The sequence below is a fragment of the Lawsonibacter sp. LCP25S3_E2 genome (assembly GCF_052117285.1).
GTDB lineage: Bacteria > Bacillota > Clostridia > Oscillospirales > Oscillospiraceae > Lawsonibacter.
On the sequence record NZ_JBQKJL010000001.1, the window covers coordinates 55,219 to 278,494 of the forward strand.

Genomic DNA, 223,276 nt, shown 5'->3' on the forward strand with positions numbered 1-223,276 from the left:
GGCCAGACGGATCACCGCCTCCGGCTGGGCCAGAAACGCATCCACCATGTTCTCCATGCTCTCCCTGGCACACAGGGGCTGGTCCCCCATGACAAACAGGCATCCGTCCATCCCCTCCATAGCCGCGGCTCCCCTTCGAATGCTCTCACTCTGGGGGCCGCCGGGATAGCGCAGGCAGGCAAGGCCCTGCTGGCTGCACAGTGTCTCCACTCCCTGGGTGGATGCCACCACCACGATCCGCTCAAACCGCTCTCGGGGCAGGGCTGAGAGCACATGGCCCAGCACCGGCTGGCCGGCCAGCATCTGCAGCAGCTTATTGTCACCAAACCGCCTTCCCTGTCCTGCGGCCAGCACCACACATCCCAGCTTCATGGCCCACACACCTCGTCCAAATCCAGTACAAAGCAGTCCGCCCGTTCCCGCAGGCGGTTTAAAAAGGGGAGGTCCTCCTTGCGCAGAACGGCCAACATCCGTTTGTGTTCCAACAAGTTCCACAGTGCCTGCTGATAGGCGGGGCTGGACTGCTCCAAAAAGCCGATCTCGTCCACCGCAGCCCACTCTCCCGGCGCGGCCAGCACCCTCCGGACGAGCTCTGATCCCTCTGTATCCAGCACTCCCGGCACCGGCTCCATGGAAGCTTGCCCTCGCCGGCCGATGACACACCGCGCTGAGCCGCCGCGCTCCTCCAGCCACACCAGCGTGGGGAGGCCGTCCCCTCCCCGTTCCACGCCGCTGCGCAATCCGGGTATTTTCTCACCCGCCAGCAGTGCCTCCAGCAGAGTGGTCTTCCCCCGGCCCTTCCCGCCGGTAATCAGAAGATGCCGCCGGGAGGAAGTTTGAAAAATGCTCCTGGTATAGGCGCTCAGCCATTTGATCGCAGGATAACCGGTATGCTCCATAGCGCTTCAAAAGCTCCTTTCCCTCCGGGGTCAGGGTACTGCCCCCGCCTCCTTTTCCACCCACTGCTCGCTCCAGCAGAGAAAAGCCCAGGTGCTGCTCGGCATTTTTGATGATGCGGAAGGCTTTGGTGTAAGCCATCCCCATCCCCTGGGCGGCGGCACGCAGGCTGTGCTTCTCCTCTACCCCCAGCAAAAGGCGGTAGGGCCCCTCGCCAAAAAAGCGCTCCCCCGCCTCATCCTGAAAGCTGACCGTCAGTCTCAGCTTCATAGCTCCTCCCCTCCGATCATCACAAAGCGTCCCTTGTGGCACAGTACCTCTACCGGGCCGTATACCTCCCGCAGCGCCCGCTCCAGTTCCTCCCGGCGGAGCTTCTCCGGGCGCAGATCGCAAAGCAGCGTCCCGTCTTTCATCAGCAGCAGCCGGTCGGCGTGGGCCAGAGCGGAGTTTACATCATGGCTGCACAAAAGCGCCGCCCGTTCCTTTTCCTGCAGATACGCCTTCAACAGTCGCATCATGCGGCTCCGGTTTGGAAAATCCAGGGCGCTGTCCGGCTCATCCAGCACCAACAGCTCCGGCTGGCACACCAGGGTCCGGGCAAAGAGGCACAGCTGCTTCTGCCCCTGGCTCAGGCTCTGGAAGGGCAACGGAGCCAGATGGGCAATTCCCACCCGCTCCAGCGCCTCCACGGCCCGGCGGCGGTGAGCCGGGCCTGGGCTTTCCAACAGCCCCAGCTCCGGGTTTAGTCCCATAAGCACCACATCCAGCACAGCCAGGGACAGGACCATATGCCCTCCCTGGGCCAGATAGCCCATACGCCGGGCCCGTTCCCGGCGGCTGAAGGTCCTTATGGGCTGCCCAGCCAGGGTCAGCTCTCCCCGGCCGGGCAGCAGGGTGCATATGGTCCGCAGCAGCGTGGTTTTTCCCGAGCCGTTTCCACCTAGAAGAGCGCACAGCTCTCCACCGAACAGGGAAAAGCTGATATTATGGATCACATCCCCCCGGTCATATCCGGCACAGAGATGTTCCACCCGCAAACGTTCCTTCACAGCGCTCCCCTCCCTCTGCACATCATCCAAAAGAGGAAGGGCGCCCCCAGAAGAGAGGTAACGATGCTGATGGGGATTTCCGCGCTGCCCACACTCCGGGCCAGCACATCAGCCAGCAGCAGCAAAACGCCCCCGCACAGTCCCGACAGTACCGTGGTGGAAAACCGGCTGCTCCGGGTCAGCAGCCGGGCGGTGTGGGGGGCCAGCAGCCCCACAAAGGAAATAAGTCCCGTGACGCTGATCACCGCCCCCGTCACCAAGGTGGCCAGCAGCAGCACTCCCGTGCGCACTGCCCCCACCGGGACCCCCAAAGTGCGGGCTTCCTCCTCCTCCAAACCCAGCAGCAGGATCTGCCGGCGCAGCAAAAACATTCCTGCAAGACCAATCAGAATCCAGGGAGCTGCCCCCAGCGTCTTGTCCATGGTCACATCGGCAAAGCTGCCCATGATCCAAAATTCGATGGAGGCCAGCTCCTTCTCCGGGTCGGCGGTCAGCTTCATGAGCATCAGCACCGCCTGGGCCAGAGCATTGACCACAATGCCCGAGAGCACCAGATTGGCGATCCCCCGCTCCCGGCTCAGGGCGGACAGGGCCAGGGCGGCCAGCACCGCCGCAAATCCCCCGCCAAAGGCCCACAGGGCAGTGAGCACACTGCCGCCGCCAAAGAAAAGGATTCCTGCCGCCGCCCCTGCCGAAGCGCCCGAGGCCACCCCGATGATATCCGGAGCGGCCAGGGGATTGCGGAACACCGTCTGATAGACGCTGCCCGCCACCCCCAGGGCAAATCCGGCCAGCAGCACCATGCAGGTACGCCCCAGACGCAGGGTGAAAAAGACATGGGCCACATAGGGGTCACTCCACAGCCCCTGCCAGGTAATGGGATACCGCCCCACCAGCAAAGACAGGGCCGCCGCCCCCACCAACAGGACCAGGGCCGCCAGGAAGCACACCCTGCCCCGCCTTTCCTCTCTCATGGGAACCTTACCAGCTCAAAAGCTGGGTGTCGATTTCCACGCCGTAGAACTGCCGGTAGAAGTCCGCCGCATCGGCCTGGAACTGCTCAAAGGCATACTCCTCCCCATGGAGGACGCTGGCCACCCAGCGGCTGCCCACCAGGGCGCTGGGGACCGGAGAGTCCCAGGACTCAAAGGCGGAGGGCATAGCGTACACCCGGCCATTTTTCACCGCGTCCAGCTGCTGCAGCTGGGGGTCGGCCAGCAGCTCATCCTTGGAATAGGCCGCGTCGGAGGCCATGATGATGACTTCCGGGTTCCAGGAGAGCAGCTGCTCATAGGACACGTCCGCCCAGTAGGTGTCCTCCAGCTCCGCGGCCACATTTTCACCGCCGCCCATCTCCAGAAGGGTGTTCTGATACATGGCCGCTCCGGCGGTGCTCAGGTAGCTGCTGTTGCCCGCCAAATAGACTCGTGGTCTTTCCACATCGGCCAGCTTCTCGGCCAAAAACTCCTGGGTCTGCTGGTTATAGTCCAGCAGCTCCCAGCCCTTCACCGGATCGCCAATGGCGGCATTGAAAAGGCGAATGGTCTCATTGAGCTGCTCCAGGCTCTCGGGGTTGACGGTAATCACCGTGAGGCCCAGCTCCTCCAGGGCGGGGACGGTATCCTTCAGCTTCAGGGGCAGGATCACCAGGTCCGGCTCCAGGGCGGCACAGCCCTCCAGGTCAAACTCCTTGGCGGTGCCTACCGAAGGCAGCTCCAGAAGCTCCGGGGCGGCCAGGGCATAGATGGGCCGGGTGTCCGCCTTGGCCTCAATGCCCACCAGCTTGTCCGCGTGGCCCAGAGCAATGAGCATGGAAGTGGTGATGTAGTAGCCGCTGACCAGCTTTTCGGGTTCCTCCTCGATGGTCACCTCCCGCCCGGCGGCGTCGGTCACGGTAACAGGGAAAGCCGCCTCAGACTGGGTGCTGCCGTCTCCCTGCTGGGAGGCGGCGGAAGACGTGCTCCCAGAGGAGGCTCCGGCACCGGAACTCTCCCCGCTCTGGGCACAGGCCACCAGGGAAAGGGCCATGGCGGCAGCCAGGATCATCGACAAAAGTCTCTTTTTCATAAAAATTCCTCCAATATCGTTATGCTGGAAAAAACATAACGAAGGTACCATAAAAGCCGCACCCTGTCAAGGCAGGATGCGGCTTTTGGATGTTTTATTCCTCCAAGCCGGCCAGGGCTACGTCCTCCGGACGGATGGGCAGGGTACGGAACATGTGTCCCGTGGCCGCCCGAATGGCCTCGGCAATGGCGGGGCTGGGGGTGTTGATGACCAGTTCTCCAATGGATTTGGCACCAAAGGGTCCGGTGGGTTCATAGCTGGGCACAAACTCCACCCGGATCTTCCCCGCCTCCAGGCGGGTGGGGATGCGGTATTGGAGCAGGGAGTCGTTGAGCATGCGGCCCTGGGGATTATACTGGATGTTCTCCAGCAGGGCCATACCAATGCCTTGGACAATGCCGCCCTCGGTCTGGACCCGTGCCAGGTTGGTGTTGATCACCGTACCGCAGTCTACCACGCCCACATAATCCACTACCCGCACCGCTCCGGTGTCCGGGTCGATGTCCACCTCGGCCATCCCCACCATGAAGGGGGGCGGGGAAATGGGGGAGGAGTTGGACTGGCTGGCAGAAAGCTGCTTGCTGTGCCCCTCATAGCTGGCCCAGCCGATCTCTGCCCTTGTCATCACCTTGTCCGTGCCGGGCAGGAAGACCTTCTCCCCGTCAAACTGGGCAGCCTCAGGGTCGATGCCCAGCAGGCGGGCGCCCTCCAGACGGATCTTCTCCCGCAGCTCTTCACAGGTTTTCACCACCGCCCCGCCGGTGACATAGGTGGTGGCGGAGGCGTAGGAGCCGGTGTCATAGGGGGACTGGTCGGTGTCCACTCCCCGCACGGCAATGTCGTCCACACTGCAGTCCAGGCAGTCGGCGGCCATCTGGGCCAGAATGGTATCGCAGCCGGTGCCCATGTCGGTACAGCCCACCAGCATGGTATAGAAGCCCCCGTCGTTGAGGCGCACCTCCACGCTGCCGATGTCCACGCCGGAGATGCCGCTGCCCTGCATGGCCATGGCCACGCCCCGGCCCCGGATGTGGCCGTTGGGCAACGTCCAGTGGGTGGGCCCCTTGTCCCAGCCCATCATCTCCTTGGCCCGCTCCATACACTTGTCCAGGGTGCAGCTGTTGCAGGGCTCGCCGTAATAGGCGGGCATCATCTGGCCCTGGCGGACCATATTCTTCTCCCGGATGGCACAGGGGTCCATGCCCAGCTGGGCTGCCATTTCGTTGACAGCGGACTCCACCGCAAAAATGCCCTGAGTGGCTCCGTAACCCCGGTAGGCACCGGCCCCCATGGTGTTGGTATACACCACATCACAGACAAAGCGGCTGGCCCGGAGGCTTCCGTAGAGGGCCAGGGACTTGTGCCCCACCAGGCCGATGGTGGTGGGGCCGTGGTCCCCATAGGCCCCGGCGTTGGACAGGGCGTAGAGGTCCATACACCGGATGGACCCGTCCCGGTCGGCGCCGATACGGACCTTCACCTGCATCTGGTGGCGGGGAGAGCCATTGGCCATGGACTCCTGCCGGGTGTAGCAGAGGTAAGCGGGACGGCCGGTGAGTTTGGTGACAATGGCAGGGAACTGCTCGCTGACTACGCTCTGCTTGGCGCCAAAGCCGCCGCCGATCCGGGGCTTCACCACCCGGATCTGGCTTTTGGGAAGTTCCAGGGCGTTGGATAAGATCCTCCGCACATGGAAAGGCACCTGGGTGGAGCTGACCACATTGAGGCGGCCATACTCATCCAAATAGGTATAAGTGCAGAAGGGCTCCATCATGGTCTGGTTGTTGGCCACGGTGTTATAGGTGCGCTCCAGCACCACATCACATTTGGCAAACTCCCCCTCCACATCACCCACGGTAAAGCTGTCGGTGGATACCAGGTTGCGCTTTGGGTCGGTGCCTACCGGGCACAGGGAGCGGAAATTCTCCTCCGGGTGGACCACAATGGGGTTGTCCAGAGCCTTGGTAAAGTCCAGCAGGGGCTCCAGCACCTCATACTCCACTTTAATGAGCCGCACCGCCCGCCGGGCAATCTCCTCTGTCTCCGCGGCCACAATGGCCACCGGGTCCCCGGCACAGCGCAGGTGCCGGTCCAGGATCAGCCGGTCATAGGGGCTGGGCTCGGGCCAGGTCTGGCCGGCGGTGGTAAAGCGGCTCTGGGGCATGTCCTCCCAGGTCAGCACCGCCGCCACGCCGGGCACCATTTTGGCCCGGCTGGTGTCGATGGAGATAATGTTAGCCCGTGCGTGGGGGGAACGCAGCAGCTTCAAGCGCAGGGCGTTTGCGGGGACCAGATCTCCGGTGTACACCGGCTTGCCGGTAACCAGGCTCATGGCGTCCTTCTTCCGTACGCCGGTGGAAACAGCTTTCATCTCTGCTCCCCTCCCTTCGCGGCCAGATACTTGCGGATGGCCCGCAGCTGCCCCTGATAGCCGGAGCAGCGGCACAGGTTTCCGGTGAGATAATGTTGGATCTCCTCCTCGGTGGGGTTTTTCAGCTCCCGCACCATGGCCAGTACATTCATAATAAAGCCGGGCGAGCAGAAGCCGCACTGCTCCGCTCCCTCGTCGGCCAAAAAGGCGCCAAACTCCGCCGCCTCCTCCTGAAGGCCCTCCAGGGTGGTGACTGCATGGCCCTCTGCCCGTGGGGCGGGGACGGAGCAGGACAGCACGGGCGTTCCGTCCATCCACACGGTGCAAAGGCCGCAGCCGCTGGTCTCACAGCCGCACTTCACGGACAGGCAGCCCACCTTCCGCAGGCAGTGGAGCAGCGTCTCATCCGCCTCCACCTCATCGGTACGGGCTGCCCCGTTTAAGGTCCACTTAATGGTCATACTCCACTCACCTCCAGCTGCTGTTTGCAGCGCTTCAGCAGTACCTCCGCCAGATGGCGGCGGTACCGTGCACTCCCTCGCATATTGTCTCCATATTCCAGAGCAAGGACCTGCTTCTCCAACCCCTCCCAGGTGCTGTCCTCCACCACACGGGGGCTCCCCGGCCGGGCGCCGACCACCGCCCGCCAGGTCTCTCCTACCTTGGACAGGGCACAGGTGAGTACCGGCAGGTCCGTCTCACTGTTCCGGGCCGTCTCATAGGCCACAGGTCGGCCGTCCTTCTTCACAAAGACCCAGGCGAGCACATCCCGGTCACGGGGCAGCTTCACATACTCCTCCAGGGGGATCCGCCCAGCCCCCGCCAGCTCCACCTGGCAGCTGAGGGCCAGCAGGGCCGTGACGATGTCGGAAAAGCCAAAGCGGGAGTAGACGCTTCCCCCCAGAGTGGCACAGTTGCGAAACTGCACCCCTACGATGTGCTGGGTACACTTCCGAAACAGCCCGCTGAAGCACTTCTCCAGCATAAAATTGGTCTCCAGCTGCCGCAGGGTAACCATAGCCCCCAGAGCCGCCTCTTCCCCCCGGTCCTGGATCTGGTCCAGGCCCAGGCCGGACAGGTCGATGAGGGTGTCGTACATCCGCTCCCCCATGCGCATCCAGCAGCCCCCGCCAATAATCGCGTTGGCCCGACGCTGGTTCAGCTCATGGGCCTGGGCCAGGGATTCGGCCTTAATATAATTACGTGCGGTATACATAAACGAATCCGCTCCCTTTTGTATTGTAAAATCTCCGGTTTTTCTTACCAGGCCGCCACGGTGCCGTCGCACCTGGGCTCTGTGGCCCCCATGAGAAGGCCATTGCCGACGCGCCAGATGATCTCCCCCCGGCCCATGCCGATGGAGTCCGAGATGACCTCTACCTCATGGCCCATGGCCTGAAGCTCTTGGGCAATGTGGGCGGGCACACTCTCCTCCAGCTGGATCTTCTTTCCGCCGATCCACTGGATGCGGGGGGCATCCAGGCAGTCCTGGGGATTCATGTGATAGTCCAGGGTGTTCACTGCCACCAGTACATGGCCCTGGGGCTGCATAAAGGCACCCATCACCCCAAAGGGGCCCACCGCTTCCCCGTCCTTGATCAAAAATCCGGGAATGATGGTGTGGTAGGAGCGCTTGCCCCCCGCCAGGCAGTTGTCGCTCTCCTCCTCCAGGGAGAAGTTAGCTCCCCGGTTCTGCAGGGAGATCCCTGTGCCGGGGATGGCCACCCCCGCGCCGAAGGTGGTGTAGTTGCTCTGGATGAAGGAGACCATGTTTCCCTCCGGGTCGGCGGTACACAGGTAGATGGTCCCACCGCAGGAGGGGTCTCCCGCCTTCGGCTCCAGGGCCTTGTCACCGATCAGTGCCCGGCGCTGGGCCGCGTACTGCTCGGAGAGCATGTCCTCTACTTTCATCCTCATGTACCGGGGGTCGGCCACATAGGTCTTGGTGTCCGCAAAGGCCAGCTTAATGGCCTCCACGATTTTATGATAGGTCTCGGCGCACTCCTTCTCCTCCGGCAGCTCCAGCCCCCGCAGGATATTCAGGGCCATCAGCACCGTGAGGCCGTGGCCGTTGGGCGGGATCTCACATACCGTATAGCCCTTATAGTCCGTGGTAATGGGCTCCACCCACAGGGGACGGTAGTTCTCAAAGTCCTCCCGTGCAAAGCAGCCCCCGGTCTCCTGGCTGAACGCTACGATCTTCTCCATAATGGAGCCCCGGTAATAGCTCTCACAGTTGGTCCGGGCCAGCTCCTCCATGGTCTGGGCATACTCCTCCCAGCAGAAGAGGTCCCCTGCCTCATAGCTCTCTCCATTTTTGGTAAAGCACTCCCACCAATAGCGGTGGGGCGCCGGATTTCTCTTCATGGCCGCTTCTATGCGCCGCATGTCCTTTCGCCACTGCTTGGCCACATTCACCGGGACGGGGACCCCCTCCCGTGCATAGGAGACGGCGGGGGCAAAGAGCTCATGCAAGGACTTTTTTCCAAACCGGCGGTTGAGCTCCGCCCACCCCGCGGGAGCGCCCGGCACCATAGTGGGGAGCCATCCCTCCTTGGGCATCTCCCCAAAACCCAGCTCCCGCACCTTCTGGGCGCTGAGGGACATGGGGGCCACGCCGCTGGCATTTAACCCGTACAGTTTTTTCTCCTTTTCGATCCATACAAGGGCAAAGCAATCAGAACCCAGTCCGTTGCCTGTGGGCTCCAGCAGGGGCATGGCCGCCGCCATGGCCACCGCCGCATCCACGGCGTTTCCCCCCGCCTTCATCACATCTACCCCGATCTGGGCCCCCAGGGGCACCGAGGTACAGGCCATGCCGTGGCGCCCGTACACTACATTGCGCCGGGACGGATAGGAATATCGCTCTGGATCAAAGTTCAGCATAGTATCAAACCTCTCTCTTCCTGCTGTCAGCTGTCGTACCTTCATTATACAAGAAGCACGCCACCCCAGGCAACTGTTCCGGGCGCTTTTTTCTTGTTTGGGCCGCAAAAAACCCGCCCATTGGCCTGGGCGGGTTTTCCCATCAGATTTCAGCGTAATTTCCCAAAAAGTGCAGGCTAACGCACTCCCGTTCCAGTTCCTCCAGCATCCCCAGGACCCCTTCCTCCAGCACAGAGGCCTCAATCTCCAGGAAAAAGACAAACTCAAAGTTCCGACCTGTCACCGGGCAGCTCTCCAGCTTGGTCATATTGATGCCCAGCGCGGAAAACTTGGAGAGGATTTCATACAAAGCCCCAGGCCGGTTGTCACAGCCTACAATCAAACTGATCCGGTTGGCCCCGGCGTAAATGGCCGGATCCCTGGCCACACAGAAAAATCGGGTATAGTTGTTATCGCTGTTTTGAATGTCGTCCCGCACGCACTCCAGGCCGTAGAGCTGGGCACAGGGGTGGGAAGAAATGGCCGCGATCCCCCGGTCCCCTTCCTGGGCCACCTTCTGGGCGGCCATGGCCGTATTGCCGCAGGGGATCACCTTGACCCCCTCCAGCCCGCGCAAAAATCGGCTGCACTGGCCGATGGCCTGCTCATGGGAATAGATTTCCCGGATATCCTCCAGACGGGTACCCGGCAAGGCCAGCAGCTCATGGCGGATGCACAGCCGGACCGAACGCACCACACTGAGGCTGTGCTTTTGCAACAGATCATAGGCCGCCCGGACCGAGCCATTGGAGCTGTTCTCAATGGGCAGCACGCCAAATTGGCAGCTGCCCTCCTCCACCGCCCGGACGACATCCTCAAAGGTGTTCACATACCGGATCTCTCCCCGAGGCAGCAGCCGGTCACAGGCCGTCTGGGAATTGGCTCCCTCCACTCCCTGGCAGGCCACCGTCCCCGTCTTGGGAAATACCGCCGCTCCCGCCTCCAGGGCCGCCTTTACCATCTCCCCCACCTGGGAGGGGGCGGAGAGCAGCTCTGCCTGCCGGGCCTTAGCCAGTTGGAACAGAGTGGTAAAGAGATGGTAGGCATACCGCTCCCGCTCCCCCGCCTGTTTGGCCACCTTGGACAGGATCTCCCGTTCCCGGCTCCGGCTGAGAATGGGCATGTGATGTTCATTTTTATAATCTGCAATGTCCTCCGCCAGAGACATCCGCTTCAGAAACAGCTCCAGCATCTGATCATCCAGTACATCAATCTGCTTGCGGATTTCCGAAAGCTCCATAGGCTACCTCCATTTTGTTCATGGCATTTCCAGAATCTACGCTGCACACCTTTTGCGGCGTTTTGCCGCAGATCCGTCTGCCACTCCTCTTTTCGTACCGATTGGTTAGAGCATAGCACTTTACTCCCCAAAAGGAAACCGTCAGGAGCCACCATTTTCCCCGCTTCCTTCTCCGCCTCCCTTCACATTTTCCACAATTCCCCCTCTCTTTTTTTCTGTTCCGGGCACTGCAATGGCAAAAACGGTTCCAAACGGGGCCTCATCTCCCTGAAATATGTCCCAACCCTTGCAAAACGCGGGAAAAAGCATTATAATAAGGGCCAACTGAGCGCGGGCCCAGCTCTGAGCCCGCTTTTCCCAACATTCAAGATTTGGAGAGGATTCACTATGGAACGCACCACCATTGCCGCCATTTTTGCCGACCAGGAGAGTCTGGGCGGTCAGACTGTTACCGTCTGCGGCTGGGCCCGCACCATCCGGGACATGAAGACCTTCGGCTTTGTGGAGCTTAACGACGGCTCCTGCTTTAAAAATTTGCAGATCGTTCTGGACGCCAATGTTCTGGACAATTATAAGGAGATCGCCGGCCAGAATGTGGGCGCCGCTCTCATCGTTACCGGCCAGGTGGTGCTCACCCCCGAAGCCAAGCAGCCTCTGGAGGTAAAGGCCTCCTCTGTTATGGTGGAGGGCGTGTCCGCCCCCGACTATCCCCTGCAGAAGAAGCGCCACAGCGTGGAGTTCCTGCGCACCATTCAGCACCTGCGCCCCCGGACCAACCTCTTTTCCGCCGTGTTCCGGGTCCGCTCCGCCACCGCCCACGCCATCCACTGCTTCTTCCAGGACCGGGGCTTCGTTTACGTCCACACCCCCATCATCACCGCCAGTGACTGTGAGGGCGCCGGCGAGATGTTCCAGGTGACCACCCTGGACCTCCAGAATGTTCCCAAGACGGAGGACGGCCAGGTGGACTATACTCAGGACTTCTTCGGTAAGAAGGCCAACCTCACCGTCTCCGGCCAGCTCAACTGTGAGAACTTTGCCATGGCCTTTGGCAACGTCTATACCTTCGGCCCCACCTTCCGCGCCGAGAAGTCCAACACCCAGCGCCACGCCGCCGAGTTCTGGATGATCGAGCCCGAGATGGCCTTTGCCGATCTGAACGACTACATGGACAACGCCGAGGCCATGATCAAGTATGTCATCCGCTATGTGCTGGACAAGTGCCCCGATGAGATCAACTTCTTCAACTCCTTTGTGGACAAGGGCCTGAAGGAGCGCCTGGAGCATGTCGCCTCCTCTGACTTTGCCCGTGTGAGCTACACCGAGGCTGTGAAGATCCTGGAGCAGAACAACGACAAGTTCGACTTCAAGGTCTACTGGGGCTGCGATTTGCAGACCGAGCACGAGCGCTATCTCACCGAGCAGGTGTACAAGCGCCCCGTGTTCGTCACCGATTACCCCAAGGAGATCAAGGCCTTCTATATGCGCCAGAACGACGATGGCAAGACCGTGGCCGCCGCCGACTGCCTGGTGCCCGGCATCGGCGAGCTCATCGGCGGTTCCCAGCGTGAGGAGCGCCTGGAGCTGCTGGAGGGCCGCATCCAGGAGCTGGGCATGGACCCCAAGGACTACTGGTGGTACTGCGACCTGCGCCGCTACGGCTCCTGCCGCCACGCTGGCTATGGCCTGGGCTTTGAGCGGATGGTCATGTACCTCACCGGCGTGAACAACATCCGTGACGTGGAGCTGCATCCCAGAACCTGGGGCAACGCGGAATTTTAAACAATCAAGAAAAACCCCCGGCGCCACGGCGCCGGGGGTTTTTAATCATGTCTGCTTGTGGATATTCCAAACGCATAAAACGTTTGAACAATTTGCTCAATTCGTTCATAGCAGGTCTGGTCACTCAGCCTTGGATCGTCCAGGGTTCTTTTGATTTTTTCCAGCACACGAAGGGCATCGTGCTCCATTTCCTCCCCAAGTTCTGCTGGACATTCCTGCTGAAGGTAATGAAGCACCTCCCACCCAATTGCTCGAGCATAAAGGTCATCCCGCACAGATTTTCTCATTTCAGTACCCGCCTGTTGATCCTTTACCGGATACAAGCCATTCCTTCCCTTTTTTGACATTTATTAAATGTCATATTTGGCGCTATTATACCATAAAATGATTTCTGTGACAACGATTGAATGTCAGGAATGATTTTATGTATAAAAATCGCGGTCCGAATGGCCGATACAACCTGTGTGGCATACGGGTAGCCGAATTGCGAAAATCTCGCTCGCCCAAGCTCTCTCAACGTGGGTTAGCCGATCTGCTGCAGCTGTCCGGACTTGACCTGGACAAAAATGCGATTCAACGCATCGAAAGCGGCCAGCGATTTGTAACCGACATTGAGCTAAAGGCCTTTTCCCAGGTCTTTGATGTCTCGTTAGAATATCTTTTGTCATAAAGAAAGCCTGTCACTTACAGACAGGCTTTCTTTTTATTGATCAAATGCTCCGGCGGCTCTCATTCCACGGGGTACAGCCGCCTTACCATGGAATGTTCCATACAGGCAACATCTCTGCTCATGCTGTGCCCCATGGCGTCCGCCCTGTTTTTTATACAAGTGTGAGGAAATAACTGGCCTCTCCCCAGTTATCCCCGGCCAGGTACCAGCGGCCGCGCACCTCAAGCACCGCGGTGCCATCCAGCTTTGGGACCGAGACCTCATTTCCCAGCCAGGTCTCCACCTCCACCGGCTCCTGGTCAACGCCCTTTCCCGCCGACCAGGTCCACACGGATATCTCGTCCGGCGCAGCGGACCATTGCAGCTCCAGCCGGTCCCCAGGCTGTGCAGCCATAGCAGGCAGATGGGACATCTCCAGGGGGTGGGGGGCATCGGCGATGATCCCCTCCATCTCCTCGCCGCCCTGCCAGATATACCAGGAATAGGAGCCGAGCCGGGCCGTCACCGGGTTTTCCCCGCCGTTCGTCACGACAAGCTCCGGGGGCTCAGCCAGCTTTGGGTCCCCTGGGCTTTCCCCCTCTCCCACTGCCAGGAATCCCCGTTGGGCGTACCCCGTGGCAGGGGGCACGTTCTTCCAGACCTCACTTACCTCATAAATCCCCCTGAAATCTTCCGGTAGAGGGAGGATCAGTTCTCTCCGTCCGGCCCCTTCGTAGAGGGTCACCCCCAATTCCCCGCTGTCAGGCGTAAAGCGCACCGTCACTTCACTGGGCGCAACGGGGTAGGACAGAGTGAGGGCCTCGGTCCCCTCCTTTACATATACCACCGGCTGAGAGGGACGGGCGTAGGGAGCGGTGGGAGCGTCGCCGCAGGCGTTGAAACAAACCGTGGGGCTGTCCCACTGGGCACTCCAGCAGCCAACCTCGGTTTTTTCAGCCCCTGCGGACACCGTGACCCTGGGCGGGCCGTCCAGGGCATACCGGGGTCCGGTCCACCACCACGCCCCGCCCAGCAGCAACAGCACCGCTGCAATTCCCAGTCCTTTTCATTTCATGGAAATCCCTCCTTTTCGCTCTCATCCATTCAGACGCAAAGCAAGGGCTCCGGTTGCAAAGGAGGGACCGTTTATTTTACCTGGTTCACCAGCGGCTCTCCCGCCAGATACCGGCGCAGATTGTCCTGCGCCTGCTGAATACAGTTCTTCCGTGTAATCTCCAGACGCATACCACCGGCCACATGGGGGGTAAGGAGCAGATTGGGAATGTCCCACAGGGGGCTGTCCTGGGGCAAGGGCTCGGGGTCCGTCACATCCAGAGCCGCACCCCACAGCTTTCCTTCCTTCATCATGGTTCCCAGAGCCTGCTGGTCCAGGGCGGACCCCCGTCCGGCGTTGAGGAGGATGGCATCCTCCTTCATCCGGCGCAGCCGCTCCTCGTTCATCAGCCCCACCGTCTCCGGAGTGTGGGGCAGGGACATGGCCACCACATCCGCCTGGGGGAGCCAATGGTCCAGCTTCTCCATAGTATCCACCTGGTCAAAGCCCGGTACTTCTCCCCGTACCGTCCGCTTCAGACCCACCGTGCGGGCCCCCAGGCTCTGGCACATCTTGGCAAACTCCCCGCCGATGTTTCCCGCTCCAATCACCAACACTGTGGCCCCCAACAGGGTCTTCATGGTGCCCTCATCCTCCCAGCGGTGGGCCTTCTGAGAATCCCGGTAGGTGGGCAGGCGGCGGCACACCGCCAGCAGGGAGGCCAGCATGTGTTCGGCCACCGAACGGCTGTTGCTCCCCGCGGAGCTGGTAAAGCATATCCCCTGGGGCAGCATCCCCTCATACTCCTCCGTCCCGGCCCACATGCTCTGGAACCACCGGAGACTGCGGGCGTTTTTCATGTCCTCCGCCCGTGGCCAGCCCAAAATCACTGTGGCCGACTCCAGCTGTTCCTGGGTCACGGTCCGCCGCCCGGCGTACACATGAACCGCCTCCGGGGCAATGGCCTCAAACGCGCGCTTTTCCTCTTCATTGACCGGGAGCAGGTTCAAAATATATTCAGACATGTTCCGTCCTCCTTTTTGTTTCTGCCGTTTATTATACCTGCCTGCCTACACTCTGACAAGGGTGTCCTTTCGCCTTTACTCCCGCTGCAGGCTGTGTTAAAATGGGAAAAATATCGGAAAGGAGGGACTTCTATGGCAGTCACACCAGACACGCCCCTGCTGGAATTTACCGGCGTGGGGGAGCAGCGCTTTAAAAAGCTGGAAAAGCTTGGCCTTACAAAAGCAGACGACCTGCTGGCCCACTATCCTCGGGACTATGAGGACCGGCGGAAGATCTATACCATTCGGGAAGCCCCTCCGGGCCAGCGGATCTGCATCTCCGCCATGGCCGCTGAGCATCCCCGCCGCGCCCGGATCCGCAAGGGACTGGAGCTGGTCCAGGTCAAGGTGGTGGATCATACAGGAGCCCTCCATCTGACCTTTTTCAATCAGGGATATGTGGAGCAGGCCCTCCGGGCAGGGGAGGAATATATTTTTTTCGGCGCTGTGGAGGAGCAAGGCCGCCGGCGCACCATGATCAATCCCATTTTTGAACACCTGGGCAAGCAAAGCGTCACCGGCCGCATTATGCCCATCTACTCCCTGACCGCCGGCCTCAGCAACCACCTGATGGCATCCCTGGTGCGCCAGGCGCTCCCCTGCGTCGCCGCCCTGCCGGAAACTCTGCCCCAGCCCATCCGGCAAGGCCACAATCTGGTCGCTTTGGAATATGCACTCCGAAACATCCACTTTCCCCAGGACGAGCATGCCCTGGAAATTGCCAGGCGGCGGCTTACCTTTGAGGAACTGTTTTATCTCTCCGTAGGTTTGAGCTTTCTCCGCCATCGAAGAGAAGCCATTTCCTTGGCCTGTGCCATCCCACAGCGGCCCCAGGAAGAGTTTCTCGCCCTGCTTCCCTTTTCCCCCACCGCCGCCCAGCTCCGGGTGATGGATGAGATCGCCGCGGACCTCTCCTCCGGCCGGCCCATGAACCGCCTGGTCCAGGGCGACGTAGGCTCCGGTAAAACGGCCGTAGCCGCCTACGCTGGCTGGCTGTGCGCCATGGCCGGGTATCAGTGCGCCCTGATGGCCCCCACCGAGGTGCTGGCCGAGCAGCATTTCCGCTCTCTCTCCGCGCTTCTCGCCCCCGCCGGGGTGCGGGTGGGACTGCTCACCGGGTCGCTGACCCCCAGTGAGAAAAAGAAGGTCCGGGCCCAGCTGGCACAGGGGGAGATCGATTTTGCCGTGGGTACCCATGCCCTCATTTCCCAGGGCGTGGAATTTCACCGGCTGGCCCTTATCGTGGCCGATGAACAGCACCGCTTCGGCGTGGCCCAGCGCTCGGCTCTGGCCGGGAAATCGGAGACCGGCGGCATGCCGCCCCCCCATGTGCTGGTCATGTCCGCCACTCCCATTCCCCGCACCCTGGCCCTTATCATTTACGGGGACCTGGACATCTCCATCATCAATGAACTGCCCCCCGGACGCACTCCGGTAGAAACCTATGTGGTGCGGGAGGACAAGCGCCAGCGGATGTATCAGTTTGTGCGCAAGCAGGTCTCTCAGGGGCGGCAGGTGTATATCATCTGTCCCGCGGTAGAGGATACCCCCGAGAACGGACCGGAATCCGCCTGGGGTGCCTCCTCCCCCGCCGATTTAAAGGCCGTCAAGACCTATACCGAGCATCTGCAGCGAGAGGTTTTCCCCGATTTGACACTGGGCCTTCTTTATGGGAAAATGAAGCCCAAGGAAAAAGAGGCGGCCATGGCCGCCTTTGTCCGGGGGGAGATCCAGGTTTTGGTCTCCACCACAGTGGTGGAAGTAGGAGTAGATGTTCCCAACGCCTCCCTTATTATCATCGAAAATGCCGACCGCTTTGGCCTCAGCCAGCTCCATCAGCTCCGGGGCCGGGTGGGCCGGGGAAAACACCAGTCCTACTGCGTGCTTATCACCGCCACCCGCAGTGCCGAGGCCATGACCCGCCTGCGCACCCTGGCCTCCACCACTGACGGGTTCCGGATCTCGGAGGAGGATCTGAAAGCTCGGGGGCCCGGCGACTTCTTTGGAAACCGCCAGCACGGCCTGCCCCAGATGAAGCTGGCGGATCTGTCGGGGGACATGGCCCTGCTCCAGGAGGCCCAGCAGGCAGCCAACCAACTGCTCACCCAGGACCCGGCCCTTACAAGCCCGGACAACCGCCCAGTCCTGCAGCGGGTACGGAACATGTTTGCCGATACCCCGGATATTTTTAACTAAAGGAGAATCATCATGCTTACCTTTCGTGACATCACCATGGCGGACCACGACCTGATCCTGCCCATGGTCCAGGACTTTTACCAGGGAGATGCGGTGCTTCACCCTGTGGACCCTGAAATTTTAGAACGCTCCTTCCGGGATGCTGCCGATCCCCAGGAGCCTCTTCTGCGGGGTCTTCTCATTGAAATGGACGGCCAGCCCGCGGGCTATCTCTATATCTCCCAGTGCTACTCCGCGGAAGTAGGCGGGCGCTGCATCTTCCTGGAGGAAATTTACCTTGCCCCCGCCTTCCGGGGCCGGGGGCTGGGGGGAGAGATTCTCGCCTGGATCGAAAGCCAGTATCCCACCGCCCGGCGGTTCCGTCTGGAGGTTAACGACATTAACCAGAACGCCATCCGCCTGTACCAAAAAGCAGGTTATCAATATCTGCGCTATGAGCAGATGGTCATCGACAAAATCAAGTAAAAAGGAGAGAACTTTGTATGGAGCATATGGAATTGGCCCGCACCCTACGGGCCAACACGGAAGTACACTATAATTGCTGTCAATCGGTGCTGGTCACCTTTGCCAAAGAGATGGGCCTCACCCAGGAGCAGGCCTACGCTCTGGGTACTTTCTTCAACTCCGGCATGCGCCACGGCTCTGTGTGCGGCGCTCTGTCCGGCGCTTTGATGGTGCTGGGCATGACCGGCTGCGCGGAGAAACAGGCTTCCGCCCTGCTGCAGCAGTTCCAAGCGGACCACTGTGCCACCAACTGCGCCGAGCTGCTGAGGGCCGCCCACGACCGGGGTGAGGAGCGAAAGCCCCACTGCGACGCTCTGGTCTATGAGATGGTAACCGCTGTAGAGGCAATTCTGGCCCAACGGCAATAAACCAACAAGGGACGCCCTGAGGGGCGTCCCTTGTTGGTTTGATCTGGAAGGATGGATGAAAAAGGAATGATGGAGATTGTGGTTAAAACCCTCCGATCTGCTGGCAAGAGCGGCAGCCAGTAAATCGTTAAATTTTTAACCTTATCTCTGGTGAAGACTTTACCACTCCAACCCCGGAAATACCATCCCCAAATCCATTATGCAAGATATTACTTTTTAGTTATACCTTTCTGCTGTTGCAGTTTCCAAGCGGAGGGTGTATGATAGAAAAAACATCCTGTTGAAAGGAGGCCCCCAGTGAAGGAGCTTCAGCAATTGCCCATTCCCCTGCTGCTGTGGTACCGGGAGAACGCCCGTGTCCTGCCCTGGCGCAGCGATCCCACCCCATATCACGTTTGGATTTCCGAAATCATGCTGCAACAGACACGGGTAGCCGCTGTTCTGGACTACTACCGCCGTTTTTTGGAGGCTGTACCCACGGTGGCCGACCTGGCTGCTCTGCCCCAGGATCAGCTGCTCAAGCTGTGGCAGGGGCTGGGCTATTACAGCCGGGCCAGGAACCTGCAGAAGGCCGCCCTTCAGATCATGCAGCTGCATGGCGGAGTATTTCCAAATGCCTATAAAGATATCCGTGCCCTGGCCGGGGTGGGGGACTATACCGCCGGTGCCATCTCCTCCATTGCCTTTCACCTGCCTGTTCCGGCGGTGGATGGCAATGTACTGCGGGTCAGTGCCCGGATCTGTGCAGACACCGGGGACATCTCCACCCCCGCCATGAAAAAAAAGGTCACCCAGGCTTTGGAAGCGATCATCCCCCTGGATGCCCCAGGAGACTTTAACCAGGCCATGATGGAACTGGGTGCCACCGTCTGCCTGCCTAACGGCGCCCCTCTGTGTGAACGCTGTCCCGCCGCCCCCTTCTGCCGGGCCTTTCAGGAGGGCCGGACCGGCGAGCTGCCCGTCAAGGCCGCCCAAAAGGCCCGGCGCCTGGAGGCGCGCACCGTCTACCTCCTGTTTTACCAAAACAGCGTGGCGCTGCGCCGCCGTGGGGACAAGGGACTTTTGGCGGGGCTATGGGAGTACCCAAACGAACTGGCCGATGGTACGGATTGGCCTGCCCGGTGGGGCCTCTCTCCCCGTTCTTTGGAACAGGCCGGAACCGGAAAGCATATTTTCTCCCACATTGAGTGGCATATGACCGCCCTGGCCGGTATATTGGACAGCCCCCGCCTCCCTGAGGGCTGGGTCTGGGCCAGCCGGGCCGATCTGCGGGACCGTTACGCCCTGCCCAACGCCTTTGGGTCCTTCTCCCAAATTGTGGCCGACCATCTGGGCCGGTTTTAAGGAGGCACGCTATGATCTGTCATCTCTGCCCCCGAAACTGCGGGGCGCTGCGCACCCCGGAGCAGGGTCAGGGGGTCTGCCGCATGCCCGAAACGCCCATTCTGGCTCGGGCCGCCCTCCACATGTGGGAGGAGCCCCCCATCTCCGGCACGCGGGGGTCGGGCACCATCTTTTTTTCCGGGTGCAGCCTGGGCTGTGTCTTTTGCCAGAATGAGAAAATCAGTCATCAGGATTTCGGCAAAGCCATCCCTCTGGAGCGTCTGGCTGAGATCTGCGACGAGCTCATCGCCCAGGGGGCTCACAATATCAATTTCGTCAATCCCACCCACTACGCCCATGTGGTCAAGGCCCTGCTGGAGCAGCATCCCCTTCCGGTCCCCGTGGTATATAATACCGGAGGGTATGACAAGGCAGAGACGCTTCAACGTCTGGAGGGTCTGGTGGATATCTACCTCCCCGATCTGAAATATCTCAAATCCGATACCGCCCGGCGCTACTCCCGCGCCGCCGACTATCCGGAGGCGGCCACCGCCGCCATCCGGGAAATGGTCCGTCAAACCGGCCCCTGCCGGTTTGATGAAGCCGGCCTGCTCACCCGCGGGGTCATCATTCGCCATCTGATTCTGCCCGGCCAGCTTCCCCAGGCCAAGGCCGTAATGGATTGGGTGGCACGGGAGTTTCCTCCAGGGACCGTTCTCTTTTCCCTTATGAGCCAATACACCCCTTGGGGCGATCTGGAGTCCCAATTTCCCGAACTTAACCGGCGGCTTCGCACCGGCGAAATGCGCGCAGCCCAGGAATATATGGGAAACCTTGGCCTGGCTGGCTTTACTCAGGAGCGCACCAGCGCCAAGGAGGAATATACCCCACCCTTTGATCTCACAGGCCTGTGAACAGAAAGGAGAATTTTATGAAAAAGCTGCTCAGCCTCCTGCTCACCGCCGCCCTCACCCTGGGATTGGCCATCCCGGCCATGGCGGCGGAACGCGCTCCTGTGGTCATTCTCCACACCAACGATGTCCACACCGCCACCGACGGCTACGCCGCGGTAGCCGCCTACCGCCAGGAGATGGAAGAACAGTACGGCGCGGACCGGGTCACCCTGGTGGACGCCGGCGACGCCATTCAGGGCGGCCCCATCGGTACCCTGACCCAGGGAGCCAGCCTGGTGGACATCATGAACTATGTGGGCTATGACTATGCCATCCCCGGCAACCATGAGTTTGACTACGGCATGGATGTCCTGCTGGACCTGGCCCAAACCAAGGCCCAGTACACCTATCTGTCCTGCAACCTGCTGGACAATGCAGGCAAAGGAGTCTTTGCCCCCTATGGGGTGGAGGACTATGGGGACGTGCAGGTGGCCTATGTGGGCATCTCCACCCCCGAAACTTTGACCAAGTCCAACCCCACCCACTTCCAGGATGACAGCGGCAGCTACATCTATTCCTTCTGTGAGGGCGGCAATGGACAGGCCCTCTATACCGCCGTCCAGAACGCCGTGGACTCCGCCCGGAAGGACGGGGCGGACTATGTGGTGGCCCTGGCCCACCTGGGCATGGAAGGCACCACCGCCCAGTGGACCTCCTCCGCGGTCATTGCCAATACCACAGGCATCGACCTTGTGATTGACGGTCACTCCCACGAAGTGTACCAGCAGCAGGTCTCCAACCTGGCCGGAGAGCCGGTGGACCTGGTGCAGACGGGTACCCAGCTGGCCAATCTGGGCTGCATCACCCTGGACCCCTCCACCGGGGAATTCACCACGGAGATGCTCTCTCCGGAAGGGGAAACCGTCCCCGCTGACCCGGACACCCAGGCCTATCTGGCCCAAGTGAACAGCCAGTTTGAGGAGGAGCTTAACCAGGTCGTGGGCAGCACTGCGGTCCAGCTGAAGGCCACCGCGGAAAACGGCTACGACTGGGCCGTCCGGGTGGGAGAAACCAACCTGGGCGATCTGGTAGCGGATGCCTACCGCTGGGCCCTGGGGGCCGACATCGGCCTGTGCAACGGCGGCGGTGTCCGCGCGGACATCCCTGTGGGCGACATCACTTATCAGAGCCTGCTCAGCGTCCAGCCTTACGGCAACGAGCTGTGCCTGGTGGAGGCCACCGGCCAGGAGGTGCTGGACGCCCTGGAAATGGGCGCCCGCCTCTACCCCGAGAGCAGCGGCGGCTTCCTCCAGGTCTCCGGTCTGACCTTTACCATCGATGCCTCCATCCCCTCCTCGGTGCAGCTGTCTGACCAGGGGTCCTTCCAGGGTGTCACCGGGCCCTACCGGGTCACCGATGTAAAGGTGAATGGACAGCCTCTGGAGCTGGACAAGGTGTACACCGTCTCCTCCCACAACTACCTCATCAAGTCCGGCGGCGACGGCTTTACTATGTTCCAGGACAACACCCTGCTCAAGGACAGTGTGATCCTGGATAACCAGTCCCTCATCAACTTCTTTGTAGAGGGCCTCAATGGCCAGGTGGGGGAAGATTACCAGGACCCCGCCGGTCAGGGCCGGATCACCATCCTCAATGCCTCCACCCAGCCCGAGCAGCCGGAAGAGCAGCCCCAGCCGGAAGAACCGGAGCAGCAGCCTCAGCCCGAGCAGCCCCAGAGCCGTACCTATACCGTACAAAAGGGTGACTCTCTGTGGCGCATTGCCGCCCAGGAGCTGGGCTCCGGGAAGCGCTGGCAGGAGATTTACGAGCTCAACCGCGACCTTATTTCCAACCCCTCCATGATCTTTGTAGGCCAGGAGCTGAAGCTCCCTCAGGCTTAACCGAAAAACTCCAGCCGCAAAAGCGGCTGGAGTTTTTATTTATGGTAGCTGGACCCCTCGTTAATTTTAAAGGCCCGGTAGATCTGCTCCAGCACCATCACCCGTGCCAGGTGGTGGGGGAAGGTCATGGGGGACATGGACAACTTCACCCAGGCCTCCGCTTTGAGGGACTGGGCCAGGCCATAGGACCCGCCGATGACAAAGGCCAGGTGCTTGGCCGAGCCTCCCTCCCAGTCCCGGAACATGCCGGCCAGCTCCTCGCTGGAGCGAAGCTTGCCCTCCACGCACAGGCACACCAGGCTGGTGCTGGGGGGAAGCTTTGCCCGGATGGCCTGACTTTCCTTTTCCAGGGCCTGTTCGATCTGGGCTCGGGAGGGATTCTGGGGCAGGCGCTCCTCGGGCAGCTCCACCAGCGTGAGCTTACAGTAGGCGCCCAGACGCTTTAAGTACTCCCCACAGGCCTCCAGATAAAACTTTTCCTTCAGCTTGCCCACACAAATGAGGTAAACACTCAGCATAGCGCCGCCCCCCTGACAAAACCATCTTCCTCCGCGCCCAGAGCAAACACGGGGCCCGTCTCCCCTCTCGGCGCTACCGTCAGGGAGATGTCCCGTTCCGGGTCACAGCCCATAGCCGCCAGCCGGCGGCAGACCGCCGCACGGGCATGGGCGGGGGTATTGTTCTCCTGGGACAGGTGGGCCAAAATGACCGTCCGTGTTCCTGAGGACACGGCCAGGGCGGCCAGCTCGGCCCCCGCCTCGTTGGACAGGTGCCCCCGGTCACCCAGCACCCGCTGCTTCAGGGAATAGGGGTAAGGACCGGAACGCAGCCAGTCCTCGTCGTGGTTGGTCTCACATACCAACAGGTCACAGCCCCGGACCGCTCTCTTTACTTCCGGGGTCACATAGCCCAGGTCGGTGCACAGCACCATCCTGCCCCCATCCCCAGAAATGGAGTAGCCTACACTGCCCGCGGCATCGTGGGGGGTGGAAAAGGACTCCACCCACAGCTCCCCCAGCGGAATACCGGTCCCCGCCTCCTGCTCCCGAAGCAGGGGGACAAGACCGGGGATCTTCTGTCCCAGGCACCGGCAGGTGGCCGGGGTTGCCAAAATGGGGACGGACCGCTTTTTGGTCAGTACACTCAGACCGCTGACGTGGTCGTGGTGCTCGTGGGTGATCAAAATGGCCCGCAGCTGTTCCGGCTCCACCCCCAGCGCCCGCAACCCCAGGGTGATGCGCCGGGCGGAGATGCCCGCGTCCAACAGAATATGGGTATTGCCGCTGGACACCAGGGCAGCGTTCCCACTGGAACCGCTGGCCAGGGTGGTAAAGGTCAGCAAGGAAATTCCCCCGTTCTCAAAAAATTTCGCCGCCCAGCGGGCGGCGAAACATCGGTTCTGATTTAGCCCACCTGGCTCTGGTTGTCCTCATCCGGGACAAAGACGGTGCGGATATCCGCCCCCACCGAAGCCAGCTTTTCCACCAGGGTCTCATAGCCCCGCTCGATGTGGTGGATGCCGTCGATCTCCGTCATTCCCTGGGCGGCCAGACCGGCAATGACCATGGCGGCTCCTGCCCGCAGGTCACAGGCGTGCACCGGTGCCCCGGTCAGGGCTTCCACCCCTTCGATGACCGCCACCTTGCCGTCCACCTGGATTCGGGCGCCCATGCGCCGGAATTCGTCCACATAGCGGTAGCGGTTGTCCCACACGCCCTCCGTGAGCACACTGGTTCCACGGGCCAGGCACAGCACCGCCGCGATCTGAGGCTGCATGTCGGTGGGGAAACCGGGATAGGGCATGGTCTTCACATTCACCCGGTTGAGCGGGCCGCTGCGGCGGACCAGGACGGCATCGTCCTGCTCCTCCACCTCCACTCCCATCTCCACCAGCTTGGCCGTGATGCAGTCCAGGTGCTTGGGAATGACATTTTTAATGAGCAGCTCGCCCCCGGCGGCGGAGACAGCGGCCATATAGGTGCCCGCCTCGATCTGGTCGGGGATAATAGAATAGGTGCCTCCCTGAAGCTTCTCCACACCACGGATCTTAATCACATCGGTGCCCGCGCCCATGATGTTGGCCCCCATGGAGTTGAGGAAATTGGCCAGGTCCACGATATGGGGCTCTTTGGCGGCATTTTCAATGACAGTCATGCCGCTGGCCAGCACGCCGGCCAGCATGATGTTCATCGTGGCACCCACCGATACCATGTCCAGATAAATCTGGCCCCCGGCCAGACGTCCCCCGTCGGGCACACGGGCATAGATGAGGCCGTTTCGCACATCTACCTCGGCACCCATGGCCACAAACCCCTTGATGTGCTGGTCAATGGGCCGTCCGCCCAGATCGCAGCCTCCGGGCAGGGGCACCTCTGCCCAGCCAAACCGGCCCAGCAGAGCCCCAACCAGGTAGTAGCTGGCCCGAATCTTCCGGGCCAGGTCATAGGGGACCTGGCGGTTGCGGACACGGGAACAGTCCACGTCCACGGTGGTGCGGTTTACGGTACGCACGTCCGCCCCCAGCTCCTGGAGGATCTGGAGGATCAAGGTCACATCACTGATCTGTGGAATATTCTCAATACGGCAGGTCCCGTCCACCAGCAGGGCGGCGGGAATAATGGCCACCGCCGCATTTTTCGCGCCGCTGATGTGTACGGTCCCATGCAGGGGCTTGCCCCCCTGGATCTGATACTTGGTCAAATAAGGCACCCTCTTTGATTCACAATGTCAGAATCTATAACGGAATATATGGCGCATAGGCCATATGTAATATCAAATCAACCATTTTTGCCTGTGGCAAGGCATGGTAAACCGCATACATTATAGCACTATTATGTCCACCTGGCAACAAATTTTACGTTACCCCTGCCGAATTGTAAAAAAAGACGGATGAGGGGCCTTCCGCCGCTTTTTTCCTGTCTGGATGGCGCAAAGGTGCATCCAGATTTTACAAATTATCCCTCGTTTCGCTCCTCCTGCAGCCGCTTCACTCTGGGCAGAAGCTCCGAGAGACTGATCTCCCGCTGCCGCTCCAGCAAATCGCCGATGAGCTGGTTAGAGACTAAAAATCCCTTGGGGGTCAGCCTCCACCGCCCCTCCGGGGTCTTTTCCGCCCAGCCTTGGGCAGAAAACTCCTGAAGCCGCTGCTCGATGGGGGTAAAGTCCATATAATAGGTGCCCCGGTATTCCCACTCCTCAATGCCTCGGACAGTGCGCAGACGGAGCATGAGATATTCGCCCCCCCGTTCCCGCTGGGGGATGAGGTCCTGGCTTTCCAGCAGCTCTCCGCCCTCCAGTACCCCTTTGATGTAGCCCTCCAGGTCCCGGATCCAGGAATACCGCCGTCCGCCAAAGTCGGAGTGGGCTCCGGGGCCAAAGCCGATATAGGGCCGGGTGAGCCAGTAGCGCAGGTTGTGCTGGGACGCAAAGCCCGGCTTTGCGAAGTTGGAGATCTCATACTGCTCATAGCCCGCCTGGCGCAGCCGCTCTACCGTCCACAGATAGAGCTCCGCCTGAGTGTCGTCATCCGGCAGGACCTCTCCCGCCGCCACCCGCTGGGCCAGCGGAGTGCCCTCCTCCACCTTCAGCCCGTAGCAGGACAGGTGCTCCGGCTGGAGGGACAGGGCATGCTCCAGGGTATTGTGCCAGCTCTCCTCCGTCTGTCCCGGCAGGCCATAGATGAGGTCCAGGGACAAATTCTTGATCTTCGCCGCCCGTGCCGCCACCACTGCCGCGTCCCCCTCTTCTATGCTGTGGGCCCGGTGGATGGCGGCCAGCTCCGCCGGACAGGCGGATTGAAGGCCCATGGACAGGCGGTTAAAGCCCGCCCGGCGCAGCGCCCGAAGGGATTGAAAGGTGACGCTGTCCGGGTTGGCCTCCAGGGTGATCTCCGCGTCCTTTTCCACCGAAAAGAGCTTCCTGACCGCCTTCAGCAGCTCCCGCAGCCGCTTGTCCCCATAGTAGCTGGGGGTGCCGCCCCCAAAATAGATGGTATCCACGGGGATCTCTCCTGCCACACGGGCCGTCTCCTTCATATGGGTGAGCAGGGCCTTCTGATAGGTATCCATCCGCCCCTCCGCCCCCGCCAGGGAATAAAAATCGCAGTAATCGCATTTACTTTTACAAAAAGGAATATGAATATAAATTCCCAATTTTTCTATATTTTGGGATTTTTTGTCTCTCATACCGGTTCCTCCCGCCCTGCGGATTATTTTTTCTATTATAGCAAACTCCTCCCCCTTTACACAAGGGCGGAGGATTCTTTCTGAAAATCCCAGGAAAAAAAGAATTGACAAATTGAAATGCTTAGGGTATGATGTTGACTAATCATTCAAAAACGCAATGAGCGGGATAGTAGGCTTGTCTGGATGCGCAGAGAGGGAGCGGCTGGTGTAAGCTCTCGTGAAGGACCTCCCCCGAACCTCACCCGTGAGCAGTCCTCCTGAACCGGCAGATTGTCTTAGTAGGTTGGAACGGCCTCCCACCGTTATCGGGGCAATGAGCGCATGGCTCGGCTTCTGCCGGCCATGAATTTAGGTGGTACCACGGAGCATACGGCTTCGTCCTATCTGCGGAGATAGGGCGGGCCGTTTTTTGTTTGTCCGCCCCTCCAATTCACTATATCGGAGGTGTCGTTCCATGAATGGAGCACAGGCGCTGATTGAATCGTTAAAACGTGAGCAGGTGACCCAGATCTTCGGTTATGCGGGAGCGACCATCTGTCCTGCGGCAGATGCTCTGAAGGACGCCCCCGAGATTGCCTATACTCTGGTCCGCACGGAGCAGAACGCTGGCCACATGGCCTCCGGCTACGCCCGTGTCAGCGGTAAAGTGGGTGTGTGCATGGTCACCTCCGGTCCGGGGGCTACCAACCTGATTACCGGCATTGCCACCGCCTATATGGACTCCATCCCCATGGTGGCCATCACCGGCCAGGTGCCCAGCCACCTGCTGGGCCGGGACATCTTCCAGGAGGTGGACATCACCGGCGCTGTGGCCCCCTTCTCCAAGCACAGCTACCTGGTCAAAAACGTCAACGACATCCCCCGTGTGGTCCGGGAGGCCTTCCACATCGCCTCCACCGGACGGCCCGGCCCGGTGCTCATCGACATTCCCATTGACGTACAGCAGGCCACTCTGAAAAAGTTTGAATGGCCTGAGACCGTGAACATCCGGGGCTATAAGCCCAGCGTCAAGGGCAATGACCTGCAGATCAAGCGGGTAGCCGCCACCATCGCACGGGCCAAGCAGCCCCTCATCTGCGCCGGCGGCGGCGTGTGGCTTGCGGATGCCAAGCAGGAGCTGCTGGAGCTGGCCGAGCGGGCCCAGATTCCCGTGGTCAAGACCATGATGGGCATCTCCCTGATGCCCACCGACCACCCCCTGAACATGGGCATGATCGGCGCCCACGGCAACCACTGCGCCAACCAGGCCCTGGCCAAATCCGACCTGCTCATTATGGTGGGCACTCGGGCGGCCGACCGGGCCATCACCTCTCCCGACGAGATCCAGCGGCGGATGGCCACCATTCACATCGACGTGGACCCGGCGGAGATCGGCAAGAATATGCAGGCCGCCGTCCCCCTGGTAGGCAACGTAAAGGTCATCCTGCGCCAGCTGCTGGAGCTGGACATCCCCGTCTCCGACTCTGCCGACTGGCTCGCCCGCCTGCGGGACTACCGGAAGGCAGAACTGGGCCGCATTTTCCCCCAGCGTCCCGGCTCCGTCTTCCCCGGCACCGCCGTGCGCCGGCTGGGCGCCAAGCTGGATGATGACGCGGTGGTGTGCGTGGACGTGGGCCAGAACCAGATCTTCACCTGCAAATACCTGCCCCAGAAGCACGGGCGGCTGCTCACCAGCGGCGGCCTGGGCACCATGGGCTACGCCCTGCCCGCCGCCATCGGGGCCAAGACCGCCCTGCCCCAGCGGCAGACGGTGGTCATCTGCGGAGACGGCTCCTTCCAGATGTCCATGAACGAGCTGGCTGCCATCAGAGCCGGCAATCTGGACATCAAGATCCTGATCTTCCGCAACCACACCCTGGGCCTGGTCCATCAGATCCAGAACACCGCCCCCTATCACGGCTCCTTTGGCGTAGCTCTGGACGGCTCGCCGGATTTTGAGACCATCGCTTCCGCCTATGGCATCCCCACTATCACCGTCACCGAGGAGGAGCAGCTGGACGAGTCTATTGACCGCTTCCTGGGCCACAAGGGCTGCTGCCTGATGATTTGTGAGGTCCACCCCAGCGTGAGCACCACCGACTGAAAGGAGAGGACAAGATGAAACAGACCATTTCCGTCCTGGTGGAAAACCAGGCCGGCGTTTTGAACCGGATCACCGGCCTCTTCTCCCGCCGTGCCTTCAACATCGAGTCCCTGGCCGTGGGCGTCACCGACGACCCCACCATCTCCCGGATCACCATTATTGTGGACAGCGGCAACAACATGGTGGAGCAGGTGGAAAAGCAGCTCAACAAGCTCATTGAGGTCATCAAGGTGCGCACTTTGGAAGAGACCAATCTCATCGGCCGGGAGCTGATGATCCTGAAGGTCAACGCCAACAACAAGACCCGTCAGGATATTATGACTATCTGTGAAATTATGGGAGCGAAGGTGGACGATATCTCCCCCACCTCCATGACTCTGGAGCTGTCCTCTGAACCCGACCGGCTGGACACCTTCCAGGCCATGATGCGCCCCTTCTCCATTCTGGAGGTCGCCCGCACCGGCGTCATTGCGGTGCAGAAAGGAGGAGGCAAGATTTGAAAATCAGAGCGACTCAGGCCATCATGGAGTGCCTGCTGGAGCAGGAGGTGGACACCGTCTTCGGCTATCCCGGCGGTACCATCCTGAATGTCTATGATGAGCTGTATCATTACAGAGATAAAATACACCATGTATTGACTGCCCACGAGCAGGGGGCGGCTCACGCCGCTGACGGCTACGCCCGCTCCACCGGAAAGGTGGGGGTGTGCTTTGCCACCAGCGGCCCCGGCGCCACCAACCTGACCACCGGCATCGCCACCGCCTACATGGACTCCTCCCCCGTTGTGTTTATCACCTGCAACGTGACCGAGCCCCTGTTGGGCAAAGACTCTTTCCAAGAGGTGGACATCACCGGCATCGCCATGCCCATCACCAAGGCCACCTATCTGGTCCGGGATGCCAGCACCATCCCCGATGTGATGCGTCAGGCCTTTGCCGTGGCGGCCACCGGCCGCCCCGGCCCGGTGCTCATTGACTTTTTGAAAAATGTCACCGCTCCCAATGTGGAGATCGATTATGAATTTGTCCCCTGGAATCAAAACCGCTCCTGCTCTTCCATCCAGGCTCTGGCCACCAGTCACGAGCTGAAGGCCCCCGAGCCCAATCTGGGGGACATCGACACTCTGGTGGAGATGATCGCCCAGTCGGAAAAGCCCATGCTCATCTGCGGCGGCGGCGTAGTCCGGGGACGGGCCCACAAGCAGTTCCGGGAGTTTGCCGAGAAGCTGGACGCCCCGGTGGCCATCACCGTCATGGGCGGCGGCGGCTTCCCCGGCGGGCATCCCCTCACCACCGGCATGGTAGGCATGCACGGCTCTCAGGCCAGCAACGTAGCCTGCAACGAATGTGACCTGCTCATCGCCGTGGGCTGCCGGTTCTCCGACCGGGTGGCTCTGGACCCAGGCACCTTTGCCAGCCAGGCCAAGATCGTGCAAATCGACATTGACCGCTCGGAAATCGACAAGAACGTCCTTACCGACCACCACATCGTCGGCTCGGCCAAACGGGTGCTGGAGCTTCTGAACCAGCGCCTGCCCCAGTACAGCCACCCGGCCTGGAAGGAGCACATTCTCCCCCTGCGGGAGCCCTCCATTCCACGGGACAGCGATGCCCTCACCCCTAAACAGGTGCTGGAGGTCATCCGCCGCCTGGCCCCCCAGGACTCCATTGTGGCCACCGACGTGGGTCAGCATCAGATGTGGTCCATCCAGCATTTTCACTTCGACTACCCCGGACAGCTGCTCACCTCCGGCGGCTTCGGCACCATGGGCTTTGGCCTGGGGGCGGCCATCGGCGCTAAGATGGGCAACCCCGATAAGGTGGTGGTCCACACCACCGGTGACGGCTGCTTCCGCATGAACTGCCACGAGCTGGCCACCGTTCAGCACTACAACCTGCCCATTATCACCGTGGTCTTTAATAACGGCGTTCTGGGTATGGTCCGCCAGTGGCAGCACCTCATCTACCACGAGCGCTACTCCGAGACCACCCTGGACCGGGGCCCCGACTTTGTAAAGCTGGCCGAGGCCTATGGCCTGAAGGGCTTCCGGGTGACAAACCGTCAGGAGATGGAGCAGGCTTTCTCCCAGGCCCTGAAGGCAGGCTGCGGCTGCGTACTGGACTGCCATCTGGACATGGACGAAATGGTCCGGCCCATGGTGGCCGGCGGCGCCCACATCACCGACTTTTTGCTGAAATAAGGGGGTGGACAGGATGAAAAAAGAGTTTGATTCTGAAAAGAAGCTGTACACCCTGGCCATCCTGGTCCGGGACATCCCCGGCGTACTGAGCCAGGTGGCCCGGCTGTTCTCCCGGAAGGGCTATAACATCGAGTCCATCGTCTCCGGCGAGACGGATAAGCCCGGCATTACCCGCATCACCATCGTCCTGCTGGCCGATGAGCTGATGATCTCCCAGATCGCCGCCCAGTGCCGCAAGCTCATTCCGGTGCTGGCGGTGAAGATCCTGGACGAGGGCACCTCCATTCAGCGGGAGTTCTCCCTCATCAAGGTCCGGGCCGCCGACCGCAACGCACGGGACGAAGTCATCCAGATGGCCAATATTTTCCGGGCCAAAATCATCGACGTCAGCCGGGAGACCCTCACGGTGGGCATCTTCGGGGACAAGAACAAGACCCAGGCCCTTACCGCCATGCTGGCGGACTACGGCATTCTGGAAATCGCCAAAACCGGTACTCTCGCCATCGAAAGAGGGCGTAGCACGATTTATGATGACAACAAACTAAAGGAGGAATATAACTATGGCAAAAATGTATTATGAGAAGGATTGCGACATCAACTACCTGGACGGTAAGAAGATCGCCATCATCGGCTACGGTTCCCAGGGCCACGCTCACGCCCTGAACCTGAAGGATTCCGGCTGCGACGTGTGCGTGGGCCTGCGTGAGGGCTCCAAGAGCTGGAAGAGCGCCGAGGAGGCCGGTCTGAAGGTCATGACCATTGCCGAGGCCGCCAAGTGGGGCGACATCGTGATGATGCTCATCAACGACGAGGTCCAGGCTGACGTCTATAAGAAGGAAATTGCCCCCAACCTGGAGGAGGGCAACGCCCTGGCCTTTGCCCACGGCTTCAACATCCGCTATCAGCAGATCGTTCCTCCCGCCGGTGTGGACGTGTTCATGGCTGCCCCCAAGGGCCCCGGCCACACCGTCCGTTCCACTTATGTGGCCGGCAAGGGCGTGCCCTGCCTGGTGGCCGTGGAGCAGAACGCCACCGGCGACGCCTATAAGATCGCCCTGGCCTACATCGCCGGCATCGGCGGCGCCCGCGCCGGCGTGATGGAGACCACCTTCCACGATGAGACCGAGACCGACCTGTTCGGCGAGCAGGCCGTGCTGTGCGGCGGCGTGGTGGACCTCATGCGCTGCGGCTTCGAGACCCTGGTAGAGGCCGGCTACGAGCCCGAGAACGCCTACTTCGAGTGCATCCACGAGATGAAGCTGATCATCGACCTCATCAACAAGGGCGGTGTGGCTGCCATGAACTACTCCATCTCCGACACCGCCGAGTACGGCGAGTATGTCTCCGGTCCCCGTGTGCTGCCCTACGAGGAGACCAAGAAGAACATGAAGGCAGTTCTGGCCGACATCCAGGACGGCACCTTTGCCGGCAAGTGGATCGCCGAGAACAAGAACGGCCGCACCTTCTTCAACTCCAAGCGTGCCGCTCTGAAGAAGCACCAGATGGAGATCGTGGGCGAGGAGCTCCGGAAGAACATGATCTGGGGCGGCGATACCGATCTGGACACCGCTTCCAACTAATTGCCCGTGGGAGAGCCCAGCGTAAGCGGGTCGCCCGCGGAAGAGGAGGAGCAAGGAAGCGGAATAACCGGTGCCCGCAGGGTGCCGGGCATGGAGCGGACTTTGCTCCGACGAGGGGCGGCGATACCGATCTGGACACCGCTTCCAACTGATCTCTCTTCAAAATAAGAAAACACCCGGAAAACCAAGGCTTAACAGTCGTAAGGAACTATAAGTCTTGCGGTTTGGGCAGAGAACGGTGTGACCGTGAAGGTCACGCCGTTTTTCTGCGTCCAAGGGTAGATTCTGCAATGATGGGTTCTGCCAGTACGGGGATTTCCACCTCGTCTACGAAGTTGAAGATGATCTCCACCTTCTGTCTGCGCTTACCGTCAGACTTGTCCGGTGCGTGGATGATAATCTTCTTGATATACTCGTTGACAATCGTCTGCGTCAGCTCTGTGACATCCACATACTTTTTCGTCAGCGCAATGAAAGCATCCAGATCGTCGCCCATCGCCTGCCGCTGTTCAACCCATTCTTCCGTTGTTTCAATTTCGAGCTTTAACCGTTCCTGCTCAGCTTCATAATCAGCCGTCAGTTTCTTATACTTCTCCTTGCCGATCTCGCCGAGGGCGTAATCCTCATAGAGCCGGGACATGACCACATCAAGATTGGCAAGGCGTTTTCTTGCCTGCTCCATGCGCTTCTGATCTTCCCGGATGTCTCGTTCCTGATCGGCGCGGCGGTAATGCAGCCACTCCTCCTGAAAGCCCTCCACATCGCTGCGGATATACGCATTGACCGCCTGAATCCGTTCCAGTACCAGTTCCCGCAGCACATCCTCGCGGATATAATGTGCCGAGCAATCGCCGCGCCCACTCTTGTATTTGGAGCAGACGTAGTGATCCTGTTTGCCCTCAAAGCTCTTGCAGGTGGCAAAGTGGAGCTTGCCGCCGCAGTCCGCGCAATACAGCAGCCCGGAAAACAGTCCCTGCCGTTCCGCTTTTGCGGGGCGGCGCTTGTTTTTGCGCAGCTCCTGCACTCTGTCCCACTGTGCCTGAGAAACGATTGCCTCCTGTGTATCCGGTACGATGAACATATCCTCCGGCGCGTTGGGAATCCGCTTTTTCAGCTTGTAGGACTTGGAGTAGGTCTTGAAATTACAGGTGCAGCCGGTGTATTCCTGTCGTTCCAAAATACCGACGATGGATTGATCCTTCCATCCATACGGATTCTTGGGCAGCGGCTTTCCCTTGCGGCTGGCATACAGGGCTTTGGTCGTGAGAACCTGATCGCGCTCAAGAATCCGGGAAATCTGCTCCGGACCTTTGCCGTCGATGCAGAGGTCAAAAATGCGCTTGACAACCGGCGCGGCTTCCTCGTCCAGGATCCACTTGTCCTTGTCGTTTGGGTCACAGCGGTAGCCGTAGGGCGGCTTGCCGAGGTGCTTGCCGCTGGTGCCGCGCTGATGCAGGCTGATACGGACTTTCTTGGAGGTATCGCGCGGATACCACTCGTTGAACAGGTTGCGGACCGCAGCAAAGCCCTCTCCGTCCCCACGCTGGCTATCCACGCCGTCGTTGACGGCAATGAAGCGCACATCGTAGCTGGGGAAGATAATGTCGGTGTACTGGCCTACAGTCAGGTAATCACGACCAAAGCGGGATAGGTCTTTGCAAAGCCAGCAGCCTACCAATCCCTGCTTTACCAGTTCAAAGCCCTCCTGTACGCCAGGACGCTGAAAGTTCGTGCCGGTATAACCGTCGTCCACCAGAATTTTCAGGTTTGTGTAGCCATGATCTCGTGCGTATCTGGTTAAAAGCTCGCGTTGATTCTGTATCGAATTCGACTCGCCATCCTGCGAATCCTCATTGCTGAGGCGGCAATAGAGTATCGTGATTTTTTGCTGATCCGTCATAACGTCCTCCTTCACGTTCGGGTCAGCCGACAGAATCGGTGTGCTTAGCATTATTTTACCATAGTTTTGTGTCGCTGTCATTAACAAGCCACCTCCCGGTCAGAAAAAATGAGCCGTTTTACCTTGGCGGTAAGCGGCTCGGTTCCGTCACAGACGGTTTCAATGGTGTACCATGTGTTTCCAATCTTGCGCTCCACGGTTTTGCAGAAGCGGCTTCGCCTGTTCCAATAGGCCTCGCACTCCTGCAAAAAGGACTCCGGCGGGTCAAAGATCGGATCAAAGTAGCTCTCATGATCAAAGACCTTGCAAAGCTCAAAGACCAGATCGTCTTTCCCCTCCATCACGGCACGGTTGATTTCGTCAATGCTGATAATTTTTCCCATATATGATTCCTTTCTCATAATTCTATTTCGGTTTTGCGGCTGTGCAGTTGTGTCTGCTGCCGCTCCTGCTCATGCTGCATTTCATAAATGTTGTAGTGAATGGCCCAGAGCTTTTTAACGTCGGCGTAAAGCGGCGAAAGCTCTGTCTGAATATCCTTGTACTCCTGCTCCAACCGCTCACGTTCTCTGCGCCATGCGGTGATGGGTATCTTGCCATCCTTGAAAAACGGTTTCAATTTGCGCTCCGCCATGTAGAACGTCCGCAGCGTATCGTCATGCTCCGACTTGTATTTCTGTCTGGATTTTTCAAAGCGGATACTTCCCAGCTTATCCGCAACCGGTTTTCCATCGACATAATACTGTGCCATACGCAGCAGCTCGTCCAGCTCCTTGATGCGGGATTGCTTTTCCCCGACAGAGGCCTTCATTGCGTTGATGCTGTTCTGCATGGAATGCAGCGCGGCATCCAGATCATCGGTGGTAAAAAGTTGCTTCTCCTGCAAGAAGCGGAACGCATCCGCATACCGCTGTAAGTTGGCTGTCTTGGCCTTTGTGCTGTATGCGCCTTTATTGCGGTTATTGTAATAGGTCATTAGCAGATTGTTCAGCATGGGCGGCTGTGGCTTGGAAAGTTCTTCCTTAACCGCTTTCAGCCATTTCAGCAAAGAGGCGATTTTATTCTTTGCTTCCCGCAGCATGGCGTTGGTTTTGCGAACCCAGCGGTTGAAGTCGCCCTTGTCGGTACGGATGCCCTTCGCTTCCATTGCGCGGACAGACGGTCCCTCATGGACGGTAGGAATCTGTTCAATGCCTTGCCGCTCATAGCTGCGGTGGTCGATCCGGCATTCCACATCTTTCTCCGCAAACTTCGCGTTGCACAGATCAGCCCACGCCTGCCGCCAATGCTCCAAGGTGTCGGGGCTGCCCCAATCGGTGGTCGAGACAGCATTGAATACATAGTTGCCCGCCTCATCCAGAATGCGTTCTCCATGCTCGTCCAACACATATTCCCGCCGCTGCTTATTGCCCCATCTACCATCCGGCTTGATGGGGCGAATGGGACACATGACATGAAAGTGCGGATTGGAAATGCCGACGTCCTCCTTGTCGGGAGAATGAACAGCAAAGTCCACCACCATCCCTCGGCTCACAAAGTTCTCTAACAAAAATTGCCTTGCCAGAGCGATGTTCTCCTGCATGGAAAACTCGTTCTGCAAGGCAATGTCAAAGCTGTATGCAAGCTGGGCTCTCTTCCCGCGTTCGGCTTTCTCTACGGCGTTCCAGAGCGTTTCGCGGTCTGCGTACTCCGGCGGCGCGTGGGACGGCAACAGGATTTCAGAGCAGATCACGCCGCCTTTTCGGGTGTAGTCGCTGATCTCGCCGTAGTATTCGCTGTGCAGCTTTTCCCCGGCACGGTAGGCAGCAGACGCCACAGCGGACTGTCCCGCACTGCGCTTGATCTGGGTTACATGAAAATGGAATAACGCGATATTCAGCACCCCTCTTTCTGTTCAGCCCGGTTGTGTTCGTTGACCGCTTCCATGAGCAGACCTTTGACCTCCGGCAGGTCAAAGACCTTTTCGGCAAAAGCGTAAAACTCAGCGCGTGTCAACAGCTTCGTCAGCGGAGAGATGCTTTCCATATCCGCACTGCGAACGATCAGATTGTGTGCGCGTTTGGTTCGGTCGCCGCGCTCATAGTAGGCAATGCGGTTTTCCAGACGCTGCTTCTTGTGCTGTTCCTGTGCAAGCTGCTGCTCAATTTTTTCTTTCTCGGCATTCAGCTCGGCAAGGGTTTTCTGTTTTGGCATTGTGTGACCTCCTTCAAAATTAGTGAAATAGTTATCCAGACTTTGCGGCGGAAATTGTCTGCGTCAGCAGATGGTTTCCACCGCGAAGTGCGCCGGGATAGCTGCATAGGCAGCGCAAGGGAGGCACTCCCTTGTACGGAACGAAGTGACGCAAAACAGCCGTGATACTCAGATATCTGGGCTGTCTGCCTCGCAGAGCGCACATACTCCCGTCAGGAGAGTATAGAAATGCGCCCTTAGTCCCGGTGGGACTTTCGGGATATTCTCGGATCGTCAGTTTTTCTTTCGCTGCCAAACAATCTCGTAGCCCAGCGCGTCGGCAAGCTGGACAGCCTCGACATAGCGCAGGGATTCCCGCTGGAGCTTGTTGGACAGGTTTGACACGCTGTCAGACCAGCCGTGTTCGTCCCGTAGCAGATCGACTACCTCCTGCATGGTCATTCCTTGACGGACGATGTACGACTTGATCTCATTTCTCAGCTTGGATTTCATCAATTTTTACCTCCATAATTTCGTGTAGTGTGGTTTCGTATCGGTGATGCTGGTGTGCGGGGAGATGAAAAATCTGCCATGCCACAAATCCGCTCAGATTTCCGCCGGTGATGCCCTGTACGCAGCAGCCCCCTATCGGCTTCATCGTTCTGCGTGAGGTCATGCGGAACGGTGGGATAGGCTACATCCCGGTGCAGCGGCTTCACGCTTCGGTAAATCACCGGATGGTGCAGTGCGTTCGGCTTGCGGCGAAAATCTTCACGGATTTCACGAGCATTGATTTTTATGCTGCAAAATTGAGCCGACGGTGTACGGCTCGGTACAGAAAAGCTCTCTTGTGTACGCTTCTGTACGCCGGTTTTGCGTACCAGCCGCCGATTCGACGTCAGATTTTACACTCCACCGTGAAATACTCCACGGCAAGCACAAGCAAAATCGCATTTTGCAGATGAAGTTGAAAACAGCCGTACAGAGTGTACGGCGTGTACGGCACTTTTGAAGTCCAGTTCTCATTTTTAATACGGCAGCGGATTGACCACCTCAATGCCCATGAACCCGCGCACCCGCTTGCCGCCGACATGGACATTGTTGGTGGCCTCCACATTGTAAAGCTGCTCATTTTGTGCAAGCTCAGAGCTGACACGGTTGGCAGACATAGGCTTCTGCGCGTTATCATCGCACCATCTTGTGTAGGCTTCATAGATCGCCTTGGAGCTGGCTTCACTGTCTGCCCGAAAGCGGATATAACCCTCAGATTGCAGGAACTCGATCACGTTGTTGCTGCTGCGCTTGACCGTCTCCATATTCTCTCTGGCGTTGCCCGAAATGCTGAACTGATAGTTGTTCCCAATCAGCTGGTGCAATCCCTCCAGGCACCAGAGGAAGATACCCTCTTTCTCCCGCATCAGCTTATCCACCAGAAACGGATCGTCCGCTCTGCCTGCGGGCCGGTCTTTGGTGGTCAGCACGATCTGGCGGCGAAAGAAACCGTCGGACTTGTCGTGCAAAGCCGTCAGCGCACCGTTGCCGAAACAGAGAAAACGCACATAGAGCTGGCTTTGATAGCTCTGAACGCCCTTGCGTTCCATGTCCATCTTGCACTCGGATGTGACGATGGATTTGATATAGTTGGTCTTAGGTAGGGCGCTCATGTCCATATCATCATCTACCATCAGGAGCTTGTTTTCCAAATCCGCACGGCTGAACCGGTTGCTCTCCACCTTCTGGATGCTGGTGGTATTCATGCTGTCGCCCAGCAGCGAGCGCATAACCAGCCCGATGCGACTTTTACCCTCGCCGCCCTTGCCGATGAGCATGAGCATCTTCTGCCCCTTAGTGGTGGGCAGCAGGCAGTAACCCAAAAACTCCTGCAAGGTGGGAATATCCTCCGGTTGCAGCAGTTCGGATAGGAATTGCAGCCAGCGGTTTGGTGCAGGTGCATTGGGATTATAAGAGACGGTCAATCGGTTGTTGCAGTAGCTCTTGTCGGCGGTGAAGCTGCCGTCCATGAAATACGTCCCGTTGGCAACATGGATGCGATCTGTTTCAATGGGCAGCGGCGGCGAATACGCTTGCAGCTTGATGCTGGCAAGCAGATTTGTCACAACTTTGGACAGCCCGGAGGTCAGAACTCCGGAGATTTCCTCCAGAATGAGATTGCCGATTTGTCCCTCGTCCTCAATCAGCCCATCCACCGTGAACAGCCGCCCGCGCACACATTTCATGGGGTGTTTGTCCAAAAACTGCTGGCAGAACAGCACCTCATTGATGTGTCTGCCGTCGTACCACTCAGGCCACGCCTGCGGTGTTGTTGTCATTTTCGTCCTCCTTGTGAATTTCCTCTAATCTTTGCCGCAGCTCTTCCAGCTTTCCGTCCGCCATCTGCTGCTGAACCACTTCGGCGCGTTCGTGGGAATCCCCGGCGCACAGAATATCCAAATAGTATTCTGTCTGGTCGAGGTTGTGGCAGGCTTCTATAAATCGCTCGTGAAGCGGCTCGTCCTGTGTGAGTGGCGCATACCGTACCTTCCAGTCCCGCAGCACACGGGCATAATCGGACAGAACAGAAAAGCACAGCCGCTCGTTTTCCATGAGCTGCTGTGCTTCTGTTTGCTGTCTGCGTTTTTCAAGAATTTCCTTTGTCGGTGGTCTGTTCGTGTCAATGCCGAAGTCTGCTGCAAGCTGCTGAGCGGCTTCGTAAATCGGCAGGGTAAAAAAGTTGGCGGCAAAGTCGATCACGTCCCCATGTGCGCCGCAGGCAAAGCAATAATAGTAATCGTCTGCTACAAGCAAGCTGGGGTGCCGGTCGTTGTGAAACGGGCAAAGTGCTTTGCCTTGCCGGTTGACAGATACCCCGTACCGTTCCGCAGCTTCCCGACAGTTCACGCCATATTTGACGTTTTGAAAAAGGTTCATGCTGTATCCTCCGTAAAATAGATTCAAGAGGCTGTTTCTTCACATCTCTGTCTGTTTTATGTTCAGATCCTCTGCGGACAGGCGGATAACATGACAAGTTCATTTCAAAAAACATGACAGGTCTTTCCACGTTCATATTCTCGTGGTATAATTAAAATAAAAAAACATGACAGGAGGACGCAGCATGGCACAGGAGCTTATCAGCCACAAGGTTTTATCTTTGGATTTCTGGCAGGATACCGTGACCTACGCGGGCAGCGTCATGCCGACCGGAACGATCGGCTGCGCGGTATTGAACATTCCCGACGAAACGATCACGCGATTGGACGCGCCGTGCATGATCCTGAATCAACTGCTGACCGGCATTGGCTTAAAGAATGTAGATATGCAGCTTCTCCCGAAAGCGCAGGAGGCGGGACGGGCTATCATTCACGAGCTGCACGATGTCCAGCCGTTTTCCCATTTGGACAGAAAACAGTTTGAAGATTACCTCACGCCGGCGTTTTCCGAAGAAGCGTTTGCCGAACTGAACAATTATTTGCAGCTTTCGATGGAGCAGCAGGCGCTCAGCGGTGTCATGGGCACACAGCCTTTGGCGGCACTCCTGATCCGCGTCATTCCGGTGCTGGGGCATCTGAGCTATTCCCTGCGACAGTATAAAATGACGTTGACTGCATTTGCAGAGTTCTTGCAAGAAAACGCCGAAATACGGACGCCCATTGGATATGCCGCCGCGTTTGGGCAGTTTTTCAGGGAGAACGCCACCTTGGAAGAAAGCAATCCGTCGTGGATGGCGCTGACCAATGCGACGGTGCAGTATGTTCCCGCGATCCATCCCGGCAATGCGGAGGCGCAGCTCGTCAAGCGGATGCACTTTGTATCCTTTGTTGGGATGTTTCGCGCCGATCTTTTTGAGGGGTTATGCGTCGGGCACGCGCCGAGAAAATGCGCCGTCTGCGGGAAATGGTTCCTGACCACCGACGCGCGGCACACGAAATATTGCAGCGGCTACGCGCCAAATGACAAACGCGGTCGCACCTGCCGTCAGGTCGGAAATCTTCGCGGGCGGGAGCAGCGGGAGCTTGCCCCTGACCATCCTATCAAGAAAATCTATACAAAGCGGTTCAACACGATCACGCAGTATCTTGGGCGCGGCACGCTGGACGAGCAGACCGCCGCCGTGATGAAAGCACTTGCAAAAAGCAAGCTGGAAAAAGCGCTGCAAGACAATGACTATGCGCAGGGTAGCTATGCCACCGAAATGGAGCAGACGGCTTTGTTGGCAGAAGCGAAAGCGAATAGGAAGCAGTAATCAAAACCCACAGCGGAAGGAGGTGCGGAGATGAAGGATAATCGTAATGAGATGATACCAGCGCAGTTTGTGGACTGGACATGGGATTTGACCGGCTATGTGGCAAAAGTACCGTTCTATAATGCCGATGATCTGACCATGCGCGAAGTCCAGAACGTCTTTCAGCTTGACCCGGAACCGCCCAAAATGGAACTGAACGACTACATACGCGAAACAGCCCATCGCAAAGACCTTGCATACTTTTCCTTCTTCCTGCACCACTTTGAAAAGCGGCTGAACGGTGTAATTTACCGCTTTCTCACCCGCAACGGATATGACCGCTACGACCCGGCGCGGTTTCTGGACTACAAGCTGGAAGTCCTGCAAATGCTGCTGTACTGTCTGCCGAGGTTTGACCCAGAGCAGGAGACGGAGTTTCTGAAATACGCGAAACACTATATCCGGGACGGACTGCTGTTCTGCCGTATGATGGGCGAAGCCGGTTCCTTTGCCAGCCTTGCGGAGTACCGGCGTGTGCGGCAGATTGGCGCGATATATAACAATTCGGGTAAAAGCCGCGCAGAGGTCATTTCTGAGTTCGCCGCCCAAAGCGGATATAAGGGCGAAAGCGTTTCTGCGGACGAGCTGCTGACCATTGCCCGGCGCAACCGCAGTATCGTTTCCCTCTATCGAACGGAGCAGGACGAGGACGGCGAGGAAACTGGCGAGGATGTGACGCGCGACGATAGCTGGAACTATGCCGACATCCTCTGGAACGGGATTCGGGCAAAGGCAGTAGCGGCGGCATTTGACCAGCTATCCTATAAAGAGCAATGGTATCTGGAAAAGCGGAACGCCATCTGCATGACCTGCGGGCGCGTCAGCACTTTGTCTACGCAGTCCACCTTTGAGGACTTGGCGGTGGATTTTGAGGGAACAACAGCCAGCGGCGCGGAGAGGTTTTACCGGCGCACGTTGGACAAGCTGCGCCTGAAGCTGCTGGAACGCGGCCTTGTTCATACCGTGACGCTGAAGCAGACCGAGTGCCGCAAAAGGAACAAAAAAATAGCCGCCGCTGTCTACCTGTATCAGGCGGACAACGACGGCGAATGGGGTGAGATTCGGTTTGATTTTGAAAGCAGCACAGCGGAGATTGTGAAGCTGGCAGATTGGGACACGATAAAATCCAATGTCTTTGCTAAGACAGCAATACGATATGTCCAGAATTTGCCGGAGGTACGGCTGCTGAAATCCGTGGTCGTGCCGTTTGAGATGGGCGTTCCGGAAAAACCAGTCCTTCCGACGAACGCGTCAAAAGCATTGAGGGGCAATTCGGCACACACGATCTCTCTGCGGCAGACGGAGTGCCGGAAAAAGGGTGAAACGATTACCGCTGCTGTCTATCAATATCTGGTGGACAACGACGGCGAGTGGGGCGAGCTGCGGTTTGACTTTGAGAACGGCACAGCCGAGATAGTAAAACTGGCAGATTGGGACACAGTGAAATCTAACGTCTTTGCAAAAACAGCGATCCGGTACATACAGGGATTTCCGAAAGCGAGACTGCTGAAATCTGTGACCGTGCCGTTTTGGAAAGGCAGGGCATAATTACCCGCAGAGCATGACCTTTGCGCAGAACAGGCCGTCCTGATAGGTGACTGTACTCACCCCACCGGATTTTTCTGCGATATGGCGGACGGACTGGATACCAACACCGTCTCCTTTTCGCTTGGAGGACAGAAATACCCCGTCTTTTTCCCGGATAACTCCATCATACGTGTTCTCAACCTGAATCAGTGCCAGACTGTTTCCATGCAGATAGGCGGTCAGCGCGATTCTGCGTCTGGCAGGTGCAGTACGCAGGCTGGCTTCCAGCGCATTCTCCAGCAGATTAGAGAGGACCAGGCACAGATCGATCTCGTCTACTGGAAGACATTCCGGCAGATCGAGCTGCACGGAAAATGGGATCTGCTCCCGCTTCGCAAGTGCGCAGTAATACCCGACCACGCCGTCTGCCGCCCGGTTTTCACAGAAATGCAGCTCCAGACTCGGGATTCTGGAAACTGCGCTGGAAAGATAGGCTTTGATCTTTTCAAGATTCCCTTCTTCTGCAAGGGCAGCGAGCTGACAAAGCTGGTGGCGCAGATCGTGCCGCGCCTGCCGGGCTTCCTCAATGGCAGCTTTCAGGCTTTCGTAGCGCTGCTGCTGCATGGAAAGCAGCTGGTTCTCCTGCTGCAATCTCACATTCCGGTTGATGCTGATCGCCATCAGAAGGAAGATTGCGTTGAAGAAAAGCATCAAAAACAAAAGTGTGGTGCTGATCACAAAATACCCCTGCAAAACACGCCCGGTATAGAGCGTGTCCGCATACTTGGGGATCATAAACAGATTCAGCGCAATGAACACCAGCGGCAGCACCCAGAACACATACCATGTCTGCGCAAAGTTTTCATCCTCGACCATCCTCCGCACGCTGTGCGTCGCAGGATAATAGGCGATGGCGGCAAACAGCCAGCAGATCGCATGATAGCAAATCGCAGACCGCAGACAGAACCATGGCGCAGCCTGCGCCTGCGGTAAACCGGTCAGCATAGCGGCGTTGATTGCCCGGCAAAGGCTGTTGATACAGGCAAATACCGCACAGACAGATAATGCAACCGTTCCGGATTTCCAAAGCGAGATCCGGAGCGTTTTTATGTAGATCACGACTGCAAGCAAGGTTATGTCTACGGTGCAGACGGAAAGCTGGCGGAGGTTGACAACGCGCTCTGGTCGATCACGGATGAGGCAGGCGCTGCCGTGGATACCCTGTCCGACGGCACACTGTATGAGCTGCGTGTGAGCGTCGCAGACGGCAGCGCGTTCGACCTGAGCGAGGCGGAAAAGGAGATCAAAATTTCCGTTGTGCTTGCAAAGTAAGTCTCAAGAAAGGTTCCGGTTCCAAAAGCGCCGGAGCCTTTCTGCCAATTTGCTTCTTACAAAATTGCGAATCAATCCTGCAAGACAGAGCTTACCGGAGGCAAAGCCGCCAAGTGAGGTTGTTGTGATGTTTGATCAAGCAATGTGATCCTAAAAATTTATAATTATTATTCAAGCAATCGCTTGATTTATTTTGCGGAGTCTGATATGCTATTATAAGAAACACTGGATAATGCACAGAAATGGGGGATGTGTTTTGAGGGAAGAAAAGAAAGCTGAAAAGAGACAGGAGCTTGTAGACGCCTGCCTTGGCTGCTTTGTCGAAAAGGGGCTGACCGTTGCCACCACGAAAGATCTCTGCAAGGCGGCAAAGCTGCAAAACGGCGGCATCTACTATTACTTCTCCACCAAAGAGGAAATCGTTCTTGCCTGCGCCGAGGAAGCGATCAGTCGAATTGAAAAAGCTGCGTTTGCCATCGTGTTTGAAGATATTCGTGACATCAAAAGCATGATGGATCATCTCGGTGAGCTGGCGGATAAAATGTCGCCTACCATGCGCTTTCTGGTCAGCGTATGTGTGTCGCGCGAATACGGAGAAAAGATAAAGCCTTCCCTTGTGCGGCTTGCCGCAAGATACCCTTATTACACGGGGAGGATTGCGGAGATCCTCGGCTGCACCGACGAAGATGTTGCGCCGTTCGTTCATCTGTCGATCCTCGCCATCAACAATTATATGATCTTTGCCGAGCGAGCGCTGTTTGACCCACAAATCGAAGCGGTCAAAAAAGAGCTTTCAAGGCTTGCAGAAAGAAAGGGGCGGAATAATCGATAGTTTACCATAAAGAGAAAATCACAAACGACTTCATAGTCAATCCATACGCACAAACCGTTCCGTGAAGATGACCAAAAACAGAAGAGAATCATAGGAGGACAACATGAAAAAGGTACTTGCAATTCTACTATCGCTGCTTACGCTGCTTTCCTGCGGGCTTCTTTCCGCCTGCTCTGCCGAAAAAACGCAGCCGGATACATTGGATACTGAAACCGTGTGGGAAACGGTCAGCGAGGCATACATCTATGCGTTCCCGCTGGTGCTGACCGACGCAACCAAAACATTATCGACCAATACGGACGGGACCATGACTGGCCGTGCGCCCATCAATCAGTTCAACCATGCACAAAAGCTGGCGGATGCCTCTTTCCGCACCGTTGTGACGCCGAACGTCGATACCGTCTACTCTCAGGCGTGGCTTGACATCAGTGAAGAGCCTATGATCTTCGTTCTGCCGGAAGCGGATCGCTTCTGCAACATACAGTTGCTGGATGCATGGACGAACACTGCCGCCGTGCTGGACAAGGCGGGTGCTTATGCCATCGCGCTTCCCGGCTGGGAGGGCGAGCTGCCCGACGGTGTGACGCGCGTGGACGTGCCCACCGCAACGGTGTGGTCGATCACCCGCACGGTGCTGTCCGGGAACGAGGATCTGCCCAATGTCTGTGCCATTCAGGAGCAGATGCAGCTCCTGCCGCTTTCGGCTTATGTACAGGGAGGCGAGTATGCCGCACCGCAGGGAGCTTATAAAAAGGAAAATGACTTTGTTCCCGTGAACAAGGTGCTTTCCATGACGCCAGCAGAGTTTTTCAATACGGCGAACGCTCTGATGCAGGTCAACCCGCCCGCCGATGCGGATGAGGAACTGCTGAAGAAACTCTCCGCCATCAACGTGGGCGCGGGCAAGACCTTCGACGCCGCCCTCCTGGGCGAAGGAGCTGCCGAGCGCTGGACGCAGATGCTTCAGGGGCTTCGCGCCACGCTTGCCGCCGACGGCGCGAAGTATGCGCAGAAACTCGGTCAGTGGATCTATTACGGCAAGCCCATCGGCGACTTCGGCACGGAGTATACCTACCGCGCGATGGTAGCGCTGGTGGGGCTTGGCGCCAACACCGTGGACGTGGCGATCTATCCCAAGACAGCGGTGGATGAGACCGGCGCAGCGCTGACCGGAGAAAAGAAGTATACGCTCCACTTTGAAACCCTTCCTCCCACGCTGGAGGGCGGCTTCTGGTCCGTGACCGCCTACGGAGAAGATGATTTCCTCATTGACAATTCCATCGACCGCTACTGCATCAACGACCGCTCCGACTTCAAGCTGAATGCGGACGGCACATTGGATATTATCCTGTCCAAGGATGCACCGGAAGACACCTCTAACTGGCTGCCTGTTTCCGACGGGGAATTTCATCTGTTCATGCGGATCTATGTACCGGATATGACAGCACTGGATAGCTGGCAGCCACCTGTTATCCGCGAACAATAAGGAGATGGAAAAAGAATGGCTATGAAACGTATTGCAGCAATGCTTCTTACATCGGTACTATTGCTGTCCTGCGTCGGCTGTGCGCAGGATGGGCGCAAAGAGCCGGGCGCGGAAAAGGCAGACCTGGGTCTGACCACCGAGGTCAAGCCCGCCACAGACTTTACGGTAAAGGCAAATGCCGCCGTCTACGATGAACTTGACTTCGATGATAAGCAGGAATATGAATTCGCCACCCGTGGACTGATCGACGCGCCGGAAACACTGGAACTGAAGGACGAGAATGGGACGATCCTCTGGAGTCAGGAAGCCTATGCGTTCCTGGACGATTATGAAAAAGCGCCTGACAGCGTAAATCCCAGCCTCTGGGAGAACACGAAGAACAACCATGCCTATGGTCTTTTTGAAGTGACGGATGGCATCTATCAGGTCCGCGGCTATGACATGGCAAATCTCACCGTTGTCAAGGGTGATACCGGCTGGATCGTCTTTGACACGCTGATGAGCGTGGAGTGCAGTCAGGCTGCCATGCAGCTAATCGAAAAGAATCTTGGTAAATTCCCGGTCAAGGCCGTCATCATCTCTCATTCCCACGCCGACCATTTTGGCGGCATCGCCGGCGTGATGGCGAAAGAGGATAAGGCAGACGAGACACTTTCTATTGAAGATCAGCTCGCCAGCGGCAAAATCCCCGTGATCACGCCTGTGGGCTTCACGGAGCACTCCGTGAAGGAAAATGTCTACGCCGGTAAGGGTATGGGCCGCCGCAGCAATTATCAGTATGGCGTCCTTCTGACCCCCGGCGTGACCGGCAAGCTGGCGCAGGGCATCGGCATGGGACAGTCCACCGGAACGGTCTCGTTCATGACGCCCAGCTATGAAATCATGCAGTCCGGCGAAAAGCTGACGATCGACGGTGTGGAGCTGGAGTTCCAGCTCACGCCGGGTACGGAAGCGCCCGCCGAAATGAACACGTGGCTGCCCCAGTACAAGGCGCTTTGGATGGCGGAAAACTGCACCGGCACGCTCCACAATCTCTACACGCTGCGCGGCGCGGAGGTGCGCGACGGCGCGGCATGGGCAAGCTATATCACCGAGGCCATTTCCCTTTACGGCAAGGACGCGGAGGTCACCTTCCAGTCCCACAACTGGCCGCACTGGGGAAACAACGTGGTGAACGACTACATGGTCAACACGGCTGCCGTGTATAAGTTCATCAACGACCAGACTCTGACCTATATCAATCAGGGCTACACCAGCGATGAGATCTCCAACATGATCGAGCTGCCGGAGGCGCTCAATAAAATCTGGTACACCCGCCAGTACTACGGGACGGTCGCCCACAACGCCAAGGCGGTCTACCAGAAGTTCATGGGCTGGTATGACAGCAACCCTGTCAACCTGAACCCCCTCATGCCAAGCGACAGCGCAAAAAAATGGGTGGAGTACCTGGGGGATGTTGACAAGGTCCTGCAAATGGCAAAGGCGGATTTTGACAAGGGTGAATATCAGTGGGTCGCAGAGGTCACAAACACCATCGTCTTTGCCGACCCGACAAACACCGACGCGCGGCTTCTGTGCGCCGATGCACTGGAGCAGCTGGGGTATCAGGCGGAGTCCGGTCCGTGGCGCAACGAATATCTGACCGCCGCGCAGGAGCTGCGCCATGGAAACGCCAATTTCACCGCTTCCACCAAATCTACCGGCGACATGGTCAAGGCCCTCTCCGCGCCTATGCTGTTTGACTACATGGCCATTGTCATGGACAAGCAGGCGCTGGCTGACCGCGATTTCACCATGAACGTGATCCTGCCTGACGTGGGCGAACAGCACATGCTCCGCGTGAAGAATGGTGTGCTGCTGGTCTATGCGGATACATTGTCTGATGATGCGGACGTGTCTATTACCTGCCCGAAGAATGCGCTGTTTGCGATCCTGACCAATAATCAGGAAACGGTTGCAAAGGCCGTCAAGGTCGAGGGCAGCGCAGAGCTGCTGACGCTGATGATGGAGAATATGAACCAGTTCCTGATCACCGGAGCCAACCCCTTCAACATCATCGAGCCGTAACGGCTTTGCGTGGCGGTCAGTGGGAAGACCGCCACGCTCGAGAGAAAACAGCAAGATGCTTTCAACGTAAATCAAAAGCTGTCTGTTTCTGTTGGAAACAGACAGCTTTTGCAGCCTTACGGTTGCCCTGCACACCCGAATCTGTCAGCCAACAGTAAAAATTAGAATTACTTCCTTATCACTGTTAAGCCAAAGGTTTTCCGGGTGTTTTTTATGCAGCCATCCGCTCTCCCAGCACCATGCCATAGCGAAAAACCGCCGCGGTGGAGAGCAAAAACACATCCGTCAGCGCAAAGCCAAAGAGCGTACCGGTGATGAGCCGCCGGATATTTCCGCTCTCATAGGAGGTGAACATCTGAATTCCCCCATCCAGCACCATAGGCACCATCAGCACCAACAGTCCCCAGAGGGGCGGGCGGACAAAGGCAACGCTGCCCAAAGCCGCAAAAATCCCTAAGAGTTCTCCGGTACACCGGGCGCACAGGGGAAATTTTTGTCCCTTGTAATGAAAGCTCCGGCTGTCCAGACCATGGCACCCGAATACAATGGGCAGCCACTTATAAAGCCAGGCCCTCAAAACAGGGCAAAGCTGATTCCGCCAACCAGAGCAACGAAGTACCAGAACGCGGACAAGCCCACCGCCACCAGTGCGCCGATGCCCGCCGCCTTAGCCGTTTTCGGTTTCTGATCCTTCCACACCAGGTACAGCACCAGTCCGGCAACGGGGATACAGCAGCCCAGCAGGCCCCATCCGAGGCCTCCATTGTCCTGAACCGGAGGCACCGAGTACTGCGGCTCGCCGCAGGAGGGGCAGACCATTGCCTGATCGCTGATGGGAGCTCCACATCGTTTACAGTAAGCCATAGATAACCTCCATAAAAACGTGCCTGGAAGGACACGCCGTTTTCTAAACTAAGTATAAACGGACAACGGAAAAAAAGCAAGGCGGTAGGAAAAAATCCCACCGCCTTCGACTATTTCTCCAAGCCCATTTCCTCCATAGCGTGGAGCATATGGATGGCCATGGCGTGCTCCGCCCCGGCCGGGTCCCGCTTTTCAAAAAATTCCATCAGCAGGGCGTGATCCCGCAGAGTATCCTGGGCCAGCTTATCCCCGTGCTCTCCGGAGACAATGGCCGTCTCCACCGCCTGGCCGATGATGGGCAGCAGACGCATCATAAACTCGTTATGGGTGGCCCGGACGATGGCGGCGTGAAAGTCCCGGTCGGCCTGGGTCCGGTCCCGACCGGAACGGATGCAGTCCTCCACATCCTTTCCCAGAGACAGGATCTCCGTCAGCTCCTCCCGGCTGGCCCGAGCACAGGCCAGGGCCGCTACCCCAGGTTCGAACATAGCACGGAGCTCAAACAGATCCCGCAGCTTTCCCCGCACCCCGTCCAGGGTGCGAAAACCAAAGTCCTCCAACTCCCCCACCTGCCGGGAGACAAAGGTCCCCCGGCCCCGGTGGACCTCCAGCACCCCCTGCATAGTCAGGGCCTGAATAGCCTCCCGGAGGGTAGCCCGGCTCACACCCAGTTCTCGGGACAGCTCCAGCTCGTTGGGCAGCTTGTCCCCAGGGCCTACCCGTCCCTCGGCCACGATGATCCGATACAATGTTTCCGCCGTCTGGCGGGATAAATTTCCCCGCATGGGTCTTCTCCCCCTTGACATTTGTAATATTATGATATAGCATAAGGTCAGACATTTCAAGAGTAATCAGACAACTCTTACTAGTTTCAGGAGGTCATCCCCATGCGTTCGGATGTTGTAAAAAAAGGCGTCCCCGCGGCCCCCAACCGCTCCCTGCTCTATGCCCTGGGCTACACCAAGGAGGAACTGGAGCGCCCTCTCATTGGCGTGGTATGCTCCTACAACGAAATTGTCCCCGGCCACATGAGCCTGGACAAGATTGCCCAGGCGGTCAAGGCCGGCATCCGCGCCGCCGGCGGCACTCCCGTGGAGTTTCCCGCCATCGCCGTGTGTGATGGCATTGCCATGGGCCACGTGGGTATGAAGTATTCCCTGGTCACCCGCGACCTCATTGCCGACTCCACGGAAGCCATGGCCATGGCCCACCAGTTTGACGGCCTGGTGATGATCCCCAACTGCGACAAGAACGTCCCCGGTCTGCTCATGGCCGCCGCACGGGTGAACATCCCCACCATCTTTGTCTCCGGCGGCCCCATGATGGCCGGCACCCTGAATAACGGCCGGCGCACCTGCCTCAGCCACATGTTTGAGGCGGTGGGTGCCTACTACGCCGGCAAGCTGGACGAGGCGGGCGTGGAGGAATATGAGCAGAACGCCTGCCCCACCTGCGGCTCCTGTTCGGGCATGTACACCGCCAATTCCATGAACTGCCTCACCGAGGCCATTGGCATGGGCCTTCCCGGCAACGGCACCATCCCCGCTGTCTACTCCGCCCGGCTGCGCCTGGCCAAGCACGCGGGTATGAAAATCATGGAGCTGGTGGAAAAGGACATCCGCCCACGGGACATTATGACCCAGGCCGCCTTCCACAACGCCGAGACCATTGACATGGCCCTGGGCTGCTCCACCAACACCATGCTCCACCTGCCCGCCATTGCCCACGAGTGCGGCATCGAGCTCTCCTTTGATATGGCCAACGAAATCTCGGAAAAGACCCCCAACCTGTGCCACCTGGCCCCCGCCGGGGACACCTACATGGAGGATCTGGACCGGGCGGGCGGCGTGTACGCCGTCATGGCCGAGCTTGCCAAGGCCGGCCTGCTGGACACCAGCCTCATGACCTGTACCGGCAAGACGGTGGCAGAAAACCTGGCTGGGGCGGTGAACCGCAACCCGGAGATCATCCGTCCCATTGACAATCCCTACTCCAAGACCGGCGGCATCGCCGTTCTGAAAGGCAACCTGGCCCCCAACGGCTGTGTAGTAAAGCAGTCTGCCGTGGCTCCCGAGATGATGGTCCACCAGGGCCCCGCACGGGTCTTCAACTCTGAGGATGAGGCCATCGAGGCCATCTATGCCGGCAAGATCGTGGCCGGCGACGTGGTGGTCATCCGCTACGAGGGCCCCAAGGGCGGCCCCGGCATGCGGGAGATGCTCAACCCCACCTCCGCCATTGCAGGCATGGGCCTGGACAAGGACGTGGCCCTGATTACCGACGGCCGCTTCTCCGGCGCCACCCGCGGTGCCTCCATCGGCCACGTCTCCCCGGAGGCGGCCTCCGGCGGCCCCATCGGCCTGGTGGAGGAGGGCGACCTCATCGCCATTGACATTCCCAACCACTCTATCACACTGAACGTGGACGAGGCCGTTTTGGCTGACCGTAAGGCCCGGTGGGTCTGCCCCGAGCCCAAGATCAAAACCGGCTATCTGGCCCGGTACGCCAAGCTGGTCTCCTCCGCTGACAAGGGCGCCATTTTGGAATAAGCGCCGCACTTTTTCATACGCCCCCTCTCTCTTCTTTCCTCTGTGCCAATATCCCAGGCAGCATGAGGACATAAACAAGCCCCTGCCTTTGATCCCTCTCAAAGGCAGGGGCTTCTCTTTTTCTTAAACCTCCATGATCACCGGCAGGATCATGGGGGAGCGCTTGGTCTTTTTATAGAGGTAGCCGGACAGATCGCCCTTAATGGCGCTCTTGATGGCCGACCAGTCGGTGGCGTAGCGCACATCCACGCTCTCAATGGCCTCCATAGCCACCTGGCGCAGCTCCTCCATCAGTCCCTCGGACTCCTTCACATACACAAAGCCGCGGGTGATGATGTCCGGACCGGACACCAGGCTCCCGTCCTCTCCGGACATGGAGAGCACCACCACGATGACACCGTCCTGGGCCAGGTGCCGCCGGTCCCGGAGAACCACGCTGCCCACGTCGCCCACACCGTAGCCATCCACAAAGACCTGGCCGGCGGTGACCGAGCCGGTGATCTTGGCCCCCTTGGGGGAGAACTCGATCACCTTGCCGATGTCGCTGATGATGATGTTATTGGGGTGCATCCCCATCTCCTGGGCCAGCTTGCCATGGATCTGGAGCATACGCTGTTCCCCGTGGACGGGGATAAAAAACTTGGGCTTGACCAGGGCGTGGACGATCTTCAGCTCCTCCTGGCAGGCGTGGCCGGACACGTGGAGGGCCCGCTCCCGCTCGTTCATCACCTCCACACCCCGGCGGTAGAGCTCGTTGATCACGTTGCCGATGGCGTTCTCATTGCCGGGAATGGCACTGGCGGAGATGATCACCCGGTCGCCGGGGAGCAGGTCCACCTGCCGGTGGGTATTGAAGGCCATCCGGGTCAGGGCGGACATGGTCTCTCCCTGGCTTCCGGTGGTGATGATACACACCCGGTTCTTCGGCAGGGAGCGGATGTGGTTTAAGTCCATCAAAATCCCGTTGGGGATGTTCATATAGCCCAGCTCAGAGGACACCTTCATGGCGTTCTCCATGCTCCGGCCGGTGACGGCCACCTTCCGCCCATACCGGGCGGCCACATCGATGATCTGCTGGATCCGGTCTACGTTGGAAGCGAAGGTGGTGACAATGATGCGCTCCTCACAGCCCCGGAACAGGGCATCGAAGGAGGCCCCTACGCTGCGCTCGCTGCGGGTATAGCCAGGGCGCTCCACATTGGTGGAGTCGGCCAGCAGGGCCAGAACCCCCTCCTTGCCCAGCTCTCCCAGCCTTGCCAGGTCCATCATACCGCCCTGAATGGGGGTGGTGTCGATCTTAAAGTCGCCGGTATGCACGCAGGTGCCCGCCGGGCACTTGATGGCAAAGGCCACCGCGTCGGCAATGGAGTGGTTCACATGGATAAACTCCACGGAGAACCGCCCCGCCTTCACCACGTCTCCGGCCTCACAGGTGATGAGCTTGGTCTTGTCCAGCAGGCGGTGCTCCTCCAGCTTCAGCTTGATGAGCCCCGCGCTCATGCGGGTGGCATAGATGGGGGCCTTGATGGAGCGCAGCACATAGGGCAGGGCCCCGATGTGGTCCTCATGGCCGTGGGTAATAAAGATGCCCCGGATCTTCTGCTGGTTCTTGATGAGATAGGTCACATCGGGGATGACCACGTCGATGCCGTACATGTCATCATCGGGGAAGCCCATGCCGCAGTCTACCACCACAATGTCGTTGCCGTACTCGTAAACCGTGAGGTTCTTGCCGATCTCATTGAGACCGCCCAGAGAGATAATTTTCAGTTTTTCTGCCATAATAACTCCTTATTTTTCCATTTCACAATCCTTGTCCGCTGGCTCGCAGTTTTTGCGGCCGGGACCTTTTGATGTACTTGGACAGAAAAACCCATGACAAAAGCGCTGTGCCGATCGCACAGCGGCAAGACGAAGGACTGCCCTCCCTCCCGGCCCTGCCTCGCCGGATGGAGCGGCTGCCCCCTTCGCCCTGGTGTTCTCTGTCCTCTTGTGCCCAGGTCCGTCCCCGCCTGTTCTCTACGGTTCTGGTGCCCGGAAAATATTTAAACGCGGGGGCGGGCCTTCTGCCCGGCCCCTTCGCGTATAAACCAATCATTGTTAGTTTAGTATACCACACTTTCCCGCAAAAGTATACTATCGCTTTCTCGAGAACAAATGTGTCACTTCTTGTCTCCCTCTTGGGCACATTGCTCAGAAATTTCCCGGTCCAGTTCCGCTGCACGCCCCGCATACAGGTCGCACAGTTCGGCAGCCAGTTCCAAATCCGGTCCCTCCGCCAGAATCCGCAAAGCGGAGCGCCGGGCCATGGGAGTGAGGTACACCCAGCCCCCGCCTGCACGCACCCGGAGCCCGTCTCCATCGGAGCGGCGGCTCTGTTCTCTGGCCAGGGCCTGCATGACCCTTCCCCGGTCGGAGGTAAGGGGAACTTCCCGCCGCCAGGCGGAAAAGCGGGGGGTTTTGGCCACCAGGCTCTCCAGCTTCTGCCCGGACACTCCCATCCGGGAACAGATGCGCACCGCTGCCGCCGGGGCCTCCCGGAACCAGGGCTGTGCGGCGTACAGCGCTCGGGCCTGGGCGCCATCCCGGTCCAGGCGGAGCACCTTCCCCCCATACCCGGCAGCTACCAGCTCCACCGCGGCACTGGCTCCCGCCGGTACCGCCGCCGTCCCTGCGCCGTTTTCCATCTCAATGAGAGCGGCCAAGGTCAGCAGCTGTCCACTGTCCACAAAGGCCCCCTTTTCGTCCTGGGCACTCAGGCGAAAGCCTCCCTTTTCTGCGTGAAAGGCCACAATTCCCGGCCGCCACTGTTCCTCCAGAATACACCCCAGGGCAGACAGCGCCTCACACAGTGCCCGGTCCTCCGCCGTCTCCCGTCCCACCGCCACAGTGAGCCGCCGCAGGGCAGGGCGGCGCAGACCTGCCTGCCGGGCCGTCCACAGTCCCCACTCCTGGGGGGTCAGCGCACTGGGGGTCAGGCGCCCCACCCGGCCGCTGCGCACCAGATGCAGCTCCTCCCGCAGCAGGGCCTGCTCAATCTTCCGCTCCCCATCCCGTGTGAGGGGTAAGCCGGAGCAGTCAAACACATGGAGATAGACCTTGCCCTCCTGCTCCTCCACAAACAGCGAAATGGGCAGCTTCAGCAGCACCCCCGCTCCTGCCCCCTGTACGGGGCTGTCCAGGCTGTGGGTCACCACATCGCCGCCCACGGCGGCCACTCCCGCTACTGCCGCCCGTGCCAGCATGCGGGCCCCCGGAGTACGGGAGCAGCCCACGCCCACCTTTCCCTCTGACCCCAGGATCCCCCCCAGGGTCACCAGGGCCTCGGGACCCAGGTCCTCCCCCAGCACGCCCTGGATCACACCGCTGTCTCCAAAGCGCAGCGTTCCCTTTTGGCAACCCCCGGTCACCGAGTGGGCCAGCCGGCAGCCGGCGGGGGCACACTGCCCCGGCCACAGGCGCACCCGCTCCAACAGCTCACCGTCCTCCTCCACCAGGGCGTTTTCTCCCAGCACCGCCCCCTGATGAAGCACTGCCCGCTTTTGGACCGCCGCATTTTGGCACAGCAGCGCCCCTTGAAGGGAAGACTGCTCTCCGGCACTGGCTCCCTCCAGCAGCACGCTTTGCCGGACCACGGCCTGGGCCCCTACTTCGACTCCGTCGCTCAGCACGGTATAGGGGCCGATCACCGCCCCAGTTCCCAGCTTGACTCCCGCTCCAATCCAGCAGGGGCCCTCCACCGTCACTCCAGCAGGGACCGGCTGGGCGGCCCAGAGGTGGTCACCCCGCCGGGTCAGCCCCAGCTCCAGCCCTGCTTTGCCGTCTAAAACGGCACGGACGCAGTCCAGATAGGCACCGCAGTCCCCCATGTCGCACCAATAGCCCTCCAGCGGACAGCCTGCAATGGTCTTTCCCTCCCGGAGCATGGCGGGAAAGAGGTCCTTGCCGAAATCCCACGGTTTCCCCTCCGGAATTCGGTTTAAAACCTCCGGAGAAAGGATATAGATCCCGGTGTTGATCTGGTCGGTGACCACCTGCCCCCAGCCGGGCTTTTCCACAAACCGCTCCACCATACCGTCCTGCCCCGTGACCACCAGTCCATATTCCAGAGGCGTTTCATGGTGGTACAGCACCAACGTGGCCTGGGCCCCCTTCTTCCGGTGGGCCTCCACCGCCTGGGACAGCTTCAAATCACATACACAGTCCCCGCCGATGACCAAAAAATCTTCCTTGCCCAGATACTCGGCGCAGTTTTTCACACTCCCCGCCGTGCCCAGGGGCTTCTCCTCCACAAAATACGTCAGTTGTACCCCCAGCTGCTCTCCGCTTCCAAAGTAGTCCATCACCACCTGGGGTTGGTAGCAGAGGGTCACGCAGATCTCACAAATCCCCTGCTCCCGAAGCAGATGGATGATGTGTTCCATCACGGGCCTGCCAAACAGCGGGGTCATGGGTTTTGGTCTGCCCAGGGACAGAGGCCGAAGCCGCGTACCCTCTCCGCCCGCCATAATCACTGCCTTCACGCCGTTGTCCATCCTTTCTGATTTTTCAATAGTATGGCACCGGACATGGTCCTTCATTCCCGCCGCGTCACTTGTTCCGAAGGACAAACTATGGTATACTTTTCTCAACTTTGATCAAAAAACAGTGCAGAACTGCCTCAGGAGGAATGGTTATGGACATCCGTCCCGGACGCTACCGCCACTTTAAGGGCGGAGAATATGAGGTGCTGGGCACGGCCCTCCACTCGGAAACGCAGGAACCTATGGTGGTCTACCGGGCCCTGTACGGCGAAGGCGGCCTGTGGGTCCGCCCGGCCGCTATGTGGAGCGAGCATGTGCAGCGTGACGGTTATTCCGGCCCCCGGTTTGTTCTGGTGGAGGAAACGGTATGAACATTCAGATTTTCGGAAAAAACAAGTGCTTTGACACCAAAAAAGCCGAGCGCTGGTTTAAAGAGCGCCGGATCAAGTTTCAGGCGGTGGATGTGAAAAAATACGGCATGAGCCTGGGAGAGCTCACCAGCGTAAAAAACGCGGTGGGGCTGGATAACCTCATCGACCCCGGCCACCCCGACGCCGTTCTTCTCTCCTACCTGGCTGGGGACCAGGCAAAGCTGGAAAAGCTCTATGAGGACCCCACCCTTCTGCGCACCCCCATCGTCCGCAACGGAAAGCAGGCCACCGTGGGCTACTGCCCGGAGGTCTGGGCGGACTGGAAATAAAAGTACAGTTTATGGGACAGCTCTCCTGCTAAGCTGAAGGAAATGGGAAAAGGAGGAAGGTTTTATGGCAAAAAGCTCCAACCAAAAAACAAAGCTGCTCCACCTGGCCCGCATGCTCCTTCGGCAGACGGACGAGGATCACCCCCTTACCGTGGCCCAGATCATTGAGGCCCTGGCACGGGAGGACATCAAGGCCGAACGCAAGAGCATCTATGACGACCTGGAGGCTTTGCGGCTGTTCGGCCTGGATGTGCAGTGCCGGAAGGGCAAAACCCCCGGTTGGTTCATCGGCAGCCGGGACTTTGAGCTCCCCGAGGTAAAACTTCTCATGGACGCAGTCCAGTCCTCCCGCTTCATCACCCAGAAAAAGAGTGACGCGCTCATCCGCAAGCTGGAGTCCCTGGCCAGCATCCATCAGGCGGGCCAGCTTCAGCGCCAGGTCTATGTCTCCGGGCGGATCAAGGTCATGAACGAGAGCATCTATTATAATGTGGACAAGCTCCACACCGCCATTGCCGCCCAAAGGGCCATCACCTTTAAATATTTTGACTATGACATCACCCGGCAGAAGGTCTTTCGCCGGGAGGGAAAGCGCTATGTGGTCTCCCCCTATGGGCTCATCTGGAACAGTGAAAACTACTATCTGGTGGCCTTTGACCACGCCAACCGGGACATGCGCCACTACCGGGTGGACAAAATGACCGAGATCGCCGTTACCTGCCTGAACCGGGAGGGCAAGGACCAGTACCCGGACTTTCAGCTTGCCCAGTACGGCCAAAAACACTTCGGCATGTACAGCGGTCCGGAGTGGAAGGTCACCCTCCGGGGCCGCCGGGATAAAGCGGGCCTTGTGTGGGACCGGTTTGGCCAGGATGTCATCCTGGTCCCCGATGGGGAGGAATACTTCACCGTTACCCTCCCTGTGGTCATCAGTCCTCAGTTTTTCGGCTGGCTCATGGGTCTGGACGGGAGCCTCACCATCACCGCCCCCAAAGAGGCGGTCAACGCCTACCGGCAAAAGCTCTCCGCCGCCCTGGAGCTTCTCTCTTAGCCTCCGCCCCCGAATTCCGAAGAAATCTGGAGTTTGGGGGCTTGTCTTTTTTTGTATTTTCCAGGAAAAAACGGTTGAGTTTGGTTTCCATAAAGTGTTATACTGGAGAAGCACCATCTAACTGACCGACATAGAAAGGACTCGCACTATGAACTTACCCTTCCGGGGGCCGCGCGCCCTCCTGGCCGCCGTTTTGGCCGCCGCTTTGATCCTGACCACCCCAATGGCCCTGGCCGCCGGAATGCCCTACGAGGATGTGGCGGACGGGTCCTGGTATGAAGATGCGGTGGAATATTGCTGGAGCCACCAGATTATGGACGGCGTATCCTCCACCTCCTTTGCTCCCAACGAGCTGATGACCCGTGGTGTTCTGGCCGAGGCCCTCTACCGCCTGGCGGACGAGCCGGAGGTCACCCTGGAAGGGAAAGATTACGACAGCGGCTCTGAGCAGGTGGACGAAGAGGACGCCCCCACCGCCGAATATCCCTTCTCCGATGTAGACCCCGCTTCTCCCTATGCCGACGCCATTCTCTGGGCGTACCAGGAGGGGATCATCGGCGGCTATGACGACGGCACCTTTGGCCCCGACACCCCCATCACACGGGAACAGATTGCCGCCATTTTCTGGCAGGCCCAGGGAAGAAAGCTCTCCCAGGCGGCCGCCCCCTTTACCGATTTGAAGCAGGTCTCCCGCTGGGCCATCAACGCAGTGGAATGGGTGTGGTATGTGGGCCTGATGAGCGGCAAGGAGGACGGCTCCTTTGACTACGCCGGCTATACCACACGGGCCGAGGGTGCCGCCATTCTGCGCACCTACGACCGGCTGTTCATCCATATCCCCGACCCGGACCCCGAGACCAGCCCCATCGCTCCCAACACCTACGATAACTCCGCTTTTGTCTCCAACGGCAGGTACCTCACCTACCGCGGCGACGCTTCCAGCTTCATCGGCGTGGACGTCTCCTCCCACCAAAAGCAGATCGACTGGGCCCAGGTGGCCGCCTCCGGGGTGGACTTTGCCATGATTCGTGCAGGCTACCGGGGCTACTATAACCCCACCCTCAACAAGGACGCCTATTTTGACTGTAACATGCAGCAGGCCCTGGCCAACGGCCTGGAGGTGGGCGTCTACTTCTTCTCCCAGGCCGTCACCGTGGAGGAGGCCCAGCAGGAGGCCTATCTGCTGCTGGAATGGATCAAGGATTACGACATCACCTACCCTGTGGTCTTTGACTGGGAGAGCGTCAACGATGAGGATTCCCGCACCAAGGACACCGACGGCGAGACGGTGACAAAGTGTGCCCTGGCCTTCTGCAAGATCATTGAGGATGCCGGCTACCTGCCCATGACTTACGGCAGCCCCTCCAAGGTGTACGCGGGGGGCATCCAGCTGGAGTATCTGCAGAACTACCCCTTCTGGCTGGCCCACTACACCAAGGACCGGGAGCCCACCAGCTTCCGCTACCACTATGACATGTGGCAGTATTCCAGCACCGGCTCTGTGCCGGGCATCGAAGGAAATGTGGATCTGGACCTGTGCCTGACCGATTTCTCCAAGTGGAACCGGACATAACCCTTCCACCGCCTCCGGCATAAGCCGGAGGCGGTTTTTTTGCGTTCTTGACAAATTTTGTTCTTCGGTTATAATAAGCCCTGTGACTGTCTTGACACCTGTACAGTCTATTTAGTTTTGTGTGGTAAAGGTGATCCTATGAACGAATTTTTCAAGCGGAAAAACATTGAGATTTCCGCCAAGCGCTACGGCATCGATGCTTTGGGAGCCATGGCCCAGGGCTTGTTCTGCTCCCTGCTCATCGGCACCATCATCAAGACCCTGGGGCAGCAGCTGTCCGTCCAGTATCTCATTGACATCGGCACCTATGCCATGGCTGTCTCCGGTCCCGCCATGGCGGTGGCCATCGGCTATGCCCTGAAGGCCGACCCCATGGTCCTCTTCTCCCTGGCCGCCGTGGGCTGGGCCGCCAATGCCGAGGGCGGCGCAGGCGGACCGCTGGCGGTACTCATCATCGCCATCATTGCCGCGGAGTGCGGCAAGGCGGTGTCCAAAGAGACTAAGATCGACATTCTGGTCACTCCCGGCGTGACCATTCTTATCGGTGTAGCCCTGGCCAAACTCATCGCACCTCCCATTGGGGCGGGCGCCTCCGCCTTTGGGGACATGATCGACCGGGCCACCAAGCTCCAGCCCTTCTGGATGGGCATCGCCGTCTCCGTACTGGTGGGCGTGGCCCTCACCCTGCCCATCTCCTCCGCCGCCATCTGTTCGGTGCTGAAGCTCACCGGCCTGGCCGGGGGGGCTGCCGTGGCCGGGTGCTGCGCCCAGATGGTGGGCTTTGCGGTGATGTCCTTCCGGGAAAACCGCTGGGGCGGCCTGGTGAGCCAGGGGCTGGGCACCTCCATGCTCCAAATGCCCAACATCGTCCGCAATCCCCGGATCTGGATTCCCGCCACCCTGGCCTCCGCCATCACCGGCCCCATCGCCACCTGCATCTTTGGTCTGGAGATGAATGGGGCGGCCATCAACTCCGGTATGGGCACCTGCGGCCTGTGCGGGCCCATCGGGGTGTGGACCGGCTGGCTTGCCCCCAGTGAGGATGCCCTGGCCAAGGGCGCTGTGGCTATCGCCCCCACCTCCTTTGATTGGCTGGGAATGCTTCTCATCTGCTTTGTCCTGCCCGCCCTGCTGTCCTGGGTTTTCTGCCAGGTCTGCCGGAAGCTGGGCTGGATCAAGGAGGGCGACCTGACCCTTCCCAACTGAAAATGCCATCTTTGGGCGGCGAAAGCCGCCCATTTTTTATTGGCAGGAAAAATTTTCGCAAAAGTCAACATATTTTTGCAAAAAAGATAAAAAAGTTTCAGACACAGGCCGCGAAGGCGGTGGAGAAGACCGCGTCAGCAGATAGGAAGCCCAGGATTTCGCGGGGATAGGCGTTCAGCCAGTCTTCGACCTTCTGGATTTCCTGGACGCTGACTTTGCTGAAGTCCGTCCCCTTCGGGAACCAGCGGCGGATCAGGCCGTTCGTGTTTTCGTTGGTCCCGCGTTCCCAGGAAGAATAGGGGTGGCAGTAGTAGACCTTCGTCCGCGGCCCATTCCGGCGACAGCTTCGTTCCATGCCGTCGACGTCGGCAAACTCGGAACCATTGTCGACGGTTATCGACTTGAAGGTGGCACGGAAGGCCGGCGATCCCATCTTCCGTTCCAGGCGGTCCAGGGCGCGAACTACGCTGGCGGCGGTGTGATCCTGGACCTTGATGATCAGTTCCTTCCTGGACAGTCGTTCAGACAGGACCAGAAGGGCCGGCTTCGTCTTCTTCTTTCCCAGGACGGAGTCCATTTCCCAATGACCGACGGTCGTCCTGGCGTTCACTTCCTCCGGCCGGTGTTCAATGCTGGTTCCGGCGGACGCTCTGGCGCCCTTCTTGTGGGTGCGGGTGTAGCCGCGCTTCTTCTTGCCGTGACGGGGAAGGTCGCGCATTTCAAGCGACAGGAAGACACCCTTCCGGATATAGGAATACAGGGTCGACTTACAGATCGACGTTTTGAACTTCAGGCCCTGGACCTGGATTTCACCCAGGACCGCCGCCGGCGAATATCCGTCGCCGGCGATCCGATGTTCAATATAGGCCGCCAGTTCGTGATCGTTGCCGATCTTTAACTGGGGGCCTTTATTCGTGCCGTTGTACTTCTTGACCGCTTCGGCGACGTCACAGCTATAACGGATTTCCTCCGTCAGGTCGGAATTAGTGTGGACATACTGGCCCCGCTTCAGTTCATAATAGACCGTCCGAAGGCTGACACCCAGGGCGTCGGCGATGGCCTGTTTTGTCATGCCCTGGCGCATATACTTTTCGATGTTCAGGCGGTCCGTCCTGGTTAACTGCTTGAATCTGCGACGCTTCATGGTGTTTTCCTCCGTTCGGTAGAATAAAAGGCCCCGTCCTTTCGGACAGGGCCTTTCAGGTCACGCGCTCGACTTTGCGATCTGGGCGTCGATCGCTTCCTTGATGAAGGCGTTCACGCTCGTTCCGGCCGCCGCCGCGGCCTGGGCGATGATCTCCCTGTTTCCCTTCGGGACCGTTATTTCGATTCTGTCATACGCCTTCAGGTTATAGCGTTTGTTTGCGGCTGTCTGCGCCTTTGACATTGTGAATCACCTTCCTTTTGGTGCGTATTATATACTACCGGTAGTATGTTGTCAAGCAGAAAAAACGGCCCTCCGGTTCTGGTCCGGAAGGCCGGTCATTCTTCGTCTTCGATCAGGTTTTCAAAGGCAACGCCGAAGACCGCCGCAAAGGCGCGGACTTCGTAGTCCGTGACCAGGCGGTCGCCGGATTCGATCTTGCTGACGACGTCCTGTTCCATGATCACGTCCTGGGTCTGCATTTTGGCGGCAAGGGCCGCCTGGGACCATCGCCGCGCCGTCCGAAGGCAACGGACGCGATTTCCACAGATATTCTTCCGGCCGTTGTAGTCGAACTTCTTCACGCCTGATCCTCCAGTTATGGTAATATCCCATATTCTAATTGACTTTAGCATAAGATTCCGATATTCTTATGGTAATATCCCATAACTTCGGGGTAAATATCAAAGGGAGGTTCTGGCATGGGTGCGAAGAACTGGGTCCTGGAAGGCGACTACAAACACAAAGCGGTCATTATGCAAGGCGGGAAGGCGGTTTTGAACGTCGGCCTGATGAAAAATCTGAAGCTGGACAGTTCCACGATCGACCAGATCGAAGTCGTGGACGAAGAATCCCAGAAAAGCATGGGTTCCGCCGTGGCGCGCGGTGCCGCTGGCGCTCTGCTTCTGGGTCCCCTGGGCGTCGTGGCGGCCGCCACCGCGAAGACGAAGGGGGTCCATGTGGTGGCGGTCCAGTTCAAGGACGGAAAGCGGTCCCTTCTGGAACTGGACGACACACGGTTCAAGGCAATCAAACTCGCGATATTCTGAAAACGAAAAAACGCCCAGGGGTTCGTCCCCTGGGCGTCTTTCTATTTGAAATACTTCATGTAGCCACGCTTCTTCAGTTCCTGTTCGAAGCGGCGCTGAAGGCGCGCGTTCTGGGTGCGCTTCGTGGCGTTGACGGCCCGTTCCAGGGTGTAGTGACCAGGAATCAGGGAATGGACGAACATTCCCCCTTGCGGGTCCTTCGGCTTGTAGACGAACGACTTCCCGTCCCAATGTCCAGGGACGAAGTGGCCGCGGAAGCCATATTCCAGGGGCTTCGCGTAGTTCAGGTTGTTGAAGACGTCGATCTTGTAGGCTGTTCCGGTTCGGATCGCCTTCGAACTGCTCTTGAAGTTCCGGCGATAGTCGCCGGTATTGATGATGTTTTCTTCTGTGCAAATCTTCCTTGCCTGGTCACGGGCGAAGCGGCCTTCGCCGACCGCCAGGTGGTCCATGATCTCCGGAAGGTCGGCCTGAAGGGCGACCATGGCCTTTCCGAAGTTCGCCAGACCGTCCAGCTTCATTCCCATAGTCAGACCTTCTTCGTGTAGGACAGACTGATCCAGCCGGCGCCGGACTTCAGGCGGCCCCAGTTCCCCTTCTGCTCGACGATGGTATAGACGCCGCGGTCCTTGATCTGGCCGGTGACAGCGTAGGACGTGCCAGGGCCTTTTCGGATATTCAGGACGGAAGCCGTGATCCGCACCAGGTAGGGGGTGAAGGTGGCTCCGCTGGGCGTCTGGCTGGGCTTCTTCTCCGGCTCCGCCGGCGCGGCCGCGCCCAGGCGTTCGTTCACCTGGGCCGCGATCTGGGGGTGGAGGTTATAGAGATAGTCACCAGGACAGGCCTTGTTCGCGAACCACCGGTGAACGGTCATGTTCTGCTTGTCCACCTGGCCGATCAGGGACTTGTCGCCCTTCCACAGAAGGGCCTTGATCCCATTCCGGCGGCAAATATCCACCAGAAGGTCGATCAGGGCGGCCAGTGCCTGGTCCGTCACCTTGTAGGGGTGCTTCGCGTCGGACGCGACTTCGATCGTGATCGCGCGGTGGTCGTTGGAGCGGGACGAACTGCACCAGGACCGGTCCTGTTCCTCCACGGACAGGCCGATCGAACCGTCCTTCCCGACGACGTAGTTCGCGGAACACTCGCGGCCGGTGGTGGCGAAGTAGTCACAGCCTTGCTTCGCCGTCCATTGTCCGACAATACAATGAATCGTGATGGTGTCGATCTTATGATTCCTGGGGCTGGTCCGGTTCGGGCTGATCCTGGAATACGTCACTAACGGGCTGTTGCTCATGCTCTTTTTCCTCCTTTGCGGGTACGGTGTCCGCCGGCGTGTTCAGGATCGCGACGAACTTTGTGAAGGCTTCCTTGATGTACTTACAGGCGACCAGAAGAACCGCACCGATGATGATCAGATCGGCGAACAGTTCCGCGTATTCGTCAGGGATCGTCCAGCCGACTTCAGTCGCGAAGATCGGAAGGGTGGTGATGGCGATACACAAAAGGGTCAGGCCGACGATGAACGTCAGCGCCTTCAGTCCGCCGGTCGCCAGCTTTTCGCGGCTGAAGGGTTCGCAGTTGATCTTGATGTTGTACCACAGGGAGAACACGACGTTCGCCAGGAAGGCACACAGGAAGATCGCCATAGCATAGCCGATCTTGACCAGGTTCCCGATGATGATTTCAAACATAGGTTCATTCCTCCTTGTCGACCAAGTCGCCGTATTGCCGGCGAAGCTTGATCCTGTTTTCTGTTTTTGCCTTGCTGTAATAGAATCCGGTCGCCGTGGCGGCTTCCCCGAAGATGGCCGGTATCAGGTAGGCCAGGGCGTCCGTGTTGCTGGTCCTCCACACCATGACACAGGTGAAGGCCGTCACGAAGATCGTGACGGCCCCCACGGTGCAAATGATGATTTTGGAGAACTCGCGGCGGGGTTTACTGCGCCTTTTCAAGGTCTTCGATCCGGTGGTTCGCGACCTTGATCCGCTCTTCGATAAGGGCGGCCTGTTCTTCCAGCTTGAAGGTCCGTTCGATCACGGAATTATGCTTGTCGACCTTCTCTTCCAGCTTTTCCAGGCGATAGGCAATCAGGGCGGACCTTTTCCGGTTCGCCAGGTAGGCACCGGCCAACGTGCCGACCATAGAAAGAACGGCGATGATGATCCCTTCGGTCATGCCGTCACCTCCGTCCAACCGTAGACGCCAGGTTCCCAGACGTTCGACGCGACGTCGGACGTCCAGTGTTTCCCGTTATGGGACACCTTCGCGCCGGCGTTATAGGCGTCATGGGCGCCGACCGGCTGGGACCATTCCGGCCATTCCTCCGTCGGGTCGCCGATCTTCGACCACAGGGACGCGGCGGCCGCGGGGGTCCAGTCGGCTTGCGAAGTGTGGTCCTGGTTGCACCGGTACAGGTCGGAACCGTAGCGGCGGATATTGCCCTTTTTGTAGGCGATCGGGTAGGCCCAGGGGGCGAACTGCTCGACGTTCTCCGTGGAGGTGACGTCGTCGATCTGGCCGCCCTCCGCCAGGACCACGAAGGCGATGGACGCCGCCGCCGCGATCTGGGTGACAGGGTTGTTCTTTTCCTGTTCCTGGGCTTCCTTCATGCTGACGGTTTCGCAGTCGTGCGAGTTGAAAGACATTTTGCTTCCCTCCTTCCATCAGGCGAAACGGATCGTCGCCTGGGTGATCTCGATTTCCTCCGTTCCCTTCAGCAGATAGAACCGATAGCCCAGGCCGTAGCCATTTGCGACGGTGCTGTTCGCGAAGGTGTGGGCCAGGCGGTTCGCCTTCTCCGTGATGTCCTCCCAGACGGGGTTCGTGTCGAACGGGTTGTTCGTCACTTCCAGGTGGAGCGTGGAGCCGGCCGGACGGTCGGACGGGTACAGGGAAACGAAGACCTTCGTGACCTTCGCGTCGGTGTTGAAGGCGCGGGCCGCGGCGATCCTGGTGACTGTGCGGCTGAAGGTGATGTTGCGGACGGCCGTTCCGCCGTTGCCGTCGGAAGCGGTGACCTTCAGGACGTGGGTCCCCGCGATCAGCCTGATCCAGACGGAAGACATGTCGGCGGTGTTCTGGGCGCCGGCCGTGGCCGTGTAGGTGCGAAGGGTGATGGTTTCCGTTCCGTTGGTCAGGGTTTCCGCCACGGTCAGGGTCTGGGTGGCGGACTGGGCGTCGGTGACGGTGTATTTGTAGGTGAATGGGTCAGTCTTCGCGCCCATGTTCTGGTCGGAACCGCTAATCACGGGCGGGGTATTGTAGGAAATGGTCTTTCCGGAACCGGTGCAATACGCCGTTTCATTCCCGACCGCGTCCACGGCCTTCACGCGCGCGTAGTAGGTTGTTCCGCTGGACGGGACCGTGTCCTGGATCGTCTTCGCGGTGGTGATCCCGATCTGGGTCCAGACGCCGGAATCCACCTTCCGTTCCCAGACGTAGGAAATGGCGTCGCCCTCCGGATCGGTCGATCCGCCGGTCGACAGGGTCAGCTTCTGCCCCGCCTGGGGGGTGCCGTAGGTGATGGAAGACGGGGTCGTGGGCGGCTGGTTCCACAGAAGGATATAAGCGCCGTCTGTGTCGGTTGTATCAGATACCAGATTCGAAGATGCCAAATACAAAGCCGGCCGGACGCCGTTGATGCCGAAGTACGCGTCGGTGTAGTTCAGACTGCCGTCCGTGCTGACAAAGCGCGCGCTGATCGCGTAGCCGGCGTGCGGGGTTCTTAACCACCACCACCAATATTGAGAAGCGGACAGACTGGAATTAGTGTAGGTGGACTTGCTGACGGCTTCCGCCGTGGGGTAGCACTGGCGTCGCGACGCGGAATTGAAGTAGGACCACAAGGAACCTTCGGCCACGCCGTTTTCATTGGAAAGGCCGACGTTCGTGTTCGAAAGCAGAAAGACCTTTCGAACGATGTCTTCGTAGCCTCCGCCGTCGGTGACGGTGTTCTTCGCGACGCGGATCGTGGAATCCAGGATCGCGTTTCGGAAGTCGGCTTCGAAGTTCGCCAGGAAGCCGGCTTCGGTGTCGTAGGGGTTATAGCCTTTCCAACAGTTCGCGGACGTGGGCGGGGCGTCGGCTCCGTGCTGTGCGGCATACCAGGACGCGGCCGCACTGTTCAGCCACTTGTCGATGTTGGAAACGGAATAGCGGTTGTTTCCGTAGAGTCGGCGGTCACTGTTGCTGTTGCTCGGCTCCTTCGCGTCGAAGCATTTCAGGGTGATCATCTTTTCCGTCACCAGGCCCGTTCGGCCCTGGGACGTGTCCTGTGTGCCGACGATCCACCTGATCGCCTGTCCGTTGTACTTTGTGTTCGCCGACTTGACGACGCTTCCAACGGGTAAAGCGGATAGAGATTTCGCCATAGGGTTTTCCCTCCATTTCTTCCCTGAACAGGTTGAAGAACAGGTCGTCGATCTCGCTGATCAGGTGATAACTGTTGCCGTGTTCGGCGTGGCCGGTCCAGGAATTATAAGACTGAAGGACCGTGTCGAAGTCGACACGGCCTTCGTCTACCAGGTGGCGGAACTTCGTGATCTTCCGCCTAATCCGGTTCTTGCTCTCACGGCGTACCTTCCGGACGACCTTTCCGCTGTCAGTCAGGTAGGTCCGAAAGCCCAGGAAGTCGATTCCCTGGGATAACGGAAATATGGCCGTCTTCTGGTTCAGTTCCAGGCCCAGGTGGACCAGGAACCGGCGGATTTCTTCAAGGCAGAACTGCAAATAGGCCCTGTCCTCATGTATCAAATAGAAGTCGTCCATGTAGCGGCCATAATACTTGATTCCCAGACGTTCCTTGATCATGTGGTCCATGTCGGACAGGTAGAGGATCGCGAACCATTGTGAAGTGTGGTTCCCGATCGGAATCCCTGGTCCCTCCGTGGAGCCGATGATCATGTCCAGAAGCCACAGGACGTCGCGGTCCTTGATCAGCCGGCGAAGCTGGGTCTTCAGAACGTCGTGATTGATCCGATAGAAATACTTGCGGACGTCGCACTTCAGCACCCAGCCGCCGGCGCCGTTCTTGCGGTAGTAGGCCGCCATGAACGCCTTCAGTCGGTCAAGGCCGAAATGGGTCCCTTTGCCCTTCTGACTCGCGTAGTTGTCATAGATGAATGTCTTGGAAAGAAGCGGTTCAAGGACATGTTCACATAAACAATGCTGAACGATCTTGTCGCGGAAGCTGTTATACATGATCAGCCGTTCTTTCGGTTCATGCACGAAGAAGCAGTTGTACGGGGACAGGCGGTATTTGTGGCGCTGAAGCATGACCTGAATGAACAGAAGGTTTTCCAGGACGTTCGCTTCATACTTGCACACGGAATACTTCCACCGTTTCCCTTTGCGCGCTTCTGTAAACGATTGATATAAATTGTTGAAGTCCGTAACGTACGCGAAGTCATGGGTGGGCGTTCCATGATCTTTCATAATAGAAAAATCCTCCTTGACGCTGATAGTCCGGCCGTCGCTGTTGAAGGCCTTTCGTCGTCAATCATGTATTTACCAAAGGGACTGTCGCGGCCCTTCGGAAGGAAACGATCTCCTTTGTTGGTGATACTCTGTTTTCAGGCTTTCCGCCCTAATCAGTCCCGTTTTCCACCAAATCCGGCCGGACGCCGTTGTTGCCGTTCTACGCATTGTTGTTGTTCAGACTGCCGTCCGTGTTGACATTGCGCGCGTTGTTCGCGTTGCCGGCGTTCGGGGTGACAGATCGTTCCCTAATGAATTATGATCAGCCTTCAGGGATCGGGCCGGCCGGCTCCACGGGGATTCCCGTCTTCCGCTCGGCGTCATACCATCGGGCGGTCATACATTTCACGTCGACCGTCAGCTTCGTCCAGTAGTCGAAGGTCCCGCTGTCGATATAGCCGCGGTCCTTCGATAGCTGGATCATGTGGAGAAGTTTCTTGCACTCCGTCAGCGCGGCGCGCTGAAGCTTCAGGCGGTCGGCCTTGTCCTGGTCGTCCATAATGGGAAAGATTTCATTCGCTTCGACCAGGTTGTCATAGATTGCCAGGGCGTGTCCCTGGATTTTGTTCGTCACGGAAAATCTGATCTTCTTCGGAAAACGCGTCGCGTTATCCGTGATCTTCAGGGTGAAGTGGATCATCTTGTCCGCGACGGGCAGTATATGAAGCGGACTTTCGCCCTTGCTGGGCTGGCTCCGCTGGTAGTTTCTTCGCGATCCCATTGATACACCTTCGATTCCGGATATTCTCGACCACAGCGGCGTCGCCGGTAAAGTCGAAGCCGTAGTCCCGAAGGACCGCGGCTTCTTCCGTGCCGGCGTAGGTCATGCCGCAAAGAACCACGCTGTCGCCCTCACAGAAGCCGCACACGGGACGAAGTTCCGTGAACAGGTTCGATATAAGGCAAGAGGTTTCCGACGGCGTGGCGGCGATCCTGGTCATAAATACAGACGGTTCCGTGTCTGATCCAGAATCCCTTCGGGAACTCCGGTCCCGTCATAGCCCTTCCAGTAGGTAAGCTGTGCGGGGGCGAAGGTGTGGGTCACGGTGGTTCCGGTGAAGCCGGTGTTTAACTGTTCCTTGATCGCTTCAATGTCTCTGTCCTGGCGGCGCTGAACCTGTTCCGTGTTCTCTCCGGTGGTTTCGTTGACAGTGTCCGCGGCCTGGGTGTGGAACAGAGGCGCCGCGTAGGCGGTCATTTGCGCGCGGGTGACGTAGGAACCAGGGGCGACCTGAACGGACACGGACGCGGCTTCCTGGTTCGTCACGAAGACGGCCAGGTCGTGAACGTGGACGGTGTCCGCGTCTTCTGCAAAGGACGTCGCCGGAAGGACGTTGTCGGTGTCGCCGCCGTACAGCCAGCCATAGCAGAACATGATTTCCGCGCCGTCGATGTTCTTCCCGTAGACGGCGACTTCTCTGATCCAGACAGGGGCGTCCAGGCCTTCGTTCGTCACCTGGACGGGGATCCGCATGATAGCGGGGTCGCCCTCGATCAGGTCCTTTTCGCCCAGGCTCACGGCGACGTTCTCCGGTGTCACGATCCCCGTCAGTGTGTTCGGGCTGACGGTGGCGACGCCGCTTCCGGCCGCCGCGTGTGTCAGGATCAGCGGCTTTCCAGCCGCGATCAGGGCTGTCAGGGCCGCCGCGCCGGCGTCCGTGACGATAGACTTGAATCTTGCCATGTGGTTTTCCTCCTTATGTGGCCGGCGTGTAGACGTGCCGGTTCATAGTGACCATGACGGAACAGGCCGCCGCCTGGGCCGGTTCGTCCTTCTGCGGAATGTCCGCCGTCAGTCGAAGGACCAGGTTCGCGGGGATCATCTGGCCCAGGGTGACGATCAGGGCGTCCCGCTGGGAATAGCCTTCCAGGCGGATTCGAATGAACAGGTCATAGGCGTTTTCGTCCAGGGTGACGGTGAAGTCGTCCGTGATGGTCTTCAAGTACTTCAGAAGGGTCCTGTATGTATAGGGAAGCTGGTCAAGGTATTTGATCAGAATCCGTTCGCGGCGCGCTTCCAGGGTGTCACCGTCGGCCGCGTGAAGGCCCATGATGGCTTCCCAGCGTTGACACCCATATTCGGATAGGGTCGCCAGGAAGAAGTCGTCAGCGGCCGTTCTGACGTCGTCCAGGGCCGTTTCGAACTCCGGCTGTTCCGCGTTGGCGATCTGCTGGAACTCGACCAAGTCCTGAAGACAGCGCGGCCAGTAGTCTTTAAGTTTCATTCGTGATCCCTCCCATGACGGGGATCGCGTCGGACGCCAGGACGATATTCTGGGTTCCGCCGTTGATCGTCGTCCCCGTGATGTCGATCACGCCGTCCACGGACAGGACCTTCGTTTCCACCTGGGACACGCGGACGGTGATCCCCGACTGGTTCGCCCAGTCCTTCGCCAGGGCCACGAAGTAGTCCTGGATTGCCTTCGTGACGGCGGTCTTCACGGTGTCCCAGGTGTAGCCGGTGGCGAAGGTCAGCTTGAAGGACACGCTGATCGCCGTTCCGGTGACGCCGACGACGGTGACGACGTGGCCGATCGGCGCGATCCCGACGCCTTCGCCCTGGTTCTGTGTGGGGTCGACGGCGGTCTGGACGGTGTCGACCAGGGTCGAAGACGGGACGCCCCAGTCGCTGTTCACGAAGACGATCTTCACGGTCCCGCCGCCGTTCCAGACGGGGAACACCTTCACGGCGCCCACGCCCTGAAGCAGTTCGACCTTCGTCCGGTAGTCGGCGATATTGCCGCCGTATGCCTGGGATTCCAGGCTTTCCTTATATCGGGCCAGAAGGTTGGCGTCGCTCTCTTCGTCTTCGCCGTTGATCAGAATGTCGGCCAGACGCGCCGCGCCCAGGCCTTCCACATAGTCGATCGGGAAAAGGTTCCCCTGGTACTGGTTGCCGGCGGCTCCGGCCGTTTCACACAGAAGTTTGAACTGGCCGGTGGCGATCTTCTCTGTCACGACGTAGTTCAGGGCGTCGCCGGAATAGCGGGACCCGATCGGGACGTCCATCGCCCCGCCGTCCCCGCCCTCGAAGTAGCCCTTCCGGACCGCGGCCGTGGCCGGCGTTCGGAAGACGCTTCGTTCCTGACACTTCATGGTCAGGTCGTCGCCTTCCTCTGTGTCGGGGAAGGCACGGTCCAGAAGGTAGGCCAGTTCGATATACATGATCGCCAGTTCGGCGGCCGCAGGCGCGATCGCGTCGTAGACGACCGAACCTTCCCGCTTGTCGATGGAAGCGGCCACGCGGGAAAGGCACCGGTCCATGATGTTTTCGAAGGTCATATTTTCATACAGCATTGTCGCCGACCTCTCTTTCGATAGGGATTTCGCCGAAGATGGTTTCGGCTGTGAACTTCACGGTCGCCGTCCGCTTGTCGATCTGGGACACTTCAAAGTCGGTGACGTCAGTGATCCGGCTGTCCGCCAGAATGGCTTCCGTGATAACGCGCTTGATTTCGCTTGCAAACACATGATAGCTTTTCCCGACGACTGCGTCCAGTTCAATTCCATAGTTCCAGGAATAGATCAGGTAGGCGAACCGCTCCGTCTGAAGGATTTTATAGATCGCTTGCTTCATGGCTTCCGTTTCATCGCAGAAGCCGCCGACGCGGCCGGCGTCGAAGTCGATCTTGTAGGTCCGCGAAGTGGCTTCGGCGGCGGTCTGGACTTCCAGGTCTTCGCCGATCTTCACGGTGGTCGCGTTAGGAATCATAGGTCACACCCTCCCCAGGACAAGAAAGGCCTGTCCGCCCTGGTTCCGAAGAAGGATCACCTTGTCGCCGTCGGCCAGTCCGTAATAGTATTCCGACGTTTTGTCGGTGTTGGTTTGGTAGTTGCTCTTCAGGACGTGGGAATGGGAAGCGAAGGCCGCTTCGCCGCTCCCGCCGCCCTTCTCTTCGGTGGAAGGGCCGCCCTTCATGCCGGTGTGGTAGTGTGTGGGGTAGTAGCCGGCCTGAAGTTCCTTCGGAACGACGATTGCTTCGCCGGATATGTCGAAGCGGTTATCCACGCGGATCGTCAGGGGCGACGTCTTCGTCACCTTCCCGAAGAACCAGGCCGTCGGCGCGCCGGCGGCGTTGGTGTTCTCCGCGACTTTCTTCATCGTGTCTAAAAGGCCCATGTCACACCACCTTCAATTTCAGTGTCATTGTTTCCTTCAACAGGTCATGCGTGGCTTCCTCGACCAGGAAGAAGGACTTCACGCCCACGGCGCCGATCCCGATATACAGGACGCGGCCGGCACGGACGGACAGGTCCGCGATCGCGTTCAGGCTGAAGGACCGCGACGGCCGGTTGTAAAGTTCCAGCATTTTCGCGCCCCGCTCTTTGATCTGGGCTTCGTTCATGCTTTCGTCGACCGTTTCATAGTCCTGAAGGATTCCCCACAGAGTCATGTTCTTCGAATCCTGGTAGATGTAGACGTCACGTTTGCCGGTGGTCTTATTGTCCTTGACCAGCTTGATTTTGTTGTAGGTGTCGGAATCTATGTCCTGGTCGTAGGTGTAGCCGGTGGCAAGGCTCCCGTCGCCCACGAACAGGTCCAGCTTCGCCGTTTCGACGTCCGTGATCGCCAGGGAACCGAAGTCGTCCCACAGGACGAACATTTTCCCCGTGTTGATCAGGGTCAGGTCGATTGCCTTCAGGGCGGTGTCGAAAAGCGTCTGGCCGTCCTCAATCATGGAGGGGATCGCGTAGCCGGTGTTCGCCAGGGTACCGGTCTTCAGCTTGAAGTCTTCGGCGATCTGCTTCACGATCTGGTCGGCGCGCTTGCCGGTGAAGACATAGGTTTCCTTGTTTTTCTTCAAATACCAGGTCTGATCGTAGGCTGTGATCTGGACCTGGTCCTTTTCGCTCTGGCTGATCTTCACGACGTAGCCATAAAAAAGGCCCGTGGAACCGTTCTTCAGGACCAGAATCCCGCCAGGGTTCCACGCCACGGCGTCGTCGACGATCGCGGTCACGGTCAGGGAAGCGGGGGAACCGGACCTTTTCGTCGTCCACTTTGCCGCCGTGATCAGCGTCGTCACGTCATGCGCGGCGCCGGTCACGTTGTTCTGGTAAAGAATAGAGATAGCCATATCAGGGGATCGTGAACGTCTGTCCAGGGTAGATCAGGTTCGGATTTTTCCCGATCGTCCCCTTGTTGGCGTTATAGATTTTCGTGTAGTCCGCCCCGTTGCCGTACAGCGCCTTCGCGATGTTCCACAGGCAGTCCCCAGACTTCACGGTGTAGGTTTTCGGTTTGCTGGCCGGCTGGCCGGCCCTGGTCGGTTCCTGGGCCTTCGCCGGCTCCGACTTCTGGGCGGGGAGGGTGATCCGCTTCGCGGAATAGTCCCGCCATTCATACAGCTTGATCGAATAGTAGAAGTCCCCCAGTTCGCCGGACCGCTCTTCGTACTCGAAGGACTCCACGCCCATTTTGACGTTCATGTCCAGGTCCGTCCCGGTGATCAGGAAGCGAAGGGGTGTCCGGCCGTCCCTGGCGGACTGGATCGCCTGGATAATGGCGGTCGGGTTCCGGACCTGGCCCGTGGTATAGGGGGCGCTGGACTTCGGGAAGAAGCTGTCCCATTCGATGGTCCGAAGCCCCTTCTTCCGAAGGATCAGGACTTCGCCCAGTTCAAGGACGGTCGTCCGTTCGTTCTTGCCAGGGGAAGACACCTTCAGGGAAGCGGGAAGGACGGGAATGTTGATTTCCCGTCCCCCCGCGATCAGGGTCATTCTGTATCGGCTCATTAGTTATACACTCCTTCCGCGGCGGCGATGAACTCACCTTCCAGCTTCCGTTCGATCGCGCTGACGACGTCGTCCAGGTCCACGCGTTCGCTGATCTGGGCGTCCATCGCGACGGTCGGGGTCAGGGTGACGAAGTTCTGGACATAGCGCATTTCGGCCACGTCGCGAAGGAACTTCAGGTCTTCGTCGGCGATATTGACGTCGCTGTCGATCTTGCCGACGGAACCGACGCTGTCCAGGTCCCCGCCGTTGATCGTGCCGGTGGAGCGGGACACGTCCCAGGAAGAAGTCAGGCTGTCCAGTTTGCCGGTGATCTGGGAAAGGTTGTTCGCGATTCCCTTCGCGCCGGTGGACCAGGCGGCCGCCCTGCTGGCCGTGTCGATCTTCTCCATACGGTCATAGCGGACGGCGTTTTCTCCATAGCTGGCTTCGATCTTCGCCTGAAGGCCGCTTCGCCAGTTGCCGACGGCGTCCGACAGGCTCGACCCGAAGACCGCGTCGATCGCGTTCGCTATGGTTTCCAGGACGCCCAGGACGGAATCCGCCAGTCCCAGGAACAGGCGTTCAATGGAACCGATCGGATCGACGAAGACGTTCGCGAAGAACTCCGCAAATGTGGCGATGAAGTTCCAAATGTCGGCGATCAGGTTGTAGCCGAAGGCATACAGGCCGCCCAGAAGGCCGCCCACGAAGCCCACGACGTCTTCAATGGTGACGCCGGCGTCCATTGCGGCGGAGATCAGAAGGGCGACCAGGGCGATCATCATAATAAGCGGCGCATTTGCAAGCGCCCAGGCCGCGGCCTGGGCCAGGACAGGCGCCACGGTAGCCCACAGGCGGGAGATCATGGCCGGAAGAAGAACGATCGCGATTGCCGTCAGGATAGCGGACACGGTGGGCCAGTTGTCGACGACCACCTGGGCGATCCAGGACACGGCGGTCGCCGCATAGCCCAGAAGGCCCATGATCACGTTCAGGACGACACAGACGCCGTCCAGGGCGCCGGTGTTCTGAAGGGTGTCCAGAAGGTTCGTCACCGCCGTCAGAAGGCGCATGACGCCGCCGACCAGCTTCTGGCCGGCAGCTTCGTACAGTTGGCCGATCTTGTTCTTGAACCGCTCGATCTTGCCGGTGGGGGTGTTGGCGTAGGACTCGGCCAGTCCCTTCCAGGACTGATTGATCACGTCGTTGATCACAGCGACCTTTTCCATGTCGGTTCCGGTTTCTATGATCTTCTGCTGGGCTTCGGATAACTCGAAGCCCTTCTTCTTCAGGCCGTCATAGGTGCCATCTAAGGCCTTGCCAAGCTGGGTTGCATATTCGACCATCTGGCTTTGGTCCACAGACGGGCCGCCCATGCCGGCGGCGTAGTTGGCAAGGGTCCCCATAGCCGCGGAAAGGGCTTCGGGGTCCTTCAGATAGGTTCCCAGTTCGGCCGCGCCGGCGACGAAGGTGTCACCGCCGAAGGTGGTCTTCGATTCCAGTTCGGACGCCCTGTCGCGGATCGCGTCGAAGGCTTTCTGGTCCATGCCGGCGTTCTTCATAACGACGCCCAGTTGGACTTCGGCGTTGTACTGGTTCGAAAACTCTTCCAGGGCCTTTTGAATCTGGCCCTTGACGGCGGCGACCGAAAAGACCGCCAGGGCCTTCCTGATCAGGCCTTCCGTTCGGGACCAGGCGTCAGATACTTCTTCCGCCCCCCTGCCGGCGTCCCTCTGCCTGTTGATAAAGGCGTCCAGGCGCTTTCTGGCGCGGTCAATCAAAGACGCGCTGTTTTCCAGTGTCCGGCCAGGGTTCACGGCCTGGGTGGCCTTGTCCGCAGACCTGGCGGCGCGCTCCATTTTTTGAAAGGCGGACGTGATCCGCTTCAGCTTCGCGGACATACCGTCGCGGATCGTCATAGGTGTCGAAACACCAGGCACGGTTCATCACCGTCCTTTCTTCCCCCGCCGCGCCGCGGCCCGTTTCTGCTCCTTCTTCTCTTTCTCGACCTGAAGGTCGATGGAAGCATAAATGAAGGCCCGTTCCCGAAGGGGAAGGGCCATCAGCGCGCCAGGTAGGATTTTCAGCCGGTGAAGGGCGTAGTGCGCATAGACGGCTTCTCCGTCCGCGTCTTCCTCACGCTCTCCACCGGTGATCAGTTTTTTGCTTCTTCGCGAAGGTCGTTCACGTCGTCGGTGAAGCCGTTGACGTCCTGGATCGCGACCAGAAGGTCGACGAACTGTCCAGGCTTCAGAAGGACGTCGATCAGGGCTTCGGCGCCCATGACGCCATACTTCGCCTGAAGGTCGGCGTCCTTGAAGTTCGGGTCCACGCAACAGGCGATCACAAGGCGGTTATTGTAAAGGTCCATATCGGTTTCCGTGGTCTTCTGGTGGGTCTTCTTGTCGAAGTTCACCTTCTGACAGGTCTTCCGAAGGGCCTTGTTTTCGCCCTCTGTGATCGACTTGACGGTGAAGGGGACGGGGAAGCCGCTGATCGCGACTTCCGCCGTCACCTGTGCGCGCTCTTCGCTCTGCATAAGAAATTCCTGAAGTTTACCCATTTGTAAGTCCTCCTTCTGAATGGTGGTGGTTAAATCTTATTGAAGGCCTTCAGAATGTCGAAGTCCTCAAAGGTGAAGTCCGCGTCTTCGTCCAGGGCGTCGTCGCTGTCGCCGTCCAGCTTCGCCAGGATCACGGAATCCAGGTTACAGCCGATCAGAAGGGTCGTCTGCTTGCCGGCGGCGGATTCTTCGTCGTCGTTCTCGACGACCATGTCGAAGTAGACGTCCACGCCGGTTTCCTTCCACTGGCGGATCAGTTCGCGGAACAGGGGCGTCATGTAGTAAAGGGTCATGGAGCCGGTCCCGTTGGCGCCGGTGGTCTTATGGCCCGTCATGCGCTTCCCGATCGCCTTCACTTCGGACTTGCTCTTCTCGACGGTGGCTTCGATGGTCTTCGCGAAGAACAGTTCTTCGTTGTTGCCGTTGATCTTCGCGTAGGCACGGCCGGCCTTGCCGGAAATGGTATCAGGTGCGTTCAAAGTCTTCATTCTGGGTCACTCCTTTCGTCAGTTCACGACGACGGTCATATAAAGCTTTTCCATGCTGTCGTTCGGCTGAAGGGCGCAGTCGACAGCGACGTCGCGTTTGCCGTCGCCCTGCTGAACGGTGATGTCGTCGGACTTGAAGTTACTGATCGCGTCGATCGACTGATACTGAAGGGCCAGGGACACCAGGTCAGCCTTGAAAAGCTGGCGGCCGGTGTCGCTGTTCGTCACCAGGCCGATATAGGACTCGCCGAAGATACGGGCGACGTCGTTCGCCCATCCGTCCATGACGCGGACGACGCGGTTCGACACCCAGTCGGAAGACATATTCTGGCCGATGGTGGTCAGGCTGTTGATGTCCGTCAGGACACGGGCCTTCCCGTAGTCGGCATAGAATACGAACTCGCCGGCCTTGATCGCGGCTTCGAACTGGGACTTCGTGTATTTGATGTCGACGTCCACGGCGTCGTCGTAGGCGGTGTTCGTCAGGGACTCGTTCACTTCCGCGCCGGCGGAAGCGCCAGTCACCCAGGCGACGGCCTTGTCGCCGGTGATGGTGGCCCCGTTGGTCAGGACGACTCCATTCTTCACGTTGATCAGGCCCATATTGTCGCCGTCGTAGCCATACAGGACGCCGACGATCTTCTTCCCTTCGTCGTCACGAAGACGCTTGACGAAGGCGGCATACAGGGACTTGATGTCCTCCACGGTGCCAGGGTAGCCGATCACGTTGAAGGTTTCCACTTCGAAGGCCGTCAGGGCGTCGGTGTGCTTCGAAGCGTTGACCGTGGCGTTCGTGCCGCCGGTCAGCGCGGTCGCGGTTGCGGCCGTCAGGGTGGAGACGGTGCCGAAGGTGACGAAGTCATTCGCGACCAGGGAAGCGGCGCCGCCGGACTTCGCGACGGTCTGGCTGTCCATGACCATATCGTCAAGATAGGTCACGACGTCCGCCTTCGTGGCGTCGTCGACGTTGGTGATCACGGCGACCTTGATCGCGTTGCCGCGGGTGCCGCCATACTTCGCGGTCACGGTCATTCCACCGACGGTGGCGCTGGCCTTCGTGCCGCCGCCGTTCACGCGGTAGATCAGAAGGGTCTTCGCGCGCTTCATGGCTTCGCGGACCAGAAGGATATTCGCGTCGGTGGGATCGTAGCCGAAGACCTTCAGGCTGGTCGCGTTGAAGTCCGCGGCGTCCAGCTTGAAGACCTGGCCTTCAGGTCCCCAGTTCAGTTCCAGGGGAAGGGCCGCGACGCCGCGTTCCCCCATTTTGGCGTTGGTCCCCATGCTCACGAAGTTGATGTAAGCACCAGGAAGGACCTTGTTCTGTACGGTGAAAGAACCTCCACCAATAGGCATAATTACACGCTCCTTTCAAGGAAGTCGGTCACAAGGCGGACCGCTTCTTCCCGTGTGTAGGCCTGGCCGTCCTTCAGGATCGCCGCAACGGCGTCCCTGGGGACGCCCAGGGTTTTAGACTTGACCAGTTGTTCCTTTGTGAAGACCGGCGCTTCCTGGTCGGCGGCGACGGTCTTTTTCTTCTGGGCCATTTGTCAGACCTCCGATTTGATCGTGTTGTTCTGATCCAGATAATACATGGACGGGATCGCGTCGGGCGTGATCACGAAGTTCAGTCGGGCGTCGAAGCGGAAGGAAAAGAACCGTTCGTCGCCGTCCTGGTTTGCCGCGATGTTCGTCAGCCGAAGCGACCGGAAGACGTCCGTCCCGTCCTCGGTCTTCTCGAAGACGGAAAGGGTTTCGAAGTCGTCCAGCATAGCTTCCAACCAGGCATTGAAGGACAGGTTGTCCCTGTCCGCCTGAAGATAGCAGACTTCGAACCGCGTCGTCCTGACGCGGCGGCGGTCCAGCTTCTGTTCCTGGGTGGTTTCAATCACGCGGACATAGAAGTTCCCGTCAGCTTCGGCCGGAATCCGGTTGACGAAGACGTGACGGACGGGCCACCTGGCGATCAGCTTCTTTGCGATCGCTTCCAGGAAGTCGTTCAAGGTCACGACAGATCACCGTCCTTTACTTTGATTTCCTGGTGGGTGGCATACACCGACGGGCGGCCGATCACTTCGAACGTCACTTCCTGGGTGCTGGAAGGGTCGTCGTGGCCGAACCGCTTCACGACGATCGTGTCGCCAGGAAGGACCTTCAGGTCTGGACCGGCAAAGACGACGGCGTCGTGGTCGATGTTCTGTTGTGCGTTTGTCTGCATACTGCTGTTTGTACCTGAATACGACAGCGCGCAAACGATACCAGAATACACCACGTCGGGGACGCTTGCGGACAGGCCGTTCGCGCCCCTTTTTGGTGTTGTCCGGTAGACGGTGGCGGTGTCTTCATAGGTGCTTTCGATCGCGGCGCGCTCCGCCGCGGGGCTTCCGAAGGCCATTCCGTCACCACCTTAGCTTCCGGTATTCGTTCAGGACTGTCTTCCAGCCGAAGAAGTCCCCGTTGTCGTTTCCCAGGTTGAAGGTGCCGGCCGATCCGGAAGAACCGGAACCGACCGCGAAGGACGTCTGGACGTCGCCGCGCTTCACGGAAGACACGGCCCCAGGCGCCGCCGCGGTGGTTCCCAGTCCGGCGGCCTTGTAGTAGCTGACGCACATGACAGCCAGGACGTTTTCCAGTTCCAGGGGGAGTTCGTCCCAGTTGATATAGCGAAGGACCAGGGTCTGAACGGTCTGGATCACATATTCCAGAACGTCGTCCTGGTCCTCCGTGGTGATCCCCAGAAGGGTCTTGACCTTCTGAAGGACCGTCTGTCCGGACATAAGCGTCCGAAGGACTTCGGCCCTTTCAAGGTCGGTCAGGCCTTCCAGGGAAGCAAGGATTTCTTTCAGCATGATAGACCACCTTTCGGCGGCCCCGTCAGTTCTGCTTCAGGGCTTCGATCAGGTCGATGATCTCCGCCTTCTTCGCGCCGTCAGGGACCGCGATTCCGGCTTCCTGGGCCATTTCCAGAAGTTCGTCCTTCGTGAACTTCGACAGGGGCTTGTCGCCGTCGCCAGGGGCGGCGACAGGCTCCGGATCGTCGAAGGGGATCAGGTCAGGGGACTTCTGGAACTGTTCCAGAACGAAGTCGCTATGGGGTTCCAGGATCGCGCCGGTTCTAATGTGCTTGAACTTCACGTTCTGTTCCTCCTTTCAAACGGGCGTCACGCCGATCAGGCGGAAGTTACGCTGGTGGAGTAGGTGAAGATCAGGTCGGGGGTCAGGGCCTTCGTGCCGTAGTCGAAGAACATGGACACGCCGTAGTCGTTGGACAGGGGGATCTTCTCCGGCTCCTTGTAGGGGTAAATGACCGCCGGCTGTGCGATTGCGCCTTCAATCATGGCGACGCCGTGACAGGTGGTGGTCTTCGTCTTGCTGGTTTCCACGGTTTCGGTCTTCACGGGAAGGTTGATGGAGGAATAGACGCGGACGCCGTGGAACATGGCGAAGTCCTCCGCCGCGGTGTCGACGTTGGCGTTGTTGGTGTTCTTGTCCAGGTAGTTTCTGGCCTTGCCGTAGGTGACGGGGTCCAGAACCAGGCGGATCAGGTTACGGGGAACGCCGCGGACGTAGTCGTTCTTCACGGTTTCCACGCTCTGGATCAGGCCTTCCAGAATGTCTTCGATCGTGGCGCTGGCGTCGGGGGTGTAGGCGGTGCCGGCGTCGAAGGCGGTCTGGAAGAAGGCGGCGTCAAACTCTGCGGCCACGGTGTCGACGTGGTTGTCGGCGCGGCGCGCCATGATGTTCGTCACGCCGAAGGTGTCCAGGTCGAACTTCGAGGCTTCCTCGACGATCTCGCGGTGTGTGTCCAGGTTAACAGGGGTCGGGGGAACGGTGATCGCGGTTCCCTTGTTCGCGGTGCGCGCGGTGCCGTAGGGCTGGGACGCGCTGTTCTTGAAACGCTTGAACTCGACGGAACCGCTGGCGGGGTTGCCGGTGTAGGCCTGGGACTTCAGGCCCTGGGCCAGGGTGTCCTTCTGAATGTTCGCGATCACCAGGCCGGACAGTTCGGCCAGGTCGGCCTTCGTGGAACCGCTCTGGATCAGGCTGATAGCTTTAGTTCTTGCCATTGTGTATCATTCCTTTCGTTTTTTGGTGGTGTGGTTTACAGGCAGACGGGGCCGTCTACCTTGCCGGCCGCCGGCGGCGTCTTCGGGCCAGGATCGGCCGGCGTCGCGCCGTGGACTGGCGGGGTCTTTGCGGGGTCTTCCTTGAACAGGTACGCCTTCGACTCCTTGATCGGCTTCAGAAGGCCTTCCAGGTCAGTTTTCAGGCTTCCGTCGTCGCTGACTTCGATCTTGTCCATGTCCAGAAGGCCGATGATGTCGGAAGGGTCATAGACCTTCCCGTTCAAGGCCATCTGAAGGGCGGACCGCTTGCTGATCTTCGCAAGTTCGGCGGCGTGGGTCGTCTGAAGGGTGTCGAACTTCTCCTTCGCGACCTTGACGTCGTCCGCGATCTTTGCCGGATCGCCGGAACCGCCGACAGCCTTCAGGGCTTCCGCGGCCGCCTTCAGGGCGTTTTCCGCGCTGGCCTTCCCACTGTTGGCGCCGTTGTACTTTTCGGCCGGAACGAAGGTCCCGTCATTCCCGATCACCAGGTCGACGTCCTTTCCGTCCTTGCCCTTGCCCTTCAGCGCCGCTTCGACCTGTTTCGCCAGGTCTTCGCCCAGAAGATTTCTGATTCCTTCAATGATCATAGGTGTTCCTTTCTCCGCTGTTTATATGGCGGCTTCCACGCCCTTCGCGGTCCCGCCTGGTCGCCGGACGGGTGCGGCTTGTATTATGAAAAAGGCGCCGCCCGAAGGCGACGCCTGTTCCACCTGGAAAAGGGTATAAGAAAACGCCGGCCGGTCGGCCGACGTTTACTTCTTCTTCAGTTGTGACGGAAGGAAGTCCTTGAACAGGGCGTCTTCGATCGTGTCCCCGTTTTCGTCGAAGAACTCGACGGTGTAGGCTTCCCCGTTGCCCTGGATATAGACGACGGTCCCTTCCGTGCCGGCCTTGACGCCGGTGTCAGGGTCGTCTTCCAGAAGGACGACGGTGTCATATAATTCAAACATAGGCTGTCACTTCTTCCTTTCCGGCGTTGCCGTGATGAAATGCGGGGCCTTCCCGCCGTTGTCGATCTGCCAGACGGTGTTCAGGCGAAGGAAGCGGTCCTTCCGGCCGTACAGGATCACGGGGACGGTGTACCGTTCGCCGAACTGCGTGGACACGGTCTTCGTCACAGTGGACTTCTGGACCTCCGTCAGAAGTTTCTTCTGGAAGGTTTCCCAGTTTTCCACATTGTAGCCCAGGACCTGGTTGATCACATGGGCCTTTTCCTTCCCGCGGGGGTGTTCATGGTTCAGAAGGTAGCCCTGAAGTTTGTCCTGGGGCGCTGACGCGGACGCCGCTTCGGGAAGGGCGCCACGGCTGGCGGTGCTGTTGTAAAGGCGGACCTTCGCCTTCATCTGGTGCCATTTCTCCGGATTCGTGTATTTCACGTTCTGGAAGGCGTCCAGGGTGGAAGGGACTTCGCCGTCCGGAAGGACGCCCAGGAAGGCGTCGAATTGCTCCCGGTCTGACTTGATATTATACGCTTTCTTCCGTTCGACTTCAACCGAACCTTGACCGTTCGCGGCCGTCTGCCGGCTGTACCATTCCTGATAGGTGGTCCGCTTCGGCATAGGCTCCCCGCTGTTCAGACAGTCCAGGGCCTCTTCGGGGTCATATTCGACCGTCGTACAGCGACAGTTCGGGTGAATGGGCGGGTAGTTGACGCCAGGTTCCGCGTCGGACACCTTAAAACGCCGGCCGTCCAGGCCGCCGCAAGTGTCACAGGTGCGTTCGTTGACCGCGGCCATATATTCATATTCCGCGACGCCGGCTTCCTTGTAGGCCCTTCTGTCGGCTTCTGCGTGGATATGGGCGGTTTCGGTGCGGATCAGGCGTTCGGCGTTTTTGTAGGACTGGCCCATTCGGGAGGAAAGGGCGGACGCCATGACACCCACGCTTTTTCCCTGGATCAGGCCCTGGGTGATGATCTCCCTGGTGTTGAAGACCAGGGCCTGTTTCGACTGCCACAGGCGATCGGAGAACATAGCGCCGGACCAGGGATAGGACACGGCGTCTTCGACGGCGGAAGCGTCGATCTTCGCGATCTCATTGTAGAAGCCGGCGCGGCTTTGGAGGTCATAGGACTTCTTGTAGTACCCTTCGACGAAGCCTTCGCCCAGTTCTTCCTTCATCTGCTCGACGCCGCGTTTCCACAGGTCGTTCAGGATCAGGTCGATTTGACCTTGAAGGGCTTCCAGGCGGGAAATGGAACTGTTCGCCGACAGGGCGTCCAGTTGCGCCTTCAGGACCGCCTTCACGCTGGGGTCGGTAGTGGCTTCGATGGTGGCGACATAGTCGCCCAGGGTAGCCTTCCACTCCTGGAACTCCTTCCTGGACAGAAGGCGGACCGCCTGGTCGTAGGTCAGGCCGTACTTGCCGGCGTACTTCGAATAGAAGCTGTCGATCTGCCTTCGGATCGACTTCGCCGCAGTTTCGTACTCCCTGAACATTTTCCCCGACAGGTTCGCGCCGCGAAGATAGGCTTCATTCTCACGCGTCAGGGCGCGTTCGGCCCAGTAGTCACGGTTATTCGTCGCCATCGGCTCCACCGCCATTCACGGGGTCGCCCTGGTTGTTCTGGCCCTTGCCGGCGCCCAGGGCGTCGCCGAACAGGCCTTCGCCGTATTCCTCCATAGCGGCCTTCTTCTCCGCGTCGATCCGCTCCATTTCTTCGTCGGCGTCCGTCACCCAGGGGTGGTTCTGAAGGATCGTCCGCTTCGACAGAAGGCTTTCGCTGGCGACGGCGTTCTGGATCACGTCGGTTTCGTTGACGGGAAGGTCCATGTTGAAGACGATGTCGAAAGTTTCCTTAGAAAAGTCGCCCTTGCCGGCGATCTGAAGGTAAACGTCGATGAACAGTTTCAGGCGCTGGAAGGTGTCCTTCAGTTCGGTCGCCAGGGAATCGCAGTCGGACGACAGGTCCATATAGCGGAAATTGATCGCCGTTCCGGACGCGTTCCCCAGGTCAGGGTCCTTCGTGTCGACGGCCGCGGCGAAGTCGTAGACGTCGCGGCGCTGTTTATCCAGGAAGGCCATGACGGCGTCGATATTAAGATCGGCCTGAAGTTTGTCCACACCGCCGTCGGTGGTGACTTTGATCGCCATGTGTTCCTTCAGGTCCTTGATGAACTCGCCCAAGTCCTGGCCGCCGTAGTTCTTCAGGATATAGATGAACTTCGCCACGTCGCGGAGAACATCGGCGGTCACGGACGTCTGCCAGTTGATGTCGTCGATCAAGTCCTTGATGAAGTAGCAAAGGGGAAGTTCCTCTTCGTTGTACTTCAGCCAGACGATCGGGACGGTGTCCCAGTTGTAGGCCTTGTTGCCGACGGTGAAATGGGGTTCGGTGTAGTCGTTGGTTTCGTCGCCGTGTTCGGTGTCGACGATAAAGTCGCCGGCGATGGTGCCGGCGAAGGCGTCGGTTTTGAAATACTTGACGCCGCCGGTCCACCACAGTTCGGCGTGGGTGATCGTGTGCTTTCTGGTGCCGATGTAGATCACCTGGTCATAGAAGCGAATAAAGGCGTCCAGCTTCGTTCGCTCCGCGTCGCGCCAGATCGGGACCAGTTCCGCGGACGGGATTCGCATGAAGGCCAGTTTCCCGTCGTCGAAGTAGGGCTGAAGCCACGCGATACCGGACTTCACGGCGCCCTTCCCCAGGGACTTGATCTTCCGGCGGAAGGTCTGGTCGAAGACGTCGTTCAGGGCTTCGCCGTAGGAACTGTTCTTCGTGTCCACGGTGAAGGGCTTCCCCAGAAGGTAGTTCGCCTTCTGGTCGACCAGCTTCTTCAGAATCGGGTGTTCGATCCTGGTATTCGACCGGTTCGCGACGTCGTTCGTCTTCCGCTGGACGTCGGTCCGGTTTCTGTAATAGGCTTCGGCCTGGATCATGTTCGCGTACTGCTCGGACGCCTTGAACTCCCTGATCTCTTCGGTCACGATCTGGGCCAGGGTCATTGTCGCGTGGTCCGGATCGGAAATAATCATGTTGATCCTGTCCATGACGGAATATTCGGCCATGTGGTGTCACTCCCTTATTTCAAAACTTCAATAGCGGAACCGCGGCGGAGTCGTTCGACGGAATAGCGAAGGGCCGCCATAGCGTCGTCCATGAACTCCACGGGTTCGTCGATATAAAGGCCCGTGGTCGGGTCCTTTTTCCACTTCCATTGTTGAACTTCCTTCAGGACGTTCACACAGGAAGGGTGAATGTGGATTTTCCGGCCCTTCAGCCAGTCGATTTGTGCCTTCACGCTTCCAGGCTCTTTCTTCACAGGGTAGGCACGGAAGCCGGCCTTCTGCCAGGTCTTGATCCGGTCCGGCTCCGCAGAATCACAGAACATTTCCACACGCCGGTCGACCTTCGCCTGATTTGCAAGGCCGATGATCTCTTCGGTGTCCTTCTCGAAGACGTAGATTTCGGAACAGATATAGACTTCTCCGTCCTTCCAGCCGACGCCCAGGATCGCGTTCGCGTGGTTATAGCCGAAGTCCTGGCCGTAGTAGAAGGCGTCAAAGGCGTCCATGTTGGCCTTGAAGTCGTGGACTTCGAAGTTCGTCAGGATCAGGCCGCCCAGTTCGCCCCATTCGCCCAGGCCATAGACGCGATAGCCTTCAGGGTCTTCTTCCTTGCGGCGCTCCATGCGGCGATAATAGGCGGGGTCTATGAACCGGTTCGTCTTATAGGTGGAATGATGGGCCAGGACGTCCGGATCGGCCTTGTCGAAGTATCTGGCCTTGATCCAATGCGTCGCGCTGACGGGGTTGAAGGTCATTGTGATCTGGTAGTACAGGTTCGGATTCATGCCGTCCAGCTTGCCGCGAAGACGGTCGTCCAGAATGTCGACGTCTTCTGAAAGAAGTTCCGTCGCTTCCTCGCACCATATCCAGACCAGTTTTCCGTTTTTGAAGGTGATGGACTTCACCTTCTCCCGCTGGCGCTGGTCCTTCACGCCGCGGAATATGATCCGGTTCCCCGTGATCTTACATTCCAGGGCCAGGGGGTTCAGGTTGACCTTCCAGAAGCGGTCAGCGTATGGGCCGAACATTCGATAGATCGCGGCCTGAAGTTCCGCGAAGGTGGAATCGCGGTTCGTTTCCTCGATCTTTCGGACTACCAGAAGGTTCGCGCCGGTATAGGCGGGGTCAGACAGTTTCGCTATGTAGTCCTGGGCGATGTTCACTGATTTTCCGGAACCGGCCGATCCCTTCAAAATGCGGTAGCGGCCGCGCCATTCGTTGACAGGGCGGAAGACGGGGTTGAACTGGGCGGACGCCTTGAACTCAACCTTCGCCGCCGTAGTCATAGTTGATCACCACCGTCACAGGCGCGTTCCCTTCGGGATTGTCCTTGAACATTCCCAGGTGACGACCACACAGTTCCAGGGCCTTCAGCTTGTCAGCCATCTTCACTTCGCGTTCAATTGCCTGTTCAATGACAGGTTCGCCGTCTTCATCGAAGTCCTTGTGTGGGACATACTTCACCTTGACACCGGCGATCACGGCCAGGTCGTCGTCGTTGGCCGTGTCCAGGACTTCAGCCGTGTTCAGGTCGATCACGTCCTTCGGGTTCAGGAAGGCGATCCTTCCCAGTTCGCGAAGGACGCGGTCAGCGTTGATCCCCGTCCGCTTCGACCTTTCGGCCATCGCCTGATCAATGCGCGCGCGAATTTCAGGTTTCTTCAGTAATTCAAAACCGATACTTCCCGCGGTATTCGGAGAATATCCGGCGCGGATCGCGGCCTGGGTCGCGTTCAGGTCGATCAGATATTCTTCACAGAAGACTTCATTCTTCTTCGTGATCTTCGCCATGATTCACACCGTCCTTTCTTCGTGATCCTCTGAAAGCGGGTACAAAAAAGACGCCCCCGAAAGGACGTCTTTCTGTACCCTATTCAAAAGGAGGGGGAACACGCTGTTCCCGACTATAATTCTACCACACGGATTTGCAGATTGAAAGTCTCATTTGTATTCACCTGTATTCGTCTTTCAGCGGAAGGAATCGGATTTATACATGGTAGCGAATAGGGAGTCCAGGGCCGTTTTCCTCTGGCGGTAGATCGTGGCCTTCGCCATGTGGAGGAAGTCGGCCGCTTCTTTGTAGGATCGGAAGGGGTAATACAGGGCCAGAAGGACGCACTTCGACTGACTGTCCATGTCCAGGATCGCGGACAGGACGTCTTCGATCTGCTGGGCCTGACGTTCCAGGGCGCCGATCCGGCGGTCGGCGGTGTTCCGGCGCTTCTCCGTCCGTGTGACCATGTTCACCATTCGGGCGTCTGGGTCTGGGGAGGACTGGACGCGGACGCCGGCGTCGGAAAGCTGGCTGGAAGGGAAGGCGGATTCCAGGATTTCCTTCAGGTCTTCGGCCAGGGCGGACCGCTCCGCCGCGATCTGGGATTCTATGACGCGCGCTTCCTGGTCGTGGTTGCGAAGGACGTCCATGACGCGGAAGCGTACCCAGGCTTTCCGCTTCTCTTCCTTTTCATTCTGATCCATGCGTTTCACCGCCTTTCTTCTGGGGTATGTCAGAACGGAAGTTCTCCGTCGTCGTCTTCGACCTCCGTGAACTGCTGGTCCGCGGCGGCGGCCATCTGGTCGGCGGCGTATGAACCGTCGCCCTGGTCCTTGCCGTCGGCGAACTCCACGGAGTCGGCGACCACTTCGACCGTCTTCCGGTCGTTGCCTTCCTTGTCCTTCCACTTCCGGACCTGGATCGAACCGGTCAGGGCGACGCGCTTCCCCTTGCGGAAATACTTGTTCACGAACTCCGCCGTCCCGCGCCATGCCACGCAGTCCACAAAATCCACGGTGTCACGCTGGAAGCGGCGGTCGACGGCCATGGCGAAGGACACGACAGGCGTCCCCTTCTCCGTGCGCCTTAATTCCGGTTCACGGGCCATTCGGCCGATCAGTTGAACTTGATTCATGGTGTCGCCGCCTTTCAGAACCGCTTCCCGTGCTTATAGGGGCGACCGGCGTTGTAGGCCATCTTCTCCGCGATCACGGCGTCCAGGTCGATTCCAACGTGGCCGCACAGGTCAGCGATCCGGATCGCGGCGTCGGCCAGTTCCACGGCCACGCCTTCGGGCTTCTGGTTTCTGTACTGACAGGCGTCTTCGTGGCCGTACTGGAAGCACTCGGTTTCGTCCGCGGGGTCGCAGGGAAGGGACGGGTCGCCCTCCGTGCAATGATACCAGACCAGGGGCCGGCCGGCGCGTTCCTCTTCCAGGGCTTCGGAAAGTTCGCTATGGATCAGCGCGATCGCCGTCCCGAAGGGAAGGGGTGGGTACCAGAAGCCGTGCTTGACGGCGTTGTCGTGTGCCTTCTGAACGATGTCTTTGATCTCCATGTCTGTTCTGTTTCCTTTCTGCACGATAGCAAGTCGGACTTCGTCCGCTTGCACGTGCTATCATTTGATTTCAGTTTCTTTCAGTCGTTCACTATGTAGAATCGGACATTCTGGCGGCCGAACTGAAGGGCGTCGTCGTGGCTCTCGAAGTAGACGTCGATCTTCTGGCCCTGGATTGCTCCGCCGCGGTCCTGGACGACCATTTCGCCCAGGCCTTCCACGAACAGAACGGTCCCTGGCGGGTAGATCGACCAGTCGGCGGCGATCGTCACGCCCTGGACAGCTTCGGCGCCGCTGGCGGTGTAGACGATCCCGTCCGGCCGGTTCAGCGCCCAGGAACCACAGCACCGTTCACATGGACAGTACGCGGTCGCCACGGCTTCGATCCACTCCGGTTCCAGTTCTGGGTCAGACTCCGGAACTGTTTCCGTTTCGGAAAGGGTTCCAGAAGGCCCCTGGAAGGCCGCTGGCGGTGTTTCCTGGGCGGGGGGTCCGTTTACACTTCCGGCGTATTCGGAACACGCACCGGCGAAGGACGTCAGCACCAGGGCCGTTCCCGCGATGATGGACAGGACGCCGGTCAGAAAACGCTTCATCATGTGGGTTCACCTTCTTTCTGTTCTTCCTCTTCCGGTTCGGGGATCGGCCGAAAGCAATCGCACCGGACGACGCGGTCGTCGTCGGCGTGGATCGGGTTCGGCCGCCCCTGGTCGAAGGCTTCCACACACGCCACGCAGTAGTCGCCCAGGCGGCCGCGCGCGGGGTCGTCGATGAACTGGATATTGTCGCACTTCCGACAGTTAAAGTCGTAGCGCCACTTCGGCAAGTTCTTACGCCTTCTTCCGATCATGGCTTTGCTTCCTTTCTATGGGTTGTCCGCACTCCGGACACTTGCGCTGGATTCCGGCTTCGGTCCGTGCAAGGTCAGCACAGCAGAATGGGCAGACGAAGGCGTCGCCGCCTTCAAATATGGAATACTGGATCGCCGGCGGGACTGGCGGGGCGTTTCGGCTCTTCATGGTGTCAGAACAGGGACAGGTTCTTCCCGAAGGCGATTTTTCCGTTCTGACAGGCGGTGTCGCCTTCCTTTCGGTATTCAGGCCAACCGTCACACAGGATCGAACCGTCCGTCATTTCACCGTGCTTTCGGTCGCAGTCGTGGCAATATTCCGGCCGCGTCCAGGTCTTCGGCTCGAAGTGTGGACAGGCCGGCACTTCCGCATAGACACGGGTCTTCGTTCCTGTCCGTGGGCGTTTGCAAATCGTACCGGCGGATTCATCGAATCCCAGATACGGGGTCCTATACTGCCGGCCATTTGTCCCAGGGACTGGTTCCCATGGTCCGACGATTATCTTGTCATAGTCGCCGAAGAACTCGCAGTCGCCGCACTTGTTCACGTTTGCCGCCTTCCTTCAGGGTATTTCTGATCGTAGAACTTCAAATCTGTTCCGATATAAAAGGAATCGGCGTCCCAGTACGCGCCGCACCGGTCCGCACAGCCGGCGACGCTGACTTCCATCGGACCGCAGTCGGTGACGGTGTAGCGTCTGGACACTTTCCCGCCCTTCCGGACTTCAAAGTCACGGGAGGTCTGATACAGGTCGGAAACGACAATCTTCCCGCCGCACAGCGGACAGCGGTCGCGGACTATTCCTTCCATGATCCGCCGCCTTCCATGGCCGCTTCGGCGGCTTCCTTTGTCAGGAAGACCGTCTTCCCGATGTCGTGTTCTGTGAACTGCTCTGACGACCAGGCCGTCGTTCCCAGGCGTCCACGAAGGACACTGAAGGACGTCAGGCCGTCCGCTCCCGCTCCGACGAACATGACAGTCGCCGACACGACGCGACGCCGCCGGATCAGCCAGACGGTCCCGTTCGGCTTCACAGGGAGGATCACACCGCCGGCGTCACGGAAGTCGGCCAGAAGGTCCAGGGCCAGGGCATCCATGACGCACTTCCCGATCTCGTATGTGTGCCGGTGTTCGTTGGCGTGGAACGCGATTCGGTCCTTCAGCCGCTGGGCCAAGTCCGCGTTCTTACCGAAAACGCCTTCATTCATTGATTGCACCGCCTTCCAGATATTTTTTCACCGTTTCGACCTGGTCCGCGATATTCCGAACGGTGTTCAGGATTTTCGGCGTCACGCCGCCGGTTTTTATCTGCTCGATCGCCTTCACGGCCTGACTACTTGCCGCCCACGAACACGGGCTGACGCCCAGGGCGCGGTATATGTCGCCCAGTTCCTTTTGGGCGGTCTTCTGATCGTCCAGACAGGTTTTCAGCCGTTGGTTTTCCATGCGAAGGTCTTCGATTTCCTTCCCGATCTTCCGCCGCGCGCGCCGGCCGACTGTCCGAAGGTCTTCCTTGTCTTCAAGATACCGTTTGAAAAACTCCGCGTTCTCCGACGGAAGAAGGCGTTCGCCCCTGGGAAGGTTCTTATCCTTCAAGAAGTACGGCCCAATATAAGTGAACATTAGATACTTGAACATTTCGACCGGCGGTTCGATGTCGCGCCAGGGGGCCTTCCGTACTGTCCGAAGGTTGCCGGACTGTGTCACCGTCACCAGGCCGCAACACTCCGGAACCTCCGAAGGATCACAGACGCCAGGGGCGACGGCGAAGTAAAGCTGGTTGCACATGGGAAGGTAGGCGCGCCACTTTTCGTCCCGAAGGAAGTCCGATCTGGCGACCTTCACTTCGTAGCCGATGATCGCGAAGTTCGTCCAGGAAAGCTTGACCGCCAGGGCGTCGATCCGGCTGTGGTGGTTCACAATCTGCGTCGGGCCGTCTTTGACCTCTGTGAAGAACATATCCGACGCGTGTCGGTGCGCGATCGCGCGTTTGACGTCGTCAGCGCGCCACTTTTTGTCCTCACTCACGCTGTCGCCCTCCTTCCGTCATACCTGGCCGCCAGGGCCATTTCGCGGATCACGTCGGGGATCAGAAGTTCCAGGTATTCGTCACCGCGGTCCAGGCCCAGGGCTTCGTTCTGGAAGGCCATCTTCCGTCTGGCGTATGCTTCCGCTTCGTCGAAGACCGCCTTCGGCACCTTCACGCCCAGGGTCCGGTCGACGGACGCCCGAAGGCGCCGCCGGCCGATCCACTCACTGGTCGTCGCGGGATTATTCATGGCCTTCCACCGCTTTGCCGCCGTCGGATTCCAGAATGATTCCAGATTCCGCGAAGAAAGCCGGCCGGACGCCGTTGAGGCCGTCCCACGCAAGGTTGCTGTCCAGACTGCCGTCCGTGCGGACAAAGCGCGCGTAGTACGCGTTGCCGGCGTACGGGGTGACAAGCCACCACCAGTCGTCCAGGGCCAGAAGGGCCTTGTACTTCAGGAACAGGGCTTCGGGAAGAAGGCTGATCTTCGCCTTCATGTTGCCGTAGCCGAAGCCGCCGCGATGGTCAGCCAGGGACCAGGCCGCTTCCACGATGTTCGCGGAACGGATCGGGCCGCCGGCGGCGTCGAAGGCCGCCAGGAAGGGGCCGTTCAGTTCGTCCTTCAGATAGGACAGGCTGAAGTCGTTCGGATAAGGGGTAGGGGCTTCCTCCGGACGGGTCTTCAGGGGTTCCATGGAGAAGGGGCGCCACGCGACCGCCTTGTCGGCGATCAGAAGGGTCGTTCCGTTGGTCATGTGATCCAGGACGCGGACGTCGATCGGACCGGCGTCGAAGACGGTCCCAGGGGCCAGGTCCTTCAAAGTCTTAATATTTGCCATGTCGTTTTCCTCCTTCGAATATCTCGATAGACACTTCCACACGGGGGTTCTTCGGGTCCACGGCGAAGTCGTCCGTGAAGCCCTCAATCTGGTTCCAGCCGTCGTTCACCAGGACGCCGGCATGGACCAGGCTGTCCTGAATGAACTTCTTCGCGAAGGCGATGTTGTCCTTGTCGCGGCGGCGGTTCGGCTCGATCCAGCGGTAATGAATGATCACCGGCCGGTCAAAGCGGACGCCGCGAAGCTGTGTCTTCACCATGAAGCCAATCACGTTTTCGGCCTGTTTCTTCATGGCGGCGGCCTTGTACTTGCCCTTGACGGCGCGTTCCGCGTCTATGTACTCGTTCAGGCCAGGTAAAAGGCCAGGGATCGTCACTTTCCAGGTTTCCACTTGCGGCCCTCCTTCACATTCCCAGGATTTCCTTCGCCCTGTCGCGGCGCGCGGCCGCGTTGACGGTCCTTCGGGAGTCGCCGGCCAGTTTCAACTTGATCGGACACATTTCCAGGACGCGGTCATAAATACGGGCGTAGCCCATAGACGACGGGTTCCGAAGGTCGTCCAGGGACAGGTTCGTCGTCACGATCAGGGGCTTCCCTGAACGGGACCTGGCGTCGACGACGTTGTAAATCTGCTCGACGGAATAGGACGTGTCCCGCTCGACGCCCAGGTCGTCGATCACCAGGCAGTCATAACGGTTCAGCTTGTCCAGGAAGCCTTGCTTGTCCTCTCCGAAGCCCTGAAGGCGGTTCATAATGCGGGGGAAGTTCGTCACGCTGGCCTTCACACAGCGGTCGATCAGGGCGTTCGCGATACAACAGGCCAGGAAGGACTTTCCGGTCCCGACGCCGCCATAGAACAGGATTCCGATATTGTCGGCCTTCATTTCGTCCCAGTGGTCGACGTACTTCCGGCACACGTCCGACACGGCGGGGTTCCGGTTGTCGTCCTGGGCGAAGGTGTTGACCAGATAGGACGGGTCTGTGATCCCGTCGCGGCGAAGCCGTTCGCAGTCCTGGCGGAACTTGATCCGCTCTTCCTCCTTGCGCTGGGCTTCCTGGCGTTCTTCCTCGCACTTGCACATGACCGGCACCGTGACCACCTTCGGCGGGTCGGTGTCCAGTTCCAGGCGGTGTTCCTTCCTGGTGCGGCACCGGCTGCAATACAGAAGGCCGTCTTCGCCGCGGTAGTCGCCGGCGCGCTCATGGCCGCGTCTGGCGTTCTGGGCGATGGTTTCCAGGACGTCGGTGAAGTCATTCATGGCCGTCACCGCCCAGGAAGTCGTCGTCGCCGTAGTCCTTCGCCGCCGGCGGAACGGCGGCCGGCTTCACGCCGTCGGACTCGTTCCAGCGTTCGCCGCGAAGGAAGGTCGCGGGGTAGGGAATGAAGCGGCCTTCGTCCTTCGTCCATTGTTCGGACCGCTTCCAGCGTTCCACGCCGGCCACGATCCGGTCGACAAGGGCGTCGTCAGGACTGATCTTCTTCCAGACGGCCACGGCGTCCTTCTTCCCGACGCGTCTGGGATAAGAAGCCCAGAACCGGTCAAAACCGTCCGCCGCCCCGCGCCCCGAATGGGCGCGCTTCTCGTTTTCGTTATCGTTTCCGTTTTCGTTCTCGTTTACGTTTACGTTTACGGGGACATTTGCAAGCATTTGATTTCCATTCGCCTGTTTGCATTTGCTATCAAACGAAGACGGTTCAGGGTATTTGCTGGACTTCGCCCTGGTCTGTTGGCATTTGCCCCAGTTCAGAAGTTTCAGGTACTTCTTCCCGTCTTCGGGGGCCGTGTAGGTCCCCACCATGTCTTCCCGAACCAGTTCGTTCAGCCAGGACCGGATTTTCTGTTCGGAAGGGGGCTTCTGGGGGAAGCACAGGGAAGCCAGAATACGGGGGTCGCCATAGTACAGGCCGAAGTCGTCGGCCTTCACGACCAGGCGCCAGAAGAACCGTTCGGCTTCGGCGCTGATCGCGGTCAAAGACTCGCTGATGATGATCGTTTCCTTAATGATACGGCTGGGCATTGTATACACCACCTTTCACGCGTTGCGCTGGCACTTGCGGCACAGTTCGCGGCCGTACTTCCGAAGGGAATAGTCGCGTTCGGCGTCGCTGATCGGGCCTCCGCACACGGGGCATACAGCACCGCCGGCGGGGATAGCGGGAGAAGGGGCGCCCTGGGGCGCTCTCTGGGCCGCCTGGGACGTCTGCGCCGCGGGGGGCGGGGTCTGTGCCTGTCGGCCGCTCTGTGCGCCCTGGCGGCTTCCCTGGCCGCCCTGGTTGACCTTCTTCTGGACACCGCCTTCGCACAGGAAACGGACGTTCCCGAAGCGGTCGACGATCGTCAGGTCCACGATCTCGCGGCGGTCGTTGTAGCCGATCTTCGTGACGGAGAACTTGACATTCGGATAGGTGCGGTAGACGTCGCGGCCCTGGACCTTCTCGACCTTCCATTCACCGTCGTTCAGTTCGACATAGGTGAAAGGGGCGGAATACAGTTCGCGGCCGATCCCGACGTTGAAGCCGGCACGTTTGAAGGCGTCGGACGCCTGTCCCTTTTCCTTCTCCGTGTTGCTCTCGACGCCGACGTCCTGTTTCTTCACCCAGGCCGCCTTTTCGTCGTCCCAGATTTCGATCGTACAGAACAGGTTCCCGTTGATCAGTTCGTGGGTCCTCTGCCAGTTGCCAGGGCCGAAGACCTGGTCCAGGATTCGCATATCGACACGGGCGTCCTTGTAGAGAAGAAGGACCGCGCCGACCGTGCCGTTCTTCGCCTTGCTGACGGACTGGACGCGACAGTCGATGTCTTCAGCCGTCAGAAGGGGAATGTTGAAGTCCTTCACGCCGATTCCTCCTTACTTGATCTGAAGGTTCTGGTTCTCGACCAGGACAGCGCCGGCGACGGCCTGTCCGGCCTGGATTGCCTTCTTGATCGCCGTTTTGTCCGGCTTCGTGGTGACGGTGGTCGTCACGAAGTCAGGGGGAAGGGCGCCTTCGTCGTCGATCTGAACCTGGGTGGACTTGCGGAAGCCGATCTTCGTCCTGGCCGTTTCGACCTTGTCGCGGCCGACGGACAGCATGGAGGACGCCAGAAGGTCCTTCAGGCGCTCGACGCGCTTTTCGGCGGTCTTGCGGCGCTCCGCCAGGGCGGCTTCCTCCGCCTTCACGTTGCCGACGAAGGCGGTCAGGTTCTTGATGTAAAGGGCGGTCGCTTCGGCCTTTTCGTCGAAGGCGGCGGAAAGGGCGTCAAGCTGGTCGGCGTTCAGCAGTTCGCCGGTGTCGGGGTCGACCTCCATCGCGTCCAGGGCGGCCAGGAAGTCGGCGCTGATTTCGTACAGGGTGTTCGTCATTTCGCGGTGCCCCCTTCCGTCTTCATGCTTCCGGTCAGAAGGGCCAGGGCGTCGGTGATCGCCTGGTCGACGTCTTCGGCGGTGACGGTGCCGGCGGAACGCGCGTCCAGGGTGACGGTCAGGGTGGCCGCCGCGCCGGCGATCTTCGCTTCAGCGGCTTCGGCGCGCCCCTTCTGGGCCTGGTACTGGGTGAACCAGGTCTGGGACTGCCGGCGCTCGAAGTCGACGTCTTCACGGGCTTCCTTGTTCTCGACCAGGGTGTTCAGCAGAAACGCCTTCACGGCGTCCGTATCATAAAAATTCAATTTAGGCATTGAAAACCGTTCCTTTCCGTGATATGATTCACTTAACCTTTTTGGAATGGGCCGTTTCGGTTGTTGTGGTGACGACGAAACGGTCCTTTTCTGTTTCTTCGATCGTGATCTTCTTTTCGCCCAGAAGGACCAGGGCCTTCACGGCCTGTCCGACCTGAACGGGCGACAGGGTCGCCGTGTACTTCATCTTCTCCGTTCCCTCCTTCCTCCGGTGGTGTCGAAGGCTCCGGCGACGGCCAGAAGGCCGGCCCAGATCAGAAGGAAGCCGAACATTCGGATCGCGCCAGGGAGAAGGGGGACCAGGTCCTGTTCGACGGCTCCGACGCTTCCCAGAAGCGCCAGGAAGGCCACCAGGGAAAGAAGACTGGCCGCGTTGTGGATTCTCCGGCGCGTTCGCCGTTGCCTTGCTCTGGGGGTCATTCTGCCGGACCTCCCTTCCTCCGGCCGCGTCGGCGAAGGCTTTCCTGGGCGCGCTTCTGGGCCAGGTCTGCGTCGTAGGACGGCCGGAAGTTCTTGTCCAGCTTGTCCCCTTCGCGGCCGCGCTTCAGTTCGGCGTAGATGGTGCGGGGTGCGACGCCGATTTCCTTCGCGATCTGTCCGGCCTTCGCGCCGGCGGCGTAAAGGGCCGCGATCGCCTTTCGGTCCGGATATTCGATCGTTTTGTAACATTCAGCCACGTTTTCACCGTCCTTTCTCTGGGAGAAAATAAAAAAAGTGTAACTGCAAAAAGCCTGTCGACTTAATGCAATTACACTATACACGGGGGCAGCAGGAAAAATTTTTAAATTTTTCCTTGACATTTTCCCTGTTTTCGGTATAATAATTAAGCCTGTCTCTATGGTGAGACAGTGTTTCCTTGCTCCCGGCAAGAATCCGGGGGCCATATGTCCATAAGGAGGTGCAAAAACATGGCAAAAATCAATTCCAACTACGAGGCTGTCTACATCCTGAAGCCCGATATGAGCGAGGAGCAGATCGCCGCCCTGGTGGAGAAGTTCAAGGCCGTGGTCGAGGCCAACGGCACTGTCACCGAGGTTGATGAGTGGGGCAAGCGCCGTCTGGCCTATCCCATCGACGACCTGATGGAGGGCTACTATGTCCTGATGACCTTCACCGCCGCCGCCGCGATCCCCGCCGAGCTGGACCGTATTTTCCGGATCACCGACGGCGTGATGCGCTCCATGATCGTCTGCAAGGACCAGTAAGGAGGTCTTTTCCAGATGCTCAACAAGATCTTCCTCATGGGTCGTCTGACCCGTGACCCTGAGCTTCGGCGTACCCAGACCGGCACTCCCGTGGCTTCCTTCTCCCTGGCCGTTGACCGGGATTTCAAGGATAAGTCCACCGGCGAGCGCACCACCGATTTCATCGACGTGGTGGCCTGGCGCCAAACCGCCGAGTTTGTCAGCCGCTACTTCACCAAGGGCCGTATGGCTGTGGTAGAGGGCCGGCTGCAGATCCGCGATTGGACCGACAAGGACGGCGGCAAGCGCCGCACTGCCGAGGTCATTGCGGACAACATCTACTTCGGCGACTCCAAGCGAGACGGCGACGGTGGCAGCTACTCCACCGGCTTTAACCAGGGCGGCTATGCCGCCGGCGGTTACTCCGCTCCCGCTGCCCCCTCCGGCTACGGCGCCCCCCCTGCGGACGGCGACCAGTTTGCCGAGCTTTCTGATGACGACGGCGAGCTGCCGTTTTGACTTTGACCATATAAGGTCGTAAGAAGGAGGTTAAATCCATGGCTATGGAACGTGATAATAGAGCTCCCCGCGGCCGCAAGCGCCGTAAGGTCTGTGCCTTCTGTGCCGAGAAGGTGGAGTGCATCGATTACAAGGACGCCGCCAAGCTGCGCCGGTTCATTTCCGAGCGGGCCAAGATCCTGCCCCGCCGCACCACCGGCACCTGCGCCATGCATCAGCGCCAGCTGACCGAGGCCATCAAGCGTGCCCGTCAGATCGCTCTGCTGCCCTATGTGACCGACTAATATAGGTAAAAACCTCGGCTGCTGATAAGCAGCCGAGGTTTTTTATGTTCAACAGGCAGGCCCCGATTCCACTGGAATCGGGGCCTATTGCTGGCTCTTTTTAAATTAGAAGATCATCTCACGGCTGATTTCGCTCAGGGAATGGACCCCGCACATGGCCATGGTGTCCTCCAGCTCTCCCTTCAGCTTCTGGGTAAGCAGCCGGACCCCCTCTTCTCCGCCGCCATATACAGCAGTCACATAGGGCCGTGCCAGGATGCACGCATCCGCCCCCAGGGCCAGGGCCTTGCAGATATCTACACCGCTGCGCAGTCCACCGTCCACAAAGATGGTCATCTGTCCCTTCACCGCCTCCGCAATGGCAGGCAGAACCTCCGCCGTAGCGGGCACGCCGTCCTGTACCCGTCCGCCGTGGTTAGACACTACGATGCCGGCCGCTCCGGCCTCCAGGGCCTTCTTGGCCCCCTTCACGGTCATAATACCCTTGATGATAAAGGGTACCTTTGCATACTCAATGACCTCCCGCAGCTCACTCACCGTCTTGGACCCAGCGGGGGGATTGAGTCCCTTCAGGAAGGGCAGACCCGCCGCATCGATGTCCATGGCAAACATCCGGGCACCGGAGGCCTTTCCTGCGTCCAGCTTGGCAAACAGGGTGTCCCGGTCCCAGGGCTTCACTGTGGGGATCCCCTTTCCTTCATTTGCACCGATCGCTTTGGCTGCCGCGGAAAACACACTGGGGTCGGTGCCGTCCCCGGTAAAGGCGGCAATTCCGGCTTTGGCGCAGGCGGGGACCAAGATATCGTTATACTCCTGGTCGGTATATTTCTCCCCATAGTGGAGCTTCACTGCCCCTACCGGCCCGGCAAAGACCGGCAGGTCATAGGTCTGGCCAAACAAGGTAAAGCTGGTATCTACCCCTCCATTGGAGCAGATGGTGTCCATATTGAGGCACACGTCCTGCCAGGCCTCATAGTTACGGATAGCTACCGTGCCGCTCCCCTTGGCGCCGGGACCGGGCACGGCATTCTTACAGGCCCGGCCATTGCATACCGGGCAGGCCTTGCAGTAAGGGCCGCTGCAGGTACGGGCGGCCTCTAACACTTGCTGATATGTCATGGAATATCCCTCCTATTACTACGTTCCAAATGATAGCGCCCCCATGGGGTTTCGTCAAGTATTACCTTCCAAGCGCAAGCGCCGCCGGACCCAGCCCGGCGGCGCCTTTGTATCTTACAGATTAGTTCTGGACTTGGTCAGCTCCTGTGCAATATTCAGCACATGGTCGCCAATTCGTTCAAAGTCGGTAAGCAGCTCAGAATAGAGGATACAGGCCTCGTCGGAGCAGATCCCGTCCCGCATGCGCACGAGCTGGCTGCGGCGGTACTCGTCGGTCATGTCGTCGATTCTCTGCTCGATCTGGGCCACGTCCACCAGCCACTCCGGCCCGCCTGCCTGACGGTCCAGCAGAGTGGTCACAGCCTCCAGGGACACATCCCGCATCTGCTCCACCTCTTTCTGCGCAATGGGGGAGAGCTTGATGTTCTTGGCCACCAGCATTCGGGTGTACCCAGCCAGGTTGTCCGCGTGGTCGGCAATACGCTCAATGTTGCCCGAGATGGTAAAGAAGCTGCTGACCACACGGGAATCCTGCTCGTTGGTCTCAATGGAGATCAGGTGGGAAACATAGCGGGAGATCTCCCGGTTCAGGAAGTCGATATACTCTTCCCGCTGCTCCACAGCCTCCAGCTGTTCAGGGTCGCGGGCCAGGACGGCCTCAAAGCCGGCCTCCACATTGTCCCTGGCCATGCTCAGCATCCGGTGCAGCTCATTGCGCAGCTGGTCCACCACAATGGCGGACAGACCCAGGCCGCCCTCTTTGCCGCTGGCAGAAACCGGGGCCAGATACTCCAGGCGCATGGTGCCCTCTTCCTGCTCGTGGACCTGCTCAGGCAGAATTCGCACGGCCAGTTTGGCCAGGTAGTTGCCCAGGGGCAGCAAAAGCAGGGTGGTAATGACATTAAAGCTGGTGTGAACCAGGGCGATCTGACCGGCCGGCGTGCCGGGCAGTACGTTAGACAGGAAGCTGCCCACGCTCCCCTGAAGCACCATGCTGCCGTCGATCACCAGGGCGATGGGGAACAGCAGGAACAAAATGGTGAAAATGATGGTGCCGATAATGTTGAACATCAGGTGGATAATGGTGGCCCGCTTAGCGTTGCGGTTGGTGCCGATGGAGGCCAGCACGGCCGTGATACAGGTACCAATATTCTGACCAAACAGGACAAACACCGCGCTGGACAAACCGATCACGCCACTGTTGGCCAGGGCCTGAAGAATACCCACCGAAGCGGAAGAAGACTGGATCACCGCAGTAAAGCCAGCACCGGCCAAAATACCCAAAATGGGGTTGGAGAAGGTGGACATCAGGCGAATGAAGCTCTCAGACTCCCGCAGGGGAACCATGGAATCGCTCATCATGCCCATGCCCAAAAACAGCACGCCCAGGCCGGCCAGGATCTGGCCAATGTGCTGGAGCTTCGGCTCCTTCACAAAGACCATCAGTGCTACGCCGATAAAGGCAAAGAAGGGGGCCAGCTCACCCACATCCAAAGCGATGAGCAATCCCGTCACCGTGGTACCGATGTTGGCACCCATGATGATCCACACCGCCTGGTTGAGGGTCATCATCCCTGCGTTGACAAAGCCCACCACCATGACCGTGGTGGCAGAGGAGGACTGAATGACAGCGGTGATGGCCGCGCCCACCAGCACGCCCAGGAAACGGTTGGCGGTCAGCCGCTCCAGGATGTTCTTCATCCGGTTGCCGGCAGCCGCCTCCAGACCGGAACTCATCATCTGCATCCCGTGCAGGAACAGCGCAAGTCCACCTAGCAGCGCCAGTATGTGTGTAATATCCATATCTTCCAAAATCCCTTCTGCGGAAACCCCGCATCATTTCGTTCTATATTTCGAAATAACTCCATTATGTATTATACCCGAAACATTTTGTATGCGTCAACTGCTTTCCACATTTTTCCCCTTTTTCATCAAAAACGGCCAGCCGTACGGAAGTACGGCTGGCCATTTTGATTACGCTTCCTTCTGGCTGTCCAGATATTCGTCATAGGTCATCTTCCGGTCAATGAGCTTTCCATCGGCGGTAAAGTCAAAGACCCGGTTGCAGACGGTCTGGATGAGCTGATGGTCATGGGAAGCCACCAGCACATTGCACTTGACGGCCTCCAGGCCCTTGTTCAGTGCGGCAATGGACTCCAAATCCAGGTGGTTGGTGGGCTGGTCCAGCATCAGGACATTGGCCCCGGAGAGCATCATCCGGGAGAGCATACACCGCACCTTCTCTCCGCCGGAGAGCACCTTGACGGGCTTATAAACTTCGTCCCCGGAGAAGAGCATCCGCCCCAGGAAGCCCCGGAGATACTGCTCCTGGGGATCGGGGGAGAACTGGCGCAGCCACTGTACCAGGTTGTCATCGCAGTCCTCAAAGTAGGGGGTGTTGTCCTTGGGGAAGTAGGAGAAGGTGGCCGTCTGGCCCCACTTCACGCTGCCTTCGTCGGGCTCCATCTCCCCGGCCAGAATCTTAAACAGGGCGGTATGGGCATTCTCGTTGTCCCCTACAAAGGCGATCTTCTCGTCGTGGCCCACAATAAAGGACACCTTGTCCAGCACTTTCACCCCGTCGATGGTCTTGCTCACATCGGTGACAAAGAGGATATCCTTGCCCACCTCCCGGTCAGGGGTAAAGCCAACCCAGGGATAGCGGCGGGAGGAGGCGGGCATCTCCTCCACAGAGAGCTTGTCCAGCAGCTTTCTCCGGGCGGTAGCCTGCTTGCTTTTGGACTTGTTGGCAGAGAAGCGGGAAATAAAGTCCTGCAGTTCCTTGATCTTCTCCTCGTTGCGCTTGTTCTGGTTTTTAATGAGCTGCTGCACCAGCTGGGAGGACTCATACCAGAAGTCGTAGTTGCCCACGTACATCTTGATCTTGCCGTAGTCAATGTCCACAATGTGGGTGCAGACGGTGTTGAGGAAGTGGCGGTCGTGGGACACCACAATGACAGTGCCCTCAAAGTCCAGCAGGAAATCCTCCAGCCAGTTCACCGCGTCGATGTCCAGGTTGTTGGTAGGCTCGTCCATCATCAGCAGGTCGGGGTTGCCGAACAGCGCCTGGGCCAGGAGCACCTTCACCTTGAGACGGGCATCCAGGGTGGCCATGTCGTTATAGTGCAGCTCCGTGCCGATGCCCAGGCCCTGGAGGATCCGGGAGGCGTCGCTTTCGGCCTCCCAGCCGCCCAGCTCAGCATATTCCTCCTCCAGCTGACAGGCCAGCATGCCGTCCTCGTCGGTCATCTCTTCCTTGGCGTAGAGCTCCTCCTTCTGCTTTCCGATGTCATAGAGGCGCTGGTTGCCCATAATGACCGTATCCATCACATTATAGGCATCATAGGCGTTCTGGTTCTGCTTGAGTACGGACATACGGATGCCCGGCAGGATGGACACCTCGCCGGAGGTGGAGTCCAGCTCTCCGGACAGGATTTTCAAAAAGGTAGATTTTCCCGCGCCGTTGGCACCAATGATGCCGTAGCAGTTGCCCCGCAGAAACTGCAGGTCCACATGGGAAAACAGCGGGGTTCCGCTGTAATTTAAACTCAAATCGGTGACAGTGATCATAGCCTGCTCCTTTTCCATCTGGTCAAAATCGTTCGGGAATCATATTATCATAGGCTTTGGGAAAAAGATAGCCTTTTTTTACGGAAAAGTAGACAAAAAACGGCCCCTGTCATCGTCGGTTCTGATGACAGGGGCCAGGTTTCTCTTACTTCAGATGCCAAATGTCCTCATTGTACTGGCCAATGGTGCGGTCAGAGGAGAAATACCCCGACTTTGCGATGTTCACCAGCATCTTCCGGGCCCAGGGCAGGCGCTGCCCGTAGTCCTCAATGGCCCGCTGCTTTACGGCGATATAGTCCTCCACATCCAGCAGGGCCATGAACCAGTCCTTGGTCTTCATGTCCCGCCACAACGCGGACAGGCAGGCCGGGTCGCCCACACAAAGCAGCTCCGGGGACACCAAAAAGTCCACCAGCCGCTCCACATCGGGGCGGTGGTAGAGCTCCAAAGGCCGGTAGCCGCGGCCATCGGGCTCGCTGCCCTGATACAGGCCGATGACCCGGTCGCTGGATGCGCCGAAGGTGTAGATGTTCTCCTCTCCCACCAGCTGGGCGATCTCCACATTGGCTCCGTCCATGGTGCCCAGGGTCACCGCTCCGTTGGCCATAAACTTCATGTTGCCGGTTCCGCTGGCCTCTTTGGAGGCCAGGGAGATCTGCTCGGAGATGTCGCAGGCGGGGATGAGCTGCTCGGCCCAGGTGACGTTGTAGTTTTCCACCATGACCACGTTCAGCCAGGGCCGCACCTGGGGATCGCGCTCGATGAGCTGGCGCAGGCAGAGGATCAGGTGGATAATGTGCTTTGCCATCACATAGGCCGGGGCGGCCTTTGCCCCGAAGATCACCGTCACGGGCCGCTGAGGCAGCCGCCCGCTCTTGATTTCCAGATACTGGTGGATAATATATAGCGCATTCATCTGCTGGCGTTTATACTCGTGCAGGCGCTTGATTTGTACGTCAAACACGGACAGGGGGTCCACTTCTACCGCCTGCCGGGAGAATAACGCCTGGCACAGGGCCTGTTTATTGGCCTGCTTTACCTCCAGAAGCCGCTGCAGAATGTTCGCATCCTCCTGAAAGGCCAGCAGTCCCTCCAGCTTTTGGGCATCCTGCCGCCAGGATGCCCCGATGCAGTCGTCAATGAGGGCGCTGAGCCGGGGGTCACAGGCCTCCAGCCAGCGGCGGAAGGTCACGCCGTTGGTCTTGTTATTGAACTTCTTGGGATAGAGGTCAAAGAAAGGCTTGAGCTCAGAATGCTTCAAAATCTCCGTATGAAGGGCGGCCACGCCGTTGACAGAGAAGCCGTAGTGAATATCCATGTGGGCCATGTGTACCCGATTCTGGCCGTCCAGAATACACACTCTGGGGTCGGGGTGGGCCTCCTTCACCCGGCGGTCCAGCTCCCGGATGACGGGAACCAGCTGGGGCGCGGCCTTCTCAAGGAAGGACAGGGGCCACTTCTCCAGGGCCTCGGCCAGGATGGTGTGGTTGGTGTAGGCGCAGGTGCGGCTCACCTGGTCGATGGCCCGGTTGACGGACATGCCCCGCTCCACCAGCAGGCGGATCAGCTCAGGAATGACCATAGAGGGGTGGGTGTCGTTAATCTGAATGACCACGTGGTCGGCCAGGGTGTCAATGGTATAGCCCCGCTCCTCCAGCTCCTGCAAAATGAGCTGTGCCCCGGCAGAGACCATAAAGTACTGCTGGTATACCCGCAGCAGCTGCCCGGCCTCATCGCTGTCGTCCGGGTAGAGGAAGGAGGTAAGGTTGTGGGCGATATCCCCCTTGTCAAACCGGATGCCGATCCAGGGCTCCTGGGCTGGCTGGGCCACATCAAAGAGATGCAGGCGGTTGGCACACTTGTTTCCCGCACCGGGGATGGCAATGTCGTACAGCACCGCCTGGAGATCAAAGCCCCCAAAGGGGACGGTAAAGGTCTTTCCTGTGGGCATGAGCCAGCTGTCTTGTTCGATCCAGGGGTCGGGCAGCTCCGTCTGCTTGTTGTTCTCAAACTTCTGCTTGAAAAGTCCATAGTGGTAGTTGAGCCCCACACCGTCTCCAGGCAGTCCCAGCGCGGCGATGGAGTCCAGGAAGCAGGCGGCCAGCCGCCCCAGGCCTCCGTTCCCCAGGGAAGGTTCCGGCTCCATCGTTTCAATGCCGCTCAGCTCCCGGCCCATGTCCCCCAGCAGCTCCCGCACTTGGTCATAAATGCCCAGGGCCAGCAGGTTGTTGGACAGCAGCTTGCCCATCAAAAATTCCGCCGAGAAATAATAGAGCTTCCGCTCTCCCTCCGGGGCGGGCCGCTGGGCGGCCAGATGGCTGCACAGCAGCAGCAGCGCCTCATAGAGCTGGTGGTCATCACACTGGTCCGGCCCACATCCAAATCGCTCTTTCGTCAGTTCCCAAAGCTGTTCTTTCAGCTGCATGTTACTTCTTCTCCTTTCGGCCCTGCCCAGGCAGGCGCTGGTATACCTTCATCTCCCGGTAAAGCCGCCGGGAGAGCGTTTCGTCATAGCTGCCGGGCAGCGCCCGCCACTTCCAATTGTTCCCCAAGGTCGAGGGGGTGTTCATCCTGGCCCGGCCATCCAGCCCCAGAAGGTCCTGCATCTGCATGACTGCCAGGTCGGCGGGGGAGGCCCAGGCTGCGCGCATCATGCCCCAGTGGTATCCTTCCCGGCTGTTGAGGCGCAAATATTCCTTGGCAAATTGCACGTCCTTTCGGGGCGCGGACTTCATCCAGCCTAAAATCGTGTCATTATCATGGGTCCCCGCGTACACCACACAGTGGTGTCCATAGCAATGGGGCAGGTAGTCGCTTCCCGTGTCCCGGCTGTCAAAGGCAAACTGGAGCACCTTCATACCAGGGAAGCCCGACTGGCGCAGCAGCCTGCGCACCGAATCGGTGAGAAAGCCCAGGTCCTCCGCGATGATCTCCTGTTTGCCCAGGGTTTTTTTGACCGTCTGGAAAAATTCGATCCCCGGCCCCGGCCGCCACCGGCCGTTGCGGGCGGTCTTGTCCCCGTAAGGGATGGCGTAATATGCATCAAACCCCCGGAAGTGGTCGATGCGCAGAATGTCATAAATCTGGAACTGGAAGGCAATCCGCCGCATCCACCAGGCGTAGTTTTCCTCTCTCATCCGCTCCCAGTCAAAAAGCGGATTTCCCCACAGCTGTCCGTCCTCAGAAAAGCCGTCGGGGGGGCAGCCGGCCACCTCGGTGGGCAGCCCCTCCTCGTCCAGTTGAAACTGCTCCGGGTTGGCCCATACATCGGCGCTGTCCCCGGAGACGTAGATGGGCAGGTCCCCGATGATGGAGATCCCCTTTTGGTTGGCCCGTTTTTTCAGCTCAGTCCACTGCCGGAAAAAGAGGTACTGCACCCCTTTCCAAAATTCCGTCTCCTCCTCCAGCTCCTTCCGGGCCTTCTCCAGCGCACAGGGCTGGCGCAGACGCAGTTTCTCCGGCCACGCCTGCCAAGACTGGCCATGAAACTTCTCCTTCAGGGCCATAAACAGGGCGTAATCCTCCAGCCACTCCCGCTGCGCCCTGCAAAAGGCGGCATACGCCCCCGCCTCACTCCGGTCCAGCCGGGCACAGGCCCGGCGCAGCACCGGATACCGGTTTTGGTACATCCGGTCATAGTCCACTTGCGACGGGTCCTCTCCCCAGTCCAGGCGGACATATTCCTCCCGTTTCAGCAGCCCTTCTTCGGCCAGATCATCCAAATCAATGAAATAGGGATTTCCCGCAAAGGAAGAAAAGGACTGATAGGGGGAATCCCCATAGCTGGTAGGCCCTACCGGCAGAATCTGCCAGCAGGATTGGCCTGCATCCGCCAGAAAATCCACAAATTTCCTGGCCTGTGCCCCCATGGTACCGATCCCCCAGGGGGAGGGCAGGGAGAATATGGGCATCAATACGCCTGCTCGTCTCATACTTCATCAACCTCTCTCCGCTTACGTTGTCCGCTGGGCCACACTTTCTCCATCCAGCAGCCGGAAGGGGACCACCTGGTGGACACCCTTCCCCCCATGGAGAATCTGCTCCAGCAGCAGCTCCACTCCCTGCTCCGCCAGGCGTTTGGTGTCCTGACCGATGGTGGTCAGCCTGGGAATGGTATAGCGCCCCATGGAAATCCCGTCATAGCCAATGACCGAAATGTCCTGGGGCACCCGTTTTCCCAGATCTCCCAGGGCCCGGATCACACCCACGGCGATCACATCACTCATGGCAAAAATGGCGGTCAGCTCCGGGCAGCGCTCCAGCAAACGCCGGGTGGCAGCGTAGGCATCTGCCATAGAGTATCGGCTGGGCTCCGTCTGCCTCTGGGGCTCAAAGGGCAGCCCCCAGTGTTCAAAGGCCCGCTTGCAGCCCTGTAAGCGCTGATAGCTGATTTGCGAGGTAGACCAGTTGCCTCCCAATACCCCAATCTGTCTGTGCCCCTTCCCAATGAGGTAGCTGATGGCCTGAAACGCAGCCTGCTCATCGTCTGTGGTCAGGGAGGACAGATTGTCAAAGTCCAGCTCCCGTGCGCAGTTCGTCAGCAGCACACAGGGAGCGCTTAAATGCCGGAAGGAGGCGCGGAAGTACTCCAGATCGCCCCCCAGAAAGAGAATCCCCACGGGTTTTCGCTCCCGGCACAGTTGAATGGCATAGGCCACCTCGTCGGCGTCCTCATCCAGATAATAGACCGCCGCATCCCGGTGGTTGTCCCGCAGGAGAGTCTGGATCTGTTCCACCAGATCGGCAAAGAGCATATTTTGTGTTCCTTTTACCAGAATGGCGATGCTGGTGCCCGCCTGCTGTTTGAGATGCTTTGCGTTGTTGTTGGGCTGAAAGCCATGTTCGTTCACCACAGCCATCACCTTCCGGCGGGTTTTTTCACTTACATCCGGATGGTCGTTGAGTACACGGGATACCGTGGCCACACCACAGCCCGATAACCGGGCAATATCCTTGATCGTCATCCGCTTTCCCCCTCTTCCGCCGGAACAGGCTCCCTCATCTGCAAGTACCGCCGGCCCGCTGTGCCGGCGGTACTTGGTTTTATATGGCAAGGATCCCCCACGGCCAGCCAACACACGGCCGGAATCGTTTCCGGTCCGTTACACCTATGATAATAGCCAGCTTATTCCCAATCTGCAAGAGAAATCGCTCTCTTTTTTGTATTTTTAGGCCATTTCCTAAAATTTGTTTCCGTTCCGGTTTCGATGCCATGGCTTTGCCTTTGCCATCTTCGGAGAATCTCGCATATTTTCGTTGTCATTTTTGAAACCATCCGCTATAATATAGTAAATAAAAGAGTCCTGTGTAACCCTGGGGCAGCTTTGCCCCTTTGAAGGAGGCGCATGTCATGAGCAACTATGTGATATCCATCAGCCGCGAGTTCGGCAGCGGTGGTCGCCTGATCGGTAAGCGCCTGGCCGCCCATTTGGGCATCCCCTGCTATGACCGGACCATTATCCAAAAGACCGCCGAAAAAAGCGGCCTTTCTCCTGATTTTATCGCACGGGCGGAGGAGCGCGCCCGCAGCCGCTTCCATCTGTCCATTGCTCCCATCGGCATCGGTACCCCCGCCTTCGCCCACCAGGGCGTCCCGGTCAGCCATCAGGCCTTTTTTGCTCAGGCGGAGGTCATCCGGGAGCTGGCCAATGAGGGACCCTGCGTCATTGTTGGCCGCTGCAGCGACTATGTACTGGGTGAGCGGCCCGAGTGCCTGAAGGTCTTTGTCTACGCGGACCTGCCCAGCCGCATCCAGCGCTGCGTGGAAGAATACCACATCCCCTCCGACGACATGGAAAAGCGTGTCATTCAGATGGACCGGGGCCGTTCCAACTACTATAATTATTACACGGGACACAATTGGGGCGATATGCGCCGGTACGACCTGACCCTCAACTCCAGCACCACAGGCATCGAAGGCGCGGTGGAGCTCATCTCCACTCTGGTAAAGGCTCGGGCCGCGGTGAATGCCCTATGAGCGGCGCCGTATCTCTCACCATCCAGCTTTCCGGCTCCCAGGGAAAAACGAACCACTACGAGGACGCCCTGCGCAATCTGGGCGCAGTCCCTCTGCCTGGCTACTGCCCTGCGCCCGATCTAAGCTGTGACGGACTGATCCTGTGCGGCGGAGGCGATCTGGATAGCTCACTCTTCGGCCAGGAAAGCCGGGGCTCCGAACCCCCTGACCCGGCGCGGGACCAGGCTGAGCTGGAGCTGTTTCGTGCCTTTTCCCAGGCAGGCAAGCCCATTTTGGGCATCTGCCGGGGCATGCAGCTCATCAATGTAGCCCTGGGAGGCAGCCTGATCCAGGACCTCTCCTCCCATGTCCGTGTCTTCCACCGCGGGATGGATCAGGACCTGGTCCATCCGGTACGCACTCTGGAGGGAAGTTTTCTCCACCAGCTCTATGGCCCCCTGTTTTCTGTGAACAGCTTCCATCACCAGGCGGTGGACCGTCTGGGGGAAGGATTGCGGGCAATCGCCTGGTCGGAGGGCGGCGTAATGGAAGCCCTGGACTGTCCCGACCGGCCCATCCTGGGCGTCCAGTTCCATCCCGAACGCATGGCCTTTTCCAAGCGCCGCCTTGACACAGTGGATGGAGCACCCATTCTCTCCCATTTTCTGACCCTATGCCGGCAGGCCCACTCTCTTTGACCTGCCCTAACTACAAACGAGGTAATCAAACTATGCACAACCGTTTCCCCCGCATTTGTCTCTCTTTGATCACAGTGGCGGCCACCGCCTCTCTCACCTTCTCTCCCGCCCACGCCCTGGATGAGGAGACCATTTTCCCTACCTTTGACCCGTCCATCTCCCCTGTCTGGGCGGACCGGATCATTCAGCTTCTCTCCCCCTATCAGCTTCTGGAAAACGGCATTTTAGAGCTGGAAGATCGCTATCTGGCCTGGGCTGAGGCCAACCCCCAGCTCTCCCCGGAACAGGTCGTTCTGGAGGTCAACATCGGTCTGGACAAGGAGTTTTATGAAAATACCGACCTTGTCAACCAGCCGGACAGCCTCACGGTCCTGGTGAACAAGTACCATGCCCTTCCCCAGGACTATACCCCTGCGCTGGAGGCGCTGGGGTATCCCTATGGCTCCGGTTCCTTACGGCCGGAGGCCGCCGCCGCCTTCCGGGCTATGGCGGATGCCGCCCGTGAAGATGGCATCCGGCTGCAGAGCGTCTCGGCCTACCGCTCCTATCAGCGGCAGGAGAGCATATACTCCCGTTACCTGTCTCAAGATAGCCAGGCCTCGGTAGACTCCTACTCCGCCCGCCCCGGCCATTCCGAGCACCAGACGGCTCTGGCTCTGGACATCAATACCGCCAGCCTCAGCGCCCACTTTGAAAACACATCCGCATACGCCTGGCTGGTGGAGCACTGTGCCGAATACGGCTTCATTCTCCGCTACCCTCAGGGCAAGGAGGATATCACCGGCTACCGCTTCGAGCCCTGGCACTACCGCTATGTAGGCACCGAGGCAGCCCAGGCCTGTATGAGCAAAAATTTGACCTTTGAGGAGTATCTGGCCCTTCAGCCCGCTGACAAGGCCCCGGCCAGTACCGGCCCCGTAGAGGGCCTCCCCTTTATCTGACCTACAGAAAGAAGGCCGGACGCTTTGGCGTCCGGCCTTCTTCTCACGTTTCTTCCATTCCCTTGGGCAGCGAGTCATCCTCGCGGATCCAATCCTCCACATGGACCACGCTATAGTCCCGCTCGGTGTTGCGGATGACTACCCGCTCGATCCCCGCGTTGATGATCATCCGCCGGCACATGGAACAGGAGGTGGCATCATGGAGCAGCTCCCCGCTTTTCGCCTCCCGCCCAGCCAGGTACAAGGTGGCGTTGAGAGTATCCCTGCGGGCGGCGGAAATGATAGCATTCATCTCCGCATGGACCGACCGGCACAGCTCATACCGTTCCCCGGAGGGGACGTTCATGGCCTCTCGGGTGCAGTAGCCCAAATCCATGCAGTTCTTCCGCCCTCTGGGGGCGCCGTTATAACCGGTGGAGACGATCTCATCATTCTTTACGATGATGGCCCCATAGCACCGGCGCAGACAGGTAGACCGCTCCAAGACGGTTTCCGCAATGTCCAGGTAATAATTTTCCTTGTCGATGCGCTTCACAAGCGGTCCCTCCCAGGTAAAAACTTTGCACCGACAGTATAGCTTATTTTCCTTTTTCCCGCAAGACCTTTCTCTCATTGACAAGTTCTGTTAAAAATCCACCCAAAACTGTGCTGAATTTACATATTGTTTACGAATGCCTCCTTGACGATTTTCCGGCGCCGCGCTATCATTATGGTAAGTTATTCGGCAGGCGATTACGCCTGCCGTCCCTGTCTTTCAAGGAGGCGCGCCTATGATCCGCAACGCGATCCATCGTTTTATGTATGGCCGCTATGGCAACGATTCCCTCAACCTGTTTTTTATTGTTTTATACCTTTCTCTCTATCTGCTCTTTGCGCTGACGCATTTTGAGCTTTTCTATTGGATCTCCCTGGTGCTGGTTTTTGTCTCCCTGTTCCGTCTCCTTTCCCGGAATATTCCTGCCCGCCAAAAGGAAAACGCCCAATTTATGCGTCTGGCTGGGCCCGTCATCCAGTGGTACCGCTTTCAGCGCACCATGCGCCGGGACAAAGACCACCGCTACTTCAAATGTCCCAACTGCGGACAGCAGCTCCGGGTTCCCCGTGGCAAGGGAAAAATTACCGTTACCTGCCGCAGCTGCGGCGCCAGTTTTCAGGAAAACAGTTGAGGCAAAGTCCTGCCGCCCCCTTCGGGCGGCGGGGCTTTTTGTATGAAAAGCCTTTCTTTCTGCGGAAAATATGGTATACTACTATAGGAATTTGTCCACTTTTGCTGATCAAGAACGCTGGAAAAGGAGCACACATCTATGTCTGCCATGTATGACGTTGTCATTTTGGGCTGCGGCGAAGCCGGGATCTTTGCCGCCTATGTGCTGGCCCATCTCCGTCCTGAGCTGAAGCTCCTGGCCCTGGACCAGGGACAGGACATCTACCACCGCAGCTGCCCCATTGTGGCCGGCAAGGTGCGCGAATGTATCCACTGCCCCGTCTGCCATACCATGTGCGGCTTTGGGGGCGCCGGCGCTTTTTCCGACGGAAAGTTTAACTTTACCACCCAGTTCGGCGGCTGGCTCACGGATTTTATGGAGCCCGGACAGGTGATGGAGCTCATTGACTACGTGGATTCCATCAACGTCCTCCACGGTGCCACCACTGCGTATTTTTCCACCACCACCCCCGAGGCCCGTGCTCTGGAGCGCCGGGCCCTGGCCTATGACCTGCACCTGCTTCAGGCCCGGTGCAAGCATCTGGGGACAGAAAATAACCTGCGCATCCTCACCAACATCTATGAGGGCCTTCAGAACAAGCTGGAATTCCGCTTCAACACCCCGGTGGAGTCCATCCAGCAGTGCGAGGGCGGATACCGCCTGGTGCTGGCAAAGGGCGGTGAGGTGTCCTGCCGGTACCTCATCGCCGCCCCCGGCCGCTCGGGCGCGGAGTGGTTCTCGGAGCAATGTAAGCATCTGGGGCTGGAGCTGCTCAATAACCAGGTGGACATCGGCGTGCGGGTAGAGCTGCCCGCCGCGGTCTTTGAGCATATCACCGATGTGGTCTATGAGTCCAAGCTGGTCTACCGCACCAAACAGTACGGGGACCAGGTGCGCACCTTCTGCATGAACCCCTATGGCCACGTGGTGGCGGAAAATGTAGAGGGCATCAACACCGTCAACGGCCACTCCTACGCTGACCCGTCCCTGCGCAGTGAAAACACAAACTTCGCCCTGCTGGTCTCCAACCGCTTTACCAAGCCCTTTAACGAGCCCTACCGCTACGGCAAGCATGTGGCCTCCCTGAGCAATATGCTGGCCGGCGGCGTACTGGTGCAGCGCTTTGGAGACCTGGTGGGCGGCCGGCGGACCAATGAGCACCGGATGAGCAAGTCCTTTGTCCGGCCTACCCTCACCGCCGCCGTCCCCGGCGACCTGTCTCTGGCCCTGCCCAAGCGGCATCTGGACAACATTATTGAAATGATCTACCAGCTGGACAAGCTGGCCCCCGGCACCGCCAACTACGATACCCTCCTCTACGGTGCGGAGGTCAAGTTCTACTCCGCCCGCCTCCAGCTCTCCCCCGAGCTGGAGACCGCCCTGCCCGGCTTTTTTGCCGCGGGCGATGGGGCAGGCGTCACCCGCGGGCTTGCCCAGGCAGGTGCCTCCGGCGTTCAGGCCGCACGGGCCATTGTCAAGCGCCTGTCTTAACCACCGGTCCCTTCCCCGCCGCCGCCCCCCTTTGGGCGGCGGCGTTCCTGCAAAATAATCACCAACTTGCAGATTCCCTATAATTTACTTTTTTTGGAATTATTATTTTCTTCTTTCCTATACATATTTTTCTTCTCTCCCGGCCCGAGGATCCCATTTCGCTTTTTCCACTGTTTCCACGGGTTCTCCACATTCTCCACATAGTTTTCCACATTCCATTCTGAGAACTTTCCAGGCCTATTTCCTGGTTTTTCAGTTTCCATAATATCTGTCAAGAATAAATTTTAAACAAATTTTACATTGGACTGTTTTGCAGGAAACTTTGCTTTTCCTGTCGATTTTTGAAAGGAGTTCCCTCCATGGCTATTGACACGGATACCATCGCTTCCATTTCCACTCCGCCGGTCCCTGCCGCCATCGGCGTCCTCCGTTTATCGGGGCCCCAGGCTCTGGAAATTGCCCGAAAACAATTCCGGCCTCTGGGCTCCAAGGCTCTGCTGGACCACCGTCCACGGGAGCTGGTGTTCGGCGACCTGCTGGACAGCGGCGGGCAGCCCATTGACCGGTGCCTTTGCACCTTCAGCCGGGGTCCGTCCAGCTACACTGGGGAAGATACCGCGGAATTTCAGTGCCACGGCTCCCCCATGGTCCTGTCTTTGGGGCTGGAGGCCCTTTTCGCCCAGGGGGCCCGCCAGGCCGGGCCGGGGGAATTTACCCGCCGGGCCTTTCTCAATGGCCGGCTGGACCTGGCCCAGGCGGAGGCAGTGGGCGACCTGCTGGACGCCCGCAGCCGGGAGGGAGCCCGCCACGCGGCCGGGCAGCTCACCGGCGCCCTGTCCAAAAAGATTGGAGATGTCTATTCCGCCCTGGTGGACGTCATGGCCCATTTTCATGCGGTGCTGGACTATCCGGACGAGGACATCGATCCCTTCCGCATGGAAGAGCTCTCCCAAATCCTGGCCGCTCAGCGGGAGGCCCTGGACGCTCTGCTGTCCACCTGCCGCCGGGGCCGTCAGCTGACCCGTGGGCTGTCCTGTGCCCTGGTGGGGCGGCCTAATGCAGGAAAATCCTCCTTGTTAAACGCCCTGGCCGGTTACGACCGGGCCATTGTCACCGACATCCCCGGCACCACACGGGACACTCTGGATGTCTCCCTGGAGCTGGGCGGGCTGCCGGTGCGCCTTATTGATACCGCTGGCCTGCGGGACAGCAGCGATCCCATTGAGCAGCTTGGCGTGGAGCGCAGCCGCAGCGCCATGGCACAGGCAGAGCTCATTTTGGTCCTGTGGGACAGCGCACTGCCCACCACAGAAGAGGATGTGGAGCTGCTCTGCCAGGCCATGAAGCTTGCCCCCACCATTCTGGTTTGGACCAAGGGGGACCTCCCCTCTGCCCCGGTCCCCTTCCTCCATCTGGACCCCATGCCCCCCACAGTGACGCTCAGCGCCAAGACCGGCCAGGGCCTGCCAGAACTGGAGGCGGCGGTGGCCGCCCTTTTCCCCCGGCCGGAGGACATTCCCTATGGCCAGCTGCTCACCAACCAGCGCCAGGAGGAAGCCGCCCGCAGGGCCCGCCAAGCAGTGGACAGGGCAGCGGATGCACTGCTGGCCGGTGTCACCCCGGACGCCCTGCTTACAGATGTGGAGCAGGCGCTCCAGGCTTTGGGGGAGCTGACCGGCCAGTGTGTCCGGGAGGATGTGACCGACCGGATCTTTTCCAAATTCTGCGTGGGAAAATAAAAAGGGGATCCGTTTCCCTGTTCTTGGTCGGGAGAACTGGAAGGGTAACCTCAGAAAGGCAGACCTCAATGGTTCCCCCTGCATCCAGCATATTTACAGGCGTTATCCAGCAAAATCCGCAGTTTCCGCTGCCTCCTTCCTGAATTCCATTCCGTATAGCGGTCTAACCTTTCAAAACCCTCAAATCAAGCCTCTGCAGCAGCTACGCTGCGCTTGATCTGCATCAGCACAAGCACCAGACTGATTCCCAGCAGAATATGGCCGATCCCGGCAATGCCGGAAATTGCCGCATCCATACCGGAGGAAAGCGTAGTCCCCAGAACCTGAGTCACACCCCGTACCACAAACATCACCGCAGTCAGATTCAGGCCAACCTGATAGGCAGCCAGGATCCGGCCAGTTTTGGCATCGGTAAAGGAAAAGCTCTTTTCCAGTAGCAGCAGCAACAGGAAAAACACCATCCCCAGCAGAAAGTAATGGGTATGGACCACCCCCAGGGTGGTTTTTGCGGTAAAGCCGTTGAATTTGGTAAATTCCCGGTAAAACACGCCGCCAACCATGGCCAGAACAGCGTACAGCAGGGCCAGATTCATATAGCGCTTCATCTTCATTCCTCCTTTATTTACACTCTTTTTTCATGGCAAAGTAGCCGATGAGAACCGTCCACACATAGGCACAGGTCTTGGGGATCATCAGCATCCCGATCATGGGGACGGCATCGGCCCACAGCACCACCGGGATGTAGAAGCCAAAGCTCAATACGATGGTCAGCCACATCCAGCGAAACGCCCGATCTCGCCGCGCCTTTGCGCTGCGGTAGAACAGCACGATGACCAGCAGGCCCAGCAGAGCAAAGGGGATGTTGCGGTAGATGCCCCAGGAAAGGGGCGCGGCCGCGCTGAGCCACTGGTTCTGGGGCAGCATGCACAGAGCGATCCGTACACCCGCCAGAGCATATACGGCAGCCGTCAGGCCATTTTCCCCCTTGATCTGATACCGCTTCCGCCACACATAGTAGAGCAGCACATAGAAAATCGTCATGGTGACCGAGGTGATCCATTTGCCCAGCCCCAGGGGGACGGTATAGTTCTCCAACCCCGTGGTACACAGCGCCACGGCCCGGGGGATCAGATGAAAGGAATCCCCCGCTCCCAGCACCACAGCCATCCAGCCGAACAGCTTAAACTGGCGGTCTCCCTTGCTTCCCCGAATCATCACCACTCCGATGGTGATAACCAAAATCAGATAGACCGCATCAAACAAGGTTTCTACAATTGCCTGCATCGCTTACTCTCCTTCATACTTCATTTTGAACGCTGTCACCGGCCATCACCGCTTTGCCAAAGTTACGTCCAAACAAGACTCCCGCCAGCAAAAGGGAAGCACCCAGGCCGGTATAAAAGACGGCGATAAACTGCTCCGGGGCCAGTCCGCTCAAGCGCAGGCCGATCCCGCCGGACATCATGACCGCCATGACCGCAAAGGCTTTTCCATCAAAAAATTTAAGAAAAAAATGCCGCTCTTCTCCATAGGAACGAATCCTGGCGGTATGCTTTTTCACCAGCTTTCCAAAGATAAATTTTTGAAACACAGCAAAGACCAGAACAGACAACAGGAAATTCAGCACAGACCGGTAAGACGGATATGCGGTCAGCCCTATGCGCAGAATGTTAAAGCCTGCCGCGCTCCACACCAAACAGGCAAGGAGCAGCAAGGTATTTCGTTTTACTTTCATAGATTACCTCCTTTAACTGAACATTGTTCATTTTCTGGAATAAAAAATTCCCACCCCATAGTGGGAATTTTAATAAAGGGTCCTGCGGACAATTTCCAGCACAGCACTTGGGTCGTAGTCCTGGCGCAGCAGGGCGGACAGCATTAGGGAAAACAGGACATCTGCAAATTGCTCCGCAGTAAAGTGCTCCGTGAACGCATCCGGGCGGACGTTCCGATCCCGCTTCAAGACGGAACACAGTCCCTCTAAAATATGCTGCCAAGTTTGCTGCATCCGCCGTCTCCCATCCGACTTATCCTCCCGCATAAATCCCAGAGAGTGGAGGGTAAAAAAGCCGGGATACTGCTTGCAGCCATATTCCATTCTCCCATACATCCAGATGATACAGGCCTGTGTGTCTTGAAACACCGCCCCATCTTCCGGGCGGTGAAAAATCTCACACCAGACACTTTCTACCGTGGCCCCCACCAGTGCCGCTTTCGAATCGAAATAATTGTAGATCGACCCCACCGATACGCCGCAGGAAGCAGCCACCGAGCGAATGCTGACCGCTGACCAGCCCTGCTCTCGGATCAGCTCCCGGCTGGTTTTTAAAATTTCCTCTTTTGATGTGACAACCGTATTCATCCCATCACCCCAATATGAACATTGTTCATTATAGAATGTGAACTATGGTTTGTCAATTTAAAAATGCCGTGCGCTGGAAACAATCCCTTCTGCGTGTGGCAAAATTAACATCTTACAGTGCTGCGACCGTTCAGCGGCCATTTCCACCCATGTAAAATCCCACTTGAAACAAGCCGCCAGCCAAAATAAATTGGCTGGCGGCTCGTTTTGTTTGAACCTTTTGGGGCCGATATCCCAGGTCCCTCTCTTTTTTGTCCCGCTGCGGCGGCCGGATGATTTTCTCAGGCCAGAGCGGCGGTGATGATGGCCATGGAGTAGACCTCCTGGGCGTTGCAGCCGCGGCTCAGGTCATTGATGGGGGCATTCAGACCCAGCAGAATGGGGCCGTAGGCCTCAAAGGAGCCCAGACGCTGGGCAATCTTGTAGCCGATGTTGCCGGCGTTGATGTCGGGGAAGATGAAGGTGTTGGCGTAGCCGGCCACCTTGGAGCCCTTGCACTTGGTCTGGGCCACACGGGGGGAGACGGCGGCGTCAAACTGCAGCTCGCCCTCGATAGGCACGTTGGGCATGGCCAGCTTAGCTTTCTCGGCGGCGTTGCGCATCTTGTCCACGTCCTCACCCTTGCCGGAACCCAGAGTGGAGTAGCTGAGGAAGGCAACCTTCGGCTCGATGCCGAAGATCTTGGCGCAGGAGACGGTCTCAGAGGCGATCTCCACCAGCTCGTCCTCGTTGGGCTTGATGTTGATGGCGCAGTCGGCCATGGCCAGCACATCGTTGTCGCCGGTGGCAGAGGGACGCACCAGAATGAAGCAAGAGGACACGATGGAGTTGCCGGGCTTGGTCTTGACCAGCTGCAGGGCGGGACGGACGGTGTCGGCGGTGGAGTAGGTGGCGCCGCCCAGCAGGGCGTCAGCCTCACCCATGGCCACCAGCATGGTGCCGAAGTAGTTGCCCTTCTTCAGCATGGCGCGGCACTCGTCAGCGGTCATCTTGCCCTTGCGCAGCTCCACCATACGCTGCACCATGGCCTCCATATCCTCATAGGTCTCAGGATCAATGATAATGGCACCCCGAATGTTGAAGCCAGCTTCCTCCGCGGCGGCCAGAATCTCCTGCTCATTGCCAATGAGGATGGGAGTCAGGAACGTACCAGACAGCAGGCGGGCAGAAGCCTCCAGGATCCGGGGGTCAGTACCTTCGGTAAAGACGATCTTGCGGGGATGGGCTTTCAAAATGTCAATGAGTTTTTTAAACATAAAAATTCCCTCCAACTCAAAAAAATAGGTGCGGCAGCACACCTCTTTCTGGTGTTTATCCTAGCATTTCCTGTGTTAAAATGCAAGGGACTTACCACGGTTTTCTTTCCTGGATTTATGAAATTTTTCCCCAAACCTACAAAATTATTTTTAATTTTTCTCTTTACGGGGGGTATTGCTTTCAGTTATACTATACAAAGTGTATTTCAAGTGTCTCCCGCTGGAGGCGGCCCCCGCCCCCTCTGGCGCAGAAATCGTTGAGGTGAGAAAGTTTGAACGCAGAATTTCCCCGCACCCTCTCCCTGCTCCGGCAGGAGAAGGGGGTCAGCCAGCGCGCCGCCGCCGCCGCCCTGGGCATCTCCCAGGCCCTGCTCAGCCACTATGAAAATGGTATCCGGGAACCGGGGCTGTCCTTTGTGGTCAAGGCCTGTGATTATTATGGCGTATCCGCGGACTTTTTATTGGGCCGCACCCTCAGCCGGGACGGCACCACCATTGCCGCCGAGGAGCTCTACGATCTCAGTGACGAAAAGGGAAACTCCCTGAAGGGGAGCGTTTTGGCCATGCTCAGCAAAAAGCTGCTGGTGAACTCCATCGGCGCGCTGTTCGACCTGCTGTCCAAAACCGGCAACCGGGAGGCCATCCAGGCCAGCGCCAACTACCTGTCCACCGGGGTCTATCAGATCTACCGGCGGCTCTACCAGGCCAGCCCCAGCTATAACCCCGACTTTTTCTCGGTCTCTCCCCGGCACTTTGCGGCGGGCCTGGCGGATGCCGATATGAAATGCGACCTGGCTGAGCTGGAGGACGCCCTGGCCGCCCAAATCAAAGAGAAAGCCCCCATGCCCGACATGGGACACGAGGCACTCTCCCAGAATTATCCGGTGCTCTACCAGTCCCTCTACCAGCTCATCCACGGGGCCGGGGAACGCATCAATGGTCTGATGGCCGCCCGGCACAGCAAATAATCCATACCCACGGAGGATCTAACCTATGACTGATCAATCCAAAATCCGTAATTTTTCTATCATCGCCCACATTGACCACGGCAAATCCACCCTGTCCGACCGGCTCATTGAGCTGTGCGGCGCGGTGACCGAGCGGCAGATGGAGTCCCAGCTGCTGGACAACATGGACCTGGAGCGGGAGCGGGGCATCACCATCAAGGCCCGTGCCGTCCGCCTGGACTACAAGGCCCAGGACGGAGAGGTTTACCACCTCAATCTTATCGACACTCCGGGCCATGTGGACTTCAACTACGAGGTCTCCCGTTCTCTGGCGGCCTGCGAGGGTGCGGTGCTCATTGTAGACGCCTCCCAGGGCATCGAGGCCCAGACCCTGGCCAACACCTACCTGGCCATGGAGCACGACCTGGAGATCCTGCCCGTCATCAACAAGATCGACCTGCCCGCCGCCGACCCCCAGCGGGTGAAGGAGGAAGTGGAGAACATCCTTGCCCTCCCCGCCCAGGACGCCCCGGAGATTTCTGCCAAAATGGGCATCAACATCCCGGCGGTGCTGGAGGACATTGTCCATAACATCCCCGCCCCCACCGGCGACTCCGCCGCCCCCCTGAAGGCTCTGGTCTTTGACAGCCAGTATGACCCCTATGTGGGCGTCATCGTCTACTTCCGCATTATGGAAGGCACCCTGAAAAAGGGAATGAACGTAAAGATGATGGCCTCCGGGGCCAGCTACCAGGTGCTGGACTGCGGCTATCTCAAGCCCCTGGGCATGGAGTCCTGCGGGGAGCTGACCGCCGGCGAGGTAGGCTGGTTCACCGCCTCCATCAAAAATGTGAAGGATACACGGGTGGGCGACACCATCACCGGCGTGGAGTGCCCCGCTGAAGAGGCTCTCCCCGGCTACCGTCCCGCCCAGCCCATGGTCTACTGCGGCATCTACACCGAGGACGGCTCCAAGTACCCCGACCTGCGGGACGCCCTGGAAAAGCTTCAGCTCAACGACGCCTCCCTCTCCTTTGAGCCCGAGTCCTCCGTAGCCCTGGGCTTCGGCTTCCGCTGCGGCTTTTTGGGCATGCTCCATATGGAGATCATCCAGGAGCGGCTGGAGCGTGAGTTCGATCTGGACCTGGTCACCACATTACCTTCCGTAATATACGAGGTCACAAAAACGGACGGTACTGTGGTTCGGGTAGATAACCCCCACAACTACCCCGATCCCGGCTCCATTGCCGAGGCACGGGAGCCCTATGCCAAAGTGTCTATCATCTCTCCCCCGGACTATGTGGGCAACATCATGCCCATGTGCCAGGAGCGCCGGGGAATCTTTAAGGATATGCAGTACCTGGACACCAACCTGGTGGAGCTGCACTACTCTATGCCCATCGGAGAGATCATCTACGACTTCTTTGACGCCTTGAAGGCCCGCACCAAGGGGTATGCCTCCCTGGACTATGAGCTGGAGGGCTATGAGAAGAGCGACCTGGTGAAGGTGGACCTGCTTCTCAACGGCGACCAGGTGGACGCCCTGAGCTTTATTGTCCACCGGGAGAAGGCCTATCCCCGTGCCCGGCGGATCTGCGAGAAGCTGAAGGAGAACATTCCCCGCCAGCTCTTTGAGGTGCCCGTCCAGGCGGCCATCGGCGGCAAGATCATTGCCCGTGAAACGGTGAAGGCCATGCGCAAGGATGTGCTGGCCAAATGCTACGGCGGCGATATCACCCGAAAGAAGAAGCTGCTGGAGAAGCAAAAGGAAGGCAAGAAGAAAATGCGTACCCTGGGTACCGTTCAGTTGCCCACCGAAGCCTTTATGGCAGTACTCAAGCTGGACGAAGAATAAAAATTATGGGGTGGCCCAAATGGGCCGCCCCTTTTTATTGCCTTTTGAATCATATCCCCTCCCCCTCCCCCATAGGATAGAGATAGGACAAGGAGGGGACAAAACGATGGCAAACCGCGAGGAACGAACTTCCAGCATGTTCGGCCCCGGCCTGCGGGCCGTGGTGACGGTGGCTCTGCTGCTGGCCGCAGTCCTATTTTTTCTTCCCCTGCTGACACTGAGCGGACAGCCCCTCTATCAGCGGGAGGCGACGGACACAGAACTGGGTGAGGCCACCCTCCCCATTGACCGGACCATCACCACTTCCTCCGCTCGGGACAAGGGCCGGGCGGTACGGCTAAAAACCGACGAGGGAGAAGTGGTGGAGCTGACCATGGCGGAATACCTGTGGGGGGTCGTGGCCGCGGAGATGCCCGCCTCCTTTGAGGAGGAGGCCCTGAAGGCCCAGGCCTGCGCCGCCCGGACCTACACCGTTACCCGCCAGAATCACCCCTCCGACAAGCATCCCGATGCCGACATCTGCGGCGACAGCACCTGCTGTCAGGCCTATATTGACCGCGCGGACGCAGAGGCCCGTTGGGGACTGAACGCCCAGGAGTACGCGGGAAAAATTGAACGGGCCGTGGCCGAAACGGACGGCCTGGGTATTCTCTATAATGGCCAGCCCATCCAGGCCTTGTTCTTCTCCTCCGCCGCGGGAAAAACGGTGGACGCGGTGGAGGTGTGGGGCAACTCCGTGGACTACTTAAAGAGCGTGGACAGCCCCGAGGGGGATGAGGTTCCCAACTACCACACCCAGGCCTCTTTTTCCGCCGACGAGGTGAAATCCCTCACTCTGGCTGCCTACCCTGGGGCGGATCTGTCCGGCGAAGCCTCCGGTTGGTTTGGCAAGGCCAGCCGAAACGACGGCGGCGGGGTCATCTCCATCCCGCTGGGGGGCGTGACCCTCACCGGGAGCCAGGTGCGCTCCCTGTTTTCCCTGCGCTCGGCCACTTTTACCGTGTCTTATGCCGAGGGAACCTTTACCTTTGACGTCACCGGCTACGGCCACGGGGTAGGCATGAGCCAATATGGCGCCAATGCCATGGCCAAGGAGGGGAGCTCCTTCCGGGATATCCTCACCTGGTACTACACCGGGGCCCAGGTGGATTCCCTGTGGTAGCCTTTTTTCAGGGGCTTCCCTTCTGATTTTGGAGGGGAAGCCCCTGTTTTTCCGCAAAAACCTGCGGCTGGAAGTATGAATAAATCTTGACATCAAAGCTGGTTGCCTTTACAATATAAGCAGGACAAATATGAAAAACTTTGGGGATGTTTTTCAGTTGTCGCAAGGGTAAAGGGGCAGTCCTCGCTCCGCGCTCTTGCGGCTTTTATCTGCACTTTTCGCGGCTGTCCGCCGCAGCATTTTAATTTTTTGGAGGTGTAACAGACCAAAATGGAATTTTTGCCCTATATCATCGAGGCGGTCGTCTGTATCGCCCTTGCCGGTGTAGTAGGTGCTCTGTTCGGTTGGAATCGGCGCAAGGCCACTGCGGAGCGTGAGATTGGCTCTGCGGAGGATGAAGCCACTCGCATTGTAAACGAGGCTTATAAAAGCGCGGAAAACAAAAAGCGCGAAGCGCTGCTGGAGGCCAAGGAGGAGATCCTGAAGGCCAAAAACGACTACGAGCGCGAGGAAAAAGAGCGCCGGGCCGACCTGCAGAAACAGGAGCGGCGCCTGCAGCAAAAGGAAGAAAACCTGGACCGTAAAACCGAGAACATCGAGAAGAAAGAAGAACAGCTCTCCGCTAAGCTCTCCAAGCTGGACGCCAGCCAGGCCCAGGTGGACGAGCTGAAGCAGAAGCAGACCGAGGAGCTGGAGCGTATCTCCGGCTTTACCGCTGCCGAGGCAAAGAATTACCTGCTCAAGCAGCTGGAAGAGGACGTCACCCACGAGTCGGCCATGAAGATCAAGGAGATCGAGGCCCGGTTCAAGGATGAGGCCGACACCAAGGCCCGTGAGATCATCTCCCTGGCCATTCAGCGCTGTGCTGCCGACCATGTGGCCGAGGCCACCGTTTCCGTGGTTCCCCTGCCCAACGATGAGATGAAGGGCCGGATCATCGGCCGCGAGGGCCGCAACATCCGTACCCTGGAGACCCTCACCGGCGTGGACCTGATCATTGACGACACGCCTGAGGCCATCACCGTCTCCTGCTTTGACCCCGTCCGCCGGGAGATCGCCCGGCTGGCCCTGGAGAAGCTTATTCTGGACGGCCGTATCCACCCCGCCCGCATTGAGGAAATGGTGGAGAAGGCCAAGCGCGAGGTAGACGCCGTCATCAAGGCGGAAGGCGAGCGCGCCATTTTCGAAACCAATGTCCACGGCCTGCACCCGGAGCTGGTGAAGCTCCTGGGCCGGATGCGCTACCGCACCAGCTACGGCCAGAACGTGCTCAACCACTCCATCGAGGTTTCCCATGTGGCCGGCCTGCTGGCCGCCGAGATCGGCGCCAATGTGGCCGAGGCCAAGCGCGCCGGTCTGCTCCACGACCTGGGCAAGTCCATCGACCATGAGGTGGAGGGCTCCCACGTGCAGATCGGCGTGGAGCTGGCCCGGAAGTACCGGGAGAGCGAGAACGTTATCCACGCCATTCAGGCCCACCACAACGATGTGGAGCCTAAGACTGTAGTTGCCTGCCTGGTTCAGGCGGCTGACGCCATCTCCGCCGCCCGCCCCGGCGCCCGGCGCGAGAATTTGGAGAACTATATCAAGCGGCTGGAGACCCTGGAGGAGATCACCTCCTCTTTCAACGGCGTAGAAAAGTCCTTCGCCATTCAGGCCGGCCGCGAGGTGCGTATCATGATCAAGCCCGAGGTCATCAGCGAGGACCAGATGGTCCTGCTGGCACGGGAGATCGCCAAGAAAATCGAGGACGAGCTGGAGTACCCCGGCCAGATCAAGGTCCACCTGCTTCGGGAGACCAAGGCCATCGAGTACGCCAAATAAGAAAGCCCTGCATATGCAGAATCGGGACGCCCCCCAGCGTCCCGATTTTTTATGCCTTATTTTGTTCCTGCATGATGGCAATGTTTTTGACGATCAGTTCCCGCTGCTCACGGGAGAGGGTGCGAAAGCGCCGGACCATGTCCCGTTCCCCCTCAGACAGCTCCATGGGCGGATAGGGCAGGTCGGTGAGGCCCACCAGATAGTCCATGCTGAGCCCCGTCCGCTTGGCAAACTGGACCAAAATGTCCACCGTGATCTCGTTTCGTCCAGTCATGTAATGGCTCATCATCGCTTCCGTCACATGAAATTCTTTTGCCAGCGTCTTTTGCAAAATGTCATGGTCGGTGATCCATTCTTTCATTCTTGACCCATAGTGCATTCTATACCACTTCTTTTATGTCTCATTCTGCTTCTGCATAATGGCAATGTTTTTGACGATCAGCTCCCGCTGCTCACGGGAGAGGGTGCGAAAGCACCGAACCATGTCCTGTTCCCCCTCAGACAGAGCCATAGGTGGCTGGGGCAGGTCGGTGAGGCCGTACAAATAATCTGTGGATACGTGGAAATACTCCGCAAACTCTTTCACGCACCAGGCCGGCATACGATATTTTCCTGTCATATAGGTACTCATGGTTGATTCTGACACATGGAACCGTTCTGCCAGTTTCTTTTGCGTGGTATCATTATCCTCAATCAAATTTTTAATCCGCTGCCTTAATTCCATACCGGCTCACCTCTAAAGCCAGTATGCTTGATTTCCAAATTTTCTTTCTAAAAATTCAGCTTTTTTGAATTTTTATTTTGAATACCAAAATTCGACATGTTTCTCTTATCAAATATGATATTCTCCTGTCGAATAAAAAAGGGCGCCGCCAAAAGGCGGCGCCCCTTAGGGAACGGTGGTGAATTACTTGTGATCCACGCTGTACATGTGCTCGATCAGCTCCAGAACCTTGTTGGAGTAGCCGATCTCGTTGTCGTACCAGGAAACGACCTTCACGAAGGTGTCGGTCAGAGCGATGCCGGCGTCGGCGTCGAAGATGGAGGTGCGGGTGTCGCCCAGGAAGTCGGAGGACACGACGGCCTCGTCGGTGTAACCCAGAACGCCCTTCAGCTCGCCCTCGGAAGCGGCCTTCATGGCGGCGCAGATCTCCTCGTACTTGGCGGGCTTGGCCAGGTTGACAGTCAGGTCAACCACGGACACGTCCAGGGTGGGAACACGCATGGACATACCGGTCAGCTTGCCGTTCAGCTCGGGGATGACCTTGCCCACGGCCTTGGCGGCGCCGGTGGAGGAGGGGATGATGTTGCCGGTGGCAGCACGGCCGCCGCGCCAATCCTTCAGAGAAGGACCGTCAACGGTCTTCTGGGTGGCGGTGACGGAGTGCACGGTGGTCATCAGACCCTCGGTGATGCCCCAGTTGTCGTTCAGAACCTTGGCGATGGGGGCCAGGCAGTTGGTGGTGCAGGAGGCGTTGGACACGAAGTTCATGTCGGTGGTGTACTTGTCCAGGTTCACGCCGCACACGAACATGGGGGTGTCGTCCTTGGAGGGAGCGGACATAACAACCTTCTTGGCGCCGGCGTCCAGGTGGCCCTGAGCCTTCTCCTTGGTCAGGAACAGGCCGGTGGACTCCACCACGTACTCAGCACCCAGCTTGCCCCAGGGCAGGTCGGCGGGGTTGCGCTCGGCGGAGACAGGGATCTCCTTGCCGTTGACCACGATGGCAGTGTCGGTGCTGCTGATCTCAGCGTCGCACTTGCCGTGCATGGTATCGTACTTCAGCATATAAGCCAGATACTCGGCGGGGCACAGGTCGTTGATGCCCACGATCTCGATCTCGGGGTGATTCAGGCTGGCGCGGAACACCATACGGCCGATACGGCCAAAGCCATTGATGCCAACTTTGATGCTCATATGAATTACTCCTTCTTCCATTTGATTCGTGATAACCCACGATTACAGGGTCTATTATACCCTTTTTTATACTTTTTTCATAGTGTATTTTTACATAGTTTTCCCGGTAAATTTAAATGAATTTTATCCATGAATTGATAATTTTTTTCTGCCATTCCTAAAACCCATGTTTTTTAAAGTTTTTCCCATTTCCTCTCTTGTGGGCAATGGCAAATTTTGATATACTGGATTATAGTTTTGTTTTGTGCCCCGCGGCGCATGATAGAAATAGAAATCAACTGCATTGGCCGGTTTTTTCGGCCGGAGGATACCACTATGTCTGAATCCATCCTGTCCCTGCTGGACAGTTTCCCCGAAGGGGTAATCCAGGTCCGTCAGGGCATGGTATACCGGGCCAATCCCATGGCCCGCCACTATCTGCCCCAGCTCAGCGAGGGCGCGCCTTTGCCGGAGTGTCTGGTGCTCCCCAAAAACGCCACCACCGGGGCGGGCTCTTTCACCTTTGGCCCCACCAGCTATACCTTTAGCTGCGCGTTGGCCCAGGGGGATATCATCGTCTTTTTCCGTCCCGCCCCCCAAACTGCCCTCACCGGCGCCCAGCTGGACGGGGCACTGCAGCAGCTGCGGAGCTTTTTGGGCGAATTTCTGGCTGAGGTAGGCCCCCTTACCCAGGGCGGTGAGGAAGGTGCTCACTTGCCCTCCGCCGCCTTTGGGAAGAGCTTCCACCGGGCCTTCCGTCTGGTGGGAAATTTGGAATATATGCAGCAGAGCGCCACGGGCAGCGTCCCCTTCCAGAGCTCCAGCCTGGACCTGGACGGGCTGTGCCGCCAGGTGGTGGAGCAGGCCAGAGGCCCGCTGGAGGCCGCTGGGATCGCCCTGGACTACGAGGGAGAGGGCGGCGGTCTTCTGATCCCCGGAGACAGCGCCCTGCTCAAGCGCCTCATTCTGGGCCTGATGGCCAACTCTGCCCGTGCCACCCAGGAGGGGCGGATCACGCTCGCCCTGCGCCGCGCCGGCAGCCGGGCTCTGCTCACCCTGTCCGACAATGGCCCCCTGCCCGACCAGCGGCAGCTGGAGGCTATGCTCCAGCAGGGTGCCAGCCAGGACATTCCCCTGCCCTCCCAGGGGGCGGGGCTGGGCCTGTCCATCGCCCGTGATATCGTGGCGCTGCACCATGGTTCCCTGCTCATCCAGTGGGGACAGTCCTCCCCCACGGTAGTCGTCTCCCTGCCCACCGGCCCCCTGGACCCCCGAACCACCGTGGGTACTCCCCGTGTACAGCGGGACGGCGGCCTGGACCCGGTGCTGGTGGAGCTGTCGGACGTGCTGCCCGCCCAGCTCTTTTCCCTGGACAGCCTGGATTGACCCGCCCAGGGCTTGACTGCCCCGTTGGCTGGCGGTAAAATTGGAACGGAATGCAACCAATATTTGGATAGATAAGGAGAGACCAAATATGTCCAAGGTGGGCTTTGACAACGAAAAATACCTGACCACCCAGTCCCAGCACATCCGGGACCGAATCGCCCAGTTCGGCGGCAAGCTGTATCTGGAATTCGGCGGGAAGCTGTTTGACGACTACCATGCCTCCCGTGTGCTGCCCGGTTTTGAGCCGGACAGCAAAATCCGTATGCTGGAGCAGCTGAAGGACAACGCCGAGATCATCATTGTCATCAACGCCGGGGACATTGAGAAGAACAAGGTCCGCGGCGATCTGGGCATCACCTATGACAGCGATGTACTGCGCCTTGTGGATGTCTTCCGGGGCCGCGGCCTGCTGGTGGACAGCGTGGTGGTCTCCCAGTACAAGGGCCAGCCCACCGCCGATGCCTTCCAGGCCCGGCTGGAGGAATTGGGGCTGAAGGTCTACCGCCATTACACCATCGAGGGCTACCCCCACAACATTTCCAAAATCGTCAGCGACGAGGGCTTTGGCAAAAACGACTACATCCACACCACCCGTCCTTTGGTGGTGGTCACCGCTCCCGGCCCCGGCAGCGGAAAGATGGCTACTTGTCTCTCTCAGCTCTACCACGAGCATAAGCGGGGCATTGTGGCAGGCTACGCCAAGTTTGAGACCTTCCCCATCTGGAACCTTCCCCTGAAGCACCCGGTGAACCTGGCCTATGAGGCCGCCACCGCCGATCTGGACGACGTGAATATGATCGACCCCTTCCATCTCCAGGCCTATGGAGAGACCACGGTAAACTACAACCGGGATGTAGAGGTGTTCCCCGTCCTGTCCGCCATGTTTGAAAAGATCACCGGCTGCTGTCCCTATAAATCCCCCACTGATATGGGGGTCAATATGGCCGGCAACTGCATCACTGACGACCAGGCCTGCCAGGATGCCGCCCGGCAGGAGATCATCCGCCGGTACTACGATGCCCTGTGCGACCGCCGCCAGGGAAAGGGCTCGGAAAATACGGTGTACAAGCTGGAGCTGCTCATGCAGCAGGCGGGTGTCACCACCGAGATCCGTCCCGTCATTGCCCAGGCCAACCAGCTGGCAGAGAAGACCGGCGAGCCCGCCATGGCCATCGAGCTGCCTGACGGCTCCATTGTCACCGGCAAGACCTCCGAGCTGATGGGCTGCTCCGCCGCTGCCCTGCTCAATGCCCTGAAAAAGCTGGCCAACGCCGGGGGACACGGCGTCCATCTCATCGCTCAGAGCGCCATCGAGCCCATCCAGACCGTCAAAGTCAAGCACCTGGGCTCCACCAACCCCCGCCTGCACAGCGATGAAATTCTCATCGCCCTGGCCTCCTCCGCCAACGCGGTGCCCAAAGCCGCCCAGGCTCTGGAGCAGCTGGCCAAATTGAAGGGCTGCCAGGCCCACTGTTCGGTCATCGTCTCCCCCGCCGATGAGGTGACCTACCGCAAACTGGGCATTCAGCTCACCTGTGAGCCCCAGTATCAGACCAACAAGCTCTATCACCGATAAGCAGAGAAAACGCCGCCTCCGGAGCAAAGCCTCCGGAGGCGGCGTTCTTTGTTTGATGGGATTTACTTAAACCGCACCGCGGTCCCGTAGGCAATGACCTCAGCGGCCCCCTGCATAACGGCAGAGGAGCCGTAGCGGATGTTGATCACCGCATCCGCGCCCAGGCCCTCGGCATCGTCCACCATGCGTTTCATGGCGATCTGGCGGGCCTCATTGAGCATCTCGGTGTAACTGGTGATCTCGCCGCCCACCAGAGTCTTCATACCGGCCATAAAGTCCTTGCCGAAGTTTTTGGACTGGACCACAGTGCCCTTCACCAGGCCCAGCACTTCCAGCTCTTTTCCAGGAATGTAGTCAATGTTTACCAGCAGCATAGTTATTTCCTCCTTCAATCGATCTGACTTTAATATTTTCGCGCTTCCTCCATTTCCCCTTTTTCAATTTCCCGCAGCCGCTGCCGCAGTACTATAAACGAAAATGGCAGGGTGATCAGGTCCAGCACCGCCACAAAAAGCAGCAGATTGTCCAGCCACGCCCGGACGGTGAGGCAGCGAAGGCCCAACAGCACCGCCACGGACAGCAGCTGGACCACCACATGGGTCACCACGCCCCGGATGGCCTCCTTCCGTTCCCGGCGCTTGGCGGGCTCAGTATTTTTTGGCCTCGTCCTCCTCACCTCCTTGGATCTCTTTCCAACGCTGATAGAGGGCCACAATGACCCCCACCGCCACCGCCAAATACATCAGGGCACAGAAGAAAATGATGGCCGTGGCCAGCCCGTGGGTGCTTCCTCCAAAGTATCCGGCCACCAAAGCGGCGGTCAGCAGGAGCATAAGAGCCGCCACCAAAACCGTAACGACTACAGCTGCGCCAAAGTCCTTTCCCTTAGTAGTTTTTCGCATCGTTTTCTTCTCCCCTCTGAATTTCCCGAATGCGCTGCATAAGCGCCAGGAGCACCCCCAGAATCACCGCCGCCGGGATGGCCATGAGCACAATCAGCAGCGGCAGAGGCGGCGCGTCCTGGGGATCCGCGGCAAAGGCCCAGGCCATCAGGGCAATAATGCCCACCATGAGGGCACACATCAGCACGGCCACCACAATGGCCCCCGCATATCGAATGGGCCGGGTGTCTCCCTGCTGCTTGTTTTTAAAGGTCATCCCCGTGCGCTCCAGCTGCTCCATCTCCTCCAGCAGCGCCCCCGCGTCCAGGGCATCCAGCCGCTCCTCCCGGTCCTTCAGGGCCCGGCAGAACTCTATGGACTGCTCCAGACCGCGCCGCTCCCGCTCCAGGGTCACCAGATGGCGGCGCATACCGTCGCCGATGGTACTGCTCCCCGCCTGCATGCGGCGGATCTCCTCCAGGGGGAGGCCCAGCTTGCGCAGCAGCTTGATCTGCCGCAGAGCCTCCACCTCCTCCGGGCCATAGTCCCGGTAACCGTTCTCACTGTTGCGCCGGGGAGCCAGCAGCCCCTGGGCCTCATAAAAACGGATATTCTTTTTGGTGATGCCCACCTGGGCCTCCACCTCGTTGATCTTCACGGGGTCATTCCTCCCTTTTCACACACAGGATACACCTTCCACCTGGGGGAAGGTCAAGTATTTTTGCAAAAAATATTCGTTCCACCTGGGGGAGGATGACTCGCCGGGAAAAAATATCCCCGGCCGGAGCCGGGGATATCGGTCAAAGCTTGATAAACTGCTCCATTTCCAGTACAAAGACTGTGGCGCCGCCCACCTCAATTTTGATGGGCGTGCAGCCCAGGTTCCAGGCAGGTACACCGCCCGTCCCGTGGGGGGCGATGATCTCCGTCTCAGCACGCTTGGCACAGTTCTCTTTCAAAATCTCCAGAACGTGCTCCACCTGGTCATTTTCCGCACCGATCATCAGCGTGGTATTGCCATCCCGGAGGAAACCACCGGTACTGGCCAGCTTGGTCACACCGATGTGAGACTGGGCCAGGCCCTCAATGGCCATGTTGGCATCCTTATCCCGAATCACCGCAAAAATCAGTTTCATATAGAGTTCCTCCTTTAGCCAATGTACCGGAGCGTTTCCGTCCCCCAGGGGGATCCGTCCGGCCTTTATGATCGCATAGTTCCTCGCTGTGGGTATGAATCTTATTACGCTTTTCCTAAGACGATCTCCAATACCTCAAGCCGGTCCCCCTCCACCCGGAAGCGAACTTCCCAGGCGCCAAAGGCCATCCCATAGACCCGCTGGGGGTCCTCCTGGTACTGGGGCCGGGGGTCCTGGGCCAAAACGCCCCGCAGCGCTCCCCGCTTCTCCTGGGGGATCTGCTCCAGCAGGTGCTGGGGAATCTCCACCTGGAGGCTGGGCTCCTTGGGCTGGGAGGCAAAGCCTCCCGTAGCCTGGGGCTTGCAGTCGGCATAGGGCAGGTAGGGCTTGATGTCGTAAATGGGGGTCCCGTCCATCAGATCGGCTCCCGCCACCACCAGCACCGGCCCAAACTTGGAGTCCTGCTCCAGCTTCACCAACCTGACGCAGGACAGACCGATGGGATTGGGCCGGAAGGGAGAACGGGTGGCAAACACCCCCAGGCGGGTATTTCCGCCCAGCCGGGGCGGGCGCACCGTGGGGGACCAGGGCTTCCCCTTCGCCTTGGAGAACTCCCAGATGAGCCACAGGTGAGAAAACCCCTCCAGCCCCCGGAAAGCGGCGGGCTGCCGGTATTCCGGCTCAAAGACGATCCGGGCTGTCAGCTCCTCCACCAGGCCGCTCTGCCGGGGAATGCCGAATTTTTCCGGAAAATCACTCCGGATATGGGCAATCGCCTGAATGCAGCTGTCGTCCATCGCCCTCCCCTTTCGTCTGTTGATGATTTAAATTAGTATAGCATCCTCCGCCCCCACGGTCAAGGCCGGAATCCTGCTCCCCACACAGGAAAGACCGGCGCCGCGTTTGCAGCGCCGGTCCGTGAGATGCGTATATCCTTAAAATTCCAGCTTGCCCTGGGCAATACACGCTCCGCTCTTACGGTCAAAGAGCATGATATTGTCTCCGGTGATGGACAGGGGCACCTTTGCGCCGATGGTGAACAGGGAGCTTCCAAAAATCACGCCTGTAAGCAGGAAATCGTCAATGCGCACCTTAATGGTGGACTCCATGCCTGTGGGCATAGCGCCGTAGATCTCCCCCTCCAGGGCCCCGCTGTCCACAATGTCCAGAAATTCCGGACGAATGCCCAGCACCAGGTCCTGGTTGGTGATGACCGGCTCCTCCTGGAGGGAGTCGTCTTGCTCCTCCACCTTGGCCACATGGTAGCGGAAGGTCTCATCCTTGTTGCCCTTTTCCACATAGGACTTCTCCGCCGCCTTCTTTTTGTGCTCCTCCTCCCGTGCCGCTGCCTGGGCGTCCCGCTGACTAAACCACCCCTCCAGATCCAGGGGGACAGTGGGGCGGAAGGTGGCCCGGCGCTGGTTGAATACGGTGAGGGACAGGGTGCCGTCAGGGTTCTGCGCTCCCTTGGCCTCCACAAAGTTGATGGCGGGGTTGCCCACAAAGTCGGCCACAAAGAGGTTGGCAGGCTGGTGGTAGACGGTGAGCGGAGCGTCGTATTGCTGGAGCACCCCATTGTTGATGAGACAGATCTGGGTGGCCAGGGTCATGGCCTCCATCTGGTCGTGGGTGACATAGACGAAGGTGGACCCGGTCTCCACATGCAGACGCTGAAGCTCATAGCGCATTTCCAACCGCAGCTTGGCATCCAGGTTGGACAGGGGCTCATCCATAAAGAGCACCGAGGGCTCGGGGGCCAGGGTGCGGGCGATGGCCACGCGCTGCTGCTGGCCGCCGGACAGCTCCGCCGGGTAGCGGTCCATAAACATGCCGATTTTCACGATCCGGGACACCCGGCGCACCGACAGGTCGATCTCCTCCTTGGTGAGCTTCCGGGTCTCCTTGACCACCTGGCCGTTCTGGACCACCTCAAAGTGTTCGTTGAGGTTCTGGCTCTTCCGGGCGGACTCCACCTTGGCCTGGAGGGCCTTGATCTCCCCGGACAGGTCCTTTCCCTCCTCCAGATGGTAGCCAAAAAGCTTTTTGGCGGTGTAGATAGAGATGGTAAAGGCATCGATGAGCTTGATGTAGGCTTTCTTTTCGTCGATCTTGCCCTTCTTGTCCCGGCAGTCCTCCAGGATCTTCACCACTTCTCCGGGATTTTGCAGGATCTCCGCCAGGCGGGCGGCATTTTTGGCCTCAAAGTCCACCTTGGCCATGGGCTCCTTCACGTTGGACAGGCCAAAGGAGATGTTTTCATACACCGTCATGTTGGGCCACAGGGCGTAGTTCTGGAACAAAAAGCCCACCTTGCGCTTGTTAGCGGGAACATTGATGCCCATCTCGCTGTCAAAGACCACCTGGTCGCCAATGGTGATCCGCCCGCTGGTGGGGGTCTCCAGTCCGGCAATCATCCGCAAAGTGGTGGTTTTGCCGCAGCCGGAGGGGCCCAGCAGGGTAACGAAGGAATTGTTCTCAATGACCAGGTCCAGGTCGTCCACGGCGTAGAACTTGCCCCAGCGCTTGGTCACATGTTCTAATCTGATTTCCGGCATAACTTAACCTCCTATTCCCTTGTCCAGGCTGGCCCCGGTGACCTTGTTGACCAGGGTGTTGCACACCAGGATGGTGATGATCAAAATCAGGTTGATGCCGCTGGAGAAGGCGTACAGGCCCATTTCGTCGAAGTAGTCCAGGGTGGTGGAGAGGATGAACCCCTGCACACACAGCAGCATAAACAGGGACAGCTCCCGCAGGCAGGTCATAAAGGGGAGCAGATAGCCGCTGATGATGGACGACTTCTGGATGGGGATGATGATCCGGGTCATCCGCTTGACCCAGGGGATGTTCTGAATGATGGCAGCCTCTTCAATTTCCCCGGACAGCTGCAGCATGGAGTTGAGGGAGCTGCGGCTGGCAAAGGGGATGTACTTGATGGTACCTACAATGATCAGGATGGTATAGGTATTGAAGAGGTTGATTTTCTCACTGGAGAAAAGGATGAAGAAGGCCACGCCCACCGCGATGGAGGGCATGAGATAGGGAAGAAAGGCTACGGAGTTTACATAGTTGGCCCATTTACTTCGCCTGTTTTTCGATACCGCATATCCGATGAGGGTACCCAGGGTGCCCGCCAGCAGGGCACAGCACACGCTGACCCAGATGGTGCCTTTAAAGGCGTTCCAGATGGTCTCGTTGTGGAGAATGCCCTTCTGGCCGTACATGCCGTTTTCCGTCACATTCTCGTCCGTGGTCCACCACTTGGTGGTGAGATTGTCCGGATCCCCGGTGTAAAGGAAGGAGTAGTCTCCGGGGTTGGGCAGGAAGGTCTCAAAGGCAAAGGAGACGATGGGGAAAATGCTGGTAAAGAAGGTGGTCACCACCAGGATGAGGGCGATGACATACTTGCCCACTTTCCCCAGGTTGATCTTGGAGATCTGGCCGGACTTTCCGGTGACGGTGGTGTAGCTCTTACGGCTTTGGAGGCTGAGCTGGTTGAGCAGCATGATCGCCACACCGAAGATCATCATAATAATGGCCAGAATGCTGGCCTCGCCGGTGTACTTGGAGTTCATGGACACGTACTTGGTGGCCAGGGTGGTAAGGCCCAGGTAATGGGGCACGGGGTAGGAGCCCATGGCGCTGCCGAACACCAGCAGGACAGTGGACAAGATGGCGGGTTTGACCATGGGCAGGGTGATACGGCACATGATCCGCCACTTGGGAGTATCCAGAATGGTGGCCGCCTCCTCCAGGTTGGCGTCCATGTTCCGGAAAATGCCGCCGATGAGGATGTAGGCAAAGGGGGCGTAATGGAGGCCCAGCACCACCAGACTGGGGAACAGGCCCTTGCACCACCAGATGGGCATGTTAATGCCCAGGGTGGCGGCCAGCAGGCCGTTGGAGGTCCCGGTGACGGCGTTGGAGTTGAACATGTTCTGCCACACCACCGCCAGCGTCCACTGGGGCATGATGTAGGGGAAGATGAAGATGGAGCTGAGGTATTTCCGCCAGGCCAGATTGGTGCGGGTAATGAGGAAGGCGAACATGCCGCCGAAGAGGATGGCCACCACACAGGTACCCACGGCCAGCCAGATGGTGTTCAGAAGGGGAGTCCACAGGTTGGTCTTGGCCATGGGGCTAGTAAAGAGGTCGATGTAGTTGACTACCGTATATCCCGCACTCTGGCCGGTCAGGTGGGCGTCGATGGTGCCGGGGTGGATTTTAAAGGTGTCCTCCACAATGGCGATAATGGGGGCAACGGTGCTGAAGGTAAGCACAATACCCATCAGCAGCAGGATCACATTGTGGGGCTTGGAGAAAAAGGTCTTGATTTTATTCAGCCGGATAGCGGACGCATTGGCCCGCCGGATCTTCATTTGGTCCATACGATCTCTCCTTTATGCCGGGATGGGAAAGCGCCCTTGGAAGCGGCGGATTTCACCTGCGTCCAAGGGCGCTTTGTATGCCTATGCTCGGAAGTGAGATTCAGCAACGCCCGGGCAGACGGTTGTTCCGGACAAGAGGGGCATCAGCCCGCGCTGTACTTATCCAGCATCTCGATCCAGCTGCCCACGGTGAAGGAGACGGAAGCGCAGTACTCGGGGTCCTCCAGGACCAGCTTGCCGTCGCCCACCCACCAGTCGTAGCCGTGGTCGTTGAGAGCGGCAAACTCCACAGTGGTGCCGTCCTCGGCCATGCCGCCGGTCTGGTGGTGATAGATCTCCTCGTTTTCCGCGGCCACATTGGGGTTGGAGGAATAGCCGCCGATGTCCTTGCCCCAGGCGGAGAAGCCGTCGGCGGTGCAGGTCATGTAGGCGATAAAGGCGCAGGCGGTCCAGGGCAGGGGGCTGTTGTCGGTGACGAACAGGTAGTGGCAGTAGCCAAAGCCGCCCATGCCGGTGTAGCCGTCATTGTAAGCGGCCACGGTGATGTTGTTCTTGGAAACGGAGGCGGACTCCTCCACAGAGCGCAGCTTGGAGTACACGATAAGGCCGAACTGGTCGGTGGCGGACTGGTCCACCAGGGTGTTGCAGATGGGGCCGTCGTCGGTCTGGGCGTTGTAGCTGCCCACCCAGAGCTTGATCCAGGCCAGGGCATACTTGCCGTTCTCGCCCAGGCCCAGGCTCTCCGCCTCAGAGGCCATGGCGTCGATGGTGGGCTGGAAGTAGGCCTGCTCCTCAGCACTGAGGGCCTCGAAGGCCTCCTTCAGCATGGCGGAGTAGTCGTCCCGTGTGAGCATGTACAGGAAGTTCTTGCCTACGATCTCAGAGTCGATGTCCATGAACAGGCCATGCTCGCCCTCGGCCACAAAGTCCCAGCAGTTGTCATAGGTCTTGGAGCCGGTGTTGTTGTACATGAAGATCTTGTTCAGAGTCTGCAGGGGCAGGTAGCCCTTGTACTCCTCGGCGGTGGTACCGTTGGCGTCGGCCCAATCCTTGGGGATAAAGGTGTCCAAAATACCGGTCTGGACCATCTTGGACTCGATCTGGTTGCCGTCCTGAATGAGGGTCATGGCAAAGGTGCCGGTATCCTTCAGGGAGTCGGCGGTGAGCTGATCGAAGATCTTGTTGTTCTTGGGCTGCTGCCACTCAAACTCCATGGTGTAGTTGGGGTCGATGGTCTGCAAGTACTCGATGAACAGGGGCAGGGCGCTCTTGCCGCGGCTGGAGTTGCCCACGCCGTAGAACATCTTGCCGTTGGATTCCTCAATGGCCTTCTTGGCCAGTTCCTCCAGGGTCATGCCCTGGGCCTCCTGGATGATCTTCTGGGTTTCGGTAAGGTCGGTGGGAGTCTGGGTCCCGGCGGAAGTATTTCCACCGGAGGAGGCAGAGCCTCCTGATGATTGGGTACTGGTGTTGCCGCCGCAGGCAACCAGTGCCAGGGTCATGGAAGCGGCCAGGAGCAACGAGACGATCCGTTTCATGGTTTCATATCCTCCTTCATCATTTTCACTAAAACACAGGCCACAAAAAGTGGTCTGTCTGGTTATTTTTATTGTATGCAAAAAATGGCTCCGTGAACAGGGGACAAAACTGCGGTTTTTTGAGTTTCACTGCAATCTTTGTAACTTATGGATGAACTCAAATGCTTTTCTGTGCTATAATAGGTAAAAATTCACAACCCCAACGGTGGGAGAAAGGAGGCAGCGATGGTGAAACAACGGGTGCGGGGGCTGCTGTGTCTGGCTGTGACCTGCAGTCTGCTCCTAGCCGGGTGCACGGCCAGCAGGCCCGTTCCGGCCACATCCGCCTATGCCCCGCCGGAAGAACAGCGGCTGGTGGTCTATACCTCTCACAAAGAGGAGGTATACCAGCCCATCATCAAGGAATTTGAAGCGCGCACGGGCATCTGGGTGGAGCTTGTGGCGGGAGGCACCAACGAGCTGTTGGAGCGCCTGACCCAGGAGGCGGACAGCCCCAAAGCCGACGTGATGTTCGGGGGCGGCGTAGACAGCCTGGAAGCCTATGGCGACTGCTTTACCCCCTATTTCTGCAAGGATTGGCAGCAGCTGACTCCCTCCATGCGCTCAGAGAGCGGACTGTGGACCCCCTTTTCCGCCTTGCCGGTGGTGCTCATCTACAACGCCACCCTGGTCTCTCCGGACCGGATCACCGCCTGGCATGACCTCTTTTCCCCCGCCTGGCAGGGGCGCATCGCCTTCTGTGACCCCAGCATCTCCGGCTCCTCCTTTACTGGCCTGGTCACCCTTCTTTCCGCCATGGGCGGCAATCAGGACAAGACTTTGATGGACTTTGCCGTCAGTCTGGACGGGCGGCAGCTCAGCAGCTCCGGAGATGTGCTCTCCTCGGTGGCCAACGGCACAGACCTTGTGGGCATCACCTTGGAGGAGACCGCTTTAAAGCGGGTAGAGGCCGGAGATGACATTGCTCTGGTCTATCCCAAAGACGGCACCAGCTGCGTCCCCGACGGCTGCGCCATTGTCAAAGACGCCCCTCATTGGAAAAATGCCCAGCAATTCTTAGACTTCATCTCCGGCCAAGACGTACAGCAGCGTATGGAAACCGAGTTTTCCCGCCGGCCCATCCGCTCTTTGCCCCAGGAGGAAACGGTCCTTCTTCCCCTCTCAGACATTCCACTGTTGGATTATGACATCTCCTGGGCCAGCGAGCACCACAACGGCATCCTCATGTCCTGGGCCTTTTACTTTGGAGGGGAGGAGCAGCCATGAAACTGACCCGTTCCTTCCGTACCCGGCTGTTTGTAGGCTTTCTTCTGGCCTCCCTGCTGCCGCTGCTGCTTTGCTCGGCCATGCTGCTGCAAATTTTTCGCCTGCAGATGAATGCCCAGGCCGACAGCGAATCCAACGCACAACTGGACCATGTGATCACCACCCTGGATAGCCTGTATGACGGCTTTCGCCAGACCTCCCAGGCCCTGAAGGCCAATCCTTACATAGCCCCCTCTCTGGCACGGGGACAGACGGACAGTGCTATGGTATACAGCGAGCTGTACAGCGCCACCGAGGGCAGCCGCGCCAACGCCCAGTTTGACCTCTATGACCAGGCGGGAATCTGGCGCTATTCCACCAAAAGTCTCCCTCTCTATCCCCAGCTTCCCACCCAGTGGGGCATTCTTTACGCCGCCCGTCAGACCGACGGACTGGCCTTTGCCCAGGTGGACGGCGGAGAATCCAGCAGCGCCCCGCTCTTTCAGGCCGCCGCAAAACTGACCACCTCCGACGGCCAGGTCGCAGGCTATCTGGTCATCACCATGACCCGTTCCAACTTCCATCAGCTGCTGGACGGCACCTATTCCAGCCAAAACGACCTGCTGCTGCTCAACCAATATTGGCGCCCGGTCTATTCCTCCTTGTCCTCGCTGTCCGACACTCTGGCCCCCCTGCTCCGGGAAAAGCTGTTGGCGGGAGAGCCGCTGTACGGAGAGGGGGACGAATATGCCTATGGAACCGCCCTTCAGGAGGAGATGGGGCTATACGCAGTTCTCCAGCGGCCCCAGGCCCTGAACCAATCCACACGGGGGCTTCTGACCACCGTCACCGCGGGCAGCGCCCTGGTGTGTGTGGGCATCTCCATTCTCATGGGCCTGCGGCTGAGCCGGCAGATGTTCTACCCCATCGAGCGGCTTCACAGCGCCATCGGCGAAGTGGCCCACAACAATCTGGACGTCTATGTCCCTCCCTACCGGGACGATGAGCTGGGGCAGCTGGCCCAGCGCTTCAACGGCATGCTGGTGGCCCTGAAACATAACCAGGAGCAGCTGGTAGAAAACCAGCGGGAACTGAACCAGGCCCAGATCCGTATGCTCCAGGCCCAGCTGAACCCCCACTTTCTCTGCAACACCCTGGACACCATGAAGTGGATCAGCAAAATCAACCAGGTCCCTCAGGTGGCCCTCATGTCCACCAACCTGGCGGACATTCTGCGCTTTTGCATCTCCCCGGAGGAGTTTGTCCCCCTGCACCGGGAGGTGGAAATTTTACAGCGGTATATGGAAATTCAAAAAATCCGCCTTTCCAGCACCTTCTCCTTCCAGGCCGAAATTTCCCCGGAGCTGGAGAGCTGTCTGGTCCCCAAAATGATTCTCCAGCCCATTGTGGAAAATGCCATTCTCCACGGTCTGGAGGGAGTGGAGGACGGCCACATTCTGGTACAGGCGGAGAAGGTGGGGTCCTGTCTGCTGAAGATCATAGTGACCGACAACGGAAAGGGGCTGCCTGCGGATATGACGGGGGCCTACGCCCACCGAAGCCGGGAACTGTCCAGGGGACATTTGGGGCTTTACAATGTAGATACCATTCTTCGAAAATATTACGGGGAGGACTTCGGCCTTTATCTGTCCACAGGCAGCGGGGGCCGGGGCGCGGTGGTCTCCGCCACCCTTCCCCTGCGCTGGGAGGAGGAACCGGAATGCTGAAAGTACTGGTGGTAGAAGACGAGGAAATGATCCGCAAAGGAATTGTACTGGCCGTGGACTGGGCCGCCCTGGACTGTGTGGTGGTGGGGGAGGCCTCCAACGGCGAGGAAGCACTGGCAGCCGTAGAGCGCTACGCCCCCTCCCTCATTATCACCGATTTGAAAATGCCCAAAATGGACGGCATCGAGATGCTCCGGCAGCTGCGGGAACGGGGCAACCGCGCCTATGTGATCATCCTCACCGCCTATGACAGCTTTTCCTACGCCCAAAGCGCTCTGCGCCTGGGCGCGGTGGATTTTCTCCTAAAGCCCTTCCACGACGGAGAGCTGGAGCAGGCCGTACAGGCTCTGCGCCGGCGCATGGAGCTCCAGGAGGGGGACAAGGGCGCGGCGGCGCCTCCCATTCCGGGGCTGAAAAAGGGGGACAAAAGCAAATATGTCCTCCAGGCCATGGACTACATCGGCCAGCACTACCACGACCCCAACATCACGGTGGGAGAAATTGCCCAGCATTTGGGGCTGAGCGAAGGCCACCTCAGTCACACATTTAAGAAAGAGACCGACTATACCCTGCTCAACTACCTTACCCGGTACCGCATTCACAAGGCCATGGAGCTGCTGCGGGACTGCCGGCTGAAAGTATATGAGGTGGCTGAGCAGGTGGGCTACAAGGACATCACCTATTTTTCCTCCACCTTCAAAAAGCTGGTAGGGGTCAGTCCTTCCGAATACCAGGATACCAGTTTATAAGCAGCAAAGGAGTGACGTGTATGATTCGGGCCATTCTATTTGACCTGGACGGGGTGCTGGTGGACACCGATACCCTCCACTATCAGGCTTGGAAAGAGCTGGCCGACCGCCTGGGCATCCCCTTTACCCAGGAACAGGGCAACCGCTGCAGGGGGATCTCCCGGATGGACAGCCTGGAAATTGTGCTGGAGGGCTCGGACCGGATCTATTCACAGGAGGAAAAGGAGGCCTTTGCCCAGGCAAAAAACACCCGCTATCAGCAGCTTTTGTCCGCCCTCACTCCAGGCCATGCCTCCCCAGGTGCCCACGTCCTTTTGCCCGAGCTGCGGCGCAGGGGATACCGGCTGGCCCTGGCCTCCGGGAGCAAAAACGCGGGGCTTATTCTGGAACGCACGGGTCTTGGTCGGTGGCTGGACGCGGTGGCCGACGGCAATTTGATTACCCGCTCCAAGCCCGACCCCCAGGTGTTTCTTACTGCCGCGGAGCTTCTGGGGGTTCCGCCCCGCCAGTGCGCGGCGGTGGACGATGCTCTGGCCGGGGTCCAGGCGGGCCGGGCCGCCGAGATGGTCACGGTGGCCTTTGGAGACGCGGCCCTTCACCAAGCAGGAGATTACAACATCCAGTCTCTGGAGGAGATGCTCCCCCTGTTTCCCCCATTGGAGGCAGGCCGATGATCCGACTGATTGCCAGTGACATTGACGGCACCCTCCTTCACGGGGAGCAGAGGGAAATTTCCCCCGCTATTTTTCAACAAATCCGCCGTCTGAATGACAAGGGCATATTATTTTGCCCGGCCAGCGGACGGCAGTACAGCAGCCTGCGCCGCCTTTTTGCCCCGGTGGCCAATGAACTCATCTATCTGTGTGAAAACGGAGCTGTGGTCTATGGCTCAGGGGATCCCGGTCCGGTGCTGTGCAAGACCCCTATGCCCCAAGTCCCAGCGCTGGAGCTGTGCCGGGAAATTTTGGCTCTGCCCCAATGTGAAGTCCTGATTTCCGGCGCCAACACCAGCTATCTGTGCCCGAAAAAGGCGGACATCGTAGATCATATCCGGTATTTTGTAGGCAACAATACGGCGCTGCTTTCCCACCCAGAGGAAATTGGAGAAGAGATCCTGAAAGTATCCGCCTACTGCCGGGAGGGGGCGGTCCAGGTGGAACCCTTGCTGGCTCCCAAATGGGGCAGTAAATTTCAGTGCGCAGTGGCCGGGGAGAAGTGGCTGGACTTTACGTTGGCGGACAAGGGGACCGGCCTTCAAAAGCTGTGTGCCGCCCTGGGAATTGCTCTGGGGGAAGTCGCCGCCTTTGGAGACAATTACAACGACCTTCCCATGCTGCGCCTGGCAGGCTTCCCTTATATCATGGACAACGCAGTCCCGGCGCTGCGCGCCCAGTTCTCCCCACACTGCCGGCGGGTAGAGGACATTCTGTCTGCCCTGTAAACGGCCTCCCCACAGCCCTGCACCCAGTCTCCTGTGCCCGCTGCCCGCGCCGATTGACCCGCAAAAAAACGTCCGGTCCCTTCCGGGACCGGACGTTTCTTCTATTTACTGGGCCAGAATCTCCGCCTTGCGCTCCAGCAGCTCATTGGACAGGAGCATCTCCTGCACCTTGTCAAAGCCCAGCCGGGTAACGGTATCGGCAAACCGCTCCTTGGGCTGGCCATAGGCCTTAAAGAGGAGGATACACTTCTCTACCACGGAGAGCACCTGCTCCTCGCTGGAAATGATCACGCTCAGAGGCCGTCCTACGGCGGTACGCTTCCCCCAGCGGCCGCCCAGATAGACCAAATAGCCGTTGGTCTGGGTCTCAATGGCCTCAAAGGGGCACTTGCGGATGCAGCGGCCGCAGTGGTTGCACTCCTGGGCATCAATCACCGCCTTGCCATCCGCCATCTTCACCACGCCGATGGGGCACTCCTTCTCGCACAGGCTGCAGCCCTTGCACAGCTCCTCCTTCACCTGCGGCACCCACTGCCCCACGATGCCCACATCGTTCAGATCGGGCTTCATGCAGTTGTTTGGGCAGCCTCCCACGGCGATCTTAAACTTATGGGGCAACTTTACCTGTCCATAACCCACATAAAACATCTGGTGAATTTTCTCCGACAGGGCATAGGTGTCGATCAGGCCATACTGGCAGGTGGTCCCCTTGCAGGCTGTCACCGGACGGACCTTGGCGCCGGTGCCGCCGGTTTCCAGCCCGGCCTCTTCCTTTAAAAACTGGCGCAGCGGCTCAATATTCTCAAAGGGGACGCCCTGAATTTCCATGGTCAGCCGGGTAGTCATGGCCACTTCACCGCTGCCAAAGCGCCGGGCGGCCTCTGCCACCGTGGCGCACTCCTTGGCGGTAATCTTTCCGTTGCGGGTGATCACCCGTCCATTGAACTGATCCGGGGTCCGCTTGTCCCACAAAAATCCCAGTCCTTTTACCCTGGTGATTTCACTCTGGGGTACGCTTGCTTTCATTTCGCTCATGGGAATATAACCTCCTCTTACCGTCACGCCGCTCACTTGCGGCGCTCTCTTCCGCAGTCGCGGAAGCTTCCCATTCTCCCGCCGCTCACGTTGTACTTTCCTGTTCAGAATAGCGGATTTTCTCTTTCCTGTCAATCATTCCCCACTTCCGGCAGGGTAATTTCCCCTTCCACGGGAGAAAGGAGCCTATAAAGCTCTCGGTACCGCGGAGCAAATACGCTGCCCTTGCGCCACAAAAAGGTTATGTCATGGCTCTCATGGAAATCCTCCAAGGGGATGGCCTGAAGGGTCCCCTGTTCCATCTGGGGCTGGGCGGCCACCCGGTAGAGGAATCCCACACCGCATCCCAAAAGCAGCATCTCTTTGAGCACATTCATGTCACTCACCTGCATGACGCTTTGGAAATCCTCCACCGACAAATTCTCCCGGCTCAGTGCGCGGGCAATGATTTCCCGGTTGCCGGACCCCGGCTCCCGCACAATTAAAGTCTCCCCCAACAGGTCCGATAATACCCTGGGCCGGCGTGCAAATGGATACCCCGCTCCACACACCGCCAAATAGGGCTCCCGCCGGTAGAGGAGCGAATCGTAATCGCTTTTACAGAAAAAGCCCTCTACGATGGCAAAGTCCAGCTCCCCCTGGTCCAGGGCATGGCACAGGTTCTGGGTGTTGGACACCCGCAGGGTAATGGGCGCCTGGGGATATTGCCTGTGATACCGGGCCAGCGGCCCCGGAATCAGGTACATCCCCACTGTGGGGGTCACTCCCATGACCAGGCGATGGGCCAGAGGTCCCGGCTCCCGGAAGCTGCGCTGCAGGCTCTGGGTGTCGTGCTTCATAGTCAGGGCCACATTGCGCAGCTGTTCCCCCGCTTCGGTCAGGGAGAGGCGCTTGTTGGCATAGTGAAACAGCCGCACTCCATACTGCTCCTCCAACCAGCGGATGTGCTGCGACACTCCGGGCTGGGTCAGGTTCAGCTCCTGGGCAGCTTTGGTATAATTCATATGGCGGCACACCGCAAGAAAGGTTTCCATTCTGAAATCCAGCATACAAATTCCCCCTCGCTCAATCATAACACACATTTATATACAAATAAAGATAAAGAATTTTTCTTTATGAAAAAACTGTGCTATGATAGGCCCACCTCAAGTGAGAAGGACGAAAGAGAAAGGGGACTCTGCTATGAGAACCAAGGAAAACCCGGCACGGATGCTGTGGCAGCTATTCAAGGCCACCTTCCTGCTCAGCGCATTCACGTTTGGCGGCGGCTTTGTCATTGTATCCCTGATGAAAAAGAAATTTGTGGAGGAGCTCCACTGGCTGGAGGAAGAGGAGATGCTGGACATCACCGCCATCGCCCAGTCCTCTCCCGGCCCCATTCCCATCAATGCCTCCGTCATTCTTGGCTACCGGATGTACGGGGTCATTGGCTCGCTGGTGGCCATTCTGGGCACCGCTCTGCCTCCCATGATCATTATTTCGGTAATTTCCATCTTCTATGCCCAGTTCCGCTCCAACCATATCATCGCCATTGCCCTGCAGGTCATGCGCGCGGGTGTGGCCGCCGTCATCTTTGACGTGGTGCTTAATCTGGCCAAAAAGGTGGTAGAAACCCGGCGTTTTCTTTACATTGCGCTGATGATCACCGCCTTTGTGGGCAAGGTGCTGCTGGGCGTAGACGCCATGGTAGTCATCCTGCGCTGCCTGGTGGTGGGCCTGCTGGATCTGGCCGTGGAACTGCACAGCACACGAAAGGCGGTAGCGTAACATGGGTATTTTAAATCAGTTGTTCCTGGCGTTTATCCAGGTAGGCATGTTCAGCGTGGGCGGCGGCTATGCGGCCATCCCTCTCATTCAAAACCAGATCGTGGACATCCACGGTTTGATGACTCTGGCGGAGTTTACCGACCTCATTACCATTGCAGAGATGACTCCCGGCCCTATCTCCATTAACTCCGCTACCTTCGTCGGTATGCGTCTGGGCGGTGTGCCCGGCGTGCTGCTGTGCACTCTGGGGTGTATTATCCCCTCCTTCTTTATCTGCCTGGCACTGGCCCACTTTTACTACAAATACCGCAGCTTCAGCGGAGTGCAGACCGTACTGTCCGCCCTGCGGCCCGCGGTGGTAGCGCTTATCGCCTCCGCCGGACTGTCCATCCTGCTGCTGGGCCTGTTCCAGTCTGATCTGGCGGGGGTGGTCCTCACCAACTTCCGCTGGATCGAAGGGGTCATTTTTGTGGGTGCCCTTTTCCTCCTGCGTAAATTCCACCTCAGCGCCATTGCCGTTATCTTCGGCTCCGGCGTGGTAGGCACCGCGGCCTATCTCCTTCTGGGGCTGGCCTAAATTTCCACTTTAAAGCGTCCGGGACAAGATTAGTCCCGGACGCTTTTTGCCGGTTTGACAATCACTTCCTTTATCCGCTATAATAAATACATTAGTTCGCGAGTGTGATAAAGGGAGGTTTGTATGGATCATAGTCTGCTGAGTATTTGGGATCTGATCATTATCGGGGCGTATTTGCTTTCCATGGTATTGGTGGGGGTGTACTCTGTAAAGCGGATCAAGAACGCCGGAGATTACTATGTGGCCGGACGTTCCTTTGGTCCTTTTGTCCTCATGGCCACCGTCTGCGCCACCATCATCGGAGGAAGCGGACTGATGGGCCGGGCCGGCGTGGCTTACTCCGACGGTTTTAAGGCCATTCTCACCGCCGTTCCGTACCTGCTGGGTATGTTTATCTTCTCCGGTCTGGCAGGCAAAATTTCCGACATTGGCATGACCTATAATCTCACGTCCATTCCCGAGCTATTTCAAATGCGCTTTGGCAAGCATGCCAAATTGATTTTGTCCGGGCTGATCGCCTTTGCCATGATGGGTACTGTTGCCTCCCAGGTCACCGCCACGGCCACCATCATTAAAATGTTGGGCGGGGAAGTTGGCCTGTCCTACGAGGCTGGCGCGCTGATTGCCTGTGTGGTATTTATGATCTATACTGCCACCTCCGGTCTCTTTGGCGTGGTTTATACAGATGTACTGCAATTTTACATGCTGATCATCTTTGTGTATATCCTCATCCCCGTTTCTGCTCTGATGTATGTCGGGGGCTTTGCCAACTTTACCGCCAACCTGGACCCGGCGCTGGCGACCCCCTATGTAGACGGCAGTATTCTGGGCGATATTGTCACCTATCTGGTATTCACCATGGCAGGGGCAGAAATGTGGCAGCGGGCCTTTGCCGCACGGGACCGCAAGGCAGCCAAGCGCGGTATGTTCCTTGGGACCGCTGTCTATGGTGTGACCATCCTTCTCGTGTACTTCATGGGCGTGGTGGGCAGGCAGATCATCGGGGACGATGTGCTGGCTCAGTATGGCTCCACCGATGCTGTGATCCCCGCCCTGGCCATTAAAATTCTTCCTGTGGGCCTCACCGGCCTGGCTCTGGCAGGCGTGCTGTCTGTGATCATGTCCACGGCAGACAGTTATCTGCTGGTATCGGTGCAGACCTGTGTCCACGACATTGGAAAAACCATCCACCCCAGTATGAAAGAGCGCACGGAGATTCTGCTCTCCCGCGCCTTCTCCATCGTGCTCCCTTTGGGTGCGCTGGTCATCGCCCTATATATCAAAAATGCCTATAGCATCCTCATGTTTGCCTGGAGCTTTTATGCAGCCGCTGCCGGCATTCCCTGCTTTGCCGCTCTGTTTTGGCGCAAGGCCACCAACGCGGGCATCATTGCCGCCATGCTGTCCGGTTTTGTGGTCTGTGTAGGCTGGAAACTGGCGGGAGAGCCTTTTGGCCTGGGCTCGGCAGTCCCCGGCACGCTGGCCTGTGGGATCGCACTGGTGGCCGTCAGCTTGGCTACTTACCGGACCTCTCCTTCGGTTTATTTGAAGGCCCCAAAAATTCCTCCTCATACCTAAAATAAGATCCTTGTTTGCAACCCGGTTTAATAAAAAGAGAGGCACTTTTCCATTGGAAAAGTGCCTCTCTTTTTTCATAAAGTTAAGTTCAGGTGAAGTTTACCACTTAGTCCAATCCGGCAGGCGATCCCGCTTCCCTCACAGCAGCAGCAGGGTCTCACTGAGCCGTTTCCCGGCGGTACCTCCAAAATCCTCCGCCCGGCGGATCCGCAGGAAAGAGGAGCCATAGATCATCCGCTCATTTTCCAGTTCATTGTCATCCCCCAGGAAGATGCCAATGACATGGACCCCCTCCCGGCGCAGTCTTCTCACCTGGGCGCAGGTATCCCGTATGGCTGCCTCGCCGATATATTTTTCCGGCTTTCCGGAACGTTTTCTGCCGCTGACCATGTCGTTGGGCAGGCCGTCACTAAAGACAATGACGATTTTGTGATCCTCCCGCCGTTTCAGCAGGTCCACCCCGGCGGCCGCCAAAGCCAGGCCATCCCGGTTGTTGGAGGTGGCACGGTATTCCAAAATTTTAAGGTCCGTATCCGGCTTATCATCGTAATCCCGGAATCGCCGGAGAATGGTATGATCTCCGTAGGTGCAGTAGCTCATCACCCGGTGGGGAATCTGAATCCGGCTCAGCGCCGCGCTGAACAAATAGCTCTGCAGGGCTACCATGGGCTGGCGGACACTCTGCGACCCGCTGGCATCGATCAGCAGCTCCACAACAACTGTGGACTGATCCTGACGAAAAATTTTGTGGAACAGCTGAGGATGTTCACAGCGTCCCACCTTCCACAGGGTGCTGTTGACCAGCACACCCCGGTCAGAGGGATATACCTCGGGGTCGTTTCTCAGATTGAGGGCATTGCGGAAGGCCTGCTCAATGCTGCGAATCCCCTGGCGGGCGGAATCCTGATTCTCCTCCAGCATATTGAGGTTAGCATCCCGGCAGGCCCGCAGCACTTCCGCCGCTGCGGAATTTCCTTCATAGGCACTCTCCGGCAGGCCGTCTGTAAACAGGAGCTTGCGCTCCTCGTGGATTCCTACACAGACCGCATCCGCGATCTCTTTTGCGGCTTTCTCCGTCTGGAAGCTGGGGCCAAAATTTTTTGCGATATAGTCTGGTACTGCAGCCAGTGCTTCCTCCGACAAAATCACTTCGTCGGCAGACAGGTCTTTCGCCTTGTCATAGCTCAGCTCCATCTCAGGGTCATCGGGCTCGGTAGGCTCATTTTTCTCCGGGCCCTCATACTTTCCCTCCCACAAGTCATCGTCCGAGACCTCAAACTGAGAGAGGTCATCATGGCTATGGTCCGGGGCGAAGTATTTGGTATAGACCTTTTTGTATAGCAGCACAGCCTGGTTGACCAGTGCCTTCGCATCCATGCAGTGGGCACTGTCCTGGGCCAGCTGGGTAAAAAGCTGCAGCTGCTCTTCAAAGCCGGAAAACTGCTCCAGAACCTTACGGCTCTCCGGGGTAGCAGCCTGGGGAAACTGCTCCGTCAGCCAATAGATACTCAGCCAGCCCCTGGAGGAGTGGCGCAGCCGCAGAGGGTCAGTCTCCAGCAGCTCCCGCGCCACCTGCTCCCCAATGGCCGGAATACCTGGGCGCTCCTGGGCCAGGCGCATGCGCACCGCGTATTCCAGGCACAGGTGGGCCATGGGAAGCAGGGCATGCATGTTGAAGTCTGCATACCGGTGCCGCCGGAGCCAGAGATTCAGCTCATCCAAACCAAATAGCTGATCTCCGCCTCCCAAAATGATGCCCTCATATACCTGAATGATCCCCCCCGCCTTTCGGTAGGGCTCGCTCATCATGCGGATATATTCTGGATAATCCCGTTCCCGGTGGTTCCCAGAAACCGTTAAAAACAGGCTTTCCTCTCTATCAATACTCACAGCGCGCTCCTGATTAGACAAATCTTGTCATCACAACATCCTGAACCAGCTGATACTCGTACTCATCAAAGCACTTGTTGGTAATGCAGATGGTAATTGCATCCTTTGGACGCATCCCCTGGGACATCAGCCGCAGAGCCGCAATCATGCCCCGCAGATCCACCGGATGGGTGGAAATCTCCCCGTTGATTGCCTTTGCGTCCAGGTCCATAAACAGGCCCACACAGTTCTTGATATTCTCTTCCGCCGCCTCGGGCACATCCAAGCGCAGCAGCTGATGAAGCTCCTGCTCTCCCAAAGTGGGCATACGAATCACGGTAAAACGGGACACCAGTGCCTCGTTCAGCTCCCGAGTCCCCGCGTAACCATAGTTCATGGTAGCAAGAAAACGGGTAGCCGGATTCATAGGAATGCATTCATAACCAGGCACATCAATCAGCCGGCGGTAATCCAGCACCGAGTGCATGACTGCCACAGCGTCATTTTTCGCCATGTTGATCTCATCCAGAATGCAAAAGCCGCCATATTTGGCCGCCTCAGCCACCGGACCATTGCGCAGACGTACCTCACCGCCTACAAAGGTATCGGTGCCGATGAGCGTGCTGCTGTCTGTATTGACATGAAAGGATATGTTATAAACTGGCCTTCCAAAAAGCCAGGCAAGATTCTCCGCCAAAATATTTTTACCAGTAGCCTTGCCTCCGCAGAGCAGAATATTTTCCCCCTCCAGCAGCGCCGCCACCGCAAGCTCCAGAATTTCCTCTCCAATAAATTTCACAGGAGGTTTTGAAATACGTCCCCGGACCGCCTCGTCCACAGAATAGAGCTTTTTAAACTGTTCCAGCCGAAGGGTTAAATCATTTCTCATAACGTTCTCCGTTTTTCATTTCTCGAGCAATTGCCCGGCTCTCATCGCCGCTTTTTTACACTTTGATTGTATCTTTCCCGCAAAAAAATGTCAATGCTCTTTCAAGAGCCATATTATTTTGACCTTAAGTGTACAAAACTGTACAACTTTTTGCCTCTCCTCTCCATAAATAAGAGGCCACCCTTGGCCATACCAATAAAAGAATGGGAGGAACCACTATGGCAACCAATCACACTGCAAATTATCAGCTCAACCAATGGGAAGCAACGGACCAGGTGCTGCGCACCGATTTTAACGACGACAATGCCAAAATCGACACAGCCCTCAAATCTCTGAACACCACTGCGCAGCAGCATACCACACAGCTTTCACAGCTTCAAACCTCTTTAAGCAAATGCGGCGACTGTAAATTGCATTATACCACCTATGTAGGCGACGGCGGCAGCTCCCGCACGTTTACCTTCCCCAAAAAGCCGGTCTTTCTGTTCCTGTTTGGAGGAAACAACATCAATCTGATGATCCCCGGAACCGCTCCGCACACCTCCATGGATGGATTTGCCGCCAACCTCTCCTGGTCGGGCAACAGCCTTACCATGACCATCCGGACAAGCGAGCCTTCCTTTAACTTCAATAACATGACCTATTATCTGCTGGCCCTTTTAAACGCCGCCGAATAACAAAAACCTCCCCGGCCGAAGCCGGGGAGGTTTTTTGTTGTATTCAGGTTACTTCCGAAGAAGTTTACCGAATTAGATGGTGCCCAGAGTGGCCTCGCCAGTGGCGATCACCTTGCCGGCAGCATCCTTAACGGTCAGCTCCACATTGTAGGTGCTGGCACCGCTGGGAGCAACCTTGTAGCCGCCGAAGGTAGCGACCACGGACTCGTCCTTGACCAGGCTGTTATCAGCAGTAGTCTCAGCCAGGCCAGTGGCATTGCCGGTGTAAACCTTGCCGCCGTCCTTGTTCACCACACGCACGCTGTACACATAGGTGTTAGCAGAAGTGATGGCAGAGTTGGACTTGTTGGCAAAGGTCACGGTCATACCGGTGGAGCTATTGAAGGACAGGCCCTGGAGCTCCAGAGTGCCGGTCTTGCCGCTGTCCCAATCGCCGTTCTGGTAAGGATCGCAGGGACCCACGTCACGGATGACCACGCTGGTGGCGACACCCTTCTCCAGGATGGCGCTGACCTCGATTCTGTGATGCTTGCTAGCCGTGCTGTGACGGTCAACCAGCTCGCTGGCCATGGTCTTCAGAGCGCTGGAGCCAGTCTCATAGTAGGTCTTGATGTCGTTGTTCTGGCTCTGGATCAGAACCACATTCACGTCCTCAGACACGCGGAAGCCCTCAGTCTGAGTATCGTTCACCCACAGAGTCTTACCAATCAGCTTCAGATCGCTAGGATCAACGGGGTAGCTGCTGTTGCTGTAGTACAGAACAGTGTCGGAAGCACCGGCAGCATTGATGGTGGAATTAATCAGGCTAGAGTCAACCACGAACTCGGTACCCAGGTTCAAAGTGGTGGAAGCAGGAACAGCCTCCATGACATTGCCCTCGGCGTTGTACTTCACCTGATACCAGGTGTAGCGGGTCATGTTCTCCAGATCGCCGACGCCCTCGCCAACCTCAGTCAGGATGACCTCCTGGCCGTTGGAGATAACCTTGCGGGTCCAGGTGTAGGTGTCGGTGGTGGCGTCATACTTCTCGCGATAGATGGAACCGCTGTGGACGTACACCAGGTTCTTGGAAGCACCGGCGTCCTCGCCCACCACGATGGCAGCGATCACGTCGCCCTCGTCGTTGTACAGAGCGTACACGCCGACGGCGCTGGCGGTAGGATGAACAGTAGTAGTCTTGTTGTCGTCAGCCTCGCTGAGGGCAGTGGCGGAATCCCAAACCTTCAGGTTGGCGTTGCCAATGCCGGTAATGACGCTCTGCACCTCGTCAATGATGCCGTAGGTGGTGTTGTCCTTAGCGGTCAGCTCGCCCAGGCCCACAGTCAGGTACACGGTGTCGTCGGTGCCGTACACTCGGGCAAAAGCACCAGCGTCAGTGCCGTTCACGGCAATGTGCTTGTTGTCGATCTCGCCGCCGGGAGCCGCATAGATGGTCTGGAACTGAGCCAGATCGTCCTTGTTGGTGTTGCTGCCGCCATTGGGCTTGTAGGCATCGTTGGCATGGCCAGTGTAGCCGACGTTGGACACCTCTTTCACGGTGTACACGTCCTTGCTGTTCACGGTGTAGGTGAACCAGGCGTTGACCACGGGGCTGCCGTCATTGCCACTAGCAAAGTTAGGAGTCTGGAAGTCGCTCTTGGTCATGTTGACGTCGATCTTCTTCATGGTACCATCCAGGAAGATGGCGCTGGCCTCAGCAGTGAGAGTGCCCAGGTTGCTGGTGGTCTTGTCGAGGCCGGTGATGAACACGTAGTTGTTGACCTTCTCAACCTCTTCGATGCCGATGACATAGCCATAGGCGTCCATGTAGACGTTGTAGGTCAGGTCCTTCAGGTTGGTGACACCGTTGCTGCCGGTGTAGTAGCTCATGACATCAGCGTCAAACTCAGCAGCGTCGGCAAACTTGTACTCAGTGCCGTCGATCTCCACAGCGGAGGGGGCGCTGGCGCTGCCGGTGGAGCCGTTCTGGAAGGCGTCGACAGTGGTGCCGGCAATGACTTCGCAGTCAGCGATGGTCTGGATCTTGCCATCGGCCACAGTGACCAGGACGGCGTCGTCCTTCTTCATGTCGGCAATCTCAAAGTCCTCGCCAGTGACCTTCATGGTCTTGGAGTCATCGCCAGAGGTGATGTGCTTGAAGTACTCATCGCTGTTGATCACATCGATGCCGTACACATTGAAGCCGATCTCGTCCTTCTTGGCGTCATAGTCCTTGTTGGCCAGAGCCAGGAAGGTGTTGATGATGGCGACAGTGATCTGATCCTTGTCGTTGTTCACGAAGACCTGAGTCAGAACGCCGTTGCCGGTGCCGCCCAGAGCGTCGTCGTTGTTGCGGTTGATCTGATTCTTGCTGAACCAGTTGGTGTCAATCGCAGAAGGAGCATCCTCCTCATAGGTACCGTCGATGACCACGGTCAGGTCGTAGGTCTTCACGGTGTTGCGGGTCAGCAGGTCATACAGCATATCGCCGGTGACCTCGGAGGTGTACTCCTGGAGCAGCAGGGAATCGTTCACATAGGTGCCGATCTCCTTGCCGTCGTACTCCCAGCAGCGAGCGGGACGGCCGAAGACGTCCACGTCGTCGTTCAGCTTCAGGTCGCCGTTGTACAGCTCCTCGCCCAGCTGGACATAGTACTTGTCGTCAGCGCCGATGTTGCTGGTGCCAGTGTCGATGCTGTCGTACTTCTTGTTGGCGTTGGTCATGGGGGTGTACTCGGCCACATAGCCGATGGACACGCCGTTGATCTCAGCGCCCACGGTGCCGGTGAAGGTCACCATGTTGGCCTTCAGGCCGTTCAGCACCAGCTGAGCGATCTGGTTACGGGTCAGAGCGGTCTCAGCGTTGGCGTTGATACCATCAAACAGGTTGATGTAGGAAGCCTGACGGATGGTGGCGATCTGCCAATCGGTGCCGAAGTCGTTCTGGTACTGGAAGTAACCCAGAGCCTTCATGATCATCAGAGCAGCCTGAGCAGCGGTCACGTTGTTGGAGCCGCCGTACAGGGTGCCGCCGATGCCAGCGACCACGCCCTCAGCGGCACAAGCAGCCACATAGGGAGCGGCCCAGTCGGGCACGTCGGTAAAGGGATTCACGCCACGATAATAATCGTAGTCCAGGTTCAGCAGGTTGGACATAACAACAGCGATCTCGTTACGGGTGACGTTAGCGTCGGGATTGAAGTCACCGTTCTCGTCGCCGGTCATAATGCCGACAGCCTGCAGGACTTCAATGGCTTCCACATTGTCGGTAGCCTTGACGTCCTGATAGCTCGCGCCGGTGCCGACAACCATCATGCCAATGACCATGACGGAAGCCAGAGCCAGGCTCAGAGCCCGTTTCAGGTTTCTCATTCGGAATTCCTCCTTTTTTATTTTGGCCACCCGGTCAAGCCGGGCACCAATCGGGGATTTTCTCCCATATTTAGAAGTTAAATCTTTCCCCGCTCCCACATCCCTTCCCTCTTGTTGGACGCTTCCAGTTTCGCCCGTGGGCCTGGCTGGGGGTAGGGGCACTCTTCAACTTCTGGGGTCATTCTATCAAAGGCAATTTTGAAAGTCAACGGGCCGGGCGCAAATGTAACAAAGGTGTAACATTGCGGCTTTTGCTTTCATTGCCTTGCTTAATCGCCTTGCTTATTTTTTTCTACCTTTAATATATAAATAAAAAGCAAAGCCAACCGCACATTTTTACAGCTTTTATCTCTCCTTTCTATTTTAAAGTTCCGTTTTTTCCCTTTTTTGGAAAATGTTAATTTTTATTAAAAATTGAGCGGTTTCCTTTGAAGTTTTACCCAAGAGGCGTTATACTACGGTAAAGACTGTTTCATCATACAGCCATGACAGGGAGGAATGAACTCATGAAACGAACGCTGCGTACCGCCGTCGCTGCACTGCTGAGCGCCGGCATCCTGGCCGGGAGCGTACTGACCAGCTCCGCGGCTTTTACAGACGTGCCCAGCAACCATTGGGCCTATAGTTATGTGCAAAAAGCGTCCACCAACGGCCTGGTCAGCGGTATGGGCAACAACCTATACGGCGTAGACAACCCGCTGTCCGCGGCCGATTTTGCCACCATGGTATGCGCCCTGCTCTATCCGGGTGAAGCAAACGCCCTCCAGGGGAAATCCTCCTATTGGTGGTACCCCTATATGGAAACCGCTTACCTCAAGGGGCTGCTGACCGGCACCACTGCCGGCGACAGCCGCACTTCCACTGGTAAGTGGTATTCCTCGGTCGCGGAAGCAAAGCTCACCCGCTATGACATGGCTCAAATCATTTATAATGCCCAGAAACTCCAGGGCTGGCCGGAGCCCAATGCCAATTTCATTTACATTTACATGGCCGCCATTCCCGACTGGTCCCAGATCCCCACAAAGTATCAGACCGCTGTGGTGATGGCCTATGCCGGCGGCTTCCTGACCGGTATGGATGACAAGGGTACCTTCAAGGGTGATACGGTCATGACCCGCGGCCAGGCCGCTGTGGTGCTGTGCGCCATGCTGGATGCCGCCAAGGAGCAGTCCGCTCCCACCTACAATAACCGCCCCGGCAAACTGGTTAACGGCAAAGATGCCACGGAAGAGAATGCAGCCGACGCCCTGCAGGAGCTGCAGCGCGAGTTCTATGAGTCCTACTTCTGGGAGACCCAGCGCACCTATACCTCTGCCAAGCTGGGCACTGCCAAGGGCGGCCAGGCCTTTGCCTATATGCTCAGCGACAAGGTCTTCGGCACACTCCCCTCGGAAAAGGTGACCAAGTTCAGCCAAATGAAGCCCGGCGACCTGGTTTACTTTAACGCGGACGACCAATATGCACTGGTGACCTCCGTGAATGGGAATCGCTTTAACTATGTCTACTGCAACGGCTTTGGCAGTGTCTCCTGGAAGGGCAGCGGCAATATTGACAATCTGGGCAGCCGGGATGCCGTCTATACCCGCTATGAGGGCGAGCCCGATGATGTGCTCGCCAACGGCGAAGAGGCCACCGAGCGCAACGTTCTGCGCCTGCTGGATGATCTGAGAGAAGAGTATGAGGACGGCGATGAATGGAATAAGCGGTATGAGTCCGACGTGCTGGGCAGCGCCCGTGGTGCTCAGGGCTTCGCTTATATGATCAGTGATGAGATTTTCGGTGATCTGGACGTGGAAGAGCTGGACCGGGTTTACGACATGCGTCCCGGCGATATCGTCTATCGCGATGAAGCCGATACTTATCTCATCGCGCTGGATGTGGATACCAGCGACGACACCTTTAGTTATCTCTATCTGGACAGCTACGATGAAATCTGCTGGAACGACCGGGATTGGCTGAATATGGATCGGTATGACACCGTCTATACTCGTTACCCCACCGATGCAGAAACCAATGATGATGATGACGATGAAGTCCTCTCCAACGGAAAGCCTGTTACAGAAAAGAATGTGCTGGCACTGCTTTCTGACCTGGAAGATGACTACTCCGGAGATGATTGGGCTGAGGACGACCGCTACAAGTCACCCGTACTGGGCACCGGCTACGGCAGCCAAGGTTTTGCCTACTTCATCAGCGATGAAATTTTTGGCGACCTGGATGTAAGCAAGAACACCAAGTTTACCAGCATGCAGCCCGGTGACATTCTTTACTACGACTATGAAGAAGCCTATGTCATCATTCTCAGCGTAGATACCAAGTATGAAGAATTTACCTACGCCTATGCAGACGAGTACCGGGAGCGTGTTTACTGGGATCAGACCGGCGATCTAAACGACTTGGACAGCCGATATGATACGGTCTTTACGCGCTATCCCTAAGGATTGAATGTCAGGCCGGGAAGGCAACTGCCTTCCCGGCCTCTTTCTATCCACCGCCGCTTCTATCTCTTGCTCCACCGCCCCCGGCATGATATGATAGCTATATCTGCTTTGCATTTCGAAAGGAGAGATCGTTTTGTTTCAAGCGGTATGCTTTGATTTTGACTACACTCTGGGAGACTGCACCGACTCCATCGTGGCTGGTTTTCGCCACGGACTGACGGCTCTTGGGTGGCCGGAGCCTGACCGGGAGGCGGTACGTGCCACCATCGGCTATCTGCTGGAGGACGCCTACACCATGCTCACGGGGGATGAGGACCCGGAAAACCGGGCAAAATTCCGTCCGCTCTTTCTGGAGGTAGCTCAGGAACTTCAGCGGCGGGAAGCCGTTCTCTTCCCAGGGGCAGTCGAACTTCTTCAGGCTCTGCACGCCCACGGGGTCAAAACTGCCATCGTCAGCACCAAGCGGGGAGATACCTTGGAAATCATCATGGACCGTTACGGACTGCTTCAGGACCTGGAGACGGTGATCGGCAGCGCGGATGTCCACCGTCCCAAGCCCGATCCGGAAGGGCTGCTTCTGGCCATGGAGCGCATGGGAGTCAAGCCCGAAAGCACCCTCTTCTGCGGAGATACTGTTTTGGATGCGGGGGCTGCCCAAAACGCCGGCTGCCACTTTGCCGCCGTCCTCAACGGGACTACTCCGGCCGGCGATTTTCAGGATTTTAATCCCGACTATATTGCCTCTGACCTCTTTGACCTGCAGCAATGGCTGGGGGTATAAGTCCAGCAGAAAGCCGTCCTTTTATCCTGGGATAAAAGGACGGCTTTTCCATTCAGTGGGGCCACACCAGCGTCACCGCGCATAAAACCAGGGACACAGCGAGCACAATATCCACCGTCTTTTGATAGTGGGAAAACAATTTCTGCAATGTGGCTCCGGCAAACAGCCACACCAGATTGGCGACGGGTCCGGTAAAGGGCAAAAATAGTCCCACCGCCAGCAGATACCAAAAGGAATCCGTATAGGGCAGCACATAAGCGGACAGGGAGGTCAGGCAGTAAATAATCACCTTTACATTGGTGATCTGCACCAATACACCATTTCGGAAGGAGGGATACGCCGGGTCCTCCTCTCCCAGCTTAACCCCAGCAGAGCGCAGCATATGCCAGGCCAGCCATAGCAGATAGGCTGCCCCCACCCAGGACAAATAGCCCACATAGTCGTTCAAAAGGGTACCCAGCAGCCAGGTGACCAACACGGCCCCCATACAATCCAGAAAATATCCAACAAACAATCCCCTCCATTGCCTCAATGCCGGCCCCTTCCCATACCGCAGCGCCGCGGACAGGGAGCAAAGGTTTGCTGGACCGGGGGTGATGGCTCCGATGTAACAGTAGGCCAAAAAGGATGGAATCAGGGAGACAGGCATATCAAATACCGCCTTTTCGTCAGTTTCTCCCCATTATATCAGAGAAGTATCTTTTTGAAAAGCCTCTCTTTCTCTTCTTGTTTTTCTGGAAATTGTGTATTTTCTTCCTATAAATTATTATCTTTTTGTAAACATTAGCACTCACCTATTGCGAGTGCTAATGTTCTGTGCTATACTCTACTCGTACCTGGAAGAAGACCATACGGGCCTCCGCCACGGCAACAAATCAATTTTAAATGGAGGAACGACTTATGTTACCTAGTATTTTTAGTGAAAACCTGTTTGACGATTTCTTTGACAACACCTTTGACAAGAGCTTCTTCGGCGGTGCCAACCCCCTGTACGGCAAGCATGCAAAGAACCTGATGAAAACCGATGTGAAGGAAAATGAAACCAGCTATAAGCTGGCCATCGACCTGCCCGGCTTTAAGAAGGACGAGGTCAGCGTGGAGCTGAAGGACGGCTATCTCACCGTCAGCGCCGCCAAGGGCCTGGACAAGGACGAGGAGGACAAGGACGGCCGCTTTATCCGCCAGGAGCGCTACGCCGGCGCCTGCTCCAGAAGCTTCTATGTGGGCGATATCCGTCCCGAGGACGTGCAGTGCAAATATGAGTTCGGCGTTTTGAAGCTGACGCTGCCCAAGCAGCCCCCCAAGGCTCTGGAGACTACCACCAAAATCGCCATCGAGTAATTGAAAAAAGCGCCCATCCATATGGATGGGCGCTTTTTTTACGTTTATTCTGCGGAAATCATATAGTAGTATACCGGCTGACCGCCCGGCAGAAGGGTCACTTCCGCATTGGGGCAGGCCTGGGTAAAGATCTTCTCCGCCTCTTGGGCCTGTTCCTCCGTCACATCTTCTCCGTAGAAGATGGAGATGAACTCCGCCCCCTGGTGGCTGTCCGAGTGGGCCAGCCGGTCCAGGATCGCGTGCAGGTCCTGGTCCGTGCCGAAGAGCTGGTGCTCCTCCAGGGCTAGATAGTCCCCCTGCTTGATGGCAAAGCCGTCAAAGTCAGAGTCCCGTGCGGCATAGGTAATCTCGCTGGTGTGCACATTGGCAAAGCCGTCCAGCATAGCCTGGGTGTTGTCCTCCTCGCTGGCATCGGGGTCCACTGCCAGCATGGCGGAAATGCCCTGAGGCACGGTCTTTGTGGGCAGGACCACGACCTTCTTGTCCTCGCACAGGCGCATGCACTGCTCGGCGGCCATGATGATGTTCTTGTTGTTGGGCAGGACATAGACGATCTCGGCGGGGGTACGCTCGATCTCCTTCAAAATGTCCTCAGTGGAGGGGTTCATGGTCTGACCGCCGCCCACCAGGCCGTCCACACCCAGGTCGCGGAACACCGCTTCCAATCCGGCTCCGGCACACACGGCCACATAGCCGAACTTTTTCTCCGGCGCAGCCTTTTCCGGGGCGGCATCACAGCCCGCCTCCAGCTCCGCCTCAATGGCGTCCAGGTCGTCGGTGCTCTGGACATGCTTGCCTGCGGCCAGATCGTCCGCCTGCGTCCGCATGTTCTCGATCTTGGCCAGCTCCAGAGTGCCGTACTTCTGGGCCTCCGTCAGAGCGGCGCCGGGAATGTTGGTGTGGACATGGACCTTAAAGGCCTCGTCGTCTTCGCCAATGACCAGGCTGTCGCCAATGCTGTTGAGGTACTTGCGGAAGGGGTCCAGATTCACATTCTCCTGATGCTTGCGTACGATAAACACCGTGTCAAAGGCAAAGGTGATCTCCTCGGCGGCCATGGCCACAAAGTCGGCTTTTTCCGCCGGGGCGGCGTCCTCGCCGCTGTCGGGCATGGGCACGCCCCGCAGCTCGTCCAGCATGCCCTGGAGAATCACCAAAAATCCCTTGCCGCCGGCGTCCACAACGCCGGCCTTTTTCAGCACAGGGTTCTGGTTGATGGTGTTGTCCAGCGCCACCTGGCCCTCCTGAATCGCGGCCTCCAGCACCTCTTCCACGCTGTCGGCCTCACGGGCACAGCCGGCCGCACGGGCGGCGGCCAGGCGGGAGACGGTGAGGATGGTGCCCTCAGCGGGCTTCATCACCGCCTTATAGGCTGCGGCCACGCCGAAGTCCAGAGCAATGGCCAGATCCCGGCCATCCATGGTCTCCTTCTCCTTCACGGCCTTTGCAAAGCCCCGGAACAGAAGGGAGAGGATCACGCCGGAGTTGCCTCGGGCCCCCCGCAGCAGCGCGGAAGCGGTCCCCTGGGCGGCCTGGCCCACCGTATCGTAGTGGTTCTTCTTCATTTCCTTGGAAGCGGCCCCAATGCTCAGCGTCATATTGGTGCCGGTATCCCCATCGGGGACAGGGAACACGTTCAGGTCGTTAATCACCTGTTTTTGGGCGTTCATAGCGGCGTGTGCATGGATGACCATCCGCTGAAATACCGCCGCGTCAATCTTCTTTACCATAGTCGGCTAAGTTCCTTTCTACGAATGATCAAAATCGCATGGAATCTACGCACACGTCCACCGATGCCACTTCCACGCCGGTGGTCTTGCTGACCACATAGCGCACCTCGCTCATGATGGAGCGGCACACGGCCATGAGATTCACGCCGTTTTCCACAATAATGTGCAATTCGATGGACACCGTGCCATCTTCATTATAATATACCTTGACACCCTTGGCCATGGACTCCCGCTTCAGCAGATGAACCAGCCCGTCCGTGGTGGAGCGCACAGCCATTCCCTTCACTCCATAGCAATTGGTGGCCGCGCTGCCGGTAACGGTGGTAAAGACCTCGCTGCTGATGCGGATCTCACCCAGTTCTGTTTGCAGTTTCATAGGATTACCTTCCTTTCACTGAGGATAGGGAGTTTTGATACTCATACTATTGTATATTGTATTCGATTTCCCCTGAAAATACAAGTCCTAACTTTATTATCCCGGTTTTGGTGCCCTTTTTTCTCCTCCGTTTCTTCGACTGATATTTTCCATTTTTTGGAATATAATGGAAGCCACAACCAGCCGGCACCGGCGTGTCCCGGCCTACTTAGGAGGAGACAGGCATGACAGCCAAAAAGATGATCCGCGCCAAACTCACCCAGCTGCGCCAGCAGTCCCAGCGCACCGGACAGGTCAGGCTGTCCGCCTCAACCCTGACTCTGGGGATCAAAGCGGCCATATGCCTGCTGCTGTCGGCGGTTCTGTCGGGAGCGGCCATTTTTCAAAACAGTGCCCCCTTCGGTGTAGCGCTGGTGGGGGCGGCAGGGCCGGGACTATGCGGCGGGGCCTCCCTGGTGGGGGCCTGCTTCGGCTATCTGACCACCCTGGACTTTTCCAGCGGCCTTCGCTACGCCTCGGCCTCCATTCTCACCTTTGCGGTGTGCTTTGCCTTCTATGACTGGAAGCCCCTGCGCAGTCCCTGGACCATGCCCGCCATTGCAGCCACCCTCAACGCCTTTACCGGCTTTATTATCCAGTCCCAGTGGGGATGGAAATCTGCCGACGTTATTTTCTTTGCCTTGGAACTTATCTTGACGGCAGCCGCCGCCTGGGCCTTTCACCAGGCTCTGGAGCCCATGGGCCGCCCTTCTCAGGACAGGCTCTCCGCTCCGGCCAGCCGCGGGGGCCTTTTGGCCCTGCTGTGTGCCTGCCTGATCGCGCTGTCCCCCCTTCTTCTCTATAAAGACATCTCTCTGGGCCGTATTCTGGCGGTAACAGCCGTACTGTCCGCCGCCTGGCAGGGGGGAATGTCCACCGGCGCCATTGCCGGGGTATCTATAGGCCTGTCCATGGATCTGGCCAGCCAGGGCACCCCCCTCTATACCATGGCTTACGGCCTGTCCGGACTGGCTGCCGGGCTGTGGAAGGGAAAAGGACGGCCAGGCGCCGCCATGGTCTACGCCCTGGCCAACGCCTGCGCAGTATTGTGGACCTGGGACCGGGGGCTCAACCTCTCCATCCTCTACGAGGTTCTTTTTGCCTGTCTGCTGTTTCTGACGATTCCGGACAAGCTCATGCGGCAGTTGGGGGTTTGGCTGGCTCCCAAGTCCGCTGGTCCCGCAGACCTCCAGGCCCAGCGGGTGGTTCAGCAAAGGCTGGAACAGACCTCAAAGGCCTTTCGTTCCCTGTGTGACTGTCTGCGCTCCGCCTTCCGCCCGCCGGAGAACGACAACGACATTGCCACGGTATTTGACCGCACCGCCAGCCGTCTGTGCCGGGGCTGCTCTCTGCGAAACCGCTGCTGGCAGCAGGACTACAACCTCACCTTTAACGCCCTGAACGATGCCACCCCCGCTATGGTAGAGCGGGGAAAGGCCACCGGAGGTGATTTTCCCCAACATTTTGCCGCCCGGTGCATCCACTTTCCCGACTTTGTCTCCACAGTCAATGAGGAGCTCACCGCCCTTTTTTACCGCCGGCAATATAACGCCCGCATTCGGGAGAGCCGGACGGCGGTATGCCGGCAATATGCCCAGCTCTCGGAACTGCTGGGCGATGCCGCCGCAGAAATGAGCCGTGAACTGGTCCCTGACGCCATCGGAGACCGGCGGGTACGGCAGTATTTGGCCCAGCTGGGGCTCAATGTGCGCACCTGCGTCTACCGGGACGGGCGGGGACTGCTGCGGATCGAGGCGGAGGGGGCCGACTGCATGGAGCTGGCCCGGCCCAGCCGTCTGTCTGAGCTGTCTGTCTCCCTGGGGGTGCCCCTGCGGGTGGATGGGGAAGGGGAAGGTTCCCTGTCTCTGCTCCAGCAGGAGCCCCTCATGGCCCTGGCCGGGGTGGCCGCCCAAAAGAAAAACGGCGAAACCGTCAGCGGGGACGCCGGCACCTACTTCAAACGCTCCGACGGCAAGCTCTATCTCCTTTTGTGCGACGGGATGGGCAGCGGTCCCGCAGCCAACCGGGAGAGCTCCCTGGCCGTACGGCTGTTGGAGCAGCTGCTCCAGGCGGGAGTCAGCACCCGGCATGCCCTGTCCACCCTCTCCTCCGCCCTGGCCCTCCGGGGGGAGGACACTGGGGGCTTTACCACCGTGGACCTGCTGCAAATCGACCTTTTTTCCGGGGAGGGGGAGCTCTATAAGCTGGGAGCCGCCCCCACCTATATCAAAAAAGGCTCCTCGGTTCAGAGCCTGTCCGGCACTTCTCTCCCCGCAGGCCTGGCCGAAGGGGATTCCTCCGCCCTGGACCATTTCACCCTCCGTCTGGCCCCAGGAGACTGCGTGCTCATGGTCAGCGACGGCATCTGCGGAGCCGGTGAGGACGGGTGGCTCCGGGAGCGTCTGAAGGAGTTTGATGGGGTCAGTCCCAAGGACCTGGCTCGGGACCTCATTACCCACAGCCCCCAGGATGCCACCGACGACCGCACGGCCCTGGTGGTCCGCATTGACAAGCGGACATAGAAAAGCAGCCCTGCCGTTTGGCAGGGCTGCTCGTTTGTCCGCTTAATAGGCCACGCCCCAGTAGATCATGTGCTTCGCGGGCTTTCCGCAGCACACACAGGTGTCGGACACCTTCTCCTGGGCAAAGGGCATGCACCGGGAGGACACACCGGCCTGCTCCTTCATCTTGAGCTCGCACTCCAGCTCGCCGCACCACATGGTCTTGGCAAAGCCGCCCTCGGTCTCCATAAACTCCTTGACCTCGTCCAGGGTCATGCACACACGGGTGTGATCCTCCAGGTTCTTCTTGGCCCGCTGGTAGAGGCCCTGGTGAACGGCGTCCAGCAGCTCCCGGACGGTGTCCTCCAGCTTCTCCAGGGGGACAAAGACCTTCTCGCCGCTGTCCCGGCGGCAGATGCAGCACTGGTTCTTCTCCATGTCCTTGGGGCCGATCTCCACACGCAGGGGCACGCCCTTCATCTCATACTCGGCGGCCTTCCAGCCCATGGACTGGTCGGAGTCGTCCATCTTGGCCCGGATGCCGGCAGCCTTCAGGCGCTCCAGCAGGGCGGAAGCGGCATCCAGCACGCCCTCCTTGTGCTGGGCCACGGGGATGACCATGGCCTGGATGGGGGCAATGCGGGGAGGCAGCACCAGGCCGTTGTTGTCGCCGTGGGTCATAATGATGCCGCCGATCATACGGGTGGACACACCCCAGGAGGTCTGGTGGGGGTGATGGAGCTGATTGTCCTTGCCGGTAAAGGTGATGTCAAAGGCACGGGCAAAGCCGTCGCCGAAGTAGTGGCTGGTGCCGGCCTGAAGGGCCTTGCGGTCGTGCATCATGCACTCCACGGTGTAGGTCTCCTCGGCGCCGTTGAACTTCTCCTTATCGGTCTTGCGGCCCCGGACCACGGGCATGGCCAGCACGTTCTCCATAAAATCCGCGTAGATGTTCAGCATACGCATGGTTTCTTCCCGTGCCTCTTCCTCAGTGGCGTGCATGGTGTGGCCCTCCTGCCACAGGAATTCCCGGTGGCGCAGGAAGGGACGGCTGGTCTTCTCCCAGCGCAGCACGCTGCACCACTGGTTATAGAGCTTGGGCAGGTCCCGGTGGGAGTGGATGATGTTCTTATAGTGCTCGCAGAACAGGGTCTCAGAGGTGGGGCGGATGCAGTAGCGCTCCTCCAGCTTCTCGCTGCCGCCGGTGGTGACCCAGGCGCACTCGGGGGCAAAGCCCTCCACGTGGTCCTTCTCCTTCTGGAGCAGGGACTCGGGGATCAGCATGGGCAGGTACACATTCTCGTGGCCCGTCTCCTTGAATCTCTTGTCCAGCTCGGCCTGGATGTTCTCCCAGATGGCGTAGCCATAGGGGCGGTAAATAAACATGCCTTTGATGGAGGAGTAGTCAATGAGCTCCGCCTTCTTGCACACGTCGGTGTACCACTGGGCAAAGTCCACCTCCATGTCGGTGATCTGCTCCACCTGCTTCTTGTTGGGGTTCTGGGCCATATCGTCTCATTCCTTTATATTCAAAATGGGGATAATTTTCTCGTACCCTTTATTTTATGGCTGCGGGCTAAAAAAGTCAAGTGCTGTTCCAATTTCCCAGGAAAAAGAGCTGAAATCTTTGAAAATGGGGACCTGGTCTTCTTGTGAACCGGGCTCCTATATGCGGCGGCTGTCTCAGGCGTATGCGCCGGTATAGTCGATCATGACCTCGTCCAGCTTCTGCATCCCAGATTCCACCAGGGAGTAGTAGCCCTCCTCGTCCTCTTTCATCTGAAGCAGGATGGTCTGGTCGGTGCCATAGGTGATCTGTCCAATCAGTCCTTCCAGCTTGTCCAGCAGCGCCATGGCATACTGCTCATCCAGCACCTGGTACTCCTCGTCACTCATCATGGCCACCTGGTCGTCGCTGACGCCGGCCTGCTGCTTCACCTTCTGCCAGGTCTCGGCATAAAACTCCTCCGGGATGAGGGGCATGATCTCAATGGGAGAGATGGTGACCTCGGCGGCAATGTCCCCGCTTTTCAAAAGCTCCGCATCCGCCACCGTATATTTGGCGTGGGAATAGATCTCCCCCACGATCTCCTCAGCCCGCTGATAGACCGCGTCCGTGGGCAGCTCCACCCCCAGGTAGCTCAAAAGGTACTCTCCTTCCGCCTGGAGGTTATAGTCATATTTGGCCTGGGCGTCTGCCTGCGTCATATCTTCCACCACGTTCAGGTACTCCTCATTGATTTTGCCCAGATAGGTGGCATCCAGTTCCCCCTGGATAAAGACGGTGGCGTCCTTGGCTACACTGTGGCAGGCAGCCAGCGCCGCCAGCATCACCGCCGCTCCAGCCACGGCAAGGACTCGTTTCCATCCCTTCATTTCGTCATCCTCCTGTTCTCTTCTTCCGGTCCCTGTCTCAGGTCCCTTTGGGGTTATTTTATTTCTTTCTTTGGACAACGTCAACCTTGCCCCGCTTTTTGATTTATGTTACACTAAAAAAAACGCCCGGCTGCAAAATGGCCGGCAGGGAAGGAACGGGATCTTTTGTGGACGCCCAGCAGAGACGATTGGAAATAGCCCGCCGGCTTCAGCAGGCCGATGCCCCCATCAGTGCCACCACCCTGGCCCAAGAGCTGTCGGTCAGCCGGCAGATCATAGTGGGCGATGTGGCCCTGCTGCGGGCCGGAGGTCTGGAGATCACCGCCACCCCGCGGGGATATCTTCTCCCCAAGGCGGACTGTGCCGTGGTGTGTACCTTTGCCTGCCGCCACCGCTGCGACCAAATGGAGGAGGAGCTCAACGCCATCGTGGACCAGGGGTGCACTGTGCTGGATGTCATTGTGGAGCACCCGGTCTACGGCCAGCTCACCGCCCCTATTCACGTCTCCAGCCGGTATGACGTATCCCAGTTCATCCACCGCTGCCGCCAATCTGACGCGGTCCCCCTCTCCCAGCTCACCGAGGGGCTTCACCTGCACACCGTCTCCTGCCGGGACCGGCGCAGCGCCGACCGGGTACGAAAGGCTTTGGAACAGCTGGGATTTCTCTATGAATAAAAAGCGGGAACCCTCCGGAATATCCGGAGGGTTCCCGTTTATCTTATTCTCCTTGGTCATCCCCAGCCGTGGGAACGGGCTGGACGGAAGGGGTCTTGGGTTTCTTTTTTCTGGAGAATACATGGCTGAGGTTATCAATGACCGAGTAATACACCGGCGTAAACACCAGGGTAATGACGGTGGAAATGGTCATGCCGGAGATCATGGTAATGCTCATGTCCGACATCATCTCCGCCGCCCCCTCGGCCATGCCCAGAGCCATGGGCACCAGGGCCAGAATGGTGGTGATGGTGGTCATCAGCACCGGGCGGATACGCAGGGGGCAGGCGTGGAGGATGGCCTCCTCCCGGCTCTCCCCCCGCTCCCGGCGCTGGCGGATGTAGTCCACCAGGATGATGGAGGCGTTGACTACGGTACCGGCCAGCATAATAAGCGCCACCAGGGAGATCATGGACAAATCCCGGCCTGTGACGGGCAGGGCAAACAGTGCCCCGCTGAAGGCCACCGGCAGGATCATCATCACGATGACCGGCATGAGGAAGGATTCAAACTGAGAGGCCAGCACAAAGTACACCAGACCCAGCGCCACCACCAGGGCCAGCAGCAGATCGCCGAAGCTGTCCATCATGTCCGTATAGGCGCCGGTGATCTCCGCGGTGTAGCCGTCGGGGAGGGTATAGCCGTTCAGGATCTCCCGGATCTGATTGGTAATGGCAGTGGTATTGCCGCTGATGGTATCGCCGGTCACCGTCACCTGGCGGGTCTGATTGACCCGGCTGATGCTCTGGGGTGCCAGCTCCACTTCCACCTGGGCCACAGCGGACAGGGGCACCGTCCCCCCAAAGGAGGAGGGAATGGCCATGGAGCGCAGGGCATCCAGGCTCTCCGCCGCCATACCGTCTCCCCGGACCACCACATCCAGCTCCTTGTTATTAATGGTGACGGTAGTGGCGGTGGCGCCGGACAGCTCCGAGCGGACCGCCGCGCCCACTGTGGCAGCGGTAAGCCCGTACTGAGAGGCGGCCTCCCGGTTCATGGTGATGGTCACCTGCTCCACCTGCTTGGCCATGGAGGTGGACACATCCACCGCGTCGGGCAGCTGGGAAATCTGGTCCTTCAGGTCGCCCGCAATCATCATTAAGGTCTCATAGTCGTTGCCGGTGATTTCCACGCTGATATCGCTGCCGCTGCCCAGCATGGCGGTCATATCGGTGGCGTTTATGGTAATTTCACACCCGGCAATGTCCGCCAGCAGGGGGCGCAGATCGTTGGCCACCTCTCCGCTGCTGCGGCTGCGCTGGGACTTATCCACCAGCACCAGGTTGATGGAGGAGGATTCCGGCTGGGTCATATGGTAGATGGATTCCAGCTCCGGAACATGTTCCTGGACGATCCCCACCACCCGGTCGGCGATAGCGGTGGTCTCCTCCAGCTCCGAGCCAGTGGGGGTGGAAACAGAGACAGAGACCATACCCTGGTCCATCTCGGGCATCAGCACCATTTTCGTGGACAAGCAGGTCACGGCAAACAGCACAACCAAGGCCACAGAGGTGAGCATGCCCGCCCAGAGATGGTGAACGAAGAAATCCAGCAGCCTGGTATAAAGCTGGTTTAAGCGGCTGGCCAGTCCCTGTTTTCCCGTCTCCTGGCGCTGTGCCTTCTTTTGGGCCTTTTTCAGGGCCTGAGCCCGGACCTTTTCCTCATCCAGCAGGAAATAGCACAGCAGGGGCACCAGTGTCACCGCGATCACCAACGACCCCAGGATCAGGAAGGAGATGGTCAGGCAGAAGTCGTCAAAGAGCATGCCCGCCATGCCTCCAGTGAGGCCCAGGGGCAGGAACACCGCCACCGTGGTCAGGGTGGATGCGGTGAGGGAGGTCAGGACCTCCTTCGTCCCATCCACACAGGATTCCATGCGGCTGTGCCCCTCGGCGGAATAGCGGTAAATATTTTCCAATACCACAATGGAGTTGTCCACGATCATGCCCACGCCCATGGCAATGCCGCCCAGGGACATCATGTTCAGGGTCAGGTCAAAGACATTCATCAGGACAAACACCGTGAGGATACACACCGGCATGGACACGGCAATGGCCAGCGTAGCGCCGAAGCGGCGCAGAAACAGAAACACCACAATGGCCGCCAGCACCACGCCCATGGCGATATTCTCCAGCGCGGCGTTCACCGCCATATTGATGTAGTCGGATGCGGTGTACAGGACCGAATATTGAATGGAAGCATTTTTGGCCTGGAGCTTCTCCATGGCCTCCACCACCGCGTCGGCGGTGGCCGCCTCGTTGGCGCCCGACTGCTTGGACACCTGGAGCACCACACAGGCCGAGCCGTCGGTCATGGCAACGGTATCCGGGTCGGTGGTCTCCAGGGCCACATTAGCCACCTCGGAAAGGCGCACTGTCCCCCCGGTAGGCAGGGGCAAAATCAGGTTTGCCACATCCTCCACCGTCTGGAACTTGGCGTCGGTGGTAACCGTAAGGCTCTCACTTCCGTTTTGCATGTCGCCGCCGGGGTAAAGGAGGTTCTCCGCGGAGAGCATCTGGGCGATGTAGGAGTTGGACAGGCCCAGTCCCGCCGCACGGGCGGAGTCCACCTCCACGGCGATCTGCTGCTCCACGCCGCCGGAGATGCTCACCTGGGCCACGCCCTCCACCCGCTCCAGGGCAGGGCCTACAGTATCCTCCGCCATGGCTTGGATGCTGGCCAGATCGTCTCCCATCAGGGCGATAATGGCCGAGGGCAGCAGGTCGCTGATGTTGATGTTGACAATGATGGGGTCTCCCGCCCCGTCGGGCAGGGAGAGCTGGTCAAACTGCTCCCGCAGTTTGGTGGCCGCAATGTCCAGGTCCGTCCCGTCCACATAGGTGATCTGAAGCTGGCTGACCCCCTCCGACGAGGTGGAGCTGACCCCTTCTACACCGGCCACCGACATAATGGCCGACTCCAGCGGCCGCGTGACCAGCTCCTCCATGTCCTGGGGGCTGGCCCCATTGTAGTAGCACATGACCACAGCCGCCGGGGCCTCCACATCGGGCAGAAGGGCCAGCTGGAGCTGGGTGGTAAAGACCACGCCGAAGATGGACACCATAATAAAGGCCATCAGGGTGGTCACCTTGTGCTTGATACAAAACTTTGCAATGCTCACCCGTCTCAGCCCTCCCCGGATACGATCCGGACGGCGTCGCCGTCGGACAGATAGTCCTGACCCACGGTCACCAGCTGCTGGCCCTCCTGCAGGCCGCTGGTGATCTCCGTGACGCCGTTGCCGCTCAGGCCGGTCTCCACCTGCTGATACCGGGCGGTGTCGTCCTCCACCACAAAGACATAGGACACGTTGTTGCTGGTCAAAATGGCCTGGGAGGGAATCACGACCGCATTCTCAGAGGTCTCCGTGCGGAAGGACACATCGGCAAACATACCGGCCAGCAGCCCCTCAATATCCTCCTCAAAGCCCACCGTGACGGTATAGAGCTTCGTCTGGGCATTGGCGCTCTTTTGGATGCTCCGCACGGTCCCCACGGTGTCCACCCCCAGGGAACTGATGGACACGTCCACCTCATCTCCTTGGGCCAGCTTGGGGATGAGGGCCTCAGAGACCGAGACCTCCACCTTCATGGTATCCACCCCATCGATGACAGCCACCGGCATGGAGGCAGACACAAAGCCTCCCGCCGCCGCGTTGAGGGTGACCACCGTTCCGGACACCGGCGCGATCACATTGCCCCCGGCGTCCACATTTTCCAGCACTGCCGCCAGCTGTTCCACATTGGATTTGGAGCTCTGCATTCCCGCCTCCAGCTGGGCCAGGGTGGAGGCCTTGCTGGCCTGGGCGGTCATCAGATTGAGCTCGGCGGAATCAATCTCCGCCTGAGAGGCGGCACCGATCTCAAACAGGGCCTTTAAATCATTGAGATTTTTCTCCGCCAGAGCGATCTGCTTGTCAAAAATGGCCTCCTGGTCCTGGTAGCTCTGGATGGCGGACTGATAGCTGATATTGGCCGCGTTATAGGAAGACAGGGTGCTGGCCATATCCAGGGTACAGATCTTTTCCCCGGCGGTGACCTCGTCCCCCGCCTCCACATAGACGGCCACACACTCGGCGTTGGCCGTCACATAGACCGACTCCTGTCCGTCCGCCACCACCCGGCCGGACACCTTGTTCTGGGTAGAAATGGTATCCCGGACCACCTGGGCGACCTGGATGGCCACTCCGGCGGGGGGATTGTTGGAACCGGACGTACTCTCGCCCCCCGTCTGACAGGCGGTCAGCGTGAGCAGCAGCGCGGCAGACAGGGCCGCGGAAACCATCGGTGTTTTCTTCATGGGTATGTCTCCTCCATCAGTTTAGAATCCCGTAATCCGCAGCCCAGCGGTAGGTGTTATAGGCCGAAAACAGGTCGTTTTCCGCGCCGTCCACCGTCTCCTGGGCTTCCTTTACCTTGTCCTCCGCCTCAAGCAGGTCGTTTTTCGACAAATTTCCCTGCTCATATTTCAGCTGCGCCACCGCGTAGTTGTCCTGCTCCACCGCCAAAGCCGTCTTTGCGGCGTCCAGCACCTGTTTAAAATCCTTCACCTGAAGATACAGGGTGCGGAAGGAAATTTCAAAATTCTGCACTGTGGCATCGTAGTTATACTGGGCCGCCTGCCACTGGTGGTTGGCGGACTGAACCTCATACCGCTCCTCCCGGTACCCATAAAGCGAGGCCTGTCCTTTGGCGTTATCTTGGGCTTCGTCCAGCTCCTGCTCGGCCACATAGAGGTTATAGCTGGCCTCCTTAGCCGCAGCCAGATCCTCCTCCAGCTTCATGCTCGCCAGCTGCTCGTTGGTCACCTTCGGCAGCTCACCCAGCTCAATGGTGCCCTTGAGTTCTCCGCCGCTCATCAGCTCCAGCTGCATTTTATAATTTTTTATGTTGCTGTCCAGGGTCTGCTTGCTGCTGAGCAGAGATGTCCGGGATGCCTGGGTCTGCTTCAGGGTCTGAGAGGAGATTTGCCCCAGCTCATACCGCAGCTCCAGCTCCTCCAGGGAGCGGTCCAGGGCCGCCAGGCTCCGCTCCAGGCTCCGCGCGTTCTGCTCCATCTCCATAATGGCAACGTACAGGCTCTCCCCGGCCATCACGATCTGGTTTTGGGCGCTTCTCAGCTGCCAAAGGGCATCCTCGTTGTCCTTCTGCAATTCTCCTTCTTTCAGCGCGTCAAAGGTCTCCCGCAAGGCGTCATAGCTCTGTTCCAGGGCCTTGGCCTCGGGCGTCTCGCCCATCCCGTAAAGAATCATGGTCCACTGGGCGCTTGCGATGTTGTTCAGATTCTGCCGCAGGGTCTCATACATCACGTCATAGTCGATCACTTCAATCGCCTGGACGTTTTCCTCCAGGGCCAGAAGGGTCAGGTTATTCTCCCGCAGGCGGCGCTCCAGGTTTTCAAAGCTGATGTAACCCACTGGGTCAGGTATGTACTCCTCCGGTGTTTCCTCTTCTTCGGATTCCTCCGAAGCTTCCTCTCCTGCCGTCTGTTCCTCCGGGACTTCCTCCTTTGCCGGGCTGGTGTCCGGCTGCTGGTTTGTCTCCGTCTCCACCGCCTCCGGGGCCGGGTCGGAGCTGTCCGCCGCCAGCGCCGAAACGCCCAGCAGAGACAGGGCCACCGCCATGGCCATCAGCAGTGCCGTCAATTGTCTTTTCATGGGGCCGTTTCCTCCTTGTTTCGTTCACCGTTTCCGGCGGCGCAGCCATATTTGATCATAGCCACACGGGTTTTTAAAATCTCACACTGCCGTTTCCATCCCTCCGGATCCTGGAGGGTGCCCACCACTGCGTAGGCCAGTACCGCGCACAGCAGATGAAATACATGCTCGGCATACTCCCGGTCCGGCTTTTTCATCACAGCCGGATTGACCAGTTCCCACAGGGAATCGGGGAGCAGCCCCGGCTGGGCGGTCATAAAGGCCTGGGTATCCCAGCCTGGATTGAGCTGCAGCACCCGGATAAACTGCCTGAGCATGGGATTGGTATTTCCCTGGTCCATAAATTGCTCAAAGGCACTTACCGGGATGGCAAACAGGTCTCCGTCCGAATCCGTCAGCACTCCCCGGAGCAGCTGAACAAAATACTCCTGCATATCGTTTAACAGGTAGCGGATCATATCTTCCTTGTCGGCAAAGTATTGATAAAAGCTCCCTCTGGGAATGTGCGCCTGGGAAATAATCCGGTTGACCGACATATCCGCAAAACGAACCCTGGTGATCTCCGACCAGCAAGCCGTCATCAGACGCTCCCGCTTCTCCTGGGGTAATCGGAAATAGGTACTGGTAGGCATAGAATCCCCCTCTTATGACAGTCTGTCGCATGACAATCTGTCATAATTATAGGCACCCCTCCCGGCCCTGTCAATATTCCGGGGATAAATGTTTCGTTAAATCTCCGCCTGTTCTTGGGGCAAAAAGACCGGCCTGTCCTGAATCCAGGACAGGCCGGTTTCCGGCAAATTTGATTTTCCACAGAAGAAATTACCGCTTCCCCTTGTCGTAAATCTCACCCAGAGCACGGGGCGCCCGGTTGCTCTTGGAGAAGAAGATCAGCAGGAACAGGGTGACAATGTAGGGCAGGGTCATAAACACATCGGTAAAGGCGGAGGGCAGCTCCATCACCTGGGTCAGGGCAAAGCCGCCGGAGCGGGCAAAGCCGAAGATCAGACAGGCGGCCAGGGTAGGCATGATCTGCCAGTTGCCAAAAATCAGTCCGGCAATGGCCAGGTAGCCGTAGCCCATATAGATGGCCGAGGAGAACTGCACCGAAATGGAGTAGGCAAAGCAGATGCCGCCCAATCCGGACAGGGCGCCGGAAATCATCACGGCGATGAACCGCACCCGGCTCACCTCCACGCCGGCGGCGTCCACCGCGTGGGGGTTGTCGCCGCAGGCCCGCAGATGCATGCCGAAGGGGGTTTTATAGAGCACATACCAGGCCACCAGAGCCACCAGGATGATGACCAGCTCAAAGGGATAGATGTTGGTAAATACCGCCCCCAGCACGGGAATCTCAGAGAGCCCCGGCACCGTCATGCGCACCGAGGTGGTCAGACGGAAGCGGTTGGAAGCCGCACCGAACAGGGCAGTAGAGATCTCGCTGGTGAGGAAGGTGGTCAGGGCGGTAGCCAAAATGTTGATGACCACGCCGCTGATCACCTGGTTGGCCTTGAACTTCACGCACAGCACCGCGTGGAGTACCGCGTAAAGTCCGCCGCCCAGGAAGGAGAAGGCCATGGCAATGAACATGGGGGCCTGACTGTCTGCGGCGAACATCCCGGAGACCAGGGTGGCCGCCAGAGCTCCCACAAAGGCGCCCATGCCCTGCAGGCCTTCAATGGCCAGGTTGGTCACACCGCTGCGCTCGCAGTAGATGCCGCCGATGGCCATGATAAACAGGGGGAGGGCAAAGGAGAGGCCATCAATGATAATGGTATTCAAATAGGTCATGCCTGGGCCTCCTTTCCGTCGGTGCCCGCAGCCAGTTTTTTGGCATCCTCTTCCCGCTGGCGGCCCCGGTTCACCAGATAGGCGATGTAGGCCCCACAGGCCGAGAACAGAAGGATCAGGCCGGTAATGAGCGCGCCGATCTCCTGGCGCACCCCAATGGAGGACTGGAGATAGGTGCTGCCCTTGTCAATGATGGAAATGAGCAGGGAGGAGAACACGATGCCAATGGGGTTGGAGTTACCCAGAATACACACGGCGATGGCGTCAAATCCAGTGGAAATGAGCACATCGGGCTGGATAGAGCCAAAGTATCCCAGGTAATAGGTGACGCCGGCCAGACCGGCCAGGGCACCGGAGATGGCCATGACCAGAATGGTATTGCGTCCCACGTTGATTCCCGCGTATTTGGCGGCCACCGGGTTTCCGCCAATGGCCCGCAGTTCAAAGCCCAGCTTCATTTTGGTAAACAGGAAATGGACCAAAATCACCGCGGCCGCCGCCAGGACGATGCCCAGGGGGATGTCCATCTTGAGCCCCCCCAGTTCCGTATCCATCAGGGACAGGCGGGCCGTGGCACTCACTGGCCAGGACTGGCGGGTGGAGGGGTTATTGATGGTGGTTTTCACAAAGAAGCTGACGATATAGCGGATAATATAGTTGAGCATAATGGCGGAAACCACCTCGTTGATGTTCCACCGCTGCTTCAAAAAGCCAATGAGCGAGGCCACCAAAGCTCCCGTCACCAGGCCGATGAGCACCACCAGGGGCTTGGCCACCACGGCGGGCAGCGTCTCGGTATAGCCCACGGTGATGGTGGCAATAAATCCGGCGCAGAGCATCTGTCCGGACACGCCGATGTTGAACAGTCCCGCCCGCATGGCCACCGCCACCGAGAGGGAGGCGAAGAGCATGGGGGTCCAGGCGTTGAGCAAGCTGAGGAAGTCGGTGAGCATGCTCTTTTTGGCGGCGTAGGCCTCCTTGGGCAGGATTCCCGACCCCCGCAGCAGGCTGATAAAGGCCTCGATAGGGTCTTTGCCCAAAATCAGCAGCACAATGGAGCTGGCAATCAGGCTCAGAAGGATGGCAAAGACCGGGATGGTGATGCGCTGGCGGCGCTCGTTGCCCATCAGGAACAAGACGCCGCGGGTGACCGGATTAGCCCGCCTCATTCTGCTTCACCCCCATCATAAATTGCCCCACCTCATTGGTGGTCAGCGTGTCGGCAGGAGCAATTTTCAAAAGCTCACCGCTGAAAATAACCCCGATGGTGTCGGCCAGGCCCATGATCTCGTCCAGCTCCAGGGAGATGAGCAAAATGGCCCGGCCCTTGTCCCGCTCCGCCAAAATCTGGCGGTGAATGTTCTCAATGGCGCCGATGTCCAGGCCGCGGGTGGGCTGGACAAAGATCATCAGGGGAGAGGCCAGCTCGATCTCCCGGCCTACAATGGCCTTTTGCTGGTTGCCGCCTGACATGGAGCGCACGATGGTGTCCTTCCCCTGGCCGGAACGGATATCATATTCCTCGATGAGCCGCTCTCCGTACTGGCTGAAGGCCTCATGGTGCAAAATCCCCTTATGGCAGAAGGGCTCTTTGTAGTAGGTCTTCAGGGCCAGGTTGTCCTCCAGGGTGAAGTCCAGCACCAGGCCCATGTTCTGCCGGTCCTCCGGAATATAGGAAATGCCCAGGTCCGTGCGGTGCCGGATATCCATGTGGGTAATGTCGATGCCGTTGAGGGTAATGGTCCCCTCCGCCGCCTGGGCCATACCGGCCACCGCGTCGGCAATCTCCACCTGGCCGTTGCCCGACACGCCGGCGATGGCAAAGATCTCCCCTGCCCGCACAGAGAAGGAGACGTCCTTGACCACCGGGAAATTGTCCCGGTTTTTCACCGTGAGGTGTTCCACCCGCAGCACCTCGCCGCCAAATTTGGCAGGGGACTTGTCCACCACAAAGTCCACCTCCCGGCCCACCATCAGGTTGGCCATGGTCTGGGTGGAGGTGGAGGCCACATCCAGGATGTCAATGAGCTTGCCCCGGTTCAGGATGGCGCAGCGGTCGGCCACCTGCTTGATCTCCTCCAGCTTGTGGGTAATGAGGATGATGGTTTTTCCACCCTCCCGCAGGCTGCGGATGATCTGGAGCAGGAAGTCGATCTCCTGGGGGGTGAGCACGGCGGTGGGCTCGTCAAAAATGAGGATCTCCGCCTCCCGGTAGAGCATCTTCAAAATCTCCACCCGCTGCTGGGTGGACACATTGATGTCCTCGATCTTCGCCTTCGGGTCCACCTCCAGGCCGTACTGGCGGGACAGCTGGGCCACCTTTTCGTTGGTGCCCTTGATATCCACCACGGGGAGAATACCCAAACGGCGCTTTGGCTCAATGCCCAGGATGATGTTCTCGGCAATGGTGTAGTTGCTCACCAGCTTGAAATGCTGGTGCACCATTCCGATATTCAGCTTCGTGGCGTAGTTGGGGGAGGTAATGTGCTCCCGCTTGCCGCGGATGTAAATTTCCCCCTCATCCGGCTCATACATTCCAAACAGCATGCTCATCAGCGTGGATTTTCCCGCGCCATTTTCCCCCAGCAGGGCAAAGATCTCACCCTTTTTAATGCCCAGGGAAATGTCATCGTTGGCTACAATGCCGGGAAACCGCTTGGTGATGTGCCGCATTTCTACAATGTATTCGTCCGCCATCCATATCACACTCCTTCGCTCTGGTCCTGCCAGTGTTCTCATCCCAATCCAGTGCCCGGACTGGGATCAGAACGCCGGCGTTTTCGTACGGGCTTCGAGGAAAAAGAAAAGAGGGGGCGCTCCGCCGGGACTAAACAGTCGGGCAACGGAGCGCCCCGAATTTACAGCTTAGGGGTTAAGACCCAAAGGGTTCCCGCTTACAGGCCAGGGAACTCCTCAGGAGTATAGCCGTTGAAGTTGGCGGCGGGAATGATGGTGCCGTCCTTCACCTGGGGATAGAGCTCGTCCAGAGTGGCCACGGTCTCAGCGGACATCTGGTGACGGCCCTCGGCGGAGACATAGCCGGTGGAGTCGGTCTCGGCAGTCAGGGTGTAGTTGCCGCCCTGGAAGGTGCCGTCCACGATGGCGTTGAGCTGACGCTCCACGTTGATGGCCATGTTCTTCAGAGCGGAGGTCAGGATGATGTTGCTGTCGCCGTTGGCGCCGTCATCATACTGGTCCACGTCGCAGCCGATGATCTTGCAGTTGCCGGACTCCTTGGCGGCGGCGAACACGCCGTTGCCGGAAGCACCGGCGGCCACGAAGATGATGTCGCAGCCCTCACGGATCAGGGCCTCGCCCAGGGTCTTGCCGGCGGCCTCGTCAGAGAAGTTGCCGGTGTAGTTGCCGCCCACGTTGGTGTTGGTCACGTCGGTGCCGGCATAGGAGGCCAGCTCCACGATCTCAGCGGAGGCGCCCAGGTGCTTGTTGGCGTAGTTCACGCCGGACTCAAAGCCATACTGATAGTTCACGTTGGAGGGGAAGGGCTGGCCGGTCACCACGGCCACCTTGCCGCTCTGGGTCTCCAGGGCGGCAGCCACACCGGCGAAGAAGCCGCTCTCCTGCTCGGCAAACTGCATAGCATAGATGTTGTCCAGACCCTCCTCGATGGTCACGCCCTCCGCGTCAGAGGGGAAGGTGTCCACCAGGATGAAGTACTTGTCGGGGTTGTCCTGAGCCACAGGGCCGATGCCGGCGGACTGGAAGCCGGTGGCCACGATGACGTCATAGTCAGCCACGATCTCGCCCACCAGCTGAGCCACGGCGGCGGTGTCACCGCTGGTCTCCTGAATGGGATTGACCGTGTCAATGTCGCCGCGGGAGGCGATAAAGTTCAGCACGCCGTTGTAGTTGTCCTCGTTGAAGGAGCCGTCATCCACGGAGTTGGGGCTGGTGACGATGGCGATCTTCAGGCCCTCAGCATCCCCAGCGGGCTGGCTCTGGGCGGCGGAGCCGCTCTGGGCGCTGCCGGACTGGCTGGTGCTGCTCTTGCTGCCGCCGCCGCAGGCGGTCAGCGCAAACGTCATGGCCATGGCCAGACACAGGGCAAGCAGTTTCTTGCTACGTTTCATCGTTTCGTTTCCTCCTTGATATCTTGGTAAATATCAGGTCCGGGGCATATTCCCCGGTCCATGCCGGCCTTCCTTGGACCCTCTTTTATAGCGCCCCAGGCGTTTCAGACCGACAATATAATAATCCTACTATCAGAGTGCCAATTTGGCAAGACACAATTTCCACAAAGATCTTTCAATCCCGTCTTTTCTCTCTTCTGCGCCCTTCTTTTCCCCGGCGATCAGCGGAAAAGCTCCGCAAGGCTCTGCTCAAAGGGAGCCCGGCAGATGCCCTTTTCCGTCACAATGGCGGTAATCAGGGTATGGTTGGTCACGTCAAAGGCGGGATTATAGCACTTGACCTCCTTCAGAGCCATGGGCTCGGCGTACCACTTCTCCCGAATTTCATCGGGGTCCCGCAGCTCAATGGGGATGTGGTCCCCATCGGGGCAGTTCAGGTCGATGGTGGAGGTGGGGCCCAGAACATAGAAGGGGATCCCATAGTGCTTGGCCAGAATGGCCACGCCGCTGGTGCCGATCTTGTTGGCGGCGTCTCCGTTGGCCGCGATGCGGTCGCAGCCCACAAAGCAGGCCTGGACCCAGCCGTTTTTCATGACAATAGAGGCCATATTGTCGCAGATGAGAGTCACGTCAATGCCCGCCTTCTGCAGCTCATAAGAGGTCAGGCGCGCCCCCTGGAGCAGAGGCCGTGTCTCATCAGCAAAGACATGCAGGTCCATACCCTGCTCCTTTCCCAGAAACAGGGGGCCCAGGGCAGTGCCGTACCGGGAGGTGGCCAGGGGACCGGCGTTGCAGTGGGTGAGCACTCCGTCCCCGTCCTTGAGCAAAGACAGGCCGTACTCAGAGATGGCCCGGCACATTTCAATGTCCTCTTGGTGGATAGCCCGGCACTCCTTGCCCAGCAGCTCCAAAAGCTCCTCCACACTCTGGCCTTCGTGCTCCGTTACCACCCGCTCCATGCGCTCCAGGGCCCAACTCAGGTTGACAGCGGTGGGCCGGGAGGAGTTGAGATACTCCTTCCAGTGATGAAATTCCTTGGCAAATGCTGCCGGGTCCTGGATCTCCCACTGGCGGGCCAGGGCGTAGATGCCATAGCCGGCGCAGATGCCGATGGCGGGCGCCCCCCGCACCTGAAGCAGCTTGATGGCGTTATACAGCTGCTCCGGGGTACGCAGGGTCAAATAGACCGTCCGGTTGGGCAGCTGGCTCTGGTCAATGATGACCACGCTGCGCTCATCTTCTCCCAGACGGACGTTGTCAATATGGGTTACCTGCCGGATATCCTCAGGCATTGGAATCACTCCTGTTTCATAAATTGGACGGGCTCCGGGCCCGCAATGTTTTAGCCTTGTCAGCCGTAGATCTCATTGTCCAGGGGCTCGGGCGGCAGCAGGCAGTCCTCCTGGTGAAAGGCGGGGGCCACCACACAGGAGACCAGGGCAAAGTCCCCCTCCACCAGGCGGGTGGTCTGCCACTGGTTGGCCGGGGCCAGGATCTGGGGCCGCTCTCCCATACTCAGCCGGGGGCCCAGGGACAGGGTGCCCTCCGGCCGGGGGGCATCTCCCATGCCGCCCAGGGTCATCTCCAGGCTGCCCCCCATGTGCCAGGCCCAGACCTCACTGGCGCGCAGCTGGTGCCACCGGGAGATTTCACCTTTTTGGAGCAAGTAGTAAATCATACTGCAGCTGTCCCGCGCTCCCCCAATTCCGGGCACTGCACCGGCAGGAAGGGAAACTCCGCTGGCGGTGACAAAGGTGTACCAGCCCCCCTCCTCGTGGGGAACCATCCCCAGCAGCTCAATGACCTCCTGGGCGGTGTAGGTGTGTTCCATACGCTGTCCTCCCATCATTCCCGCTTGCCCGCCAGCTTGCGGTAATAGTCCCCCATAGAGCGCAGGGTGTCCGCCTGTTCCTGGGAAATTTCCACGCCGCCGCCCATACGGCTGACGTAGTAATAGATCTTCGCGGTCTGCTCCACTGTCTCCAGCCGGTCAAAGGCCGACAGAAGGGTGGGCCCCCAGGCCAGAGAGCCGTGGTTGGCCAGCAGCACAGCATTGTGGTCATGCACATAGGGCCGCACGCTGTCAGCCACCTCGTTGGTGGAGAGCATGGCAAATTCCGTCACCGGCACCTCTCCCAGCCCCGCCACCATCTCGGACAAATACCGCTCCTTCAGGGGGCGGCGGCAGATGGCGAAGGCAGTGGACATGGGGGGATGGGCATGGACTACGCTCATAACGTCCTCCCGTTCCCGGTAGACCATCAGGTGCATTTTGCTCTCGGAGGAGGGATAGCGGTCCCCCTCCAAAACATTCCCCTCCAGATCACACAGCACCAGCATCTCCGGGGTTATGCGGCCCTTGCCCACACCGGAGGGGGTAATAAGGATTTTATCCGCCTCCACCCGCAGGGAAACATTTCCGTCGTTGCTCACCACATATCCCCGCTGGTACAGGAGATGGCAGACTTCACAGATCTCCTCCCGCTGTCTCTGAACGTTCATAAGCGTCAACCGCCTTTCCATCCTAAAAGTCCTTTTTATTATACCGTTTTCTTCCCTGCGGCGCAAGAAGGACAGCCCCTTCCAGGGTATTTTGGGCAAAAAAGGCGGACGCCCCGCGGGGCGTCCGCCTTCGGAAAAACGGTTTACTTCAGATCCAGGGCCTCTTTCACCTTGCCAATGATGTGCTGGCCGATGTCGCGGGAAGCGTCCACGGTCTGAGCACCCAGGTGGGGGGTCACCACGAAGTTGTCGCACTCAAACAGGGGGGAGTCGAAGCCAGCACCCTCGGTCAGGCCGCCGGCGGCCAGCTCGTTCTCCATCACGTCGGAGGCGTAGCCGCCCAGCTTGCCGGACTTCAGGGCCTCATACATATCCTGCTCGTTGACAATGCCGCCGCGGGCCATGTTCAGAACCACAGCGCCGTCCTTCATCTCGGCAATGGACTTGGCGTTGAAGAGGTCCTTGGTCTCGGGGGTGAGGGGCATGTGGATGGTGACAAAGTCAGAAACTTTCAGCACCTCTTCAATGGTGCAGCTCTTGGCGTTCTGCTCCTCAAACACATTGGCGGGCAGATAGGGGTCATAGGCCACCACGTCCATCTTGAAGGCGTGAGCCAGCTCGCCCACGCGCTGGCCGATGCGGCCAAAGCCCAGAATACCCAAGGTCTTGCCCCGCAGCTCGCGGCCCACGAACTTATACTTGTCCCAGGTCTTGTTGACCTTCACGTCGTAGTTGGCGGGGATGGTGTGACGGGAGATATCCAGCATCTTGGAGAAGGTCAGCTCAGCCACGGCGTTGCCGTTGAGGCCGGGAGCGTTGAAGACCTGAATGCCGTTGGCCTTGGCGGCGTCCAGATCGATGTGGTTCAGACCCACAGAGCACACGCCGATGACCTTCAGGTTCTTGGCGGCGTCCAGGATCTCCTTGTTGATGGCGGGGTCCACGCGCATGATCAGGACATCATAATCCCCGATCATAGCGGCCAGCTCGGCCTGGGTGGGCAGCATCTTGGTGTCCACCTGCATATACTTGCCCAGTTCTTCGGCAATGGCGGGAGAGACGGCGTCAATGATAAGACATTTCATAAGACATCTTCCTTCCTTTCTATCATGTAGGGCCTTTTGCCCTTTTATAGGAGCTTTTCTATTGAGTATTATGCCATATTTGAACCTTTTTGGGAAGTATCTTTTTGTTGAGGGTTGCCACAGCCAAATGGCTGTGGTATACTTTGTACAGCGTTTACTTCGCCCTGTGCTTTTGAACCTGTCCGGGCGGTCTTGCAAAAAAAGGAGGTTCCCTTTGAACTTTCAACACCTGAAATATTTCCTTACTGTGGCGGAGGAGCTCAATATCACCAAAGCGGCCGAGCGGCTGTACATCTCCCAGCAGTCCCTGTCCAACCACATCGGCAACCTGGAGCGGGAGCTGGGGGTCAAACTCTTTACCCGCTCTCCAAAGCTGTCCCTTACCTACGCAGGAGACCTTTTGGTTGACACCGCCACCCAGATTTTAGACCTGCACAGCCAGTACTTATCCAAAGTAGGCGACATCAACCGCCAGTACATGGGAGTGCTCCGGGTGGGCATCTCCCACACCTGCGGTCTGGCCCTGCTGCCGGACATTCTGCCTAAATTCCACAGTGAATTTCCTCTGGTGGAATTTTCCCTGTTTGAGGGCAACTCCACCCAGCTGGAGGACGAGCTGTCCCATGGCCGGACCGATTTGATCATCTGCTTTCAGCCCATCATCATGGATGGGGTCAATACGGTCCCCTTAACCGAACAAAAGCTGGTCATGGTGGTTCCCAAAACCTTTACCGACCGCCTGTTCGGCACCCAGGCCGACAGCATCCGCGCCCAGTTTACCCAGGGGGCGGACATCAGCCAGTTCCGGGACGCCCCCTTTGTGCTCATCAAGCGGGGCAACCGCACCCGCAATATTGTGGACCAGTACTTCAGCCGCTACTACTTTAAGCCCAACCTGATTCTGGAGACGGAAAACACCGTCACCACCCTGGCCATGGCCGAGGCGGGCATCGGCATCACCATTTGCCCGGAGCTCTTCCTCCGGGCCCTGCCGGTCCCCTCTCCGGGGTCGGCCGGCGTGGACCTCTTTCCCCTCACCGATCCCTCCACCTTCAGCAAGCTGGTGGCGGGCTACCGCAAGGACCGCTATCTGTCCCACTTTGGGGAGCGGTTCATTCAAATTGCCAACGAAACCCTTCATTCATAAGGTCATAACGTCTATAAAAAAGCTGTGCACCCACCTGGGTGCACAGCTTTTTTGTATTATCTCTTCAGGCTCTCCGCCCAAACGGCGTATTGGGCCGTCTTGGCGTCGGCCTCCTCCCGTGTGGCCCCATTGGCCAGGATATAGACCTTGACCTTGGGCTCGGTACCAGAGGGCCGGACGATGAGGCTGGTTCCGTCAGCCATTTCATAGCGCAGCACGTTGGAGCCGGACAGCTCCATGGTGGTCTTGGTTCCATCGGCCACACAGACCACGCTGCCATCCTGGTAGTCCTTCTGCTCCTTGACCGCCACACCGGCAATCTCCACCGGGGGCTTCTCCCGCAGGTCAGCCATCAAATCGGCCATCTTCTTCAGGCCGTCCAGGCCGGGCATCACCAGGTTCAGGGTCTTTTCACTGTAATAGCCGTACTTTTCATACAGGGCCAGCAGGGCATCATAGAGGGTCATGCCCTGGCTGGCGTACCAGGCAGCCATCTCGCTGAGCTCCACACTGGCGGTCACCGCGTCCTTGTCCCGGACATAGTCACCCAACATGTAGCCGTAGGACTCCTCATAGGCAAAGATCACCTTGCCCTGGCCGCTGTTCTCCAGCTGGTCCTTCTTCTGAGCCAGGAATTTAAAGCCGGTGAAGGTGTCGTAGCAGGCAAGGCCGTTGACCTGGGCCACCTTCCGGGCCATTTCGGTGGTGACGATGGTCTTCAGGGCCACGGGCTTTTCGGGCATCTTTCCCGTGCGCTTCTTGGCGCCGATGAGATAGTCCAGCAGCAAAACGCCCGTCTGGTTGCCGGAGATGACTTTGAACTCTCCGCTGCCGGTGTTCACCATGATGCCCACTCGGTCGGCATCGGGGTCAGAGCCCAGGATAAAGTCGGCCCCTTCCTTCTTGGCCAGGTCCACCGCCAGATAGAAGCCCTCGGGATTCTCCGGGTTGGGAGAGGCCACGGTGGGGAAGTTGCCGTCAATGACCATCTGCTCGGGCACGCAGATCACATGCTTGAGGCCCAGGCGCTTGAGGGCCTCGGGAATCAGCTTGTAGCCGGTGCCGTGGAAGGGGGTGTAGACCATCTTGAAGGTGTCGGCCACCTGCTCTACCACAGCCTTGTCGTTGACTTGCCCCATCACGTTGGCCAGGAACTTTTCGTCGGTCTCCGCACCCATGAGGACGATCTTGCCCTCGGCCACGGCCTGGTCGTAGTCCATGGTCTTGACGCAGGCGAACACGTCCAGCTCCTTCATCTTCTTGGCCACCTCGTCGGCGTGCTTGGGGGGCAGCTGGGCGCCGTCCTCCCAGTAGACCTTGTAGCCGTTATACTCCTTGGGGTTGTGGCTGGCGGTGACGTTGATGCCCGCGATGCAGCCGTACTCCCGGATGGCAAAGCTCAGCTCCGGGGTGGGACGCAGAGACTCAAACAGGCGCACAGGGATCCCGTTGCCCGCCATGACACAGGCGGCCTCCCGTGCAAAGACGTCGGAGTTATTCCGGCAGTCAAAGCAGATGGCCACGCCCCGAGCCGCAGCCTCCGGTCCCTCCTCCAGCACCACCTGGGCAAAGGCCTGGGTGGCATGGCGGATCACATGGACATTCATCCGGTACAGGCCCACCCCCATGGTGCCCCGCAGACCGGCGGTACCAAAGGAGAGCTGGTCAAAAAACCGGCCCTCGATCTCCTTCTCGTCATTTTGGATGGCCTCCAGCTCAGCCTTTTCCTCAGCAGACAGGGCGGGGCTGTTGAGCCAGGCTTCATACGTATCTTTATAGGACATATTTCATAACCTCCCGTCAGGAAATTTAGGTGATTCTGCCTACAAGTATACCACAGGGCTTGTTTGATTTCTAGGGAATTTTCCACAAGGGACGGGGAAAGATCAAAAAAGTTTGCTGGACTGCATGAGTTTTTCCATATCCTGGGGGAGAGGCGCTGTAAAGGTCATCTGTTCCCCATGGACCGGGTGGCACAGCTCCAGCCGGGCGGAATGGAGGGCAGGGCGGGGGATGAGCGTCCGGTCCTCCTGTCCGTAGAGGAAGTCCCCGGTGAGGGGGTGCCCCATGTGGGCCATATGGACCCGGATCTGGTGGGTGCGGCCGGTATCCAGCTCCAGCTCCACCAGGGCCCGCCCCCCATAGGTTCCCAGCACCTTATACCGGGTACGGGCAAATTTCCCGTCGGGGCGCACCATCTGCTCCATCAGGGAGCCGGGCTTTGGCCCCAGGGGCGCTTCGATGGTCCCCTCGCCGGGCTCCGGCACCCCTTCGCAGATGGCCAGATAGGTCCGGCGGAAGGCGTTGGTATGGAGCTGGTTTTTCAGCACCTCCTGGGCGTGGGGGTGCTTGGCCGCCGCCAGCAGGCCGGAGGTCCCCCGGTCCAGCCGGTGGACTGGGTGAAAGTCCGCCGTTTCTCCCTCCAAATCGTAATGATAAAGGAGAAAATTACCCAGCGTATCATCAAAATGCCCCGGCCCTGGGTGGACGGACACCCCAGGGGCCTTGTTCAGCACCACCATGTCCCCGTCCTCATAGAGAATGTCCAGCGGCCCAGGGGCGGGCACAATGCCGCTTCTGCGCTCGGGGTCGTCCAGGCGCACGGACAGCACCTGCCCCTCCTGGGGGCAGAAACGGGTATTGACCCGGAAACCGTCTGCCAGAATACCGTCAGGCAGCCACTTGATCCGCCGCACCACCGTTCCCGACAAATGGAGGTGCCGCTTGAGCAGGGTGTCCACCTTGATTCCGGCCAACTCCGGGGTGATGGAAAGTTCCAGCCGTCTCATAGCTTTTTCATCCACCGATTCATATTCACCATGTAAAAGACACAGTGGAGCACGATGGCCACCGACACCAAGGCCGTATACATCCCGCCCCGCAGAATCAGGGTCAGGAAAAAGAGCCCCCACAGGAGATACAAGGTCCAGTACCAGCTGGAGTAGGCCGCCTTTTCCCGGATGGCCACATTGCGCTCGTCCCGCTCCGCCCGCTCAATTTCCCGGCGCTGCTCCGGGGTCCAGGTTCGGTCAAAATGGGCCAGGATGAGCTTGGAGGCAGACAGGCCGCCGATGGCTCCGGCCAGACCGAAGGCGATCCCGCTGATTGGGGCGGACAGCCGCTCTCCCAGAACGGCCGCCGCCACGCCCAGCCCAACGGCAAGGCCCAGGGCCAGGGCGGGCAAAAAATTGTTCTGCTTTTTCATGCGGATCCCCCCTACATTATCTTTTTCAGCCAGAGCTCGGCCGCTATGTTGACCAGCAGGCCTGCCAGCGCCAGTCCATAGCATACCAGAGTGATGGTAAAGTCAAACTGGGAAGCAATCATTGCCGTCACAAGCAGGCCGGCGATCAACACTTTCCAGGTAACACTTCCCGCTTTTTCTCGGATGGCGATATTCCGTTCATCCCGCTCCTCCAGCTCCACTTCCCGCTTGCGCTGGGGAGAAAGCTTATTGTAGCTGTGAAGCCGCCAGCTCAGACCGATCAGGCCTCCAATCCCCCCGCCCAGTCCTATGCAGGAGTAGGTTCCCACATAGTGGGCTCCGTCGGAAAAAAATACGCCCACCGGGATCAGCAGCAGACAAAAGATCCACTCCGCCGCCGTAGGTTTCCGACATCCTTTTTTCACAGCTTCTCCCCCCTAATACTCTTTTGACAGGCGGCTGTATGACAGGGCATACAGCACACTGTTGGCCAGATTTGCCGCCGCAAAACCGATGACTCCATACCGGCACCCCAGCACCAGCATCGCGGCCATTCCCGCCAGCAGCACCCAGTCCATATACTTCCAGGTCTGATAGGCCGCCTTATCCCGGATCATCTGCAGGCGCTCGTCCCGGTCCTCCCGCTCCATGTCCCGCCGCTGCTCCGGCGAGGCCTTTTCCCAGCGGTCCTTTGCCAAACTCCAGGCACAGATTCGGCTCAGCCCCAAATAGGACAGAAACCGTGCAGCAGTGCGGCTGAGCTGGTAAATCTCAGAACCAGGAAAATCCAGGACGAAGGTATTGTACAAAAATCCGCCCACGCACAGCGCCCAGGCCAGCGTGATCTTCCACTGAGCCGGTTTTTTCATTTCTTCCATCCTTTCCGCGCAAACCCGCTTTACATCCGCTTTTTCAGCCAAACACTTCGTCCCTCATAGGCGATGAGCTGAAGCACCAGTACCGCCAGCACACCATATTCTGCCAGCGTACACTCCAGGGTGGACATAAGGAAAAACAACACCACAAGCCCGTCACAGGATACATCAAAGGCAAAGGCGGCCGCCTTCTCCCGGATGGCCACGTTCCGTTCATCCAGCTCCTCCAGCTCCATCTCCCGCCGCTGTTGGGGGCTGGCCTTTTCCCATCCCTCTCTGCGGATTCCCCAGAGAATCAGCAAAATCAGGGCGGCACCGAAGGCGCCTTGAAAGGCGTTTTCCAGGATATGCGCAAGCCCAGGCTCCAAATCGAAGTTCGGAATCACAACGTATCGGGCCATGATGCTGATCACAATGACCGCCTGCGCCATTCGTTCCCGGATGCGCAGCTTCTTCCAAACATCTGGTTTCATCCCTCTTCCTCCTCAAACAGAAATACGTCCTCAATGGCCAGGCCAAAGTATTTGGCAATCCGGTGAGCCAGGAGCAGAGAGGCGTTATACCGCCCGTTTTCCAGGGAAATAATGGTCTGTCGGGTCACATCCACCGCGTCGGCCAGCTCCGCTTGAGAGATGCGGCGCTCCTTGCGCAGCTGGGCAATTTTATTGGTCAATGGAACACCCCCTCAAAAAGTAAAGCTTCCTTTACATTTCGTAGTATAGCACTTGCCTCGCTACATGTCAAGCTGGCTTTACATTTTTGCGTAAAAAAGCGGCCCCAAAGGGGGCCGCAGGAACGTATATTCAGGACAGGGTTTCCAGCTCTTTCCGCCACAGGGCGTTCACCGCGTCGCTGGGCATCCGCCAGTCGCCGCGGGGGGACAGGGTAACCGAGCCCACCTTGGGTCCGTCGGGGAGGCAGGAGCGCTTAAACTGCTGGGCAAAGAAGCGGCGGTAGAAGTTATGAAGCCATTTCAAAATGGTCTCCCGGCCATAGGTCTCACCCAGGGCCGCCATGGCCAGGCGGAACACCTTTTTAGGCGGGAAGCCCCAGCGGACGGCGTAGTAGAGGAAGAAGTCGTGGAGCTCGTAGGGCCCCACCAGGTCCTCGGTGCGCTGGGCGATCTCCCCCTCCTTGGGGGGCAGCAGCTCGGGGGAGACTGGGGTGTCCAGAATGTCCCGGAGCACGGCAGCCAGCTTGGGGTCGCTAGGCTCCGCCTGGTCGGCGTAGTAAGCCACCAGGTGGCGCACCAGAGTCTTGGGGATGGAGCCGTTTACCCCGTACATGGACATGTGGTCCCCGTTGTAGGTGGCCCAGCCCAGGGCCAGCTCGCTCAGGTCTCCAGTACCGATAACCATGCCGCCGAAGCGGTTGGCTACGTCCATGAGGACCTGGGTGCGCTCACGGGCCTGGCCGTTCTCAAATGTGACGGACAGGTCCTCCATGGACTGGCCGATGTCCTGAAAGTGGACCTTCACCGCCGGGCCGATGTCGATCTCCCGGAAGGTGGTGCCCATGCGCTCGGCCAGGATCTGGGCGTTGGACTTGGTGCGGCTGGTGGTGCCAAAGCAGGGCATGGTGATGGCGGTAATATCCGTGCGGGGACGGCCCAGCAGATCCATGGCCCGTGCGGTGATGAGCAGGGCCAGGGTGGAGTCCAGGCCGCCGGACAGGCCCACCACAGCGGTTTTGGCGTTGGTATGGGCCAGGCGCTTCTTAAGCCCCAGAGCAGCAATGGTCAGGATCTCCTGACACCGGGCATCCCGGTCCCCCTGGTCGGCGGGGACAAAGGGGTTTTTTTCCACCGGCCGGGTGAGGACGGTGTCCTCCAGCTGCAAATCAAAGGAACCGCGCCAGATCTCCTGGTCACTTCTGGTAAAGGTGTTGACTCTCCTGCGCTCATAGACCAGCTTGTCCACATCGATCTCCGAAATGGTCAGTCCCGTCTCAAAGCGCTTCTCTGCCAAAATGGTCCCGTTCTCCCCGATCAGATTGTGCCCGGCAAAGACCAGGTCAGTGGTGGATTCTCCCTCTCCGGCATCGGCGTACACATAGCCGCACATGAGCCGCCCGGACTGGCCGGACACCAGGCAGCGGCGGTAGCCGGCCTTGCCCACAGTCTCGTTGGAGGCGGACAGGTTGAGGATCAGGGTAGCGCCCGCCCGTGCCAGGGCCGTGGACGGGGGCTCGGGGGCCCAGAGGTCCTCGCAGATCTCTACCCCGATCACCAGATTGGGCATGCTCTCGCACTGGAACAGCACATTCGCTTCCATACACACCGACTGGCCGCACAGCTCGATGGTTTCCGCGATTCCCGCACGGGATGCAAACCAGCGCTGCTCATAAAACTCCCCATAATTGGGAATATAGGTCTTGGGAACCAATCCCAAAATCTCTCCTCCATGGAGGATTGCCGCGCAATTATACAGTTTGTTATCCCACTTATTGCGCACCGGCAGGCCCACTGCGATGAGCATGTCCACTTCCTCTGAGGCCTTGCGCACCTCCTCCAGGGCTTCTTCCGCCCCGGACAGAAGGGTATCCTGCAAAAACAGGTCGGCGCAGGTGTAGCCCGTCAGACACAGCTCGGGCAGGCACAGCACTTTGACCCCCTGCTCCGCCCCCTGTCTGATGAGGTCTATGCACTGCTTGGCGTTATAGGCGCAGTCCGCCACCCGGATCTCCGGCGTTCCGGCGGCAACCTTTACAAATCCATCCCGCATAAACGAATCCTCCCAAAATGCTTCAGTGTCCCTATCTTACCCCAACTTTCCGGCAAATGCAAGAACACAAAAAAGCGCCGGGGAACTTGCCGTTCCCCGGCGCCCGGTGTACTTATGCTTAGCTTACGGACACATAGTCCTTGGACACATAACCGGTGTCGGTGTTGTTATACTTGATCTTGTACCAGCCATTCTCTTCGCCCAGGATGGTGACCTCCGCACCGTTCTGGGCGCTGGCAACCTTGTCATAGCTGGTGCCGGGACCGGAACGGATGTTGAGGCCGCCGCCGGCGTTGACAATGGTGCCCTTGCTGCCAGAGGTCACTGTGCCGGTGCTGCCGCCGGAAGTTCCGGTATTGCCGCCGGAGGTGCCGGTGCCGCTCTCTCCGGAGCTGGTGCCCGGATTCTGGGCCCGGCAGAAGACCACACACTCCGCCTTCATACCGCCGCAGGTGGCCGTAACGGTGACCCGCTCCAGCTCACTGCCGGTGTTGATGTTCTGTACGTTGCCCTTGTCGTCGATGGTGAGGATCTCAGGGTTGCTGCTGGTCCAGACCACAGGCTCCTCCACTCCCTCGGGCGTGACCGTGGCCACAAAGGTGAAGGTCTCGTTATACTGCAGGGTGTAGTCCGTTCCGTTCAGCGTGATAGACTCCACCTCCACCCCGCCGGACTGGGAAGCGCTGCCGCTCTGGCCGGAAGAGGATGTACCCACCTGGCTGCTGCTCTGGCTGGCATCGCCCTGGCTGGTGCCGCTTTGACTGGTGCTGCTCTGGCTGGTGCTCACGGAGCTTTGGCCGGAGCTGGTGCCGACCTTGCCGCTGAGCAGAGGACCGCCAATGAATCGGACCACGATCACCAGCGCGGCAACGATGACAATGAGGGAAATAATGAGCCCAGCCACCTGGATGGGGTTGATGGGCTTGCCATAGCCGCCGCCGCGGGTGTTGGCCACCCGCCGGCCGCCGGACACAATTCCCCCTGCCCGGCCGGGGCGCTCATCACAGAAGGGGCAGCGCTTATAGGTGATGGCATAGTCCTCCCCGCAGTTTTCACAGCGGATCACATCATTGCGCCGGGGGGGCGCCTTTTTGGCTCCACTGTCGCGGGGGGACGAATTCTGCTTATCTGCCATAATCAGTTCCTCCATGTTGCATTTGGATATACGTTATTTATTTTACAGGGATTTTGCAATCCCGTCAACGGAAAAAGTCGAAATAACAAAAAGTTTACATCTTTATGTAAACTCCTCATCTTCCCTTGACCGGCTTTTCTCTTTTTTATATAATAATACGGTCAGAAATCCCGGAAAGGAGGCGGGCATCATGGGCGACCCCATGACCCCCAGCGAGGTCCACAAGCAGTACAGCGAGGCCACAACCGCCTTTCGAAAACTGATCCCAGACCCGGCTCTTCGCATGAGCTTCAGCCGCCAGGTGGACGGCTATATGCGCCAGTACGCCCTGGGAGTTTGGCAGGCGGACAATGCCAGCTCCATCACCCCCCGCCATGTGGAGTTTTATAACGCCATCTGGTCCCAGGGAAACCCGGTGCCCTCCGCGCTTTACTGGGAGGTAGCCACCGGGGTGGCCAATTTTGATCTTTTTCAGCCCCCGTCCTTCTTTGAGGATCTGCGCCGGTACGACCGTATGCGGGGCACCTCCCTGGCCCGGCGCTTTACCGACCAGCTCACGCTCATTCTGCTGCTCTTCGCGGCGGTGGACGGGGTAGTCAGCGAGAGCGAGGCCGGATTCGTCAACGCCTGCAGCGACGCTCTGCTGTCCCTGTGTGAGAAAGACGGGCTGAAGGGGGAGCGTCCCGCCCTGAAGGCAGACCAGTTTGTCTCCGCCCCGGTCCAGCCCGCCCCCGCCGCTCCCAGCACCCAGAAGCAGCCTGAACCCCAGTCCTCCCAGGAAGCGCCCCAGGAAAAGGAGCCCACCCTGGAGGAGCTGCTGGCAGAGCTGGACAGCCTGTGCGGCCTGGAGAAGGTGAAGCAGGACGTAAAGAGCCTCATCAACCTGGTAAAGGTGCGAAACCTCCGGGAGAAGGCGGGGCTGCCCGTGCCTCCCATGTCCCTCCACCTGGTCTTTCTGGGCAACCCCGGCACGGGCAAGACCACGGTAGCCCGGCTGCTGGCCAAAATCTATCACGCCATTGGGGTCCTCTCCCAGGGGCAGCTCATTGAGGTGGACCGCTCCGGCCTGGTGGCGGGCTTTGTGGGCCAGACGGCTCTGAAAACCCAGGAGGCCGTGCAGAAGGCCATCGGAGGCGTACTGTTCATCGACGAGGCCTACGCCCTGGTCAACGCGGAAAGCGCCAACGACTTTGGCCACGAGGCCATTGAGGTGTTGCTGAAAAACATGGAGGACCACCGCAAGGACCTCATCGTCATCGTAGCCGGCTACACCGGCCCTATGGAGGCCTTTATCCACTCCAACCCCGGCCTGGAATCCCGGTTCAACAAATACTTTTTCTTTGAGGACTACGACGGAGAGCAGCTCATGGACATTTTCCGCTCCATGTGCAAAAAGAACGGCTACGCCCTGTCCCAGTCCGCCGGGGAGCTTATGGAGCAGCAGCTCCAGGCCCTCTACGCCAGCCGGGACGAGAATTTCGGCAACGCACGGGACGTACGCAATCTCTTTGAAAAGGCCGTCTCCCGCCAGTCCGACCGGGTGGCCCAGCTGGACCAGCCCACCCGTGAGCAGCTCATGGAGCTGCTTCCCGAAGATTTGACGAAGCCGGATTCCCCTCCGGCATAACATACAAAGGAGGACAACAACCATGCTCATTCGCTTTGACGCCATGGAAGAGAGCACCCACTCGAATTTTAAGGGTGGGGAAGGGACATTTTTCAACAAGGTATTTCAGGACGAGCACAACAAGATCATGAACGGCCGTCTGGCCCCAGGCAGCTCCATCGGCCTGCACACCCACGAGGGCAACAGTGAGATCATTTTCATCCTCTCCGGCAAGGGTAAGGTCCTGTACGACGGGGCGTATGAGCCCCTCTCCGCCGGAAGCTGCCACTACTGCCCCATGGGCCACAGCCACAGCCTCATTAACGACGGTGAGGAGGACCTGGTCATCTGTGCCGTGGTCCCCCAGCACCCGGTGGCTCCATGAAGATCGCCTTTTATACCCTGGGCTGCAAGGTGAACCAGTACGAGACCCAGGCTCTGGAGCAGCTGCTCAGCGCCCGCGGCCACACTCTGGTCCCCTTTGAGTCGCCCGCTGATGCCTATATCATCAACACCTGCACCGTCACCGCCGTCAGCGACAAGAAGTCCCGGCAGGTCATCCGCCGCACCCGGAAGACCGCCCCCGATGCCATCATCGCCGTGTGCGGCTGCTATCCCCAGACCCACCCCCAGGACATGGAGGGGCTGTCCATCGACCTGGTGTCCGGCACCGGGGACCGGCAGGGCTTTGTGGAGCTGCTGGAGCAAACCTGGCAGGAGCGCCAGCCCATTACCGCCCTGGACAACGCCTTTGAGCGCCGGGTCTTTGAGATCCTGCCCGCCGGCGGTCTGGAGGGCAGGACCCGTGCCATGCTGAAGGTGGAAGACGGCTGTGTCAACTTCTGCTCCTACTGCATCATCCCCTATGCCCGCGGCCCCATCCGCTCCCTGCCGTTGGACAAGGCACGGGAGCAGGCCGCCCTTCTGGCCGCCGAGGGCTACCGGGAGCTGGTGCTCACCGGCATTGAAATTTCTTCCTGGGGACACGAGTGGAAGGATGGTCCCACGCTGATCGACCTCATTGAGGCCGTGTGCGATGCCGCCCCCGGCTGCCGGGTACGTCTGGGCTCGCTGGAGCCCCGGACCATTACCGGGGACTTCTGTTCCCGTGCCGCCAAGCTTCCCAACCTCTGCCCCCACTTCCACCTGTCTATGCAGAGCGGCTGCGATGCCACCTTGCAGCGGATGAACCGCAAGTACGATACCGCCCGGTACTACGAGAGCGTCGCCCTCCTGCGCCGGTATTTTGACGCCCCCGCCATCACCACCGACCTTATTGTAGGCTTTCCGGGGGAGACGGAGGAGGAGTTTGTCCAGACCCTGGACTTCATCCAGAAGTGTGCCTTCTCCGCCATGCACATTTTCCCCTACTCCAAGCGCCCAGGCACCCCGGCGGCCAAAATGCCCGGCCAGGTGCTCAAGTCCGTGAAGGAGGAGCACGCCCATCGTGCCGCCCAGGTGGCCCTGGCTATGGAACGGGCCTATCTGGACCAATTTGTGGGGCAAACGCTGGAGGTTCTCTTTGAGCAGCAGCGGGATGGAGCATGGCGGGGCTACACCACCCGGTATACCGAAGTGGCGGCGGAGAGCGGAGAAAATCTCCACAATCAACTCAGAAATGTGGACATTTCCGGGGTGGACGGGGGCTGCCTCCGGGGGAATTTATAAAAATTTTCCACAGGGGATGGAAACCCTGTCCACAGGGTGCTATAATGAGCCCGCATTGGACAAACTGAACCGGGGCACCTGCGCCCCGTTGAGAGGAGAACTAGATCATGCCCGAGCACGACAATTATTCCGCCAATCCCGGAAAAAACCTGGTCCGTACCGTGGACGGAGTGGACTATCTGCGCATTCCGGTGAAAACCCACCTCATCACCAAGGACGACAACATGGTAGATGTGGTCAACCAATATCCCAAGGACAAGATGCAGCCTGGGGACATCCTGTTTATCTCCGAAAAGGCCGTGGCCTGCACCCAGAGCCGGGCCATTCCCATGGAGGACATCAAACCCCGGAAGCTGGCCGTCACCCTCAGCCGCTATGTGACCAAGACCCCCGCGGGCATTGGTCTGGGCATCCCCGAGACCATGGAAATGGCCCTTCAGGAGTGCGGCACGCCCCGGATCCTCTTTGCCGCCTTCTGCAGCATCATCGGCAAGATTCTGGGCAAGCGGGGCTGGTTTTATATTGTGGCAGGCCCCAAGGCCCGCGGCATTGACGGCCCCACCGAGGGCACCATCCCGCCCTATGACCACTATGTGGTGCTCACCCCGGCCGACCCCATGGGCACCTCCAAAAAGCTGGCCCAGGCCCTGGGCCACCCGGTGGCCATTGTGGACATCAACGACCTGGGCGCCAACATCCTGGGCTTCTCCGAAAAATCCCCCTCCATGGACTTTTTGGCCAAGGCACTGGGGGACAACCCCCTGGGCCAGGGGGAGGAGTGCACCCCCATGGGCATTCTCCGCAAGGCTTGAAAAAAGGCATAAAAAAACGTCCGGTTTATGAAAAGCCGGACGTTTTTCTTATTCCTCGTTTCTGGGGTCGGGCAGGTCGATGTAGATGGGCTCGTGGCCGGTGGAGGCGACAAACTTCAGCATATCCTCCCGTGTTAAGCGCAGGGTGGAGGTGGAGATGCCGGGGTGTCCGCTGATAAACTCATCAGCCATCAGCTCCCGGTCAATGACCAGCTGCACCCGGTGCTCGGTGTCAAAGAGCAGCTCCATAGCGGACACGGAACCGGGGACGGTCTGCAAAAACTCGGCCATGTGCCCGTCGTCGGCAAAGGACAGCCGGGAGCAGCCCAGCTGGGCTGAGAGGTATTTGGTCTTGAAGGGTTTATCTCCCGGCATCATCAGCAGGTAAAACTCCGTCTGCTGGCGGTTGCAGAGAAATAAATTTTTGCAGATCTTCCCCTCCAGAATCTGTTCCACCTGGTGGCAGATCTCAATGGTGTCGGCGTGGTCGTGATCCACCCGGACATAGGGGATCTTCAGCTCCTCCAGCCGGTCGTAAATGGCCAGCTCCTGGGGAATGCGGTCATCCGTGGGCCGGGTGGTGTATGGGGTGGGATCAATGTACATCTTCGCCGCTTCCTTTCCAAACATTTGTCCCCTATCATAGCACAGCCCCTGGTTTTGGGCAAGTGCCCCTTGCCATTTTCCCATGCTGTGATACAATAAAATCCCAGCTTTTTCCCATCAAAGGCAGGCGGACAGGGAGGTTTTGCACATGGAGACATATCGATTGGGCCCCACACTGGAGCCCCTTACGCGCCCCGCCGGGCCGGAAGAATGCACCCTCACCCTTTTGACCAGCGAGGAGCTGTCCCACACCCCCTCGCTGCCGGGGCTGGAGACGGTTCTTCCCCACACGCCTCCCGCTCGGGACGCACGGGTATGCAAGGCGGAGCTGCGGGGAGACTGTCTGTGCGGCACCGTCGTTACCCCCCGGAAAACCAAGGACGGACAGCCCATCGCCTTCGGCTACCTGCTCACAGGCCGCCACATGGTCCTGTGCGATGACTGCGGTGCCGCCCGTTCTCTCATCGGGCACCTGGCCAAAGAAAAGCGTTGGACGGAAAACGGGCCGGGCCGGGTATTTTATGAACTGCTGGAGCTGCTCATTTCAAAGGACCACCACCACCTGGAGGAGCTGGAGGACCAGCTCAGCCAGTTGGAGGATGACGTCCTGGCCGGCTCGCTGGACCGCTTCAGCGCCCCCATTACCGCCCTGCGCAAGCAGGCCATGAACTGGTACCGCTACCACTCCCAGCTGGGGGACATGGTCTGCGAGCTGGAAGAAAACGAGAGCGGCTTTTTCACCGAGCACGAGCGGCGGCTGTTCCATCTGGCCGTCAAGCGTCTGGGCCGTCTGCGGGACGAGGACCAGCTGCTGCGGGAGTACTGCCTCCAGGTGCGGGAACTCTTTCAGGCCCAGGTGGACATCCGGCAAAACCGGGTGATGCAGATCCTCACCGTGGTCACCACGCTGTGCCTCCCCCTGTCCCTGGTGGCCGGGTGGTACGGGATGAATTTTGCCGGCATGCCCGAGCTGGGGTGGAAGTACGGCTATCCCGCGGTCATTGCCCTCAGCGTGGTCATTGTGGTGATCTGTCTGTGGATCATGAAAAAGAAAAAATTCTGGTAAAAAACATCCGCCCGATGGAGTCGGGCGGATGTTTTTCTCTGCAATCAGTTCTTCAGGCTCTGCATGGGGGCGGGGATCCGTCCGCCGCGGGCCACAAATTCCGCCGCGGAGAAGGGGTGGACCTTCTGCACCGGAGCGGAGCCCAGCAGTCCGCCAAACTCCACCGTGTCGCCCACCTTGCAGCCGGGGGCGGGAATGATACGCACAGCGGTGGTCTTGGAATTGACCATGCCGATGGCCGCCTCGTCGGCAATGATGGCGGAGAGGGTCTCAGCGGTGGTGTCGCCGGGAACGGCGATCATGTCAAGGCCCACGGAGCACACGCAGGTCATGGCCTCCAGCTTGTCCAGGGTCAGGGCCCCGGAGGCGGCTGCGGCGATCATGCCCTCGTCCTCGCTGACGGGGATAAAGGCGCCGCTGAGGCCGCCCACCGAGGAGGAGGCCATAACACCGCCCTTCTTCACCGCGTCGTTCAAAAGGGCCAGGGCGGCGGTGGTGCCGTGGGTGCCGCACACCTCCAGGCCCATCTCTTCCAGGATCCGGGCCACACTGTCCCCGATGGCGGGGGTGGGGGCCAGGCTCAAATCCACAATGCCGAAGGGGGTATCCAGGCGGCGGGAGGCCTCCTGGGCCACCAGCTGGCCCATGCGGGTAATGCGGAAGGCGGTCTTCTTAATGGTCTCGGCCACCACATCGAAGGGCTGTCCCTTCACGGCCTTCAGGGCGTGGTGGACCACGCCGGGGCCGGAGACGCCCACATTGATGACCTTCTCCGGCTCGCCTACCCCGTGGAAGGCGCCGGCCATAAAGGGGTTATCCTCCACAGCGTTGCAGAACACCACCAGTTTGGCACAGCCAAAGCCGCCCTTGTCGGCGGTGGCCTGGGCCAGGTCCTTGATGGTCCGGCCCATAAGGGCCACCGCGTCCATGTCGATGCCCGCCTTGGTGGAGCCCACGTTGACGCTGGAACACACAATGTCGGTGGTAGACAGGGCCTCGGGGATGGACTGGATCAAAATCCGGTCGGCCTTGGTCATGCCCTTCTGCACCAGGGCGGAAAAGCCGCCGATGAAGTTCACACCGGTGGTTTTGGCCGCCCGGTCCAGTGCCTGGGCGAAGGGGGTATAGTTGTCGGTCTCCGCCGCGGCGGCAACCAGGGCGATGGGGGTGACGGAGATACGCTTATTCACAATGGGGATGCCAAATTCCTTCTCAATGGCCTCTCCCGTGGCCACCAGATGTTCTGCATAGCGGGTGATCTTGTCATAGACCTTATCACAGGCCACCTTCACCTCGCTGTGGGCACAGGAGAGCAGGGAAATTCCCATGGTGATGGTACGCACATCCAGGTGCTGCTGGTCGATCATCTGGATGGTCTGCATGATTTCACTTTGGTTGAGCATAGTTGACCTCCCGCTTAGATTCGGTGCATAGCGTTAAAGATGTCCTCCCGCTGGATGCGGATGGACAGCTCCTGCTCCTTGCCGGCCTGCTCCAGAAGGTCGGCCATCTCCCCGATGGAATCCTTGCAGGCGGAGGTATCCACCAGCATGACCATGGTGAAATACTCCTGCAAGACGGTCTGGTTAATGTCCAAAATGTTGATGTTGTGCTGGGCCAGCAGAGAACACACCGCAGCGGTGATGCCCACCCGGTCCTTGCCGATGACAGTGACAATGGCTTTCATACTTCGAATCCTTTCCTTTTTCATTTTAAATACGTTCCATCCAATGGATGGGTTAAGACAGCTCGTCCAGGGTCAGCTCAAACCCGTCCAAAAAGTGCTCCATAAAGTACCTGAGGGCAGGCACCTGGGTCTGGCACAGGGCGGCATAGGTCTGCTCCTTGGCCTTTTTAAACTCGTTGTTGCCCGCCTTGACCTCCTCCACGCACTTGAGGTAGGCCGAGAGCTTGTCCGCCGCCTTGACCAGCGCCCGGACCTGTGGGTCCGGGATGGTGATGGCCGCATCAAAATCCTCCCGAAGCTCCTGGGGCAGCATGGACAGCAGCTTCTGCTCCGCCACCGACTCCACCTGCTTGTAGGCACTCTGGATGTCGGGGTTGTCGTACTTGATGGGCGTGGGCATGTCTCCGGTGAGGATCTCGCTGGCATCGTGGTAGAGGGCGGCCACCGCCACGGCGCCGGGGTCCACCTGTCCGCCGAAATAGCGGTTTTCAAGGACCGCCAGGGCATGGGCCAGGACGGCCACCATGTGGGAGTGCTCCTGGATATTTTCCAGCTGGGTGTTGCGCATAAGGCCCCAGCGGTTGATGTACCGCATCCGGGCGATCATGGGGAAAAAGTAGCCGGCCATACTGCCGCCTCCTGTTTGAATCAGTGTCAGTCATTTTATCATAGGTGCGGAAAGATGTAAACCTCTCCCTCGCCCCGCAGCAAAGAAAGAGGGCGGCTGATCGCCGCCCCCGCTTTTATGTTCGGTTTTTCCAGGCCCGCCAGGTCAGTCCAAGCAGCACCAGGGTCAAAAGCCCCCGGACGACCCCGATGAGGCCCCCATACAAATAGCTGATGTACCGCTCGCCAAACGTCAGGTAGACCCAGATCCGCCGGACTCCTCCCACAAGGCCCCAGGAGGCAAGGCTGCCATAGGGATTGAACACCACCAGGCTGATCCCCACCGCCATCCAGCCCAGGATGATCCAGGGGTGCTTTTGGGCCAGAAGCAGGGGAAGGCCCAGCAGGAGCAGACCCACCCCGATCAAAATGGAAATCGAACCAAAGCCTGCCACGCCCAACAACGCCAAAATGAGGCCCGCGGCCTCCACACAGATGCCCGCCCGCTGTGCATTGGTCAGGCTGTGCTTCTCCCGGACATAGACCACCTGGGGTTCCGGCTGAGGCTCTGGCTGGGGCCGTTCCCCCTCCCGCACCAGCTCATCCACGCTGACGCTGAACAGGTCGGCAAGCTTAATAAGCTTGTCCAGGTCGGGCACCGACTGGCCTGTCTCCCATTTGCTCACGCTCTGCCGGGACACTCCTAACTGTTCCGCCAACTCCAGCTGAGACAACCCCTTCTGGCTGCGCAGGTGGAGGATTTTTTCAGACAAGGTCATAGATTTTCCTCTTTTCCTCGGGTTTCTTTGATGCTATGATAGGGGAAATAGGGGGATTTGGCAACCAAGTTCTCCTGGAATCTGGGGCAACCAGCGGTTGCACAGGGCTTTTTTGGAAGGGAAGTGCCCGAAATGGCCAAGAAAAACACCCGAAACACCAAGGGGCGCATCATTGAGGCGGCCTGGCGGCTCTTTTACCGCCAGGGCTACGACGACACCACCGTGGAGGAGATCATCGAGGAGTCGGGCACCTCCCGCGGCTCCTTTTACCACTACTTCGAAGGAAAGGACGCCCTGCTGTCCACCGTCTCCTACCTCTTTGACCAGAAGTATGAGGAGCTCTCCCAGACCATGGACCCCGATCAGAACCGCTTTGACCAGCTCATGTACTTAAACCGGGAGCTGTTCGCCATGATCGAAAATTCCGTCTCCCTGGACCTGCTGGCCCGGCTCTACTCCTCCCAGCTCATTACCCGTGGAGACAAGCACCTGCTGGACCACAACCGGACCTATTATAAGCTTTTAAGGCAGATCGTCCTCCAGGGCCAGGAGCGGGGAGAGCTGCGCTGCGATGTGACCGTCAATGAGATGGTGCGGGTCTACGCCCTGTGCGAGCGGGCCCTCATCTATGACTGGTGTTTATCGGAAGGGGATTATTCTCTGCTGCAGTATGGGGCCTCTATGATGCCCCGATTTTTTCGTGATTTTCGGACAGCGACTTAAAATTTTTCTTTTTGTTCGATTTATTTTTCAAGAAATGTACAGTTAATTTTTATTGAATTTTCAATATTATTTTCAAATATTACAGAACATAGTACAGAATTTATTCTACACCATGTTCTGTATTTCATTCTGTTCTCCTTTGTGCTATAATGCTCCCACTGTCATCCGCAACGGATACATTCCCCGGATGATATGTGTGTGCAGTATGGACGGCCCCCGCCGTCAGTAAGGAGAGAATGTATGACCACTTCCCAATTTTGCATCATGGGTACCATTATCCTGTACCTGTGCCTTGTCATTTTCACCGGCGTTATGATCGGCCGGCGCTCCAAAAAAAGCTCTGAGGGCTTCTATCTGGGCGGCCGCGGCATGGGCCCTCTGGTCACCGCCATGAGCGCTGAGGCCTCGGACATGAGCAGCTATCTGCTCATGGGAATCCCCGGCCTTGCCTATCTCAGCGGTGTGGCAGATGCCAGCTGGACCGCCATCGGCCTGGCCTTCGGCACTTACCTGAACTTCCTGCTGGTGGCCCGGCGGCTGCGCCGCTATAGCGTACAGCTGGATGCCATCACCATCCCCAGCTTCATCTCCAAGCGCTACGGCGAAAAGAAGCCGGTGATCATGTGCATTTCCGCACTCATTATCCTGATCTTCTTTGTCCCCTATGTGGCCTCGGGACTTGCCGCCATCGGAAAGCTGTTCAGCAGCCTTTTTGGCTGGAACTACATGGCCGCCGTAGTGGTGGGCGCCATCGTCATCATCAGCTACACCTCTGTGGGCGGCTTCAGCGCCGTGGCCACCATGGACCTCATTCAGTCCATCATCATGACCATCGCCCTGGCCATCATTGTGACCTTCGGCATCGTGCAGGCCGGCGGCATGGGCGCCGTTCTGGAGCATGCCAAATCCCTGCCCGGCTACCTCAGTTTCGGCCAGACCTACAACGCGGCCACCAACAGTGCCGAGCCCTATGGCATGATCCGCATCGTCTCCATGATGGCCTGGGGCCTGGGCTACTTTGGAATGCCCCACATTCTGGTGCGCTTTATGGCCATCCGGGATGAAAACGAGCTGAAGCTCTCCCGCCGGATCGCCTCCGTGTGGGTGGTGATCTCCATGGGGGTGGCGGTGCTCATCGGCATCGTGGGCCACGCCGTATCCTCTGCCGGCCGCATCCCCTTCCTGGAGGGCAGCGCCACCGAGACGGTGATCGTCCGCCTGTCCGACCTGCTGTCCAGCTATGGCATCTTCCCCGCCATTGTGGCCGGCTGTATCCTGGCCGGTATCCTGGCCGCCACCATGTCCACCGCTGACTCCCAGCTGCTGGCCGCCTCCTCCGCCTTTTCCGAAAACATCGTGCAGAACGTGTTTGGCATTAAGCTTACGGAAAAGCAGAACATGCGCATCGCCCGGCTTACGGTCATCTGCATCGCGGTGATCGCCATTTTCCTGGCCGCCGATCCCAACAGCAATGTGTTCCAGATCGTGTCCTTTGCCTGGGCCGGCTTCGGCGCTACCTTCGGTCCGGCCATGCTCTGTGCCCTGTTCTGGAAGCGCAGCAACCGCCAGGGCATTATGGCTGGCCTGGTGGTAGGCGGCGTGATGATTTTCGTGTGGAAATTCCTGATCCGTCCTATGGGCGGCATCTGGGACATTTACGAGCTTCTGCCCGCCTTTGCCTGTGCCCTGCTGGCCATTGTGGTGGTCTCCCTGCTCACCCCCGCTCCCCGTCAGGAAATTCTGGACTCCTTTGATTCCTACAACAAGTAACGAATTTGATCAAAAGCCGCCCGGCACCGATGTGCCGGGCGGCTTTTTTCACGTTTCCGAAGGACTGTCGTCCGTTTGCTCCCTTTTTTCCTTTCTGCGCAGGGAGAGCAGCAGAAAAATGGGAATGACCGCGCCGAACAGGATGATCTGCAAAGACAGCAGCAGATCCTCCCCCCGGAACATCCAGGCCACTACCCCTCCGTAAATCAGCGGGACAATGCAGCCCATATACCAGTGGCGCTCCCCCCGGCGGCTGATCCACGCCTGGAGCACGACAGCGGCAAAGGCAATGGTAAAGACCGGCCAGGCGTTCATCGTTCTCCCTCTTTCTTACTCCAGATTCAAGCGGTGTTTCAAAAGATAGCTGGTGGCCAAAAACATCAGCACAGCGGGAATGAGCATCAGACTGATTCCCACCCAAAAGCCTGTGTGGCCGCCCCACACCGCTAGTTTGTCCAAAAATCCCAGCAGCCCCAGCTCGTTGACCAGGCTGATTATCAGGTTTCCCACAACGTCCAGTGCGAAGAAGGCCGCCACGCTCATCAAGACCCGATGGCGGGTAAACAGATGGCCCAGGGCCATGGACAGATATACCATGGTCACCATCAGGGTCAGGGCCACGACACACAGCAGGAAAAATTCTGCCAAGTACAACAGGGCATTCGGCTGCAGCAGCAGGCCTTGCACGAGGCGTTTCCACAGCTCCATGTCAAACAGCTCTATCCAATGAATGGGCATCATGAGGAACATGGCCAGGAAGGACACCGCCACATTGATGACCGTCACCACAACTGCGCACAGCAGCTTGGAGAACACCAGCTGCCAGGTTTTCACCGGCAGGGTGTGCATAAGGTAGCCCTCGTCCCCCAGCAGCCCCCGGTAGAACCGGGTCAGGACAAAGACCATGGCCACCACAAACATGGCACACATCACACCCATAAACACCGAAATGGTGATCACGGCCAGCAGCTCATTTTCTCCTCCAACGCCGTTGTTGCTCCCCTGGTTGAAGGGGAGGGTAAAGCGGTTGATCAGCGCAATGACCAGGGCCGCCAGCCAAATAATGGAAAACCGCTTCCACATGGCGCGAAAATCATATTGGTTTTATATTGCATTTCAACGGTGTTTATCAACGGCTAAAAAAGCAGTATTTTCAATGGGTCTAAAGGCAAGTCGCAGAGATGTTTGCGGCTTGCTTTTTGCTTTTGTGCAAGGTGCTGTTTTCGGCTCTATTTTTTTCTTAGGAAAATGAAAGGGGCGGTTGTTGTAATCGTAGAACTTGCTGAAATATGACAAAATCCGCTTTATTTCTCCCTTTTCGGATTGTAAAATAGTATTACGCCAAGCAAACAGGAGGGGGTGAAATGAACAGGAAAGTCGATACAGCCTATTTTCTGAACGACCCTCGCAAGTTTGACAGCGTAGAACAGGCAGAGAAAGAATTAAACCGACTTCGGGCTGTGTGTATTAGGCTAAAGAAGAAACAGGACGAGGACATAACCTTTCTGCTCGGCCTATCTGTCACGAGTTCACAGTGGTACGGCAAAATGGGTTATGACAAGCCAAAGAGCGAGGGCGGCAGGAAACGCTTTATCTGTTCTGAAAAGCGCATACACAACGGCGAGCGGGTAACGCCCTGCACAGACGAGCCGCCGCACCTTCATATCATGGTGGAGGGCTACGGGGCAAGCAGTTGCGCCGAGCGCATTATAGAGAGCATGAGGAAAAGCCATCCAGACTGCAAATATTCCAAACAGCACTTGAAAACAGCAGAACGGATAGCGCAGACAACAGAATATATCGAGAGGCAGAGTACAATTTTGCGTCGTGTATAACGGGCAAAATTGTACGCTTCTCATTTAGGGAGCATTTTCTAAAGCCATTGTGCTGTGGGACTTTTACGGAAGTCTGCAAAAGGCGGTGAAGTGTTATGTAATAACAATATAGCGTTTACGGTTCGCAGGTTTGCGGCTGAGTAAACAGACTATTTTTAACTCGAAACAGTATAAACAGCGAAAAGAGAAAGGGGCGAAAAAATTTGGCGCGGCCAAAAAAGCCAGAGGAGTTAAAGCGAAAACACAGACGGGAGTATATGCGTATATACAGACAGAAAAGAAAGGAACTGTCTTTTGATGAAGCGTTGAAAAGATATACTGTCACGCCTTACCCCTCGGCAGAGAGGACAGTTACTACAAACAGCATGATAGAAACAGCGAAAGGAGAATAAGGAACTATGAGTGAAAAGTTTATTGTTGAAGGCTGGAAACTTTTTAAGGGCGAACTTTTTTCCAGCAAGCAGACTACTTTGCAAAGGCTTATTGATGAAAAGCCTTATCCGTCTGCTCTTGCCGCTTTACAGCAGTCAAAGAAAGACCACGGCTAGCTGCTCTCGTCCGCTCACCTGCGTTCTCTCGCAATTACAGCGCACAGAGCAACAAACTACACGCCAAAAAGAAAAACGCCTGTAACAACCGCTCTCGTAGCGAGATTGTTACAGGCGTACTTTTATTTGAAATACTCTTTGCCAAACTGCCATAAATATTGATCGAGTTCTTTTGTGGTGTACTTTTCCAGTCCAAAATAATGCCGGAAATCAGACAGAATGCGCTTAAAATGAGGGTAATTTTTCAAGTCACTATTTTTGAACACAGAAAATCCCTCTTGATTCCGATAGTATTGCAGTATTTTGTCTACATAACTATCATAGATAGGAAATGCGTCCGAGTTATGGAAACTACAATATTTTGTTGCGAAAGAGTAATGCTCTATTTTCCCCCCATCGGTATAAAATACCCGCATGAGTTCATTAACAAGGGATTCATCGCCCACAGCAAGCCGCTTATCAATATCGAGGGAAAGGATGTGCTGTGCAACGGGATAAACAGAATAGATATAGGTGTTATAAACGGTATTAAGGGCAGCAGTTTTTAGGATAATGTCGTCAATCGAGTTATTCCTTGGACAGGTTTCCGTAAATAGTTTTTTCAATACGGTTTCTGGCTGAAACAGGTCGGGAGTGGTATTCCATCTATACAAATACTTATCTACTTCTTCGCACGATGGGCGAGGTATATGGGAATCCATTTGGGGCGGGGCGTATGTAAGATTGGCAGGAGGTACACTATTGGGAATACGGTTTTTCTGAACATATCTCCACAGTTGCGTTATCGCACTGGTGTATGCTCCTATATTGTTCCCCGCAGAAGAGGACTTTTCAGACAGGATACTTTTTAACTGCTCATTTGCCCTGTTTTGAAACTGTTGTATTTCCCCAATATCCAGCAGAGCCATAAAGTCGAAATTGGGGGCATTTCTATACAGATAAAAGGCATCCGATACGGTAGTTCCATATGACTTTTTGCCCTGTGCTTTAAGATATTCCGAAAAATTGTGCCGCAGTTCCGCTATTCTAATATCAGTCGTTTTTTGTGCCATACCCATACCGCTCCATGACTTTTTCTTGTATTATATCATGGCGATGATGAGTTATCAAACGGGAAATAACACAGCCCTTTGACCGTTCAAATTGATATAAATAATAACACTCGGTTGCTATTATAAGGTGCGTTGGCAAATATCGTTGAAATGCAAAACAAATTATTTGAATAGTTTTCCCAGCATCAGAATTCTCCTCCTTCCAGCGGCTGTGCCCGAAAGATCTCCCGGAACAGGGCATCCACGCTCTTCCCCTGGGTCTCCCGGATATGGTCTACCGTATCGTGGAGCATGACCTTGCCGGTTTTCAGGAAAATAGCCTCGTCCAGCACCTTTTCTATGTCGGAGATCAAGTGGGTGGAGATGAGGACGGTGCCCTCCTCATTGTAGTTGGTCAAAATGGTGTGGAGAATAAAATCACGGGCCGCGGGGTCCACCCCGGCAATGGGCTCGTCCAGCAGATAGAGCTGGGCCTTCCGGGCCATGACCAGCACCAGCTGCACCTTCTCCTTCATGCCTTTGGACATGGTCTTCAGCCGGTCCTGAGGCTCCACCCCCAGACTGCGGCACATGGCAATGGCCTTTTCGTAGTCAAAGTCCCGGTAAAAATCCCGGAACAGGTCGAACAGGTCCACCGCCCGCATCCAGTTGGCAAAGTACATCCGGTCGGGCAGATAGCTCACCTGGGCCTTGGTCGCTACCCCCACGGGCAAACCGCCGATCTCGATCTCCCCGGTGGTGGGCTGGAGCAGGCCGCACATCAATTTGATCAGCGTCGTCTTGCCGCTCCCGTTGGGGCCCAGCAGGCCCACGATCCGCCCCCGGCCTACCTCTAAATCCACGCCGGACAGGGCCGTCTTGCGGCCGTAGGCTTTGGACAGCCCCCGGCAGACAATCAATTGCTCACTCATCGCTTCTCCTCCTTCAACAGTGCCGTGGCCTCATCGGGCGTATAACCCAGTTCCGCCATAGCATGAAAATATTGTTCCATCACCACACGGGCCTGGGAGCGCCGGACAGCTTCCAGCACCGCGGTGTCCTGGGTGACCATGCGCCCGGCGGTACGGTCCGCTTTGGCAAGGCCATCCTGCTCCAGCTGGGCCAGGGAGCGCTGCATGGTGTTGGGATTGACCCCCGCTTCGGCGGCCAGCTCCCGCACCGAGGGCAGCCTGCTCCCCGGCGGGTAGACCCCGGTGATGATCCGCCGGGTCATCTGTTCCGTCAGCTGGAGCCAGATGGGCCGGTCATCGGTGAGCTTCCAATCCATAGGTGCGCCTCCTTGTTTGTATTATTGTATTATGTATCTAGTACAATAATACATTCATATTCCTTTGTCAACCCCTGGGACCGTTTTTAATGTAATTTTTATATTTTAAGAATTCTTAAGGATTTGTCACTGATTTGTAGCTGATTTGCAGAGATTTTGTGATGATAACCGGCATTTCCCCCTGCTATAATAAGCTTACCCGGTGGGAACAGATTCCCACGGGCCGATCCTTTTTTCCACCTGACAGGAGGAACTTTATGATGAAACGTGTCTTATCTTGCATAGCCGCCGCCCTTTCCCTGGCGGTGGTCCTTACCGCCTGTTCCCCCAAAACTGCCCAGGGAGGCTCCGCCTCCTCTGCTCCCGCGTCCAGCGCTTCCCAGGCCCCCTTTGTGTTTACCAGGGAAAACCTGCCCCGGCTGGACGGCTCCACCTCTACTGTCCCGCTGGCAAAGGCCATGTGCGCCGTTTTGTTGGGGGAGGAGCCCGAGCAGGTGGCCGATCTGGTCAGCTTCTCCCGCACCACCCAGTCCTACCGCAATCTCATGGCCGGAGAGCGGGACCTGGTGCTGGCGGCGGAGCCGGAGGGAGAGGTCCTGGCCCAGCTCCAGGAGGAGGGGCACTGGCACTACACCCCCTTTGCCACGGATGCCCTGGTCTTTGTGGTCAATGAGGACAACCCGGTGGACAACCTGACCTCTGAGCAGGTGCGGGACATCTACACCGGGGAGATCACCAACTGGAACGAGGTGGGCGGCAGCAGCCTGGACATTGTCCCCTTCCAGCGCAACCAGGGCGCGGGCAGCCAGACCATGTTTGAAAAGCTGGTCATGGACGGCCAAAGCCCCATGGAAGCCCCCGAGGCCTGGGTGCCCGACTCCATGCAGGGGCTCATCGATGCGGTGCGGCAGTATGACAACACCCCCTCCGCCATCGGCTTTACCGTCTATTACTACGCCAATGACATGGAGATGGCACGGGGGCTGAAGGTTTTGTCCATTGACGGCGTCACCCCCAACGCCCAGAGCATCCAGGACGGCAGCTATCCCTTCCTGAACCCCTACTATGTAGCCATTGACCAGAACACCCCCTCCGACAGTCCCACCCGAATCCTCTACGACTGGGTGCTGGGCGCCGAGGGCCAGAAGTTGGCAGCCATGGAGGGCTATGTGCCCGTTATGGAAGGAGTGGAGTAGGATGAAGCCCCGTGGCAAATGGGCCGCACTGGCCCTGGCCGGGGTCCTGCTGGCTGGGTGCGCCCCCCAAACGGGCGGCACCTCCCAGCTCCCCGCCGGCCCCAACGTCCAGACCGACTGGTCTGTTCTCCAGGAAGAAGATGCTCTCCCCGCCGTAGGGGGGCGGTTCTACGAGCAGTATACCCCTGAGCTCATTCCCCGCAGTTCCTACGGCCCCCTGCTTCCCTTTGCAGGAAGCCAGGGCCTGACCCTGGCCTGGTGGGAGGAGGAGCCCGCCTATACCTCGCCCACCTGGTTCTATGGGCTGATGACCCAGGACGGCACTTTGGTCATGGATGCGGTGTGCTCCTCCATCACCCGCTGCGGCTACTCCCAGTTGGATGACCAGGGGCAGCGCCAGGACCACTCTCTCCCCGTCTACATCCTGACTCAGGGCAATCCCGATCGGGGCAGGCCCGGCACCGGCACCCTGGTGGCCCTGGCTGTCCAGGACGGCAGCTGGTGGACCGATTATCAGTACTGGGGCGTCATCCCCTACCCGGACGGGATCGCCGCCGGAAACGGGGAGGGTCTGACCCTGATCAGCGCCCAGACCGGGGAAAAAACGGGCCAGTTTACCTGGGCCGAACTGGGCATCGACGACCCGAACGCCATCCCCTGGTTTACCGGCGACGCCACAGGCTCCGTCCAGTGGAAGGACGGCCTGCTCTTTCTGGGCACCTACGGAGACGCCAACCAAATTGCCCGCTTCCTGGACCCCGCCACCGGGGAAGTCTCCGCCACCAGCGCCGAGGAGTGGTTTACCGGGTGGGACGCCTACTGGAACCAGTCCCTCTCCTGGGCCCCTGTGTCCCATGAGGACGGCACCATCACCCTCTCTCTGGGTGAGACGTCCTACACCCTTCCCTCTCCCATTCCCCAGGACGACTACCCCTCGGTGGTGGGCGGCGACCGGGTCTATTTCCTCAGCTGGGATGAACAGGGCAGCATCTTCGCCGTCACCGACCTGGAGGGAAACATTTTGATCCCGGTTCAAAAGGGAGACCTTACCCCGCTGGACGGCACCCGAGAGGGCGGCCCCCTGCTGTTCGCCATCCCCCAGGGACCGGAATGGCGGATCCTTGACCGGGACGGAAACGAGCTCTATACCCTGCCTGGCGGAACGGGAAGCTTTTGCTATCTGGTCAATGGGCTCATTGAGGTCGTCCAGGACAACTGCATCTCCTACTATCAGCCCCAAACCGGGACCTGTATCCGCCGCACCTATGCTGGTCTGCCCGGTTAAGGCGGAACTGTAAAAAAACTGTGAACACCCTTGCTTTTTTACAACAAGTGCGCTATGATAACGTTAGCACTCAGGAATTATGAGTGCTAACGTTATTTCTTTTATTTGTTATAAATAAACTTTACTATACACGGAGGAATCAGAAATCATGGCAAAGAAGCAGTTTAAGGCCGAATCCAAGCGGCTGCTGGACCTGATGGTCAACTCCATCTACACCCACAAGGAGATCTTTCTCCGGGAGCTTATCTCCAACGCCAGTGATGCAGAGGACAAGCTGGCCTACAAGTCTCTCACCGACGACAGCGTGGATGTGAAGCGCAAGGACCTGAAGATCACCATCGTCCCCAACAAGGAGATGCGCACCCTCACCGTGTCCGACAACGGCATCGGCATGACGAAGGAAGATCTGGAGAACAACCTGGGCGTCATTGCCCACAGCGGCTCCGGCCAGTTCAAGGCCAATCTCAGCGAGGATGACAAGGCCGCCGACAAAATTGACGTCATTGGCCAGTTCGGCGTGGGCTTCTACTCCGCCTTTATGGTGGCCGACCATGTGACCGTGGTGTCCCGTGCCTGGGGCAGCGACGAGGCCTTTATGTGGCAGTCCGACGGGGCCGACGGCTACACCATCACCCCCTGCGAGAAGGACGCCCCCGGCACCGATATCATCATGCACATCAAGCCCAACGCCGACGAGGAAAACTACGATCCGTATCTGGAGACTTATAAATTACAGGAGCTGATCAAAAAATACTCCGACTATATCCGCTACCCCATCGTCATGGAGGTAGAGGACTACCGCCAGAAGGAAAAGCCCGCCGACGCCGGGGAGGACTACAAGCCCGAGTGGGAGACCGTGAAGGAGTGGAAGACCCTTAACTCCATGGTGCCCCTGTGGCAGCGTCAGAAGTCCAAGGTAAAGCCCGAGGAGTATAACGCCTTCTATAAGGAGAAGTTCAACGACTGGCAGGACCCCCTGGCCGTTATCCACACCAGTGCCGAGGGCGCGGTGACCTATAAGGCCATGCTGTATATCCCCGCCCAGACCCCCTATGACTTCTACACCCGTGAGTACCAGAAAGGACTGCAGCTTTACTCCTCCGGGGTGCTCATTATGGACAAATGCGCCGACCTGCTCCCCGACCACTTCCGCTTTGTCAAGGGCGTGGTGGACTCCGCTGACTTCTCCCTGAACATCAGCCGTGAGGTCCTCCAGCATACCCGCCAGCTGAAGGTCATCGCCTCCGCCCTGGAGAAGAAGATCAAGTCTGAGCTGCTGAAAATGCAGAAGGACGACCGGGAGAAGTACGAGAAGTTCTGGGGCGCCTTCGGCACCCAGATCAAGTACGGCGTGGTGGCCGACTACGGCGCCCACAAGGATGTGCTCCAGGACCTGCTGCTGTTCTGGTCCTCCAAGGAGGGGAAGAACACCACTCTGGCCGCCTATAAAGACCGTATGCCCGAGGACCAGCCCTTCTACTACTACGCCTGCGGCGAGAGCGTGGAAAAGATCGCAAAGCTGCCCCAGGTGGAGCGGATTCTGGACAAGGGCTATGAGATCCTCTACTGCACCGAGGATGTGGACGATTTTGTGATGAAGGCCCTGGGTGAACTTGACGGCAAACAGTTCAAGTCCGTCAACGAGGAGGACGCCCTGCCTCAGACCGAGGAGGAGAAGAAGGCCGCCGAGGAGAAGGCCGAGGCCGGCAAGGATGTGCTGGATGCCGTGAAGGAAGCCCTGGGTGACCAGGTGAAGGAAGTGCGCATCTCCTCCATTCTCAAGTCCGGCGCCTGCTGCCTCACCGCCGACGGCCCCGTCTCTCTGGAGATGGAAAAGTATATGCGCAAGGTGGAGGGCAGCGCCCACATGAAGGCTGACCGGGTGCTGGAACTGAATCCCGACGCCGCCCCCTTTGCCGCCCTGAAGCGGGCCGTGGAGGCCGGAGACCAGGATACCGTAGCCAAGTACGCCAAGCTGCTGTACGCCCAGGCTCTGCTCCTGGCCGATCTGCCTCTGGAGGACCCCGCCGAGTACACCCAGCTGGTGTGCTCCCTGATGGTCTGATTTTTTCCCAAACGCATGTCCCTCCGGTCATTCAGCCGGAGGGACATGCTTTTTTCCTTGCAATTATTGCAAAAATCGATTAAAATAGAATCAGAACTCCGTTCCTTACACAGGAACCAGTACAGGAGGAAACTGATATGATCGCCATTGCTTCCGATCACGGAGGATATATGCTCAAGGAGCACATCAAGGCCTATCTGGCCGCGAAGGGCATTACCTGCGAGGACTTCGGCACCAACAGTACCGACAGCTGTGACTACCCCGATTTTGCCAAGCCCGCCGCCGAGGCGGTAGCCAGCGGCCAGTGCGAACGGGGCATCGTCATCTGCACCACCGGCATCGGCATCTCCATCTCCGCCAACAAGGTCAAGGGCATCCGCTGCGCCCTGTGCGGAGATGTGCTGTCCGCGGAGATGACCCGCCGGCACAACGACGCCAATATGCTGGCCATGGGCGCGGGGATCGTGGGCCCCATGCTGGCCGAGCGCATTGTGGACACCTTTTTGTCCACTGAATTTGAGGGAGGCCGCCACGCCCGGCGGGTAGCCAAGATGATGGAGATTGAATCATAATCCTCCTCCCCCTTCACCCCCAGCACGACAAAGGGCCCTGACCATTCGGTCAGGGCCCTTTGCCTGTGTGTGTTGTAAAAGGAGAGGGAGAAATGGGAGATACAGTTTGTAGCTTTGCTACAAGCATATGATAAATGAAATTTAAGGCAAAATCGTGACTTTCTCGTGAACTTTTTGTTAACGTTATTCTTCCCATTGCGACAAAAAGCCCCGGCTGCCTGACCGGGGCTTTTTGCCTGTGTGTTGTAAAGGAGAGAGAGAATAGAGATATGTCTTGTTCACTTGGCTACAATGACATCATAGACTAAGAATAAGGCAAAACCATGACTATAAAATGAACTTTTTGTGAATGTTTCCGGGGTGGACGGCGGATTCCCGCTTGACTTGCCTCAGGGCCTCGTGCCATAATAATGGTTAATTCTTTGCTCACAATTTTTCTTTGCGAGGTGGACGTTTCCCGTGAATATGATTCTTCAGTTTTGCCTGCGTGGGGAGGACCCCAATTCCCCCCAGGTCCGCCGCCGGTGCGGAACAATCGCCGGCGGAATGGGTATTTTTCTCAACCTGCTGTTATCCGCCGGCAAGCTGCTGGCAGGGCTGCTCACCGCCTCGGTGGCCATGACCGCGGACGGCCTCAACAACCTCTCTGATGCAGCCACCTCCGTGGTCACCCTCATTGGATTTCGCCTGGCCGGACAGGAGGCGGACGCAGAGCACCCCTTTGGCCACGGAAGAATGGAATATGTAGCCGGGCTGATTGTCTCCCTGGCCATTCTCCTGATGGGGGTGGAGGTGGGCCGCTCCGCCGTGGATTCTCTGCTCCATGGCTCCACGCCCGAATTTTCTCCCCTGGCGGTGGGCATTCTGTGTGCCGCCATTCTGGTAAAATTCTGGATGTTCTGGTTTAACCGGGCTTTGGGGCGGACTATCGGCTCGGCGGCCATGCAGGCCACCGCCGCCGACTCCCTCTCTGACACGCTCTCCACCGGGGTGGTCCTTGTGTCCACCCTGCTGTGCCACTTCTTCCAGCTCCATGTGGATGGCCTGGCCGGCCTTTTGGTGTGCGCCTTCATTTTAAAAACCGGCTGGGAGGCCGCTCGGGACACTCTGGACCCCCTTCTGGGCCGGCCTATGGACCCGGAGCTGGCCGCCGATATTGACAAGCTGGTGCTGGGCCACGACCACATTCTGGGTATCCACGACCTGGTCTATCACGACTACGGCCCCGGCCGGGCCATGATGTCCTTCCACGCGGAGGTCCCCGCCGACGGCGACCTGCTGGAAATCCACGACATCATCGACCACATTGAGCGGGAATTGAAGGCCAAGCACCATATTGAGACGGTGATTCATATGGACCCCGTGGTCTGCGACGACAGCACCTCTGCCCTGCGCGCCCAGGTGGATGCCCTTGCCAAGAAGCTGGACCCGGCGCTGTCCACCCACGATTTCCGGATGACGGCCGGCCCCATCCATACCAATATCATCTTTGATGTGGTGGTCCCCTATGGCTTCCGCCTGACGGACCACCAGGTATGCGAGGAACTCTCCCAGGCCATCCACGCCCTCTCCCCCCGGTACTACGCGGTGATCCAGGTGGACCACTCCTATGTGGACGGAAGAGGAGACCAAAAAGCCTCCTCCACCCCGTAATTCACAAATTATTCACCCAAGACGTTCCATTTGCGGTATAATAATTGCGGTATCATAAACTATAAATTACTTAGGATGGGGTGACACTTATGCCCAAAAAGGTTTTGATCGTGGAAGACGACGGAAATATCGCAGAGCTGCTCCACCTCTATTTAGAGAAGGAGGGCTTTGAGACCCAGGTAGCCAAGGACGGAGGACGGGGAGTGGAGCTGTTTCGCTCCTTTCAGCCCGATCTGGTGCTGCTGGACATCATGCTGCCCATTATGGACGGCTGGTCTGTACTGAAAAAGATCCGGGAAACGGAGAAGACCCCCGTCATCATGCTCACCGCCAAGGGCCAGACCGAGGACAAGGTGGCCGGTCTGGAACAGGGGGCGGACGACTATATTGTAAAACCCTTTGAAATGAAGGAAGTCCTGGCCCGGATCCATGCGGTGCTGCGCAGAACCGGCGCCGAGGAGGAGCCTGGAGAGAAAAAGCTCTCCTTTGACAAGCTGGTCATCAACCTGGACTCCTATGAGCTGCTGGTAGACAACCAGCGGGTGGACACCCCGCCCAAGGAGCTGGAGCTGCTGTTCCATCTGGCCTCCTCTCCCAACCGGGTATTTACCCGCAACCAGCTTCTGGACGAGGTCTGGGGCTTTGACTACTTCGGCGACAGCCGCACTGTAGACGTGCACATCAAGCGCCTGCGGGAGAAGCTGGAAAATGTCAGCGACCAGTGGCGGCTGAAAACCGTCTGGGGCGTGGGCTATAAGTTTGAGGTGGGCCCTGCCTCTTGATTTTCCGTTCCGAATACCATGTTAAGGAGGTGAGGCGTTTTGCGGTCTCTCTATAAGCGTCAGCTGACCATGATGGTGGGCATTATGATCCTGTCCTTTACGCTCCTGTCCGCCGCTTTTATGCTGCTGTCCTACCGGTACCTTATTTCAGAAAAGCGGGAGTCCATGGAGCGCAACGCAGGGTATATTGCCGGCTTTACCGCCCTGTATTACAAGGAATACCGGGACATTCAGGACGAGCTTTACAGCAACTATGTGGCCAATATCGCCCTGATCTCCGACTCCTTTGTCATCGTCGCCGGGCCGGACGGAGAAATCCTCTACGCCACCGACGGCTCCAAAATTTATGATTATAAAAATGCCGTTCTGCCCGCCTCCGTCACTAACCAAGTGCTGAACCATGGGACCTATGCTGGTCTGACCAGCCTGGAAGGAATTTATCCCGAGCGCCGGTACACCGCCGGATTGCCCATCAACATTTCCGTTTTTGGGCAGACGGTCAACCAGGGCCTGGTCCTGGTCTCCGCCGACGCCTCCAACCTCTCTCAGATGTGGTCGGCCACCGCCACCATTTTCTTCTTTTCCGCCGTGGTGGTGCTGCTCATCTCCGTAGTGGCCAGTACCATTACCTCCGCCCACCAGGCCCGGCCCCTGAACGAAATGGCAGAGGCCGCCCGAAAATTTGGGCAGGGAGAGTTTGACGTGCGGGTCACCAGCTACGAGGGGCGCTGCGACGAGATCAGCACCCTGGCCGAGGCCTTTAACGCCATGGCCAACTCCCTGGAGAAGGTGGAGACCCAGCGTGCAGAATTTATCGCCAACATCTCCCACGAGCTGAAAACCCCCATGACCACCATCTCCGGCTTTGCCGAGGGAATTCTGGACGGAACCATTCCCCCCGAGCGGGAGCGGGAATCCCTTCAGATCGTGGTGTCCGAGACCCGCCGGCTCTCCCGCCTGGTACGGCGGATGCTGGATCTGTCCCGGCTCAACGCCCTGGCGGAGAATTCCATCACCGCCCAGGAGACCTTCGATCTGACCGAGACCATGTCTCAGGTGCTCATCAGCCTGGAGAGCAAGATCACCGGCCGCAACCTGGATGTGGACGTACAGATGCCCCAGGAAAAGCTGATGGTATGGGGCGACCCCGACTCGGTCACCCAGGTATGCTATAACCTGCTGGACAACGCGGCCAAATTTGCCGCGCCAGGCACTACCATCACCGTCCAGATCACGAAGAAGGACGGCAAGGCTGTCACCTGTATCCGCAATCTGGGGGCCACCATTCCCCCGGAGGAGCTCCCCCTGCTCTTTGACCGGTTCCACAAGGCGGACTACTCCCGCTCCATGGACCGGGAGGGGGTTGGTTTGGGGTTGTACATTGTGAAAACGATTTTGGGCAACCTGAAAGAGACCATCAATGTCACCAGCGAGGATGGGGTGACCCAGTTCACCTTTACACTGACGCTGGCATAATCACCGTTGCTTGATCTTACGGCCCTGGGCCACTGGGAGGAAATGTATGGAGCATCATCATCAAAACGATCTGTGGCAGGGCGGTCCCTGGGAACAGCCCTCCCCGGTTTTTTCTCCCCCTCCGCCGGTACAAATTCCCCTTCCCCGCCAAAAGACGTCCCGCCCCGTCCTTCGGACCCGGCGCCGGGGGCCCCGGTGGCCGTGGGTCACAGGGCTTGTGGTATTGGTTTTGTCCCTGTGTGCGGTAACCATTTTTCTGGACCAGTATTTCTCTCCCGCCTCCCTGTTTTCCTCTCAGCCCTTTTCTGAGGAGAATTACCGGCGGGAGGAGACCCAGAACACCAACCAGCCCCCGGATATTCCCCAGGCTGAGACGGGCACCGGCTTTACCCTCACTCTGAATGAGAGTCATGGCGAGGCTCTGTCCCTCTCCCAGGTCCACAGCAAGGCCATTGAGTCCCTGGTCTCTATCGAGGCCTACTCCGACGTCTACTTCAGCTCCGGCAGCGGGGTGATCCTCTCCTCCGACGGCTACATCGTGACCAACGCCCATGTGGTGGCCGGGGCCAACGATGTGCGCGTCCAGCTGAGTGACAACCGCATCTTCCCCGCCAGCCTGGTGGGGTTCAGCGCCCAGGAGGATCTGGCCGTGCTGAAAATTGATGTGGACGGCCTGCCTGCGGCGGAATTCGGCGACTCCAACGCTCTGGTATGCGGAGAGTCTGTATCCGCCTTAGGCGACTCTCTGGGGTATCGAGGCACCTTTACCGACGGGATCATTTCCGCTCTGGACCGGGAAATGACCATGGAGGACGGCTCCACCATGGTGCTCATCCAAACCAGCGCCGCCATCAACTTCGGCAATTCCGGCGGCCCTCTGCTCAACCAATACGGCCAGGTGGTGGGCATCAACACCATCAAGATCATTGCCGATGACGGCTCGGCCGAGTCCCTGGGCTTTGCCATCCCGTCTACCCGTGTGAAATACGTGACCGACCACCTGATCGCCGGAGAGGAGATCCGCACCGCCGCCTTTGGCTTTACGGTCTCCATTGTCCAACTCCCCGAGGGCGGGCTGGAGCTTCTGGATGTGGACCCCACCAGCGATGCCTATGCCCAGGGCCTGCGGGCTGAGGATATTCTGGTGGCCGCCAACGGGCAGTCCATCTCCAGCACACAAGATCTGGTGCGGCTCAAGCAAACGCTGGGGCCCGGAGACCAGGTGGAGCTGACCTATCTGCGGGAGGGCGTTTCCCATACCATATGGGTGGAACTGATGGATGCGGAGCTCTTTTCCTAATTTCCGCGGCGCGGGGTTCTCCCCGCGCCGCTTTGATTTTTCCGTTGCCCCAGGGCGCCGGGCGTGTTATACTGCCTACAAAGGGGGAATGCCTGTGATCAACACCACACTGTGCTACATCCGCCGGGGAGAGGATTATCTGATGCTCCACCGGGTCAAGAAAAAAAATGACCTGAACCAGGACAAATGGATCGGAATCGGCGGAAAGTTCGAGGACAAGGAGAGCCCCGAAGATTGCCTGCTCCGGGAGGTCTGGGAGGAAACCGGCCTTACCCTTACCCGCTACCAGTACCGGGGACTGGTCACCTTTGTCTCCGACCGGTGGCCCACCGAGTATATGCACCTTTTTACCGCCGACCAGTTTACCGGCACACTGAAAGAGTGCGACGAGGGGGAGCTGGAGTGGCTGCCCTATGACCAGCTGCTCCGCATTCCCCACTGGGAGGGGGATGCGATTTTTCTGGATCTCATCCACCGGGATACGCCCTTCTTCTCCCTGAAACTGTGTTATGAGGGGGAGACCCTGGTGGAAGCGGTTCTGGACGGACGGCATTTGAAGGGAGGCTCGCACCCATGATTGTTACCATTCAATCCCATGCGCTCACCGTAGAGATTGATTCCCTGGGCGCACAGCTCGCCTCCATCCGCGCCAACGACGGCGAGGAGTACCTGTGGCAGGGGAGGGAAGACATCTGGGCCCGCCGGGCCCCCATTCTGTTTCCCTTCATCGGTCGGCTGAAAGACAGCACCTATCTGCTCCGCGGCACACCCTACACCATCTCCACCCACGGCTTTGCCCGTGATATGGCGTTTGAGGTGGTGGAGCGGGCAGGGGACCATGTCTCCTTCCAGCTTACCGATACCCCCCAGACCCGTGCAGTCTACCCCTTTGCCTTTACCCTGACGGTAACGTATTCCCTGAAGGACAACCAGCTTACCAAAACCCACCGGGTCACGAACCGCTCCCAGGAGGAGATGCTCTATGAGCTGGGTGCCCACGACGGCTTCCGGGTCCCGGTAGGGGAGGGGCTCACCATGGCCGACTACTCTGTCCGCCTGCCCGGTGTGGACAAGGTCCGCTTCTACGGCATGGACAAGGACCTCATGCTCACCCCGAAGGGGGAGGAGATCGCGCTGCAAAACTCCGCTCTGCCCCTCACCCCTGCCACCTTTGGCCTGGACACCATGATTCTGGACACCCCGCCCCAGGCTCAGGCCCTCCTGTGCGACCGTCAGGGCAATCCCAGAGTGGGCCTCACCTTCCCGGACTTCCCCTATCTGGGGCTCTGGACCCAGGCAAAGCCCTTTGACACGGGGTATGTGTGCATCGAGCCCTGGTCCACCCTCCCAGACGGCATCTTTATGGGCCGGGAGCTTCGGGACAAGACGGGCATCCGCCGCCTGACGCCGGGACAGAGCGAGGCGCTCTGCTATACCACCACATTTTACGAAAAAGGAGTTTCACAACATGAAGCCTGAATACGCCAATTCCTTCGGCATCCGCAAGGTATCCGACAAAGACGGGGAGATCCTGGAGGTCACCCTGGACATTGCCTATAAATATATGGAGAACGCCATCACCTTTACCTCCAAGGGCATGGAGAACATCTCCACCCCCGCCGCCGATCCCGTGGCCTCCATCGTCATGAACCGCCAGAGCGCCATCTCCCTGCGCAACCTGCTCATCCAGACCCTAGGCGTGGAATAAATATTCCACATGTCCGGCCTGTTTTGTGGAAAAAATCCCCCCGCAGCCAAACAGGCTGCGGGGGTTCTTTCCTAATATTGATAGTAGCTGTCTGCCGGCATAAGGTTCATATCCTCCGCCGTCAGCGCCCGGCCATAGGGGTTAATGAGGCGGTTCACCGTCTCAACGGTCTTTTCCTCATCCAGTTCAAAGCACCAGAGGAAACCCTGGTAAATGGCATCGCCCCGCCCCTCCAGGGTGGCGGTCTCTACGCCGCTGTTCACATCCAGGTCCACGGCCTTCTGGGCAAAGAAGAGCATGTTGTTCAGGGTGAGGTCGGTCTCCACATACTGGTTGAAGATCTCCACAAAGCCGTTGATCTTGGTCAGGCTGTCCCAGGCCAGCACCTTCTTGGCCAGGGCAATCAGAATCTCCTGCTGGGTCTTGGTCCGTCCCACATCCGTATAGTCCTGGTTGGGGCCGGGGGTGCCATCGGGATTGTTATTGTCATGGCGGTACCGGGCCACCTCCATGGCCTGCTGGCCGTTCAGGTGCTGCATGCCCTTCTGATAGTGGATGTGCAGGTTTTGAACGGGGTCGTCATAGTTCATATCCACCGGGACATAAAAGTCCACCCCATCCAGGTAATCTACCAGGGCAATAAAGCCGTTGATGTCCACTTTCACATACCCGTCAATGACGATCCCCAGCATATCGGAGATTTCCTCGATCCGCCGCTCCACGCCGCCCGAGCCATAAACCAGCTTCGGGTTCTTCCCCGTCTCCCGCTGGGTAATGGTATCACGGGGAATGGAGACCACGCCCACCTTCTGCTCCACGGTGTCATAGCTGAGCACCATCATGGTGTCGGTACGGAACCCCTCCACGTCCGTGGCCGCCAGGAAGATATTATAGACCCCCTCCCGGCGCTCCAGGGCGTTGGGGTCCGCCTGGCTGGTGTCCCCGCTGCCGTCGCCCACCACCACAGTGTTGTTGTCCGGGGTGTTGTTTTCCGGCACCTTCTGCTCCGGGGCCTTGCTCATCAGCTGCAGGCCGATGTAGGCCGCCACAATGAGGGCGGACACCACCACCAGGGCCTTGTAGCAGCCCAGACCGATGGACGCTGCCCTGGAACGCCTGGGCTTTGCCTTCTGCCGGGCGGCAGACGGCCGGGCCGATTTTTTCCGCCTTCTTGGGGGCTCGTCCCAACGTTCTTCGGCCCGTCTTCCCTCCGGTCTGGGGCGCGGGGCAGGTTCCCGCCGCTCCCGTGGCACATTCAAATATTTCTCTTCCAGGGTCATCCCCTCCCCGATGGTCATTCTAGTTTAGTATACCGGTTCCCCCTGCCTTCGGCAAGGGGCGCCGTTTTATTTTTATAAAATTTTAAGAATTATGTTACCCGCATAACGCACCTAATAATAGGGATGCTATTTTTCCCCCCTTGGTGACAAAATTTGAAAAATTTTTGCCCGGCCCCATTTCAGGGCCGGGCAGCTTCGCTTTTACACTGGATTTTTCCGCAGCTCCAGCTCCACTTCTTCCACACTGGGGTAGAGCTTGTGCAGCCTGGCAATGCAGGCCATGCTGGCCGGCACCAAAAACAGGTCCGCGCAGATCCAGGCGGCAGGGGAGGCAAAGCAGGCGGCAGCAAACCCAAACATGGGCACCAGGCACAGGCCCACCACCGTTCTGGCAAACATCTCCAGCACGCCGGCCAAAATGGCAAAGGTGCTGTATCCCATGCCCTGGATGGAGAAGCGGACAATATTGACCAGAGCCAGGGGGAAGAAGAAGGCGGTAAGGGTAATGACATACTGGCTGGTGAGCTTTACCAGCAGGGTCAGCTGCTCCTCATCGGGGTTGAGGAAGAACATGGCAAACTGGGGGGCAAAGAGCAGCATAGCCACCAGGGCGATCAGAGAATAGCCCAGGCCCAGCAGGGCACAGGCTCGGATGCCCTGGCCCAGACGGCCGAGCTTGCAGGCCCCCACATTCTGCCCGCAGTAGGTGGCCATGGTGGCCCCCATGGCGTCAAAGGGGCAGGCAAACAGCTGAAAGAGCTTGGCTCCTGCGGCCACCGCCGCCACATAGACGCTGCCCAGGGTATTGACAGCAGACTGCAGCACAATGGAGCCCACAGCGGTCACCGAATACTGAAGGCCCATGGGAATCCCCATGGCGCACAGCACCTTGCAGGAGTGGAGGTCCAGCTTGCGCTCCTCCCGTGTCATGCGCAGGATGGGATAGGCCCGGCGCATGTACAGCAGGCAGGCCACACCGGAAATCCCCTGAGACACCACTGTGGCAATGGCCGCCCCGGCCACTCCCGCGTCAAACCACAAAATGAGGGCAAAGTCCAAAAAGATATTGAGGAAGGAGGACAGGGCCAGGAAGTAAACCGGCGTCTTGCTGTCCCCCAGGGAACGGATCACCCCGGCCAGGAGATTATAGAGGAAGGTGGCGGGAATGCCCATAAAGATCACAAAAATATAGGCATTGGCGTTGGCAAAAATATCAGCGGGGGTGCGCATCAGGGTGAGGATGTCCTTGCACAAAAGCCCCGTGGCCACGGTGAGCACCAGGGCAAAGAGCACAGCCAGGTAGGCGGCGTTGGCCACATACCGGCGCATTTTGGACGGCTCGTTGGCCCCCATCCGCTGGGCCACCGGAATGGCAAAGCCGTTGCACACGCCCATGCAGAAGCCGATGACAAAAAAGTTGATGGAGCCTGTGGAGCCCACAGCGGCCAGAGCCTGCGCCCCCAGCAGCTTACCCACGATCATGGTGTCTACCAGGTTATAAAACTGCTGAAAGAGCATACCGAACAGGGTGGGCAGGGCAAAGCCCACGATCAGCCGCATAGGGCTGCCCACCGTTAAGTTTTTGGTCATAGCTTCTCCTTTCTTTGCAGGGACACCGCCCCGCCTCTTTCATACCTTTCCAAAGAACCGTATTATTATAATCATTCCGTCCCGGTCTGCATAGAGATTTTTTCCACAAATTTGAGGCCTTTTGCCCCCTGTCCTTTCCTCAAAATGAAAGGGATGGACCGGGAAACATGAGTTTCCCCGGTCCATCCCGCACCTGGTTATGCACTTTTTGCCATCCGGCGGCAGGCCAGCGCCGTGGCCAGGAAGTAGCCTCCATAGACCACCACCAGCACCAGGGCGGTCACCGCGCTGCTGGAGACGCTGTCCACCTTTCCCGCCGTGGCGATCAGATCGTTGGCCGCCTTCATGCCCACCACACTGTGGACCAGCGCCAGGAGCAGGGGGAGCAGAAAGGCCAAAGCCACCTGCTGGGTGGCCGACCGGGCCACCAGCGTTTCCTCCGCGCCCAGCCGGCGCAGCAGGGCATACCGCCCTGCGTTGTCCGCCCCCTGGCTCAGCTGCTGCAGGGCCAGCACCGCCGCCGCAGCCAGCAGGAAGGTAAAGCCCAGATAGAGCCCCAGGAACAACGCCAGCATTTTGCTGCCCATCAGATCCTGGTAAATGTTAAGCCGGGTGGTGATCCAAGAGGCAAAGGAAACATCCAGAGACTGGATGGTGTCCATGAGCTCCTCTTCCGTCGCTTCCGGATCGCCCGCATAGTCCGCCGACCAGATCTGGCGGCAGGGAGAGAGCTTCTGGGCCATCTCATCGGGGATGAGCACATAGCTCAGCCCCAGGCTGCCGGTGGTGAGCTCCTCCTCCAGCTGGTCCGCCCGGTGGGGCAGCAGCCCGCTGTAGGCCGGCTTCCCCTGCCGCAGCCGCAGGGCATCGTAGTCGGACACCCGCAGGGCCGCGCTGGCGTTTTCAAAGCCAGTCACCTCAGGGTCGTTATAATAAAACACGGTGCTGTAGCTCCAGGAGAGCTTCTCTTTGGTATCAAAGCCCGCATCGCCCAGCACCTGGTCAACATCCACCAGCTCCTCCTCTCCGGAGAGGTTCTGGACTGTGATGTCAAAGGGGGCCTGGTAGCTGCTTTGGGAGGCAATGGTGTTGTTGAGGCCCACTGAGCTTGCGGTAATGCCGATAGCCAGCAGCAGGAGAATACATACCACCGTCTGGGCCAGGTAGGTGGTGTGCACCTTGCTCAGCCACTGGCGGAGGGTAAACAGGTTCAGGTTCTTGTAGTAGAGGCTGGGCCGCCCCTGGACCAGCTTCATCACAAAGCCGGACAGGGAGCGGAAAATCAAAAGCGTTCCCACCGTCCCCAGGGCCAGCATAGGGATGCAGATGGGCAGCACCGCCACGGCAATGGCCATGCCAAAGGTGAGCAGGGTGGCGTAGGCCGCCGCCAGGCAGAGAATCCCCGCCGCCAGCTGGATCACCGCCGGAGTGAGGGAGCGCACCTTCAGCACCTCATTTTTCCGCTGGCCGTAGATAAGGTCTATGAGCCGGCTCCGGGACACCCGCACCCCGCTGAACACCATCACCAGCAGAAAAATAAGGCCAAAGGAGAGCAGCGTTTTCCCCGCCGCCTGGACAGAAAAGTTCAGGGCCAGCATCCCCGCCAGATCAATCTGGAACATGGACAGGGTCAGGGCGGACAGGCCAAAGGAGGCCAGCACCCCCAGCGCCAGCCCGGCCCCCAGGGACACAAGGCCGATGACCCCGGTCTCCAGAAACAGCAGCCTGGACACCTGCCCCTGGGACAGGCCCAGCAGCAGATAGGTCCCCAGCTCCCGCTTCCTCCGGCGCAGGAGAAAGCGGTTGGCGTAGAGGATGAGACAGGCCAGCACCACCGCCACAAACACGGAGAACACATCCACCAGAATCTGGATGACCGCTACCGCCGGGTGCTCCCGCTGAGCCAGATAGGCCATGGCCCCCTGCCCCTTGACGGCGTTGAAGGTATAAAACAGGCATACCCCGAAGGTGAGGGTGAGAAAATAGACCCCATAGTCCCGGAAGGACCGGCGCACATTGCGTATGGCCAGTTTAGAGAACATCTGCCATCTCTCCTCCCATCTCCGTCACCACCCGGATGATCTTTTGGAAGAAGGCCCGGCGGTCATCCTCGCCGCGCTTCAGCTCCAAAAAGATCTGCCCGTCCCGGAGAAACACCACCCGCCCGCAGCAGCTGGCGGTAAAGGCATCGTGGGTGACCATAAGGATGGTGGCCCCCAGGTCCCGGTTCAAGGTCTCCAGGCAGTTCAGAAGCAGCCGGGCCGCTTTGGAGTCCAGTGCCCCGGTGGGCTCGTCGGCCAACACCAGGGCCGGGTGGGTCACCATGGCCCGTGCGGCAGCGCAGCGCTGCTGCTGGCCTCCC

The 223,276-nt window shown here is 58.6% G+C and carries 232 protein-coding genes and 1 other annotated feature (2 of these 233 running past the window's edge); of the genes, 75 read left to right on the forward strand and 157 right to left on the reverse strand.

What is annotated here, in order from left to right; genetic code table 11:
* The 11 genes from ACTQ3R_RS00285 to ACTQ3R_RS00335 form a co-directional block, all read right to left on the reverse strand.
* Nucleotides 1-372: the 5' portion of a nucleotidyltransferase family protein gene (locus tag ACTQ3R_RS00285; protein WP_441777687.1), read on the reverse strand. The gene continues 225 nt to the left of window position 1, outside the view; the window shows 372 of its 597 coding nt (coding positions 1-372); its start codon is at nt 370-372; its stop codon lies beyond the left edge, outside the window.
* On the reverse strand, nt 369-728 hold the full coding sequence (locus ACTQ3R_RS00290; RefSeq protein ID WP_441777686.1) for a nucleoside-triphosphatase: 360 nt from the start codon (nt 726-728) through the stop codon (nt 369-371). The genes ACTQ3R_RS00285 and ACTQ3R_RS00290 overlap by 4 nt, the downstream gene beginning before the upstream one ends.
* Before the next feature lie 25 nt (nt 729-753).
* The gene (locus tag ACTQ3R_RS00295; protein WP_441777685.1) at nt 754-1,167 is read right to left on the reverse strand and encodes a winged helix-turn-helix domain-containing protein; all 414 of its coding nucleotides are present in this window, start codon (nt 1,165-1,167) and stop codon (nt 754-756) included.
* Nucleotides 1,164-1,946 (reverse strand): ABC transporter ATP-binding protein, encoded by a 783-nt coding sequence (locus ACTQ3R_RS00300; protein WP_441777684.1) that lies wholly within the window; start codon nt 1,944-1,946, stop codon nt 1,164-1,166. The genes ACTQ3R_RS00295 and ACTQ3R_RS00300 overlap by 4 nt, the downstream gene beginning before the upstream one ends.
* On the reverse strand, nt 1,943-2,920 hold the full coding sequence (locus ACTQ3R_RS00305; protein WP_441777683.1) for a FecCD family ABC transporter permease: 978 nt from the start codon (nt 2,918-2,920) through the stop codon (nt 1,943-1,945). Before ACTQ3R_RS00305 ends, ACTQ3R_RS00300 begins: the two co-directional genes overlap by 4 nt.
* 7 nt (nt 2,921-2,927) lie before the next feature.
* Nucleotides 2,928-4,013, reverse strand: a complete 1,086-nt coding sequence (locus ACTQ3R_RS00310) for an ABC transporter substrate-binding protein (protein WP_441777682.1) — start codon at nt 4,011-4,013, stop codon at nt 2,928-2,930.
* Between the two features lie 94 nt (nt 4,014-4,107).
* Nucleotides 4,108-6,384 (reverse strand): xanthine dehydrogenase family protein molybdopterin-binding subunit, encoded by a 2,277-nt coding sequence (locus ACTQ3R_RS00315; protein ID WP_441777681.1) that lies wholly within the window; start codon nt 6,382-6,384, stop codon nt 4,108-4,110.
* Nucleotides 6,381-6,845 carry a (2Fe-2S)-binding protein gene (locus ACTQ3R_RS00320; protein ID WP_441777680.1) on the reverse strand — a complete coding sequence of 155 codons (465 nt, stop codon included), beginning with the start codon at nt 6,843-6,845 and terminating at the stop codon, nt 6,381-6,383. Before ACTQ3R_RS00320 ends, ACTQ3R_RS00315 begins: the two co-directional genes overlap by 4 nt.
* Complete coding sequence (locus ACTQ3R_RS00325; protein ID WP_441777679.1) at nt 6,842-7,600, reverse strand: FAD binding domain-containing protein; 759 nt, start codon at nt 7,598-7,600, stop codon at nt 6,842-6,844. Before ACTQ3R_RS00325 ends, ACTQ3R_RS00320 begins: the two co-directional genes overlap by 4 nt.
* Nucleotides 7,601-7,644: 44 nt before the next feature.
* A complete protein-coding gene (locus tag ACTQ3R_RS00330; RefSeq protein WP_441777678.1) occupies nt 7,645-9,270 on the reverse strand; it encodes a gamma-glutamyltransferase family protein in 1,626 nt (541 codons plus the stop codon).
* 142 nt (nt 9,271-9,412) lie between these two features.
* On the reverse strand, nt 9,413-10,549 hold the full coding sequence (locus tag ACTQ3R_RS00335; protein WP_441777677.1) for a bifunctional chorismate mutase/prephenate dehydratase: 1,137 nt from the start codon (nt 10,547-10,549) through the stop codon (nt 9,413-9,415).
* A 387-nt stretch (nt 10,550-10,936) separates the two neighbouring features.
* Here ACTQ3R_RS00335 and asnS point away from each other — a divergent pair, with 387 nt between their 5' ends.
* On the forward strand, nt 10,937-12,331 hold the full coding sequence (asnS, locus tag ACTQ3R_RS00340; protein WP_441777676.1) for an asparagine--tRNA ligase: 1,395 nt from the start codon (nt 10,937-10,939) through the stop codon (nt 12,329-12,331).
* A 41-nt stretch (nt 12,332-12,372) separates the two neighbouring features.
* On the opposite strand, the gene ACTQ3R_RS00345 is transcribed toward asnS, so the two are convergent.
* Nucleotides 12,373-12,618 (reverse strand): hypothetical protein, encoded by a 246-nt coding sequence (locus ACTQ3R_RS00345; protein WP_441777675.1) that lies wholly within the window; start codon nt 12,616-12,618, stop codon nt 12,373-12,375.
* A 137-nt stretch (nt 12,619-12,755) separates the two neighbouring features.
* Between ACTQ3R_RS00345 and ACTQ3R_RS00350 the strand changes: the two genes are divergently transcribed.
* Nucleotides 12,756-13,001, forward strand: coding sequence for a helix-turn-helix domain-containing protein (locus ACTQ3R_RS00350; RefSeq protein WP_441777674.1), 246 nt, complete (start codon nt 12,756-12,758; stop codon nt 12,999-13,001).
* A gap of 151 nt (nt 13,002-13,152) precedes the next feature.
* Here ACTQ3R_RS00350 and ACTQ3R_RS00355 read toward each other — a convergent pair whose 3' ends face one another.
* The gene (locus ACTQ3R_RS00355; protein WP_441777673.1) at nt 13,153-14,025 is read right to left on the reverse strand and encodes a hypothetical protein; all 873 of its coding nucleotides are present in this window, start codon (nt 14,023-14,025) and stop codon (nt 13,153-13,155) included.
* A 101-nt stretch (nt 14,026-14,126) separates the two neighbouring features.
* Entirely contained in the window at nt 14,127-15,059 is a 933-nt protein-coding gene (locus ACTQ3R_RS00360) for a D-2-hydroxyacid dehydrogenase (protein WP_441777672.1), read from the reverse strand.
* Between the two features lie 132 nt (nt 15,060-15,191).
* Between ACTQ3R_RS00360 and recG the strand changes: the two genes are divergently transcribed.
* The 6 genes from recG to ACTQ3R_RS00390 all read left to right on the forward strand — a co-directional run bounded on the left by recG (nt 15,192) and on the right by ACTQ3R_RS00390 (nt 22,283).
* A complete protein-coding gene (gene recG, locus ACTQ3R_RS00365) occupies nt 15,192-17,294 on the forward strand; it encodes an ATP-dependent DNA helicase RecG (protein WP_441777671.1) in 2,103 nt (700 codons plus the stop codon).
* Between the two features lie 12 nt (nt 17,295-17,306).
* Nucleotides 17,307-17,759 carry a GNAT family N-acetyltransferase gene (locus ACTQ3R_RS00370; RefSeq protein WP_441777670.1) on the forward strand — a complete coding sequence of 151 codons (453 nt, stop codon included), beginning with the start codon at nt 17,307-17,309 and terminating at the stop codon, nt 17,757-17,759.
* 17 nt (nt 17,760-17,776) lie between these two features.
* Entirely contained in the window at nt 17,777-18,166 is a 390-nt protein-coding gene (locus ACTQ3R_RS00375) for a C-GCAxxG-C-C family protein (protein ID WP_441777669.1), read from the forward strand.
* A gap of 297 nt (nt 18,167-18,463) precedes the next feature.
* Nucleotides 18,464-19,510, forward strand: coding sequence for an A/G-specific adenine glycosylase (gene mutY, locus ACTQ3R_RS00380; protein WP_441777668.1), 1,047 nt, complete (start codon nt 18,464-18,466; stop codon nt 19,508-19,510).
* An 11-nt stretch (nt 19,511-19,521) separates the two neighbouring features.
* Entirely contained in the window at nt 19,522-20,403 is an 882-nt protein-coding gene (locus ACTQ3R_RS00385; protein ID WP_441777667.1) for a radical SAM protein, read from the forward strand.
* A 17-nt stretch (nt 20,404-20,420) separates the two neighbouring features.
* The gene (locus tag ACTQ3R_RS00390; RefSeq protein WP_441777666.1) at nt 20,421-22,283 is read left to right on the forward strand and encodes a 5'-nucleotidase C-terminal domain-containing protein; all 1,863 of its coding nucleotides are present in this window, start codon (nt 20,421-20,423) and stop codon (nt 22,281-22,283) included.
* Nucleotides 22,284-22,318: 35 nt separating this feature from the next.
* Here the strand turns inward: ACTQ3R_RS00390 and rlmH are convergent, their stop codons facing one another.
* From rlmH to hemW, 4 genes are all read right to left on the reverse strand, one after another.
* Nucleotides 22,319-22,801 carry a 23S rRNA (pseudouridine(1915)-N(3))-methyltransferase RlmH gene (rlmH, locus tag ACTQ3R_RS00395; RefSeq protein WP_441777665.1) on the reverse strand — a complete coding sequence of 161 codons (483 nt, stop codon included), beginning with the start codon at nt 22,799-22,801 and terminating at the stop codon, nt 22,319-22,321.
* A complete protein-coding gene (locus ACTQ3R_RS00400) occupies nt 22,795-23,625 on the reverse strand; it encodes an MBL fold metallo-hydrolase (RefSeq protein WP_441777664.1) in 831 nt (276 codons plus the stop codon). Before ACTQ3R_RS00400 ends, rlmH begins: the two co-directional genes overlap by 7 nt.
* A 62-nt stretch (nt 23,626-23,687) precedes the next feature.
* Entirely contained in the window at nt 23,688-24,983 is a 1,296-nt protein-coding gene (locus ACTQ3R_RS00405; RefSeq protein ID WP_441777663.1) for a UDP-N-acetylglucosamine 1-carboxyvinyltransferase, read from the reverse strand.
* Between the two features lie 254 nt (nt 24,984-25,237).
* Nucleotides 25,238-26,467, reverse strand: coding sequence for a radical SAM family heme chaperone HemW (hemW, locus tag ACTQ3R_RS00410; RefSeq protein ID WP_441777662.1), 1,230 nt, complete (start codon nt 26,465-26,467; stop codon nt 25,238-25,240).
* 148 nt (nt 26,468-26,615) lie between these two features.
* Nucleotides 26,616-26,853: a binding site (T-box leader), on the forward strand.
* Between the two features lie 68 nt (nt 26,854-26,921).
* Between hemW and ilvB (ACTQ3R_RS00415) the strand changes: the two genes are divergently transcribed.
* Genes ilvB (ACTQ3R_RS00415) through ilvC form a run of 5 tightly spaced genes read left to right on the forward strand, consistent with a single transcriptional unit; the run spans nt 26,922 to nt 32,330 of the window.
* Nucleotides 26,922-28,550 carry a biosynthetic-type acetolactate synthase large subunit gene (gene ilvB, locus ACTQ3R_RS00415; RefSeq protein ID WP_441777661.1) on the forward strand — a complete coding sequence of 543 codons (1,629 nt, stop codon included), beginning with the start codon at nt 26,922-26,924 and terminating at the stop codon, nt 28,548-28,550.
* A 14-nt stretch (nt 28,551-28,564) separates the two neighbouring features.
* Nucleotides 28,565-29,050 (forward strand): acetolactate synthase small subunit, encoded by a 486-nt coding sequence (gene ilvN, locus ACTQ3R_RS00420; protein ID WP_441777660.1) that lies wholly within the window; start codon nt 28,565-28,567, stop codon nt 29,048-29,050.
* Nucleotides 29,047-30,750, forward strand: a complete 1,704-nt coding sequence (gene ilvB / locus ACTQ3R_RS00425; protein WP_441777659.1) for a biosynthetic-type acetolactate synthase large subunit — start codon at nt 29,047-29,049, stop codon at nt 30,748-30,750. The genes ilvN (ACTQ3R_RS00420) and ilvB (ACTQ3R_RS00425) overlap by 4 nt, the downstream gene beginning before the upstream one ends.
* A 13-nt stretch (nt 30,751-30,763) precedes the next feature.
* The gene (ilvN, locus tag ACTQ3R_RS00430; RefSeq protein ID WP_441777658.1) at nt 30,764-31,330 is read left to right on the forward strand and encodes an acetolactate synthase small subunit; all 567 of its coding nucleotides are present in this window, start codon (nt 30,764-30,766) and stop codon (nt 31,328-31,330) included.
* Nucleotides 31,311-32,330, forward strand: coding sequence for a ketol-acid reductoisomerase (ilvC, locus tag ACTQ3R_RS00435; RefSeq protein WP_441777657.1), 1,020 nt, complete (start codon nt 31,311-31,313; stop codon nt 32,328-32,330). Before ilvN (ACTQ3R_RS00430) ends, ilvC begins: the two co-directional genes overlap by 20 nt.
* A 253-nt stretch (nt 32,331-32,583) precedes the next feature.
* Here the strand turns inward: ilvC and ACTQ3R_RS00440 are convergent, their stop codons facing one another.
* The 7 genes from ACTQ3R_RS00440 to ACTQ3R_RS00470 form a co-directional block, all read right to left on the reverse strand.
* Complete coding sequence (locus ACTQ3R_RS00440; RefSeq protein WP_441777656.1) at nt 32,584-34,311, reverse strand: DUF4368 domain-containing protein; 1,728 nt, start codon at nt 34,309-34,311, stop codon at nt 32,584-32,586.
* The gene (locus ACTQ3R_RS00445) at nt 34,311-34,613 is read right to left on the reverse strand and encodes a hypothetical protein (RefSeq protein ID WP_441777655.1); all 303 of its coding nucleotides are present in this window, start codon (nt 34,611-34,613) and stop codon (nt 34,311-34,313) included. The genes ACTQ3R_RS00440 and ACTQ3R_RS00445 overlap by 1 nt, the downstream gene beginning before the upstream one ends.
* Before the next feature lie 14 nt (nt 34,614-34,627).
* Complete coding sequence (gene mobQ, locus ACTQ3R_RS00450) at nt 34,628-36,103, reverse strand: MobQ family relaxase (RefSeq protein ID WP_441777748.1); 1,476 nt, start codon at nt 36,101-36,103, stop codon at nt 34,628-34,630.
* Nucleotides 36,104-36,105: 2 nt separating this feature from the next.
* Nucleotides 36,106-36,423 (reverse strand): DUF3847 domain-containing protein, encoded by a 318-nt coding sequence (locus tag ACTQ3R_RS00455; RefSeq protein WP_441777654.1) that lies wholly within the window; start codon nt 36,421-36,423, stop codon nt 36,106-36,108.
* Nucleotides 36,424-36,696: 273 nt separating this feature from the next.
* Nucleotides 36,697-36,915 (reverse strand): DUF6471 domain-containing protein, encoded by a 219-nt coding sequence (locus tag ACTQ3R_RS00460; RefSeq protein ID WP_441777653.1) that lies wholly within the window; start codon nt 36,913-36,915, stop codon nt 36,697-36,699.
* A gap of 515 nt (nt 36,916-37,430) precedes the next feature.
* Nucleotides 37,431-38,732: a DNA primase family protein gene (locus ACTQ3R_RS00465; RefSeq protein WP_441777652.1), complete on the reverse strand. Its 1,302-nt coding sequence runs from the start codon at nt 38,730-38,732 to the stop codon at nt 37,431-37,433.
* Nucleotides 38,704-39,330, reverse strand: coding sequence for a CHC2 zinc finger domain-containing protein (locus ACTQ3R_RS00470; protein WP_302643423.1), 627 nt, complete (start codon nt 39,328-39,330; stop codon nt 38,704-38,706). Before ACTQ3R_RS00470 ends, ACTQ3R_RS00465 begins: the two co-directional genes overlap by 29 nt.
* 184 nt (nt 39,331-39,514) lie before the next feature.
* Between ACTQ3R_RS00470 and ACTQ3R_RS00475 the strand changes: the two genes are divergently transcribed.
* Together ACTQ3R_RS00475 and ACTQ3R_RS00480 are read left to right on the forward strand one after the other, a co-directional pair.
* A complete protein-coding gene (locus tag ACTQ3R_RS00475; RefSeq protein WP_441777651.1) occupies nt 39,515-40,642 on the forward strand; it encodes a DUF6076 domain-containing protein in 1,128 nt (375 codons plus the stop codon).
* A gap of 30 nt (nt 40,643-40,672) precedes the next feature.
* Complete coding sequence (locus tag ACTQ3R_RS00480) at nt 40,673-42,229, forward strand: hypothetical protein (RefSeq protein WP_441777650.1); 1,557 nt, start codon at nt 40,673-40,675, stop codon at nt 42,227-42,229.
* On the opposite strand, the gene ACTQ3R_RS00485 is transcribed toward ACTQ3R_RS00480, so the two are convergent.
* Nucleotides 42,230-43,339: a GHKL domain-containing protein gene (locus ACTQ3R_RS00485; protein WP_441777649.1), complete on the reverse strand. Its 1,110-nt coding sequence runs from the start codon at nt 43,337-43,339 to the stop codon at nt 42,230-42,232.
* A 457-nt stretch (nt 43,340-43,796) separates the two neighbouring features.
* Between ACTQ3R_RS00485 and ACTQ3R_RS00490 the strand changes: the two genes are divergently transcribed.
* The 3 genes from ACTQ3R_RS00490 to ACTQ3R_RS00500 all read left to right on the forward strand — a co-directional run bounded on the left by ACTQ3R_RS00490 (nt 43,797) and on the right by ACTQ3R_RS00500 (nt 47,925).
* Nucleotides 43,797-44,372 (forward strand): TetR/AcrR family transcriptional regulator, encoded by a 576-nt coding sequence (locus ACTQ3R_RS00490; protein WP_441777648.1) that lies wholly within the window; start codon nt 43,797-43,799, stop codon nt 44,370-44,372.
* A 103-nt stretch (nt 44,373-44,475) separates the two neighbouring features.
* On the forward strand, nt 44,476-45,858 hold the full coding sequence (locus tag ACTQ3R_RS00495) for a DUF1254 domain-containing protein (protein WP_441777647.1): 1,383 nt from the start codon (nt 44,476-44,478) through the stop codon (nt 45,856-45,858).
* Between the two features lie 15 nt (nt 45,859-45,873).
* Nucleotides 45,874-47,925 carry an alkyl/aryl-sulfatase gene (locus ACTQ3R_RS00500; protein ID WP_441777646.1) on the forward strand — a complete coding sequence of 684 codons (2,052 nt, stop codon included), beginning with the start codon at nt 45,874-45,876 and terminating at the stop codon, nt 47,923-47,925.
* Between the two features lie 211 nt (nt 47,926-48,136).
* Here the strand turns inward: ACTQ3R_RS00500 and ACTQ3R_RS00505 are convergent, their stop codons facing one another.
* The 3 genes from ACTQ3R_RS00505 to ACTQ3R_RS00515 form a co-directional block, all read right to left on the reverse strand.
* Nucleotides 48,137-48,502, reverse strand: a complete 366-nt coding sequence (locus ACTQ3R_RS00505; protein WP_441777645.1) for a DUF2085 domain-containing protein — start codon at nt 48,500-48,502, stop codon at nt 48,137-48,139.
* Nucleotides 48,499-48,789: a zinc ribbon domain-containing protein gene (locus ACTQ3R_RS00510; RefSeq protein WP_441777644.1), complete on the reverse strand. Its 291-nt coding sequence runs from the start codon at nt 48,787-48,789 to the stop codon at nt 48,499-48,501. Before ACTQ3R_RS00510 ends, ACTQ3R_RS00505 begins: the two co-directional genes overlap by 4 nt.
* Nucleotides 48,790-48,899: 110 nt before the next feature.
* The gene (locus ACTQ3R_RS00515; RefSeq protein ID WP_441777643.1) at nt 48,900-49,574 is read right to left on the reverse strand and encodes a FadR/GntR family transcriptional regulator; all 675 of its coding nucleotides are present in this window, start codon (nt 49,572-49,574) and stop codon (nt 48,900-48,902) included.
* A gap of 102 nt (nt 49,575-49,676) precedes the next feature.
* On the opposite strand from ACTQ3R_RS00515, the gene ilvD reads away from it, so the two are divergent.
* Entirely contained in the window at nt 49,677-51,338 is a 1,662-nt protein-coding gene (gene ilvD / locus ACTQ3R_RS00520; protein WP_441777642.1) for a dihydroxy-acid dehydratase, read from the forward strand.
* Between the two features lie 123 nt (nt 51,339-51,461).
* Here the strand turns inward: ilvD and ACTQ3R_RS00525 are convergent, their stop codons facing one another.
* Both ACTQ3R_RS00525 and ACTQ3R_RS00530 read right to left on the reverse strand, forming a co-directional pair.
* The gene (locus ACTQ3R_RS00525; protein ID WP_441777641.1) at nt 51,462-53,120 is read right to left on the reverse strand and encodes a ribonuclease J; all 1,659 of its coding nucleotides are present in this window, start codon (nt 53,118-53,120) and stop codon (nt 51,462-51,464) included.
* Nucleotides 53,121-53,500: 380 nt separating this feature from the next.
* Nucleotides 53,501-55,861, reverse strand: coding sequence for a sugar phosphate nucleotidyltransferase (locus ACTQ3R_RS00530; protein WP_441777640.1), 2,361 nt, complete (start codon nt 55,859-55,861; stop codon nt 53,501-53,503).
* Between the two features lie 152 nt (nt 55,862-56,013).
* On the opposite strand from ACTQ3R_RS00530, the gene ACTQ3R_RS00535 reads away from it, so the two are divergent.
* The 5 genes from ACTQ3R_RS00535 (at nt 56,014) to ACTQ3R_RS00555 (ending at nt 60,391) form a co-directional block, all read left to right on the forward strand.
* The gene (locus ACTQ3R_RS00535; RefSeq protein WP_441777639.1) at nt 56,014-56,232 is read left to right on the forward strand and encodes a DUF1653 domain-containing protein; all 219 of its coding nucleotides are present in this window, start codon (nt 56,014-56,016) and stop codon (nt 56,230-56,232) included.
* Nucleotides 56,229-56,561, forward strand: a complete 333-nt coding sequence (locus tag ACTQ3R_RS00540) for an arsenate reductase family protein (RefSeq protein ID WP_441777638.1) — start codon at nt 56,229-56,231, stop codon at nt 56,559-56,561. The genes ACTQ3R_RS00535 and ACTQ3R_RS00540 overlap by 4 nt, the downstream gene beginning before the upstream one ends.
* A 64-nt stretch (nt 56,562-56,625) precedes the next feature.
* On the forward strand, nt 56,626-57,612 hold the full coding sequence (locus ACTQ3R_RS00545) for a helix-turn-helix transcriptional regulator (protein WP_441777637.1): 987 nt from the start codon (nt 56,626-56,628) through the stop codon (nt 57,610-57,612).
* 148 nt (nt 57,613-57,760) lie between these two features.
* Nucleotides 57,761-59,185, forward strand: coding sequence for an S-layer homology domain-containing protein (locus ACTQ3R_RS00550; RefSeq protein ID WP_441777636.1), 1,425 nt, complete (start codon nt 57,761-57,763; stop codon nt 59,183-59,185).
* Nucleotides 59,186-59,323: 138 nt separating this feature from the next.
* Nucleotides 59,324-60,391, forward strand: a complete 1,068-nt coding sequence (locus ACTQ3R_RS00555) for a PTS transporter subunit IIC (RefSeq protein ID WP_441777635.1) — start codon at nt 59,324-59,326, stop codon at nt 60,389-60,391.
* Nucleotides 60,392-60,488: 97 nt separating this feature from the next.
* On the opposite strand, the gene ACTQ3R_RS00560 is transcribed toward ACTQ3R_RS00555, so the two are convergent.
* The 3 genes from ACTQ3R_RS00560 to ACTQ3R_RS00570 all read right to left on the reverse strand — a co-directional run bounded on the left by ACTQ3R_RS00560 (nt 60,489) and on the right by ACTQ3R_RS00570 (nt 62,119).
* The gene (locus ACTQ3R_RS00560; RefSeq protein WP_441777634.1) at nt 60,489-61,535 is read right to left on the reverse strand and encodes an IS30 family transposase; all 1,047 of its coding nucleotides are present in this window, start codon (nt 61,533-61,535) and stop codon (nt 60,489-60,491) included.
* A 60-nt stretch (nt 61,536-61,595) separates the two neighbouring features.
* Entirely contained in the window at nt 61,596-61,778 is a 183-nt protein-coding gene (locus ACTQ3R_RS00565; protein ID WP_441777633.1) for an antitoxin, read from the reverse strand.
* A 95-nt stretch (nt 61,779-61,873) separates the two neighbouring features.
* Nucleotides 61,874-62,119: a helix-turn-helix domain-containing protein gene (locus ACTQ3R_RS00570; RefSeq protein ID WP_441777632.1), complete on the reverse strand. Its 246-nt coding sequence runs from the start codon at nt 62,117-62,119 to the stop codon at nt 61,874-61,876.
* Between the two features lie 117 nt (nt 62,120-62,236).
* Between ACTQ3R_RS00570 and ACTQ3R_RS00575 the strand changes: the two genes are divergently transcribed.
* Nucleotides 62,237-62,584, forward strand: coding sequence for a hypothetical protein (locus tag ACTQ3R_RS00575; RefSeq protein ID WP_441777631.1), 348 nt, complete (start codon nt 62,237-62,239; stop codon nt 62,582-62,584).
* Between the two features lie 41 nt (nt 62,585-62,625).
* Here the strand turns inward: ACTQ3R_RS00575 and ACTQ3R_RS00580 are convergent, their stop codons facing one another.
* The 53 genes from ACTQ3R_RS00580 to ACTQ3R_RS00840 all read right to left on the reverse strand — a co-directional run bounded on the left by ACTQ3R_RS00580 (nt 62,626) and on the right by ACTQ3R_RS00840 (nt 96,332).
* Entirely contained in the window at nt 62,626-63,111 is a 486-nt protein-coding gene (locus ACTQ3R_RS00580) for an HK97 gp10 family phage protein (protein WP_441777630.1), read from the reverse strand.
* Nucleotides 63,112-63,113: 2 nt separating this feature from the next.
* Entirely contained in the window at nt 63,114-63,881 is a 768-nt protein-coding gene (locus ACTQ3R_RS00585; protein WP_441777629.1) for an N-acetylmuramoyl-L-alanine amidase, read from the reverse strand.
* Entirely contained in the window at nt 63,814-64,278 is a 465-nt protein-coding gene (locus ACTQ3R_RS00590; RefSeq protein WP_441777628.1) for a hypothetical protein, read from the reverse strand. The genes ACTQ3R_RS00585 and ACTQ3R_RS00590 overlap by 68 nt, the downstream gene beginning before the upstream one ends.
* 4 nt (nt 64,279-64,282) lie before the next feature.
* Complete coding sequence (locus ACTQ3R_RS00595) at nt 64,283-64,540, reverse strand: hypothetical protein (RefSeq protein ID WP_441777627.1); 258 nt, start codon at nt 64,538-64,540, stop codon at nt 64,283-64,285.
* Entirely contained in the window at nt 64,524-64,763 is a 240-nt protein-coding gene (locus tag ACTQ3R_RS00600; RefSeq protein ID WP_441777626.1) for a hypothetical protein, read from the reverse strand. The genes ACTQ3R_RS00595 and ACTQ3R_RS00600 overlap by 17 nt, the downstream gene beginning before the upstream one ends.
* A complete protein-coding gene (locus ACTQ3R_RS00605) occupies nt 64,760-65,233 on the reverse strand; it encodes a carbohydrate-binding protein (RefSeq protein WP_441777625.1) in 474 nt (157 codons plus the stop codon). Before ACTQ3R_RS00605 ends, ACTQ3R_RS00600 begins: the two co-directional genes overlap by 4 nt.
* An 18-nt stretch (nt 65,234-65,251) precedes the next feature.
* Nucleotides 65,252-66,820 (reverse strand): DUF6273 domain-containing protein, encoded by a 1,569-nt coding sequence (locus tag ACTQ3R_RS00610; RefSeq protein ID WP_441777624.1) that lies wholly within the window; start codon nt 66,818-66,820, stop codon nt 65,252-65,254.
* The gene (locus ACTQ3R_RS00615) at nt 66,768-68,021 is read right to left on the reverse strand and encodes a reverse transcriptase domain-containing protein (protein ID WP_441777623.1); all 1,254 of its coding nucleotides are present in this window, start codon (nt 68,019-68,021) and stop codon (nt 66,768-66,770) included. The genes ACTQ3R_RS00610 and ACTQ3R_RS00615 overlap by 53 nt, the downstream gene beginning before the upstream one ends.
* A gap of 304 nt (nt 68,022-68,325) precedes the next feature.
* The gene (locus ACTQ3R_RS00620; protein ID WP_441792663.1) at nt 68,326-68,784 is read right to left on the reverse strand and encodes a four helix bundle protein; all 459 of its coding nucleotides are present in this window, start codon (nt 68,782-68,784) and stop codon (nt 68,326-68,328) included.
* Nucleotides 68,672-68,932, reverse strand: a complete 261-nt coding sequence (locus tag ACTQ3R_RS00625; RefSeq protein WP_441777621.1) for a hypothetical protein — start codon at nt 68,930-68,932, stop codon at nt 68,672-68,674. Before ACTQ3R_RS00625 ends, ACTQ3R_RS00620 begins: the two co-directional genes overlap by 113 nt.
* A gap of 68 nt (nt 68,933-69,000) precedes the next feature.
* Nucleotides 69,001-69,747, reverse strand: a complete 747-nt coding sequence (locus tag ACTQ3R_RS00630; RefSeq protein WP_441777620.1) for a hypothetical protein — start codon at nt 69,745-69,747, stop codon at nt 69,001-69,003.
* Nucleotides 69,748-69,760: 13 nt separating this feature from the next.
* Nucleotides 69,761-70,288 (reverse strand): putative phage tail protein, encoded by a 528-nt coding sequence (locus ACTQ3R_RS00635; protein ID WP_441777619.1) that lies wholly within the window; start codon nt 70,286-70,288, stop codon nt 69,761-69,763.
* Entirely contained in the window at nt 70,278-71,360 is a 1,083-nt protein-coding gene (locus ACTQ3R_RS00640) for a baseplate J/gp47 family protein (protein WP_441777618.1), read from the reverse strand. The genes ACTQ3R_RS00635 and ACTQ3R_RS00640 overlap by 11 nt, the downstream gene beginning before the upstream one ends.
* The gene (locus ACTQ3R_RS00645) at nt 71,350-71,775 is read right to left on the reverse strand and encodes a DUF2634 domain-containing protein (RefSeq protein WP_441777617.1); all 426 of its coding nucleotides are present in this window, start codon (nt 71,773-71,775) and stop codon (nt 71,350-71,352) included. Before ACTQ3R_RS00645 ends, ACTQ3R_RS00640 begins: the two co-directional genes overlap by 11 nt.
* 3 nt (nt 71,776-71,778) lie before the next feature.
* Nucleotides 71,779-72,183, reverse strand: coding sequence for a DUF2577 domain-containing protein (locus ACTQ3R_RS00650; RefSeq protein ID WP_441777616.1), 405 nt, complete (start codon nt 72,181-72,183; stop codon nt 71,779-71,781).
* A gap of 1 nt (nt 72,184) precedes the next feature.
* Complete coding sequence (locus tag ACTQ3R_RS00655) at nt 72,185-73,141, reverse strand: XkdQ/YqbQ family protein (protein WP_441777615.1); 957 nt, start codon at nt 73,139-73,141, stop codon at nt 72,185-72,187.
* A 1-nt stretch (nt 73,142) separates the two neighbouring features.
* Nucleotides 73,143-73,799 (reverse strand): LysM peptidoglycan-binding domain-containing protein, encoded by a 657-nt coding sequence (locus ACTQ3R_RS00660; protein ID WP_021751073.1) that lies wholly within the window; start codon nt 73,797-73,799, stop codon nt 73,143-73,145.
* Complete coding sequence (locus tag ACTQ3R_RS00665) at nt 73,799-75,700, reverse strand: hypothetical protein (protein ID WP_441777614.1); 1,902 nt, start codon at nt 75,698-75,700, stop codon at nt 73,799-73,801. Before ACTQ3R_RS00665 ends, ACTQ3R_RS00660 begins: the two co-directional genes overlap by 1 nt.
* A gap of 236 nt (nt 75,701-75,936) precedes the next feature.
* On the reverse strand, nt 75,937-76,344 hold the full coding sequence (locus tag ACTQ3R_RS00670) for a phage tail assembly chaperone (RefSeq protein ID WP_400236931.1): 408 nt from the start codon (nt 76,342-76,344) through the stop codon (nt 75,937-75,939).
* A gap of 29 nt (nt 76,345-76,373) precedes the next feature.
* Nucleotides 76,374-76,832, reverse strand: a complete 459-nt coding sequence (locus tag ACTQ3R_RS00675; RefSeq protein WP_400236933.1) for a phage tail tube protein — start codon at nt 76,830-76,832, stop codon at nt 76,374-76,376.
* A gap of 18 nt (nt 76,833-76,850) precedes the next feature.
* On the reverse strand, nt 76,851-78,185 hold the full coding sequence (locus ACTQ3R_RS00680; RefSeq protein WP_441777613.1) for a phage tail sheath family protein: 1,335 nt from the start codon (nt 78,183-78,185) through the stop codon (nt 76,851-76,853).
* A 2-nt stretch (nt 78,186-78,187) separates the two neighbouring features.
* Entirely contained in the window at nt 78,188-78,376 is a 189-nt protein-coding gene (locus tag ACTQ3R_RS00685; protein ID WP_441777612.1) for a hypothetical protein, read from the reverse strand.
* A 3-nt stretch (nt 78,377-78,379) separates the two neighbouring features.
* Complete coding sequence (locus tag ACTQ3R_RS00690) at nt 78,380-78,838, reverse strand: phage tail terminator family protein (protein ID WP_441777611.1); 459 nt, start codon at nt 78,836-78,838, stop codon at nt 78,380-78,382.
* Nucleotides 78,835-79,224, reverse strand: a complete 390-nt coding sequence (locus tag ACTQ3R_RS00695) for a hypothetical protein (protein WP_441777610.1) — start codon at nt 79,222-79,224, stop codon at nt 78,835-78,837. Before ACTQ3R_RS00695 ends, ACTQ3R_RS00690 begins: the two co-directional genes overlap by 4 nt.
* A 4-nt stretch (nt 79,225-79,228) precedes the next feature.
* On the reverse strand, nt 79,229-79,678 hold the full coding sequence (locus ACTQ3R_RS00700) for a phage head-tail connector protein (protein ID WP_216633548.1): 450 nt from the start codon (nt 79,676-79,678) through the stop codon (nt 79,229-79,231).
* A 25-nt stretch (nt 79,679-79,703) separates the two neighbouring features.
* A complete protein-coding gene (locus ACTQ3R_RS00705) occupies nt 79,704-79,964 on the reverse strand; it encodes a hypothetical protein (RefSeq protein ID WP_021751082.1) in 261 nt (86 codons plus the stop codon).
* 35 nt (nt 79,965-79,999) lie between these two features.
* The gene (locus ACTQ3R_RS00710) at nt 80,000-80,896 is read right to left on the reverse strand and encodes a hypothetical protein (protein WP_441777609.1); all 897 of its coding nucleotides are present in this window, start codon (nt 80,894-80,896) and stop codon (nt 80,000-80,002) included.
* Between the two features lie 35 nt (nt 80,897-80,931).
* Entirely contained in the window at nt 80,932-81,525 is a 594-nt protein-coding gene (locus tag ACTQ3R_RS00715; protein ID WP_441777608.1) for a phage scaffolding protein, read from the reverse strand.
* A 165-nt stretch (nt 81,526-81,690) separates the two neighbouring features.
* Entirely contained in the window at nt 81,691-81,888 is a 198-nt protein-coding gene (locus ACTQ3R_RS00720) for a DUF4926 domain-containing protein (protein ID WP_441777607.1), read from the reverse strand.
* Nucleotides 81,889-81,894: 6 nt separating this feature from the next.
* A complete protein-coding gene (locus ACTQ3R_RS00725) occupies nt 81,895-83,466 on the reverse strand; it encodes a minor capsid protein (RefSeq protein ID WP_441777606.1) in 1,572 nt (523 codons plus the stop codon).
* Nucleotides 83,453-84,946 carry a phage portal protein gene (locus ACTQ3R_RS00730; RefSeq protein WP_441777605.1) on the reverse strand — a complete coding sequence of 498 codons (1,494 nt, stop codon included), beginning with the start codon at nt 84,944-84,946 and terminating at the stop codon, nt 83,453-83,455. The genes ACTQ3R_RS00725 and ACTQ3R_RS00730 overlap by 14 nt, the downstream gene beginning before the upstream one ends.
* Nucleotides 84,947-84,960: 14 nt before the next feature.
* On the reverse strand, nt 84,961-86,232 hold the full coding sequence (locus ACTQ3R_RS00735) for a PBSX family phage terminase large subunit (RefSeq protein ID WP_441777604.1): 1,272 nt from the start codon (nt 86,230-86,232) through the stop codon (nt 84,961-84,963).
* Nucleotides 86,210-86,737, reverse strand: a complete 528-nt coding sequence (locus tag ACTQ3R_RS00740) for a terminase small subunit (RefSeq protein ID WP_441777603.1) — start codon at nt 86,735-86,737, stop codon at nt 86,210-86,212. Before ACTQ3R_RS00740 ends, ACTQ3R_RS00735 begins: the two co-directional genes overlap by 23 nt.
* Before the next feature lie 177 nt (nt 86,738-86,914).
* Nucleotides 86,915-87,424 (reverse strand): hypothetical protein, encoded by a 510-nt coding sequence (locus ACTQ3R_RS00745; protein ID WP_441777602.1) that lies wholly within the window; start codon nt 87,422-87,424, stop codon nt 86,915-86,917.
* Nucleotides 87,425-87,453: 29 nt separating this feature from the next.
* Complete coding sequence (locus tag ACTQ3R_RS00750) at nt 87,454-87,855, reverse strand: single-stranded DNA-binding protein (RefSeq protein ID WP_441777601.1); 402 nt, start codon at nt 87,853-87,855, stop codon at nt 87,454-87,456.
* 14 nt (nt 87,856-87,869) lie between these two features.
* Nucleotides 87,870-88,277: a hypothetical protein gene (locus tag ACTQ3R_RS00755; RefSeq protein WP_441777600.1), complete on the reverse strand. Its 408-nt coding sequence runs from the start codon at nt 88,275-88,277 to the stop codon at nt 87,870-87,872.
* 80 nt (nt 88,278-88,357) lie between these two features.
* Nucleotides 88,358-88,876, reverse strand: a complete 519-nt coding sequence (locus ACTQ3R_RS00760) for a 3D domain-containing protein (RefSeq protein ID WP_441777599.1) — start codon at nt 88,874-88,876, stop codon at nt 88,358-88,360.
* Entirely contained in the window at nt 88,873-89,127 is a 255-nt protein-coding gene (locus tag ACTQ3R_RS00765) for a hypothetical protein (RefSeq protein WP_021751096.1), read from the reverse strand. Before ACTQ3R_RS00765 ends, ACTQ3R_RS00760 begins: the two co-directional genes overlap by 4 nt.
* A 173-nt stretch (nt 89,128-89,300) precedes the next feature.
* Nucleotides 89,301-89,675, reverse strand: coding sequence for a hypothetical protein (locus tag ACTQ3R_RS00770; protein WP_441777598.1), 375 nt, complete (start codon nt 89,673-89,675; stop codon nt 89,301-89,303).
* Nucleotides 89,672-89,938, reverse strand: a complete 267-nt coding sequence (locus ACTQ3R_RS00775) for a hypothetical protein (RefSeq protein ID WP_441777597.1) — start codon at nt 89,936-89,938, stop codon at nt 89,672-89,674. The genes ACTQ3R_RS00770 and ACTQ3R_RS00775 overlap by 4 nt, the downstream gene beginning before the upstream one ends.
* A complete protein-coding gene (locus ACTQ3R_RS00780) occupies nt 89,926-90,336 on the reverse strand; it encodes a hypothetical protein (RefSeq protein WP_441777596.1) in 411 nt (136 codons plus the stop codon). Before ACTQ3R_RS00780 ends, ACTQ3R_RS00775 begins: the two co-directional genes overlap by 13 nt.
* Nucleotides 90,329-91,156 (reverse strand): MmcB family DNA repair protein, encoded by an 828-nt coding sequence (locus ACTQ3R_RS00785; protein WP_441777595.1) that lies wholly within the window; start codon nt 91,154-91,156, stop codon nt 90,329-90,331. The genes ACTQ3R_RS00780 and ACTQ3R_RS00785 overlap by 8 nt, the downstream gene beginning before the upstream one ends.
* Entirely contained in the window at nt 91,153-91,407 is a 255-nt protein-coding gene (locus ACTQ3R_RS00790) for a hypothetical protein (protein WP_441777594.1), read from the reverse strand. Before ACTQ3R_RS00790 ends, ACTQ3R_RS00785 begins: the two co-directional genes overlap by 4 nt.
* Complete coding sequence (locus ACTQ3R_RS00795) at nt 91,400-91,996, reverse strand: DUF6273 domain-containing protein (RefSeq protein WP_441777593.1); 597 nt, start codon at nt 91,994-91,996, stop codon at nt 91,400-91,402. The genes ACTQ3R_RS00790 and ACTQ3R_RS00795 overlap by 8 nt, the downstream gene beginning before the upstream one ends.
* Nucleotides 91,983-92,387, reverse strand: coding sequence for a hypothetical protein (locus ACTQ3R_RS00800; protein ID WP_441777592.1), 405 nt, complete (start codon nt 92,385-92,387; stop codon nt 91,983-91,985). Before ACTQ3R_RS00800 ends, ACTQ3R_RS00795 begins: the two co-directional genes overlap by 14 nt.
* 13 nt (nt 92,388-92,400) lie before the next feature.
* A complete protein-coding gene (locus tag ACTQ3R_RS00805; RefSeq protein WP_441777591.1) occupies nt 92,401-93,255 on the reverse strand; it encodes an ATP-binding protein in 855 nt (284 codons plus the stop codon).
* Nucleotides 93,248-94,015: a hypothetical protein gene (locus ACTQ3R_RS00810; RefSeq protein WP_441777590.1), complete on the reverse strand. Its 768-nt coding sequence runs from the start codon at nt 94,013-94,015 to the stop codon at nt 93,248-93,250. Before ACTQ3R_RS00810 ends, ACTQ3R_RS00805 begins: the two co-directional genes overlap by 8 nt.
* Before the next feature lie 15 nt (nt 94,016-94,030).
* Nucleotides 94,031-94,834: a hypothetical protein gene (locus tag ACTQ3R_RS00815; protein ID WP_441777589.1), complete on the reverse strand. Its 804-nt coding sequence runs from the start codon at nt 94,832-94,834 to the stop codon at nt 94,031-94,033.
* A 12-nt stretch (nt 94,835-94,846) separates the two neighbouring features.
* A complete protein-coding gene (locus ACTQ3R_RS00820; RefSeq protein WP_441777588.1) occupies nt 94,847-95,341 on the reverse strand; it encodes a siphovirus Gp157 family protein in 495 nt (164 codons plus the stop codon).
* The gene (locus ACTQ3R_RS00825) at nt 95,338-95,655 is read right to left on the reverse strand and encodes a hypothetical protein (RefSeq protein ID WP_441777587.1); all 318 of its coding nucleotides are present in this window, start codon (nt 95,653-95,655) and stop codon (nt 95,338-95,340) included. The genes ACTQ3R_RS00820 and ACTQ3R_RS00825 overlap by 4 nt, the downstream gene beginning before the upstream one ends.
* Before the next feature lie 28 nt (nt 95,656-95,683).
* Nucleotides 95,684-95,842 (reverse strand): hypothetical protein, encoded by a 159-nt coding sequence (locus tag ACTQ3R_RS00830; protein WP_021751110.1) that lies wholly within the window; start codon nt 95,840-95,842, stop codon nt 95,684-95,686.
* Nucleotides 95,839-96,075: a hypothetical protein gene (locus tag ACTQ3R_RS00835; RefSeq protein WP_441777586.1), complete on the reverse strand. Its 237-nt coding sequence runs from the start codon at nt 96,073-96,075 to the stop codon at nt 95,839-95,841. Before ACTQ3R_RS00835 ends, ACTQ3R_RS00830 begins: the two co-directional genes overlap by 4 nt.
* Complete coding sequence (locus tag ACTQ3R_RS00840) at nt 96,072-96,332, reverse strand: helix-turn-helix domain-containing protein (protein WP_036631203.1); 261 nt, start codon at nt 96,330-96,332, stop codon at nt 96,072-96,074. The genes ACTQ3R_RS00835 and ACTQ3R_RS00840 overlap by 4 nt, the downstream gene beginning before the upstream one ends.
* A 231-nt stretch (nt 96,333-96,563) precedes the next feature.
* Here ACTQ3R_RS00840 and rpsF point away from each other — a divergent pair, with 231 nt between their 5' ends.
* From rpsF to rpsR, 3 genes are read left to right on the forward strand one after another with little or no spacing between them, the layout of a single operon-like run.
* On the forward strand, nt 96,564-96,860 hold the full coding sequence (gene rpsF / locus ACTQ3R_RS00845; protein WP_441777585.1) for a 30S ribosomal protein S6: 297 nt from the start codon (nt 96,564-96,566) through the stop codon (nt 96,858-96,860).
* A 15-nt stretch (nt 96,861-96,875) separates the two neighbouring features.
* Nucleotides 96,876-97,358: a single-stranded DNA-binding protein gene (locus ACTQ3R_RS00850; protein WP_441777584.1), complete on the forward strand. Its 483-nt coding sequence runs from the start codon at nt 96,876-96,878 to the stop codon at nt 97,356-97,358.
* A gap of 44 nt (nt 97,359-97,402) precedes the next feature.
* Complete coding sequence (rpsR, locus tag ACTQ3R_RS00855) at nt 97,403-97,642, forward strand: 30S ribosomal protein S18 (protein ID WP_441777747.1); 240 nt, start codon at nt 97,403-97,405, stop codon at nt 97,640-97,642.
* A 105-nt stretch (nt 97,643-97,747) separates the two neighbouring features.
* Here the strand turns inward: rpsR and ACTQ3R_RS00860 are convergent, their stop codons facing one another.
* The 6 genes from ACTQ3R_RS00860 to ACTQ3R_RS00885 form a co-directional block, all read right to left on the reverse strand.
* Nucleotides 97,748-98,761 (reverse strand): alpha-hydroxy-acid oxidizing protein, encoded by a 1,014-nt coding sequence (locus ACTQ3R_RS00860; protein ID WP_441777583.1) that lies wholly within the window; start codon nt 98,759-98,761, stop codon nt 97,748-97,750.
* 114 nt (nt 98,762-98,875) lie between these two features.
* Nucleotides 98,876-100,564 (reverse strand): Na/Pi cotransporter family protein, encoded by a 1,689-nt coding sequence (locus tag ACTQ3R_RS00865; RefSeq protein ID WP_441777582.1) that lies wholly within the window; start codon nt 100,562-100,564, stop codon nt 98,876-98,878.
* 171 nt (nt 100,565-100,735) lie between these two features.
* The gene (locus tag ACTQ3R_RS00870) at nt 100,736-102,331 is read right to left on the reverse strand and encodes an ABC-F family ATP-binding cassette domain-containing protein (RefSeq protein ID WP_441777581.1); all 1,596 of its coding nucleotides are present in this window, start codon (nt 102,329-102,331) and stop codon (nt 100,736-100,738) included.
* Nucleotides 102,332-102,476: 145 nt separating this feature from the next.
* Complete coding sequence (locus ACTQ3R_RS00875) at nt 102,477-104,756, reverse strand: glycogen/starch/alpha-glucan phosphorylase (protein ID WP_441777580.1); 2,280 nt, start codon at nt 104,754-104,756, stop codon at nt 102,477-102,479.
* A gap of 1 nt (nt 104,757) precedes the next feature.
* Nucleotides 104,758-106,263: a 4-alpha-glucanotransferase gene (malQ, locus tag ACTQ3R_RS00880; protein WP_441777579.1), complete on the reverse strand. Its 1,506-nt coding sequence runs from the start codon at nt 106,261-106,263 to the stop codon at nt 104,758-104,760.
* Nucleotides 106,264-106,284: 21 nt separating this feature from the next.
* Nucleotides 106,285-107,295, reverse strand: a complete 1,011-nt coding sequence (locus ACTQ3R_RS00885) for a LacI family DNA-binding transcriptional regulator (RefSeq protein WP_441777578.1) — start codon at nt 107,293-107,295, stop codon at nt 106,285-106,287.
* Nucleotides 107,296-107,681: 386 nt separating this feature from the next.
* Between ACTQ3R_RS00885 and ACTQ3R_RS00890 the strand changes: the two genes are divergently transcribed.
* Genes ACTQ3R_RS00890 through ACTQ3R_RS00900 form a run of 3 tightly spaced genes read left to right on the forward strand, consistent with a single transcriptional unit; the run spans nt 107,682 to nt 109,926 of the window.
* Nucleotides 107,682-108,308: an AAA family ATPase gene (locus tag ACTQ3R_RS00890; RefSeq protein WP_441777577.1), complete on the forward strand. Its 627-nt coding sequence runs from the start codon at nt 107,682-107,684 to the stop codon at nt 108,306-108,308.
* Nucleotides 108,305-108,985: a gamma-glutamyl-gamma-aminobutyrate hydrolase family protein gene (locus tag ACTQ3R_RS00895; RefSeq protein WP_441777576.1), complete on the forward strand. Its 681-nt coding sequence runs from the start codon at nt 108,305-108,307 to the stop codon at nt 108,983-108,985. The genes ACTQ3R_RS00890 and ACTQ3R_RS00895 overlap by 4 nt, the downstream gene beginning before the upstream one ends.
* A 32-nt stretch (nt 108,986-109,017) precedes the next feature.
* A complete protein-coding gene (locus ACTQ3R_RS00900; protein ID WP_441777575.1) occupies nt 109,018-109,926 on the forward strand; it encodes a M15 family metallopeptidase in 909 nt (302 codons plus the stop codon).
* A 43-nt stretch (nt 109,927-109,969) separates the two neighbouring features.
* Here ACTQ3R_RS00900 and ACTQ3R_RS00905 read toward each other — a convergent pair whose 3' ends face one another.
* Nucleotides 109,970-110,461: a deoxycytidylate deaminase gene (locus ACTQ3R_RS00905; RefSeq protein WP_441777574.1), complete on the reverse strand. Its 492-nt coding sequence runs from the start codon at nt 110,459-110,461 to the stop codon at nt 109,970-109,972.
* A gap of 235 nt (nt 110,462-110,696) precedes the next feature.
* Here ACTQ3R_RS00905 and ACTQ3R_RS00910 point away from each other — a divergent pair, with 235 nt between their 5' ends.
* Together ACTQ3R_RS00910 and ACTQ3R_RS00915 are read left to right on the forward strand one after the other, a co-directional pair.
* Nucleotides 110,697-111,092: a hypothetical protein gene (locus ACTQ3R_RS00910; RefSeq protein ID WP_441777573.1), complete on the forward strand. Its 396-nt coding sequence runs from the start codon at nt 110,697-110,699 to the stop codon at nt 111,090-111,092.
* A 138-nt stretch (nt 111,093-111,230) separates the two neighbouring features.
* Nucleotides 111,231-112,622, forward strand: a complete 1,392-nt coding sequence (locus tag ACTQ3R_RS00915) for an NAD(P)/FAD-dependent oxidoreductase (protein ID WP_441777572.1) — start codon at nt 111,231-111,233, stop codon at nt 112,620-112,622.
* A gap of 77 nt (nt 112,623-112,699) precedes the next feature.
* Here the strand turns inward: ACTQ3R_RS00915 and ACTQ3R_RS00920 are convergent, their stop codons facing one another.
* The gene (locus tag ACTQ3R_RS00920) at nt 112,700-112,885 is read right to left on the reverse strand and encodes a hypothetical protein (RefSeq protein ID WP_441777571.1); all 186 of its coding nucleotides are present in this window, start codon (nt 112,883-112,885) and stop codon (nt 112,700-112,702) included.
* A 96-nt stretch (nt 112,886-112,981) separates the two neighbouring features.
* On the opposite strand from ACTQ3R_RS00920, the gene mnmE reads away from it, so the two are divergent.
* The gene (gene mnmE, locus ACTQ3R_RS00925; protein WP_441777570.1) at nt 112,982-114,361 is read left to right on the forward strand and encodes a tRNA uridine-5-carboxymethylaminomethyl(34) synthesis GTPase MnmE; all 1,380 of its coding nucleotides are present in this window, start codon (nt 112,982-112,984) and stop codon (nt 114,359-114,361) included.
* Between the two features lie 185 nt (nt 114,362-114,546).
* Here the strand turns inward: mnmE and ACTQ3R_RS00930 are convergent, their stop codons facing one another.
* From ACTQ3R_RS00930 to pta, 5 genes are all read right to left on the reverse strand, one after another.
* Nucleotides 114,547-114,966, reverse strand: coding sequence for a DUF2871 domain-containing protein (locus ACTQ3R_RS00930; RefSeq protein WP_441777569.1), 420 nt, complete (start codon nt 114,964-114,966; stop codon nt 114,547-114,549).
* Between the two features lie 13 nt (nt 114,967-114,979).
* Complete coding sequence (locus ACTQ3R_RS00935; protein ID WP_441777568.1) at nt 114,980-115,645, reverse strand: hypothetical protein; 666 nt, start codon at nt 115,643-115,645, stop codon at nt 114,980-114,982.
* A gap of 13 nt (nt 115,646-115,658) precedes the next feature.
* Nucleotides 115,659-116,096, reverse strand: a complete 438-nt coding sequence (locus ACTQ3R_RS00940) for a hypothetical protein (protein ID WP_441777567.1) — start codon at nt 116,094-116,096, stop codon at nt 115,659-115,661.
* Nucleotides 116,097-116,165: 69 nt separating this feature from the next.
* Nucleotides 116,166-116,723, reverse strand: a complete 558-nt coding sequence (locus tag ACTQ3R_RS00945) for a TetR/AcrR family transcriptional regulator (protein WP_441777566.1) — start codon at nt 116,721-116,723, stop codon at nt 116,166-116,168.
* Between the two features lie 281 nt (nt 116,724-117,004).
* Complete coding sequence (gene pta, locus ACTQ3R_RS00950; protein WP_441777565.1) at nt 117,005-117,979, reverse strand: phosphate acetyltransferase; 975 nt, start codon at nt 117,977-117,979, stop codon at nt 117,005-117,007.
* Nucleotides 117,980-118,251: 272 nt separating this feature from the next.
* On the opposite strand from pta, the gene ACTQ3R_RS00955 reads away from it, so the two are divergent.
* From ACTQ3R_RS00955 to rny, 4 genes are all read left to right on the forward strand, one after another.
* Nucleotides 118,252-118,947 (forward strand): helix-turn-helix domain-containing protein, encoded by a 696-nt coding sequence (locus ACTQ3R_RS00955; RefSeq protein WP_441777564.1) that lies wholly within the window; start codon nt 118,252-118,254, stop codon nt 118,945-118,947.
* 25 nt (nt 118,948-118,972) lie between these two features.
* The gene (lepA, locus tag ACTQ3R_RS00960) at nt 118,973-120,781 is read left to right on the forward strand and encodes a translation elongation factor 4 (RefSeq protein ID WP_441777563.1); all 1,809 of its coding nucleotides are present in this window, start codon (nt 118,973-118,975) and stop codon (nt 120,779-120,781) included.
* 106 nt (nt 120,782-120,887) lie between these two features.
* Complete coding sequence (spoIID, locus tag ACTQ3R_RS00965; RefSeq protein ID WP_441777562.1) at nt 120,888-121,943, forward strand: stage II sporulation protein D; 1,056 nt, start codon at nt 120,888-120,890, stop codon at nt 121,941-121,943.
* A gap of 270 nt (nt 121,944-122,213) precedes the next feature.
* Nucleotides 122,214-123,767 (forward strand): ribonuclease Y, encoded by a 1,554-nt coding sequence (gene rny, locus ACTQ3R_RS00970; protein ID WP_441777561.1) that lies wholly within the window; start codon nt 122,214-122,216, stop codon nt 123,765-123,767.
* Between the two features lie 49 nt (nt 123,768-123,816).
* On the opposite strand, the gene ACTQ3R_RS00975 is transcribed toward rny, so the two are convergent.
* The 3 genes from ACTQ3R_RS00975 to gap form a co-directional block, all read right to left on the reverse strand.
* Complete coding sequence (locus tag ACTQ3R_RS00975) at nt 123,817-124,128, reverse strand: helix-turn-helix domain-containing protein (RefSeq protein ID WP_441777560.1); 312 nt, start codon at nt 124,126-124,128, stop codon at nt 123,817-123,819.
* 33 nt (nt 124,129-124,161) lie between these two features.
* A complete protein-coding gene (locus ACTQ3R_RS00980) occupies nt 124,162-124,491 on the reverse strand; it encodes a helix-turn-helix domain-containing protein (RefSeq protein ID WP_441777559.1) in 330 nt (109 codons plus the stop codon).
* Nucleotides 124,492-124,674: 183 nt separating this feature from the next.
* The gene (gene gap / locus ACTQ3R_RS00985) at nt 124,675-125,685 is read right to left on the reverse strand and encodes a type I glyceraldehyde-3-phosphate dehydrogenase (RefSeq protein ID WP_441777558.1); all 1,011 of its coding nucleotides are present in this window, start codon (nt 125,683-125,685) and stop codon (nt 124,675-124,677) included.
* Between the two features lie 315 nt (nt 125,686-126,000).
* On the opposite strand from gap, the gene ACTQ3R_RS00990 reads away from it, so the two are divergent.
* Nucleotides 126,001-127,050: a sensor histidine kinase gene (locus tag ACTQ3R_RS00990; RefSeq protein WP_441777557.1), complete on the forward strand. Its 1,050-nt coding sequence runs from the start codon at nt 126,001-126,003 to the stop codon at nt 127,048-127,050.
* An 88-nt stretch (nt 127,051-127,138) separates the two neighbouring features.
* Nucleotides 127,139-128,626: a DUF1846 domain-containing protein gene (locus tag ACTQ3R_RS00995; RefSeq protein WP_441777556.1), complete on the forward strand. Its 1,488-nt coding sequence runs from the start codon at nt 127,139-127,141 to the stop codon at nt 128,624-128,626.
* Nucleotides 128,627-128,688: 62 nt separating this feature from the next.
* Here the strand turns inward: ACTQ3R_RS00995 and ACTQ3R_RS01000 are convergent, their stop codons facing one another.
* The 9 genes from ACTQ3R_RS01000 to ACTQ3R_RS01040 form a co-directional block, all read right to left on the reverse strand.
* Nucleotides 128,689-129,000, reverse strand: a complete 312-nt coding sequence (locus tag ACTQ3R_RS01000) for a YbjQ family protein (RefSeq protein ID WP_441777555.1) — start codon at nt 128,998-129,000, stop codon at nt 128,689-128,691.
* Between the two features lie 29 nt (nt 129,001-129,029).
* The gene (locus ACTQ3R_RS01005; RefSeq protein WP_441777554.1) at nt 129,030-129,302 is read right to left on the reverse strand and encodes a hypothetical protein; all 273 of its coding nucleotides are present in this window, start codon (nt 129,300-129,302) and stop codon (nt 129,030-129,032) included.
* Nucleotides 129,274-129,528, reverse strand: coding sequence for a hypothetical protein (locus ACTQ3R_RS01010; RefSeq protein ID WP_441777553.1), 255 nt, complete (start codon nt 129,526-129,528; stop codon nt 129,274-129,276). Before ACTQ3R_RS01010 ends, ACTQ3R_RS01005 begins: the two co-directional genes overlap by 29 nt.
* Nucleotides 129,512-130,165, reverse strand: coding sequence for a MerR family transcriptional regulator (locus ACTQ3R_RS01015; RefSeq protein ID WP_441777552.1), 654 nt, complete (start codon nt 130,163-130,165; stop codon nt 129,512-129,514). Before ACTQ3R_RS01015 ends, ACTQ3R_RS01010 begins: the two co-directional genes overlap by 17 nt.
* A gap of 142 nt (nt 130,166-130,307) precedes the next feature.
* The gene (locus tag ACTQ3R_RS01020; RefSeq protein WP_441777551.1) at nt 130,308-130,643 is read right to left on the reverse strand and encodes a cyclic-di-AMP receptor; all 336 of its coding nucleotides are present in this window, start codon (nt 130,641-130,643) and stop codon (nt 130,308-130,310) included.
* Between the two features lie 104 nt (nt 130,644-130,747).
* Nucleotides 130,748-131,440: a tRNA (N6-threonylcarbamoyladenosine(37)-N6)-methyltransferase TrmO gene (tsaA, locus tag ACTQ3R_RS01025; protein ID WP_441777550.1), complete on the reverse strand. Its 693-nt coding sequence runs from the start codon at nt 131,438-131,440 to the stop codon at nt 130,748-130,750.
* A 138-nt stretch (nt 131,441-131,578) separates the two neighbouring features.
* On the reverse strand, nt 131,579-133,198 hold the full coding sequence (locus ACTQ3R_RS01030; protein ID WP_441777549.1) for an ABC transporter ATP-binding protein: 1,620 nt from the start codon (nt 133,196-133,198) through the stop codon (nt 131,579-131,581).
* A gap of 3 nt (nt 133,199-133,201) precedes the next feature.
* Complete coding sequence (locus ACTQ3R_RS01035) at nt 133,202-135,031, reverse strand: ABC transporter permease (RefSeq protein WP_441777548.1); 1,830 nt, start codon at nt 135,029-135,031, stop codon at nt 133,202-133,204.
* A 143-nt stretch (nt 135,032-135,174) separates the two neighbouring features.
* Nucleotides 135,175-136,569: a hypothetical protein gene (locus ACTQ3R_RS01040; protein ID WP_441777547.1), complete on the reverse strand. Its 1,395-nt coding sequence runs from the start codon at nt 136,567-136,569 to the stop codon at nt 135,175-135,177.
* Between the two features lie 225 nt (nt 136,570-136,794).
* On the opposite strand from ACTQ3R_RS01040, the gene ACTQ3R_RS01045 reads away from it, so the two are divergent.
* From ACTQ3R_RS01045 to ACTQ3R_RS01065, 5 genes are read left to right on the forward strand one after another with little or no spacing between them, the layout of a single operon-like run.
* A complete protein-coding gene (locus tag ACTQ3R_RS01045; RefSeq protein WP_441777546.1) occupies nt 136,795-137,835 on the forward strand; it encodes an ABC transporter substrate-binding protein in 1,041 nt (346 codons plus the stop codon).
* The gene (locus ACTQ3R_RS01050; protein ID WP_441777545.1) at nt 137,832-139,541 is read left to right on the forward strand and encodes a histidine kinase; all 1,710 of its coding nucleotides are present in this window, start codon (nt 137,832-137,834) and stop codon (nt 139,539-139,541) included. The genes ACTQ3R_RS01045 and ACTQ3R_RS01050 overlap by 4 nt, the downstream gene beginning before the upstream one ends.
* Nucleotides 139,535-140,290, forward strand: a complete 756-nt coding sequence (locus ACTQ3R_RS01055) for a response regulator transcription factor (RefSeq protein WP_441777544.1) — start codon at nt 139,535-139,537, stop codon at nt 140,288-140,290. Before ACTQ3R_RS01050 ends, ACTQ3R_RS01055 begins: the two co-directional genes overlap by 7 nt.
* Nucleotides 140,291-140,310: 20 nt before the next feature.
* Nucleotides 140,311-140,964 (forward strand): beta-phosphoglucomutase, encoded by a 654-nt coding sequence (pgmB, locus tag ACTQ3R_RS01060; RefSeq protein WP_441777543.1) that lies wholly within the window; start codon nt 140,311-140,313, stop codon nt 140,962-140,964.
* Complete coding sequence (locus ACTQ3R_RS01065) at nt 140,961-141,731, forward strand: HAD family hydrolase (RefSeq protein WP_441777542.1); 771 nt, start codon at nt 140,961-140,963, stop codon at nt 141,729-141,731. The genes pgmB and ACTQ3R_RS01065 overlap by 4 nt, the downstream gene beginning before the upstream one ends.
* 105 nt (nt 141,732-141,836) lie before the next feature.
* Here ACTQ3R_RS01065 and ACTQ3R_RS01070 read toward each other — a convergent pair whose 3' ends face one another.
* Nucleotides 141,837-142,766 carry a 4Fe-4S dicluster domain-containing protein gene (locus ACTQ3R_RS01070; protein ID WP_441777541.1) on the reverse strand — a complete coding sequence of 310 codons (930 nt, stop codon included), beginning with the start codon at nt 142,764-142,766 and terminating at the stop codon, nt 141,837-141,839.
* A 131-nt stretch (nt 142,767-142,897) separates the two neighbouring features.
* A complete protein-coding gene (locus ACTQ3R_RS01075) occupies nt 142,898-143,815 on the reverse strand; it encodes a LysR family transcriptional regulator (RefSeq protein ID WP_441777540.1) in 918 nt (305 codons plus the stop codon).
* Nucleotides 143,816-143,948: 133 nt separating this feature from the next.
* Between ACTQ3R_RS01075 and ACTQ3R_RS01080 the strand changes: the two genes are divergently transcribed.
* The 3 genes from ACTQ3R_RS01080 (at nt 143,949) to ACTQ3R_RS01090 (ending at nt 146,688) form a co-directional block, all read left to right on the forward strand.
* Entirely contained in the window at nt 143,949-144,533 is a 585-nt protein-coding gene (locus ACTQ3R_RS01080; RefSeq protein ID WP_441777539.1) for a chromate transporter, read from the forward strand.
* A 1-nt stretch (nt 144,534) separates the two neighbouring features.
* Nucleotides 144,535-145,110 (forward strand): chromate transporter, encoded by a 576-nt coding sequence (locus ACTQ3R_RS01085; protein ID WP_441777538.1) that lies wholly within the window; start codon nt 144,535-144,537, stop codon nt 145,108-145,110.
* Nucleotides 145,111-145,233: 123 nt separating this feature from the next.
* Nucleotides 145,234-146,688: a sodium:solute symporter family protein gene (locus tag ACTQ3R_RS01090; protein ID WP_441777537.1), complete on the forward strand. Its 1,455-nt coding sequence runs from the start codon at nt 145,234-145,236 to the stop codon at nt 146,686-146,688.
* Nucleotides 146,689-146,826: 138 nt separating this feature from the next.
* Here ACTQ3R_RS01090 and ACTQ3R_RS01095 read toward each other — a convergent pair whose 3' ends face one another.
* Nucleotides 146,827-148,578, reverse strand: coding sequence for a hypothetical protein (locus ACTQ3R_RS01095; protein ID WP_441777536.1), 1,752 nt, complete (start codon nt 148,576-148,578; stop codon nt 146,827-146,829).
* Nucleotides 148,579-148,591: 13 nt separating this feature from the next.
* On the reverse strand, nt 148,592-149,446 hold the full coding sequence (locus ACTQ3R_RS01100) for an AAA family ATPase (RefSeq protein ID WP_441777535.1): 855 nt from the start codon (nt 149,444-149,446) through the stop codon (nt 148,592-148,594).
* 218 nt (nt 149,447-149,664) lie between these two features.
* Here ACTQ3R_RS01100 and ACTQ3R_RS01105 point away from each other — a divergent pair, with 218 nt between their 5' ends.
* A complete protein-coding gene (locus ACTQ3R_RS01105) occupies nt 149,665-150,123 on the forward strand; it encodes a hypothetical protein (protein ID WP_441777534.1) in 459 nt (152 codons plus the stop codon).
* Between the two features lie 72 nt (nt 150,124-150,195).
* Here ACTQ3R_RS01105 and ACTQ3R_RS01110 read toward each other — a convergent pair whose 3' ends face one another.
* Nucleotides 150,196-153,474 (reverse strand): S-layer homology domain-containing protein, encoded by a 3,279-nt coding sequence (locus ACTQ3R_RS01110; protein WP_441777533.1) that lies wholly within the window; start codon nt 153,472-153,474, stop codon nt 150,196-150,198.
* Between the two features lie 506 nt (nt 153,475-153,980).
* On the opposite strand from ACTQ3R_RS01110, the gene ACTQ3R_RS01115 reads away from it, so the two are divergent.
* A complete protein-coding gene (locus ACTQ3R_RS01115; protein WP_441777532.1) occupies nt 153,981-155,912 on the forward strand; it encodes an S-layer homology domain-containing protein in 1,932 nt (643 codons plus the stop codon).
* Nucleotides 155,913-156,048: 136 nt separating this feature from the next.
* Nucleotides 156,049-156,696 (forward strand): HAD family hydrolase, encoded by a 648-nt coding sequence (locus ACTQ3R_RS01120; RefSeq protein ID WP_441777531.1) that lies wholly within the window; start codon nt 156,049-156,051, stop codon nt 156,694-156,696.
* A gap of 52 nt (nt 156,697-156,748) precedes the next feature.
* On the opposite strand, the gene ACTQ3R_RS01125 is transcribed toward ACTQ3R_RS01120, so the two are convergent.
* The gene (locus ACTQ3R_RS01125) at nt 156,749-157,345 is read right to left on the reverse strand and encodes a LysE family transporter (RefSeq protein WP_441777530.1); all 597 of its coding nucleotides are present in this window, start codon (nt 157,343-157,345) and stop codon (nt 156,749-156,751) included.
* Nucleotides 157,346-157,596: 251 nt separating this feature from the next.
* Here ACTQ3R_RS01125 and ACTQ3R_RS01130 point away from each other — a divergent pair, with 251 nt between their 5' ends.
* Nucleotides 157,597-158,037 carry an Hsp20/alpha crystallin family protein gene (locus ACTQ3R_RS01130; RefSeq protein ID WP_441777529.1) on the forward strand — a complete coding sequence of 147 codons (441 nt, stop codon included), beginning with the start codon at nt 157,597-157,599 and terminating at the stop codon, nt 158,035-158,037.
* A gap of 44 nt (nt 158,038-158,081) precedes the next feature.
* On the opposite strand, the gene ACTQ3R_RS01135 is transcribed toward ACTQ3R_RS01130, so the two are convergent.
* On the reverse strand, nt 158,082-159,767 hold the full coding sequence (locus ACTQ3R_RS01135) for a DAK2 domain-containing protein (RefSeq protein WP_441777528.1): 1,686 nt from the start codon (nt 159,765-159,767) through the stop codon (nt 158,082-158,084).
* A 28-nt stretch (nt 159,768-159,795) separates the two neighbouring features.
* Nucleotides 159,796-160,143, reverse strand: coding sequence for an Asp23/Gls24 family envelope stress response protein (locus ACTQ3R_RS01140; protein ID WP_441777527.1), 348 nt, complete (start codon nt 160,141-160,143; stop codon nt 159,796-159,798).
* 224 nt (nt 160,144-160,367) lie between these two features.
* Between ACTQ3R_RS01140 and ACTQ3R_RS01145 the strand changes: the two genes are divergently transcribed.
* Nucleotides 160,368-162,704, forward strand: coding sequence for a SpoIIE family protein phosphatase (locus ACTQ3R_RS01145; protein ID WP_441777526.1), 2,337 nt, complete (start codon nt 160,368-160,370; stop codon nt 162,702-162,704).
* A 42-nt stretch (nt 162,705-162,746) separates the two neighbouring features.
* Here ACTQ3R_RS01145 and proS read toward each other — a convergent pair whose 3' ends face one another.
* Complete coding sequence (gene proS / locus ACTQ3R_RS01150; protein ID WP_441777525.1) at nt 162,747-164,192, reverse strand: proline--tRNA ligase; 1,446 nt, start codon at nt 164,190-164,192, stop codon at nt 162,747-162,749.
* Between the two features lie 174 nt (nt 164,193-164,366).
* Entirely contained in the window at nt 164,367-165,059 is a 693-nt protein-coding gene (locus ACTQ3R_RS01155) for a hypothetical protein (RefSeq protein ID WP_441777524.1), read from the reverse strand.
* Between the two features lie 167 nt (nt 165,060-165,226).
* Between ACTQ3R_RS01155 and ACTQ3R_RS01160 the strand changes: the two genes are divergently transcribed.
* Complete coding sequence (locus ACTQ3R_RS01160) at nt 165,227-165,736, forward strand: transcription repressor NadR (RefSeq protein WP_441777523.1); 510 nt, start codon at nt 165,227-165,229, stop codon at nt 165,734-165,736.
* Nucleotides 165,737-165,779: 43 nt separating this feature from the next.
* Here the strand turns inward: ACTQ3R_RS01160 and ACTQ3R_RS01165 are convergent, their stop codons facing one another.
* From ACTQ3R_RS01165 to ACTQ3R_RS01220, 12 genes are all read right to left on the reverse strand, one after another.
* Nucleotides 165,780-168,896 (reverse strand): efflux RND transporter permease subunit, encoded by a 3,117-nt coding sequence (locus ACTQ3R_RS01165; RefSeq protein ID WP_441777522.1) that lies wholly within the window; start codon nt 168,894-168,896, stop codon nt 165,780-165,782.
* A 5-nt stretch (nt 168,897-168,901) separates the two neighbouring features.
* Nucleotides 168,902-170,074 carry an efflux RND transporter periplasmic adaptor subunit gene (locus ACTQ3R_RS01170; protein WP_441777521.1) on the reverse strand — a complete coding sequence of 391 codons (1,173 nt, stop codon included), beginning with the start codon at nt 170,072-170,074 and terminating at the stop codon, nt 168,902-168,904.
* 16 nt (nt 170,075-170,090) lie between these two features.
* A complete protein-coding gene (locus tag ACTQ3R_RS01175) occupies nt 170,091-171,431 on the reverse strand; it encodes a TolC family protein (RefSeq protein WP_441777520.1) in 1,341 nt (446 codons plus the stop codon).
* Nucleotides 171,428-172,063 (reverse strand): TetR/AcrR family transcriptional regulator, encoded by a 636-nt coding sequence (locus tag ACTQ3R_RS01180; protein ID WP_441777519.1) that lies wholly within the window; start codon nt 172,061-172,063, stop codon nt 171,428-171,430. The genes ACTQ3R_RS01175 and ACTQ3R_RS01180 overlap by 4 nt, the downstream gene beginning before the upstream one ends.
* A 190-nt stretch (nt 172,064-172,253) precedes the next feature.
* Nucleotides 172,254-173,222: an ABC transporter permease gene (locus ACTQ3R_RS01185; RefSeq protein WP_441777518.1), complete on the reverse strand. Its 969-nt coding sequence runs from the start codon at nt 173,220-173,222 to the stop codon at nt 172,254-172,256.
* Complete coding sequence (locus ACTQ3R_RS01190; protein ID WP_441777517.1) at nt 173,219-174,391, reverse strand: ABC transporter permease; 1,173 nt, start codon at nt 174,389-174,391, stop codon at nt 173,219-173,221. The genes ACTQ3R_RS01185 and ACTQ3R_RS01190 overlap by 4 nt, the downstream gene beginning before the upstream one ends.
* Nucleotides 174,378-175,919, reverse strand: a complete 1,542-nt coding sequence (locus tag ACTQ3R_RS01195; RefSeq protein ID WP_441777516.1) for an ABC transporter ATP-binding protein — start codon at nt 175,917-175,919, stop codon at nt 174,378-174,380. The genes ACTQ3R_RS01190 and ACTQ3R_RS01195 overlap by 14 nt, the downstream gene beginning before the upstream one ends.
* A 197-nt stretch (nt 175,920-176,116) precedes the next feature.
* A complete protein-coding gene (locus ACTQ3R_RS01200; RefSeq protein WP_441777515.1) occupies nt 176,117-177,310 on the reverse strand; it encodes a BMP family lipoprotein in 1,194 nt (397 codons plus the stop codon).
* Nucleotides 177,311-177,531: 221 nt separating this feature from the next.
* Complete coding sequence (gene mtnA / locus ACTQ3R_RS01205) at nt 177,532-178,602, reverse strand: S-methyl-5-thioribose-1-phosphate isomerase (RefSeq protein ID WP_441777514.1); 1,071 nt, start codon at nt 178,600-178,602, stop codon at nt 177,532-177,534.
* A gap of 59 nt (nt 178,603-178,661) precedes the next feature.
* The gene (locus tag ACTQ3R_RS01210; RefSeq protein WP_441777513.1) at nt 178,662-179,141 is read right to left on the reverse strand and encodes a cupin domain-containing protein; all 480 of its coding nucleotides are present in this window, start codon (nt 179,139-179,141) and stop codon (nt 178,662-178,664) included.
* Nucleotides 179,142-179,155: 14 nt separating this feature from the next.
* Nucleotides 179,156-179,812, reverse strand: coding sequence for a class II aldolase/adducin family protein (locus tag ACTQ3R_RS01215; protein WP_441777512.1), 657 nt, complete (start codon nt 179,810-179,812; stop codon nt 179,156-179,158).
* A 143-nt stretch (nt 179,813-179,955) separates the two neighbouring features.
* Entirely contained in the window at nt 179,956-180,897 is a 942-nt protein-coding gene (locus ACTQ3R_RS01220; protein WP_441777511.1) for a D-2-hydroxyacid dehydrogenase, read from the reverse strand.
* A gap of 214 nt (nt 180,898-181,111) precedes the next feature.
* On the opposite strand from ACTQ3R_RS01220, the gene ACTQ3R_RS01225 reads away from it, so the two are divergent.
* A complete protein-coding gene (locus ACTQ3R_RS01225; protein ID WP_441777510.1) occupies nt 181,112-182,044 on the forward strand; it encodes a LysR family transcriptional regulator in 933 nt (310 codons plus the stop codon).
* Between the two features lie 56 nt (nt 182,045-182,100).
* Here ACTQ3R_RS01225 and ACTQ3R_RS01230 read toward each other — a convergent pair whose 3' ends face one another.
* The 9 genes from ACTQ3R_RS01230 to ACTQ3R_RS01270 all read right to left on the reverse strand — a co-directional run bounded on the left by ACTQ3R_RS01230 (nt 182,101) and on the right by ACTQ3R_RS01270 (nt 189,982).
* Entirely contained in the window at nt 182,101-183,828 is a 1,728-nt protein-coding gene (locus ACTQ3R_RS01230; protein ID WP_441777509.1) for a phospho-sugar mutase, read from the reverse strand.
* Nucleotides 183,829-183,930: 102 nt separating this feature from the next.
* Nucleotides 183,931-184,833: an RluA family pseudouridine synthase gene (locus ACTQ3R_RS01235; protein ID WP_441777508.1), complete on the reverse strand. Its 903-nt coding sequence runs from the start codon at nt 184,831-184,833 to the stop codon at nt 183,931-183,933.
* Nucleotides 184,830-185,249, reverse strand: coding sequence for a hypothetical protein (locus ACTQ3R_RS01240; RefSeq protein WP_441777507.1), 420 nt, complete (start codon nt 185,247-185,249; stop codon nt 184,830-184,832). The genes ACTQ3R_RS01235 and ACTQ3R_RS01240 overlap by 4 nt, the downstream gene beginning before the upstream one ends.
* Nucleotides 185,250-185,260: 11 nt before the next feature.
* Nucleotides 185,261-185,674 (reverse strand): hypothetical protein, encoded by a 414-nt coding sequence (locus ACTQ3R_RS01245; protein ID WP_441777506.1) that lies wholly within the window; start codon nt 185,672-185,674, stop codon nt 185,261-185,263.
* 12 nt (nt 185,675-185,686) lie between these two features.
* On the reverse strand, nt 185,687-186,118 hold the full coding sequence (locus ACTQ3R_RS01250; protein WP_441777505.1) for a hypothetical protein: 432 nt from the start codon (nt 186,116-186,118) through the stop codon (nt 185,687-185,689).
* 29 nt (nt 186,119-186,147) lie between these two features.
* Nucleotides 186,148-186,597, reverse strand: a complete 450-nt coding sequence (locus ACTQ3R_RS01255) for a hypothetical protein (protein ID WP_441777504.1) — start codon at nt 186,595-186,597, stop codon at nt 186,148-186,150.
* The gene (locus ACTQ3R_RS01260; protein ID WP_441777503.1) at nt 186,594-186,797 is read right to left on the reverse strand and encodes a helix-turn-helix transcriptional regulator; all 204 of its coding nucleotides are present in this window, start codon (nt 186,795-186,797) and stop codon (nt 186,594-186,596) included. Before ACTQ3R_RS01260 ends, ACTQ3R_RS01255 begins: the two co-directional genes overlap by 4 nt.
* A 130-nt stretch (nt 186,798-186,927) precedes the next feature.
* Nucleotides 186,928-188,847, reverse strand: coding sequence for an NAD(+) synthase (locus ACTQ3R_RS01265; protein WP_441777502.1), 1,920 nt, complete (start codon nt 188,845-188,847; stop codon nt 186,928-186,930).
* A 118-nt stretch (nt 188,848-188,965) separates the two neighbouring features.
* On the reverse strand, nt 188,966-189,982 hold the full coding sequence (locus ACTQ3R_RS01270) for an SH3 domain-containing protein (RefSeq protein ID WP_441777501.1): 1,017 nt from the start codon (nt 189,980-189,982) through the stop codon (nt 188,966-188,968).
* A 190-nt stretch (nt 189,983-190,172) separates the two neighbouring features.
* Between ACTQ3R_RS01270 and ACTQ3R_RS01275 the strand changes: the two genes are divergently transcribed.
* From ACTQ3R_RS01275 to ACTQ3R_RS01290, 4 genes are all read left to right on the forward strand, one after another.
* Nucleotides 190,173-191,609, forward strand: a complete 1,437-nt coding sequence (locus tag ACTQ3R_RS01275) for an AAA family ATPase (protein WP_441777500.1) — start codon at nt 190,173-190,175, stop codon at nt 191,607-191,609.
* Nucleotides 191,610-191,631: 22 nt separating this feature from the next.
* Nucleotides 191,632-191,973, forward strand: a complete 342-nt coding sequence (locus tag ACTQ3R_RS01280) for a cupin domain-containing protein (RefSeq protein WP_441777499.1) — start codon at nt 191,632-191,634, stop codon at nt 191,971-191,973.
* Nucleotides 191,970-193,256, forward strand: coding sequence for a tRNA (N(6)-L-threonylcarbamoyladenosine(37)-C(2))-methylthiotransferase MtaB (mtaB, locus tag ACTQ3R_RS01285; protein ID WP_441777498.1), 1,287 nt, complete (start codon nt 191,970-191,972; stop codon nt 193,254-193,256). Before ACTQ3R_RS01280 ends, mtaB begins: the two co-directional genes overlap by 4 nt.
* Before the next feature lie 107 nt (nt 193,257-193,363).
* A complete protein-coding gene (locus tag ACTQ3R_RS01290; RefSeq protein WP_441777497.1) occupies nt 193,364-194,068 on the forward strand; it encodes a coenzyme F420-0:L-glutamate ligase in 705 nt (234 codons plus the stop codon).
* Between the two features lie 48 nt (nt 194,069-194,116).
* Here the strand turns inward: ACTQ3R_RS01290 and ACTQ3R_RS01295 are convergent, their stop codons facing one another.
* The gene (locus ACTQ3R_RS01295; protein WP_441777496.1) at nt 194,117-194,674 is read right to left on the reverse strand and encodes a prolyl-tRNA synthetase associated domain-containing protein; all 558 of its coding nucleotides are present in this window, start codon (nt 194,672-194,674) and stop codon (nt 194,117-194,119) included.
* A gap of 148 nt (nt 194,675-194,822) precedes the next feature.
* Here ACTQ3R_RS01295 and ACTQ3R_RS01300 point away from each other — a divergent pair, with 148 nt between their 5' ends.
* Nucleotides 194,823-195,740: a magnesium transporter CorA family protein gene (locus tag ACTQ3R_RS01300; RefSeq protein WP_441777495.1), complete on the forward strand. Its 918-nt coding sequence runs from the start codon at nt 194,823-194,825 to the stop codon at nt 195,738-195,740.
* A 44-nt stretch (nt 195,741-195,784) separates the two neighbouring features.
* Here the strand turns inward: ACTQ3R_RS01300 and ACTQ3R_RS01305 are convergent, their stop codons facing one another.
* The 4 genes from ACTQ3R_RS01305 to ACTQ3R_RS01320 form a co-directional block, all read right to left on the reverse strand.
* Entirely contained in the window at nt 195,785-197,143 is a 1,359-nt protein-coding gene (locus ACTQ3R_RS01305) for a PFL family protein (RefSeq protein WP_441777494.1), read from the reverse strand.
* A 14-nt stretch (nt 197,144-197,157) separates the two neighbouring features.
* Complete coding sequence (locus ACTQ3R_RS01310) at nt 197,158-197,427, reverse strand: ACT domain-containing protein (RefSeq protein ID WP_441777493.1); 270 nt, start codon at nt 197,425-197,427, stop codon at nt 197,158-197,160.
* Between the two features lie 52 nt (nt 197,428-197,479).
* The gene (yfbR, locus tag ACTQ3R_RS01315) at nt 197,480-198,055 is read right to left on the reverse strand and encodes a 5'-deoxynucleotidase (RefSeq protein ID WP_441777492.1); all 576 of its coding nucleotides are present in this window, start codon (nt 198,053-198,055) and stop codon (nt 197,480-197,482) included.
* 115 nt (nt 198,056-198,170) lie between these two features.
* Nucleotides 198,171-198,812, reverse strand: coding sequence for a helix-turn-helix domain-containing protein (locus ACTQ3R_RS01320; protein ID WP_441777491.1), 642 nt, complete (start codon nt 198,810-198,812; stop codon nt 198,171-198,173).
* Nucleotides 198,813-198,944: 132 nt separating this feature from the next.
* On the opposite strand from ACTQ3R_RS01320, the gene ACTQ3R_RS01325 reads away from it, so the two are divergent.
* The gene (locus ACTQ3R_RS01325) at nt 198,945-199,535 is read left to right on the forward strand and encodes a TetR/AcrR family transcriptional regulator (RefSeq protein ID WP_441777490.1); all 591 of its coding nucleotides are present in this window, start codon (nt 198,945-198,947) and stop codon (nt 199,533-199,535) included.
* Between the two features lie 240 nt (nt 199,536-199,775).
* On the forward strand, nt 199,776-201,305 hold the full coding sequence (locus ACTQ3R_RS01330) for a sodium/proline symporter (protein ID WP_441777489.1): 1,530 nt from the start codon (nt 199,776-199,778) through the stop codon (nt 201,303-201,305).
* Between the two features lie 48 nt (nt 201,306-201,353).
* Here ACTQ3R_RS01330 and ACTQ3R_RS01335 read toward each other — a convergent pair whose 3' ends face one another.
* Nucleotides 201,354-201,620, reverse strand: coding sequence for a hypothetical protein (locus ACTQ3R_RS01335; protein WP_441777488.1), 267 nt, complete (start codon nt 201,618-201,620; stop codon nt 201,354-201,356).
* A 15-nt stretch (nt 201,621-201,635) separates the two neighbouring features.
* Complete coding sequence (locus tag ACTQ3R_RS01340) at nt 201,636-202,388, reverse strand: hypothetical protein (protein WP_441777487.1); 753 nt, start codon at nt 202,386-202,388, stop codon at nt 201,636-201,638.
* Between the two features lie 281 nt (nt 202,389-202,669).
* Between ACTQ3R_RS01340 and ACTQ3R_RS01345 the strand changes: the two genes are divergently transcribed.
* Together ACTQ3R_RS01345 and ACTQ3R_RS01350 are read left to right on the forward strand one after the other, a co-directional pair.
* Nucleotides 202,670-203,140 carry a hypothetical protein gene (locus ACTQ3R_RS01345; protein WP_262394996.1) on the forward strand — a complete coding sequence of 157 codons (471 nt, stop codon included), beginning with the start codon at nt 202,670-202,672 and terminating at the stop codon, nt 203,138-203,140.
* A 398-nt stretch (nt 203,141-203,538) separates the two neighbouring features.
* Entirely contained in the window at nt 203,539-203,688 is a 150-nt protein-coding gene (locus tag ACTQ3R_RS01350) for a hypothetical protein (RefSeq protein ID WP_441777486.1), read from the forward strand.
* Nucleotides 203,689-203,810: 122 nt separating this feature from the next.
* On the opposite strand, the gene ACTQ3R_RS01355 is transcribed toward ACTQ3R_RS01350, so the two are convergent.
* The 3 genes from ACTQ3R_RS01355 to ACTQ3R_RS01365 form a co-directional block, all read right to left on the reverse strand.
* Nucleotides 203,811-204,740, reverse strand: a complete 930-nt coding sequence (locus ACTQ3R_RS01355) for a hypothetical protein (RefSeq protein WP_441777485.1) — start codon at nt 204,738-204,740, stop codon at nt 203,811-203,813.
* A 185-nt stretch (nt 204,741-204,925) separates the two neighbouring features.
* Entirely contained in the window at nt 204,926-205,651 is a 726-nt protein-coding gene (locus ACTQ3R_RS01360; RefSeq protein WP_441777484.1) for an ABC transporter ATP-binding protein, read from the reverse strand.
* Entirely contained in the window at nt 205,648-206,007 is a 360-nt protein-coding gene (locus ACTQ3R_RS01365; RefSeq protein WP_441777483.1) for a GntR family transcriptional regulator, read from the reverse strand. The genes ACTQ3R_RS01360 and ACTQ3R_RS01365 overlap by 4 nt, the downstream gene beginning before the upstream one ends.
* A gap of 257 nt (nt 206,008-206,264) precedes the next feature.
* On the opposite strand from ACTQ3R_RS01365, the gene ACTQ3R_RS01370 reads away from it, so the two are divergent.
* The 11 genes from ACTQ3R_RS01370 (at nt 206,265) to ACTQ3R_RS01420 (ending at nt 218,044) form a co-directional block, all read left to right on the forward strand.
* Nucleotides 206,265-207,203, forward strand: a complete 939-nt coding sequence (locus tag ACTQ3R_RS01370) for a PstS family phosphate ABC transporter substrate-binding protein (RefSeq protein ID WP_441777482.1) — start codon at nt 206,265-206,267, stop codon at nt 207,201-207,203.
* Between the two features lies 1 nt (nt 207,204).
* Nucleotides 207,205-208,488, forward strand: a complete 1,284-nt coding sequence (locus ACTQ3R_RS01375) for a hypothetical protein (protein WP_441777481.1) — start codon at nt 207,205-207,207, stop codon at nt 208,486-208,488.
* A gap of 148 nt (nt 208,489-208,636) precedes the next feature.
* Nucleotides 208,637-210,553 carry a molecular chaperone HtpG gene (htpG, locus tag ACTQ3R_RS01380; protein ID WP_441777480.1) on the forward strand — a complete coding sequence of 639 codons (1,917 nt, stop codon included), beginning with the start codon at nt 208,637-208,639 and terminating at the stop codon, nt 210,551-210,553.
* 137 nt (nt 210,554-210,690) lie between these two features.
* Nucleotides 210,691-211,125: a ribose 5-phosphate isomerase B gene (gene rpiB / locus ACTQ3R_RS01385; protein WP_441777479.1), complete on the forward strand. Its 435-nt coding sequence runs from the start codon at nt 210,691-210,693 to the stop codon at nt 211,123-211,125.
* A 465-nt stretch (nt 211,126-211,590) separates the two neighbouring features.
* On the forward strand, nt 211,591-212,778 hold the full coding sequence (locus tag ACTQ3R_RS01390; RefSeq protein WP_441777746.1) for a cation diffusion facilitator family transporter: 1,188 nt from the start codon (nt 211,591-211,593) through the stop codon (nt 212,776-212,778).
* An 89-nt stretch (nt 212,779-212,867) separates the two neighbouring features.
* Nucleotides 212,868-213,560, forward strand: coding sequence for a response regulator transcription factor (locus tag ACTQ3R_RS01395; RefSeq protein WP_441777478.1), 693 nt, complete (start codon nt 212,868-212,870; stop codon nt 213,558-213,560).
* A 39-nt stretch (nt 213,561-213,599) separates the two neighbouring features.
* The gene (locus tag ACTQ3R_RS01400; RefSeq protein ID WP_441777477.1) at nt 213,600-215,036 is read left to right on the forward strand and encodes an ATP-binding protein; all 1,437 of its coding nucleotides are present in this window, start codon (nt 213,600-213,602) and stop codon (nt 215,034-215,036) included.
* 46 nt (nt 215,037-215,082) lie between these two features.
* Entirely contained in the window at nt 215,083-216,336 is a 1,254-nt protein-coding gene (locus ACTQ3R_RS01405; protein ID WP_441777476.1) for a S1C family serine protease, read from the forward strand.
* Nucleotides 216,337-216,424: 88 nt separating this feature from the next.
* A complete protein-coding gene (locus tag ACTQ3R_RS01410; RefSeq protein WP_441777475.1) occupies nt 216,425-216,913 on the forward strand; it encodes an NUDIX hydrolase in 489 nt (162 codons plus the stop codon).
* Nucleotides 216,910-217,815, forward strand: a complete 906-nt coding sequence (locus ACTQ3R_RS01415) for an aldose 1-epimerase family protein (protein ID WP_441777474.1) — start codon at nt 216,910-216,912, stop codon at nt 217,813-217,815. The genes ACTQ3R_RS01410 and ACTQ3R_RS01415 overlap by 4 nt, the downstream gene beginning before the upstream one ends.
* The gene (locus tag ACTQ3R_RS01420; RefSeq protein WP_441777473.1) at nt 217,805-218,044 is read left to right on the forward strand and encodes a hypothetical protein; all 240 of its coding nucleotides are present in this window, start codon (nt 217,805-217,807) and stop codon (nt 218,042-218,044) included. The genes ACTQ3R_RS01415 and ACTQ3R_RS01420 overlap by 11 nt, the downstream gene beginning before the upstream one ends.
* A gap of 71 nt (nt 218,045-218,115) precedes the next feature.
* Here ACTQ3R_RS01420 and ACTQ3R_RS01425 read toward each other — a convergent pair whose 3' ends face one another.
* From ACTQ3R_RS01425 to ACTQ3R_RS01440, 4 genes are all read right to left on the reverse strand, one after another.
* Entirely contained in the window at nt 218,116-219,324 is a 1,209-nt protein-coding gene (locus tag ACTQ3R_RS01425) for an LCP family protein (protein WP_441777472.1), read from the reverse strand.
* Nucleotides 219,325-219,525: 201 nt separating this feature from the next.
* Nucleotides 219,526-220,914: an MATE family efflux transporter gene (locus ACTQ3R_RS01430; RefSeq protein ID WP_441777471.1), complete on the reverse strand. Its 1,389-nt coding sequence runs from the start codon at nt 220,912-220,914 to the stop codon at nt 219,526-219,528.
* A 197-nt stretch (nt 220,915-221,111) separates the two neighbouring features.
* Nucleotides 221,112-222,956 carry an FtsX-like permease family protein gene (locus ACTQ3R_RS01435; protein ID WP_441777470.1) on the reverse strand — a complete coding sequence of 615 codons (1,845 nt, stop codon included), beginning with the start codon at nt 222,954-222,956 and terminating at the stop codon, nt 221,112-221,114.
* A protein-coding gene (locus ACTQ3R_RS01440) for an ABC transporter ATP-binding protein (RefSeq protein WP_441777469.1) crosses the window boundary here: on the reverse strand, nt 222,946-223,276 show its end. 437 nt of this gene lie beyond the right edge of the window; 331 of the gene's 768 nt are visible here — the last part of the coding sequence; its start codon lies off the right edge, out of view — the gene reads right to left on this strand; it ends in the stop codon at nt 222,946-222,948. Before ACTQ3R_RS01440 ends, ACTQ3R_RS01435 begins: the two co-directional genes overlap by 11 nt.

Coding starts and splice junctions, on each gene's coding strand:
- ACTQ3R_RS00835 (WP_441777586.1), bottom strand. CDS start 96,075: ATGACCCCCAGAGCAAGGCAACGGCGAACGCGCCGGAGAATCCACAAC.
- ACTQ3R_RS00695 (WP_441777610.1), bottom strand. CDS start 79,224: ATGGCCTTCGGAAGCCCCGCGGCGGAGCGCGCCGCGATCGAAAGCACC.
- ACTQ3R_RS01155 (WP_441777524.1), bottom strand. CDS start 165,059: ATGAAGGGATGGAAACGAGTCCTTGCCGTGGCTGGAGCGGCGGTGATG.
- ACTQ3R_RS01275 (WP_441777500.1), top strand. CDS start 190,173: ATGGGCGACCCCATGACCCCCAGCGAGGTCCACAAGCAGTACAGCGAG.
- ACTQ3R_RS00655 (WP_441777615.1), bottom strand. CDS start 73,141: ATGGCTATCTCTATTCTTTACCAGAACAACGTGACCGGCGCCGCGCAT.
- ACTQ3R_RS01405 (WP_441777476.1), top strand. CDS start 215,083: ATGGAGCATCATCATCAAAACGATCTGTGGCAGGGCGGTCCCTGGGAA.
- ilvD (WP_441777642.1), top strand. CDS start 49,677: ATGCGTTCGGATGTTGTAAAAAAAGGCGTCCCCGCGGCCCCCAACCGC.
- ACTQ3R_RS00915 (WP_441777572.1), top strand. CDS start 111,231: ATGTCTGCCATGTATGACGTTGTCATTTTGGGCTGCGGCGAAGCCGGG.
- ACTQ3R_RS00540 (WP_441777638.1), top strand. CDS start 56,229: ATGAACATTCAGATTTTCGGAAAAAACAAGTGCTTTGACACCAAAAAA.
- ACTQ3R_RS01370 (WP_441777482.1), top strand. CDS start 206,265: ATGATGAAACGTGTCTTATCTTGCATAGCCGCCGCCCTTTCCCTGGCG.
- ACTQ3R_RS00680 (WP_441777613.1), bottom strand. CDS start 78,185: ATGCCTATTGGTGGAGGTTCTTTCACCGTACAGAACAAGGTCCTTCCT.
- ACTQ3R_RS00735 (WP_441777604.1), bottom strand. CDS start 86,232: ATGACTACGGCGGCGAAGGTTGAGTTCAAGGCGTCCGCCCAGTTCAAC.
- tsaA (WP_441777550.1), bottom strand. CDS start 131,440: ATGGACGACAGCTGCATTCAGGCGATTGCCCATATCCGGAGTGATTTT.
- ACTQ3R_RS00775 (WP_441777597.1), bottom strand. CDS start 89,938: ATGGAAGGAATAGTCCGCGACCGCTGTCCGCTGTGCGGCGGGAAGATT.
- ACTQ3R_RS01270 (WP_441777501.1), bottom strand. CDS start 189,982: ATGGCAGATAAGCAGAATTCGTCCCCCCGCGACAGTGGAGCCAAAAAG.
- ACTQ3R_RS01035 (WP_441777548.1), bottom strand. CDS start 135,031: ATGGACCAAATGAAGATCCGGCGGGCCAATGCGTCCGCTATCCGGCTG.
- ACTQ3R_RS01020 (WP_441777551.1), bottom strand. CDS start 130,643: ATGAAACTGATTTTTGCGGTGATTCGGGATAAGGATGCCAACATGGCC.
- ACTQ3R_RS01235 (WP_441777508.1), bottom strand. CDS start 184,833: ATGAGACGGCTGGAACTTTCCATCACCCCGGAGTTGGCCGGAATCAAG.
- ACTQ3R_RS01240 (WP_441777507.1), bottom strand. CDS start 185,249: ATGAAAAAGCAGAACAATTTTTTGCCCGCCCTGGCCCTGGGCCTTGCC.
- rpiB (WP_441777479.1), top strand. CDS start 210,691: ATGATCGCCATTGCTTCCGATCACGGAGGATATATGCTCAAGGAGCAC.
- ACTQ3R_RS00895 (WP_441777576.1), top strand. CDS start 108,305: ATGAGCGGCGCCGTATCTCTCACCATCCAGCTTTCCGGCTCCCAGGGA.
- ACTQ3R_RS00755 (WP_441777600.1), bottom strand. CDS start 88,277: ATGGAGATCAAAGACATCGTTCAGAAGGCACACGACAACGCCGTCAAG.
- ACTQ3R_RS00975 (WP_441777560.1), bottom strand. CDS start 124,128: ATGAAAGAATGGATCACCGACCATGACATTTTGCAAAAGACGCTGGCA.
- ACTQ3R_RS01065 (WP_441777542.1), top strand. CDS start 140,961: ATGATCCGACTGATTGCCAGTGACATTGACGGCACCCTCCTTCACGGG.
- ACTQ3R_RS00635 (WP_441777619.1), bottom strand. CDS start 70,288: ATGAAACTTAAAGACTACTGGCCGCGCTGTCTTCAGGACTTGGTCGAG.
- ACTQ3R_RS00675 (WP_400236933.1), bottom strand. CDS start 76,832: ATGAAGACTTTGAACGCACCTGATACCATTTCCGGCAAGGCCGGCCGT.
- spoIID (WP_441777562.1), top strand. CDS start 120,888: ATGGCAAACCGCGAGGAACGAACTTCCAGCATGTTCGGCCCCGGCCTG.
- ACTQ3R_RS01395 (WP_441777478.1), top strand. CDS start 212,868: ATGCCCAAAAAGGTTTTGATCGTGGAAGACGACGGAAATATCGCAGAG.
- ACTQ3R_RS00795 (WP_441777593.1), bottom strand. CDS start 91,996: ATGGCAAATATTAAGACTTTGAAGGACCTGGCCCCTGGGACCGTCTTC.
- ACTQ3R_RS00740 (WP_441777603.1), bottom strand. CDS start 86,737: ATGGCGAAGATCACGAAGAAGAATGAAGTCTTCTGTGAAGAATATCTG.
- ACTQ3R_RS00465 (WP_441777652.1), bottom strand. CDS start 38,732: ATGACAACAACACCGCAGGCGTGGCCTGAGTGGTACGACGGCAGACAC.
- ACTQ3R_RS00805 (WP_441777591.1), bottom strand. CDS start 93,255: ATGAATGACTTCACCGACGTCCTGGAAACCATCGCCCAGAACGCCAGA.
- proS (WP_441777525.1), bottom strand. CDS start 164,192: ATGGCCCAGAACCCCAACAAGAAGCAGGTGGAGCAGATCACCGACATG.
- ACTQ3R_RS00980 (WP_441777559.1), bottom strand. CDS start 124,491: ATGGAATTAAGGCAGCGGATTAAAAATTTGATTGAGGATAATGATACC.
- ACTQ3R_RS01070 (WP_441777541.1), bottom strand. CDS start 142,766: ATGAGCGAAATGAAAGCAAGCGTACCCCAGAGTGAAATCACCAGGGTA.
- ACTQ3R_RS00615 (WP_441777623.1), bottom strand. CDS start 68,021: ATGAAAGATCATGGAACGCCCACCCATGACTTCGCGTACGTTACGGAC.
- ACTQ3R_RS00640 (WP_441777618.1), bottom strand. CDS start 71,360: ATGCTGTATGAAAATATGACCTTCGAAAACATCATGGACCGGTGCCTT.
- ACTQ3R_RS00715 (WP_441777608.1), bottom strand. CDS start 81,525: ATGATCATTGAAGGAATCAGAAATCTTCTGGGCGAAGACCTGGCGAAA.
- ACTQ3R_RS01045 (WP_441777546.1), top strand. CDS start 136,795: ATGGTGAAACAACGGGTGCGGGGGCTGCTGTGTCTGGCTGTGACCTGC.
- ACTQ3R_RS00720 (WP_441777607.1), bottom strand. CDS start 81,888: ATGTTTGAATTATATGACACCGTCGTCCTTCTGGAAGACGACCCTGAC.
- ACTQ3R_RS00820 (WP_441777588.1), bottom strand. CDS start 95,341: ATGACGAACACCCTGTACGAAATCAGCGCCGACTTCCTGGCCGCCCTG.
- ACTQ3R_RS00535 (WP_441777639.1), top strand. CDS start 56,014: ATGGACATCCGTCCCGGACGCTACCGCCACTTTAAGGGCGGAGAATAT.
- ACTQ3R_RS01325 (WP_441777490.1), top strand. CDS start 198,945: ATGGCCAAGAAAAACACCCGAAACACCAAGGGGCGCATCATTGAGGCG.
- recG (WP_441777671.1), top strand. CDS start 15,192: ATGGCAGTCACACCAGACACGCCCCTGCTGGAATTTACCGGCGTGGGG.
- hemW (WP_441777662.1), bottom strand. CDS start 26,467: ATGAGAGACAAAAAATCCCAAAATATAGAAAAATTGGGAATTTATATT.
- pgmB (WP_441777543.1), top strand. CDS start 140,311: ATGATTCGGGCCATTCTATTTGACCTGGACGGGGTGCTGGTGGACACC.
- ACTQ3R_RS00650 (WP_441777616.1), bottom strand. CDS start 72,183: ATGGGCCTTTTAGACACGATGAAGAAAGTCGCGGAGAACACCAACGCC.
- ACTQ3R_RS01175 (WP_441777520.1), bottom strand. CDS start 171,431: ATGAAAAGACAATTGACGGCACTGCTGATGGCCATGGCGGTGGCCCTG.
- ACTQ3R_RS00325 (WP_441777679.1), bottom strand. CDS start 7,600: ATGTATACCGCACGTAATTATATTAAGGCCGAATCCCTGGCCCAGGCC.
- ACTQ3R_RS00935 (WP_441777568.1), bottom strand. CDS start 115,645: ATGCAGGCAATTGTAGAAACCTTGTTTGATGCGGTCTATCTGATTTTG.
- ACTQ3R_RS00930 (WP_441777569.1), bottom strand. CDS start 114,966: ATGAAGCGCTATATGAATCTGGCCCTGCTGTACGCTGTTCTGGCCATG.
- ACTQ3R_RS01340 (WP_441777487.1), bottom strand. CDS start 202,388: ATGTGGAAGCGGTTTTCCATTATTTGGCTGGCGGCCCTGGTCATTGCG.
- ACTQ3R_RS01085 (WP_441777538.1), top strand. CDS start 144,535: ATGGGTATTTTAAATCAGTTGTTCCTGGCGTTTATCCAGGTAGGCATG.
- ACTQ3R_RS00875 (WP_441777580.1), bottom strand. CDS start 104,756: ATGCAGCTGAAAGAACAGCTTTGGGAACTGACGAAAGAGCGATTTGGA.
- ACTQ3R_RS01300 (WP_441777495.1), top strand. CDS start 194,823: ATGGAGACATATCGATTGGGCCCCACACTGGAGCCCCTTACGCGCCCC.
- ACTQ3R_RS00585 (WP_441777629.1), bottom strand. CDS start 63,881: ATGAGCAACAGCCCGTTAGTGACGTATTCCAGGATCAGCCCGAACCGG.
- ACTQ3R_RS01100 (WP_441777535.1), bottom strand. CDS start 149,446: ATGAGAAATGATTTAACCCTTCGGCTGGAACAGTTTAAAAAGCTCTAT.
- ACTQ3R_RS00620 (WP_441792663.1), bottom strand. CDS start 68,784: ATGGGATCGCGAAGAAACTACCAGCGGAGCCAGCCCAGCAAGGGCGAA.
- ACTQ3R_RS00670 (WP_400236931.1), bottom strand. CDS start 76,344: ATGGGTAAACTTCAGGAATTTCTTATGCAGAGCGAAGAGCGCGCACAG.
- ACTQ3R_RS00945 (WP_441777566.1), bottom strand. CDS start 116,723: ATGAATACGGTTGTCACATCAAAAGAGGAAATTTTAAAAACCAGCCGG.
- ACTQ3R_RS00500 (WP_441777646.1), top strand. CDS start 45,874: ATGGCTATGAAACGTATTGCAGCAATGCTTCTTACATCGGTACTATTG.
- pta (WP_441777565.1), bottom strand. CDS start 117,979: ATGTTTAAAAAACTCATTGACATTTTGAAAGCCCATCCCCGCAAGATC.
- rny (WP_441777561.1), top strand. CDS start 122,214: ATGGAATTTTTGCCCTATATCATCGAGGCGGTCGTCTGTATCGCCCTT.
- ACTQ3R_RS01030 (WP_441777549.1), bottom strand. CDS start 133,198: ATGCCGGAAATCAGATTAGAACATGTGACCAAGCGCTGGGGCAAGTTC.
- lepA (WP_441777563.1), top strand. CDS start 118,973: ATGACTGATCAATCCAAAATCCGTAATTTTTCTATCATCGCCCACATT.
- ACTQ3R_RS01375 (WP_441777481.1), top strand. CDS start 207,205: ATGAAGCCCCGTGGCAAATGGGCCGCACTGGCCCTGGCCGGGGTCCTG.
- ACTQ3R_RS00545 (WP_441777637.1), top strand. CDS start 56,626: ATGGCAAAAAGCTCCAACCAAAAAACAAAGCTGCTCCACCTGGCCCGC.
- ACTQ3R_RS01355 (WP_441777485.1), bottom strand. CDS start 204,740: ATGGCACAAAAAACGACTGATATTAGAATAGCGGAACTGCGGCACAAT.
- ACTQ3R_RS00940 (WP_441777567.1), bottom strand. CDS start 116,096: ATGAAAGTAAAACGAAATACCTTGCTGCTCCTTGCCTGTTTGGTGTGG.
- ACTQ3R_RS00850 (WP_441777584.1), top strand. CDS start 96,876: ATGCTCAACAAGATCTTCCTCATGGGTCGTCTGACCCGTGACCCTGAG.
- ACTQ3R_RS00590 (WP_441777628.1), bottom strand. CDS start 64,278: ATGTTTGAAATCATCATCGGGAACCTGGTCAAGATCGGCTATGCTATG.
- htpG (WP_441777480.1), top strand. CDS start 208,637: ATGGCAAAGAAGCAGTTTAAGGCCGAATCCAAGCGGCTGCTGGACCTG.
- ACTQ3R_RS00360 (WP_441777672.1), bottom strand. CDS start 15,059: ATGTCTGAATATATTTTGAACCTGCTCCCGGTCAATGAAGAGGAAAAG.
- ACTQ3R_RS01330 (WP_441777489.1), top strand. CDS start 199,776: ATGACCACTTCCCAATTTTGCATCATGGGTACCATTATCCTGTACCTG.
- ACTQ3R_RS01080 (WP_441777539.1), top strand. CDS start 143,949: ATGAGAACCAAGGAAAACCCGGCACGGATGCTGTGGCAGCTATTCAAG.
- ACTQ3R_RS01360 (WP_441777484.1), bottom strand. CDS start 205,651: ATGAGTGAGCAATTGATTGTCTGCCGGGGGCTGTCCAAAGCCTACGGC.
- ACTQ3R_RS01200 (WP_441777515.1), bottom strand. CDS start 177,310: ATGAAACGTAGCAAGAAACTGCTTGCCCTGTGTCTGGCCATGGCCATG.
- ACTQ3R_RS01280 (WP_441777499.1), top strand. CDS start 191,632: ATGCTCATTCGCTTTGACGCCATGGAAGAGAGCACCCACTCGAATTTT.
- ACTQ3R_RS01415 (WP_441777474.1), top strand. CDS start 216,910: ATGATTGTTACCATTCAATCCCATGCGCTCACCGTAGAGATTGATTCC.
- rlmH (WP_441777665.1), bottom strand. CDS start 22,801: ATGCTGAGTGTTTACCTCATTTGTGTGGGCAAGCTGAAGGAAAAGTTT.
- mtnA (WP_441777514.1), bottom strand. CDS start 178,602: ATGCCTGAGGATATCCGGCAGGTAACCCATATTGACAACGTCCGTCTG.
- ACTQ3R_RS00790 (WP_441777594.1), bottom strand. CDS start 91,407: ATGAATAATCCCGCGACGACCAGTGAGTGGATCGGCCGGCGGCGCCTT.
- ACTQ3R_RS00580 (WP_441777630.1), bottom strand. CDS start 63,111: ATGGGAATGAAGCTGGACGGTCTGGCGAACTTCGGAAAGGCCATGGTC.
- ACTQ3R_RS00480 (WP_441777650.1), top strand. CDS start 40,673: ATGAAGGATAATCGTAATGAGATGATACCAGCGCAGTTTGTGGACTGG.
- ACTQ3R_RS01190 (WP_441777517.1), bottom strand. CDS start 174,391: ATGAGGCGGGCTAATCCGGTCACCCGCGGCGTCTTGTTCCTGATGGGC.
- ACTQ3R_RS01210 (WP_441777513.1), bottom strand. CDS start 179,141: ATGGAACACACCTACACCGCCCAGGAGGTCATTGAGCTGCTGGGGATG.
- ACTQ3R_RS00745 (WP_441777602.1), bottom strand. CDS start 87,424: ATGGATCAGAATGAAAAGGAAGAGAAGCGGAAAGCCTGGGTACGCTTC.
- ACTQ3R_RS00665 (WP_441777614.1), bottom strand. CDS start 75,700: ATGACGATCCGCGACGGTATGTCCGCGAAGCTGAAGCGGATCACGTCC.
- ACTQ3R_RS00995 (WP_441777556.1), top strand. CDS start 127,139: ATGTCCAAGGTGGGCTTTGACAACGAAAAATACCTGACCACCCAGTCC.
- ilvB (WP_441777661.1), top strand. CDS start 26,922: ATGAATGGAGCACAGGCGCTGATTGAATCGTTAAAACGTGAGCAGGTG.
- ACTQ3R_RS01135 (WP_441777528.1), bottom strand. CDS start 159,767: ATGGTAAAGAAGATTGACGCGGCGGTATTTCAGCGGATGGTCATCCAT.
- ilvN (WP_441777660.1), top strand. CDS start 28,565: ATGAAACAGACCATTTCCGTCCTGGTGGAAAACCAGGCCGGCGTTTTG.
- ACTQ3R_RS00310 (WP_441777682.1), bottom strand. CDS start 4,013: ATGAAAAAGAGACTTTTGTCGATGATCCTGGCTGCCGCCATGGCCCTT.
- ACTQ3R_RS00780 (WP_441777596.1), bottom strand. CDS start 90,336: ATGAATGAAGGCGTTTTCGGTAAGAACGCGGACTTGGCCCAGCGGCTG.
- ACTQ3R_RS00375 (WP_441777669.1), top strand. CDS start 17,777: ATGGAGCATATGGAATTGGCCCGCACCCTACGGGCCAACACGGAAGTA.
- ACTQ3R_RS00730 (WP_441777605.1), bottom strand. CDS start 84,946: ATGGCCGAATATTCCGTCATGGACAGGATCAACATGATTATTTCCGAT.
- ACTQ3R_RS00990 (WP_441777557.1), top strand. CDS start 126,001: ATGTCTGAATCCATCCTGTCCCTGCTGGACAGTTTCCCCGAAGGGGTA.
- ACTQ3R_RS01075 (WP_441777540.1), bottom strand. CDS start 143,815: ATGCTGGATTTCAGAATGGAAACCTTTCTTGCGGTGTGCCGCCATATG.
- ACTQ3R_RS00390 (WP_441777666.1), top strand. CDS start 20,421: ATGAAAAAGCTGCTCAGCCTCCTGCTCACCGCCGCCCTCACCCTGGGA.
- ACTQ3R_RS01215 (WP_441777512.1), bottom strand. CDS start 179,812: ATGAACGTTCAGAGACAGCGGGAGGAGATCTGTGAAGTCTGCCATCTC.
- ACTQ3R_RS01010 (WP_441777553.1), bottom strand. CDS start 129,528: ATGCGAAAAACTACTAAGGGAAAGGACTTTGGCGCAGCTGTAGTCGTT.
- ACTQ3R_RS00860 (WP_441777583.1), bottom strand. CDS start 98,761: ATGACATATCAGCAAGTGTTAGAGGCCGCCCGTACCTGCAGCGGCCCT.
- ACTQ3R_RS00900 (WP_441777575.1), top strand. CDS start 109,018: ATGCACAACCGTTTCCCCCGCATTTGTCTCTCTTTGATCACAGTGGCG.
- ACTQ3R_RS01420 (WP_441777473.1), top strand. CDS start 217,805: ATGAAGCCTGAATACGCCAATTCCTTCGGCATCCGCAAGGTATCCGAC.
- ACTQ3R_RS01350 (WP_441777486.1), top strand. CDS start 203,539: ATGAGTGAAAAGTTTATTGTTGAAGGCTGGAAACTTTTTAAGGGCGAA.
- ACTQ3R_RS01320 (WP_441777491.1), bottom strand. CDS start 198,812: ATGACCTTGTCTGAAAAAATCCTCCACCTGCGCAGCCAGAAGGGGTTG.
- ACTQ3R_RS01410 (WP_441777475.1), top strand. CDS start 216,425: ATGCCTGTGATCAACACCACACTGTGCTACATCCGCCGGGGAGAGGAT.
- ACTQ3R_RS00555 (WP_441777635.1), top strand. CDS start 59,324: ATGAACGAATTTTTCAAGCGGAAAAACATTGAGATTTCCGCCAAGCGC.
- ACTQ3R_RS00610 (WP_441777624.1), bottom strand. CDS start 66,820: ATGATCACCCTGAAATGCTTCGACGCGAAGGAGCCGAGCAACAGCAAC.
- ACTQ3R_RS00750 (WP_441777601.1), bottom strand. CDS start 87,855: ATGAATCAAGTTCAACTGATCGGCCGAATGGCCCGTGAACCGGAATTA.
- ACTQ3R_RS00330 (WP_441777678.1), bottom strand. CDS start 9,270: ATGCTGAACTTTGATCCAGAGCGATATTCCTATCCGTCCCGGCGCAAT.
- ACTQ3R_RS00710 (WP_441777609.1), bottom strand. CDS start 80,896: ATGGCAAGAACTAAAGCTATCAGCCTGATCCAGAGCGGTTCCACGAAG.
- ACTQ3R_RS01220 (WP_441777511.1), bottom strand. CDS start 180,897: ATGAAATGTCTTATCATTGACGCCGTCTCTCCCGCCATTGCCGAAGAA.
- ACTQ3R_RS00725 (WP_441777606.1), bottom strand. CDS start 83,466: ATGGCGACGAATAACCGTGACTACTGGGCCGAACGCGCCCTGACGCGT.
- ilvC (WP_441777657.1), top strand. CDS start 31,311: ATGGCAAAAATGTATTATGAGAAGGATTGCGACATCAACTACCTGGAC.
- ACTQ3R_RS01295 (WP_441777496.1), bottom strand. CDS start 194,674: ATGTACATTGATCCCACCCCATACACCACCCGGCCCACGGATGACCGC.
- ACTQ3R_RS00700 (WP_216633548.1), bottom strand. CDS start 79,678: ATGCTGAAAGAAATCCTTGCTTCCCTGGAAGGCCTGACCGACCTTGAA.
- ACTQ3R_RS01125 (WP_441777530.1), bottom strand. CDS start 157,345: ATGCCTGTCTCCCTGATTCCATCCTTTTTGGCCTACTGTTACATCGGA.
- ACTQ3R_RS00560 (WP_441777634.1), bottom strand. CDS start 61,535: ATGAAGCGTCGCAGATTCAAGCAGTTAACCAGGACGGACCGCCTGAAC.
- ACTQ3R_RS00685 (WP_441777612.1), bottom strand. CDS start 78,376: ATGGCCCAGAAGAAAAAGACCGTCGCCGCCGACCAGGAAGCGCCGGTC.
- ACTQ3R_RS00890 (WP_441777577.1), top strand. CDS start 107,682: ATGAGCAACTATGTGATATCCATCAGCCGCGAGTTCGGCAGCGGTGGT.
- ACTQ3R_RS01130 (WP_441777529.1), top strand. CDS start 157,597: ATGTTACCTAGTATTTTTAGTGAAAACCTGTTTGACGATTTCTTTGAC.
- ACTQ3R_RS00565 (WP_441777633.1), bottom strand. CDS start 61,778: ATGTCAAAGGCGCAGACAGCCGCAAACAAACGCTATAACCTGAAGGCG.
- ACTQ3R_RS01000 (WP_441777555.1), bottom strand. CDS start 129,000: ATGCTGCTGGTAAACATTGACTACATTCCTGGAAAAGAGCTGGAAGTG.
- ACTQ3R_RS01090 (WP_441777537.1), top strand. CDS start 145,234: ATGGATCATAGTCTGCTGAGTATTTGGGATCTGATCATTATCGGGGCG.
- ACTQ3R_RS00865 (WP_441777582.1), bottom strand. CDS start 100,564: ATGGATATTACACACATACTGGCGCTGCTAGGTGGACTTGCGCTGTTC.
- ACTQ3R_RS00630 (WP_441777620.1), bottom strand. CDS start 69,747: ATGGCAAGATTCAAGTCTATCGTCACGGACGCCGGCGCGGCGGCCCTG.
- ACTQ3R_RS00305 (WP_441777683.1), bottom strand. CDS start 2,920: ATGAGAGAGGAAAGGCGGGGCAGGGTGTGCTTCCTGGCGGCCCTGGTC.
- ACTQ3R_RS01435 (WP_441777470.1), bottom strand. CDS start 222,956: ATGTTCTCTAAACTGGCCATACGCAATGTGCGCCGGTCCTTCCGGGAC.
- ACTQ3R_RS01185 (WP_441777518.1), bottom strand. CDS start 173,222: ATGACCTATTTGAATACCATTATCATTGATGGCCTCTCCTTTGCCCTC.
- ACTQ3R_RS00575 (WP_441777631.1), top strand. CDS start 62,237: ATGGGTGCGAAGAACTGGGTCCTGGAAGGCGACTACAAACACAAAGCG.
- ACTQ3R_RS01105 (WP_441777534.1), top strand. CDS start 149,665: ATGGCAACCAATCACACTGCAAATTATCAGCTCAACCAATGGGAAGCA.
- malQ (WP_441777579.1), bottom strand. CDS start 106,263: ATGAGACGAGCAGGCGTATTGATGCCCATATTCTCCCTGCCCTCCCCC.
- ACTQ3R_RS01365 (WP_441777483.1), bottom strand. CDS start 206,007: ATGGATTGGAAGCTCACCGATGACCGGCCCATCTGGCTCCAGCTGACG.
- ACTQ3R_RS00920 (WP_441777571.1), bottom strand. CDS start 112,885: ATGGAAACTGAAAAACCAGGAAATAGGCCTGGAAAGTTCTCAGAATGG.
- ACTQ3R_RS00455 (WP_441777654.1), bottom strand. CDS start 36,423: ATGCCAAAACAGAAAACCCTTGCCGAGCTGAATGCCGAGAAAGAAAAA.
- ACTQ3R_RS01255 (WP_441777504.1), bottom strand. CDS start 186,597: ATGAAACCAGATGTTTGGAAGAAGCTGCGCATCCGGGAACGAATGGCG.
- ACTQ3R_RS00525 (WP_441777641.1), bottom strand. CDS start 53,120: ATGGCAGAAAAACTGAAAATTATCTCTCTGGGCGGTCTCAATGAGATC.
- ACTQ3R_RS01115 (WP_441777532.1), top strand. CDS start 153,981: ATGAAACGAACGCTGCGTACCGCCGTCGCTGCACTGCTGAGCGCCGGC.
- ilvN (WP_441777658.1), top strand. CDS start 30,764: ATGAAAAAAGAGTTTGATTCTGAAAAGAAGCTGTACACCCTGGCCATC.
- ACTQ3R_RS00335 (WP_441777677.1), bottom strand. CDS start 10,549: ATGGAGCTTTCGGAAATCCGCAAGCAGATTGATGTACTGGATGATCAG.
- mnmE (WP_441777570.1), top strand. CDS start 112,982: ATGGCTATTGACACGGATACCATCGCTTCCATTTCCACTCCGCCGGTC.
- ACTQ3R_RS00605 (WP_441777625.1), bottom strand. CDS start 65,233: ATGTCTTTCAACTCGCACGACTGCGAAACCGTCAGCATGAAGGAAGCC.
- ACTQ3R_RS00810 (WP_441777590.1), bottom strand. CDS start 94,015: ATGCCCAGCCGTATCATTAAGGAAACGATCATCATCAGCGAGTCTTTG.
- ACTQ3R_RS00495 (WP_441777647.1), top strand. CDS start 44,476: ATGAAAAAGGTACTTGCAATTCTACTATCGCTGCTTACGCTGCTTTCC.
- ACTQ3R_RS01305 (WP_441777494.1), bottom strand. CDS start 197,143: ATGCTCAACCAAAGTGAAATCATGCAGACCATCCAGATGATCGACCAG.
- ACTQ3R_RS01180 (WP_441777519.1), bottom strand. CDS start 172,063: ATGCCTACCAGTACCTATTTCCGATTACCCCAGGAGAAGCGGGAGCGT.
- ACTQ3R_RS00830 (WP_021751110.1), bottom strand. CDS start 95,842: ATGAAGTACACGGCGACCCTGTCGCCCGTTCAGGTCGGACAGGCCGTG.
- ACTQ3R_RS01170 (WP_441777521.1), bottom strand. CDS start 170,074: ATGAAGAAAACACCGATGGTTTCCGCGGCCCTGTCTGCCGCGCTGCTG.
- yfbR (WP_441777492.1), bottom strand. CDS start 198,055: ATGGCCGGCTACTTTTTCCCCATGATCGCCCGGATGCGGTACATCAAC.
- ACTQ3R_RS00515 (WP_441777643.1), bottom strand. CDS start 49,574: ATGCGGGGAAATTTATCCCGCCAGACGGCGGAAACATTGTATCGGATC.
- ACTQ3R_RS01195 (WP_441777516.1), bottom strand. CDS start 175,919: ATGGCGGACGAATACATTGTAGAAATGCGGCACATCACCAAGCGGTTT.
- ACTQ3R_RS00350 (WP_441777674.1), top strand. CDS start 12,756: ATGTATAAAAATCGCGGTCCGAATGGCCGATACAACCTGTGTGGCATA.
- ACTQ3R_RS01310 (WP_441777493.1), bottom strand. CDS start 197,427: ATGAAAGCCATTGTCACTGTCATCGGCAAGGACCGGGTGGGCATCACC.
- ACTQ3R_RS00370 (WP_441777670.1), top strand. CDS start 17,307: ATGCTTACCTTTCGTGACATCACCATGGCGGACCACGACCTGATCCTG.
- mtaB (WP_441777498.1), top strand. CDS start 191,970: ATGAAGATCGCCTTTTATACCCTGGGCTGCAAGGTGAACCAGTACGAG.
- ACTQ3R_RS00765 (WP_021751096.1), bottom strand. CDS start 89,127: ATGATCGGAAGAAGGCGTAAGAACTTGCCGAAGTGGCGCTACGACTTT.
- ACTQ3R_RS00315 (WP_441777681.1), bottom strand. CDS start 6,384: ATGAAAGCTGTTTCCACCGGCGTACGGAAGAAGGACGCCATGAGCCTG.
- ACTQ3R_RS00910 (WP_441777573.1), top strand. CDS start 110,697: ATGATCCGCAACGCGATCCATCGTTTTATGTATGGCCGCTATGGCAAC.
- ACTQ3R_RS01145 (WP_441777526.1), top strand. CDS start 160,368: ATGACAGCCAAAAAGATGATCCGCGCCAAACTCACCCAGCTGCGCCAG.
- ACTQ3R_RS01290 (WP_441777497.1), top strand. CDS start 193,364: ATGCCCGAGCACGACAATTATTCCGCCAATCCCGGAAAAAACCTGGTC.
- ACTQ3R_RS00645 (WP_441777617.1), bottom strand. CDS start 71,775: ATGATTCCTAACGCGACCACCGTGAAGATCGGCGAAGACCTGGAAGTC.
- ACTQ3R_RS00385 (WP_441777667.1), top strand. CDS start 19,522: ATGATCTGTCATCTCTGCCCCCGAAACTGCGGGGCGCTGCGCACCCCG.
- ACTQ3R_RS00475 (WP_441777651.1), top strand. CDS start 39,515: ATGGCACAGGAGCTTATCAGCCACAAGGTTTTATCTTTGGATTTCTGG.
- ACTQ3R_RS01040 (WP_441777547.1), bottom strand. CDS start 136,569: ATGAAACGGATCGTCTCGTTGCTCCTGGCCGCTTCCATGACCCTGGCA.
- ACTQ3R_RS01140 (WP_441777527.1), bottom strand. CDS start 160,143: ATGAAACTGCAAACAGAACTGGGTGAGATCCGCATCAGCAGCGAGGTC.
- ACTQ3R_RS00660 (WP_021751073.1), bottom strand. CDS start 73,799: ATGAGCCGATACAGAATGACCCTGATCGCGGGGGGACGGGAAATCAAC.
- ACTQ3R_RS00825 (WP_441777587.1), bottom strand. CDS start 95,655: ATGCCTAAATTGAATTTTTATGATACGGACGCCGTGAAGGCGTTTCTG.
- ACTQ3R_RS01050 (WP_441777545.1), top strand. CDS start 137,832: ATGAAACTGACCCGTTCCTTCCGTACCCGGCTGTTTGTAGGCTTTCTT.
- ACTQ3R_RS00440 (WP_441777656.1), bottom strand. CDS start 34,311: ATGACAGCGACACAAAACTATGGTAAAATAATGCTAAGCACACCGATT.
- ACTQ3R_RS00470 (WP_302643423.1), bottom strand. CDS start 39,330: ATGAACCTTTTTCAAAACGTCAAATATGGCGTGAACTGTCGGGAAGCT.
- asnS (WP_441777676.1), top strand. CDS start 10,937: ATGGAACGCACCACCATTGCCGCCATTTTTGCCGACCAGGAGAGTCTG.
- ACTQ3R_RS00550 (WP_441777636.1), top strand. CDS start 57,761: ATGAACTTACCCTTCCGGGGGCCGCGCGCCCTCCTGGCCGCCGTTTTG.
- ACTQ3R_RS01230 (WP_441777509.1), bottom strand. CDS start 183,828: ATGTCCTATAAAGATACGTATGAAGCCTGGCTCAACAGCCCCGCCCTG.
- ACTQ3R_RS00320 (WP_441777680.1), bottom strand. CDS start 6,845: ATGACCATTAAGTGGACCTTAAACGGGGCAGCCCGTACCGATGAGGTG.
- ACTQ3R_RS00600 (WP_441777626.1), bottom strand. CDS start 64,763: ATGACCGAAGGGATCATCATCGCCGTTCTTTCTATGGTCGGCACGTTG.
- ACTQ3R_RS01430 (WP_441777471.1), bottom strand. CDS start 220,914: ATGACCAAAAACTTAACGGTGGGCAGCCCTATGCGGCTGATCGTGGGC.
- ACTQ3R_RS00345 (WP_441777675.1), bottom strand. CDS start 12,618: ATGAGAAAATCTGTGCGGGATGACCTTTATGCTCGAGCAATTGGGTGG.
- ACTQ3R_RS01055 (WP_441777544.1), top strand. CDS start 139,535: ATGCTGAAAGTACTGGTGGTAGAAGACGAGGAAATGATCCGCAAAGGA.
- ACTQ3R_RS00445 (WP_441777655.1), bottom strand. CDS start 34,613: ATGGGAAAAATTATCAGCATTGACGAAATCAACCGTGCCGTGATGGAG.
- ACTQ3R_RS01335 (WP_441777488.1), bottom strand. CDS start 201,620: ATGAACGCCTGGCCGGTCTTTACCATTGCCTTTGCCGCTGTCGTGCTC.
- ACTQ3R_RS01345 (WP_262394996.1), top strand. CDS start 202,670: ATGAACAGGAAAGTCGATACAGCCTATTTTCTGAACGACCCTCGCAAG.
- ACTQ3R_RS01110 (WP_441777533.1), bottom strand. CDS start 153,474: ATGAGAAACCTGAAACGGGCTCTGAGCCTGGCTCTGGCTTCCGTCATG.
- ACTQ3R_RS01425 (WP_441777472.1), bottom strand. CDS start 219,324: ATGACCCTGGAAGAGAAATATTTGAATGTGCCACGGGAGCGGCGGGAA.
- ACTQ3R_RS00460 (WP_441777653.1), bottom strand. CDS start 36,915: ATGAAATCCAAGCTGAGAAATGAGATCAAGTCGTACATCGTCCGTCAA.
- ACTQ3R_RS01265 (WP_441777502.1), bottom strand. CDS start 188,847: ATGCGGGATGGATTTGTAAAGGTTGCCGCCGGAACGCCGGAGATCCGG.
- ACTQ3R_RS00885 (WP_441777578.1), bottom strand. CDS start 107,295: ATGACGATCAAGGATATTGCCCGGTTATCGGGCTGTGGTGTGGCCACG.
- rpsR (WP_441777747.1), top strand. CDS start 97,403: ATGGAACGTGATAATAGAGCTCCCCGCGGCCGCAAGCGCCGTAAGGTC.
- ACTQ3R_RS01250 (WP_441777505.1), bottom strand. CDS start 186,118: ATGAAAAAACCGGCTCAGTGGAAGATCACGCTGGCCTGGGCGCTGTGC.
- ACTQ3R_RS00870 (WP_441777581.1), bottom strand. CDS start 102,331: ATGATCACTGTCACCGATTTGAGTTTAAATTACAGCGGAACCCCGCTG.
- ACTQ3R_RS00295 (WP_441777685.1), bottom strand. CDS start 1,167: ATGAAGCTGAGACTGACGGTCAGCTTTCAGGATGAGGCGGGGGAGCGC.
- ACTQ3R_RS00760 (WP_441777599.1), bottom strand. CDS start 88,876: ATGATGAAGCGTTTTCTGACCGGCGTCCTGTCCATCATCGCGGGAACG.
- gap (WP_441777558.1), bottom strand. CDS start 125,685: ATGAGCATCAAAGTTGGCATCAATGGCTTTGGCCGTATCGGCCGTATG.
- ACTQ3R_RS00510 (WP_441777644.1), bottom strand. CDS start 48,789: ATGGCTTACTGTAAACGATGTGGAGCTCCCATCAGCGATCAGGCAATG.
- ACTQ3R_RS01390 (WP_441777746.1), top strand. CDS start 211,591: ATGATTCTTCAGTTTTGCCTGCGTGGGGAGGACCCCAATTCCCCCCAG.
- rpsF (WP_441777585.1), top strand. CDS start 96,564: ATGGCAAAAATCAATTCCAACTACGAGGCTGTCTACATCCTGAAGCCC.